Here is a 230,686-nt window from a genome sequence, read left to right as displayed (position 1 = left end):
TGCAAAGAAAATTATTGCTGGATTAGCTAAAATTGTAGATGAAGAATATGAATTCAAACAGTATGATTTCTTACAGAAGTATGGCGGAACTCTTGAGCCTTTAGCTGATGTTCTTCAAGGAAGGCTTATTGATGCTACAGGAAGACCAGCAGGAATAGTAAATTCATTTGAAGAAACACAAGGTAAATCCATTGTGAGAATACTTTCTGCAATTGATGAATACTATACTAATGGTGAATTATCAGCTCTTGAGCAAAACTTAAATAGCGAAGATATTACCAGCATTTTAGAAACAACACCTTTTTCTTTGTTACTTTTAAGTGGTCTCGAAACAATTGGATTAGGTAGCATTAGAGAGTTAAGAGGCTTACCATTGTATAATTATTTAGAGCCTTATCTATCCAAACAAAAAGGATCAATACTATTTGAATATAGTGTTGGTGGAGTGGTACAAGAATATTCTATTCGAATTGGCGTAACTACAAAGACATTTAAGTTCAATGTATTTGCGTCTGAACATGTATTGGATTATATTAGAGAAAAATTGATTCTGCGAGGTAAAAGTTGTGAGCAATTTAAAACCATGGGAAATTTCTCAAAAAATAGATAATGCACTCGAGGCAATTGCTATAAGTAAAGTTGATAAATTTTACCATAGTTATATTGCAGAAATAACTGGCTTACCTCTTGGAGTAGTTATTGAGAAATTATCTGAATTAGAAAAACAAGAAGCGCTCGTTATAGAATTAGAATTCCACTGTGAGGAATGTAGTAGAAGTATTTTAACTGCCAATAAATATGAATTGGAAAATATGGATTCACTTACTTGTAAGTATTGTGGGGCCGAAAATTGTTTTGATCCTTTAAACGCAATTCCAATCATTAAATTAAGTGAAGATTTCAAACAAAGTTTTTCCAAAAAAAAAATAATAACAAAATGGCTAATGTGGGGTTAAGTAAACAAAATAAACCTGAGAGTTTAAGAGAAATTATAGATATTTTAGAAAAAGAAAATTCTGGTCAATTATTAGATACAGTATCGAAACTCGGGCAAGTAACTATTATTTTAGGAGATGGTTATATGGGTGAATCTAGTAAATATGGTGGTTTAACTTTTGGAGAAAATAAAGGTAATATCACGATTGAAAACAACGGTACACTGAATCAAGGGATCTCTAGCCGATCTGATGATATTAGCGGTGCGTTAAAACAACTTCACGAAGATATTCAACGCCTATCAGGTGAACAACGTGAAATTGCAGAAGCGCATTTTGAACTACTTCAAACGCACATAAACAATGGAGATAAAGAGAAAGCTAAAAAACCATTAGAGAAATTAACTGCAATACTTGGTGTTATTACCTCTCTTGTAACTATTGCTTCTGCCTTAGGACTTGGAATCCCTTTAAAATAATTCAGTTGTGTTGAATAACCGTTTTTATCCACCCCTCAATTAAAATGCTCTCATATCCTATAGAATTATAAACCTGGCGAACCAGCACTTCCCCAGTATTAAACTGGGGTTTTTTGATCATTTCCCACTTTAAAATTTACCTTCAATCGTTGTCATTGATATTAAATCCCTTTATCTATTAGTTTCGGGATAGCTTCTTTAGCATCGCCCCAAACTGAAATCGTATTTGGCTATCCCACCACTATTATTATTTCCCTCAGAGTCTTCGGTAAAGATTTTTAAAAAACAACTACCCTTAATCCATTTCTGAGCTGTAACATCGCTGCCACAAATTTCGAATCACGCGATGCGGCGAAACCTTCAAAGAAAAAAGTACCTGCATCACCACAAAAACGTGAACGAAAATCAAAAGAAGAATGGGAGGATTGGCTTACGAAACAAGCAGAAATCAAAGCCAATCAGTCGACTTATGAAAAAGAAATCATGCATCAACTCGATACTCCACTGAAGACACTGTGGCAAGATGCGCCAATCGAACCAAATTGGGGCATCAAAAAGAACAGTGACGGCAAAAATACGTTTTGGTTTGGCTTTAAAGGGCATCTCGCAGTGACAACCAAGAGCCAATAAGTTTAAGGCTATTTCTCAGTCTTTTATTGTACTATCTGAAAAAGCTATCTACCCCTAAATTTTATGGCCTGAAACAGCTTCAATCCTTCATTAAGGATCCTCCAGTAGTAAATAGATGTTCATCATCAACGGTTTCCATATAGCCTCTTAATTTAATTTCAGGATGATCTATACCAAACAAAGTTTTATCACCCAAGCCTTCAAATGGCATAAAAACAGTCAATGTAATTTTTTCTCCTGGTTGAATATTTAATTTATTTCCAGTCGCTTCAACATGATATTCATTCCCTTTATAGCCACTTTCACCGTGTTTAATAGGAAAAGAAACATACACATTATTTTGCTTTATAGTATAATCACTGCCATTCACCAATTGGATAGTATAGGATATTCCTTCTTGAAGGGTTTCCTTTTCTAGTAATTCTAGCTTTACTTTTTTTACATCATCTACAGTAAACTTTTTTTCGCTTGTGCATCCTGCTAATACGATCAATATTAGCAAAAAAGAAAATAATAATTTGAATTTCAAGTACTTTCCCCTAACTTACCATTATTGTTTAATATTACCACACATTTATTGTAAGTGAAGAGGCATTGTAAATCTACAGCCTCGAGGTTTTTTGGATATTATTATTTAAATCTACCATAATAGAATCTCCAAAACTGCGAACATCTGCCAAGTAATCATACCCCTCTGGAGAGCCAAAACTATTAAAAGCCCTAACTGCCACGATTTTTTCACTTGGAATGACAAGCAGTGTGACGGTAGTGTATCCCAAAATTTGAAATGCTCCATTTGGTACAAGTGCTCCTATTTCTGAACGCTTGGCCATCGACCCTTTTACATACCAGAAGAAGCCGTTTTCTGGAAGGTCAGGATTGGAGAATGCAGGACTATGTATCGTTGTGGCTAATTTTAAAATATCCGAAGGAATCATTTGTTTGCCATTCAACTTCCCTTCATTTAGGTGAAGTAACCCCCATTTTGCGAATTCTCTTGCGGAGGCATACATATTCATTTGACTGCCATCCAAATTTGAAGAAGCTGACCAAAAACGGTCATTCGGTTGCCGAATCACTTCAACAAAGGTGTCATCAAATGTATGATACCAATTCGTTTCGGAAAAATGTAAAGGTTTGAATACCTCTTCATTGACAATATCAGCAATCGTTCGCTTTGTAGAGAATTTTACAATGTCGGATAGTAACTCTATATTTCTACCCCGATAAGCCCAGCTCGTACCGGGAGCAAACGTCTGAACATCCTCCCCATCTATATATTCAAGACCATGTGAATGCGTTACTAAATGGCGTATCGTAATACCATTGTATACATCCTTTTGGCTGTCGGGTAATAAATACAAAGATATCTCATCATCCAATGACTGAATATACCCATGATAGATGGCATAGGCAACCGCAAACGCAATATAGCTTTTACGGCATGAGGCAAGATGAAATTTGGTATCTGCTTGGATAGAACGTGCATTTTCTTGATTTGAATGCTTCCCCCAATATTGCTCGACTTGTAATTCATTATTATGGAATAAAACGAGAGCTGCTCCTGTACAATGAAGTGTTTGAAAAGTATTTTCTACTGATTTTTTCACATGATCAAATGATTGAGCTAACACTGAAAACTCCTCCTTTTGTAGTTCGCAAGATTTCTATATGCCTTTTATACATCTTTTGCAAGGGCTCGCTCATCTTGTTCAATTCTCTCGTCTACCCTCGTAGAAAGCCTCCTTCTGAATGGATGATTTGTCCTGTCATCCATTGAGCTTCCTCACTCGCAAGAAAACTAATTACTCTTGCGACATCTTCAGGCGATCCAATACGTCCCATCGGAAACTTTGGTAACAGGTACTTTCTAATTTCATCATTCATCCACGTCGAGTCGGTTGGCCCTGGATTCACTGCATTGACCGTAATTCCTATTGGAGCTAACTCTTGCGCTAATGTTCGTGTGAAAGCTGATATGGCTCCTTTTGTTGCTGCATAGGCTAGCTCTCCAACCATAGGACCTAACTCTTGTCCTGATGTCATATTTATAATTCGACCAGACGTGAAATGGGCTTTTTGAAAAAGACGAGCAAATTCAACACAAAGAAGAAATGTTGATCGCATATTTACAGCGTAATGTTGGTCAAGCGTCTGGGCATCTAACTGTACATAGCCATCCTGTGTGGAATGGGCTGCATTATTAATTAAAATGGAAGGGACGCCTAGTTTTTCTTCGACCGTCTGAAGAATCGTTTGTGCTGCTTGGGTCTCTGATAAACCAATTGTCATTTCTTCACACATGATCCCCATACTGAGAAGTTCATCTTTAAATTCACCAATCCAATTATGATCAGCATGCCAGTGCGTGAAAAAAATATGTACACCATCAGCAGCTAACCTTCTACAAATGGCTGTTCCAATATCTCGTGGATGGCTCGCACCTGTAATGACTGCAATTTTGTTTTTACTCATATTTCCCCTCCATTTTTTAAGAATTATTTAACCATCACGTTTAAGCAAAAAAAGGAGCAAAACCACAATGGTCTGCTCAGCCTTTGAAAATAAGTGCTCGACTAATTGCTAATGAATAGCAATCTTATTTTGTACTTCAATTTGAAATGCCTGTACATCAAATCGATGCTGTCGAATTATATCTTCCGCTAACTGTTGAGCTTTCTTTTGCATCCCTGCATTTTTATCTTCCGTTAAATTAATCATTACTTGAATAGATTCTGAGGTAATGCTGTGCTCGACACTAAAGTCACCATAGTTTTGATCAATCATCGTTTCAAATAGATTAGCCATAACGTCATTATAGCTAAGTCGAGTCGATTCTGTTGCTGCCGGTTCATAAAGGTCCTTCAATGTCAGCTGAAAAGAGATTGGATTTAAATCATTTTTCTGGATACAATTTAACATAATCTCCTCCATTTTCTTCTTCGCCACTATGTCCATCTCTTCCGGTAAGGACACTAGCAGTTCAATCTTTCCGTTGGGCAGAACACCATAGTCTAATTGAAAGCTAAAAGATTCTTTACGAAGGGCATTAAAAATATCACTAATTAAAAAATGATATTGTTGAATATAACTTAATAATTCATTATTACTAGTTCGTGACATAGTAATAGTTGATTTTTCAACATATTGAATAGGTGCATTTGCTAACAAAACAAATGCACTACAAACAATAAATGCAAGTAGAAACCATAAAGAAAATATTCTATTAATAAACATCTATAGCCCCCTTATTCGGGACTATATGCAAATTCTGTAAAGTTAATTACGGTAGGATCTTATAAAACAACACACGGTCTTGATTTTCACCGCCATAATTACTATGAATGGAGATAGCATCCACTGTCTTGTCACCTTTTTCCATTCTAAACCCCATATTAGTATGGAAGGCAATGGACACTTCATTAATAGGAGACGTTACACATTTGACAATATTTCGATGATATTGCTTTACCACATGAAAGAAAACATCAAACAGTCTTTTGGCAATATTCTGTTTTCTGTAATCAGGATGGACTCCAACAAAGTGGATAAACGCTTCATTTGAGTTGGATTGCGATAAAAAGCCGACTAGAAAACCAATAATTTCGCCATCCTTTTCCATAATGAGGCTCGTATTCGTAAAATGATCGAAAAATAATTTAGGTAGTTTATCTGACATATTCCTTCCGCCCCACCAGTCATTAATTAACGGGGATAAAGTATAGTAATCTGAACTTTGTAAGCTACGAATATTCATAGAAAACCTCCTTATTTTCAATTCTTACATGATATTTTGGCTATGGTTCTGAAGGGGCGAACGTTTGCACCGCTACCACAATTAAATAAATGGTGACAATCACCATACCAAACACACTACCAATGCGTATTAATTTAATTTGCAATTCGGAAACCTCTGGCGTCTCTTTGTAGCGCCAGCGCTCAAAAAATAAAAAGCTTTCCTCTGGATCATACAAACTCCATATACAGTAGCCATATACCGGTATGGATAAAACAATACTGATGAAAAACAACTCTATACCCTCCATCTAGGATGTTTAATCCTATTATTATTTTACCCTACCATTTATTTCAATTTCAATAATTCGATCAAGCCTTAGCTATGACTAATGACTTTAACGTCTCACTTAACGTCTGAATGCGGTTTGTTGAATCTGTCATCGTCACTAATAGCTGATTTTCTTCTTCCACAGAATGCAATATGTCAACCGTAGACGTTGCATTTTGCTCGGTCATTTTATTTAGCTTTTCAATTTGCTTTTGAATTGACTCGAATTGTGTGATGGCATTGCTTAATTCATTCATTCCTCTAGTTAAATCTGTATTTGTTTGCGTAAATGAATCCTTTAAAACATTGAAGAAATGACTAACATCTCGTAACAGTTGTTCCCCGTACTGAAGCGCTTTTTCACCGTCTTCGGAACGCTGATGTGCCTCCGTTGATTTTTCAAACAAGGTTTTCGTTACATTGGTAATGCTTACAGTAATAGCGGCGCTTTCTTCTGCTAGCTTACGCACCTCATCTGCAACAATGGCAAATCCTTTCCCATGTTCCCCTGCTCTAGCTGCTTCAATGGCTGCATTAAGTGCCAATAAATTTGTCTGCTGAGCAATATGTGTGATGCCCTTTAACAAGCTATCCACTGTTTGCAAACTATGCTGAAGCTCGTTTACCGTTTCCGCCGTTGAGCTCATCGCGTGACTCATCACACTCATTTGTGTCATCGCATCCTGCATTTTGTCCCACCCAGCCAATACTTCTTGCTGAAGCTGAGTAGAGCTTGCCACTGTATCCTTCGAGATGGTCAATGTTTCATTAACAAAGTGAACCGAATCGCCCATGGTGCCATGAATCATTTGTAAACTAGATGACTCTTGCTGGATACTGGCAGAAATATCTTCTGTGGTGATTAATATTTGTTTACTTGAACCTGAAATCCTTTGCATTGTTTGTTGGAACTGTGTCACATGCTCGTCCAGAGCCTGACTACTTTTTTCAATTTCTTGAAAGGTCATTTGTAATTGATTGTAGGATGCTTGCATCTCATTTTGCTGAATTTCTGCATGTTCAATCAGCTCATTGCCCCATTTTGCAATTAAATAAAAGGCAATAATCACTCCATTCATAATCGCCAAAAGTGTCACAAAAACAACGATATCATCAAATGGCCCCAGTAAAGATGGTGAGTTAACCATATATAATATGAAAAAACTGATGTTTGTTAAGATCCCAAAGAATACGATTAATTCCTTTTTAAAATACAGGGCAATAATAGCCACCGTACAAAGTAAAATATAATGTTTGTTTAATGAAAAGCTATCAAGCAAAAATAAGGTAAAGACAACACTAGACGGAATTAAGCCAAAAATAAAGCCTTTGACATAGGTTTTGATTGGCAATAAATAGTTACATACTGCCAACGTGATGACGGCTAGTCCAACAAATAAAAATAATATGCCTTTCGATAGGATTAGAGGTCCACAAATTAAAATAGCTAAGATTGAAATAATAGCTAAATTTACACGGTGGACCTTTCGCGTGTCGTAACGAATTTTATGCTCCATTGTAATCCCCCTAAAAAATGAATGGACATTCAGTTTAATTTTCTATTATTATATAGTATAACTACTGCTTTTTGTAGCTAAATATTGTATATTGAAGAATATTTTATACATCTTTGAAATTAAAGGAGGAAAATGAATTGAGTAGAGTTCAACAAATTGCATCAAATTTTTATTGTATTGATACACATGATTTAAATCGGGAACAACGAACGAGCTCCTATTTATTAATCGACGAAAAAATTACTCTAATTGAAACTTCTGCAAGCCCATCCGTTCCTTACATAATGGAAGGATTAAAGGAGTTAAATATTGCATTAGAGGATATTCACTATGTCATCGTGACACATATTCATTTAGACCATGCAGGAGGAGCAGGGTTATTTTTGCAAAGCTGTCCTAATGCAAAATTAGTTGTCCATCCACGAGGGGCAGCTCACATGATTGACCCAAGCAGACTTATTTTCAGTGCAAAAGGAGTCTATGGAGCTGAATTTGATCGCCTCTTTGATCCGATTGTGCCAATTGATGCTGCACGAATTATTGAAGTAAGTCACGAGCAACGTCTAGATTTAGGCCAACACCATTTAACGTTCTATCATACAGAAGGCCATGCAAAACATCATGTATCTATGCTCTATTCCGCTACCAATGGTCTTTTTGTAGGGGATACAACCGGGGTTCGTTATCCTGAAATGGATGGAGAAGCAATTGATTTAATTATTCCATCCACTTCGCCTAACCAATACAACCCAGAAACAATGGAGCAATCCATTCAGTTGTACGAAAAACTTCAAGCAGCTGAGTTATATTTTGGGCATTATGGTGCCTATAAAAATCCAGCTGAAGCTTATCGCCAAGTACGCTATTGGACACCCCTCTTTTTAGCAGAAGGTAAAAAAGCCCAAGCTGCATCAAGCGATTTCCAGGAGCAAGTCCACTATTTAGATGCTCGCTTAAAGGAGCTTTTATTCAGCTATTTACAGGAAAACAGCATTCCAACAGATCATCCAGTCTATCAAACGATTCCTTTCGATACCATTGTGTCGTCAATGGGAATACTAGATTACTTAGAAAAAGTCAATGCACAAGTGCCTCTATAACAGTAAAAAGAGATGTCTCCATGATGAGGAGACACCTCTTTTTAAAAGGAACGTAAAGTTACTCTTTTGAATGTTGGTGCTTTTGACTTTGATGGATACGCTTCTATTTGGGACTGTGATTGATCATACATATTGATTGAAGCACTCCTTCTTGAGTCAAAAGCGCTTAACATTGTGATTGGAGTATTCCCATTGCAGGCTTAAGTGATCATCACTTTGCTTGAAACGCTCCTAATTTAGACAAATGTGATCATGACTCCGCTCGAAACGCTCCTATCTCGGTCAAATGTGATCGTAACTACGCTTGAAACGCTCATACCTCGGTCAATAGTGATCGTAACTCTGCTTGAAACGCTCATATCTCGGTCAAAAGTGATCATATCTCTCCTCAAACCGCTCATACCTCGGTCAAATGTGATCGTAACTCTGCTCGAAACGCTCATACCTCGGTCAAATGTGATCATATCTCTCCTCAAACTGCTCGTATCTCGGTCAAATGTGATTGTAACTCCACTCGAAACCTCGTATCTTGGTCAAATGTGATCGTAACTCTGCTCGAAACGCTCATACCTCGGTCAAATGTGATCGTAACTCTCCTCGAAACGCTCTTGCTGTTTGACTGCTTAGCCCCGCCTATTTCCTTGCTCATGGGTTAGAGTGGCTAATGTTTGTTGGATTTGCTTGTTTATTATTGAGCTTTGTTATGAGTATTGGAGCCTTTTTAAAAAAGGAGCAAGGTTTTCTAAAGCTTATCCCGATCACTATGTTTTTTCCTTGTGAGTTTCATTCCTTCAGTAGCGGAGCCATTTCAAATTGTTCGTGTCCTAAGCTGGATAAAAAATTTATAAGGAAAATTATTGTTTTAATTGAGCCAATACAGCTCGAAAATCCTGCTTATCCCCTACCTCTCGAAATGTTTGAAAGGGATTCCCTATTTTTTTCATGCGCTCTATGACAGCGGGAATCGTGAAGAACTCTGGTTTTAAGTTTTCATTAACTTCATCCCAATTTAGAGGTGTTGCGACTAAACCCTTTGGATTGCCTCTCGTAGAATAGGGGGCAATGATGGTCTTCCCCTCTGCATGCTGCACGTAATCTAAATATAATTTTTCATGGCGATTCTTTTTTAATCGCTCAATTGTATACAAATTCGGCTTTTGCTCACATAAAAATCGACAAACAAATTCTGTAAACACCCGAACCTCCTCATAGGTAAAGGTGTTGGTTGGTAGCGGTATATAGAGCTGTAAGCCTTTTCCACCTGATGTTTTGACAAATGATTGTAGCTGAAAATAGTCAATGATATTTTTTAAATCCAGTGCACCAGCTACAGCTAATGAAAAATGTTCAGCTGAGGGTGGGTCTAAATCGAAAACTATTTCTGTCGGGTACATGGATTGAAAAGTTTGAAACGGAATATGCAGCTCCAATGCCAGTTGATTACCTAGCCACAGCAGAGTTTCTAAGTTGTTACATACAATATAATCAATCGTATCCATCACCGCCGTTGCCACAAAGTTAGGCATTTTATCTGGTTTACTTTTTTGATAAAAGCTTTCGCCTGGCACACCATGTGGAAAACGAATTAAAGTGAGAGGACGGTCTTTTAGAAAAGGTAATAAATATGGTGACATGCTTTGTAAATAGGACAAATAGTGATCCTTCGTTATGCCAATTTCTGGCCAAACAGGTTTGTCTGGGTGAGTAATAGGCACAGAATCGGGAATCGGAAAAAGCTGTCGTTGCATGTGCTGCCATTGACAATCCTCCGGTGTTTGTTCCAATCGAAAGGCATGAAATCTAGGTTCCCGGAGCTTACTACCATCAAAATCAATACAAGCAACGTCGATACAAATAGATGGTTCTAGATGCCATAACTCTTTTTGGCGCTGTCCATTGGTCTGAAAAAATGTAACAAGTGTTTGGTGCTCTTCTTCTGTCATACCATGTTTAAACGTCACAACCTCGCGCAATTGACCATCCTTATAAATTGAGCCATGAAAAAAGCCATTGCTATGGTTATATTGTGTGACTACAACCGTCACATATCGCCAATTTTTAATTTTTAACCAATGATTTGAACGAGTGTTTTCCAGCCACTTACTTGTTTTCTTCTTTGCCACCATGCCCTCACCATTGTAAACCTTTATTGCCTGCCATAAATTCTCGCTCTCTTCCTCCCCCTCTACAATTTGAATCGAGCTTCTATCCTCAAAGTCGACGCTCGGTAATAGTACCTTTGAAGCAAACTTCGCCAATTGCTCCTTCCTTGTTTTTAAATAGCGATTGTGAAGGGACTCCCCCTTAAAAGTTAATACATCAAATACGAGATAACGAAAAGGAAAGGTCTTTGCATGTGCCTCTATGACGTCCTCATTTTGCATTCTCCCTCTTTTTTGAACAACTGCAAATTCACTTTTATAATGATTGCTTAAATAAACAATCTCTCCATCCAAGGTTAATGGCAAAAAAGCCTTTACAGATGCATATATTTGCTGACAGAAAGCTAAAATCTCAGGAAACAAGTAGTTTAAATTGCGACCATTTCGGCTCATGAGTATCGGCTGTTCATCCCATATTAACAGGCAACGAAAACCATCATATTTCGTTTCATATAACCACTCATCCCCATTTGGAATATCGTTTGATTCCGTTAAAAGCATTGGTTTCATTCAACACTACCTACTTTGTTTTTTATCTACAGTGTTTGACGATTTCAATTTACAATACATAAAAAGCTGCAAAATACATCATAGTAAGAAAAACGAGGTGACAAACATGCATACAGTGTGGAAAGGCAGTATTTCCTTTGGTTTAGTCAATATCCCAGTTAAACTACATGCCGCTACTGAAAATAAAGATATTAAATTGCGTCAGCTTCACAAAGAATGCCATACACCTATTAGCTACAAAAAGGTTTGTGAAGGCTGTAATCAGGAAGTAAAAGATGAGGATATTGTTAAGGCTTACGAATATACAAAAAATAAATTTGTTGTCTTGGATCAAGAGGATTTAGAAAACCTACGTAAGGAAAATGAAGAGAAGGCTGTAGAAATTATTGATTTTGTTCAATTAACCGAAATCGATCCGATATATTTTGAACGTACCTATTTCTTATCTCCTGATTCTACCGGTGCTAAAGCCTATTCCCTATTGCGTAAAACATTAGAGCAATCAGGAAAAATTGGTATCGCGAAAATTATTATTCGATCAAAAGAACAGCTTGCCGTTGTGCGAGTTTATCAAAATGCACTCGTCATGGAAACAATTCATTATCCAGATGAAGTGAGAAGTGTTGGCGACGTGCCCAATATACCTAGTGAGCAAGACGTGGTGCCGAAGGAGCTTGAAACAGCTCTCATGCTTGTAGATCAGCTAACCACTACCTTTAACCCTGAAAAATATACTGACGATTATCGCAACGCTCTACTAGAACTAATCGAAGAAAAGAAAGCTACGAATACAATCGCTGCAAGTGATAAACAACGACCAATTCCCGATAATGTCACAGATTTAATGACAGCACTGCAGGCTTCCTTAGATAAAACGAAGAAGCCCGCTCCAAGAAAACGCACCACCCGCACAAAGAAAAATGCTTAAAAAGAGAGCGTATCCTTTCTACAGGATACGCTCGAAATAGTTATCTACATCCTTTTTATGTTGTACCACTAACAGCTTATCCAATACATCCCCCTGTTGTTTGAAAAATTTAGGTTTACCCTTTAGCTCAAAACGTTTATTCCAACGAAACATTTTGAAGAAAATCGAAAAAGTTGGTTGGTAATGGGCTTTTTCAATACCGATTTTTTGTTTCACAAACCTTTTAATAATGCGAAAAATACGGATTTTATAGGGAGTATCAAGAAAGATGATGCAGTCTGCTTGCTGAAAGCTCTGGATTACCCACTCCTCTTGATGAATTCCTTCAATAATCCAAGAGTCTGTCTGGACAATACTTTGTAAATACGCCATTCTTTCTTGTTCCGTTCTCATACTATCCCCTGATTCTTTTCTAATCCAAACAACATTATCCAACTCATAATAGGGGATGTGATAGGTTTTAGCTAATTCCTTTGCTAATGTTGTTTTCCCACTGCCAACGGACCCAATGATATGTATTTTTTGTGGAATTGCCATTATCCCCGAACGCCCCTTTACCCTATGTATCTTTGTAGAAATATTCCCTTTATTATACAATGATTCTAGCAAAGGAAAATAGGAGGATAAAAATGTTCTACCATGAATTCGAGCACAATTTACAAAAATATAATGACCCAACCGAATATGATAATCTCTATGCTAATTATCAAGACGATCTTCATTATATTCAGGACTATATAGGTACGAAAAAAGAGTCCATTATCGAATTAGCATGCGGGACAGGACGTATAGCTATTCCATTAGCTGCACAGGGTATTCCTGTCTTTGGGGTAGATCTACATGAAGGAATGATCCAGCATGCGATCGAAAAAGCCAGTAAACGAGGTGTGCAAATCCAATTTAGCTTACAAGATTGTACACAACTACAATTACCTATAACGACTAATTTTATTTATATGACAGGCAATTCATTTCAGCACTTTTTAACAAATGAAAGTCAAAATGCTTTATTGCAATCTGTGAAGAAGCATTTACAACCAGGGGGTGAATTTCTTTTTGATACGAGAAATGCCATTTTAAATGAGTTATCCGCCATTGATGAATACAAAGAACAAACAATCACTAGCAATGGTGAAAAAAGAAAGACGTTCCATCGTGAAGAATATAATCCTGTCACGCAAATATTAACGTGCCGTGCTGTTCATCAACAAGGGCAACAAACTTTCGAAGATGCCATATTACTGCGCTACACATATCCTATGGAAATGACTAGACTATTACAGCAAAACGGGTTTGAGTTGAAACATCTTTACGGTTCCTGGCAAAGAAGTGAATTTCATGCACTAAGTCCTTCTATGGTTGTCCATGCTCGTTTATTATAAAGTCTTTGATTTTTGCAAAAACCATGAAAAAAAGAGGCTACCCTTAAGCCTCTTTCTTTACCTGATAATGCATTTGCACCATTTGACCATATCGTTTAGTTTCGAGTAGTTTTAACTCTTCAAAAGGACGTGGATATTTAAACAGTGGGATACCCGATCCCAGCAAATGTGGTGTAATCGTAACAATCCATTCATCAATTAACTGTTCCTGTAAAAAGGCATCTAGTATAGAGGCTCCACCAACCATCCAGATTTTTGCGCCTTGTTGTGCTTTTAACTGTTTAGTAAAAGTTACAACATCCTCATGGACAAATTCAACGTGCTCATTTTTCTCCGTTTGAGTTGTAGTAAACACATAGCATTTCTTGTCTGTATATGGAAAAGGCTCGATATGCTCTACGATGTAATCATATGTTCGTTTGCCCATAATGACGGTATCAATGGTTTGATACATATCCGAATAGCCGTTATCTCCTTCTCCCTCTGTTTCTTCTAGCCACTGTAAATCATCATTTTCCTTAGCTATAAAGCCATCTAAACTCGCTGCGATAAAAACCACTATTTCTCGTGACATCATGTCAACTCCTCTTCTTTTTGATAATCACTTGTACAACGTCTATACTAACTATAAAACATGACAACTACTGGCATGATTAAATCAAAAGGTGAAAAAATATGTCCAAAGCTAAACGTTTAATTGATATTTTGCTATATATCAGTGCTAAAAAGAAATTTACGGCGCAGGAAATTGCAGATGATTTTAATATTTCTGTGCGAACCGTGCATCGTTATTTGTTAGATTTAAGTGATATGGGCCTGCCTATTTACGCGGAACAAGGGAGAAACGGTGGCTACACAGTACTTTCGAGCACGCTTCTTCCTCCTATTCTATTTACAGAGGAAGAAGCGGTAGCCATATTTTTCGCTTTTCAATCTCTTCATTATTACCGGGATCTACCTTTTAATACGGAAATGAAATCTGTATCTCAAAAGCTGTATGACTCCTTGCAGCAAGAAGCGAAAAAAAAGGTAGATACGCTTCAATCCTATATTGCCTTTTGGAACCCTAAGCGAACAATAGAAACACCACTATTAACAGACGTGTTAGAAGCAATAATCAACCAGGAACAATTACATATCCAATATGAATCAAAATCTGGAATCACGACAAAGCATGTCCAGCCTATTGGTGTGTATGCTCATGATGGCTTATGGTATATGCCTGCCCTTCATGCACCATTTGAAAAAATTCTCTTATTTCGAATAGACCGTATTCATTCCATAGAAGTCAGCGATAAGAACCCTGATTCTACCATTAATTTGCAGCAATGGCTAGAGAGTGACTATGAGCCTCAACAGCCTATTCGTTTATATGTGGAATTAACTAGAGAGGGTGTGCGCCAATGTTTAAGTGAGCCGAACCTTGAAAAGGCAGTTGTTCGTTCAAGTGATGGGACGGGGTTTATTGAGATGATGATCGATAAAGGAGAGCTTCATTTTATTAGCTCCCTTTTCTTCCGTCTTGGCCAGCACGCCATTGTAAAAGAACCACAAGAACTAATCCAACTTATACGAAAACAGGCGCATGACCTATTATCGATTTATCCAGAACAACGCGACATCTAAATTTCAAGTGACAATTTTGTCAGATTCACGTAACGTTCATCGTTATTACTTTTTAGTGACCTTCCTTATAATTGATCATGAAGGAGGAGATGACTGTTGCAACCAACCGACAACAACACACGTATTGATACGTTAGATTATTTAAGAGGGTTCGCCTTACTCGGTATTATTTTAGTGAATATCCCCTCATTAATGTGGATTGAACCACCTACACTAGCAAGCGATATTGCCTATAATCGCTTTTTAACACTTTTTATCGAAGGTAAATTTTTCATTATTTTTTCCTTTTTATTTGGAGTAGGATTCTACCTTTTTATTTCACGTGCTATGGCTAGAAACGAGAAAGCTTATGCCTTATTTAGCCGCAGACTTTTCATTTTATTACTTATGGGGCTTGTCCATTTCTATTTTCAACCTGGTGAAGCACTAACCATTTATGCCATTTTTGGTTTTATAGCCCTACCTTTTTATAAAATGCGTAAAGAAATCAATGTAATTATCAGCTTATTGCTATTGGCCCTTACAGCTTATTTTGGCATAAAAATTGCGATGCCATTTCCACTTATTCTACTAGGTCTAGCAGCTGGTCAATATCGTTTATTTGAAAATATTTCGATTCATCGTAATAAATTGATGCTTGCAACAATTGTAATGTTCTGTATCAGTATTGCTAGTTGGTTTTATCAATGGCAGTATGTGCCTGAAGCCAACGTCAACTTCGACCAATTGTCCAAGGATCAATTAGAAGAACATATCATAAATGTAGAGCAATTTACATTAATAGGTCTACAGAATAGTCCAATAGTGTCAGCATTTTATATGGGAGCAATCATCCTATTACTACAGAGCCCTCTATTCCAGCGCCTATTATCACCGTTAAAAGCCTATGGTCGGATGGCTTTAACTAATTATTTAGGGCAAACAGCACTTATTCTGGTCATTGGGCATGCATTCGATCTAATTGGTCAGCTTCGTTTCATCGAATCATTATGGATTTGTCTAGGGATTTATGTTTTCCAATTGCTCTTTAGTAAAGGATGGTTACACTTTTTCCGCTTCGGGCCAATGGAATGGCTCTGGCGAATGGGTACCTATTGGACAGTCCCTCCTCTACGACAAAGAAAAAACATCGATTAATTTTTTAGTCAATGATAAATACCTATCAGCATGGCGTTAAACGTCATATATTGGTAATGTACCCTACTCGCTTTCCATCTTTGCTCATATCTTCAGCAAGAAACACATCCCCATATTATTTGGTCACTTATCGCAACATAAGTGACCTTTTTTATTATATGCAGCAAGCATTATGCTTCACCTGCCACATACCCATTGCATACTATGCAAATAAAACCCTTTTTTGTAGGGAGGATTGTATGAAAAATAACAAGGGCTATCGGAATAGTGAGGCAAGTGATTCTGTGAGTCAGGCAGCTAAGCTGGCCGTGATTGCAGGAGCTATTACAACACTTGGTGATGCACTAGCAACCATTGCAGCTGGCCTTGCTTTAGAGGATGAATTGAAAGAAAATGAGAGTAATCGTGATGACATTGACAAACTACAAAAGCAAATTGACGAATTAAATTATGAAATGAAGCAATTAAAAAGAATGTTGCGTTAATATTAAAACTCATACCAAAAATCGACAATACCCAATTGGATATTGTCGATTTTTCATGTTATTTAGCTGCCCAAATTTCAATTTCTATTTTAATGGCTGGTAATCCTAGTGCCGATACGTAGGCTATAGTCATAGAGGGATAGGAATCATTAAACATCGCTTCCCATTGTTGATAGAAATAATCCCAATCTATCTCCTCTGTCGCCCAAATATTTACTTTCACTACATGCGTGGCATCCATTCCCTCCGCTGTTAAAATCATTTCAATATTTTTTAGCGTATTGGCAATTTGCTCAAGCAATGTCTGTGGCAATTGATCGTCTTGTCCAACCCCTATCTGACCAGAAAATGCATACATCGTTGCATCTTTAGGAATAATGGTTACATGACTATACTTTCCAACAGGACTTGGCACTTGCATAGGATTTTTACGAGTTAGTTTTGATTTCATAGTTAGATCTCCTTTAGGTTATTATTTTTCTAAAAAAGGGCAGACTTCACCCTTGTTGATCAATTTTAGAAAAAAACAGCAGTAGAGAATCCAATACCCATGCGTAAAAAACGAATTGATCTTTTTTTCATGTGAATTCTCCTCCTTTTACCTAAAGTTATTTTCAACTTACCATTTCTATCCTTAATATTCAATAAAATTGCACAAATATTTATAAGATATTTTTCATTATTTCTCAGGCAATTAACTATTTAACCATAACGAATACATCATATATATAATAGTGTAAAGCTAAATTAGCCTTACACCTCCGAAATTGTTACTAGGGTTACTCCATCCCAAGTGACCCTGTAAGCTAAAAAAACTAGGTACCTCTTATAGGAGGTACCTAGTTTTTTGTTAATATGCGTGTTCATTTATAGAATAACATAGTATTCTGAACATTTTCTGAACAATCTAACGTTTATAGAAAAAGATCAACTATACTTCAATCTTTCAAAATAAAATTGAATTAACGGATTCTAGCCTTACGGAAGCCATCGAATATACTGATTGCCGCATATACAACAAATATAATGATTACCCCGCCAACTATCCATATTTCAAATTGCTTCGTTGATGTGGTAAATAAATGACTCATGTACGAGATAAATTCTTCGTTCATTAAATTCGGATTGCTTAATAAAACAATGAAAACAACGGTTGCGAAAAGCTCAACAATAGTATTAAAGATGGCCATTTTTTTCGTCCATTGTCCTTTTAGCAATTTGTAGAGAGCTAACCCAATTTCAAGAGCAATGACAACGATAACAATTGGCCAATAATGAAGTAAAATATCCTGATTAAAAGCTGGAATTACGAATTTAAGTCCATTTCCCCCACCTTCATATACACCTAGAAGATGGTTTGCATAAAAATAAAGGGTTGCCCAAAACGCTGTCCACATTAAATAACCAAACACTTCAAGCTTTGTAATGGCTTTTTTCTTAGGAATATACGTGATGTTATTCAAATCATCAGGGGTCCATTTTTTTAAACTCGCTGACAATGGTTGCGGATCTTTTCCTTTATCTGTTCGTTCGATAATGGCAAAAACGACTGTTAGCCAAAAAAAGACGTGGATTCCTACTTCGATGATACTCCAAATTCCTTCACCAATACTAGTGAGGACAACATTAATGATCGCTTCTCCTTCATCAAAACCAATAAAGTATTCAGCAAACATCGAAATAACCGCAATCACAGCAGCAATTGGTAAAATCATTTTTAATAATGATAGATATACATCAAAATAGCGTGGGCCAATTAAATGCATTGGCTGATCTCGATAACCACTTGCTAATGCTGCTGGATTTCCTAACTTTTCAAGAACCCCCTTTACATCATCCTTGCTGTAATCATCAGGCAACATATCCCCAATAGTTGACCGTAACTCTAGTGCGATGTCCTCCCGATTTTTTTCGGGCAACCTCCGAGTGACCTCTTGAATATAAATATCAATCAGATTCATCGTTATCATCATCCCCTTTTAATAACTCATATAGTTCTTTTGAATTGTTAATCCATTCTCGTTTTAATTGCAAAAAAATGTCTAAACCATATTCACTTAATACATAGTACTTACGCGGTCTACTTTCAGATGTATCCCAATTACTCGTTACTAACTCCTGTTTTTCTAAACGGCGAAGCAATGGATATAAGGTGCTTTGATCGATGGTAATGCCCGAATTCTCCAATAATTGAACAAGTGAATATCCATATTGTGGTGTTCGTAATTGACTTAATACCGCTAATGTCAGCGTCCCCCTCCTAAGTTCTGTCGTTAATGAATTCAATAAAGTGCTCATTCACCCACCTCAATTTTATATACTGTACGACATACACTGTATGACTTATAGTATGCATCTTACACTATTATGGTTACAATAACAATCGAAATTAGATACTATTAAAAAAATAATTTAAAAATTAAAAAACCAGGCTCCAAATTTAATTGAGTACCTGGACTGCTAAATAAATATTGCTTGTCATTAATCACACTACGGTCAAGTGCTAATCCATAATTTAAGTACCTTGGTCTTTTCACAGGGGATATTGAGCGTTCCCGAAAATTTAAACTACTTATATGGATACACACTTTCATACTTCATTAAGTATCATTAATACTGCAAGAGACATTGCTTTCCAAACGCCTAGCTTATGAAAAATTGAATCTAGTTAATTTCGCTTTTTTCAGAGACTAAAGAAAAAAGGGGTTTTATAAATTGCGAATTTACTTACCTTACTTCATATTACTAGTGCTAATTCTTACAACAATGGTAGTTACTTGGGGAGAAGCCAATAAGACGATTATGTATAGCATTACGCTTATAAGTGTTGCTGGTTTAACATTATTAAAATCAATTGAAAAAAGAGAAAAGTAGACATTTAATTTGATATTTAGGGGATCATTTTCACATTGATGAATGTATGCTAGGTAAGGTAAATTGCGATAGATCCTTTACTTCCCTCATAGCTATTTGTTATTAATAAATTAAGAAAACTCGTATTTTGATCAATCTTTCATCAAAATACGAGTTTTTTATTATCTTTGTTATCTAAACCTTGTCTTGTCCGATTCAATGTACATTTAATGTGACAACTGTACTTGTATAACGGGGTTGCCAACACGTGTAAATCTTTAAATAGAAGATTCTTTTGCTACTTCTTTGCTTGATTTTCTGTATTTTGCTTTACCGATTCTTAACAATCTATCTTTATCTAGAATTGTTGGTAAACTTATACCGATAACAATAGTGATGATACCTACTATTTGCAAAGTTGTAACCGTTTCGCTTAATAAGATAACGGATACCATGACCGCGATTGGCAATTCAACAGCACTCAATATTGATGACATACCTAATCCTACTTTAGGCACTGCAATTGTGAACAGGAAAACCGGTATAATCATGCCGAATAACCCTAATGCCAATCCATAAATCCACAGTCCCTCGTTAAACAAAGTACCATTCCAAATAATTTCTGGAGACTGGAAAACGGCAGTAATCATGAATGCAAAGAAGGAAACAAATACTAAGCGGTTAGAGGTTGTCATACTTTCAGTTGCTTTCCCGTTAACATACAAAAATAAGGAATAACAAAGTGCTGCTGCTAACCCCCATAACCACCCCTGGAAAGGTATTTGGGATAAATCAACATCAATTATACCAGCAGCTGGTATTGTTCCTACTACCAATATGATTAAAGATACGAATTCAATTCTACTTGGAAGTTGCCGTTTTGTTATACTAGAAATCAACATACCAATCCATGTAAATTGAAATAGTAAAACTACTGCCAATGATGCTGGCAAAAAGTTCAAAGAATGACCATATAAAATATTCGTTAACCCTGTTAAAATCCCTGCATAAATAAGGGTTTTAACACCGTTAAAGCTCAATTTTGATCTGTTTGTAACTAAGAAGATACATACTGCTATACAAAAGCCAATAAAAAACTGACTTGTAACTGCCTCAGAGACAGTAAAACCACTACGCATTGCCAGCTTTATAATCGTTGAAACGATACCAAAACTGCTTGCTGCAATCACTACTAATAGGGGATAAATATACATCTTCATCACTCACTTCCCTCCTATAATTTTTATATAAAATGAATTTTGTTTATGATTTTGAGATTTAGAAAAAAAATCATAATCTCCAATATAAATCACGAATTGTTATTTTACAATCTTTTTTTTCATTTAAATTGTCACAAAAATACTAATCCTTCTCATTTATCGTGGAGTATGCAGAGCCTAGATAAAAAATTTCGTTGAACTAAAAAATTAGTCTTCTTTACCATTGATAAGAATTCAGCAGTTTAGTTCCCTGCACTCTTCTTAGCGCTTGGAAAATAAAGACAAAAATAAAAAGCCACTCAAAATGAATGACTTGTGTACATTATATAAAGTTGGCTTTAACGATAAGTTGGAGCATATAAATAGGTTAGGAGAAACTTGTTATCCAGTAGGAAGTGGTGCTGTAAACTTGCATTAAAATCAACATAATAAGTCCATCGATTTCTGCTTTCGTGTTTGAAATAACCCTGTTTTCATCCCAATAATCATAACTATTTGGATATTCACGGCTAAGACTATCCTCTTCTAACAAACGGAACTTCATTATACCACCTCATACTTTTAACCTTTCCATGTCCTCTTAATTTTCTAAATATGAAATGGGATATGGAGAGTAAACTGCTGTATCTCCATCTTCATCACGTTTTAAAATTATGATAAAATCTGCACCATTACTATTATCCCCTCTAGGAATTGGTGTAATCATGGCAGGACATCTTAACTCATCACTATATCCTTTCAATTCCTCCCTAAAGTTATTTAAAGCAAACGTCACACGTTGATCTATAAGGGCAAACAATTTGTCCACTCCACCTGTTTTCATATCAAAATATTCAGGGTTGCTCTCTCTTTTCTCAATTATTTTCTCCTTGTATTCTGAAACTGTAAAAAAACAAAATTCCCAGTCAAGAGGAAAAAGCCCTGCACCTAACCAATAAATATTCATTTTTATACCCCCTCATCAATAGTTTAAGTACCTTCAAAATCTTCAAAATTAATTTTAACATAAATATCCAACAATAAAATCACCTGTAATAACTATTGATTCCACTTATATCTCGTTTAACTTAACTTCTTCCAAAGGTACACCACTTACTTTTTAGATTATTATTGTGGAATCTGAATTGCTATATTTGACCAGAAACACCTTAAACTCGCAAATAACGAAATTAAGTTCCCATGAAAGAACTTATCCATCTTTCATTTTCTGTGGTGACGTGCTAATTTTGCCCTTCGTGAATGGTTAACGGGTGCTTTAGTAAAACAAGGATTTATAAAGTATACATAAATAAGCTTAATAATGTTTCCAAAAGCAAGTTTGTAAACACACTTAAAAGCCACAAAATAAAGTTTATATTCCATTAAAGGGCGTATTTCAGAGTATGAAATGTGCTCTTTCGTTGTAAATCGGGCATAATCAAATGAGAGGTGTTTTATGCATGTTTTCTAACGAACAATTACAAGGCTTAATTGAAGGAAAGATCGTCGGGAACAAGTTCCCCTATAATACAAATAATGAACTAGAAATTGAAGCCCATATCCGACGGTTATTTCATCGAATAAACCGTATTCCTAATTTAGTATGTGAAGCAGAGTGGAGTCATTTTGGCAGTGGATACGCCTCCTTTGTTGAATTTTTTTGTTATCGAAAAGAGGATTTTATAGTCGTTGAAGAGAAGTACGGTCATCGAGAGATAAAGAAAGATGGGATTATTATTGATATTTGTCGTTTAGCACCTGTAGCAATCATGGGCGAAGATTACAGATATAAAACAATTCGTATCGAAACGAATGAAGTAGTTGGTGGGGCATATGGTTCTTTGCTTGCTAGTCCAAATTTATTAGATTTGAGCGAGAAATTCCAAACAATTGCAGAAAAATTGAAACGAGCCTTAAAAGAGTTTGATTATGAACTATTAGAAGCTGAAAAAATGAATCAACCTTTGTCTTTTCAAACAAAAATACCGACAATTTATCGTGAACCTAGAGAGTATTTAGTCATGGATGCTATTTTTTATTGGGAGGATTAGTTTAATGTATCATTAAGTCCAAAACGAGTAAGTCGGATGTATAAAAGTTGAGTAATAGGCTTTATTGAACTATTATGCGTTTAAAAAGTAAACAACTTGATTATCTTTACACTTATTCAACAATCGGGCCAAATTGTTGAATAACATTATTTTATGCAATGGTACAAAACTCTACGGATATGTTATATATATTTTAAACTCAATTAATGTTATAATTTACCAATAATATTATTTGAGGAGCGATTATCTTTTGAAAAAGCGTTTTTTACATAGAAATGATTGGACTAGAATTATACAACGCGACTATTCTATAGAGCAGATAAATGACAAAGATTTTAATGGATTTATTGCTCTTATAAAAATGAATGAAGTAAAAGAGCCATTAATAACAGAATATTTAATTAAAAAGGTTTGTATTGTTGATAACAATTACTTATGGTTACAACAACTACCACTCAATGAAAATTTCGCTATTACATCAATGTTTAATGAAAATAGAGAAATTATTCAGTGGTACATAGATATCACATATGGAAATGGCGTTGAGAATGGAGAACCCTATATGATGGACTTATTTTTAGATATTGTTGTATTACCAACTGGAGAAATCATTGAAAAAGATAAAGATGAATTAGAAGAGGCTCTACACAATAATTGGATTACAAAATCACAATACGATTTTGCCTATCGAGTTTTTAATCAAGTGTTGAAACAAATACACGAAGGTACTTTTAAATACTATGATTTAAGTTTTAAGCATCGAGACTATTTACTAGGTAAGATTCGTGAATAAATCATGCTTTAATATGTCATTACCAAATGAAAGTTTGAGTTTTACTTTAGGGGTAGTTAAAAAAGGATGTTCAACAATCGGGTTTGCATTTCTTTATTAAGGAATGCGTCTTTCTTCATCAAAAGGCCAGATTGTGGAAGAACATTTTCAATAAAATTCGATATTACTGTTGAAATATAGAGTAAGATTGGGAAGTTTCTCACTTAAACTAACGGAGCAGGATAGTTAAAGAACATTTAGGGTACGTTACTTCTAAAAAGGAGTGAAAAATCCATTCTTAATTAGTTCGTTTGTGATTATATTTTTGTTCAGTTTTTCTATATTATTAGGAAGTCCTGTTCATTCTCAAACTAATCCTTCAGATAATAATGAATATTTATATCCTGCAAATAAGGAAAAAGTTGTTAATGAAACTGTAGATGAATTTTACCAGGCATTAAGGAACCTAAAGTATCCTATACATCAGGAGGTTTATCAAAGATATAAGCAGAAGCCAAAGCAACAACAATGGCATTTGGATACTGTTCTTTTTAAAGAAATGCCTGATGCATCTGTAAATGTTAGAAAAAAATTATTGTTCAATGAGGTAGAAAGATTAAATTATATAACTTTTGATGGAAATATTCTTAGTACCTACCCTTATATAGATATTAACTATCATCAGACCGTTAGTCCTGATAGACAAGTTTATTTTTTTTATTCCTTTAAAGACACAGAAAAAGAATTTAGAGGTAATTATGCAATTTATGATGTTGAAACAAAAGAAATGGTAGCAGGCGGAAGTACTTATATGCCAAAGCTCAATCTTACAAGGAACACTTATGATTAAGAAAGATAAATTTAGGTAAAATAGCAACATGATTGTGTTCGTTGTTGAACTAGCTTAATATGGAAATTTATTCCTATTATAGTGTATACACTGGATCGCTTGTCCTACCACTTGCCTTTTGTAGAGTTGCCTCAATCCCATACATAGCGGTTTTCGCCCCAATGTAACTATTGTTATTTTCCTTCGCTACTTGTTACCTTGCTTCCTCGATTGTTTTTAACCATCCACCGATAATTCTCAATCCACTGTAACAAATTCTCTTTCGTAACTGTTATTTGCCCTTTTAACATAGGATTGCCCTCCTAAGTTATGTTATAATGCTAATGACTAAGCCATTATTCAAAGGGCATAAACCAATTCGAGCTGTAGCGTGTGCAAACGCTGCAGCTTTTTCTATGTTATAATTTACACAAATTACATATTGAGGTGATATTATGGAAAGTGATAAATTGGTTTGTAAGGCTTGTGGTAGTGATTCCTTTACAACCGGTCAAGTTGGTGGTAGTAGTAGCCAGGGTAATATAAGACCAATCGGATCAGTAATGACTTTTGGTTCATCACTTCTTATGACTTTTTGTAAAAACTGTGGAGAGGTTGCTTCAATCAAAGTTGATAACCCAAAAAAATTTAAATGAAATATCTGTTTAGGGTCACTCCAAACTAGTGACCCTTTATAATTTCTTTACTCATATTGTGCAGTAAACTACTGTTGAATTATCTCAAGTATTTTTTACCTTCTCTTTTAACTACATACTTTTAAATGGATGGTTAATAATAAATTTATACAATATTTAAAAGAGGTGTATTATTTTATAAATGAAAAAGGCTTATCTGCTTTTATAATATTAATTACTCTTGCTTTATTTTTCCTACCAAGTACAGGATTAGGGTTTTATGGACCTACTCATGATTCTAACGACCTTAGATTACAGGATATGCTCATGCTCATTCTTACTCCTTATATTGAAAAGGATTTGAGAAGCTATTATTATCCGAAGATTTTAAAGGATTTGTTTCACCCTTTGTTACTCCTTGGAAAATTGAATTAATTGAAACAAAAAGAAATCATTTCCGAGGCTTTGATCTGCAAATTACATTTGAAATTGAGCCTACAGATGGCGGACATAATATTTCATTAGGAAAAGATAGAATGACCTATGAAATAACTGTTGGTCCTGAGGTTAAATTGATAAATCACACTCACCTTAAGACTTATAAATATCCACCAGAATAATTCATTAAAATTTTTAACCTTTTATAGAATTTTGTATTTTTCATTGTTGAACAAATACTGAAAGGAATTTTTTCTATGAGAAAAATAATAATCATTTCGTTATTTTTAATAAGTTCCCTAGGGATAAATTCTACTTTTGCTAGATCAGATATACAGTATTTCCCTAAAAACCAACCCCCAAGTGTGATTGAGTTAGCCTTTCTACGTGAATTAGGTTTACCAATTCTTGAAACAATGTCTTCATATGGTGATAATCAATTATTCGATTATGCAAGAATTGAAAAAATTGAACAAAATAGACAAAACGACTACTATGATGTTAGTTTAAGGGTTATTTCCTTTGAAGGTGCACACGATCAACCATTTAAACTAATTAACATCACTTTTCGTATACCGCCTGGTGAATCTGCAGAAAAATATAAAGTGTTTTCAAATAAGGCAGTCATTTCATATAAAGTTAAAAATATTTCTCCTGAAGAAGTTGAGAAGTTATCTAAATTCACTAAGTAGCTCAAAATTTTTTTTGCACATTTTCTTTCAACTAACCACTTTCCTCTTCCCTAACAACCCACCAGCCCTTGGCCCAATCCTTCCAGCCCATTTCAAGGTCCATAGCAATCAAAGCCACACTCACTTTACTTGCGTTAAGTTTCTGAGCAATCTCGTTAATTGGATATCCTTGATTCCACATAGCTATGAAGGTTCCAATCTGATTTATTGTGAAATCAACTTTAACTGATTCATGAACCTCGACAGTGAATAAGATGTATCAACTCTACTTCTTTCCTTGCCATTCAATATCACCTACCCATTAATTGCTTCTCTTTCAGGTCCTGCTTTCCTAGCCTTTTTAAGTTCATCATGTGTTATCCCCCAACCACCATCAATCATTGAATACGTCAGAAGCTTTAATTAGTGAGGAAAACGGTATTCGAACAACTTCTTCCTCAATTCGAATTGCTGTGTAACCATTCCCTTTATGTCACCCACTTCTGTATGACCATCAACATAATGAACTGTGAAATCAGCGTTATAACCAAATATCGCGATATTTCTTTCCGTTCTTTTCGAACTTCGGCAGTAACACAAACCTTGGCTGTAATTCAAAGGATGTCACAATACCTTGTGCTTGTAAGTGCTTCAAGTGAACATAATATTTTGCTTCTATCGCTGAATCGAATATAACTCCGTCGTGTATAACTTTCTTGTTCCCGTATTTTGCTTTACTCATGTTATTTTGCTTACACTAGCAACTACAGGGATGCGTAAAGGTGAATTGGCTGGCCTTACGTGGAAAGATATAGATTTTATGCAAAACATCATATCTATAACAAAAACACGTGATGAATATGGGGTCAGATCAATGATTATGTAATTATTACTGCCAATTTAGAACCAATTAGCAGTAATTATATATCTAAAATGTTTAACGCTTTAAAAAAGAAGCATAATTTTGAGCGTTTCTCGTCCCATATACTTCGCCATACATTTGTAAGTATTATTATTGCAGAGGGAACCGCTGTAACTACAGTTGCAAAAATCATTGGGGATACTCCTGAAATGGTGATGAGGGTATATGCTCATTCCCTCGCTGATGAGGAATTAAAGGCAACTCAAGTACTTTCATCTTTGATTAAAATCAAATAAATCATTTAAACATCAAATTTGGTGTACAAAGTGGGGTACAATCATAAGTTATACCCCACAACCATTGATATATTAGGATTTGTAAGCTTATCTGAAAATACTGTGCTCATAAAGATAATCATAAGAAAGGTCAACAAACAAATATTCATGTTCGTTGATGGCGATTGAAAATGTTCTCGTAATTTCTCCTGTTTCAATATCACGATATAATTCTGAGATCTCTCCACTTTGATCATTGCGCATTTTAATGATCGTTTGTAGGAAGTACGGTCGCCAACTCCAATTTTTATTAATTGCTCGTGGCTGCAATTCCCAATTGCCGTCAATTCTCATAACGTTAGGCGTTAACTGGAATCCATCTTCATTACAAATATATAGCCTAAAGGAGTAGTTATCCAGGAGTTCAGCTAAATACTCTAAATGCGAGACATTGTCACTCGTTGGTTTGACACGGTGAACAATCGCCTCTAGTTCATCCCTTAATTTTTTTAGCTGCAAAAATTGCGCCTCTAGCATTTTCTTTTCGGACGTAATAAATTGCTGGCATTCTTTTTTAAAGCGTTCCTTTAACATGTCTTTATCGACAAAGGTCATTGAAGGATTTGCTAAATATGGCCCTTGATAGTAGCGACCTCCATTTTTCCAAGCAAATTGTAGCTGATACACTGTTTCAATATCTTCAAATAAAAGATTGGCCCCTATTTTATAAGCAAGGCTGCCAATGGCAGAAATCATGTCCGATTGTGCTGACCAGGAATCATAATTTAAATCACGTGTATTGACCTTTAAAATATGTGGCGCCAATAACGCAATGTGCTCTAAATGACTTTCCGCTCCTACTTCTTGCACAGCAATTTTCACGCCGAACGTCGTAAAATAACGAAGGGCATGGTGTAATTTGTTTATATCCCCCATAAAACGATGCTCTGATACAACAATAACGATTCGATGTAAATCTTCTTCTCCTATATATTGCTGGATTATATTAAAATGACTTTCACCAAAATCTTGCATCAATAAATTAGGATTACTTGGAATGTAAATATCAATATCTGATGCAATTTCATCAATTTTGGCTAAGGCTGCATGTAAAATTTTATGCTCCATATCAATTCGATATTCTTCTGGAATATCTTCATTATTAACGAAGTCCATTAAATTAATTTGTTGCCCTTCAATTTGTAGATGTCCGGAAATTTCGTAGGCAATCACCGTATGCGCATCTGCGCTAAATATCGGCTGATAATACCCATGTATTTGATCTAAATTTGTTAACACTTCAATTGCGTCCATCATCGAAACCTCCATTATGAATAACTTTTTATAGTTATTCAAAAATAACATTACACATACTATTAATTTCTAAAAAAATGCTCTCTGTCTGTATAATAAGTGGTTTAAAGTAAATTCGCAACTTCACCTATTATAATTTTTGGCCAATCTAACCTAAATTTTTTAGATTGGCTTAGTTGTAGCCATTGTTCGATTTTCACCATTTCTTATGACTTTTAGACATAGGAGGCTGCATTTTTACTCTATCATTTCTATGCTCTCACACAAACCTACATGTCATTGTTTCAAGGCTGCTCTCTCACTATAATTTATGCGACATACTAATAAAACGGCCATGACAATGCAGGGGAATAGCCCGTTCATTCCACATAATTCAGTCATACACCTAGTATTTTAAGTCAATTTTATGTTGATTTTGCGGCTGAGTCCCTATCGTATTTAATGGTTTTTGGCAAATGTCATCAATTTTGCAAAGATGGATCGATGAAAAAAGCAGCATTCCAAAAAGGAGTGCTGCTAGTCATTATTCCGACATAAAGAAATACCAAATCATTGCTATCACCATTAATGATATGATAACAGCTATCGTTACACGAAGTGGTGAAATAGGGGCATCTCCACCTACTCGCCCAGTTTGTCCATTGACCATAAAACGATAAACCTTTTCCTTATAACGAAAAGAAGACAGCCAAATCGGTAACATTAGATATTTGTATGTAATATCATCATGGTTGGTGGAAAAACGCAGATTTGATACAACATCCGCATTATTTTCCCAACGAATTTTGGAGGAAATTTGCGCGTGAAGATGATCATGAATTTCACTTTTAGCTTGATTCCACCCATCCTGCAAGCCAACACTATAACGCTCTGACAAAAATCCAGCTACATATTCTGGTTTATAAGCCTTATTATTTAAAAGATTAAATGGTTCAATTTTTCGCATCATATCACGATCGTAACGTGTTGTTGCACTTACTAAGTGGTCGTCGATAAATTCCTGATAAAAGCCACTAGTCGAATACCAATCTGTTTCAGTATGAGTTTTCCCATCTTTATCAGTAACTGTTCGATGTCGTCCATATCTTGCAGAATATCTAGAGCTTGTTTTGGAGTCGAATGTCCAATAAGGAAGATAAACCCCTTTAAAGGCATCAGGCTTTGCGCTAATTTTAGCAGCTTTCGGTGTAAACCATCTGCCTTTGATCCATTTTTGAAAATGTTCCCCTGCTTGCTTATCCGTTACTTCAAAAGCACATACACCATTTGGTGCTAACGTATTATCAGCAGTAGCCTCCATAACCTGATTGGAACCACAGTAAGGGCAACTGTCAGCAACCTGCAAGACATCGTAAATCGTTTCGGCTGCACACGCTTTACAAATGACTGTTTTTTTCTCCACGCCCCAATTAAAATTCCCACGTTCCTCTGCTTTTAAGAAGTCCATTTCCTGGGCAACTTTTTCCTCTTCTTGCTCCGGCGTAGCAATTGCCGTTTCAAAGCCACAATAAGGACAAGTTAGCTTTCCTGTTGCAGGATTAAACTCAATCGATGCACTACAGGAAGGACATTCAGCATCAAAGTCAAGCTTCACTTGTTTGGCATTTTCAACCTCTTGCATTGACATAGGCCATCATCTCCTTACTTGACATCATTCTCATCAAAAGCATCTCCACATTCCGGACAGAACTTCGGTGGATTTGAAGGATCTTCTGGTGTCCAACCACATTTATCACAAGCATAAAGTAAAGCACCTGCTGGTTTTTTCATCCCACATTCACTACAGAATTTCCCTTTATTGACCGCTCCACACGTACATGTCCAACCCTCATCAGCTGGTTTTGCTGCACCACAATCTGAACAGAACTTCCCTGTATTTTCATGACCGCATGCACATGTCCATGCACTAGGTGCTTTCGCTGTCTGTTCTTGCATAGCAGCTTGAGCCATTTGGGCTTGCTTATTTTGTTCATTCATTTGATAGAGTTGACTAGCATTAACGCCACCAGCCTGTGTAGCCATGTTCATGCCCATAAATCCTGCCATAGCTCCCCCATCATTGTTAGCAGCCGCAATCATCGCATCTGCCTGTGCCCCTGTTAAATGAGCAGCCGCCATTCCTGGATCTCGCATCACAGCATTACGCTGAAGTTGTTTAATCATTGCTTCATCTTCTTCAGAAGCTTTCAGTGTACTAATCCCAAATGACACAACAGCTAAGCCACGTGTGGCAAGCCATTTTTCAGATAACACTTTATTGAGTGCCTCTGCTAACGCAACAGTATGAGCCGGTATTTCACTATAACGAACACCACTTGCAGAGATTTGCGCAAAGGCTGGCTGTAATGCCGTCATTAATTCTGATTTTAACTGGCTATCAATCGTATCTCGTGTAAATTCACGTTCCACATTACCACAAACATTTGTATAGAATAATAATGGATCAATAATTTTATACGAATATTCCCCATGACAGCGAATTGCGATGTCAATATCTAAGCCAATATTGCGATCAATCACACGGAAGGGAATCGGTGCAGGGGTTCCATATTTATTTCCAACAATTTCTTTCTTATTAAAATAATAAACTCGCTGATCTTTCGCAGGCTCTCCTCCAAATGTGAAACGCTTACCTATCTGCTTGAACGTTTCCATTATTCCCTGAGATAAGTCTGTGCCATACATAATCGAAGGTTCTGTTGATGTGTCATAGACATATTCCCCTGCTTCTGAAGAAAATTCTACAACTTTCCCCTGCTCTACAATCATCATACACTGCCCTTCATTGATAGCAATAATCGAACCATTGCTTATAATATTGTCATTCCCTTTATTTGATCCACGTTTCGAATTACGCTTCATTCCTTTTGTTACAAGGATATCTGCGGATAATCCCTCACAATAAAAATATTCACGCCATTGATCCTCTAAAACACCTGTTAATGCGCCAACGCCAGCTTTTAATAAACCCATATTATTCCCACCTTCAACTTGATATTTAACTTATTTTATCATCTACAAACACTATGTAATACGCATTATCGAACAAATTGTTTCATTTATCGTATGAAAGAGTAAAAAAACGAGAAGCTCCTATGATATGAATCATAAAGAACTATCCCGTTTCATTACATCTTTTAAGCCAATGCTGCTACCGCAACAAGCACCCAAGCTATAATAAATAACATCCCACCAATAGGTGTAATCGCACCAAGTTTTTTCACACCTGTCACTGCTAGCACATATAAGCTACCAGAGAAGAAAATAATCCCTGTAAACATAAGATATCCAGCCCAAGAAAGCAGGCTAGTACTTCCTAAAAGAGACTCATTAGATAGAATCCCTAGCCCTATAATCCCTAAAGCATGGTACATATGATATTGCACAGCCGTTTCCCAAATGGCAGCATAATGAGGTGATGCAAATTTATCCTTCAGTGCATGTGCACCAAAAGCACCTAAAACAACACCTAGACACGCTAAAATCGCGCCTAACGCTAAAAACATTTCCATTCGTTGCTCTCCTATTTTGCCTCAACAGCAATTTCTTTATATTTGGCATCCCAAGCAGGATCAATTTTACTTAATGATACCGGACGCAATGTATCCTTATGCGCTAGAATATGTACGGATTGAGCAGTGGCTGCTACCGTGCCATCCTCATGTAAAATTTCATAGCCATAGGTTGTACGTAAACGGTCATGCTTTTCCACCCAAGTGCGCACAGTTGCCACCTGTCCATAATGCATCGCTGCCTTATACGAAATAGATAAATCCATTACTGGTGATACATAGCCATCTTTTTCTAAAGCGGCATACTCAAAGCCCGCATCACTTACAAGCTGTGTGCGTCCAATCTCCATCCAAATGATGTAGTTTGCATGGTACACCACACCCATTTGGTCGGTCTCTGCATACCGTATTTCAATCTGTTTCTCACTCACAAACATTTTCTTCACCTCGTCCTACATTATAGCGTAAAAATGTTGATTTGGTGGGGTTTTTGCTCTAAGGAAATTGGAACATTGAAAAATAGAGGGATGCTTTTCTTAATATTTAAAATAAATATCGATTTTTCTAATATGAATTTTAATTCCCCCGATACCGGGAATTGATCGGATAATCTTAGATTCTTCAATATTTTTTTGATAAAGCATCTATCTCATTTTCAAGCATGGATAGATGTTTTTTATATTCAAAAAGCATATTACTATATATATCTAAGCTTAGGGCATAAAGCCTACTGAAAAGGGCTTTGAGCTGTTTCAGTCATTAGCTTTTCATCCTGTTTTTTTGCCCATTATAAAGAACAAGAATTACAGAATTCCTATATTTTAGTTGCTAATACTTCATTATTGGTTTTTAATATATCCTCTGAAGTAGGAAATCCATATAGTATTTTCAAAGAAACATCCGAATATTAGAACTTAGATGTTAAAAGAATTTGTTGTTATTTTTGTGTAAAGAAACCCCGCCCTAACTTAGACGGGGTTATGCTTTATTGAAAGTTAAATTGAATTTTGTAGAATTATTGTTTCGTATTATGATTTATCGCCTTTAAGTAGTTAAAAATCAAATTTACAACTTGTGTTTTTTAGCGTTTGAATCACGATCGAAGTGTTTAGGTTCTTTCATTTAGTAGGTGTTTGCTTTAGTTGCCATTTTAACCACCCCCTTCAAGAACATTTGCATCGATAATAGAACGTAAGTTTTTGTTTTATCAGTAGTTGATTTTTGGAAATAAAAAAAGACCAAGACAACAATTAAGCTATCTTAGTCTTTATTTTGGTTTGTATTTTATCTATTATTGTTATTGCTTACAACACGAAACGGCTTTATCCATATCTTTTGTACTTACAAATACAGATCCTAGATTATCAATTACATAATCTATATTATTGTCATCTAAGTTCACTATTAATGCTTCTTGCGACTTTTTTGTTAAATTTTCATACTTAGCTAATAGGGTTACGCCTTCTTTAGAAACGTTTTCTTTTCATTTTTCTAACTCATCATGTCTGCTACATCCATTCAATATACTCAAACTTAAAATAATATATAAGAAATGTTTACATTTCATAAATTCACACCCTTAAATTCCCTAGAATACCCATATTGTACCATCGCATAAGTATAAAAAAGTCTTACCAATTAAAGGTAACGGGCCTTTGTTGTTAAATGCTACTCACCGTTAATATGAGATTTATCAATAAGCTTTTTGTCTACTGCTTGTTTGAGGCAATCCTCGAACTGCAGCTTTAAATGTTTCATTAGTAAATCGCATTACATCATCATCCTTTTCTGATTTTGCTTGGTGTGCCATGGCTCTTTGCGTTATTTCGTTTAGTAACGTTACCTTTCATATGGACATCCCATTTATCTTGGTTCTTCCACTTACGTATTTGCGAATCGAGTAATTCTAGTTGTTCTGCAATATCCTTTAGGAACATTTGCCCTTTGCTTTCAAGCCACATTTGAAACGCTTTATAACATTTCGGATTTCTGGTCTAGCCATATCTCATACACTCACTACCACCTCCATCATTTGTTTGTTATGTAATCACCCCATTATGCTAGTTGCTTAGAAATTAAAACAAATTTCTATACGACACATCGTTATGTCTAAAAAAATTTATCTTTTATTTTTCTCTAATAGCTGATTTATTTTGTTATCAGTATTTAGTAATACTTGTTTTATTTGTTTAATCTGATGTTCTTTTTGTAACATCTGCTCATACTTTTCCTGGAATAAAACTTTTATCTCAAGAAGATTTTGTATTTCTTTTTTTGTGAGTTTTTTATTTTTATCAGTATTTCCCGACCATTCAAAAAGGATTTTGATTTCTTGGAGTGAAAATCCACTTTGTTTAAGTTTAAGGATTGTTTCAACTATATCAATGTCTTTCTTATTATATTGACGCTGCTTATTTTTAATTTCTGGATGCAATAAATCCATTTTTTCGTAATACCGGATAGTATCTTTACTAAGGCCTGTACATACTGCAAATTCGGAAATTTTCATAATTATCACCTTCTAGATTATATATTTATAAACCATTAGGGCCATTATACAATGGAATATAAAGCGAACGATATGATGGCTATACTTAATCCGTCCATTTGTTAATAGCCCTTCAGTAACTGCTAATATATGTAACAGAATAAATGCAAGTATCAACAGCATAAACATCCAGTTTTTGTTTGGTATAAATAATATTAAAAGAATACTAATTGATACGGTAATAAACAAAAACGTTTGTACTTGGAATCCGATTTCTTTCCATTTTTTTAGCCCTGCTATTCCTATTAAAACTGCGTATAAACCAATTAATATATTTGTGACAATTACCATTCCCATCACTCCATTCTTTTTATTTCATTCATCTTAAAAGATGGAGTTGACTCCATGTCAATAGATAATAAACAATTTATTTTCACTCTCAAAAGTAAGTACCGTTTGCCCTAGCAGTCAAAGGGGGAGGAAACTGCTTGATACTCACTTTTCAGGGCAAAATAAAAACACCCAATTAGGGTGCGTTAATTTGACTTTCTTAAATTTTTCGATTAACCTTTTTTCGTGATTCTGTTCAATTGTTAGAGTAAGAGTATCTGCTAAATCAACAAAGTTTGACTGAAATTATGGAAAGTGGGTGAAGTTCACAGGATAACCACTCCTTTATTTAAAGAAGATTTCAATTGAAACAAATACTGAAAATAAAAATACCCCAATATGGAACCAACCAGAAACTTTTCTCTCTCTTTGAAATTCTTTTATTCCAAGAACTAAAATCAATAATCCTAAGAAGAATAACACTAGGAAACTCAACTGATAATCACTTGTGATAATTGAGTAAGTTGAGAGTGATACTACTATGATTGAAAAAAGAATTTGTAATATTGTTAGCAAATTTATCATCACCTTTTAAATATTGTAGTTTGATTATACAATACAACAGATAACATGGATATAATTACCATATGTTTATAACCATCCATATTTGTTAAAAAATGTGATTTTAAATTCAATTAGTTAGTGCTCGGAATTGTTCTTGAGTGGCCGAACTAATAGTTTAATCCCTTTTTACGCGTTCATCCACAAATTTGGTCCAAACCATGAATAAAGACGCTTTCCGTATTATTGAAAAGCGTCTGTTAGCCGAAAAATTATCTGCTTATAAACAGTAAATTTTCATACTTCATTTATTCATTGAGATAGCTGTATAGCTTACTAATTAGATCTTTGTCTACATCAACCTTATAGAGAGAACCTAGCATTTCATTCAAAGCTTCAACTATATTCAACGCGTTCTTATAAGCCAATTCTATCTCATTTTCTTTTAATTTTGAGGTTATGGATACATAATCTTTATACGACTCTGTACTTATATCTTCTTCTAAATTTTTTGTACTATTTAACCATCGTTCAACCGTATTTTCCTTTACCCTTATTAATTGTAGTATATACCTTTGCACAAGGGTTAAAGCCTCCAGAGAACGTGCTAACTCTCCTCTTCTCATAACATTTACACCCATCAACCAAGCATTCACGAAGTTATTAAAAGCGAAGTTAACATTCTCATCAGTCATTCTGTCTGGTCCAACTCCACCTAAATCATCTAGTAAAGGCTTTAATTGCTCTGTAGAATCATAAATATACATAGACTCAGGATCGGGAAAAAGTCCTGTAGGCTTAAAACTTTTTATGATTTCTATTTTTGAGACAGGAAGAAAATGGAATTCTCCACGAATCATATTCGAAAAAATCACTACCTCTGTTCCAAACTCATTGTAAAAGATCAAGTGAATTGGATAAACTTCAGAAACCCAATGTCTAGAGCTAAATTTCTCCATCTTATCATCTTCAATGAATATATAAAACTCAACATCAGAATACTGATCTCCTTCACCTTTTGTAAAAGACCCATACATCATACATGCTGAAACAAACTCATCTGCAATACATTTATCTCTAACACTTTGAATAATTTTATTTTGAATTAACATATCTCCATCTCCTTATCTAATCATTTCTTTTTCAGATAAGGGATTTGTCAACTACTGGACAGCATGAGCAACACATGTATAATGCTCCTTCCATTTCTTAATCAGTATGAGTATAACATAATATATTATTAAGTTGTGAGTTCCAATTCAACCAGTTTTTCCGTACTATGAAATAGGAAACCGGATTTTTATTCAATAAAACTATTGATTATCTATGGCATTTGAAAGAAAGAAAAACGCCCGATTGTTGAAGATCTAATTAGTTCAAGAATGACTGTTCTTTTGTAGATTTGTTAAATAAATCTATTCTTTCTTTCATACTTTCGTTCTTACTAATATCCCACCATTCAACGACCACATAAATCTCATCTATATCCTTAAGTGTAACAGATTCACCGTTTTTATTTAGGTATGGCCCTTTAATAGCACCAGTTGTATATTCTGCTATGTTCATCTCACCAGTAGCTGAATCAGAATGAACCACTGAATCATCACTATCTATAACCACATGCGTTTCAAAGTGGAAGGAATCTGTAATATACTCATTGACGTTTTTCATATTTAAAATCCCATGTCCTGCTTTAAAGTCTTCTGGTGTAATAACAATTTCATAACATAGATTCCAGCTTTCGCTTTCACCCATCAATAATAAATAATAATTATTACCACCTTTTTGAGCATTGCAGCCAGATAGTACAAAGAAAGGCAACATCAAATAAATCCAAGGTACTAAACCTTTTATATACTTCTTCATTAAATCCCCCTTTGAAACATTACTTCTATAAAATTTTAACATAAATATCCAATTCTCTGAAATTGAATGTAATTCAACAGGGTTCTTTAAATGAAGATAGACACATTCCTTACAAAAGAAATGTGTCCGATTGTTGAATATAGAAATGGTGAACAAGCTATAAAATGGATATCTGTTATTTTACTAAAACCTACGTTAATTGAATAAGTTCTAACTTCCTTAACGTTCAAATTGAACTCTGGTCGTTGTTAGATAAAATATTTTAATTATGTTGGTTATCCAATTAAAAGTTAAATTAATATATAACAAATTACGATTATACCTATTGAATTACCCAATTATCTCGTGTTAGTCTCATACGATCTACACTCTCTCCAAATACTTTTAAAGAAAAAGCATGGATAAACTAATAAATATAAATTAGGAATCCACCAAGAAATATCGAAATCTAAACGGATTGTCCAAAATGCTAAAGCTTGTAACCCTGAACAAAAAGTTAAAATTAATGATAAAAAAGCAAATTGTTTCCAAATATGTTTTTGTTTCGAGTACAAGTACAAGCTTAAAAATCCAGTCAACGAGATTAACAAATCTAAAGGTAGAAAAGACCAGTTCCATGCAACTAAAATAGGATTTTGATAATCTTTAAACAAATATTCTTGTGGAATCATATGAAAAATTGTTATGAACCAATATATAATAAACCCAATATCAGTAATAAGGAAAAAATATTTTAAACGGTTCAATTTACACGTTCCTCCACCATCTCTTTGTTTTTCTCTTCATGTGCCGAACTATTAAAATTTAAGATAACGACTCCAATTAAAATAAAAAGAATCGCTAGTATCTTAATTACATTGATACTTTCTCCAAAATAAAAGAAACCAATTATTGTAATCGTAACAATTCCCATACCTGACCAAACCGCATAGGCAACGGACATCTCCATCCCCTTTAATGCAAATGACAAAAATGAAAAACATACGATATAAAACACAAAAATAAGAATACTTGGGACGAGTTTCGTCAGTCCATCAGATAGCTTCATCGCAGTTGTACCGGCTACTTCAAATAAAATCGCTAAGCCTAAATAAATCCACTGCATTATTCTCCCTCCTTCTATTTGGAAATAGCAATTCCATACAGCAACATGTCCATAATAGATTCGAGCATACTCTTCAATGTATAATTACTCTTTTCAATAAACAAAGGATCATATATGCGATTGAGTGAACCTAAATATACTTCAATAAAAAACGGAATATTAATTTGTCTAATATTCCCTTCTCTCATTCCCTCTTCTATTAATCGGATTACAGTAGACCAACCTTCACGTAAAAACTGATCTAATTTCAACCATTGATTATAATGGTGTTTTTTTAGTTCTACTAATAAATGTGCATCTATGAATATAAATTGTTGTGGAATACAAATTAAGATGCGTCTTATTTTTTCAACTGTTTGTAACGTATCATCTTCAGCAATATGTTTTTCCTTTTCTTGAATACTTTCTATTACATTACGAATAACTTCATCTACTATCTCATCCTTTGAAGAGAAGTACTCATAGATTGTCCTCTTACTCACAGCTAATTGTTTTGCTAAGTCACTAATTGTAAATGTAAACCCCTTCGTTTGAATTTGGTGAATTGTTTCTGTTAAGATTCTTTGTTTCATAATCCGCCCCCTGAACTTTTGGTACTGATTCGGTTTTTATAGTACCATCATCATTTTACAATATTTAATATCATCTATACAACTAGCATTTTACTAAACCTTTTATCTAACGAATAAAATACTAAAAAAAGACACCCCATTTCTACATGAGTATCTTAATCAAATTTTAAGTTTAACTCCAAAGACTCCAAAATGAACTTCTCATTCAGGAATCGCCCTATTCTGGCATAATAGCTAATGGGATACTAACTATTCATAAGCTTTTGTATGCAACTTGAACGATTTGTTGTTCACCATTCTTCTCAAAAAATTTATAAGTTTCCATCCCGATTTTTTCCGCAACTTTTTGTGATGGAATATTTTTTAAGGTCGTATATGAAAATATTTCAGAATAGCCAAGAACATTAAATGCATATTCCTTACAAGCAGACGCTGCTTCTGTGGCATATCCCTTATTCCAATACTCTTTAATAATGTGAAACCCAATTTCAGGTAACCTTACACCATCGATGTTCTGCATTGTTATTCCACAATCACCGATAAATGTATCCCCTTCTTTTAAAACAATTGCCCATAGACCGTGCTTATATTGCTTATAATTTTTCTCATTCCATTTGATCCAATTTTTAACCTCTTCTTGGGTAAATGGATGAGGGTAATATTGCATAGACTCTGGGTCAGAAAGCACTTTTGATAATTCGTTACAATCGTCCATTTTTAACTCTCTAAGGTATAATCGTTCCGTCTCGATTATCTTCATAATATCCATCCTTTGCAGTTAATTTTTTTGCCACAAAATGGCCCTTTGCATGAAGAAAGATGCTTTCTTATTTCAGAAAAGCGCCCGATTGTGAAAGATCATTAGCATATTTTCTTCTTAACCTAAATCATCCGTTAGTTCAATAGTAATACATTATTTAAGCAACGGGTGAAGACCTATTAGCAAGGGGGCATACACGATTAATGGAATAAGCAAAATCACTGCACCAATTTTTTTAATTCCCTTTTGTAATAGTAAAAGAGAAGTACTGAAAAATAATGGGTAAATAATAAAAGCTATTATTAATATACCATCAACTAATCGATATAGTTTTCCTGAAAATACTCCTATGAATGGGATTGAAATCCATTCTAGGACGCTAAACGCAATAACCAATATCCATAACCATTTAAGTGTCATCACTGATCACCTCTAAATCCCTATTGTTCAAATAAAAAACCTTATTCCATTTTACTCGTTCAGAGAATTTTTTTAACTCCAATATCATGTCCCATTGAAGCATTAACATTAAACATGACTATAGGATTCATATGGTCCTTGTATTTATTAATATATAAAAAACCGATTTTCCTTGTCTCAAGGGGAATCGGTTCTTTTAAGTCAGTCATCTAATGAACATTGAACTTCATTATAATTTGTAAGTTTGGATAGTAGTTCAATAAGTTGTTGTCGCTGCTCTTGAGTCAGATTCTTTAATAAAATATCTGCTGCCTCTTCTTCAAGCAATCGTACTTTTTTAATTTGCATTTGTGCATTGTCAGTTAATTGTATCAAAGTAGCTCGTCGGTCTATTGGATCAGGCATCCGGACAAGAAGTCCATCCTGTTCCAACGCATCTACAAAGTCAGTAACTGTTCGGGCCTTAACCCCTAATTTGGCTGCTAACTCGCTCATTCGTATTTTCTCTACTTCAGAAACAGCAAGTAAAACACGAAGTCTGGGTCCTGAAATTTGAAACGGCATGTCAAGATTTGATAGATGTGCTTCAAATTCTCTCTGGATATAATGAGAAGTCTTAATTAACGCATGAATACCCTCTACTGCAGATGTTTTTGAAGAATGTTGATTTGTCATAAAAATTCCTCCTTGACAGTTTTAAATTAATCGCACAAACTCATTTTGAGCAAACTTATATTGAGTAAGCTCACTAATTCAATACCCTATAATATCATTGTACCATAGAAGGGTATTGTGAAAAAAAAACAATATATTGGAGGGATTATCTTGTTAATTATATCTATTATTCTTCAAAGCCTGCTAGCCTTAGTGTTCTTGTTGACTGGGTTTATGAAGGTATCTGGTAATAAACAGCAAGTAGAAACATTCGAGCACCTTAACCTACCTCAATGGTTCCGAGTGATTACTGGATTGGTACAACTAATTGGGGCCGCTGGTTTAATTATCGGTTTTTGGAATCCTGGAGTAACAGCATTAGCTGGCTTATGGCTTGCGATTACGATGCTTGGTGGAGTTATGACGCATATTAGGGCAAAGGATTCTATCACTCAGGCAATTCCAGCATTCATACTGGCGATACTGGCAACTATCATTACTATTTTTAACTTATCTGACATGCTGAACCTGTTTTCTTAAAAAGTTCGATACTTAATAATACACCTATGATATCAAGATATTAACAGTATATCTGCACTCTAAAAGGAGATTTATATCGTATGACAGTAAAAACAGAAAATAACAATGAAGTATTCTCTATTAGAACCATCATAGGCCCCTTATTAGCTGTCATTGTTGGTATGATGATGGTAATTCTTGATAGTACGGCGATGAATGTTGCCTTGCCTGGCATAGTGACAGATTTTAAATCTGATGTTTCGACCATGCAATGGTCCTTAACAGGTTATACGCTCGCTTTATCAGCTGTCATTCCTTTAGCCGGTTGGATGACGGACCGATTTGGAGCAAAAAAGATATTTTTAATTACAATTACCTTTTTTACAATTGGATCCGTTCTCTGCTCTGTTGCACAAACTCCTGAACAGCTTATCCTCTATCGTGTTATTCAAGGACTTGGGGGAGGAATGGTAGCACCAATAGGAATGACTATTATTTTCCAACTCGCTCCTTCGGATAAAATTGGGTCTGTAATGGGGGCACTTGGGGTTCCGATGCTTTTAGCACCTGCTTTAGGACCTGTTCTAGCAGGATATCTAGTTGAATACGTTACTTGGCATTGGATTTTCCTTATTAATTTACCAATCGGGATTATTGCAATTTTGGTTGGATTGAAATTTTTACCGAATGTTGAACGAAAGACCGCTGCATCCCTTGATTATTTAGGGATTCTATTAGCGCCTATCGCATTCGCTATGCTAGCCTATGGAGTGAGTGAAGGTGGCAAAAGCTGGACTTCAATAGAAACTCTTACTGGATTAATTGTAGGTGGAGTTGCTCTCATTCTATTCATAATTGTTGAACTTCGTCAAAAGCAGCCTTTACTAGAGCTGAGAGTTTTTGGATCATCTGACTTTAGAAAAGGAATTGTGATTTCATGGATTTCTCAAATCGCATTATTTGGGGTTATGGTTATTGTCCCGTTATTTTTACAAACAGTAAGAGGTTACGGTGCATTAGCTACTGGTTTAATTCTTCTCCCACAAGCTCTTTCATCGGGTGTTATGATGCCAATTGGAGGGCGTTTATATGATAAAATAGGTGCTCGTCCTTTAGCTATAACTGGCTTGTCTATTATTACCGCAGCGCTAGTTATGCTTTCCCGAATTTCTATGGACACAACTACAGGATTTATCATTACATGTTTAGTGATGATTGGAGCAGGTATGGGACTATCCATGATGGCAATTAATACCCATGTTCTTCAATCTGCTCCCAAACATCTTGTAAGTCGCGTCACACCATTAACAACAGCGGCCCAACAAGTAATGGTTTCATTTGCAGTAGCAGGTATGACTGGGTTTCTAACGTCAAAAATTACTACTCATATGACAACAATAGCTGACCCAATGGAAGCTACCTTTTCTGCCTATGGTGACACATTCCTTCTAGCTGCTGGGATTGCATTAGCAGGTGTGCTTTTAGGAACAATCCTTGGTAGACCAAAACAACAGTCGGAACATGCTGAAGATGATGAAACAAAAGAAGCTAATGCAAAAATGAGAATAGGACATTAGATAAGACAATAAACTATATTTTACCCCCATCCAAAACAGGATGTGGGGTATGCGCTTTGGAAATATTTACGTTTTATCAACGTCATCAACTGCTCTAACAGATGAATTGATCTTCTGCTCCGTTAGTCATCCCTGTAAAATTTGACCACTATCTGTATTTAGTAATCATGCCAATCCATTTTATAAAATCTTGTGTGTCCCCCTTGAAATTGATGCTCATTTTACCAAACAGTTAGAGAAACATCATTGATACATTGTTTAAATTTTTTGTTTGGTTATCCACCATTCGGTCTCCGAACAGATTCTCTAAAATTTTGAAGTATGTAATCAATAATTTTTTTCGTGATAAAAGCAGAATCTATACAAACTTGATATTAACACTTACATCGATATCCAATAATTAGGTAAATCATGTAGGGAGTAGAAACGCGGAGTTGTAGTGAATTCGCGTTTCTTTGTAATTCCCTTTTATCTTTTCTGGTTAATGTAATCTTTTTGAGCTCCTTCATAGCTTCCGATAACATTTTGATAGCCAGGTAATTGGCTTGCAAGTAAAGCACCAAAACCTTCGATGTCGTTTCGCCAATCTCTTTGCAATTCACTGGCAATACTAAACCAGTTCATCAGTTGTACGCCACTATGGGCCATACGCATTAATGCCGCATCTGCAACTTGTTTACTGAAAGTTCCTGACGCATCCGTTACGACAAATACTTCATAGCCTGCGTTAAGCGCTGATAATGCAGGAAAAGCAACACAAACATCTGTTACAACACCCGCAATAATCAATTGCTTTTTCCCAGTCATTTTAACTGCATTGACAAAATCCTCATTATCCCAGGCGTTGATCTGTCCAGGGCGTGGAATCTTAGGCGCATCTGGAAACAACTCAACAAGCCCTTGCATCAGTGGTCCATTTGGTCCGTTTTCAAAACTTGTGGTCAAGATGACAGGTAAATTAAAAAACTTCGCGGTATGTGCAAGTGCGAGGACGTTGTTTTTAAATTCATCTACCCCATAGTCACGTACTAAACCAGAAATTAATCCTGTCTGATGATCGACTAAAAGTAAGGCTGCATTATCTTTTGATAAACGTGTATACAAGTCAGCCATTCTGTTGCTTTCCTCCTTTATTTTAACTTGCAAAAGGCTAGTAGAACCCTGATTTGCAGACTTAATATGGTCAATTGTATAGACACGTATTCATATATTTCTCAACTATTAGTATGTATATTTTATTGGAGACGTAAGCAATTTACTTTAGAAATGATGTTGCTTTCTTCTGAAAACAATAAAATAAGGCATAGGAAGGGATTCCGTTGCCTTATTTTTTATTTGCTATGTTTTTTAATTAAATCTACGAATGCATCAATGAAGGTTTGTAAAAATTTAACCGTTCTTTCATCTTTCACATTACCGTTTTCATCTAGTAAATCAGCCACATTTCCAATATAAGCTTCAGGTTGTTGTAGTATTGGCATATTTAAGAATACTAAAGGTTGACGTAAATGATGATTAGCACCAAATCCACTCAATCTACCAGGTGATTGGCTGATAATTGCTGCTGGTTTGCCATCCCATACATTTGCTCCATAAGGACGAGAACCCACATCCAATGCATTCTTTATTACTGCAGGTATAGAACGGTTATATTCAGGAGTTACGAATAAAACAGCCCCAATTTCCTTCATCTTGTTACGGAAAGCCGTATATTCTGAAGGTGCATTGTCTTCATCATCAAAATCCTGATTATAAAAAGGTAAATTTCCTATTTCGACAAATTCTGTTTTATATCCTTCAGGGAATAAAGATGCAACATGTATTGCAAGTTTTTTTGAAAAAGATTCTTTCCGAAGACTACCAACCAAAATACCAACTTTTATCATTAAAGTTCTACCTCCCTATTTACGTTTTTTGCGAGTCATGGACATAGATATTTTCTTTGTCTCTCCAAATTAGTTTTCCAGAAAACTAAAATCAAAAGTAATAGTTATTCTCTCCGTTCTTTCATTTCTAAAAACATTGTATCTACTTGTCGCCATGCGGTTTATGCAATGGTCATTACACTTCCGTATTTTTATTATGGAACGGAACAAAATTATTTAAACCACTTATATAAATACCATAAAAAAAGAAGTACATGTTGTCTCCTCTACCCTTTCCCTCTAAAATAAAACAAAAACCGTCATATTAAACTTTGCGAATCCAATTCAAGCCTTTGAGGAATATCTACAGCCACTAACATCGCCTAGAACCTTCTATTAATCAATAATTTCTTTTGTTTACTTCAGTAGGTATGATTGATTGTTAGTATTCATGGTCGTGACATCTAAATAACTAATTTTATTCAAAAATATGCCCTTTCCAAGAGTAAAGACGCTTTCCTTAATTTCAGAAAAGCGCCTGATTGTTGAATAAAATGATATTGTTCCTTAACCATTTTAATACCTATAATCTCCATACATTATTTATTAGATATCCATTCATATAGAATATCTGGTAAATTTTCTTCATTTTCGTGCCCTCTAGAAATGATTTTAAATCCGTTCTTTTCATAAAATCGTCGAGCGTTTTCATTTACTTCAAATGTATATAATGATAATCTCCCACTTGATTGTTCTTTTGCTTTATCTAGTAATGTTTGACCTATACCGAATCCTTGATAATCAATATGAATATAAAGTTGGCTTATTTCCCTTTCATTATAGGCAATCATACCAACTACATTGTCATCAATTAACGCTACATCTATTTGATACTGCTCAGGTAATATATGATTTAAAAAATATATATGATTTTCAAAGCTATGGGCTTCTTTCTGACCAATAGCCCTTTCCTTACTTTCTCGCCACATTCTCACTGTCTGTTCAGCATATTTTGGATTATACTGAGTTATTATTAATTTGTGCGGGTTCACCACATTACCTCCTTAAGGGTTTTCACTATTGCGCCCGTTTCTGGAATAAGTATATATGATCACGGACATCACAATAGGTTTTTCTAAATTTGCTTTAGGCCAAGCTAAATATGAACCTCCGAAAAGAAGCCCTTTTGTTTATCAACTATAATTGATTTTTTATTGCTTCATTAACGGCCCAGCTTTGATGTTCATGGAATAATTTTCCTATTGCATCGATGGGTTCTATCCATTTAAGGAAATGTTCTTCTTCCGTTGCTTTATTTATTTGCATCCCTATATCGCATAAATAAAAATAACCTTCGCTTTAGATAATACCTATTTTCATTTGTGGAATAAAAATATCTTCTGGCACACCCTACATAATTACCCATTTCAATAGCCATCCCCATTTCTTCAAGGGCTTCTCTTTTTAAACATTCTTCATGAGTCTCATTATTTTCAATTCCGCCGCCTGGAAGAAAATACTTTCCATCAATTGTTTGAATAATCGCTAAATTTTCTTTATGACTATCGAACATTAAACAATAAACAGCTGGTCTCCTTATGTATGTTATATCTTCTTTCTTTTCACCGAATGTGATAATATCCATAATTTAATCTCCCCCTGCCATTATTCAATTTTAACATAAATACCCAATAGGCATGTATTAGTTATCTAATCATTAATGGCCCGATTGCGGTACAGCAACTCCCTACAGCCACTAAATAATTTCCATATACTATAAATGAGAAAAGACCAGGTACTCACTTTTAGATGAGCGCCTGGTTATTTATCCCTTCTGGAACTTTTTCAAAATCAAAACATTTACACAATAGGATCTTTAAAGAAACTATTTGGATCCAGTCTTACTTTTTCCTGATTATAGTATCCCCAAGTGCAATTCCAACAAAAACAACCAAAACTGTTAGAATTAATAGGGCTCTAAAAATAATATATGCAATTTGATCGAACATCGTCTCACCTTCTTTTCTTCATTTTTCCTACAATTATATTTTGAAATTATCCAACTTCTAATGAAGATTTAATCAATAAATGCCCAAAATCATTTGTGCTTTTTAGAACATAGTTTACGTCTTTAAAAAGGATATATGCAACCTCACTTTTAATATTTATGGACCTTCAAAATATGATACGAATAAGGAGTAAAGACTTTAATTGTAGGATTGGTATTTAATAAAAAAATTAGGCTTCCTTGATATATCTATGATTGTTATGTACCCACTTTGTTTGATCTTAATCATATTAAATGTCGTAGTGTAGGTTGTGCGGCTCAATTTGAATTGAAATTGTGCCTAATCAAACAGGAGGGTTATATAGCGTTTACGGGCGAACAGCTTCAGGTGTAATCATTGATGCCTAACAATTTGTAAACTCAGAGTTAACACCGATTCTTTAATTATCTAAACAGATTTTAACTGTTAAAATCAATGAAGGCTTATATTCAGTTTTAAGGCTATGAGATAATGACATAACTAGCTTCAAACAATAGGAAAGTGAAAATGAGAGTACTCCATTCAGCATTTAAAAATAATAGACAAAGTCGAAAAAATCGACTTTGTCTATAGTCTGAAGAATCCCCACAATGAATATACATTTTTAATTTAATTCTAAATCTTTGTTAACTGAACGTTCTTGTTATTAAACTTAGGCCTCTTCCATTAGTGAAAAAGCATTCCTTCACCAACAAAAAATGAACCTTATTTTAATAATTATTTTTCTTTTACATAAAAGAAACCGGTTCAATTCTCTTGGATGTTCGACTTCCATAATAAGTCGGTTGGTTAGGGGTTAGGACAATCTCCAATAACAATCATACCTTTACATTTACTTATTGAAATCCACCGGCTTCAAATGCCTATCATTTATATGTTGATTTACCAGTGTTTCAAAACGTGGACATCTTTTCTAATTGCCGCAATCGTAAATGCATTTGTATTCTCATTTATTTTGGAACCATTATTTTTGTGGTTACATATATATGAACCCTATCATTGGAAATACACTTATTCTTTCATTGCCCCCTTCCTAACGTTTCAAAAAGCACAGTATAGAGCGGTTTCAGGAATGTTGACTAAGAAAAATCACCCCTAATATGAAAGCAGTGCATTTCCGACATTTTTAAATTAAATGGAAAGTCGACTAAATTAGAAATATTAACCACCAACTTATGTAGATCATTGCGAAGCTGTGAATTGATACATTGATATATATACCGCAAATAAAAATAGCCAGATTAGTAACCAACCGTAAACTTTTCTCTCGCTATGAAATGCTTCAATTCCTTTAGTTAACATGAATAAACCTGAAAAGAATACCATTAAAAAAATTAGATTATAATTATGTGTTATAAGTAGGTAAGACGAAAGTAAGACTGTTATGATGGCACAAACAATTTGTAAAACTTTCAGCATACTATTCACCCTTCTTCAAATATCATACAACAAAAAAGACAACTAGGAAATAATTGTAAATACTTAATTCTATGTTTCGGCGGTGTATGTCCTGCCACGAACACGGTTATGCAAAATGTGGTATATTTTAACATGCAAGAAATTCTAGGAATCTAGGTTAGATTCACTCTTTGCTTTAAATAATTTAATCATGAGGTATAAAAAATGGAAATAAATACGTTAGAAAAACTAAATGGAAGGCGTGATGTTTTTGAATTTATGCGAGGTGATTTTAAAAACGAACATTGGCATAAATCTTCTATCTTTTTAACAACAGAAGCCTTTGATGTTTTGCATTTATACATAGAAGAAGTTTTACCGGATTTTAATTACTTTGGTCCAAACAAAGTTAATCGAGAACAATGGAATCAAATCGCTTTCAATGCAATTTCATTAAATAATTCAGTGGATATCGCTTTTCTCCGTTTTTTTAATAGCATAGATTATTGGGTAAAAGAAAATTTCGAGGAACACATTTGTTTCTCAATTTGTGGTCCATAACAATTTCCTTCTACTTTTTAATATTATCACAAAATATTCCAGCGCCTTATCATTTGTCGTAGATACTTCTTAATTATCTTGTCTAATCACGTAGACTTGTCGATAAACGCTTTTCTAATGATTCAATTGCAAGTTTAAGCGCAGTTAAACGTCGGTCATTTAATGTTTTTTGAGAACTACCTTCTTTTGCTTTTGCGATCTGCTTTTCGATAGATGGCATGATACCTTCTAGAATTTTCTTAGAAATCAATATGGTTTCTTCATCAGATGAAAAGTTCTCTCCATTCCAAATATTTTTGAGGCTTTCTAAACCCATTTTCACAGCGTTTAGCCTCTTTTTAACAAGAGTTGTGTTAACCCCTTTTTCTGTCATACGTTGATAAGCAGTTGCAAGTTTATTACACGTCGACTCCAGAGATTCAATAGATTGATTTTGGATTTCTTGGCTGATAGCCTTCATATTGGAACCTCGCTTTCCTTTGACAAATTTACTGTATAATGCGTTATTACAAACGAATAGTTGATTATATCAAGAATGAAGACAGGCTTCAACTGTCCCTTATTCAAAAAACAGGCCTCATTCGAGAACCTGTTGGTTGTTCCTTATATAATTAATCAATAATTTTTCCACCTGTGTTTTCAACGCCTGATTTGCATAACGGAGGACGACATCATTACCCGCAGTTGCAACTTGCACATCACTAAAATATTCATCCACACGATGCCAGCCAACCACTCGTATACGCTGCTGTGCAAGCTGTCTTTTGAGGTCAAAATACTCTTGGCGTAAATCCTTTAATAACGCATCCATCAATGGAAGAAAGACAACTTTCATTTTAAACTGTTCTGCTTTTTGATAATCAATCTGCAATGATTTTACCGCTAGTTCTATTAATAAGTACTGGTGTAACAGCTGGCGTTGTTCAGGTTTAATCATAATAATCAGCTTCTAGTCGAGCTGACTGTATACTTTGAATGGGGATTGTTTTCGTTTTAAGTAATGTTTCGAGTATGAGTTCTGTAGTAGTAATCGCTTTAATAATTCCTGTCCATTGTGTTGTTTTACCTGCCGTCCACACGTCTAGCTTGACATCTAGCTGCTGACGATAAGCGTGATCCATTGTTTGTTGTAATTCTTCTAGTTCCCATTCAGCTAATTCTCTCGGCTTATCAGTAACATCTTGTTTGTATTCTTTGAGAAAATCTAAATGCTCTGGCATCATCATGGCTGCCCATTTTATCGTTCCTCTGTCCTTTATCATTCAATCACTCCTATGCTAAATGCCCACCAACTAAGCGATCACGGCTGATAGCAGTACCAGCGCTTGTAAATGATACCGCTCGTAATAATGCTGTCGCCCCAAATTTATTACGTATTGCATCCATTGTTGGTCCAATCAATTGCCGCTGTGGTTTTCGCTCGTCAAATAAATCTAATTGGATACTATGCTCTCGCTCTAAGTTGGATATCCGGACAGAAAGCTGTCGAGCTGGCTCCCCTGCAAAATGCTCATCGAGTAATTCAATACAGACTTTATACATTTCAAGTGTTTCATTTGTTGGAACAGCAATCGTTCTTGAACGGTGGAATCCTTTCGTCATCGCATTACGACTGTACGATAAACCTAAGCTGATGGTGCGGCCAACAAAACCGGCATCTCTTGCACGTTTCATAACATCCTCGCACATTTCTAAGAGAACGACTGATATTTCTTTTCGTGTGTGATAATCTCTCATCAACATTTGCCCCTTACCGAAGCTTAAAGCTCCGTTTGTAATTAATGGCTCACCCAGTTTAGATAAATCAATTCCCCAGGCGTGATGATATAATTGGTTGCCCATAATGCCAAAGCGTTTTTCTAATTCATCTAAATCAGCATTAGCTAATCCACCTACTGTTTGAATGCCCATCTTATTTAGGTTGGCTTCCATTTGCTTACCTATGCCCCACATTTCTGATAAAGGTCGTACAGGCCATAATTTTGTTGGCACATCATCATAAGTCCACTTAGCAAAGCCTGTTTTCTTTGCCTCGATGTCCAAAGCCAATTTAGCCATCAGCATATTGGGCCCCATCCCTATAGCGCTTGGCACATTAAATTGATCAAGAATTGCTCTTTGAATTTCTTTCGCTGTTTCCTCAGGAGATCCCCATAATTTTTCTGTGCCAGTTAAGTCCACAAAGCTTTCGTCCACACTATAAACATGTATGGCGTCCACTGGTACATAGTTAGCGATTAGCTTTGTAATAGTCATCGACATCTGGATGAAAAAACTCATTTTTGGTTCAAACAATTTTATATCTGGATGTTGAGGGATTTCATAACGTCTATTACCTGTCTTTATTTTAAATCGCTCTTTCATTGCTGGGGATGCTGCTAACACAACACTGCCTGGTTGATTAAAATTACCCACGACTGCAATTGGGTCATTTAAAATATCTAACCCTTCTAACATGGCAATACAGCTTGCATAAAAACTCTTCATATCGATGCATATAATAGGTCGATTCGGCATACCCTCATAGTTCATACAACCTCACGCCCCTTACTTACTATAGGAATAACTGCTAGAACATTGCTGATTAAAAAAGTACGCTTTGCCTGCCTTGTAAAACAAAATGCTTGGAATGAATCGCCAACGATTTTAATAACCTTTACTCGCCTTTTTGTTACAGACCCATTTTTAGATACATACATCATGTTTACCAATTGGTTACGTTGCATAGCCTTAATCAGTTGTTCCCTCATCAAAGTTTCCTCCTAATACGTGAAATGTTCCTATTTGTTATTTTATACAGGAACACTTGTTTGTATACATAATAGAACAAATGTTTGTATTTTGACAAGATAAAAATTATGGAAATAAAAAAGGCTACCTTAATTTGATAGCCATTCACATTCTTATTGAAATTGATACATGTATTCTTTTCATCCTGTGGGTAATCACTCATTTGATGACATTGTCTGATTACGTTTGATTAAAAAACATATGGCACTATTACTTCCCAACTCTAGCACCTTTAACAACATTTCTACATACAATTTGAAATAACTTAAATGAAAAAAGTCTAGGCTCAAATTGAATACCTAGACTTTTTTGGAAAGAATAGATGATCATATAAATTCTAAACAAAACTTTATTAAATAATAATATGAATAAACTAGGGGTAAAGAAACCCTTCATCCGTTTAAACTGCGCAGAGCGATTTTTTATTTATATTAGTAGCCGTATGGACGGTAGTATGGTTGGCGATAGTATGGTGGATAGAACGGAAAGAATGGATAGAATGGGTAGAATGGATAATATGGGTATTGATAACGTGGACGTCTTCTTCTACGACGTCTCCCATAACTGTCATAATCATATTCATAGTCATCATCATATCTATCTCTGTCATATTGATCATAATAATCGCGCATAATGTTTCCTCCTCTCGATATCGGTATAGGTTATGCTAAATTAGGCTTGAGGGCTATGCATTTGCCTATATTTAACATTATTCATGGTGATTGGCATTTAATTCGTTATTCAATTCCTTATTCCAAGCTCCCAAACAAAGAGCATTCGTTCGCTTTTTTTATCCAGTAAACATCCTAAACTTAATTACAAACCATTTAAAATTTATATGAAATATATCCCACCAAAAAAGCCTTCATCCTAAGATGAAAGCTTCCCATGGTTAGTTATTCGGTGCATGCAAGCCAAGCGCTTCTTAAAACGCTTGGATAGTAGGGCTTTTTGTTACAGTAGTTTTTTTATGTATAAGTAACCCTAAATTGCACAAATTAATATCGAGTGTATCGCACGCACTTGCTGTGGCGCTAGTTGACCGTCACGGCCTCCCCATTTATTACTTTGGGTCACTTCCAACTCAAGTGACCCTTTTTTATTGTTTCAATATATTTACTCCCAACGAACAGGAAGTAAGTCGTTTATAGTAAGGACAGTATTGTCTTTTACCATTACCTCACATTTATAGTTATCGTCATGAATTTGACAAATGAACTCTCTACATCTTCCGCATGGAGGTATTATTGTTCCATCCTGATAAACTGCAATAACTTTTTTTACTCTACTTTCTCCATCAGTAATCATAGCAGCAATTGCTGCATGTTCTGCACAAAATCCCATGGAGCAAGGAGTATCTATACATACCCCTTTATAGACCTTACCGTTGTCACTTAAAATGGCTACAGCAACCGAACCTGCATAAGAATTTTTTGAAATTTGCTTTGGGTTTAAGACACTTTTTGCAATATTATATAGTTCTTCAAATTTCATAACTTCGACCCCTTTTAATCATATTGTTTAGTAAATTGCTGTAGTGTCTGTAAATGCTGCAGCTTTTTTATGTTATCCTTTATATTCCAACCCAATGAGTTATTACAAAAATCGATAAATTGGTGTGTAAAGCATTGAGGTAGTGACTCTTTTGCAACGTAATGGTAGGATAATTTATGAATTTTTTAAACAATATTTTAATCATTCTTTTTCTATTCTAAAGGCAATAAACTATAAAACCCAATGTAGCTGAGCATATAAATAGTAGTGTTAAGCTAAATTAGTTTAACAGGGACCTCCTGAATTGTTACTTAGGGTCACTACTATCCCAGGTGACCCTTCTTAAATTAAACATTATGGAAAAACACTCTATTTTGAAGAAACATTCAAATAGAGTGTTTTTAGCTTGGATAATCTGCTGCATCATGTCTATTATGTATAGCCACTCAATTAACGAAAGATTACTCCATTTTATCCACTTATTAGTCTCACTCAAGTCGTTGTTAATTTAGCATAGATGATAAAAAACAGCGTCATTTCTCCCATAATTACAACGTTTGGCACTTCTACAACCAAATTAATAATAAAGAAGGAAGCTAAGATCCCTATAAATAATACTAAATGATAAAGTTTTAAACGATCTTGACTAAACCTGTATTGATGAAAAACAATAGTAGTTGTCATGAAGTATAGGCATACGGAACCGAAAATAAAATATAAATCAAATGAATAATGAACCTCATTTAGATACAATAGTTTAATGGAAGCAGCAATCATGCTCAAAGACATTAATATGAATAGATGCCCATAAATAATGGTTTGGCCTGATGTTTTGATCGATTTGTCAACTTTCTTTTCAACATTTTCAAAATACTGCCACCACATTGAAACTATAAGAATAAACGATATGAGGGAAAATAAAATAGCATCCCAATCCCCTTTTTGAGGCTGCAGCACATAAAGGGTGCTAACGACTGATTCTCCGAAAAGAATGAGTGTTAATGAAGCAAAGCGTTCTAATAAATGAGACGTATTAGACGGAGCTTTCACCAAATATTTACGCCCCAAAAAAGGCACCAGGATATCAACTAAAATCCCTGTATACAAAATGCTATAACGAATCCATGAATCAAACAATATAGAAAAACAAGAGATGATGATGCCAATCCAAAAACGTGTACCAAAAAATTGCGCTACCTTTTTCCTATCGCCCTCTTCAAAACGTTGAACAACCAAATATTGGATAGCTGTTAGAGCTCTTAACCCAATATAGCCAAAAAGAAACGACAGATAATATTCATCAAAGTTAACCGATAAGCTGGCTGTCATAATAAGGACAAATAGCATCTGAAAAATTGTAAAAATACGCTGATATAAAAAATCTTGTCCAAAACGATTAATAAACAATGTTTGTCCTACCCAAGACCACCAGATAGGGATAAATATTAAAACAAACTTCAAAAAGTATTCCGGGCGAATTTCCCCCTTTTCAACATGAAGTAATACATTTGTGGCAGTCGAAACAGCCGCTACAAATATCAAGTCATAAAAAAGTTCTAACCAGGTTATTTTCTTTTCTTCCATTATCACCATACTCCTTCAAATTTTGAAACATCACTTATTCTCTTAACTGCTTAGAAGGTTATGGTTTGAACCTATAAATACAACTTGTAAGCACACTACCTTTTTAATTCACTATGACCATCTGCTGAAGCTTGCAATGCCGAGGAAAGTCCTCGTCTAATAAAGTTTGCAGAAACAGGCGCTCTCCCTATTTCCCTTGCCCATATCGATAATTGGCCTATATGATGAATTTCATGTGCTATAGTATGGCGAACGATTTCACCCCATGTATGTGTTTCAATTCTTCCGTCTTCTAATGTGTTATGAAGTAAACGCTCTTCCATACTGTCATCCCATTGGTTTACAAAGCTTTCAACCTCTGCATGAAATGCCGATGCCAATTGACGAACCTTTTCCAAGCTATTATAGTCGTCAAAGCTCTCCTGAAAATCGGTCTTACCTTGTAAAATACGGATCCAACTCCATTCGACATCAATTATATGGAAAAGTGTATGTAATATACTACCCATTCCCCCAGTTCTGTTTTGCAGGAGTTCCTCTTCGCTCAACTCTTCACACCAACGAAACCAGTCTTCTCTTACCATCCAATTATATTTGAAAAATAATTGCAAAAAAACCCCTCCTAGTTGAAAAATAAAATACTAGCAAGTTATTATTTCGTCAAATGAGGGTAGGATTCCTTTTTCTCTCACATATGCTCTTACTCTTTCTGATCTCCCACGCCTGTTTAATTTAAAATCCAATTAGACCTTCCACAACTACATTTCGTTACCACAAAGTCCAATGGTAATCCCCTCATTTACATATAATTAAAAAGGGATATCTGGCAGCAAAAAACTACCGCACGCGCTGCTTGTTATCCCCCTTCATCGAAATTGATAGATTTATTCACTTTCAAAAGCTAGTACAGACATTTTAAAATTTGATATTATGATTAGCATTACTCGTATTTAGTATGTAATCCATGCACTGAATCATATCGTTAATACGTTGTTTTTTGGAGTTGTAATAACGGATGTTTGAACCTTCTCGAATACTTATGGCATCTTTAATAATATTGTGCCATCTTTCAGGTAATTTTTTTAAAGCATATTTACTTGCCTCAACTTTTGAAACAATTTCACGTTCTTGCAATGTATAAAATTGTCTTAGCATCCCTGTAATTGACCATTCAACTTCTAAATCAATTAATTTATTAGGTAACAGAATTGACATAGATTGATATTTTTTTCTAGCTTTCAATCTATTTGCCCAATAGGTGTTCATATTTTTTAATATGTAGTCATTTAGAATTTTGTCATTTACATTGAAGTCGTATGTATCTATACTTGTGCCTAAAATTGTTATTCCTTTATTTTTCAGAATCCACCAAGTAATGGGGTTAACCCCTTCATTACTCCATTTAATTTTACCGTCATTTACGTATAAACAATTTTTTATCTCCGACTCGTCTTTTCCAACATCCTCAACTAATAAATAACATCCATCCATCACTGTTCCCTTATATTTTTGATTCAAAGCTTTATGCAGATTAGCTATTTCTTTCACATCTAATTCAGTTAAAGGTCTGTTTATCACTGCGATAAAATCAATATCACTAGAACCTTCGCTATACGCGTTAAGAGCAATTGAACCATGTAAATATAACCCTTCCAGTGTATTTGGAATTTGTTTATTCAATCGTGTAAGATATTCATTTAATATAGTTTGAACCAACATAGACACATTTGAGTTCAGAAAAATCCCCTTCTTCCTAGCATTGATATTTATAATATCAAAATAATGGAAGGTTTTCTAATTTCGATAATCCCACCGAATGTAGATGAATGCTATTCCCTCTATCTGTATTTGTTAAGAAGGACTACAAAAGATGGTCGGTCGTTAGTCCTAACATTTAGCAATTAAACCTCATCTCATCGACCGACATCCGAGTTTATTTTTCTATGATAAGACATACTCTTATAATTTCATTAAGATGCTTCTTTACAAATCATTAATAAATTCCCATCTAAATCTTTGAATACAAAATAAAAATGATCCTGAATCTCTGTAACAAGTTCCACATGATTTTCCTGCATAAATTGATAAGCAGCCTCAATATCATTCGTTAAAAATTGAATGGCTGGAACTTGGTAAGTAGAAATATCACCATCCTCTTTTCTCCACTTTGGCATGGCATCTAATATTAATCCAGCCGTACCTTCCATCGGTACCACGAATACGTGTCCAAAATATTCTTCTCCTCCTTCCAATCCAAGAATTTTTCTATACCATTCTTTTGCTTTCTCTAGGTTACGAACTGGGATAAACACACCACCGATTTTGTTTTTAATTGGTGTTCTGTAGTCAGGTGTAGTCATAATACTTCCTCCTTTAATGATGTAATACACTTTTAATTCGCTATTTTCTAATATACACCTTTCTAATTTTGAAAAATTCTTGTGCACTAGCCTATACTTAGTTCAATCAGAAAAAAAGAACTGCATAGGCAAACTCTTTAAGTTATAATTAACGTCTTTCGTCTTCAATGTGTTATAATGCTTGTAACTGACTAGCCTAAACATAAGGGCATAAACCAATTCGAGCCGTAGCGTCTGTAAACGCTGCGGCTTTTATGTTTGTGGCAGTTTCAAAACAAAAGAAAAAGCCCCACTTCATTGCGCGTGTGACTCTTCTAGACCTCCTAATATTCACTTTTCAAAAGTGAAAAGATGACAAGATCAACATACTTCCCTTTTTCAAATTCATGCTGTCTTAAAACACCTTCTTTGGAGAAATTCAATTTTTCCACTAATCTTATTGATGATGTATTTTCCGGTTCAATTTTCGCCTCTATTTTATTGATTCCCATCGATGTAAAGGCAAAGTGTATTATCTCGCTTAAAGCCTCTTGCATCATACCCTTCCCCCAATAGTCAGGTCTTAAATCATACCCAATTTCTATACGGTTATGTTGTTTTTCATAATTCAAATAACCACATGTTCCAATCACTTTTTGAGACTTAGCGTCTTCGATTACCCATCTTAAGCCAATTTGTTCCTTGAAAATTTTATCGTACCAATTTACTTCATCTAATGCATCTGCCATTGAATCAAATACTTTTAACGGCATATACTTGACTACATTTTCATCGGAATAAAGCTCAAAAAGATCCTGGCAATCCTCAACGTTTCCTTTTCGTAAGATAAAGCGTTCTGTCTCTATTTTTGGAAAATCTTTAAATTCGAACCCCATATTCCTCATAACTCCCCTTTTTCACCAAAACTAACATTTACTAATTGAATAGTAACATATTGCTTAGGAAAATAATCCAAAATATTTAGGTCCTCTATAACAATAGTAATATTATTCATGAGTAGGACTTCGTTTATGTTTTTCGTTAATAATTTTCTTATTAAGGATTCTTACTTTTCCCACCATCAATAACCTCATATCTTCTACTATATACTTAGCTAACTCTTCATCCGATATGTCATCACCATCAATATCAAGACGGAATTCCTGCCCTTGAATTCCACCCCCGTTTGTAAACTCAATTTCAAAGTCAAATAAAACTCGTTTATCCATTGCAGTCCCCACCTTACCTTTAGCGTGCTATCAATATATTCTGCATGGAATGAACTAATACCTTGTTTCTAATTGGCTGCTGCCGCTTCATAAATGCGAAGAAACACTCTCTTTTGCTCAAAATGGTTGCATCTGCTACTCTTGTATTATCAGAATTTTCCTTTTTAAAAGGAGGAACAATCATTGAGTGAAAAATTATTAAGAGTAGGTACCACCTATATTCCAGTTGTAAGTGTAGAACAATCAACAGAATGGTATGTAAACAAACTAGGAGCGGAATTAAGTTATCAAGATAAAGACAAGGCTATACTTAATTTTGCTAACCAAAGTATATTTCTAGTTAAGTCTAAGGAAAATCAAAGCGCCAATTTTTATGATATTTACGGCAATGAGCATTTTTCCTTAACGTTTGAAGTCGATGGTTTACATGCTTTAGAAGCTATACATCGGGAGTTTATTGAAAAACAAATTAGAGTGGGGGAAATTGAGGAAAGAGGACATACGGGGAGAAACTTTGTTTTTTATGATGTAAATGGCAATAAGTTTGATGTATGGAGCGAATTAAGCCCGCTCTTTAAGGAAAAATACGAATGCTCAAAGTAATCTCTTAACCTATTTTGCCCAGGCTAATTAAAATCAGCACCTGGGCATTTTGATTTATCTATACATATCTAATAAATTTAACAAATACCTTTCTGTTTCGTTGATTGAAAACATAACTTCCTTATGAAGTTTATCTTCCATAACATTATCATCATTAAAAAGCTCTAAGTATTTATTTACTTCCAGAAAGAATTTTTCATGTTCCTGTAAAAATTCATCAATTTTTGGGTCACCAGGTGTTACGGATAAATAAATAGTTTTAAATAAATTAAAGTCACTATATGCATTACTTAAGAAATAGATGGCCAGCGTTTTATCGCTATTAACATGTGATTTCACAAAAGTTAGATTTTGTTTTAATTTAATCAACGCATTGATAAGATTTGTAGTCTGTTTAAGCATATTTGCTGTATTACTATACATTTTAATAACCACCTCCAACTCTAATAATAGCAAAAAATCATCAAATTGGAATAATTCCCTGCAAAAGTTGTCCTTTCTTCCCTGAATAAAACACTTTATAACCGGAACTATAGGGAAATGTGGCATGCACTAACTAAAAGGCATCAGGACATCTTTCACAAATACCAGCCTTTTAATTGGAACGATTTTGTTTTTATAGTTTTTTCTTTACTAAAGGCAATAAACTATAAAACCCAAGTCATCGAATCATATAAATAGTAGTGTTAAGCTAATTTAGTTTAACTTGGTACCTCCCGAATTGTTACTTAGGGGTCACTACAAGGTGGCCCTTAATAGTTCTCTATTGATCTTTCATCTGTTAAATATTTATATAGTATAAAAACAATGAATGATATGGCTGAAATGAAAACCTAATTTCAATTCATAGCAGTTATCTACATATTGTTTCATAAATTCTTCAGAAAGCTGTGGCGTTTGCTGACGCTGCGGCTTTTTTGTGCATTTTTCTGTGCCATAAATTTGATTCACTTACTTATACGCGATAATTAAACGATACGAACAGTATCACTTGAGCTCAAACATGAATAAAAACTAAATGACAAGCTATAGAGCAGGAAATAGATGTTTATGTCTTATTCCTTTTTTTGAGTATTTAAATTGATAACGTCCAATTTAAGTTCTTATAAAGATATAGATATTTCTACTATGTAATAAGCCTTGGTATATAAGAACACCTTTGTTTATAAGTTTTCTATTGAAAAAATATCTACTAATTCATCTCTACAATTTTTTTATTTTTTGAGAAATATGATTAATACGACCAAGGAAAGTAACAACCTATTACATATTATGAAAAGGTAATCTGCAGATTATAGATCTTTACATTGGAGGGGGTGAAAATTACATGCCATTAACAACTGGACCAATAGAAAATACAGGAAATCAACCAGCTAATGCAACTAGCGTTCGTGTCAAAATTCTCAATCTTACTGGAGGTCAACTTACTGGCGTAGTTCGAGTTTTTAGACTAAACGGTACAAGACACCTTATATCAACAACTCCATTTAGCGTGGGTGCAAACGCTTCTGCTTTTGTAACACCAGGTTTAGGAAATTCGGCTCAATATGAAGTTGAAATTGCTCCTAACCAAACAGGAGGATTATATAGTGTTTACGGACGAACTGCTTCAGGGGTTATCATTACTGCTCAAAGACTTGTGCACTCAGAATTAACAGAAATTCTTTAATTTCCCATCAGATTTTAACAGTTAAAATCATAAAAGCCCTATAGCTCGCTATAGGGCTTTCCTATTCATTCATTTACCTCCGACTTATCCCCTTTCTGTATTGTTCAGTAACAAGAAAAAAATCTATCTCCTTATATTTCTTCAAATTTCATATTATACTTTCAATTATTTAAGCTATACAAAAAATCACATTCATAAAAGGTTGAAATCATTTTCTTTATAGACATATTACCAATCGCCTTCCAATCTTTATTCATAAAATATTTATATAGGATAAGATGTATTCTCTTGGGGATTTTTTCCTTGTAACAGATACCTATAATCTACGGGGTCCACAACATATTAAAAAGGGAGGTGAGGAAAGATGAAAAAATTGGACCAACAAAAATTTATTTGCCACAGTGAAAATAATCGAGTATTTCGGCACCGTATAAACGCTATTGACATAGATTCCAATGAATCACCTTTAGAGGTTCTTCCTGAAGAAGAAGTTATTCTCCCAATAAAAAATAGATATTTCTATAAAGTTGCAGATGATATTGCTTTAACAAATAGAACAATCTTCTAAATTTATTTTCAGATAATAATGGCAATTCATGAACATAATTAAAACACTTTAATCCTCATGGATAGATCAATCTTTACCTTAAAACTGTCACCTAAGAGACACCGGTCAGTATAAAGTAACTTAAGATTCGTTAACCCTAACCCCAATTCATACTGGTACAATCACAACCAGAACTCCATTAGAAAGGTAAATATAGTTTAGCTTTTAGCCTAACACTCCTATTTTGGTGCTAAGGGTTACTTTTATCTGAGTGACCCTTAAGATCTTAGTTTTATTTGTCTAAAAATCAGTTACATCTAATCCCTAATATTTACCTATACTTCACGAATAAATTACTGAAAAAATGAATTCTTTATGGAAGGCAATATGACTGATATTTGGATCGTTATCCTTCAATTATAGTACTGCCTCCCTGCCAAAGTATATTTACCTTTTAAGGATGCAAATAAATTATAGGAGTGCCATATTATATATAGGAGGATTTTTGGTAGTAGTGATGGTGATTGGGATTATGCTTTACCACCAACATCAGCTAATAAAAAGTTATCGATCACTACTTTATGGACAACTATATATCATACAAAAGCCAATTGAACGTATTTTATTATTTCAGGGAAACAGGTGAACAGTATACTCGAGAACAACGAGCACAACTATTTGAGCTACTATATGATGCATTTGCGGATGTTGCTAATCATACTGGTGGCGTTCTACAGATGGAGCCCTCTATTAAAGAACAATATTTTGGAGGATTTCAATATAAAGAACGAATATCTTCAATGCTTGAATGCCTACATAGAAGCGAGAACCTCAGAAAAACGTGAGGAAGCCCATTTACAACTGAAGGAACAATATGAAGCCTATCAGATATTTTTAAAAAAGGCGGAAACAAATTAGTTAAACCATTTGAGTAAGGGCTTCGATACACCTGATTAAGTTTCATAAAAAAACCTATATGTTAACTTAAATAATAATCCATGTTAACATATTATATATCATTATTTTGGGGGTGTTTTTTTGTCTGGCAAGAATAAACCATTGCTTGGCTCGGTTACTAGTTTGGCTTTACTTACTTTAGGAGGATATCGAATCTTTACAAACAACTTAGAAGCTATGTCCATTCTCGTAGCCTATGTTTTCTTTATTTGCGGACTGATAGGCTTTATTTTTAATGTAATAAAGTTATCTAAAATTCCTAGAACCTAACGTTGTCATATTACAACCTTTCAAATTTAAATCGAGTACCGTTCCCTTTCTTTTTTCTAACAGGCCCAGAAATACTTCATGGGTTTACATATGTTAAGTCTAGAGCACAAAGAAGGGCGGAATGAAATGGATCCACGGTTAGCACAATTGCTTCAAAAAGTAAGTTTATATGGTACGTTAGCGAAATACTATGAACATATTGATCCAGAGAAACATATGTATTTTTACGAACAACATTTTAAGTATGAAACACAACTTGTTCAACTGTATTGGCAACTTCACAGAGAAAATCCATATGCCTATTAATTCAAAAAAGACCAGTAGCTCCTTTTTTAGAGAGCCTGGTCTTTGTTTTGCTCAATTTTTCTTTGTTCCTGAAATACCTTTCTTGTCCCTTATATAGTCTATTGGAGCTCGAATAATACTATCGAATAAATCAGTTGGTTTACGTGGTATAGCAGGTGTCATGAAATTAGTGCCTAAAGATTTTAAGCTTAGTAAATGATGGATTAGCCATGCAAGGGCGAGCATTTGTCCAAACAAGCCAAACAGTCCGGCAGATAAGATAAAAATATATCGTACAAATCGACTTGCATTACTCATTAAAAATATAGGGGGAAGAAAGGATAGTAACGCTGATGTAGCTACTAATACAATAAGAATATTACTTAAAAGACCAGCTTGCACTGCAGCTGTTCCAATAACTATACCGCCAACGATACCGATTGTTTGCCCTACCTTTGTCGGCATTCGAGAACCCGCTTCTCGTAAAACTTCAACGATCAGTTCAATAAACAACACTTCTATAAGAGGCGGAAATGGAACTTTACTCCTCGATTCCTGAAGATTTAACAATAATTCATATGGTAAAATTTCCGGATGAAAAGTTAAGGCTGATATATACATCGGCGTAATCATGATTGTAAGGAAAAAGCCAAAAAAGCGTAACATTCTTAATAATGAAGCCGTCGTCCATCGGTTATAATAATCCTCAACCGACACAAACATCTCAAAAAATGATGTTGGACAAACAATCGCAGTTTGGCTATTGTCTAGAAAAACAATAATTCTGCCGTCAATTAAATAGCGACAAACACTATCGGGTCTTACGGTCATGTAATATTGTGGAAATGGTGAAAAAGGATTGTCTTCAATTAGTTGTTTCAAGACTGAGACATCAGTAATTAAAGGATAATCAATTTGATCGATTCGATTTCTTAAATTCTCTAAATTTTTCTCATTGACTATGTTTTCCATATACATAATAGAAATTTTTATATTTGCCTCGGAACCAATGATACGGTTTTCATTTTTTAGCATAGGGCTTTGAATACGCCTACGCAGTAAAGAAATATTCGTTTCTAACGATTCAGTAAAGGCATCCTGTGGGCCAATAACAGTTGATTCTGTTTCTGTGTTGGCAATTGCCCTGGTCGGTGCACTATAAGTATCAACACTTACCAATCCGTTCGTTTCATGAAAATATAAAAGCGTTTGCCCCGCATTTAATTTTTTGACAGCTTCACTAATTTTCTTTGAATCCACATATTCAGAAATTTGATGTATTTGTTTAATATTATTGGCTAAAGGGATATAAACCATCGTTTGAATGGTCATCTTTTCCACTAAAGAAGAAAAGTAAATAACCGTCACATCTCCTTCTTCAGTAGAAGTCATTTTAAATTTAACATCATCTACTTCGTAAGTTTCCTGTTTTAGTTTAGCAATTATTTGCCAAGCTGCCTCGTCCATCCAAACGATCCCCCTTTGCTCAATTTTCTTTTTAGTTTATCTGTTCTTCATGTAATTATGCTAAAAAATGAAAGCTATATATATAAATAAAATAAGAAAACCCATTGCCAATTAAGGCAACGGGCTTGAATTACGATGACATTTAAAATTTAACACATCTTACTAAACAATTTCTGAACAAATTTCTCTGAAATAAAAAAGAAAACCACTCTATAACAAGTGGTTTTCTTTCTTCATTCATTTAAGAATTAAAGTTTTACGATGTTAGCAGCTTGAGGTCCGCGTTGGCCTTCTTCTACTGTGAATTCAACTTTTTGTCCTTCTTCAAGTGATTTGAAACCTTCACCTTGGATTGCTGAGAAGTGAGCGAATACGTCTTGTCCGCCTTCTACTTCGATGAAGCCAAAACCTTTTTCTGCATTAAACCATTTTACTGTACCTTGTGTCATAATCAATGACCTCCATTTTAAACTTATTAAATAAAATCATAATACTTTAAAAAAAAACACATACTACAAAAAGTATTAATCAAAAAACGAATACTCTTTGTAATATGTGAATTCATTGTTTGTTTACGCACGATTTTATTAACTTAACTATATAACAAAAAATTATATTTGTCTAGTCCAAACGTAAATTTTTTTAAATTTGGTCTTGGAAACCAATTTGGTTAAAACCTTTGATCTTGTCTAATTAAAGTGATTTACTAAAAATTCACAACATAAAAGGGACATTTTTTTGTATAAGTAGCCTTTTTTTACACAAATTAATAGGGAGTGTATCGCACGCACTTATTTGGTTGTGACGCTAGTTGACCGTCACAGCCTCCCCATTTGTTACTTAGGGTCACTTTAAAGCCCGGTGACCCTAAATTATTTCTTCACCTGTTGAAGCAAAGAAAAAAGCATCTCTTTTAAAGATGCTTATTGAGACAATTCTTCAGATGAAGTTTTTTCAAACTCTAATATATGTCCATCTATTTTTGCTTTTTCTTGTTCCTCGATAAATTCTTCTTTTAGTTCATCAAGTCTGGAATTATGTGTTTTTTGATAACCCGGAAATAGATTGTAATCTACTGGTTTCCCCATAAGTTCACCTCTTATCTCAGTTTTTATTTTATTATAGGGTATATTGATATTTTCTGACAATTGTTTATACTCTTTTTGATTATATGGACTGACAAGACACTACAACTGAAGCCTTATAAATCATTGATAAATATACATAATGGCCTAGGAAAATATTATTTGAATACTATGATTTCATTAAACCTTTATTAATATAAATGTCACTATTAAAATAAAAACACTCATTTGACGTTTCTATAAAATAGGTGTTCGATTACCCCTCTCCCCTCTCCCCATATATGATGAAAAAATCTTAAGAAATCTTCATAAATATTCTCAATAATTATTAATAATTGCCATTTACAATAATGAAGGTCGACAGTCAACACATGTTTTATGTGTGTGGACCATGAACAGAATCAATTAGTTGGGAGCGTTTTATCTTGGGAGTAACAGAAATTATTATTAATATTCGAATTTTAATGTTGCCCGTCATCATTATTATTGGCATTGAGTTTTTGCTTATTGCCCTCTATTATTTCGTTTATTATAAAAAACAACCATCCGAACGAAAAAAACTAAGTATTACTAAAATGATGCTTGGCGCACTCTTCATTGGGTATATCGTATTTGTATGTGAGCTAACGATTATTGGACGTGGTTCTTCTCATTTCCTAGAGATGAATCTTCAACCATTCAGTGGTTATATCGATGCCTGGAAAAAATACTCGTTACGTGATCTTCAAAATTGTATTTTTAATATATTAATGTTTGTGCCGCTTGGGATTTTCTTACCCTTACTTTTCTCTAAATTTAAAGCTTTTAAGAGGCTTTTCCTTGTAGTCGTATGTGCTACACTTTCAATTGAAACATACCAAACACTTACAGGAGCAGGGATTTTCGAGCTTGATGACTTATTCAACAACTCACTTGGTGGGGTTATCGGATACCAATTATACAGACTAGGGGCTTCTATTGTTCATCACAAAAAAGTAAAAATAAAAAGTCTTGTTGGAACTTTGGCTATCCCTCTTATCATGGGATTGATTTTTATTGGGATGTCATTGGTATATGCTCAACAAGAATTTGGACATCTGCCAATAAACGCTTATACAAAATCCAATATGTCAGGTGTTCATATATCTACTTCATTGCAATTAGACTCAAACCCTACTGTTGCGCCCGTTTATAAAAAAATTATTCATAATGAAGAAGTTGAAACATTGTTGCAAGATAAATTAGGGTTATCGGAGTTGAGTACAAAGAATTATAAAGAAGACAAAGAAATTTTATTGCAAGACAAAGCAGGTATGCAATATACATTATTTATAAGTTCAATGGGAAATTGGTCGTTAACAGCGAATAATTATTCGCAGCAAGCGACATCGACTGGTCAGGAACACTTGATTGATAAGGCGAAGGCATTGATGGACGAACTTTCTATCCTCCCTCAAGAAGCAGAGTTTTCTGTACTGGAAAACGGGGAATTTGAATGGAATCTTCCAGATCGTCCCGATTTAAATGTCGACTATTGGTATGGGGATGTAGTTCTTGATCTTACACAAGATGGACGTGCATATTCATTAGCCTATAATGTTCAAAGAAATCAATTTACACGGGAAGTAGATATCTTCTCCCCTGCTGAAGTATATGAGCAAATAAAGAATGGAGAATTTCCTCAAATAAAGTATAATGCACTCGTTACAGAAGAAGAGCTGGTTCTAAAAAAAGACGATCAGCTTGAAATTGAATTAATCGAGCTAACGTATATGTATGACACAAAAGGTTTCTATCAGCCAGTATACAACGTTTCTGGAACATTAAACGGAAACAACTGGTTTACACTAATACAGGCAAGAAAGTAATCCTTCTAAATCTAAAACATTACTTTAAGAGATGAAAAAGACCAGCTAAGCTAAAATTTTGCTTTGCTGGTCTTATTTGAGCTTTAGGCTTTCTTTTTTGAAGGGTATCCAATAGAAATAGCTATCATTCCGCAAATACCAATAAGAATGGGATAGATCGAGTATTGCAGCATACTTACTGGTGATATTTTGGCCACGCTTGCGGCAGCAAGGAATTGAGCCCCATACGGCAGAAGCCCTTGGACTGTACAGGAGAAAATATCTAATATACTTGCGGATTTTCTTGGCTCAATGTCATATTGTTCAGCAATATTTTTGGCAAGTGGCCCAGCAATTAATATCGCAATTGTATTATTAGCAGTAGATAAATTCGTTAAACCCACAAGGCTAGCAATGCCGAATTCAGCACCCTTTTTCGATTTAATTCTACTTGTCGCAAGGTGCAGCAAAAAGTCAATGCCTCCATTAAACTTAATAACCTCTACCATTCCAGCTATTAATATGGCAAGAAAGGCGATTTCATACATACCGGACATGCCTTCTCCAATCGTTTGCAGAAGGCTCATCAAGTGATAGCTACCATCTACTAAGCCAACAGCACCTGCAAGGACAATCCCTAATGCCAGCACAAGGAAAACATTCATCCCAGATAACGCTAAAATGATCACTAAAACATATGGTACAATTTTAACCCAACTATAGCTTACATGCGCCACTTGTGCTGTTTCACCCATTGAAATGATTGCTAAAATAATGCTCGTTACAATAGCTGCTGGCAATACAATCCAAAAATTAACCTTAAACTTATCCTTCATTTGTGCGCCTTGTGAACGTACGGCAGTAATGGTTGTATCTGAAATAAAGGATAAATTATCACCAAACATGGAGCCACCAACAACAGCTGCCATCACTAAAGCAATAGAAAGGTCTGTAAGATCACTTATTCCAACGCCTATTGGAGCTAATGCAACAATCGTTCCCACGGATGTACCCATTGAGAGGGAAATAAAACAGGCAATGATGAACAAGCCCACAACCAGTAAGTTTTGCGGAACGACCGATAAAGCAAAGTTAACAGTGGAATCTACTGCCCCCATACCTTTTGCAACCTCTGAAAAGGCCCCAGCCAAGAGAAAAATAATAACCATCATCATGACATTTAAATTCCCTGCACCTTGACAAAAAATATCAACTTTTTTCGTAAACGATTCTTTTCGATTCATGGCTAGAGCCACAGCACCTGCAATGGTGATAGCAACAATGACAGGAAAGGCATAAAAATCACCTGTAATAACCCCAGAACCAATAAATAATATCATAAAAACAACAAATGGGATCAGCGCCCATGGATTCTCTTTCTTCACTGTTTTACCTCCAAAAAAATTAAAATCAGCCTTTTTCCATAAAAAAAGGCCTCATCTTGAATGAACAAGAAGAGGCCTTATATTGAAAATACACCTCTTATCTATCAAGTCATTTCTTGCTGGATTTGGCACAGTAACTTAATGACTAAGTTCCGCTGCCGAGATTTCATCGGGCCAGTCCCTCCATCTCTCTTGATAAGAAGAAAAAATATTATTTTTTTGACACAATATTAAAAGATTAAAATAAAAAATTAATATTTGCAACAAGTTTTTTCTTTAACTTCTATACGTACATAGATTTTCCGATTAATCTTAGAAGAAATCTGCTTATTGTAGCTGATTTTGTGTATTACTGAATAACGCCGATAGCGGATATTCCATCTTGCTCCTCGGGTATTCATCCTGCTTCGCGGTTATTTCACCTTACTCCTCGGGTATTCAGCCTTGCTCCGCGGGTATTTCGCCTTGCTTCGCGGGTATTTCACCTTACTCCGCGGGTATTTCGCCTTGCTTCGCGAGTATTTCACCTTACTCCGCGGGTATTTGCCTGCTAAATAATAGAATATAATCCCAAGTAGCTTATTGTGCAACTAACAAAAAACCAGGTGCTCTTCTAAGAAGAACGCCTGGTTTTATTGTGAAAGTGAATCTTACTAACTTACTTAGTTTTGATTCGTTATAATACTACGCTAAGTTGAGGCAATGAACAAGTTAAAATATTTTCCAACAAAATTTTAGGGAATTTTTATGTTTTTTCGAGCATTTCAGGAACCCGTTTCAAAGGTATTAAATTTTGTAGTGCTCATTATTTTCGTTAAAGTAAGTAATAATAAAGTCCCGTAACTGTTGAACGGCAGCTGACGAAATGGAATTTTTTACCCAGGACAGACCTACTGTATACGTTGGATTCATATTAGCTATTTTTACAAAATGTAAATTAAACTTTCTACAAACCGATATGGGCAACAAGGCTACACCCTGTTCCAGCTGGATAATTTCTGCCAGAAGGGTTGAATCTACTTCATAGTTTTTGATAGGCATAAATCCCGCTCTTTCACAAAGTGACGTTGTAAAACGACTATATTCTGCATTGTTGGCTAAGGAAATAAAGGATTCATTTGCAAACTTAGCTAGAGCAACCTCTGACTGACCAGCCAATGGGTGATTAGAAGGCAACACAAGTACTACATCCTCTGCCACAAGCACACAGGTTTCAATTTCTTCATCAATGATTGGAGGGCCTGCTATGCCCAGATCAATATCCCCTCTCTTTAAATTTATACGTATATCATCCCTTGTCTCAATTCCCTGTTGAATTTTGGCATGAGGAAAATCATTAATATATTGACTAATTAGTCCAACGAGAAATCGTGTATTTGATATGGCTATTTTAACTGTACGAGCATTGATTTCATCAAGTGATTGAATATCCATTTTTGCATTTTCTAGTTCGATAAATACCTTATTAACATGCTTGAGCATAATCTGTCCTGCAGCACTTAATTCAATATTTCTTCCTTTTCTATGAAATAATTTTGTGCCTAGTTCATCCTCCAGACGTTTTATAGTCAAACTTAAGGATGGCTGTGCAATATTTAACTGTTGAGCCGCCTTCGAAATATGCTCTGTATTTGCTACTGTTTGAAAATACTTCAATTGTAAAAGTTCCATTTCGCTTAAGCCCCCTAATTCATTTATCTAAATAAATATATTTATATTTTATTATGTATTAGACGCAATGTAAAATCCGCATTAAAGTAGTTATTGTAAGAAGACAAAGTTGAAAGAATGGTGGTTTTTCATGAGAAAAGATGAAGTAATGAGACAATTCACAACACCGTTGGATGCAGGTGCTTATCCCATTGGACCTTATCGCTTTTATAACCGTGAATATTTAAATATCGTCTATAAAACAGATATGGAAAAACTTAAGAAAATTGTTCCAGAACCATTGGAAGTGAAGGAGCCCTTTGTCAAATTTGAAATCATGAAAATGCCAGATGTAACAGGGCTAGGTTCTTATACAGAGTGTGGTCAGGTCATTCCTGTTAGCATGGATGGTGAAGAAGGTGATTATTTACATGCAATGTATGTTGATAGTTTCCCAGCCATTGCCTCTGGTAGAGAAATTGCTGCGTATCCTAAAAAATTAGGTAAGCCTAGTTTATTTGTAGATTCTGATACATTAGTTGGTCTCTTAGATTATGGTTCATTAAGAGTGGCTAATGCAACAATGGGATATAAACATTTCCCACTGGATCATCAAGAGGCACTGAAAGAAATTATCAAACCCAATTATATGTTGAAAAAGATGCCTGGTTATGATGGACGACCAAGAATTTGTGAGCTAGTGAGAAGTGAAATTACGGATATTAAAATACTGGGAGCATGGTCAGGTCCAGCGAGACTTGAACTTTTTGCCCATGCACTTGCCCCAATGGCTGATTTACCAGTGTTAGAAGTTGTATCAGCTTCCCATATTGTCACAGAACTATCGTTGGCATCACCTACTGTTGTCTACGATTATTTAACTGAAAAATAGAAAGAACACTAATCCATACATTATCTAATCAAGCAATGAAGCCGTATGGAACTATGCAGATGAAGCTATTGGAGAAACAACGTGACAAAATACAAATAGCTAAGCTTATTGAATAATTAAATAAACCAAGGAGGCATTTAGATGAGAATCGCCGTTTTAGGAGCAGGATCTTTAGGAACAATCGCTGGTGCATATATTGCTGCCGGTGGACAAGATGTCGAATTAATTGATGTTTATCAAGAACATGTAGACGAATTGAATCAATCAGGGGCAAAAATAACAGGAACTACTGACTTTCAAGTGAAAGTAAAAGCCATTACTCCTAAAAATATGTCAGGAACTTATGATTTAGTTTTACTGTTAACAAAACAATTGTATAATGACTCGGTTTTACAAGGCTTACTACCATTTTTAAATGAAACAAGTGTCTTTCTTTCTTTACAAAATGGGATTCCAGAAGAAAAAGTCGCTGCAATTGTAGGGCGAAATCGTGTGATTGCTGGATCAGTTGAGTTTGGTGCTACATTCATTCAACCGGGCATATCTAGTTTGACAACAGAATATAACCACTTCAAACAATATGCATTTCAAATTGGTGAATTAAATGGAGAAACAACAGAAAGAATTAGACAAATACAAACAATTTTAAATCTTGTAGGTGGCACACACATCTCAGACAATTTAGTTGGCACAAAGTGGTCTAAACTATTAATTAACAATGCTTTTAGTGGTCTTTCTGCCGCGCTCAATACGAATTTTGGTGGCGTTCTTGATCATGAGACGAGTAGTATTAGCGCCGTGCATATTGCGGATGAAACGATAAAAGTGGGGCATGCTGCTGGAGTACAATTTGCCAAAATGAATGGCTTCGATATAGCTTCATTAGAAGTGAAAAAGGCTCATGATATCCCTGAACGTGTCAAAGCCTTCCAACAATTGATGGCATCCTCTAAACTACTTAAAGCAAGTATGCTACAGGATTTAGAGAAAAAACGTAAAACGGAAATAAATTATATTAATGGAGTAGTATCGGAGCTTGGCGAAAAGCTGGGTGTTGCCACACCTTTTAATAACCTTGTCGTTCAATTAGTAAAACAGGCAGAAGATTTACAGACCGTTACTAATTTTGAAACAAACATGCCATTCTTTGCTGAACTAGTTAATCATCATTAAACAAAATGACCAGTCACTCTTCACAGAGTGCTGGTCATTTTGCGTTTAGGTAAAGACTATGAAAATCTTCTTGAATAGACTAACATATTGTTCTGAACAAAATCTGAACAATAATACAAAAAAGACTAGACCCTACAACATGCTGTAAGTCCTAGCCTTTTAAGTGAAAGTGAATCTAACTAAATTTTTGCTTAGCTTTAGATTCACATTATAATACGAATGAACAGCCTAAAGGTTTCATATTTTTTTAATAAAATGGGTCTCCCTACACAAAAAGACCAGGAAATCACGAAAATGTGATCCTGGCCCTTTTGTGAAAAGTGAATATTACTCGTTTACTTTAGTTTTTTTGTATTCTACTAATAAGTTAGACGGCTGTTAGTTAAAAAAGTTACATTTATTTTTAAAATTTTTTATTTAATTTTATAGTATGACCTATCTTCCCCTCTCGTATAATCAAAGTACTGAAAACTTGACAAAAAAATTATTTTATGCTAAAATTTACATTTAAAATATTGTTTTGTATAATAGGATTCTCCTGGCCAGGGGAATCCTATTTTTTTGAGGAGTGTTAATATGAATAAACAGCAATCTAGTATCACTTCATTAATAGCTGCCTTTAGTAGAGCTTATCATAGTCAAATGGATACACCGAAAATTTTTGATGATTATGTAGCAAAAGAGTTAATCTCACCTGAAGAGTTTCAAAGTATTCAAGATCACCTGATACAAGGCATCGACTTCTTTAACAAGGACATGGCTATACCAACTAAAGACAATGTAAAAAATTTAGTAAAATGGATAACGCAAATTCAACTCGCTCCTACTCCCTTGGCACGTGCAGCATACAACGAAAATGTCTTGCATCATGAAATCCGGCTTGGTATCGAGCAATATGTCATTTTAGGCGCTGGCTTGGATACTTTTCCTTATCGTCATCCTCAGTTAGAAACAGTTGTAGAAATTTTTGAGGTTGATCATCCTACAACCCAGGCTTTTAAGAAGAAACGATTACAAGAAGCATCACTTCCACCAATGAAGCATCTTCATTTTGTTTCAATGGATTTTACTAAACAATTTCAATCTCAACCCCTCTTTGAGCAAGGGTTTCAGTATAAAAAGACGTTTTTTAGTCTGTTAGGTGTCTCCTATTATTTAACGAAAGAAGAATTAGCAAGTTTACTCACTCATTTATTTGCTCTTGTTCCATCAGGCAGTTCCATTGTGTTGGATTATGCCGATGAAACTCTCTTTCAGGAAAATGGCCTTTTTAATAGAGTGGACAACATGGTGAAGATGGCTGCTGCAGGTGGCGAGCCGATGAAATCGTGTTTTGCTTATGAGGACATGGAGAAGATGTTAGATCCATTGGGTTTACTCATATACGAACATCTTACCCCTCCTGCTATTCAACAGCTTTATTTCCAGAATCGGACGGATTACTTATCAGCTTTTGAAACCATCCATTACATGCATATTGTTAAAAAATAAGTATAGTTAATTTATTTTTATATTATTCTTAATTTTCTTTCTATTTCCCAGGCAATTAACTATTTCAATATATAAATTTAGTATACTATAGTAGTGTAAAGCTAATTAGCCTTACACCTCCTAGATTCGTTACTAGGGTCACTGTGAATGCAGTGGCCCATCTATTATTAACAACAACCCTTAAAAGGGCCCACTTAAAGTTTTTTACTAAAAAATAAGCCTCATCCCAAGTGTATGCACGTTTACTAGTCAGACAAGCGGACATGCTCTGCTTATCCTAATAACAGTTTACAAAAAGAGTTACCTCAATATCACTTTTTGATTATTTTGGCTGTTATTTGCTTATCCTTAATAATGTTGGACTATCTTTGCCCTTTTCCTTGAGGAGGTGCCGATCATCAAGCACACACTGTCATTCATGCTATTGCTTTTCATTATTCTTTTGTTAGGTGGATGTTGGAGTAAACGAGAGTTAAACGAATTGGCTATCGTTACGGCCTTTGGGGTCGATAAATCGGACGAGTTTGTTGAAATTTCCGTGCAAATTGTTAACCCTAGTCAGGTAGCCTCAAACAAAGCCTCTAGTTTCCAAGTCCCTGTTTTTACCTATCATGCTAAGGGAAAATCCTTATTTGACGCCATGCGAAAATTAACCACTTTGACGCCAAGGAAACCCTATTATTCCCATGCGCAAATTATAATCATCGGTGAAGAGTTGGCTAAAGAAGGAATGAATAGCATTTTAGATTTACTACAAAGGGATCCAGAGGGTAGAAGCGAATTTAACATTATTATTGCCCATGAATCGACTGCCCAAGAAATTTTGAGTATTTTAACACCATTAGAGGATATTCCAGCTAGTAAATTGTTTAAATCCTTAAAGGATACTGAAGCAACCTGGGGAACGACTGAATCTGTTATTCTCGACGATTTAGTTCAATCTTTGGGTCATATAGATAATAGCGCCGTATTACCTACCATTCAAATTCATGGTGATGCGGATGCTGGAAAATCTAGCAGCAATGTTGAAAAAATTAAGAGCCCCGCACAATTACAATATGGTGGACTGGCTGTTTTTAAAAATTATAAGCTTATTGGCTTTTTGACAGAAGAAGAAAGCAGAAATTATAACTTTTTACACAATAATATTAAGAGTACCTTTGAAACGCTTGCCTGCCCTGAGCAAGGGAAAATATCGACAGAAATTATTCAATCTTCAACAAAAGTGACAGGACGTATTCAGCATGACATTCCCTCGATTACGATTCAACTGGATATTGAACAGAACGTCGCTGAAATAAGCTGCCCTCTAGATTTAACCAAGCCCGAAACCATCGATGCTCTAAATAAAGCAACGAGCAAGCAAATTAAGGAAAGTATAGAGCGCACAATCCAAACGATTCAACAAACCTATCAGGCTGATATTTTAAAATTTGGCGAAGTACTACATCGTGAGGATTATAAAGCTTGGAATCGAATAAAAAAAGATTGGTCGACTCTTTATCCAGAGCTAGAGGTTAATCTTGTAGTCGATGTCCAGACAAAAGGAGTAGGTACCGCAACAAAATTAAAACTCAATAAAAAATGACCAGTCGCTACGATGACTGGTCATTTTGTTTTTAGCGAACAGCTTCAAATGTCATGAGTGACGTTTCTTGACTTGGCTGTTTAGTATACATGTAGTTTGCTGAACAAGTGATAGTAGTGAAACCAATACTTTGTAATAGAAATTTAAATTCCTCTACACCATACCAACGCAATGGGAACTTTTGTAGTTCCGTATCCACTAATTTTCCTTGTCGCCATTTTTCATATTTTAATACTGTTAATGTTTTCTGCTCCACCCAGTTCATGGCTATCGATTTTCTTTCAAGCGCAATTCCTTCATCTTCCGAAATTTGAAAATAGGTTGTCGCCATTTCTCCCGTTTTCCAGTCTGTCGGAAATAATAAATCAATGATAATCCGTCCACCAGGAACTAGATGCTGATACATACACGTTAACGCAGAAACAGCCTCCTGATAACTTTCGATTAAACAGAACGAGCCAGTAGGCATAACAATCGCCTCGTATAGCCTACTTAATGAAAAATTACTGACATTGCCCTCATAAAGCACTGGTGTCAGCCCTCTTTCTAGACATTGTTTTCGACAGGAAGCTAGCATTTCCGGAGAATAATCAATCCCCTCTATATCAATGCCTTTTTCCTTTAAAGGAATATAGAATCGACCAGAGCCTACTCCAGCTTCAAGTACCTTACCTGTAATACCCTGCAATCGTTCTAGATAATATTCAATATCCCCACCAAGGGAGTATCCTACTGGTTTTGTAAAATCATAAAGCTCTGTGCTTAACGGTCCGTAATTTTTGTACATTTTTTCTCCTCCGATTGTTGCGGAAGAATCAAATTTTTAATCCCCCCACACCTTCATGTTATTTAGTGTAAATACAGAGCTGACTTTCATTGTATATCACTCACTTTCTTGTAAATTTAGTTAAATTATACATTTATTAATCAATTTTCTCAATGTTACTATTGATTTCTAGTTGATGACAATTTAATGTACGAAATAGCACAAATTATCAAAAGCTCATCCACCATAAACGGTAATATAGAGGCAAGAAAGGATGATGGTATGGATTATTTTGAAAGAATTCAAAACGCCATAGAGTTTATTGAGGAAAACCTTCAGGAAAAGTTAATGATTACAGCTATTTCTTCCCAATCTTACTTTTCACCATTTCATTTCCAAAGACTTTTTCAGGCCATTACAGGTTTTTCGGTGCAGCAGTATATTCGGAATAGGAGGCTTTCAGAAGCGGCTTTCCTCTTAAAAACAACCTCACAAACTATACTTGAAATTGCAATCAACTTTCAATATGGTTCTCAAGAGGCATTCACAAGGGCATTTGTACAGTATTTCGGTATTACACCTGCTAAATATCGAAAAGGGGCCTACTCCATACCACTTCAAGCCAAAATGAACTTTTTGGACTATAAATTGGAAGGAGAACTCCCTATGCAGCGACCAGAAATACTTCAATTATCTAAAAAACTAATCGTGGGCTATGAATACAAAACAACATTACAAGACGATCACTATTATGGAGATATTCCAGGCTTTTATTTGAATTTTGGTCAACAGCAATATTATAAGCGCATTTCCTATAAAGTTGCTCCTAATATAGCATATGGAATTTCTTCACACTTTCAGGAGGATGGGCAATTTTCCTTTATTGTTGGAGAGGAAGTTCAAGCATTTAAAGATCATGTAGAGGAAGGTTTTATTCATCTTGAAATTCCAGCTGGTAAATATGCTGAGTTTTCATTGACTAGTACTGCAGAGGGAATACAAAATACGAGACGTTACATTTATGGAGTATGGCTTCCCCATTCTCATTATGAGCGAGATACTGGTCCTGACTTTGAAGTAACTGACGTCATGCACTCTACCTATCCACATGCTTTAAACATGAAAATTTATATTCCCTTAAAGGAGCAACCATCATGATAATTGAAAAAGTATTTAATGAGTTCCCAATCTTAGACTCAACAAATCTAGAACTCAAAAAAATAGAAGACATTCATATACAAGAGATATTCGCTATTTATGATAATGATAAGGTCTTTGAGTACTGTGGAATTATCCCCAAACACAACCTGCAAACTGTTCAAAAAATGATAGGCCATTTTGAACGAGATTATATGAAGAAAAGCAGAATAAAATGGGGAATTTTTGAAAAATCTCAACGCGAAAAATTAGTTGGCATTATCGAAGCAATGGATTTTAATCAAAAAGTAAATATGGTGACAATCGGTTACTATTTAGCTGAAACATCTTGGGGAAAAGGTATTGCAACAGAGGCACTTCAAATCGTTGTAAAATTTTTATTGGAGGAAGTTGATGTTCATCGAATCCAGGCAGAGGTTATGCCTTTAAACGAGCCTTCGAAAAAGGTGCTGCTAAAAAATGGATTTATAAAAGAAGGTCTATTACGACAAGCTACAGTATGGTCCGGTAAAGGGGTTGTTGATTTAGAAATATATGGACTATTGAAAGATGATTATAGTAAAAATGACTAGACTCTATTTGTGAGTCTGGTCTTTTCTTTTAATCTTCAGATAAATGGACGTTTTACCATCTTCCAGAAGGCTCTATGACATAGATTAGAAATAGATAAATGACATAAAGGAGCGTTGTATGAAATGGATGACAATAGATATTTAACACGAATAAATTGGGAATTTAACAATTATCATAAATTTGCTAAATGCTATTGTGAATCAAAGAATTATTACTTAGGCCAATATGATGGCAATGATCATATGGCTGAAGAAGATTCCTATAAAATCAAATATTATAATAGCCCTCAATTTGAAAAAACTGTCCAGGAGAAAGGTCAGAGCAAAAAGCATTGTGAAAATTGTGTCTGTCATCATTTAGAATATTTCGAACCAGGGACATTAGTAGATGTTTTCCTATCTGATGGCACAAGATTTTTACGTATTTATTTCCTCTACTTCGATTCCCAAAACTGCTGTGGGAATTTCCTTCAAATCGAAGGAAATAGACTGCCTGTCATCATTGATTGCCGTAAAATTGAAGCGATTCGTAAAAGCTGTACAGCAAAATAACTCTTTGGCTCTTCCCTTTTTGGAAGTAGCCTTTTTTTGCAAAACATAATAAGGAATAAGGCCGGTTATACGCCATATAGCGTAACCAGCCCTCATAATTATTCTTTTTTGATCCATTGTATAAGTTGTTCATCGAAATACGCAGGTTCTTCAAACATTGGATTATGACCGCTTTTTTCAAAAATGACTTTCGTTACGTGGGGAACTTGATCTACTGTTTCCCATAAGGCTACAGGTGCGACTAAGTAATCATACTTGCCTAAACCTACAAAGATTGGCTTATGGAATTGGTGTACAAGTTGACTTAGATTCTGCTGGGCAAAAGCCACACCCCAAAGATAATCAATGATTTCCATATTCGTATCAACGTCTTCCCACATGGATGCGGCATTAAAAGTATAATCATAGAAGCTATGTGCCCCCATACGAATACACATATGAACAAAGCGTCGTTTGGGGTCCTGTTCAATATCCTGCTCCAACAAAGCAATATCTTGCTCAAATTGTTTTTTACGTCCTGCACTTGCATGTGTTTCAAAATAGGAAATGCTTTGCTGCTGTCTCTCTTGGCTATTTGTTGGGGCTGTATTCAATAGGATGACTTTTTCAACATGCTGGGGATAGGCTATAGCATACGCCATCGCCATAAATGCGTGACCTGAGTGTCCTAAAATAATCACATTATCCAGCTTTAGTATTTGCCTAGCTTGTTCAATATCTTCAACTATTTTATCTAAAGTATAATCTTCTTGTTTCATAGGTCGTTTTGTTGATTTCCCAAATCCTCGATGATCTAAAAAAATAAGTTGAAAATGTTGGGATAATTCCTGTGAAAACAGACGTGGATAATAAATACTACTACCCACAATTAAAATGGGCTGACCATGCCCCTTTATACAATAGTTCAATTCAAATCCATCACAAACCATTTTATTATATGTCATATTGGTATCCTCTTTTCTTTTTTGTGCTATCACTCCCTTTCCTCTTGGTGTTCCCGTGTCTTTTCCATTGAACGATCTAGCATTCTATTCACCTCAAAGATGGTACTTTTACACAAACAATACCATTTGTAGCGCTTTCTAGCAATTAGTATCATGTATAATGAACAAAAGGAGGAAGTATATGAAGGAAAGTCTAATGGTGCGACTGAAAGCATTCCTTCTCATACTAATTATGTAGAGTTCATCACAACATTTGGGGGCGCCTATGCCGGAATAGCGGTCCATGCTTTTTCTAATGGTTCCAGTATCGGAAATGAAACCGTTGTTAATTTAGCGCTAGATTTTCGTCAACAATTCCTCGATTATCTACCTCCAAATATTCTAGCTACTAACTATGTTTATGAATGGGAAAACAACAAAGGGGTTAAATAAAATGGATAAACAATTAGAACCTATTATTACGTTAAGAAAAAATGGCCAGCTTGAGGAAGCTAATCAATTAATGGTAGCTCTACTAAAGGGAAACCCTGAAAATGGCTACTATCAATTTCAATGTGCCTGGACATACGATTCTTTAGGAAAAGAAAAGGAAGCAGTTCCACACTATGAAAAGGCGATTGCATTAGGACTTGAACCTGATGTTTTAGTTGATGCCTACCTCGGATTAGGTAGTACCTATCGTACTCTAGGGCAATATGAACAAGCAAAACAGACACTTGAACAAGCCATGCACGAATTTCCGGAAGCTGAGCATGTCAAAGTCTTTTACGCCATGACACTCTATAATCTTGGCGAGCATAGTAAATCAATGGAAACATTGCTAAATACATTAGTACGGACAACCAGTCATCAAGGTATAATCGATTATAAAAAAGCTATTCACTTCTACAGCGATAAGCTTGATCAAATATGGTCATAATATTAAACGGGTTCTCGAATGAACCTGTTTTTGTTTTGCCACCGCCTTTCTCATAGCCCTTTATAAGTGAGAAAATGTATGATAAAATAAGAACACACATTCGCTCTCTCTTATTTTTTTACGGGCGATGTTAGGTTATGTAAATGGGTCTTCGTGCGAGAAGTCATACATAGATAAAAAATATAGTGTCGGATAATCTGCTATAAATGCCTATAAAAAACAGCTACTTTTGGTGAAAAGTAACCGTTTTTCTATTCTTTATATCGATTCTGAGGCTTGTTGAATTAATGCAGCCACCATTTTATCCATTTGGGCAAAGCGATCATCCTGTGTTTGCCCTTTCACATAGCGGTAATAAATTTGCTGACAAATGACGGCTAATTTGAAATAAGCAAATGTACAGTAATATTGAATGTTTGAAACGTCTCGCCCGCTTTTCTCTGCGTATCGTTCAATAAATTGCTGTCGTGTATAAAAACCTGGCATGATGGTTACAGGTGGTTCACCAAGTGCATGTAACAGCATTTTCGGGTCATCCGCCTGCATCCAGTAACTCATCGCCACGCCGACATCTGCTAGTGGATCCCCTACCGTCGTCATTTCCCAATCGAATAGACCAATCATTTCAGCATAATCATTAGAGAACATGGCATTATTCAATTTATAATCATAATGAATAATTGTTGCCTCTTTATTATTTGGAACATGTTTCTTTAACCATTCTGTCAAAGTAGCTACTTCGGCAATCTCTGCAGTTTTCGCCCTTTCATAGCGCTCGATCCAGCCATGGACTTGTCTTTCCATAAATCCATCAGGCTTCACCATATCCTTTAATGATGTATCTTGATAAGGGATGGCATGAAGTGCAACTAAAGAGTCGACCATCATTTCAGACAACTGGCAAGCTAGTTCCTCTGAAGGTACTGTACCTGTTGGAAAATGTGTATCCAGGACAACACCTCTTTTGCGCTCCATTAAAAAGAAATCACTGCCAATAATATCGGAATCCTCCACATAAACATACGGCTGTGGAACCGCTTTGAAGAAAGGATGCAATGCCGATAATATTGTAAATTCTCGCTTCATATCATGTGCCTTCTTGGCAACTGGTCCAAGTGGTGGTCTACGAAGAACGACTTCAAAATCAGCTATTTTTAAACAATACGTTAAATTAGAATGTCCTGCACTAAACTGTGTTATTTCCAGTTTCCCCTTTGGAAGTTCAGGAAAATGATTTGCTAAAAAGGCTTGTAATTTAACAGCATCTAGACGCTCACTTGCCCTTACTTGCATTGTATCCATTTTATTTTCCCCCTTATATAATGGAACTCATGCCTCCATCTACTACAATGACATCACCTGTTACATAGTCTGAAGCTGGGGCCGCTAAAAATAATGCTACTCCCTTAAGATCATTTTCTGAGCCTAAACGTTTTAAAGGTGTAACCCCCATCAAATAGTCTTGTCCACGTTCAATTAAAACATTGGACATTTTTGTAGGGAAAAACCCAGGCGCAATGGCATTGACATGAACACCGTGTGGTCCCCATTTGACCGCTAAATCCTTCGTTAATGTGATAACAGCCCCTTTACTCGCATTATAGGCAATGGTATCCATAAAGGCCGGTAAGGTACCACCCAGTCCTGCAATCGAAGCAATATTAATGATTTTGCCGCTTTTTTGCTCTAACATAATTTTGCCAACTGCTTGACTCATCAAAAAGGTCCCATTAACATTGACATCAAATACTTTTTGCCAGGCTTCATAAGGCATATCAATAGCAGGTGTGCCCCAAGATGCCCCACTGTTATTGACTAAAATATCAATCTTACCGAATGTTGTGATCGTTTTAGCCACTATATTAGCAATATCCTCAGGCTTTGTGACATCACAAGCTAACGCTAATGTTTGGACACCTAATGTTTCAAGTGCTGCTGCAACTTCCTCACAGGCTTCTACTTTTCGTGAGCATAGAACTACATTGGCCCCTGCCTCTGCAAATCCTTGGGCAATTTGCGCACCAAGACCACGGCCACCACCTGTTACAATAGCTGTTTTACCTTGTAAGCTAAATAACTCAAGTACTGTCATTTCACCAGCTCCTCTTGTTTAGTCGCATGTTTTTTTAATTCCAGCTTAGCAATAGTATTTCGATGTACTTCATCTGGTCCGTCTGCTAAACGCAATGTGCGAGAATTCGCCCACTGTGCCGCAAGCGTTGTATCGGGTCCGACCCCTGCCGCGCCAAATGCTTGGATAGCTCGATCAATGACGCGCAGTGCCATATTAGGTGCAACCACCTTAATCATCGCAATTTCTGCTTTCGCCTCTTTATTCCCCACCGTATCCATCATATAAGCTGCCTTTAAGGTTAAAAGTCTTGCCTGTTCAATATCGATGCGAGATTCAGCAATACGCTCACGCATTACCCCTTGATCTGCTAATGGGCGATGAAAGGCATGTCGCTGTTGTACCCTTCTACACATTTCCTCCAATGCACGTTCAGCTGCGCCAATTAGACGCATACAATGATGTATTCTTCCTGGACCAAGACGACCTTGAGCAATAGCAAAGCCTTTGCCTTCTCCCCACAAAATATTGTCTACTGGTACACGCACATTCGTAAATGTCACCTCACCATGACCCTCTGGCGCATGATCGTAACCAAAAGCCGTCAGCATCCGCTCTACTTTTACCCCTGGTGTGTCCATTGGTACTAGAATCATAGACTGCTGCTCATGGATTGGTGCTGTTGTATCTTTATGCTTTCCCATAAAAATGGCCACTTTACAGCGCGGGTCACCAGCACCTGTTGTCCACCATTTATGGCCATTTAAAATGTATTCATCCCCATCTCGCTCAATGCTTGCCTCAATATTCGTAGCATCACTGGATGCAACAGCAGGCTCGGTCATCGCAAAGCAAGAGCGCATTTCTCCTTTTAGTAACGGTTCAAGCCATTGCTTTTTTTGTTGGGCAGATCCGTACCGTACAAGCACCTCCATGTTACCTGTGTCAGGCGCATTACAATTGAAAACTTCTGGTGCCAGAAGGGAACGCCCCATAATTTCACATAAAGGCGCGTATTCTAAATTTGATAAACCTGCCCCATATTCGCTATCTGGTAAAAATAAATTCCATAATCCTGCCTGCTGTGCCTTCTGCTTTAGCTCGTCCATAATCGGTGGAATCGCTCCCCAACGATCCTCCATTGCTTCAACCTGTGCCGTATAAACTTCTTCATTTGGATAAATGTATTGCTCCATAAAATTCGTCAGCTTGTCTTGTAACTCCACCACTTTTTCACTATAAGAAAAATTCATGGAAGATACCCCCTTTGCTTGAATTTTGATAAAATGAATGAATGTTCATTTTCATTCTTACATTAAATGTTACCGCTATATTTTTGGTAAAGCAATGCTTTATTTCGCGAATTTTCTAATATAACAGAAAATTATTTCTATATTGTCTTTGTTTCAAAATACTGCAAAATGTCTTGCAACAATTGACGAATGGCCAAAGGTAAATGACGCTTTTTTAAATACACCAAATAAACATTTCGACTAAGATTTGCCCCTTCAATTTCTTTTTTTATAATGGTTTTAGCTGTCGGGCCTTGTAAATAATTTTCCGGTAAAATAGTTACTCCTAAATTTTCTCGGACAAGGGAAACAGCTGTTTCAAAGCGTTCAATTTCAAATTGAATATGAATATTTTTACCTGCCTGTTCAAAGGTATCTAAAATATCACGTCTTGTTTGAAAGCCTTCCGTACTAATAATAAATGGCTCTTCACTTATATCAGAAATAGTTACTTTTTCTTTTTTGGCTAATGGGTGGTGTAATGGTAACACTGCAACCAATCTCTCTTCATATAAGGTTTTGACTTCCAACTCTGGATCATCCATCAACTGATTGGTAATGATTAAATGAGTTTTATAGCTCTTTAAGGATTTTTTCACACGCTTACTGCCTAAAATGTCAACTAAATGGATGATCATTTCTGGATAATCTTTTTTATAATTGGCAATAACTTTAGGCAACCAATGCTTAATAGATTCCATGACACCTATAGTGATTTCCCTCGTACCGTGGATAATGACTTCATCCATTTCAATTTTTAGCACTTCCATATTTTTTACAATAACTTTTGCACGTTCAAATAACACCTCACCCGCTTCTGTTAACTGCAAATTTCTCGTATTTCTCTCCAATAAAGGTGATCCTATCTCCTCTTCTAATTTTTTGATGGCATTACTTAATGATGGCTGTGAAATATGCAGTCTTTCCGCGGCTTTTGAGAAATTCATATGTTCTGAAACGGCAATAAAATAGTGTAATTGTTTAATATCCAAAAGCAAAATCCCCCTTCATTTATAGCTAAAAGCTATAGATTAATATTAATTATATATTAGTAATTATAATTATGTGAATATATAATGAATTACAACAATACTTTTTCTACAATAATATTAGCAATGGGGTTGATAAGGTTATGTATACACTAACAGATCAAAAACAATGGAAAGGCCGTATAGATTCTACTACAAATAAAAGTAGCTTTCGTTTACATCAAAAAGTACAAAGATTAGCGATTAATGATGTAAGCGCTTCAGCGAAGAAAAGTGCTGCACTAGTTGGGTTTATCTGTGATGAAGGGGTACGTCGAAATCAAGGTCGTGTAGGAGCTGCAAATGGCCCAAATGCACTGCGAGAAGGGCTATCTAGCTTACCGTGGACGTTTGAGGACGAGCAGCAAATTATCGATGTCGGCAATGTCGTTTGTCTCAATCATGCTTTAGAGGAAGCACAGCATGAGCTTGGCGAAGTTGTCGGAACCGTATTGCAAAAGAACTTACAATGTGTGGTGCTTGGTGGTGGACATGAAACACTGTATGGCCATTATTTAGGCGTTCGCTCTGCCTTACCAAAGGAGGCTAAGGTTGGTATCATCAATATCGATGCCCACTTTGATTTACGACCATACGATGAACAACCTTCTTCAGGTACCATGTTCCGTCAAATTTTAGAGCAGGATCCACATACCGATTATTTTGTCGTTGGTATCCAACGCTACGGCAATACAAGAGAATTATTCGAAAAAGCAGATGAATTAAATGTGAAGTATGTTTACGAAGATCAAATGACCGTAGCCAACCAACAGCAATTAATGGATGACCTACAACACTATATGGATCAGCATGATTATATTCTTTTAACATTATGTATGGATGTCTTGAATGCAGCATTTGCTCCAGGTGTAAGTGCTCCTTCACCATTTGGACTTGATCCATCCACTGTACGTTCACTACTACAAAAAGTAACGGCACATCCTCATACACACTCATTTGATATTTGTGAGGTCAATCCGTTACTAGATGAAAATGGTCGCACTGTAAAACTAGGGGCATATTTTGTCTATGAAGCATTAAACAACTTACTTGGGGGGCAAGGCTCATGATCGAAATAAATCAAATTACAACTGTGTTTTTAGCCGTTGCACTCTTTGCATTGGGTAGCTTTCTCATTAATAAAATAGGATTTTTAAAACGTTTCTGTATTCCAGCACCAGTTGTGGGTGGCTTGCTATTTGCCGCCCTTGCAACCATTTTAAAGACAACAGGTGTTATAGAAATTTCACTTGATACTTCATTACAAAGCTTATTTATGATTACATTCTTCACTACAATTGGATTAGGGGCAAGCTTTAAACTAGTGAAGCTCGGTGGTAAATTACTTATTATTTACTGGCTAGCATGTGGCTTCCTCGCTTTAATGCAAAATGTGATTGGTGTTTCTCTTGCCTCACTCATGGGCATACATCCTTTAATCGGAATGATGGCTGGCGCAGTTTCAATGGAAGGTGGTCATGGGGCTGCCGCTGCATTTGGACAAACATTAGAGGATTTAGGTATTTCTTCTGCCATGACAATAGGTGCCGCTGCCGCAACATGTGGTTTAGTTGCCGGTGGTTTAATCGGAGGTCCAATTGTAAAATACCTAGTAGGTAAATACAATTTAACACCGGATGAACAAGAGTCTGAAGAAATCGACTATGAAAATAAACAGGAACAAATTACTTCTGAATCGTTCTTTACACAAGTATTATTAATTACTTTCTGTATGGCTGTTGGGACGTATGTTGGGACATTATTCTCAGAAGCAACAGGCTTCGTCCTACCAGGTTATGTCGGAGCTATGTTTGTCGCTGTATTAGTGCGTAATATTATGGATAAATTCAAACCTGAAGCCATTAATATGAAAAGTATTTCCTTAATCGGGGACGTGACATTAGGTATTTTCCTTTCAATGGCGCTAATGAGTATCAAATTATGGGAAATTGCTGATTTAGCTCTTCCTTTATTCTTCATCGTCTTTGCACAAGTATTCTTTATCGTTGTATTTAGTACTTTCGTGTTATTTAAATTACTCGGCAAAAATTACGATGCCGCTGTAATGGTTGCCGGTTTTGCAGGACATGGCTTAGGAGCAACCCCAAATGCCATGGCTAATATGTCAGCTGTTGTACAACGTTTTGGTCCATCTAAAAAGGCCTTTCTCGTGGTACCAATTGTCGGCGCATTTTTAATCGATGTGTTTGGTATTCCTATTATTATTACAACGATTAATTTATTTAAATAAACAACAAGCCGTGTATAGGTCTCTACAAGACTATTACACGGCTTTACTATTATTGTAAAATCTCACTTACCGTTACAAAGTCGTAGCCTTGTTTTTGTAAATATTGCATAACATTTTCTAGACCATTCGCTGTCGTTTGATGAATATCATGCATTAAAATAATGCTACCATCTTTAACAGATGCTTTAACAGAAGCTAAAATCTTATCTGGATTGTGGTGCTTCCAATCCAGCGTATCAATCGACCATAAAATGGACGGAATAGTTATGACGGAACGGACTTGCTCATTCGTCGCTCCATAAGGTGGTCGAAAAACGGTAGGATACTGCCCAATGGCCGTATAAATGGCATTACTTGAGCCATTAACTTCTTGTTTAACACCCGCTATAGATAAAGTCGTTAATTTCTTATGGCTTAACGTATGACTACCAATTTCGTGTCCAGCCTCATAAACCTGCTTGACGATCGTTGCATTTTTCGAGACATTTTTCCCTACCATAAAGAACGTAGCCTTCGCATCATATTTTTCTAAAGTCGCTAAAATTTGTGGTGTCACTTTGGCATCAGGCCCATCATCGAACGTTAAAGCTACACGTTTTTTCGCACCTTTTGCTGCTGGAATTCCTTTATTATATACTTTATTATTCGTTAGTTGAATATTGGCTAGCTCTGAAGCTTTGACATACCCCTTTTGGTCACCCGCTTCCACATAGGACCAGCCAGCAAGTGTTATGTAATACTGAACAGTCGTTTTATTGGCAAGTATACCAAGGACCTCTCCACTTGGGCTAGCTGTTAAACGTAATTCAGCACCATTCACTGCATTAATTCGTTTCTTTGTTGGGACAGGTTTTTTTAAAGCGTTCGTCGCAACATAGCCTGTATCTTCACCATATTGGACGAATGACCAGCCACCCGGTGCTGTACCATATACAAAAACCACGCGTCCTTCATATAACTGTCCAACCTTTTGTGCGTTTTGCCTTGGCGCTGTAAATAACGTCGTGCCACCCTTTTGCATTACTACATAACCCTCAGACTTCAACTTGACTAAAACATCAGACGCCACATAGCCCATCTGCTCTGGCGTTTGAATATGTGTCCAGCCTTTGCTTGCTGCTAGCACAGTAACAAAGCTTCCCTTCGTTAGTTCACCAATTTCTGCACTATTCGAGGAAGGCTCTTCATAGATGATAGTATCCTTGGTTACTTTCTGAATGATCACGGACCCTTCAGCATTGGTAGTTAATGGTCCAATCAATAATGCCAATATAAACGTCAAAAATATAGTATAGGGTAATAATTTTTTCATTGTTCTACACCGCCCTTAGATGTCTTTCCATGTCGTTTGCTAAAAAAATACGAAGATTTAACTTTAATTATAGAGTAATCGTTCATGCCAGAAAATAGTAATAATCAACTAGATTCCATTCTATAAGACCGTTCACATCTGCGCGTTTGTAAACCTTTATACACTGCTTGTTCCCGTTTTTCTACGAACCACAGCATAAAAAACGTTATATAAAGATTTCACCTCCTTTTGCGGGTAATGCTTGGAATGAATGGCGGACCTATTTCTGTGGGGGAATTTCTTTGGGAATGTAGCGCCTTCTTCATCATGATGAGCGACTTTCTCAAGGATTGGAGCATCTCCTTTGCTTTGGTCAGCGCTTTGCTCCGGGAATGGGGCGCATTTTTCACTTTGGTGAGCACTTTGATCCTTATTTGGAGCGCTTTCTTCACTTTTATGATCACTTTTCTACCTAATTGGAGCGACTCCTTCACTTTTATGATCACTTAGAACCTTAATTGGAGCGCTTCCTTCTCTTTTATGATCACTTTACTACCCAATTGGAGCGACTCCTTCACTTTTATGATCACTTAGAACCTTAATTGGAGCACTTCACTCACCTTTATGATCACTTTACTACCTAATTGGAGCGCTTCACTCACTTTTATGATCACTTTACTACCTAATTGGAGCGCCTCCATTACTTTTATGATCACTTAGAACCTTAATTAGAGCGCTTCCTTCACTTTTATGATCACCTTTTTATCTAATTGGAGCGACTCCATTACTTTTATGATCACTTTTCTTCTAATTGGAGCGCTTCCTTCTCCTTTATGATCACTTTTCTCCTTATTTGGAGCGCCTTCTTCTCCTTTATGATCACTTTTCTCCTTATTTGGAGCGCTTCCTTCACTTTTATGATCATTAGAACCTTAATTGGAGCGCTTCACTCACTTTTATGATCACTTTACTCTTTAATTGGAGCGCCCACTTTTCTCCTTAATTAAAACTTCTTCGAATCTCCTAGAACAGCCCGCACTATTAAGACGTTTCAGGCAATGAAAAAGTTGAGATGTTTTCATAGATTTCCCATCTACAGGGCATTGTAGGCAGTTAAAGCATCTTCAATATGCGGGGGTGGTGTCCGAACATCGCCTGGGGCATTGGTTGTTATGAATAGAAATGATTTGCCTTCTTTTTCGATGATGGACGCGAGACATAATCCGGCTTCAGGTGTATACCCTGTTTTTCCGCCTAATATGGGTCCATCTAAACCAGGCATTTTTGTAAACAACGAGTTTGTGATGATTAGCTCATTAGGTACATGGGTCGTATAGCTTTTTGAAGTAAATATGTGATAAAAGGTAGGGTTCTCTAACGCATAACGTAGCAGTTTACTAATGTCCCGAACGCTTGATACATGTGCCTCGTCATGTAGACCACTTGTATTAACGAAATGGGTATCATTCATGCCTATTTCCTGTGCTTTGTTATTCATATAAGTGACGAATTTTTCCTCACTGCCTGCAATTGCCTCAGCAAGTGTTCCCGTTGCATCAGCGCCTGAGGCAAGCAAAGTGCCATATAATAAATCCTCAATTGTCACAAAATCACCAGCATGAAAGCCTGCCATTGAGGCATTCTGAGCAGTATAGGTAGCAATCGTTTGTGGTTCTACAATGGTCTGTTTTTGTAGATCTTCCGTTAATTCAATTGCCACTATGGCTGTCATGATCTTTGTTAAGGATGCAGGATAAATAATGGCATCAGCATTTTTTTCAAATAATACTTCGCCTTGTGTATTGAGTAACAAAGCATTTTGACTATGTAATGATGGCAGTTCTAGTTGAACCTTTTCATATGTTTTGTTTGTATAATACAAAGCGAACACCACGATACCAATACAGCAAAGCAACACCAAATTTTTCATAAAAAAACGCCTCCTACACAATATAATAAGAGGCATTTCTGAATATTCCTTCCTAAATAAAAGCAATTAAAAACGTTTTATAGATAATAGTCATCTTCAAAATTAGAACAAATTCTTGTTATTTTTTTATTAGCTAATTTAAAAAAGATATCTTGAGAAACTTCTAATTTGAGAGCATCCTCCTTCTGAAGACCCGCGTAAATTCCTCGTAAGATCCGACTAGTTAGCCCATGTGAGACAACAATTAGCTTTGAGTATTGTTGTATATCTTCCAGCCATGAGGTTAACCTGCTTACTACAGCTTCGTAGCTTTCCCCACCTGGCGCACGGAAATACCAATTAAAAACATCCGTGTCGGCTAACAAGTCTGGCCAGGTGTGCTGTATTTCTGCCATGGTTAAGCCAGCCCATTGCCCTACAGCAACTTCTCTCAAGCGATGATCCTGTTCCACATCATTCACATCATAACCGATTGTTTCACAAAGCAGGGCAGTGCTTTGCATAGCTCTCCCCAGTGGACTTGTAACGATTTTCCAATCGGTTGCATCACCAATTAGCGTTCTTAGCATGCGTGCATGTTGTTGAACCTGTTCTCGACCAAGTTCGGTTAATGGTGAATCGAGCTGTCCCTGATATCTTCCTTCTCTATTATAGTTCGTCTCACCATGACGAAGTAAATAAATCTTTTGCTGCATATTTTTCCCCCTATCCCTTGCTTTCATGTTAGAGGATGATTGCTGTTAAAACAATAGCTCGAGATAAATGAAGCCTAAAAACAAACATAACGGACTATAAAATCTCGTATCGTTTTTGGCAAATTGTGAATGTTTGATGCTTTTAAAAAACCCAACATATTTAAAATCACCAATAGCCCTTGCAATAAATACATATGCACAAACTGAACTTCCTACTTTAGAAAAACTAGAGGGTTGAAAATACGCCACAAATCCTTGCTGAATGAGGATAATTAGGCTTGCCAGTAGTATAAGGGTAGCAACACAGAGCGTTCCCCATTTTCTTGGCACGAAAACTGCTTGTTGTCCCCCTCCTTTGACTGGAATCACTGCACCAATTCCCCATCGTCCTCCAAAAGCCCAATAAATATGAATGATACTAATCATCCATAAAAGGACAATCGCCATAATTGATAAACTATACATAATAGGTTCCTCCCTCGCACTCAAAACATACGATATCGTATGTTTTAGCGGTAAATAGAGTCCCAAGAAGCATACTGCTGCTTTCAAGGGACATCAGTTCTACTGTAATAGTAGTTTAATCATTTTTTCTAAATCAAAATGAGGATTAGCTTCAAATCGTGTCATCCAGCCTATATAGGTTAAATAAGCTAATCTCGCACGATCTTTGGAGACCTCTTTCGTCATCCCCTTTTTTTGATAGAGCTTTGCTACACAGGCAATGCGTTGTTCCTCAATTTGAACAATACGTGTTGCGACATGGGCATCATATTTAGCCCAAGCATATATGCCGATTTCTATCTTTTTATCTTTATGAAAGCTTATGCGTAACAGCTGTTCTAAAGTTGCATCCTCCTGCTCCATACTTTGAATGATGGCATTTGTTGCATGTGTTTCCCAATAGTCAAGCATGGCATCTAATAGCTGCTGATGATCACGGAAATAATGATAAAAGCTACCTTTGCTAATTTTTAACGACCGAGCTAATGCCTCGATGCGTACCTTATGGATGCCGTCTTCTGCTAATTGTTGTAGGCCCGCCTTAATCCAGTCATCTTTTGTTACTTGCATATGAACCCCCGAAAAAATACGTTAGCGTATGTTTTGTATTATATTACCATTTTATTCATTGACTATCAACTCTCTTTCTTATGACGGACATTAATATTATTATTGATTGTAAAATTAATCGTCATGACACGCGGTAAAATACATGCACACACTAAAATAATTGCAATTAGCTTTTTCATTCTTCTACTCCTTGCTTTAAAAAGTATTATCAAATAAATTTTCTGAAATACCTTGTATAATATCTTGCTCCTCAAAGGTCATCAGTTCTTCCTTTGTAATCATTGCTTGCTGTATCAATCGATTGGATTGGATTGTTACTAGTTTTTCAAACAAGTTTCGGATATAACGTCCATTAGAAAAATTAGGAATCGTTTCAATAGGTATTTGGTGGAGTTGAGCTTTCATACGCTGGGCAAATGCTGCCCCAAATTGGTAATCATTTGTTTGACAAAGCATAGCAAAAATATCATAGAGCTCATCCGTACTAAAATTATCAAACTGCACAAAATGATTAAAGCGTGATTTAAAGCCTGGATTTGATTGTAAAAATTCCTCCATAAGCTCTGTGTAGCCAGCAACAATAATGACTAAGTCATCTCGTAAATCCTCCATAGCTTTTAATAAACTATCAATTGCTTCCTTACCAAATGCATCCTGTTTATCATTAATCAATGAATAAGCCTCATCAATAAACAAGACACCCCCCTTTGCTTTATTGACGACCTCCTGAACCTTTAGGGCTGTCTGACCAACATATCCTGCAACTAACCCTGCACGGTCTGTTTCAACAAAATGTCCACTCGATAATACGCCTAAATGCTTATAAATTTGCCCAATAATACGTGCCACTGTTGTTTTGCCTGTGCCTGGATTACCTGTGAAAACAAGGTGGTAGGTAATAGGAAAGCTTGTTAAACCATGGTCTACACGTAAGCTTTGAATTTTAATAAAGTTAATTAAATTATGTAATTCTTTCTTTGCATTTGGAAGACCTACAAGACCATCCAATTGCTTTTGAAGTTTGTTAATTTCCTGTTCAATTTCGGGCGTAATACGTAATCGTTCGTCATTTATAAATTCTCCGCTATAAATAATTTTGCCCTCTTCATTATAATAATCGCCTCGTCCATGTTTTTTCCCCTGCACAAGATCTCCAATATAAGAAGCCTGTCCATTATCATAATAAAGCGTTCCATGACCCGTCATTGCATCCTCTTTAAAATGTCCTTCCGCTTCCAGTACACCTTCTCTAGAATAGACCTTTCCTTTGCCATGCTTTAGATCCTCAAAGAAATAACCTTCATAATAGAGTGTAGTCACTCCACGGTCAAGCTCCTCTCCTGTTGGAGACTCTGCAGGATAATATAATTTCCCAGCTCCCTGCATATGATGCCAAATAAAATCACCCTCGTACTGTAAAAATCCGGTCGGATAATATTGCTTGCCTTTTCCTTTTTTCATACCATGGACAAAATCACCCTCATATTGTGGTTGATTTAAATGTGGATACATTAATCGTAGTTCTTGATACGGTGCAATTACATCTTCTTCATAATATAAAATGCCATAGCCATCCATTAAATCATTACGAAAATGGCCTTCATAATGAATTTGACCATCTTTATACAAAATACCATTACCTTGTTTTTTATTTTGAATAAATTCACCTTGATAAATGAGTTGTCCTTTTAAATACATGATGCCATTGCCTTGCTTCATATGATTGACGAATTCACCCTCGTATAATGGTTGGCCTTCTTGATCAAATAGTGTGCCTTTGCCATCATAAATATCGTGACCAAAATCGTTTTTTTTGACGCCACCTCGATACATGATTGTACCATCTGGATAAAATAATTCTTTTTCTTCATAATTATGTGTCATTTGATTGCCTTCCTTTATCATTTCAGTATATGCTCAATTATAGCGTGGAAAAGAATACATATGTGTGAATTTTTAGAATTTAAGGAGACGAGCATGAAAAAACGATACAAACTACTACTAGGCATTTTACTCCCACTACTTATTCTGTATATCTCGACAATGCTGTTAACAAGGGACACAGATTTTACAACAGAGGTAACAGAGCGTCTCGATCTAGAGGAAATTCATGAAATTGAAATTATTCGTTCTTCAGATGAAAAAACAATCACTTTGACAGATACAGCCAAAATCAATCAGATGATGGAGCCATTTAAAGACCTGCCGTTAAAAAAAATATGGTTTGCTAAATCCGATTTCAAGGAAGCTTATTGGATAACTTTATCAACTAATAATGACAGAGAAATTGGCTTACGTTTAGATGATGACAAGCATTTATTTGTTTATTTATATGAAGAAAACTACATGAAAGATTACAAACTTACCCAGGATTTTGATATGACATTCATTGAGCAGCATTTTCAGAAATAGAAAAACCCGTGCACTTAAGCACGGGTTTTCAAATACAACGATAATTTTGCTGTATAGCTTGGATTGTTGCAATAATCTCTTCTCTTAGCTCAATTGGCTCTAATACCTCGATAGTCGCGCCTTGACTCAGCAGCCACATTTTGATGCCTATTCCAAATACCTCTGCCTCGAAAAAGTATTCGCTATCGTTTTGTGAAAGTAATTTAGCTGAGGGTAATCGATTGAAGATGGTCTTAGGTGATTTTCCTTTGTAGAGAAATCGAATAGGTAAAAGTTCACCCGCATCCATAAACGGCTTGCGCTTGTGAAGTTCTTCCACTTGAAAATGGTCAGTAAATGGCTTGTAAAATTTATTCGTTAGTTCACGACTATCTTGAATGTGATCCATTCGATAGGCAATGGGTACATCCTTTTTGGAATGATAGTCATAAGCAATTAAGTAAAAGTCATACTCTGAAAAGATAATAGTAAGAGGCTGTAACATTATTTCCGTTGGGGTTATGTCATCCTCATGAAGGTAATCGATTTGAATGATTATTTTTTTGGATATGGCTTCTGAAATACGCCAAATTAGTGGAATGAGAGATTGTTTACGATATGTATCTACATCAAAATGATTTTCATTTAAAACCATTTGTTCCCGTTTATTTGCTTGCACATTGGAAGCAAGCTTTTCAATAATAGTACTCAACTCTGATTTTACAAGCGCCTTAGATGCTATCAAAATTTTAATAATCGTCAATACTTGCTCTTTCGATAAACGGTTGTTATTTGTATGGATTAGCTTGTACACCTTTTCTGAACGCGCATATTGCAAATGGCAATCGAGCTTCGCCTTGGCAATATATGCTCGTATTTGATCGATGTCTCGTTGTATGGTTTTTTCACCAACCTGATGTGTTAATGCTTCCTGCTTCTTGTTGATCCCATGGCCATCCATTAGTCGATTAAACATCGACAGAACCCGATAGCCTTTGCTTTGCTGTGAATCCACCATATATCCCACTCTTTCTTCCTTCTATCAATTCTAGATATTTCTATATCTTATTGGTACTATACGCCTCCTACAATAAAACACCATTCAAAGAACGAAATAAACGTTATTCTTGACATAATTAACTAAAATTTTACAATTAATTAGCTAATAATAGCTATAAAAAAGGACTTTAATAAAATGCATTAAAGTCCTCACACCCATTATCTTAATTTTACAGCTGTTCCGTACACTAACACTTCTGATGTACCATCCATGACAGATGAAGTTGCATAACGAACCCCAACTATTGCATCTGCGCCCAATTGTCGTGCTTCCTCCTCCATGGCTTGTGTGGCGATTTCACGAGAACGAACGAGCATTTCAGCATATTCTTTCATCTCGCCACCCACAATATTACGAAGTCCAGCTATCATGTCACGACCAATGTTTCGGGATTGAACAGAATTTCCTTTCACTAAGCCTAATGTTTCGATAATGTCTTTGCCTGCGACAATATCTGATGTAGCTAATAACATGATTATGCCTCCTTGTTTGACAATTTTTGTACTGCTTCCACCGTCTCTTGAATGGAAGATGTAATGATTCCATTACGTTTAATTAAACCAATAACAAATAAATTACGGTAAACAAACTGATTTTCTAGTCCATCTCGGACAAGTGCCTCGATTTTTTTCATATTATCTCGCCCTTGCTGACGAACATCTGTCAGTACACCAACAATAGGACGATTGAGCATAGCAAACGCACCAATTTCAGCAGCTACCCCTGAGTCAATTTCAACCCCATCTAATACAGCGATTAATACATCACTCTTTTCTAACATCTCTAAATCAGCTTGCGCGATTGCCAAACTATCTGCATAGGCAGACTTATCATTAATGGCATCGTTCTCCTGTGGTACGTATAAAGCGATGCCTGGCACTGCCTCACGAATAGCTGCAGCTAGCTGCTCGTTGACTAAACGATCTCCTAACGAAAATAATCCATTTGCTAAATATGCTTTCATGTTTTTGAACTCCTTAAAGTGGTTTTTCTAATATAATTTTATGTCTGTCTTTCTCGTCAACAAATGTGGACACGATATCAAACCCATGTTTGAGATTGGCGATAAGCATTGCTTTGAATGCATTTCTGCCATATGTACGAACTTTCTGAAAGCCTAATGTTTTGATATGTGCGTGCTGTTGTTTCATTAATTCACTTGCAATCCCCAGCCCTCGTTTCGTTTCATGAACGCCACCCAACCAACTATAAAATACATCATCTGGATGTGGATAGCCTAGTTTAAAGCCAATTAAAGTGTCATTTTCAACTGCTAATAGACAAAGAAGACCTTCTTTCTTTTCTAGCTTTTCGAGTGGCAAATAATCGCCGTCAAAGACATGCGCATGGACTTCCTGTAGTTGCTCCAACCAAGCATAGGGTATGCCTTCCGTCATCACAATATGCATGTTCATCACCTCTGTCTATCATTATAGCAGTTCTATAGCCCGAAGAAAAAGGTGATCATCTAATCCAAAAGCAATCATGATCATTGCACAAAAGTAACTATTTTCGGCTTGAGCTATTTTCGACACCTATCTAATTCAGTATACTTGACGAAAATAGGAAACGATAGGTAGGAGGAAGTTTAGTTGACACCATTTACTAGTTGGTTAACCAATTCATTGCGCCCTTATTTCGGCCTTGACACCCTAGAAGAACACTGGGACATATTTCAAATTAGAGAGGATTATTTTATTTGCCTCGAAGGAGATGTCATTAAAAAAAGAATTTTCGTTAATGAGCATAGCTACCAAGAAGCAGATGTCGACATTTCAACACGTAATCGTGAAGTCATTGTCCCTCAAACCGCACGTGGAAAAGAAAAGAAATTGAATTACACAAATATTTCTGCAGTGAAAGCTACAGGCGTTGTTTTTTCGGCTGGTTTAGGCAATCAAAATCATCCATCTAGCTATATTACGGCTCGTAATACCAAAACATATTATCAGTTACCACTAACAGGCTTTGAGCATTTAACGACTAAATCAGCTCTCTTGAATTGGCTACAGCAATTTCCATCCCTACTTCCTGTAGATTACCCTGACAAGCTAGCTAAGCTAACAAAGATGAAAAGTTTACGCTATAAGACTGTGCCAGGCGATATTTTTCGTGTAGAAATTGATTTATTTGAAGATGGCTATGTGCTTGTAATCGGTGATTTACGTCAAATGCAGAAAGATCATTTATTTGCAGAGGATAGTATTTGGCATAATGTTATGACGATGCCTTTATTTGTCCGTCCCTACTTGTTGACAACGACAGAGCGCTCGCCTTCTCTTGAGGAAATCCAATCCGCTCCATTGGCCGCCCAAACCTATATTGTTATGGACGATCATTTTATGCGTGGGTGCTATGAAAAGGTGGGTCACAAAATGCTAACAGAATCAGATATTGTCTTCCCAATGGGATATGGCGTGACACTAGACTATGGTAAAGAGCCTCGATATCGTCTTTTCTGGGGCTCAGGAACAATTAGCAAACCTGCACCTTTAACCTCATTTCAAACAGCTAGTCGTTTTACCAATCATGGCGTCTATGCAGGCGTAGCAAGTGATTGGTTGAAGCCAGAAGAAGGAATTGTAGAGGAGTCACTAGATCACCTTGACTATCGCGAGGAACGACAACAGGCGTTAGCTGAATTCGGCTTGCCGAAAGACATCACTTATGATGATTTTAATCGCCAAACTGGTGGATTGACGCGCGAGAAATATATTCATTATGTCAATAAAACGTATAGTCGCAGTCGCTCTCACAAAAAATAGAGGGAGTATGCTCATGCTCTCTCTATTTTTTATTGATGGTTGATTTCATCCAATAATTACTTATAATATAAAGATATCATTAACCCACTCCATCACTAGAGGTGCTTTTTTTATGTATTTTGGCATTATACCACTTATTTTTTTCATCATTTTTCTTATATCATATTTAAAAGACCCGAGAAAAATGATCAACGGACTATTATTTAATGTATTTGTCTGCTCATTTCTATTATTCTGCGTCATTCTATCTTTAGCATCTGACCATTACTTTATAAGGCTCATTGTCATTATTCCATTAATTGCCTTATTCATCTTAATTCCTTTTGGCATTGTTGCTTTAATGTTTGGTTTATTTTTAAATGCAAGAGTATTAATGCAGCGAGAGGGCAGGCGTTTAGCTAATTCTTTAACTTTGCTTGTAGCTATAGGCATTTTACTTTTTATGCTATTACCGATTATTAGTCCTGCTAGCTTGTTTTCAAGTCATCTTCAACCGATATTTGGAGCGATCTCACTGATTACGTTTTATTTCTTTATCCACCTATCCAATTTTTTATCAGCCTATTTTCTCTATCAATTCAATCGACCACGATTAAATCAGGATTTTATCATCGTGTTAGGTAGTGGGCTAATCAATGATAAAGTACCACCGCTGTTAGCAAGTAGAATTCAAAAAGCGATCGATTTTTATCATAAGCAGGCAGCTGTTTCCACACCACCGACCATCATTTTATCTGGTGGACAAGGGCCTGATGAAAATCTTCCAGAGGCTGAGGCGATGCAACGTTATGCCATTGAAAAGGGAATACCTATCGAGCATACATTACAAGAAAATCGCTCTGTTAATACTTATCAAAATATGCTGTTTTCGAAGCAACTCATGGATGAAATAACACAAGGTAAAGCTTACAATAGCATTTTTACAACAAATAATTTTCACCTATTTCGTGCGGGTATTTATGCAAGACTTGCTGGCTTAAACAGTCAAGGCATTGGCTCAAAGACGGCCTTTTATTACTGGCCAAACGCTATGATTCGTGAATATGTTGCAATTGTAGTTATGGAGCGAAAGCGTCATATGAAATTAATTGCACCTATTCTCGGTATTGCCATCATTTTATCTGTTGTTAGTTATTTCATCCTATAACATAGTACTGATTCGTGCACTTTTTAAGGTGTCACGGATCTTTTTTTACACCAAGTACTGTTTTATTTGTTGCTCATAGACCGTCTCATAGTAATATTTGCGAGGATAGCACTCCTTTTGGAGTACCTCATAAAGGATGGATTGCCCTTCCTCGTAACGAATGGAAAAATCGCAATGATCATATAGTTCTCGTGACAACTGTTTGATTATACGAACATCTTTTGCAGTCACCCTCCAGCCGAACTGAATTAGATCCTGTTGATCAAGTGGATCACGATACGTATCAAGCACAATACAGGCATGTGGCAGATGCTTATTGGTAAATACTAAAACATCCCCTGTATGGATGGATTGATCAAAAAAACGTTCGTAAATCTCTTTTATAGGCACTTGGATATCCAGCACATCCATAATTTCCTGAAAAGTTGGGTGAGGGATATAGTCATCATTTGTTTCATCTGGATATTCAACTAATTCCAAAATGGAAGCCATTATCCAAAAATCATAGGTCATTTCATTCACTTCCATTTTTCCATTGCTGCTAAATGGCTAATTTCTTGTTCCATTCTCTCAATAAGATTGGCAAGGTTGGCTTGCCATTCAGGCCAACTTTGGGATTCAGACCATAATTCAACAAGCTCTCTACTCCCATGTTGGTCACGAACATCGTCTTTAATATCTTTTAAATATCTTAAAATAAATGTCAAAGAGCTTTTATCTGCCGTCATGTGTATGTTTGGATCATTGCTGTCTTTACCGTAAAATTGACCAGTATTGAGATAGTGGATGTAGAATTCCGCTAGTGCCATTGCACTCATATCATAGAAAAAATCGATATCTTCAAAGGTCTCCCCGAAAAAGCCTTGATTTTTCATTGCCTGGATACTATTCCTTAATAGTAACTGTTTTGATTCATTGTGTTGGTTGATAAAATCCTGTAAAAAGCCCACAACATCTAATCCTTCATCACTTTCCAACGCTTTATAACCCCAAGTCCCCATTTCATGCTCCTCCCTTTCTTAACTTCCTTTAATCTAATGAAGCTTTCGTAAAAATAAAAGCTCGGCCATCTGTATTTAAAATTTGCAACCCATTATCACACTCTACCATCTCCGTATCCCAATGAACGTGTCCACAGCAAACAATTAAATTAGAAGCTTGCTGTAGCTCATTCCAAATACTTGCGTTTCCAGGTTGCCTATGTAGCCTCACTTCAGGACTTTCATGTAGCAATAAAATTGCAGGGTTTTGCCTTAATAACTGACGTAAATGGGTTAAATAATCAGCTTCGCTCATACGATTCGATTTATCAGCCCTACCAATAACTCCCCCTAATGCTGCAATCGTCATTTCACCGCAGTGCAGCTTGCCAGCCTTAGGGAAAAAATGAATACCTGCTGTAGCGTCCAATATAGCTCTTGCCTCACATGAGAAAACATCATGATTCCCCGCAATACCCGCCACAACACCAAATTTACTATGGAAAGCTTGCCATACCGACAATGGATTGCCACTGGACCCCCTCTTTAACGGATCTACATACAAATCTCCACATAAGCAAACCACCACTTTGGATGGATTCAAATCAGAAAAGTGCGTTTCAAACAATTGTGCTAATGTATCAGCAAGCCCTTCTCCCAGCAATTTTTGCTCGTGGTCAATAACTCCCTGTAAATCAGAGGTAACGACCAACGCATCTAGCTCCTTAGGTAGGCCCACCATCTCTCCCCAATAAATAGGAAGCACTTTATAGGCTATGCCTTTTCCATTAGGGGCGGCTGTTTGGTATGGTAGTCTCTTTAATGGTTCCTTTGCAATATCGACAATTTTAATTGAACGATGGACTGGTTTCTTCATCCGTGAACGCTCCTTTCTTACAGATAGGAGCCAAAGTAGAACTTCAACTTTTCTTGTGAATAGCCGTCTTGCCCCCTCCAAGTAGCCATTGACATGAAATCTGTCCCTCGTCCTCGCTCCTTCCGAAAGTCATTCTTTGATACAAGTATTCCTGCATAGCCCCATATTTCCATGACAACATCTCGTTCATATTGATTGGACTTAAAAACATCTTTCCACCGTTTCTCAAGCTGTCTAGCTGCATCCGTGTCTTGACAGGATCCAATTGCCTCTACCATCTTTTTCAAAATGGCTACATCTTCCTCGCAAACAGTAAATGCCTGTTGTTCTTTCACTAAGCATTCTAAATCCAGCAAACAATACAATAGCCAATTTAGACGAATACCTCCCCACTTGATTCGTTCAAAATTCAGCACATTTAAGTCTTCATTTACATACAATTCTTTTGGCATTATTTTTTGTTCATTACAGTAGCCACATGCACTATAGGATACCAAAGCTACAGGTCGCTCGTGATAGGCATGATTCGGTAGATCATAGGTAAGGGCCCAGCTAGATAGGGCACTGCGCAAATGAACTTTGCGAGTTGACAAACTATGCAAAAATGCTTGGATCACCAGTTCTTTTGTTAAGACTTCATCATGGAGTTGTCTGAGCCTTTCAATACATTCATCATGGGATATCGTTAAGCGATCAAACATCAACCCTTTATCTTTCGCATACTGAAAGTCTTCAACTGTATAGGTAGCCCCTTCAGCTCTCCATCTACCCGATTGCCAATAGGTTTGCATTAAAATTTTCTTGGCTTTTTGATCCATTATAAATCCCCTTATCTCTGTCATGAATAATCTATTTGTGCTGCTAATTTTTCGGCCATCTCTTTCCATGGACGTTTCCACTGTGAATCCGCAATTTCTTCCTCTGTTTGTTCTAGCCAATAATCACCTTCCATTAGCTCAAACATCTCCATTAATGTAATAGGAGCACAAATTGGATTGGTCATTGCCGCGAGCATAGGCTCTGGTCCATCATCCCAGTTATAGCTAATAACAATGGCGTGTAAAATGATAGCCGACGATATCTTACTAATGCGGCTGCACATCATTTCAATAGATTCCTCATATAAAATAGCGTTCACCTGTTGCTGTTCTTCTTCGCTCAAAGTCAGTCTAATTGCGCCAGGAGTATCCAGTAATAAATCTGCTATCCCTTTATGCTCTCTTGCCGCATACCAAGCCGTTGCCCTAATCCCTTCTGAAGCGTTTAACGCTACACCCCTAGTAAGTAGGTAGGAAATAACATCTTTTTGCTTAAACTTCACCGCTTTTTTCAGCGCACTATCTCCTAGCTTATCTTGAGCTTCTAAGTCTATGTTTTCTGTTAGTAGAAGCTTAATACCTTCAAGTGGCATACGATGGGTAATAAACAGCATTAACGGTGTTCTTCCCCGCTCATCGCGTTCATTTACATCAAGCTTGGTCACAGCTTCTCGTACCCTCACAAGGTCTTTAGATTTACTAACCTCTAGCCAATCCATTTCGATTACCTCCATTATTTAATTCATCCATTGTAATATTTTATCTAGCTCCTTACTCGATGTTTCTTCTTGCTTCCTACGCTGGGCTAGCTTCTTTGGATTACCAAATAGTCGGTATAACACAACTTCTCGCTCGTAGTCCTTCTTATTTTCTAACTCTTGCACAAGAGCCCCAAGTAAGTTTGGCTGCCACATATCAATGCCTTTTAGTGGCTTAGCCGATTCATTCGAACCCATTAATATGGCTACCAAAACAGGCATTAGCTCTACTGATAGGCCATGAGCTTCTATAAACGCCTCTGCATAACCATCTTGCACAGACTGATGCTCTATATCAACAAGCGCCATGTAGGTTTGGATAAGCGAGAAATAGGCATCACTAGAAAGGCCTAATCCAAATACTGCATAGGTGCCCGGCATAGCTGATTTTTCACTTGGCTCCACATCCTGATACCAAGTAAATTCTTCCATAGCTACTTGTGCATAGTCCGCTATTAAAGGGAAAAGGGAAGGATATGCTAGGCAATTGGCAAAAAACTGATGAAGCTTTGATTTAGCCAATTTTTTTATAGGAAGATAATTTTTTACTTTAGACTTCAATGACAACTTGTAGCCTTTAGGAAAGCCTTCCTTTAGAAGACCAATGATATAATGAAGTGCTTCTCGATAAGCCGCTTCCTCTTCTGCTATGATTCGTATATCAATTGTTTGCAATATATCATTCGCTTGTCCTTGAAAAACATCGCGCTTTCGCGTGCTTTCAAAACGACCGCTCCCTGTTTGCAAATAATCAACTGCCTGCTGAGAGCCGAGCTGCTTGGCAAGCTCAAGGTATTTTAGGCAAGTAGCAGGCTCTTTCTGACCTATTTTTAACGCCACATACAGGAAAAAATCTATATGTTCCTGCTCAAGTTGTGGAGGGAGATCAGTAGTTTTAAGCACCCACTCTTTAATATACTCTCCTGTTTGTTCAAAATAGTGCGTTAAAAAATGCTCCTCTGCCCACTGCTTAAATGCTGACGTATAATAATAAATCCATTTATCTAAACGTTCTTTGTTGGCAAGATGCTTCTCTTGTAGTCGACGAATTAGTGGTTCGATTTCATCAGCTACTGGATGAAAAAAATGCGGATTGACCAAATATTGTGCGAAGAAAAATTCATCATTATCACTTGGACGCACAGGTAGCTCAGCCATCACTTTTGTTTCAATAAATGTTGTCAGCGCTTCTTTTGTCAACTCTAGTTTGCGATTATTCCACAGCTTCTCTTGATAATGGAACACCGTATTATCCTGTTCGAATTCAAGCACGATTTGAAAGTGGTAATCAAAAAATCGAGTGCCGTATTGTTCTGATAGAAAAATCGTTTCCACTTTTGTAGATAATGCTGTAAAAAGTTCTACTATATAGCTTTTTTCTGTAAACTCTTGTATGTATGGACCCGCCTCCACCTTATAGGCACTATCACTCCAACTAAAGGGCTCATAGACATCAATAAAAATAGTACCGTTATGCGTTTTTCCTTTTTTCCAAGTAACTTTTAAATAATTAAAAATGCCTGCTTGTAGTCGACTTTGACCTTTCAATGAACGTATTCGCTTACTTTCTTGTTGATAAATGGACGTAAGCTGCTCCCATACATCTGCTAGAAAATGTTCTACACATTGCTCCAAACATACAACCTCCTTTTCCATGCTTAGCGAAAAATCTCCCGCTAAAAAGCCTAGCGAGAGATCCACCTTATCCGATTGTTTTCACAACCGCTCCTTCTTGATTTTTAATATGCGTTTTCAAAATTTGAAAGCTCACTCCTGCTAACGTAGATATAGTAAATTGGCCTTCTTGCGGCACAAGATTTTGACTTAGTTCCTCCACCGCGTCCTTGTTTAATGTTATGGTAATTTCCTGTTCAGTCTCATGATAGCCCACCTGATCATCCGCTTTAAATAGGATTGTAGTCTGTTGACCAACTAAGCTAAGATTCTTATTTTTTAATAGACGTCCTCGTAATAATTTACTTATAACCTCCGCTTGCTTGGCTCCTAGTTGCATAATATTGGATTGTTTATGAAACCAACCCTTCTTCCCCTCTTCCCAAGCGAGTTGATCGACAAAAAGAAAGCCTGTATTGGACCCCTCTTCCTCTATTCCTCGCTCAACTGCCTCTTGTACTTTGGGATTTTGTAGTAGAGAAGGTCGTGTTAAATCAGTAATATAGCTTGGTATTTGCTCAATCCCCGCCTCTAACACCCCTAATGTATTCCATGTCTGCATCGCTTCAAGCTCATCCTCTGAAATACCAACCATTTGAATAAACTCCATCTTGCCATTAGGTGTATCCATTTCTGCAAGCTCTGGGTCATGTGTAAAGGCCAGTGCGGTTAATTGCGTATCAGAATCAAGACAAATAGGACCATTGGCATCCAAATAATCGCCTTTTCTAAAAACATTGCCACTATTAAAAACATATCTGCCCATATTTTGAAGTAAGTTTAAGGCCCAAGCAGGTGGCTCCTCCTCGTCCTCGTGACGCACTAATCGAAATGTCAATTCAAATCCATACCCACTGTATTCCTTATTTTCCAATTCCTTTTCATACAATTCCGAGAATCCATATGTAACAAAATGCCAATGTGGAATGGGTGATTCACTTTTATAGGCACTTATCCCATCTAAAGGGTCTTGTCCGCCTAGTGAATAAGGGATCATCGTTCCATAATGCATAGGCTCCTGGTCGCCATATACTTTTGCTAAGGACTGATCAATTGCATCCCATCCAACTGCTGTTACTTCTTCGCTCATTTCTAAGTCCTCCTTAGGTGATCATTCAATCGTTGCACATACATACCTAATAGTTATAATACCAATTTTATGGTAGCTCTTTTAACAGGAATAGGACTCATTTTCTGTTTTTCAGTACCTAGGTTTATTTTCATTCGGAACAAGGTAAATATGACTAATGACAATAAACAGGCTATCTTTTCGTACTAAACAAAAAGATAGCCTGAGTATTATGCAATTTTCAACGTATTGAATAACATGGTGAAAAGAAACCGGATGACTTAGCCATACATCATGGCAGGCTCACGTACAGCATGTAAATAGTCTGCTAGTTTCCCTGCGTATACTTTTTCTAAATACGGTAATTGTGCTAGGCAATGAGGCGTCATTAATGCTGGATTTTGGACTATCTTTAAACCGCCCACTTTTAATAGCGTCGCTACAAATTGGGAACAAAAATAAGCACGCTCACGTCTCACTTCCTTTTGCATCACTACCCCAAAAAGACCGATAAAATTATATTTATAGCGATCTCGATTCCAATACATATATCGAACAATTTTCATCATCTCTAAATATTGATAATGAGATATCCGACAACGATAAATAACACAATCAGCGGATTCAAATAGTCCTCTTTCCGCATCCTCTCGTAAAAAGCCTCCACTTAATGGATTATTTAATTGTCTTCGACCAAAGCTATACATTTCAAATAGCCCCTCATCAAAGGCTATGGATGCATGATTCATCTCTTTGCCTGTATACATGCCAATTGCTTTCGATAATAATGTGCCTGTTTTGGTTAATACTATGTAAATCGTATGTGCCATATCTTCACCTACTCCAATGTTCTCTCCTACTACCAATACGTTTTAAATCTTCAAATGGTTTCGTGAATTTCCTTTTTTTATAAGTATACACAGCTAATCTTAAATTTTTCCTTAGTAGAACCTGAAGATTTCCTTAAGATTTCACTTTATGAGGGTGTATTTACAATGTAACAGATCCCTTAAACTCAACGTTTCTACGATTCTTATTTTTCTATCACCTTTATTTATATGTATGTATTTGTATTCTTATGTGGGGTACATTTGGGTGCAGATACTTTTTTTCTGGGGTACTTGTGGTGCAAAAAACGGCTAATAGATAACTACTTATTAGTTTATATGAGTGATTATTTATGCCAATCCACACTAACAAAATTAAACATTTTTGATATAATTTTACCGAAGGCCAGAAAGGGGGAAAATATGAGGAAACGACTCTTCATAACAATTAGTGTTCTTGCCGTCGTAATTGGCTTAATGGTATGGGATGTGTACGAAAATAAAGAGTTAAAAAAACATGAAGCCATTGCTAAAGCTGAATTTGAAAAAATTTATACAGTAGCAGATATTTTTGAAGATGCCAATTTAAATGAAAAACCAACTTCTTTAAACATCCTTATAATTGAATCAGAACCGCTAAATCCTGAAAGAGTAAATGTCACAAACGAAAAACAACAAAAACAAATTATGGATGCGATAAACAACTTGCAAGTACAAAAAACACTCGGTGCAACTCCTTATGAAGATATGGATTATTCTATTAACATCGAATCAAATAAAGGCTATGGATTGCACGTATCCGAAAAGAAAAAACAAATTGCATTTCTAGATTTAGATAACGATTCAACTAAAACAGAAAATAAATTTCTTTATGAATACAAGATTCTAAAAGGTGCTAATGAATTTTTCAATGCTTTAAAGGATATTCAATAACACAATATACAAGCAGGTTTCAGCTCAGACTATCGCCAAAAGGAATCGACAAGTTTAATATCGATTCCTTTTTGTTATGAAATGGTACCTTGTTAGTCTCACAATTTTTATTCCTCGCCTATAAGTTCTTTTGAAATAAAGTATGCCCATCTCCAATGCCGACTTGTTCAAAACCATTGCTACGATAAAAATCATTTAATTTATTATTTTTCTCTACGCAATCCAATCGTAACGTATTTTTTCCTTCCTTTTTAAGATACTGTTCAAGCCATTGTAATAATTCTTTTCCTAAACCAGAGCCCATATTAGAACGAGATACAGCTAATCGATGAAGATAGACGGCTTCATCATTTACATGTCCCCAAGTATGTTTGTCCCAAGAGCTTGGTGTGTCATACAGCGTAAATGTCGCTACAATCTCTTCATGTCGTTTAACAATAAAAGTGTCCTTATTACTGATCGCCTGCCTTATTTCATCATCTTCTCCTCCAGCAGCTAAAAATCCCCATTGATCGATTTCTTGTTCCTTTAGCCATTTTGCTACATCCTTTAAAAGATGAACTATTTGGTCTGCTTCTTTACTCGTTGCAAAGGTCACTTCACAATCCGCCAATAAAGAACCTACGTTATTTGACATGTTCTATTCCCCTATCTTTCAATATTTTGATAACCGCAAAAATGAATATAACTGTTTAATACGACTCCTTTTTATTAATATCCTTCCTTTTTACATATAAGATCTCTTCCCCTAGAAGTTTCACATTTTTTACCGTTAATAATTTTTTTCAATCTCTCATTATCTCGTATAAAAAAACCCACAATAGCTAACAATAACTATACTTCTGTTTGCCTATTTTTAAATTTTTGGCTTCTACTTCTTCCACGACAATCAAAATAATGCCTTCCAATAGGTCTTTTACTAGTGAATCGACAATTTAACATACATTACAAATAGAGGTGCTTGCATTGACTACATTCGGAAAATGTTTATATATCGTGTTCTTTGTAACACTGTTTTTATTTACAACGATTTATGATCATCTCACTCATGGGGATTGGGCCTTACTTGAAAATTTTTTCTTTTCTTTTTGGGTAGCAACTTTTTTATTCATGACGTTACTACTTAGAAGTAAAAAAGGTGAAGCAGAAAAAGGTTAGTTCATTTTAAAAGCTCAACAAACATAACCCCGTTCTCATTTGAGAATGGGGTTAGTTGTCAGTTGGATTTTTTAACACGTAAAACATTATATTTAAATAAAAGTGTTATCCCTAAGTTCATCAGAAAATGGACGATAATGGGGACCAAAATATTGTATGTATTAAAATAAAGCCAGCTAAACGTCAGACTTGGAATACTAATATTCAGGAGCATGATTGGCTTTTTAAAGTATTGAACATGAATGGCTAAAAACAAGCATGTAGTGATGAGTATGGCCATCCACTGATGATCTAGCCAAATGTAAAGAACATTTTGGATAATTCCTCTGAACAGAAGCTCTTCAAACACAGCACCTAACAACATAAAGGCGAAAATCTCGTGTAATGAATACATTTGATAACTCTTATTTGTATCATCAATATCATTCGAGGGTACAACATACGTTAAAATCACGCCATATAAGACTAAAGCAAAGGAAGCAATGATGACATACATAAATAATTGAGCAGGATGATTAAATGTTAAGTATTGCTCAATGTTAACTACCTCATACACGATTAACATAAACATAATAGCTAAACAAATGAATGAAAAGGAGGTAAACACTACAATAGCATCTTTCGGGTTAGCTTCCTTTTTTATGATTTTTTTATTTTCCATATAAAACCTTCTCTTCTTTTTTTCTATTGCTATCCTAGCAAAATCCATGAAATTTAATCTCAGGATCTCCTTATTTCAACTATTTTTTCTAATAAGAAAAGGAAAAAAAGCCTACTTTAAAAAGAGTTCGGCATAACACCGAACTCAATCTACAGTTGCATCATACTATACTATTGGATAATACGGCTCGTAAATGGGTTGACTATAATAAGGTGGTCTAACACCAATGGTCGGTGTGAGCCAAGTATAATTCAAATAATGAATGTTTAATGAGTATGCTTCGTTTTCTAATAACCGCATAACCTCTGGAAAAAATTCAATTTCCATTTGACACTCCCCCTGTTGCATTCATAGCTATTTTCTATGCTTTAACATAAAAAGGTAAGCATTCATAGTATATGATGAAAAGGAGGGATTGGTTATCAACAATCCAAATGACTGGAATTCAAAAGACTACGAGGAATTAGTACAACAAATTCAATTTTATCAACAATGGTTTGAGGACAATAAAAAAGACGATCCGTACCCACACTATCCTATTTATGGTAAAATCACACAATACAAAGAGGTGCCTCTAACACAACCCGAACAAAGACAATTACGCCAGCCTGGTCTAGAAAGCTTAATGGTACCAAAGCCTATCATTGAAAACCCTCATTATAAAGGGAGTGGCAAGTTAAAGGGGAAAGTTGCTCTTATCACTGGGGGTGATAGTGGGATGGGCGCTGCCGCTGCCATTGCCTTTGCAAAGGAAGAGGCCGATGTCGCCATTGCCTATTTAGATGAGCATGAGGATGCTAATAGAACGAAAAAAAGAATTGAGGAGCTAGGCAAAAAGTGTTTGTTACTTCCTGGGGATCTACGTCATAAAAAACAATGTGTTGACATTGTTTTAGAAACGATTAACACTTTTGGCCGTTTAGATATTTTATGTAACCATGTCGGTATTCAATTCCAACAAAATGATCTTACAGACATCACAGATGAACAATTTGATGAAACATTTAAGCTTAACGTTTATTCTCATTTCTATACGACAAGAGCAGCCCTTCCCTATTTAAAAGCAGGAAGCTCTATTATTGGTACTGCTTCCGTTGTGGCTTATGCAGGTGAACCTTTATTAATTGATTACACTGCTACAAAAGCAGCTATTGTTGGCTGGACTCGCTCCTTGGCAAAAAGCGTTGCGAACAAGCAAATTCGCGTAAACGCGATAGCCCCAGGCCGTATTTGGACACCACTTATTCCTTCCAGCTTCTCTTCAGATGAAAACGCCCTACATGGAACTAATTTATTTAACCGTATGGCACAGCCTTTTGAGGTGGCTCCTACATTTGTGTATTTAGCATCGGATGATTCTAGACATGTTACAGGGCAAGTATTACATGTAGATGGTGGTGAATCGACCCAATCTTAATTCTATTTCTTATCACTTAAAAAGTTGATCGTAAAATCACGAAAACTATTGACAACAAATGAACTCTTTCTGTTTTTATTCCAAGCAATGCCTACCGTTTGAAAGCATTCAGGATCTGAGATTTTCAATATCTTGGCATTATCTAAATACTGATCTAAAAAAGAATTTTTAAAAATAAAAGAGATGCCTTTCCCTTCATTCACTAATTGTAAAATGATTGACAAATCTTCTCCTTCAAATGCAATTTGCGGAGTAAAGCCTGCCTTTTCAAATAGTTGGTTTTCAGTTGCTCGAAAATTTTGCTCTGTTTCGGATAATATAAATAGCTCGTCCTTGGTTTCAATTAGTGAAACACTTTCTTTTACAGCAAGAGGATGATTTTTTGGAACGACTAAAAAAATCTCTTCTGTAAATAGTGGAACCCATTCTATTCTTCGATCAGCAATCGGATTGATAACAATCATTAAATCTATTTCACCATAAATTAATTTTTGTTGGGCTAATTTATCTGGTAATACATATTGTCGGATTTTAACGTTCGGACGCTTTTTATAAAAATTAAAAAACAGTTTGGGTAATAGTTTTGAATTCATGACATTAATGGCGACACTATCTTCTCTAATATTAGCTAGCTCTTGAATCTCTGTCTTTGCCTCATATAAATCATCTAGCGCTTTTTCCGCCTTCTCATAAAACATTCGCCCATATTCATTTAAGCGAATCGATTTCCCTTTTCGATCAAAGAGTGGTACGCCAATATTTTCTTCTAAACGCGCAATCGTTTTGCTTAAGGAAGACTGTGAAATTTCTAGTTCCAAAGCTGCTTTGGACATATGCTCTAGGCGGGCTACCATTAAAAAATATTCTATTTGTGTTAGTTGCATTTTTTTGTCCTCCCTCTAATGCTTATTACTATAAAGGAATAAGCTCATTCTTACAAAATTATTGAATACAATTTTTAAGGAACGCTATACTACACATGTAAACTAGAAGCTCTTTAAATAATAGGAGGCAGGAAATATGAACTTACAAGATTTCGAAGGTCGTGTTGTTTTAATAACTGGAGCAGCTACGGGTATTGGTCGTGCTACAGCACTTGCTTTTGCTCGCCGAGGTGCGAAAGTAGCCATTGGAGATGTCGATGATCGTGCACAAGAAACGGTTGAGCTAATCCAACAAGAAGGTGGAGAAGCTGTATTTTTTAAAACGGATGTAACAAACGCTGATCAATTGAAATTATTAGTACAACAAACAGTAGAAAAATTTGGTGGACTCCATCACGCTTTCAACAATGCAGGTGTTTTAAATAAGCCAGCCAAATTCGTTGATATTGAAGAAGAGGCTTTTGATAAAGTAATGGCAGTGGATGTTAAAGGTGTATTTTTTGCTGTAAAACATGAGCTTGAATACATGATCAAAAATGGTGGTGGTACAATTGTAAACACTGCATCTGTAGCAGGTTTAATTGCCGATCCAAATATGGCCCCATACGTTACTGCCAAACATGCAGTTACTGGCTTAACGAAAGCGGCCGCTATTGACCATGCAGAAGATGGTATCCGTGTAAATGCTGTAGCACCGGGATTAACAGAAACACCAATGACACAAATGTGGAAAGATAGTCCTGAAGTATGGAACGAGGTTGTTTCTAATGTGCCAATGCGTCGCTCTGCTAAACCAGAAGAGATTGCTGAAGTAGTTGTCTTCCTTTCTTCAGATGCTGCAAGCTTCTGTAACGGTTATGTATACGGAGTAGATGGCGGGCAAGTTGCTCACTAAGTACCATTCTCTACTTTAATAAGTAAACAGTGTGGGTAGTTTTTACCCCACTGTTTTTTCCTGTTCCTATCTATTACTTCTAGCTTTTAATCTATATTTCAATTGCTTTTCAATTTATTTACAGTGGTTATGTTCATTACTATACAAACATACATTAATGGCGGGATAGCACCTTTAACATCGCCCCCAAGATGTTTTTGTACTGTGCTATCCCGCCCTTTTTACAGCTAATTGAGGTACTTACCGTGATTAGGTAAAGCAATTTGGTCAAAATCATCCACAAGATTCTGAAGATTTTCTGTCAATTCTTCTCCTTCCATTGCTAAACCATGTCCTGTAATGGCAACAGAAGGTCTTAATTCCTTTAATTTTTTCACTGACTCATAAGCTGCTTGCCAATCCGTTGTCAAATATCTAGGTGGACCACTAATTTCTTTTGTCTGGGTCAATACTTTATAGAGAGATTCTTGTTTCACCGTTACAAAGGCATCTCCAACAATTAATGCACCATCTTCGCTTCTAAATAAAGAAATATGTCCTGGTGAATGCCCTGGCGTATGAATCCAATGGAATCCTGGCATATGGGGGACAGAACCATCTGAAGGAAGAGCACTCACGTTACTCCCTAATTGAATTGATTCATGCGGAAAAATAGGTGACATTTTAGCAATCAAACCACCGTTAACTGTAGAATCAGGTTGTGGATAATTTTGTTCTCCCGTTACATAGGGTAATTCCAAAGAATGCACATAGACAGGGACATTCCAATGTTTGATTAATTCAATAATGGCTCCCACATGATCAAAATGACCGTGAGTCAATATAATGGCCTTGGGAAGAGCATTGGCTCCAAAACGATTTTCCGCTACAGCAATGATTTCTTCCGCACTTTTCGGCATACCTGCATCTATTAACACAAATTCATTGGCATTTTGACCGTACAGCACAATATTGACGATCTGTATTGTATATTGATATAAATCAGGTCGTACTTCTACGCCAATACCGCTCCCTACAGATGTCGCCGGTATAAATTTATAATCATCACCGTAATGTAAATCCTTGTCCATTTCCAAACCTACTTTCGCTTCATATTTTATCAAGACAAACCTATTTTTCCTTTCTTCAGTAAAATTAATGCATGCAAAAATTGTGATTAAAAACTGCATAAACCAAATACACTAAAGTGCCAAAAGTCTTCCATTGACTGTTAATACAATTGGAAGAGTATATTGTTTAATCGTTATAAGCTACTGACAAAACGACTCCCATTTTTAGGTATTTGACCTCCACACCTATTACCACTTCTTTCATATATTACAATAAAAGGAGTGGTAATTGTGCCTTGGCAACACGAGATCCCCTATTTAATCGGGCGGCCAGTCGGTGTTTCTTTTACAAATGGGCAGGGTACTTCTGGTGTCCTCTGCGGCGTTTCAGGTGGAAAGCTTCTTGTCCTCGAATATTTGTATCAAAGCCAATTTGCCTTAAAACAATACGATTTTCATATGATTCAAGATGTAAATGGCTTTCCACCTTGTCAGATGCAGCAGCCATTATACTAAAGACATCCATCTAGGATGTTTTTTTATTGGCACTCCTTAGTTGACATACAAGTTATCTATTGTCCTTTTTAATTGGAGTTTTTCTCACAGCGTTTTTTCAATACTTAAAGTATTTAGTTGAAATTAAAAGCTAGCGCTTAAGATAGATAACTATCTTAAAACGCTAGCTCATCATAATAATAGTAGTGTAAAGTTCTTTCAACTTTACGTACACTCCTTTTATTGGTATTTGGGGTCACTTTCGTCCAAGTGACCTCTTTTTGTCATTCCACGTTTCGCTGTTTTATCCTTTACCCTATCAAACGGTATCATTGGAACATTCATACGACAAATTCGTTCTATAGGAGGGAGGAAAACAATGGGAATTAATTTAAATTTCTGGTCATTTGTTTTATCTTTAGGCTGCATCCTACTATTTTTTCTTTCAGGCACAATGAGAGACTTTTTTGTTACACAACTTCATTTTCATCCATTGACATTGACTCTACTCTTGTCCATTGCCTGTTTCTACCTCAGCTTTGTTGGAATGAAAGATGTAAAAAATTTAGCAACATTGCTACGAGGGATCATAACAATGTTGATCACACTTATCCTAATAATCAGTATCTCCTTCATTTTATTTTTTGGTAATTTTTTAAGTTAAACTATCCTAGCTGACATTATTTTTATACAAGCCTCCTTGACGAACACCTGTTCTGTAGTTAGAATAATAAAAAAGGAGGCTTTTTTATGCAAAAAACAGCGAACATTGAATTAGTACATTTTTCAGAAGATTATGTGGAGCAGTTACATAGTTTTGAACTACCGGAAGACCAACACCAATTTACAGCGCTTCCAAAAGAAATTTCCATAGAGACAGTTGGACAATATCCTATCGTCATATTAAGTGATCATGTGCCAGTTGGCTTTTTTGTTCTTCATGCAACTGACAGGGTAAAGGAATATTCTACAAACCCTAATGCTATGTTGTTAACTGCCTTATCCATCGATCATCAACAACAAAGTAAGGGCTATGCTAAAAAAGCAATGTTTGCACTTGCTGACTTTGTGAAGCAACATTTTAATGAATGTAATGAAGTGGTGTTAGTCGTCAATCACAAAAATATCGCCGCACAGCATCTTTATCACAAAGTGGGCTTTGTAGATAACGGAGAAAGAAGAATGGGGCCTATTGGTGAACAAATTGTTATGCAGTTACCACTTTAAAGAAACCGTCACTCATTTGTTTTTTCAAATGAGTGATGTTAAATTGTTTTAAAACAAGCTCTTCCAACTCGGTTTTTAACGAACACCTCATCATTTCCTACCGCAACATTCCGCGCATCGATAAAATAATGGTCTATAAAATACCAGTATAAAGAATATGCTGTTTGGCGAGCTGACGTTTAATGTGAACATAATCCTTCTATAAAAACGTTAACAATGGAAGGGAACAATACACGCTTCATCTTAAAATGCTCTGACATTGTTAGATATGCTGCAATAATTTCACTGCAAAGTCGAGCTGTAAACATTGAGGTCTAATAGTCGATGCTCTCTATTATTCAAGGCCATCATCTTCTATATGGGCAGCATAAATATACTTTAAGGGAATATGCTTCGTTGTGGTGATAGTTTCTAGTAATAACTCCTCCTCATGCATCGCCTGAATGAAGCCTCCCCATTGAACATAATGAGCCTGATCCCATATAGTTAACATAATATAGTTATGTTGAACAATTGCTCGCGAGATCGTTTGCTGTAATTCTTCAAGCTCCCATTCAGTGCGTTCACGAGGTGGCTCTGTAAACACCTCTTGTTTCCATTCTTTCAAAAGCATTAAATGCTCTGGTAACATCATCGCTGTCCACTTCATTGTTCCTCTATCTTTTATCATTTTCTCCACTCCTTAAGCAAGTGTCCGCCATATAAGCCATTGCGTGAAACACCGTGCCCACTTTTGTATAGGAAGCAACTCGTAATAAAGCTAGCATTCCATATTTTCTAGGTATCCATTACATGACCATTGATGATAATAATGTTGAATGCTCCTTTACTTACTGTAGTTCGTAAACATAGCTCTCTGAAGAAGAACAAATGTTCGTTTTTTATTATACGTATGTACTTTCTTAAATAGAAGTGGTAATTTTAGGTAACTTTAAAAAGGCAGATGAAGCAGGAGTTCCCACTGAGAGCTAGGCATTTGTGTAAGCCTAGCAATAATAGAAACATACTCTATGGTGATAATGAAGAGTACAATTGAAGTGAGAAAGGATGTAACTATAAACACAAATATTGATTATTCCTCCCCGTCTGCGGAATTCACTTTTGATGTCAACAAAAGTACGCTTTTTAAAAAGGATTCACGAAATTATATTAATGTGCTTGGCGTGGAACAATTAAATACATTAGAAAATGTATCTTTACTCGATATTTTTTTAAGTGAAGATAATGTTGTTGAGCCACATTACCATCAAAATGCAGCTGAGCTTGTCTATTGTATTACTGGGGCGGCGACAGTTTCCCTATTGAATCCCTTTACGAAGAAAATTCAAAACTATCCGATCAAGCCTGGGCAAGTCGCTAATGTACCACAGGGCTGGTGGCATTATGAAATAGCGACAGAAGATGACACCCATTTACTCGCTATTTTCGATGCGCCAACACCAGAAGTCATTTTAGGCTCTGATATATTGAAATTTACTCCAGCTAATATTATGGCTCACACGTATTGTTTAGATGAGGAACAATGGAAGAAAACCATTGCACCGGTTGTTCCAACAACTTATATTGGTCCAGCAAAAGGCTGTAATCATGTCAAATCAGCAACCGATAAACAAACGAAGCCAAAGCACTATATGAAACCATGTCCTTATCCGTATCCATATCGTTACCCTTATCCACATCCGTATCCCTATGGCACATATTATTAGTACGTTCTCTTAGTAAACTTTTATTGTAAAAGATGAATAGAATGTCATTTCTTGTCCATCCTAATCTTAGATAACCTAAGAGTTAGGAAGTGTCTCAATGTTAAAAGACAATCTAGCATCATTACGATTTAAGGAGATTTTTAAGCTTTGGTCACAGCTTGGTGTCAATCAAGGATATATTGCTTCAAGCCATGCCTTTTTTAAGCATACGCGTGATAAACAATTAAAGATAATGATCCTGGAGTTTATTCAATGTTTAAAAGAGGAAAATAAGCACCTGACATTGTTACTTAAGGAAAATGGCGTCTTGGCACCTACTACATCCATCGAGTATAATACGATGAAAATAACAGACCTTCGCGGCAAATCGATGATTAATGATGGTGAAATTAGTGCGATTTTATCCATGAATATCGCCTCCTCTTTAATTTCCGTAAGTCAAGCACTCGATCTGTCAGTGAAGAAGCTCCATTTAACAAAATATGGTGAACTTCATATGCGTTATTCACTACTGGGATCAAAATTGATTGACTATAGTCAGCGTAAAGGTTGGTTAGAGGCTCGTCCACGCTAAAAAGAAGCATCCGTTTCATCCATAACGGAAGCTTCTTTTTTTAACTTACTATCGTCTCCTAACGAACAGAAGCTTATACCATTGATTTACGAGGAATGGTAATACAGATAAGCTATAAATGAAGCCTAGCTGTGCAATCGTCAATGGGGCAACCTCAAAGACTGTTGTGAGCATTGGCATAAACAAGACAAAGTGTAGGCTGAGCACACCGATTAAGAAAGCGAGCCATGTATATTTATTCGAGAATACACCAATAGCGAAAATCGACTCTTTGGATCTGGAGTTGAAACCATGCACTAATCTGGATAAACACAGTGTTGTAAAGGCCATTGTGCTAGCTGTTAACGTATCGCCTGTCGATAGACCAATTTGAAAAGCAATAATGGTGGAGGTGGCAATTAAAATACCTTCTAATACTACTTGTGTCGTAAAGGCTTTATTTAATAAAGGTGTATGAATATTTCTAGGCTTGTCCTTCATCGTTTTCTTATTATTGGGCTCTAACCCAATGGCGATAGCTGGCAAACTATCCGTTAATAAGTTGATGAATAATAGATGGACAGGCGCAAAAGGAACAGGTAGGCCTAACACCGTTGCATATAACACAACAAAAATAGCTCCAGCATTACCAGATAATAAGAATAGAATAGCATTTTTTATATTCGTATAAATACTACGACCATTAGCGATTGCCTTAACAATCGTCGAAAAATTATCATCGGTTAAAATCATCGATGAGGCATCTTTTGCAACCTCTGTACCTGTTACCCCCATTGCGACACCAATATCTGCTTGTTTCAAGGCAGGTCCATCATTGACACCATCCCCTGTCATAGCAACAACATGACCTTTATCCTGCCAGGCTTTTACAATTCGAATTTTTTGTGCAGGTGTAACACGAGCATAGACAGAATAATCATCAATTTTATCTTGTAACTCTTGATCTGTTAAACCATCAAGGGCGTGTCCTTCAATCGCTTCTTCTGGATTTTGTAAAATACCAATTTGTTGGGCAATCGCCGTAGCTGTAATTTTATGGTCACCGGTAATCATAACGGGCTTAATGCCTGCATTTATACAGCTTTCCACTGCTTCTTTCGATTCTTTTCTTGGAGGATCCATCATCGCAACTAAGCCGACAAAGATTAAGTCACGTTCAGCTCTTGTATCAACGCTTTGCTGAGGGAAAACATCTTTATACGCAATGGCCAGCACACGTAAACCATTCATTGAAAAGTCACGATTGACCGCTTCAATTTTCTGACGATGCTGTGCAGTCATTTCAAAAATGCCTGTGGATGTTTTGATTCTCGTTACTTTGGGCAAGAGTACATCCAATGCCCCTTTCGTAATCATCACCGTTTGCTTGTCCATCTGATTTACCGTGCTCATAAGCTTTCTTGCCGAATCAAATGGAATTTCAGCCAAGCGTTTATATTGCTCTCGAATTTTCAGTTCATCAAGGCCGTACTGCTTTCCTAATTTCACAAGAGCAATTTCGGTAGGGTCGCCGATTTCTTTCTGATCTCGCTCTACAGCATCACTACATAAAAGTGCCTTGATCATCAGCTCTTTTTCCACTGGATTTGTTGGATTAAGCCAATCATGTGGTATCTTTTTCTGGTCGACAAAGACTTCTTGTACCACCATTTTATTTTCTGTTAAGGTCCCTGTTTTATCAGAACAAATAACTGAAACACTTCCTAAGCTTTCCACCGCATAAAGCTTACGGATAATCGCATTTTCCTTCGCCATCTTCTGCGTGCCAAAAGCTAATACGATAGTCACAATGGAACTTAGCGCCTCTGGGATTGCTGCAACAGCAAGGGAGACTGCAAACATAAATGATTCAACTAAGGCTCGTCCTCGAATAAGGTCAATTGTAAAAATAGCTAAACAAATGAGTGTAATCCCTAATGCTAATTTTTCACCGAATTGATCAAGACTAATTTGTAGGGGCGTTTTCTTCTCCTTGGCTGTATCGAGTAAATTCGCAATTTTGCCGATTTCTGTCTGCATGCCGATTGCCGTCACCATTACAATACCACGGCCATTAGTTACAAAGCTTCCTGAATACACCATGTTCTTCTTATCAGCAATGGTCACATTATTTTTTCGTATAGGATCTGTACTTTTGGCTACAGCAATCGATTCACCTGTTAGGGAACTTTCATTAATGTGTAAATTATGACATTCTAGTAGTCTGCCATCTGCATTGATGTAATCGCCCGCCTCCAATATCAGAAGATCTCCTATCACAATTTCCTCCGAAGAAATCTGCATTAGTTGATTGTTACGCATGACTTTGGCAATGGGAGAGGTCAACGCTTTCAGATTGTCTAGAGATTGTTCTGCTTTTACATGTTGTACAGTACCTAAAATAGCATTTAAAATCACTACAATCATAATAACAATCGTACTTTCTACTTCCCCTAGTAGAAATGAAACGAAGGCCGCAACGAGTAATATAATAACTAATAAATCTTTAAATTGTCCGAAAAATACAGCCCACGTACTTGTTTTTTTACCTTCCTCTAATACATTATAGCCATAGACCTGTTGCCTTTTTTGGACGTCATCATCGGTCAAGCCTTGTGGGGTGACGCTCAATATCTTCATGACTTCAGCAGACGATTGTTGATGATATTCAGTCATTGGGTTCTCCTTCCATTTACAAGATTTGAAGAGCTCCTACTATTTTTCTTGAAAATAGTAAGCGCACTTAAATCTCAAACTCCTATAAAATTCATTAACTACAACAATCTATTCCATATGTATTTAGAGTATGCTTAGAATTCATAGAGAAATTAATTTTGAAAGAGATACAAACATAGATTCAATCAAACTAAGTCTTAGCATAATTGCTGTTAATAGATCCAAAACCTCTGCTAAATCAAGCTAAAAAGGTATTGGAGATAGCTTCCCCAATACCTTTTAGGTTGTTTCTATTATGAGTTGTGGTGGGCTGATTGATAATCTCCATGCTGCTCCTGTCCAAGTGGCGCTCTTTTAATAGAGAAAATAGCACAACCTAATGCACAGAGAACTAGAATCGTTCCAAAGCTCGCTAAATGCATAACAGAATCAGTCAAAGCAAACATGGCGCCTCCAACTGCTGATCCAATGGATATCCCAATTTGAAGGGCAGCTGTATTTAAGCTCTGCTGAATATCGGATGATTTAGGATCAGTTTGAATTAAATAATTTTGTAATGGTGGTGTCAATGCCCAGCTTAATGCACCCCATAAAACTGTAAACACTAAAAATAGCGGTAAAGCAATGATCGTGTAAGGAATACTGAATAAAACTATAGCAAAGGCAGACACAATCAAAATAATGGCTTTACTCGTGCCAATTTTATCACTCACCCAGCCTCCTACTGCGTTCCCACTAACAGAGGCAATACCGAAGATTAAGTAACAAATACTAATCCATGAAGGACTCATATCAAATGCTTCTACTAAAAAAGGTGTTAAATAAGCGTAGAGCATGTAATGTCCTGCTAGCATAAACAACGTAGTTAACTGAGCTGTAAGGATTTTTAAATTAGCTAAAGATTTGATTTGTGCCTTCAGTGGCACTACTTCTCCGATTGGCATTTTTTCAAGTAATAAGGCAATTAAAATCATGGATAGTGTTGACAGAATGCTAATGCCTAAAAATATAGCTCGCCAACCGAAAGCTTCTGTTATAAAAATACCCATTGGTACACCAATGACAAGCGCAGAGCTTACACCCATGAAAACGAGTCCTAACGCCTTGGCACGATGTTTAGGCTCAACAATTTTTGTCGTAATCGTTAAAGATAATACAATGACTAATGCTGTGCTCATCGCTGTGAAAATACGGGCAATTAGCACAATAATGAACGTCGTACTAAAGAAGGTCATTAAGTTACCTAACGTGAAAATAAATAATGATATTAAGAATAAGCGCTTCCTTTCCACCTTAGCTGTCAAGGATAACAGGACTGGCGCAGAAATAGCATAAACCAGTGCAAAAATCGTAATTAGTTGCCCAGCTGTTGCTAAAGATACATGTAAATCCTCTGCAATATTTGGCAGTATCCCACCAACAATTAATTCAACTAACCCTACTGCAAAGGTAGTCACCGCAAGAATATAAACTCTCCAATTCATCGTAATCTCCCTTTCGTTACACTTTCATTTTTGCAGGAGATTTTTTATATGCATTACGCCGCAAGGTACGCTTCGGTACGCTACAAACTAACGGCTGAATCAACATAAAAAAATCCTGACTACAAAAATGAAGCAAAGTTTTGTAGTCAGGATTTTATGGTTCCTGGTAGAGACCCTCAATCCATATTATTGAGGTTATACAGATCAAATATTTACTTTAGCTATAGTAGCACATCAAAATTTCGTTGACAATAGCTTTTTTTATAGAATTAAATGATCTTATAAAACTGCCGAATCGAGAGAAAATTTCGAAATTCTGCTTATATTTTAATGAATTTGACCATACATATTAACATATACTAACTATTTTACGAGGTGATTGTTTGCGTATAGTAGGATTTGTCTGCTATTTTTTAATACTATTTTATGGCGTAGAATTAGTAGTAGAAGAGCTCACAATCGAAGAACCAGCCATTAGCTCTCCCGTGAAAAGTAAGGTATTGCCTATAAAAGAAACTGTTGAAAATTCAAGAGTTTGTGTCTATTACCCTACGTATAAGAGCTGTACAGATTTACCAAAAAACTAAAAGAGGTCACTCAAAGAAGTGGCCTCTTTTTCATTATTTTGAACCGATATGAAAATGGCTAAATGGATATAGTATTGCTTTAGATTCACCATAAACAGCATCCTCTGAAATTAAACCGTAGTGGCGACTATCAAAACTTTTTAAACGGTTGTCCCCAAGCACAAAATACATGCCCTTTGGTACTTCTTTTTCATTAACTAATTGTTCCAAAGTAAAATTTTCTGTAATGCGTAATTGATTAGGATCATCTGTTTCACGATTAACATAATCTTCTTTGTATGCTTTCCCATTTACATACAATACATCATCTTTCATTTCAACTTTATCCCCTGGAAGACCTATTACTCTTTTAATATAGAGTTCATCCTCGGTAGGAGATTGGAAAACAATTTGATCGAATCGTTCAATTTTACTTGTTTTACTTACAATAATAATATCCTTATCATGATACGTCGGGTACATCGAAGCTCCCTGCACCTTAATTGGCGCAAATAAAAACTGCTTACAGCCAAAAACGACAACAGCCGTAATGACAATAATCTTGATGTAGGATAGTATTTCTTTTTTAAAATTTGTTGTTTTTTCCTCTTGCATGCTCATTCCCCGATACTGTTTTTTTAATAGTATAACATTTTCTATATACTATTGACGAATGAATCACGCAAATTGTTTCCAAATCAAAAAAAAGACAATTGCTACAACGTAACATTGTCTAGTATTTATCCTTCTGTTGTGTAATCATTATGAATGGTTGGATTGTGTAGCAGAGAGACGCTGCTCGTTTAATAAATCGACTGCTAATACGATACCTACTGGTAATGCAAATGCTAATAATATTGTGCCAAAAATCATCACAATCACTCCTTTTAACCATTTCTAATATCAGTATACATTTAATTTTCTGATTTTTCAAGCTACATTGAAAAATGAACTAGCTCTATTCATTAAAAAAAATCATTCAACTAGGCATGCACCCTACCTGAATGATTTTTTATCTTTACATATACAATTTTAAACATAATAGTTGTAGGCCTCTAATAGCTGATTGGACTGGATTTCTTCGCACTTTGCGTTTAGGTACATAGCTTTGCATGCACTGATTAAGCGCTGTATACCTAAGCACCTGGGTCCTCCCATTCATTCATCTCCCTCCCTTCATGGCCGAAAAATTTACTTTGTTGACACTACGTGTAGTAAGCACCACGCTTACTTGCTTTTTAAATGATTGTTTAGATCTGTTTGTATTTTTTGAAGCTCTTCCTCATTCGGAATGTAGTACCAAATACGATTAATCCTTTGACCTTCTCCCTGTTCAAACGATATTTGCTCAATATCCTTATCCATTTTTTTATAAATACTTTGTAGCTGGATCAGGTCTTTGACTGAGAAGTTCATGCGAACATTATCGCCTAACACATTAAGCATATCTGTTGCCTTTAATAATGTAGATGGCGTGGAGGCTTTTTTCATAACAGCTTCAATAATTTGACGTTGTCGAATTTGACGACCAAAATCACCACGTGGATCTTCATAACGAATACGAGAAAAAATAAGCGCCTCATTACCATTTAACGTAATTTCACCCTCTGGGTAATGGTATTCGTCATAGGTTAAATCCATATCATTATTGATCGTTACACCACCAAGCGTATCAATAATTTGCAAAAAGCCCTCCATATTAATAAATACATAGTAATCAATTGGTATATTTAAAAAATTCTCCACCGTATCCACAGCCATCGGAACGCCACCAAAGGCATAGGCATGATTAATTTTATCAACGGTGTCATGACCAACAATTTCTGTACGAGTATCACGGGGAATACTAAGCATTTTCATCGTCTGCTTTTCTGGATTCACAGTAATCACAATCATCGTATCTGAACGACCACTATCATCTTTACGTTCATCGACCCCAAGCATCAGAACCGAGAATGGTTCTTTTTTGATCACTGTTTTTTCTTCTGGTTGTGCTGCATCTGTTGTTTGAATAAGTGGTGTATTTATTTTATTCATGGTTTTTTGGATGGTAAAGTAGGCAGTCCCTATAAAAATTAAAAAAATTGCTAATAGGCTACCGACTATCCACAGCCATATTTTTTTCTTGCTCTTTTTCTCTTTAGAGCGTTTCATGTTTTTTTCCATACATAAGTCCTCTCTTGCTTAACAATTTTGCCCCTCTTTTTGACGTATTAAGTTGGAAAAAAGTTTATCTAGTCTACTTATATGCATAATGAACGAAAAAAAGACGTACACTAGTATTTACTAAATTCACAGCATACTATTCCCTCATTTGTAAATTAACTTCCTTTTAGTTTATCTATTTCCTTCATTTATTGAAAATTCATTATTATTGATATATACTATTTTCAGATACAACGTCTCTATATAAGAAACAATTAATCTAGTTAATAGGTAGGAGGAATATCAATGTTTCAAAAAAGAAGAGAGAAGCTAGTTTCTCGCATGCAGCAACAGCAAATAGATCTAGCAGTCCTAGTGCCTGGTTCGAACATGTATTATTTTACAGGTCTCCAATTAAAGCAAAGTGAGCGCTTAACATTAGCTGTCATTACCGCTAACAATCAATTGTTTTTTCTAGTACCACAGGTAGAATTAACGAAAGTAGATGCAAATAATGGTGGTGCTATCTTATCTTATTCAGATGAGGAAGGACCGGAACAGGCCATCCAGCAACTTAAAAATGAGCTTGGAGCATTGCACACACTTGGCGTAGAGTTTGACACTATGCACGTCAAGGAGCAGAAAGCCATCGAAAAGCTTACATATGACAATTTATGTGATATCGGTGATTCCATTCGTGAACTACGGATGAAAAAAGATGACCATGAAATAACATTTATGCGACAGGCAGTACAAATTGTTGAAGAAAGTCTTGAAGCTACATTACCAACTATTCAAGCTGGCGTTTCAGAGATGGAAGTAGCAGCACAATTAGAATATGAAATGAGACGACGTGGATCAGAGGGAACACCTTTTGGCACCATTGTAGCTTCAGGTTATCGCGGTGCACTTCCCCATGGCAGAGCTAGCACAAAAAAAATAGAGATAGGTGAATTAATCGTCATTGACTTTGGTGCAATTTATAAGGGCTACGTAGCTGATATGACCCGAACAATCGCTTTAGGGGATGTCTCACCAACATTAAAAACAATCTACAATATTGTTAAACAAGCGAATGAAACTGCAATAGCTGCGATAAAACCAGGTATGACAGCACATGACATCGATGATATTGCAAGAAAAATTATTTGTGGTGCTGGCTATGGTGACTACTTCACACATCGACTAGGGCATGGGATTGGTTTAAGTGCACATGAAGAACCTTATTTAATGCAGCGTAATCACTTAGTGTTGAAATCAGGCATGGCATTTACGGTCGAGCCAGGTATTTATGTACAGGATGTGGGTGGTGTGCGGATCGAGGATAATCTCATTGTTACAGAAAATGGCTATGAGAATTTAATGAACTATACGAAGGAATTAATAATCCTATAAGGCTGGTGAGCACAATGATCGATATGATGAAAATACAAAAAGATATGCCGCTTCTTGAGCATTATATGTATTTAAACACAGCTGCTGCTTCTGCCATGCCACAGCCAGTAGTAGATGAGATGACGAGCTATCTTCAAAAACAAGCAAGTATCGGCCCCTATTTACCATCTTTTCGTCAAGAAACGTATGAACAAGTAGAGAAAATTCGAGAGAAGGCTGCTTTGTTTATCGGCGCGGAGCAAGAAGAAATTGCCTTTGTGCCCAATGGATCCATGGCTATTAATTATGTTTCAGGAGGCTTGCAGTGGGAACAAGGTGATGAGGTCATTGTACTCGATACAGAAATGTTAAGTAATTATGTGCCTTGGCTTGCCCTTCAGCAGCAAGGTGTTCACTTAAAAGTGTTGAAAACGAATGCAGATTATTTGGTGGATTTACAAGCACTCGAGCAGCTCATCACACCACAAACAAGACTAATTGCTTTTGCCCATATGTCCAATGCCTCAGGTGCCCTTCAGCCTGCTAAGGAAATATGTCAGTTCGCACAGCAGCACAATGTACTGACATTGATTAATGCCAATCAAACAGTTGGTTTAACCCCACTCCATGTCAAAGAGCTTGGGTGTGACTTTTTAGTAGCATGTGGGCGAAAATGGCTTCGTGGCCCTGAAGGATCAGGAATTTTATATGTACGAAAAGCGCTTGTATCCACACTGACGCCTCTTATGATTGGTTGGGGTAGTACACAATGGGATTATCAAAACAATACTTATTCATTTTTAGAGACAGCTAAACGTTTTGAGCCAGGCTGTCCGATCATTCCAAGTATTTTAGGTTTAGGAGCAGCCATTGATTATACAAATGCTATCGGTATTCATCACATTTATGAGCGTGTCAAACAGCTAACTAACTATTTGCTTAAACAACTTGAAACCATTCCAGGTATTGTTTTATATGGTCCACAAAATAGTGACTATCGATTATCAATTACACCGTTTAATATTGAGGGGCTTTCTCCCGATGATATCACGAATTATTTAGCACAACATGGTGTCATCATTGAAGCTGGCACCTTTATGGCGAATACCATTATGGAGCGCAATCACATTCAAAAAATGGCTCGCTTTTCGCCGCACTATTTTAACACTTTTGAAGAAATCGACACAGCTATATCCCTCATGAAGAAATTCAAAGAATTCTCTAAAGGAAAGGCCCAAGATAGTTATTAGCTATCTTGAGCCTTTTGTTTATTCATGGTAGAACTTAAAGCTGTATTGATCGAAATAACGTTGGATATTCATCGCACCATATTGCAGAACATTAATCATTTCAGGAAGCTTTTCCTCGGTTGGTTTACGATAAATAGGACCAGCAATCGTTAATGAGGCAATGACTTCTTTTTTACTATTAAAAAGAGGTACACCAAGCCCAAATACAGAATGAGAATATTCTCCCGTTGTAAAGCACCAGCCTTGCTGTTGTATTTTCTCTAAATCAGCTAACATTTCAGCAGGGTCAGTAATCGTTTCTGGGGTTAATCTTTTCATGCCATGGTCCATAATTTCTTTTTTCCTCTCTTCAGGAAGAAAAGCCATAATGGTTTTACAAGATGCCCCAATATGTAAGGGTGTGCGTGTGCCAATTGACACCGAAAATTTAATCGTTTGAGAGCTCTCAGCTATTTCCACTGTGACGCCATCTGTCCCATCTAACCAAGTTAAAAATACCGATTCCTTGATAGCCTCTGCAAGATTCTTCATAATCGGTAAAACAAAATCAGAAAGATTTAATTTATCTTTGACCATTTGGCCATATTCCAAAAATCGGAGCCCTAATTCATATTTTTTCGTTTCAGGATTTTGAATCAGAAAGCCTTGATTTTCGAAAGTCGCCAAAATCCGATAAATAATTGAATGGCTAATATTCATCTCTTTCGCTAACTCTCGTACACCCCACGTCGGATTTTCCTTATTAAAATATTTGAGAACCTCTAATGAGTTATCTAATGTTTTTAATGTCATTTCACACCTCGAATGTCTCTATAATAGAACCGTATATTGATTATAAAATGAACTCGGACAATTTTCAATAAATTCAACTATTTTACAATTGGCTTTTAATCGAATGATTGGGTGCAATCGTTCGATTAGGTAAATAGAGCAGCCTATCCGCTCTGAGCAATTCTATCGAGTAAAAAGTTGGCGCTATCCTCTGAAATACTCTTTCTATCCGTCACTTTTTGAATTCTATCCGCTCGTTTGAGCAGCCTATCCGCTCTGAGCAATTCTATCGAGTAAAAAGTGGGTGCTATCCTCTGAAATGCTCTTTCTATCCGTCACTTTTTGAATTCTATCCGCTCGTTTGAGCAGCCTATCCGCCTCAATCGTTTAACCTAAAAATTCAACTAAAAGAAAATCAACTCCCCTCTTAGAAGTTGATAGAGGGGAGTTGATTTCGTTTTTCTAAATTATGTTTCGCTACTCGTTTTTCTCTTGAATGCCCTGTACTAATTTCTCTTGAATCTGCAAATATTGGACAATTTCCTCTTCATCTAATACGTCAAAAAGCTGTACAAAGACTTCTTTTCCAATGGATTGCGCCTTTGCCAAGGCCTCTTGACCCTCGTCTGTAATTTGTAAGCGAATAGTGCGACGGTCAGATGGATCATACAGTCTTTCAGCTAAGCCAAGCTTGACCAGCTTTTCTGCAATGCTTGTCATGGCTCCTTTTGTATAGCCGATTGTTTCAGCTAATTCTGCCTGTTTTTGAGGGCCTTTCACATGTAGCTCATTTAAAACTAAAATGGGTGAAATCCCTAAAGGATATGGAAACGCTTTTGTAAAACGTATAATGTTGGCATTATTCACCTGTTCAATCATATGAATCAGTTTAAAAATATTTGTCTGTTTCAAAAAAATCCTCCTCAACGTCGAGAATTAATGAAGCATTAGTGAACCTCCATCCACCATAATCGTTTGACCCGTAATGTATTGAGAATCATCGGATGCTAAGAAAACAGCTACACGGCCGATATCTTCCTCAACATTACCGAAACGACCTAGCGGGATTTTACTTCTAACCGCTTCATAATACTCTGGCTGTGCTTTTGCCCATGCCTGAACACCTGGTGAATCAGCAAGTGGACTAATGATATTGACATTAATACCATAACGACCCCATTCATTTGCCGCTACACGAGAAATGCCTCGGATGGCTTCCTTAGCAGCTGCATACGCTGCCTGTGTCTCATGTCCTTGTATGCCTGCACCAGATGCAAAGTTAATAATATTTCCTTTTGTTTCTTTTAAGTGTGGTAGTGCTGCTTGCATTAAGTAGAAGGTTGGATAAAAGCCTGTCCCAAATGATAAATCAAGATCTGCTTGTGTTATTTCTTCTATTGTAACTTGTTTTGAAGCATGAGCGTTATTAACTAGCACATCTAGTTTACCGTATTTTTCTACGACTGTATCAATAATTTTTGGTAATTGATCGCGTTCCATTAAATTTGCCTGTAAAAACATAGATTTTGGAGAGATTGCTTGCAATTCTTTTTCCATTGTCTCGCCCGCTTCCCTGTTTAAATCAACAATTGTAACGATGGCCCCTTCCTTTGCCATTGCTTTTGCCATCCCACTACCAATGCCACCCGCACCACCAGTAATGATAATTACTTTATCTTGTAGTTTAGTCATTTATCAACATCTCCTTATTGTTCATTTACAAATAGTTTAATATTAAACTATTTAATTGTAAACTAAATTGACTTCACAGAAAAAGCTTATTTTATGAATGGCTAAAATAAGCTTTACCTTTTAATGAACTATTTGATCTCTTACATTCTCTATTTTTGGTTGGATATTACCCCGAAGGTAGATGCTTTAATATAGGATTTTCCTTGTAATAACTGTAATTGCTCGGGTGTGCCAGTTACGACTGCCCCAATTATTTTCACATCACTTGTCTCCAAGTTTCCATTTTCCCCTATTAAAGCTTGATAAACCTCGTTTGTTTCCCACTCAAAATTTTTACTTTCCCGAAGTAGCTCAATGTTTCGAATAAAGGTGTCAACCTCGTTGCTTGAAGAACGGCGAGGTTTTGGTTTTGATTGCTCTGATTGGAAACCATAAATGTATGGGTAGTTGGCTGGAATTGTATTCTGTCCTTGCTGAAAAAAATCTAAAGTATCATCTGTATAGGCATCCACCCACCACCAATCTACTTGCACTTCAGTGGGCAGCTTGCTTTTAATTTCATCAAAACTATAGGCATTATCAAAAGAGATGGCTAATTCTACTAAAGTATTGTTCTCCAATTGTTTCAGTTCACTTATTTTATCTTTGTATTGATCGTAGGAAATCTTAGGATGGTAAAAAAACATTTCTCGATCACCTGTGTAGTCATTAAACCGTTCGAGTTGATGTGTTTCTGCCAGTGATTCTGAACCTTCTATTTGGATAGAGTTAGAAATGTAAGTTTGTGTAAGCGTTCCAAATAAATTATAATCACTTTCGATAGGTGTCCAAATATAGGGACGATGCTGATCTCCGAGCACCTTATAGGTCGTTGTTATTATTTTTCCTCCGAGTAAATTATCGTCATATTTCTGATTACTAATTTGAACATTTGGAGCACTTATTTCGTTAAATAAATGAATGTCATCACTTACTTTTTGTGCACTGTTTAACGATAAATGTCTAAGACCATACCAAAATGCTATTAGAACAATAGGCGTAACAATCAGTGTGATGCCAATCATTTTTATTGTTGACCAAAACCTTGCCTTTCTCATTATTTTTTTCGTTTGTTTATCATCAAATAAAAAATTATGGTGTTCTTTATTCATAATAAATATCCTCCTTAAATCGTACAGTAAATTCTTCCCTAGCTCGTCTCACATGCGTTTTTAAAGTGTTTTCATTTTTATTCATTAATGCTGAAATTTCCTTATATGATAATCCCAGCTCATATTTGAGGATTAATACTTCCTGATGCAAGATGGATAACGTGTCAAGCGTGTCTCTTATGTCCTTTAATTTTTCTTTTTTTAAAACCTGAAATTCAGGAATATTTATTAATGAGGTCAATTGAAATTCATCATATTCTGTTGTTGGATGGCGCTTTTCCTTTCTTTTGAGATCATAAAATTGGTTGGTTGCCACGCGATATAACCAGCTCATTGCTTTATCTGACTGAATCCCATTTTTATGTAATAAAAACTTATAGCAAGTATCTTGGACGATATCTTCCGCATCCTCATGGGCTAATCCACGTTTTCTTAAATAACGATATAACAGAGTTCCTACTTGTTGTAGAAACTCATTCAATGATTGCTTTGCCATGTCTACCTCCCTTCTGCCTATACAACGCAAAACTCGAGAAAAAGTTTACATATTATAAGAAAATTCCCAATAGAAAAGAAGACTATACTAATCTTCAAACTTGATGAAAAATTTCGGTTTTTCCCCTGCAAACAACAATTATTTTCAAATTTACACAAGCATCTTTTTAATTTGACAAGAATATACTGTAGCAACTAGCTAAAAAGACTTTCAAGAAAGGAGTTGTGGATGATGGGTGCTAAATGGATAAAGGTTTCAGTCTTTTATTTATTGATTGTTTTTGCTTTTGGCCTGTTTATGCATTATACTGTTCAACTTCAATGGAAGGCGACACATGCTCATATCGGTGTGGTAGGTTGGCTGACTACTGGATTCATAGGTTTAATTTATTCAACGTATAAAGAAGCTGCAGAAACTGGTCTCGCTAAGGCACAATTTTGGCTTTATAATATTGGTTTACCATTCCTCCTTGTTGGCATGATGATGGTCTATCTTGATGTACCACGCTGGTTATTTGAATTATTTGTATCAGGTGGTGGCATTGCTGTAGCGCTGTCCGTCCTATTATTCTTTGTGAATGTCGTTAAATATGTAAGATAAACAAGAGAGCCCCACTTCCATGTATGAAGTGGGGCTCTTTCATCCAGTATTACTGTAAGGAACTTGCTTGCATTTGATACATTTTGTCATAAATACCGCCAAGGGCTAGTAGCTCATCATGTGTACCATTCTCAACAATTTTCCCTCGATCAAGCACAAGGATACGGTCCGCATTTTTAATTGTAGAAAGTCGATGGGCAATAATAAATGTTGTTCGTCCTTTTTTAAGAACGTCCATGGCATGCTGTATAATCTCTTCCGTTTCCGTATCAATATTCGAAGTCGCTTCATCTAATATTAAAATCGCTGGATCGAAGGCAAGTGCTCGTGCAAAGGAAATCAACTGACGTTGTCCTGATGATAACGTACTCCCCTTCTCAATAACTGGCTCATCATAACCATTTGGTAAGTTGGCTAAAACACGTTCTCCTCCGACTGCATTTAAAGAAGCATCAATTTTTTCACGTGAGATGTTAGGGTTGTTTAAGCTCACATTGGAGGCGATCGTGCCTGTAAATAAATAAGGGTCCTGTAGCACAATCCCCATATGTTCACGCATCGTTTGACGAGGAACAGAGGTGATATCAATGCCATCGATTGTGATTTTCCCTTTCGATGGATCATAGAAGCGGAATAGTAAGTTCATAATGGAACTTTTCCCAGAGCCCGTATGACCAACTAAAGCGATGGTTTCACCTTGATGCGCTTTAAATGATAGGTTTTTCAATACATAATCATTATCCTTATAAGCAAAGGAAACATCTTCGAAGACCACATTTCCTTTATATCTTGGTAAGCTCTTTTCAGAAACAGGCTCACCATCCGTATCTAGTACCTCAAAGACACGTTTACCAGCAATAAGTGAACGCTCAAGCTGTGAAAATTGGTTTACAATATTCGTGATCGGATTAAATAGCTTTGTTAAATAATCGACAAACGCATATAATGTCCCTGCGGAAATCACTTGAGTTGCTGTAAATGATTGCGTACCAAAGTAGAAAATAAAGACCGTAAACATGATGAGCCTTAACGTATTCACCAGGTTAAAGGAAGTGGCTGAGTCAAGCACTAGTAGCTTACGTTCATAAGCATAATGCTCATTATTCATGTCATCAAATTCCTTGGTCATTTGTTGCTCACGACGGAACGCCTGAATAATTGTCATACCTTGAATGGATTCGTTAATCATAGCGTTTATATCTGCGATTTTCGTACGAATGACGTCATTATATTTTGAAGCAAACTTTCGATATAAAATCATCCATAAGTAAACAATCGGAATCATTGTTAAAGCAAGCATCGCCATTTTCCAATTTAAAATAAAGAGTGCGATATACACGCCAATGATCGAAATAAAGCTCGTTACAAAATTGGAAAGTACCTGCACATATAAATTACGAACCGCCTCTGTATCATTTGTTACGCGCGCCACAATTTTACCTGCAGGCAAATTATCAAAGTACTGAATTGGTAAAGTTTGAATATGCTCAAAGACATCTTTCCGTAATTTTTGGATGACGCGGTTCGCGCCAATTTGTAAATAAATATACATAAAATAGCGTAATATGGCTGTTGCAATGGCTAACAGTAAATAAACTAGTAATAACCATGTTATCGGTTTGATTTCAATATGACCTATCGTCATGTAATGATCAATAATATGTTTGGCAATAAATGGCCCAACAAGCTCCGTAAAAACGGCGATTGTTAGGAAGAACAAGCCAAGAAGTATTGGCTTTTTAAAATACATCGCATAGCGAGTTAAACGTTGACTCGTACTCATGAGGCACCTCCTTCTAGCTGCTGACGGTCAAATTGCTCTTTATACCATCCTTGTTGTGAAAGAAGTTCCTCATGTGTTCCCTGCTCTACTATTTGCCCATCATCCAATACGATAATGACATCAGCATGTTGGATGCCTGATAGGCGATGCGTCGTAATAATCGTCGTTTTACCATGACGTTCACGCTGAATATTTTCAATAATTCTTGCCTCTGTCTTCGCGTCGACAGCGGAAAGCGAATCATCAAGCATTAAAATTTCAGGATCTTTAATCAACGCACGAGCAATAGACACACGTTGTTTTTGACCGCCTGAAAGAGATACACCTTTTTCCCCAACAAGTGTTTCAAGACCCATTGGTAAGTTTTCTAGATCTTTTTCAAAATACGCGGCACGAATGGCCTGCTGCAATTCAGCTTGGGTCGCATCTTCTTTCCCAAATAATATATTTTCACGGATAGTACGAGAGAAAAGTACATGATCTTGTGGTACATAACCAATCCAATCAAGAATCTGTTCCTTCGTTTGAGCCGTAATATCGATACCATCAATCAAAAGCTGACCCTGACCGATTGGATATTCTCGTAATAATTGGCGTAGGAACGTTGTTTTCCCCGCTCCAGTTTTACCAACAATGCCAAGCGTTTGGCCTTTTTTTAATGATAGTGAAATTTGCTGTAGGTTTTTCACCTGACTCATTGGATATTGGAATGTTAAATCATCAAAACCAATTGCTTTAGGTGTCGCAATCATTTGTGGATTAGGAATATTTTGAACATCCGCTTCATAGTTCAATGTTTCCTGCACCCGATCAAGTGAGGCATTCCCTTGCTGCATTACATTAATTAACTCTCCAATGGCGAAGATTGGCCAAACAGCTAACCCTAAATAGACATTAAATGTGACCAGTTGCCCAACAGTCATGGCCTCCGTTGACACTAAGTAAGCTCCATAGCCAAGCGCTACAACATAACTAATCCCAGTCCCAACTTTTGTTATTGGACCAAATAAAGCGTTAATTTTAGCTGTATGAATATTTTTCGCATAGACTGTTTCACTCATATCTGCGAAATTAGCCTCATCCTTTTTTTCCTGCACATAGGCACGCACCACTCGAACACCCGCTACAGATTCAAGTACACTATCGTTCAGCTCACCAAATGCATCTTGTGCCTTCATATAGCGCTCATGAACGATTTTCCCTAAATATTGAATTAGAATGGCCATTATCGGTACAGGCAACATCGCAAAAAATGTTAGCTTCCACGAAATCATATAGCCCATCGCAAAAATGATAAAGCCCATATAAATCGTTGAGTCAATCAACGTCATAATACCAAAGCCTGCTGTTAAGGAGACGGCATTTAAATCATTTGTTGCACGTGCCATTAAATCCCCTGTGCGGTTTTTCTCATAAAACGTTGGGGTCATCCGTAAAAAATGCTGCATTAAATTGCGACGTAAAATTTTCTCCAGGTTTATAGCCCCTTCAAATAGTCGGAATTGCCACACAAAATTTAATAGATATCCCCCAATAATAATCCCAATGAAAATTAATATATACTTTGTTAAAATTGCTGGCGTCATTTCTCCTGCAGTCAACAGATCGATAATAGTACCGAGCAAATAGGGAGGAACAACTTCCAGCCCACTGGCAATCATCAGCAGCACTATCGCAACTGTATATTGCTTCCAATATTTTTTAAAGAACCAGCCTAATTTACTTAAAACGTCAAACATTCATCATAACCCTCTTTCTTCCGTGCTGTTGCGGATAGCTACCCACTTTCAAGAAATTCCTTTTTGAAAATCATTCGTTGTACTGTGTTTCGCATATACATACACTCCTTTTTTATTTTCACTACAACCTTTTTAGGCACCAAAAAAGACACATACCCTACAAAGAGCATGTGTCTCTTATAAAAGGCAGAACGGAATCCATACCTTTTTCTGCAATCTTAAATAAACGTTAGGCATGGACAATGTATGTAACTGTGAATGAATATGATACTGGTAAAATTAACATTGTCATGCCCTCCTTTGGTTGATTTGTTATAGTGTTCTTGAAGATTATCACACTATAGAAATATTTGTCAACTATCCTCCTGTAATTTTTTATCATTCCTAGAAAATAGTTAACGCTTTAAAGCATTGAATTGCTTTATGGAACCAAAAGGCAGATATGTTAGTTGAGTATCGACTATAACTTTACAATAATTGATGATTGCTTACATTAACCTAAAGGCTGAAATTAAAAACATGCAATAAAAAATACCCCGATAATACGCCATAAAATGATGCCAATGTTTGCCGCAATCTTCTTCCATCTTTCTAATCCTTATATATCATCATCATTAGTTATTTATTATTTAGTTATTTATTACTTAGTAGTGGCGGGGTTTCCGTTTCCGGTTAAGCCGTTAACGGGTATTCCGTAAACGGCGAATACCATGTCAACGTTTTTAAGAATCTTATTTAAATGAAAACTCTTTCATCATATTTAATATTTTGATATATTAAAGAGCCAAATCAAAATTTCCCTTCCCTTCTAAACAGCTTCTAAACATTATATACGTATAAAAGCTAGTTTTAGGGACATAGATCGGCGTTGTTGAGTAGAAATATTTCTAAAATTTTCTACTCATGCTACACTTTCACTATAGTCATTTTTAGTTAGGGGTCTTTACTTTGAAGTCATTTATAGCGGTGGGAATTGGCGGTATATTTGGTGCTATTAGTCGGTATAGTCTTAGTGTTATTATTCCAAATACAGGACCATTTCCTTTAACGACACTGTTTATCAATTTACTTGGTTGCTTTTGCTTAGCATGGCTTTTTACTTCTTTTACAAAGCGCACACCAATTGTACTTGGGATTGGTACGGGCTTTTGTGGCGCCTTTACCACCTTTTCGACATTTTCCTTAGAGACACTATTACTCCTAGAAAATAGCGAGTGGCTTCAGGCTATACTTTATGTTGTGGCGAGTGTCGTAGGTGGACTAGCTTGTGCATGGCTCGGAATTCGAGTGGCTAGGGGGCATGTAGTATGATTTTTGTAGGAATAGGTGGATTCTTTGGTGCTCTTACAAGATTTTATCTAGGAAAATTACTAGCACATCCATACCCGTGGGCAACGTTTATTATCAATAGTACAGGTTCGTTTGCACTTGGACTTGTATTTGCTCTACAGCTTAGTGATTGGTTATGGCAACTGATTGGCATTGGCTTTTTAGGAGCCTATACGACATTCTCCACTTTTGGATTTGAATCACTCCAGCTGATTGAACAGCAAAAATGGGGGCAGGTCATTAGCTATATCGTTAGTACCGTGTTAGTTGGCATATTGTTTGCTATTATTGGTTATCTAGTAGTGTAAAAGAGGTGATATTTATTGACACAGCCATTAAATGAACTACTACAAGAACTTGAAGTTGAAATAGAACATACACTTTACGAACTGATCGATCTAGAATTAGAAGAAAATTATGCAGCTATGAATACGCGATTTGCCCAACTCCTTACTAAGGTCCAGGCAGCTCAGCTCATCGATTACAAGCTCGATGTTCTCGTGGAGCCTGAAGCTTTTGCAACTGAAACTTGTATTCTACTTCAAAGCTTACTAGAAGCAAAGGCAAGGCCAAATAAAAGGCATAGACTGCTAACACATCGGATGATTTTAAAAATATGGCTACGTAAAAATCAACGATTCACAAAGGAATTTTTACCGCAAATGTTTTAGGCGCCACTTGTTTTCGCAAGGGCGCCTTTTTACACTTCTAATTGTTGCAACACTTCTTTTATTTTCCCCTCTATTTTTAGATCGAATGGCGTTGCATGCTGCGACATATCTAAATTAATATAAACGGTTTTCCCACTTGTCATCATCGGCAGCTGGTTTACTGGGTATACCTCAAGGCTTGTTCCTATGACAAGGACAAGTTCAGCCTTTTTAATCGCCTCCATTGACGTGTGCCAGCTAATTTGCGGTAGACTTTCTCCAAATAGAACGACATTTGGACGAAGTTTGCCACCACAATGACTGCAACTAGCCTTGCTCAAGAAATGCTCCATGGAAGCCGCCTGCTGGCAACGGTGACAACGAATGGAACGTATCGAACCATGTAATTCCTCTACTTTTTGACTTCCTGCCAATTGATGAAAACCATCCACATTTTGAGTAGCCACTAATGAAACGATTCCCCTTTGTTCCCAATCCGCTAAAATTTGATGACCTTCGTGAGGTGCTGCTTTTTCTAAATTTTCAAGGCGCATTTTATAAAACTCATGAAATAAAGAATAATTTTCTGTCAATGCCTCAGTTGTCGCTACAGCTCGAGGATCAATATTTTTCCACCAGCCCGATGCTGAACGGAAATCTGGAATTCCACTTTCTGTTGACATGCCCGCTCCTGTTAAAATGACCGTGTTCGTTGATGTTTGCAGCCATTCACTTAAACGTTTTATTGTCATATTTTCATTCCCCCATTCATATTGAAAAAGTTATCTACTCCTACTTCGACAATTAGTCCATTTTTCCTGTGAATGTTGATTATTTTATCACCACTTCACATCATGCTAGTGAGATTGTTTAAAAGGACGCTCCCATTTTAATTTATTATTTACAGATAACATTCGAATGAGCACGATGGCAATAACGATTATCGACAACTCAAGAGGGCTGCTCCACCCTGCCCATATGCAAAGAGCACATAAAAAAGTCAATACGGCATGTATTTCTTCTCTTAATGCAAGTGGCGTTCGACCAGCTAATAAATCACGAATCATTCCTCCCCCCACACCAGTAAACATCGAAGCGATGATAATGATGCCTAGATCATGATTCAAGCTTTTTGCTAATAACCCTCCTTGTATAGCAAAAGAAGCAAGGCCAATCGAATCAAAGAAATATCCCCATCGGTTCCAGTGATGTATCCAATCCCTTTTGATAAATAAAAGGGTCGTTAGCGTGATGAGGACAACGAGTAAGGAATGACGCTCCCATATATCTGACACAGGTATATCAAGGACAACGTTGCGAATGATGGAACCGCCGTAAGAGGTTGTTAGACCAAGCACAAATATACCAATAAACGAATAGTTGGCCTGTAAAGCCACAAATGCTCCGCTAATCGCGTATGCAATAATACCAATGATGTGTAAAACTGACCAAGTCACATGTTTCAACTCCTATTTTTTAGCCTATATAAAAAGCCCACCATAAAATAGTTGCGCATATAAATCGCAAACTATTTTATGGCGGGCTAATATCTAAGCAGTTTTATCTACTAATTTATCCATCTCACCATGTATTATATAGAAATTGTGTTGACGTTGAGCAATGTAGGAATAACACAACGACCATACAATTTCCCAGTAAAATTGTAATCGATGTTGTAGGGAAACTCAATGAAAAATTTTAGATTACAGCGTTTCGTACATGACTTGACCCATCTGTGAAATTTCATAATCTCCTAAAGCAGCCACTTCCGCCTGAAAATCTGGTGCAGTCAAAATTTCCTTCACTAGATCAATTAATGGTTGATTTTCAGGTGATTTGAATAACACAATGTCATAACGCTCTGTTACTACAGGTATAAAATCGACATTAATGAGCTTAGCCATTTTTTCAATTCCTATTCCAACATCTGCATGACCATTTGCTACAGCAGAGGCAACATCAAGATGACTCATTTCTTCGTTATGGTACCCCTCAATAGTGGATGGTGAGATGTGGTGAATTCGCAATTGTTCATCTAATAAAGTCCGAGCACCCGAGCCCTTCTCACGATTGATTAGCTTACACGCTGTAGTCTTAAAATCTTCAAATGATTGAAGTTGCAACGGATTTCCTTTTTGAACATAGAAACCTGCTCGACGTGAAATGACATTGAAAAGTATGAAAGGATGGCTCACAAAAATCTTTTTTACATAGGGTGTATTATAGTCTCCTGTATCACCATCAAACATATGTAAACTCGCAATATCACATTCTCCGTTATACAACGCCATGACACCATTAAAGCTACCTTCATGGGAACGTAATACTTTAATCGATTGTCTTTTCTCAATATATTTTGCTAATAAATCCAACACTAAATCCTGTCCACTAATAATAATTTTAGGATATTGTTTTGCTTGATTGCCTATCTTTGGCACGGGCACTTTTTGAGTTGTACCTGTTTTACGTTTTTGAATATAGGCTTGCAAGTCCATACGATCTACCCGCATTTGCCGGCCGACACGGAAAACGGGCAAATCTCCTTTTTTCACCAAATCATAAACTGTTAATTTTGAAACCTTTAATAATTGTGCGACTTCTTCAATCGTATAGGATTGTTCTTGTGACATGTAAAAGTTCTCCTCCTATAAGCCTCTTTTTACATGGTAACGTATTTATTGTCTGATGAACATCTTGAAGTTTTCTGCAATCCTATCTTTCCTTTTTACTTATGTCTTATTATAATTGGTTATGTCTTGTTATAACGAGTTATAAAAGGAGTACCATCATCATGAGAAAATACTTTTACAGTTTCTTTGCAACAGTGTTTATACTAGGAGGTCTATTAGCTGGCTGTAGTAGCCAAGAAAATGAGGTCTCAGCAAATAAACCTGTTGAATTAACAATTTCTGCGGCAGCTAGTTTACAGGATGCCTTAAAAGAACTTCAAACAATTTATGAAAAAGAACATGAATCCATCAAAATCCACTTTAACTTCGGTGGTTCAGGTGCACTGCAACAACAAATTTTACAGGGTGCTCCTGTAGATCTTTTCTTGTCAGCAGCAGAGGATAAATTCGATACCCTTGTAGAAGAAGGAATGATTGATCGACAGCAAGGAATCAATTTATTAGCAAACGAATTAGTATTAGTCGTTCCTAAACATAATGCGAAACAAATTCATTCCTTTGAAGATCTACAGCAAGCAAGGAAATTAGCGCTTGGTACACCCGAAACCGTACCTGCTGGGCAGTATGGTGTGGACACATTAAAAAATATGCAGCTTTGGGATCTACTTGAATCGAAAGTGGTCTACACAAAAGATGTGCGGCAAGTCCTTACTTATACCGAAACAGAAAATGTGGATGCTGGAATCGTTTATCGAACAGATGCCCTTGTCTCCGATAAAGTCGATATCGTTGCCACTGCGGATCAGGGTATGCACGCGCCGATTATTTATCCTGTAGGTGTCCTAAAAGCTAGTAAGCATACTAACGAGGCGGAAAATTTTTATCAATTTTTACAGACGGATGAGGCCATAAGTGTCTTTAAAAAATATGGATTTAAAGGAGTCCAATAAAGATGAGCGTTGATTTCTGGTCTCCGCTCAAGCTTTCGATAGAGATTGCCTTTGTCGCAGGAATAATGGCGATAGTAGCAGGTATTCTAATTGGCAAATGGATGGCTACACGTCATTTTAAAGGTAAGGTAGTGCTTGAAACCTTGTTATTGCTGCCACTTGTTTTACCCCCTACTGTAGTAGGTTTCCTGCTTATTGTTTTGTTCGGAAAAAATAGTATGCTAGGCAATTTAATTGTGTGGCTTTTTGATCAGCCAGTCATGTTCACTTGGTGGGCAGCCGTCATTGCTTCTACAATCGTCGCTTTTCCATTAATGTATCAGTCCGCTAAAACTGGCTTTGCCTCTGTTGAAAAAGATATCGAAAACGCGGCACGTATGGATGGCGCAAATGAATGGCAGGTCTTTCTTTATGTGTCCATTCCCCTCGCATTAAAGTCACTAGTATCTGGTGGAATTTTAAGTTTTACAAGAGCTTTGGGTGAGTTTGGAGCAACTCTAATGTTTGCGGGAAATATTCCAGGGAAGACACAAACAACCCCACTTGCAATTTATATGGCGCTTGATTCAGGGAACATGACACTTGCCTGGACATGGGTTTTGTGTATGGTTGCCATTTCTTTTATTATGCTTCTTAGCATTCATCTCCTGAAAGTATAAAAGAGGTAGTTGGTTACAACCAACTACCTCTTTTCAGTCACCCCCCACTGATTGGTGGTATAAAAGCGATCGTGTCACCCGAGTTGATAATCGTTGTATCTGTCGCAAATTCCTCGTTAATGGCTGTCATCATTTGTTGTAATGATAGCTCCGGATACTGCTGTTCCATCCACTCTTTCAATTGAGCAACCGACACATCTGAGAGCTCTACCGTGAGCTTCGATTTCCCAACTACTTCCTGTAAGTGAGCAAATAATAAAATATTAATCACACTTTTCCTCCTCCTGAATGGCAGGTTTTCCTTGCGGATAAGGGACATTTTCTAATTGATCGCCAATCCATTCAGTCCCGTCCTCCCAATGTTCTTTTTTCCATATCGGCACAATTTGCTTTATGCGGTCAATTGCATATTCATTCGCCCTATAGGCCACTTTACGATGTGGTGATGAAACAGCAATGACTACAGCGATATCCGAAATAGCTAAATGACCTACACGATGGGTGATGGCCACTTTCACTTCTGACCATTGTTCTTGTATTTCCTTTGCAATCTGTTCAAACATTTTAATTGCCATAGCAGGATAGGCTTGATACTCTAAATGCAATGTTTTTTTACCATTCGTCATTTCACGCACGGTGCCAATGAAAAGTGTAATAGCCCCAGCATTTCGATTAAGTACTTTTTGTCTTACTTCCTCTACATCAATAGGTTTATCAATAATTTCAAATAACGCTGACGTCATGATGGTTTCCTCATTTCCTTCCATAAAAACTTCATATACTGTGCTTCTTCATGAATTGAAAAGGCTGGAATAGCTAGTGACGAATCAAGTGGATAGCTTGGCCAATAGAGCACACAAATAATATTAGAAACTTGTTGTAGTAAAGCTTCATCCTGTGCTGTTCGTAAGAGCACGATCTTCGGATAATGTTCTTTTTTATAGCCTTCAATTAGAATGACATCCAGTGGAAAGGATGCATACATTTCTAGTATTTCAGCCAGATGCCAATGATTTTGGTGAATACTCATCCGTAAAGTACCTGCTCCCGCAACTGCCGTGACATCTGCTCCCGCCTTCTCATGACGACCACTATCCTTCGAAGCATCTACGTGTGGTACTCCACCATGTCCATGATGCTTAATGGTCCCTACTCGTAGTCCTGCTGCTGTAGCTTGCTTGATCAGTTGCTCCATTAATGTCGTCTTTCCACTATTTTGATAGCCAACTATCTGTAGGATTTTTCGATTTTGTCCCAAGGCCACTCACTTCCTTGTTTATCTTCTAACAATAGGACTGCTACTGACATCCCTTTTTCATAGCCGCGTGAGCCACCAGGTAAAACGATCAAAGCATTGGCTGTCGCTAAAGATGAAACCGCACTTGATTTATCAAACCCAGATGGGACAGCAACTAACTGACCTTTTTCATAGTAGGCACTCGCTCGTACGAAGCGTGTAAATGGATTAGGCTTTGTAAAATCTGCTCCTAAAATCGCTTGCTCTCGACGTAAATGTGGTTTTTGATTGCCACATGCAGTACGAATAATTGGGCGTACAAATAGCTCAAAGCCTACATAGCAAGCTGAAGGATTACCAGAAAGTCCAAATAGTAATTGTCCCCTGCGAGCCGCTACCGTTGTCACACTACCTGGGCGCATTGCTATTTTATTAAACAATACCTTTGCATCGATCGCTTCATAAATGGCTGGTAAGTAATCATAATCACCTACAGAAACGCCACCCGTTGTAATGAGAACATCGACTTCCTGTAAGGCTTTTTCCACATGCTCAATACATAAATTGAGATCATCGCTTAATTTGCCGAAATATTTTACTTCTGCGCCAGCACGTTCAATTTGAGCCATCATCATATACGCATTACTATTTCGAATTTTACCAGGCTGTAAAGGTTCACCTGGCTCTAGTAATTCGCTACCAGTAGCAATCACACCAATGACAGGTCTACGATAAACAGGCACTTGCTCATAACCAAAAGTAGCGAGTAAGGCCATGACTCCTGGGTTTATATATTGCCCTCGTTCAATGAGGATGGCACCTTGCTGCACATCTTCTCCCTTGTAGGATATATTGGTACCCGCCTCAAATGACCGTTTAATTGACATATACTTTTGGTCATTTTCCTCAAACGTATATGTTAATTCCAGCATCACAACTACATCACACCCTTGTGGTATAGGCGCACCTGTCATAATACGGACAGCTTGTCGTTCGCCAACAACCTCGTCATAGACATAGCCTGCACCAATTTCCCCAACGACCTGAAAACGGACTGGTTGCTGCGAGGAAGCTTCTCGGCTATCAATAGAACGAATAGCATATCCATCATAAGGGGAACGATCGAAGGCAGGTACATCATGGTCAGCTCGAATAGCTTCTGCTATAAAACGTCCATGAGCGTGCGTTAATGGCACAAGCTCCTTTTTTGCTTGAAAGGCATAATCCATTACACGATGAACAGCTTCTGCCACAGGAATTGGTTGTCTTTTTTCTACCATTCGGTACACTCCTTTAACCCAATAAACGATAGTAAATGCTTTTAGCTTTTTGTATATCTTGTATTCCATGTATAACGACACGACCATCTTGAAAAATAACGATTCGATAATCCTCAGCTTGACATGATAGCAAGTAAGGATTTTTTTGAATTTCACCGTAGGGACGAAGCTGGTTGGCTAGCTGCTCCAACTGATAATAAATCGGCTTCGGAGGTCGTATTTGTACTGCATCTCGTCCACAAAGAATCTCTAATTTCGTTTGATTTTCATAGGATAAATAAGGATAGATTGGTTTGCTACCACAAGAGGGACAATCCTCCTGCCTTATTTTTTCCACATTGATTTCATAATGTTGATTTTGCCAAACATCAAACGTTAAATAGCTTTTTCGTAAGGCCTTTTCATCACCAACGAGTAGCTTTAAAACCTCTGCTACTTGATAGGCAGCAACGATCTGAACTGTTGGACTAATAATTCCTACCGTATCACACGTCATTCCTGTATGGGGCATAACCTTTAACAAGCAATGCAAACAAGGTGTTGTACCTGGTACAATCGTATAGGTCGCACCATAGCTACCAACACAAGAGCCATACACCCATGGAATTCGATGCTTTTGTGCAAGATCATTCATCACAAAGCGGACATCAAAATTATCTGTTGCATCGACCATGACATCGACACCTACTAATAATGGCAGAAGTGACTCTGTACAAGCATCCATTATGGCGACATGAATATCTACCTCTTTGTTGATACTTTGGAGCCTTGTTTTGGCAGCAATCACTTTCGGTAATTTTTCCTGTGCATCTTGTTCTGTATATAATTGCTGTCTTTGTAAATTACTCCATTCTACATAATCACGATCAATGAGCGTCAGCTTACCAACACCAGCACGGACAAGAGCTTCTGCACTAGCACTTCCCAATGCACCCGCACCTATAATGAGGACATGTTTTTGCTGGATGGACTGCTGCCCTGCTTGTCCGATAGAATTAAATAATTGTTGTCTAGAATATCTATTTTGCATAACAATGGGGCCTTTCTTTCTATGAATTTTCGTTTGACCTTTTGCTTTATAGCATTATAATAAAAGCAATGTTTTTCAGTTAAACACGAATGAAGGAGGTCTTTTACTGTGCATCCCACACATCACCAGCAACCCATTCAAGTTGCAATTTTAACCGTTAGTGACACACGCACAAAGGCAGATGATCATGCAGGTCAGCGTATTCAATCCTTGCTTCAAGAAGCTACATTTGAAGTAAGAGACTATCAACTAACAAAGGATGAACCACAGGATATCGCCATGCATGTGAAGAATTGGTGCAGTGATCCGACAATCAATACCGTTATTGTCACAGGTGGAACAGGATTTACACCAAGAGACCAAACCTATGACACCATTCTGCCGCTTTTTGAAAAGGAAATGATGGGATTTGGTGAGTTGTTTCGAACACTTAGTTTTGAAGAAATTGGTCCAAAAGCAATGTTTAGTCGGGCAACAGCTGGTAGCCGTCAGCAAACAGCTATCTATGTATTACCCGGTTCCACCAATGCAGTGACACTAGCTATGACAAAGCTTATTGTTCCAACAGTCCAACATTTTGTCGGTGAGTTGAATCGCTTATGAAAATAGCAGGTGTTGTGTTAGCTGGCGGGCTATCCTCTCGCTATGGTCAGCCTAAAATGTTTGAACTGTTTGCTGGGCAGCCTTTATATAAACATAGTCTCATAGCCTTACAAAAAAATCAGCTAGATCCTCTCATCATTGCTACGAACGCACACCTACAACAGATGTTTGAGCAGGAAGATGTCCAATGGATTATCGAAGAGCAGCCACATCAAGGACCTCTTTTTGCCCTGCACCATTTAATGAAAGCCAATCCTGATGTAGAATGGTTCTTTGTTGTAGCGAGCGATATGCCTTATATGAATGCAGATTTTATTGAGAAAATGCTTAGTAAAATTAATGACGAATATGATGCTATTGTTCCTAGACAAGCCCAACGCGATCAACCATTAGCTGCATTATATCGGCGCACCGCTTTACCAAAGGCGCAACAGTTAACGGAGCAAAACAAACGCAGTATGAAAGTGCTGTTAGAGCAAGTTCGTGTTTGCTATGTCCCTTTTGAGGACAATTGCCTAACATTTATCAATATCAATGCCCAACAAGATTGGTCACAAACTACTAAAAAGGAGTCTAACAATGAATAATTTCACACACTGGAACGAGGAAGGTCGTCCCAAAATGGTCGATATATCAGCAAAAGAAGTCACAACACGTACAGCCATTGCTCGCAGTACGATTACTTTATCTGATGCCGTCTATGAAGCCATTCAACAAGGTGGCATTAAAAAAGGTGATCCGACACAAGTTGCTCAAATTGCAGGGATTATGGGTGCAAAAAAAACGGCCGATATCATTCCTATGTGCCATCCCATCATGCTTCAAGGCACAGATCTCCAATTTGACTATGAAAAAGCAGAACATGGCTATGAGCTCCATATTCAAGCTACTGTTAAATGTAGCGGGAAAACAGGTGTTGAAATGGAAGCCCTTACTGCTGTGTCAATTGCTGCATTAACTTTTTATGATATGTGTAAAGCCGTTGATAAAACAATGGTCATTAAAGAAACCTACCTTGTTGAAAAAACAGGTGGAAAAAGTGGCACTTTTGTGCATAAATAAACAGAAAAATTCGGCATCATTTTGCCGATTTTTTCTGTTTTATGCTCTACCCTCCTATATGAGACATTTCGATTTTTGCATGTTTCCTCTTTGCCATTGTTTGTTCATTGCGTTCATCAGAATAGCGATCATTTCTTTTTGTCCAAACAGTTGTAATACAGTCCATAATGGCCGCATCATTTTGCCCTGAACGCAATAAATCTCTTAAATCTGTACCTTCTGTAGCAAATAAACAAGTGTATAATGTTCCTTCTGCAGAGAGACGCGCACGAGAACATGTGGAACAGAAGGAATCCGTCACAGATGAGATGACACCAATTTCCCCCTGTGCGTCTTGATACTGATAACGCGTTGCTACTTCCCCTTTGTAATTTGGAGCTACTGGCTGTATCGGAGAAAACGAATGAATTTGCTCAATGATGTCTTTTTTAGATACTACATCATCTAATCGCCAACCATTCGAATTACCTACGTCCATATATTCAATAAAGCGTAGAATATGCTGTTTTTCTTTAAAAAATTGAGCCATTGTGACAATATCTTGATCATTCTTGCCTTTTTGAACAACCATATTTATCTTTACTTGTAAACCCGCTTCTGCTGCCTTTTCAATTCCCTCTAACACCGTTAATACCTTTCCTCGATGGCCATTCATCTCGAAAAAACGTTCATCATTGAGTGAATCTAAACTAATTGAAACTCGGGATAATCCTGCCTTTGCCAGTGGCTGGGCATATTTTTTTAATAATGAACCATTTGTTGTTAAGGCAATATCTTCTACACCGTCTATGTGGTTAATTCGTGCGATTAATTCGGGTAAATCCCGTCTGAGCAATGGCTCTCCACCTGTAATACGTATCTTTTTAACGCCTAACGACACAAAAATTTTTACTAAACGTTCAATCTCGTCAAAATTTAATATTTTATCAGACGGTAAAAATGCGTAATCTGGACCAAACACTTCTGCTGGCATACAATAGCGACAGCGAAAATTACAGCGATCTGTCACGGATATTCTTAAATCTCTTAACGGTCTGTGAAGTTGGTCTTGTAGATCCGTCATCTAATCTCCTTCTTTCAGTGCATTCTGAGTTGATAATAGGATGCGTTGTGGATGTGTATAAATATTCAATGAATCCTGGCGAATAAAGCCCACTGTTGTAATACCTAGCTGTTCGGCCAATTGCAAGGCTAATTCTGTTGGTGCTGATTTAGATAAAACGATTTCACAGCCAATTTTGGATACTTTCAAAAGAATCTCCGACGATATTCGCCCACTAAAGACGATAACCTTATCTTGCATACGAATATGATGGCGAAGACAATAGCCGTAAATTTTATCTAAAGCATTATGTCGTCCAATATCCATACGGGTTAAAACGATGCCATGGACATCACAAAGTGCGGCATTATGCACACCACCTGTTTTCTTAAAAATATCAGCCCCATCCTGCATCGCATGCATTAAACGGAAGCAATCCTCTGTTGTTATTTGCACATGAACGTCTTCCATTTTTTTCGCTACTAATGCATCATTGGTAAACACAAAGCCCTGTCGACTCATACCACAGCAAGAGGTAATATAACGTTTGTTTTGCGTCTGCTGATAATAGGGATTGACATGCTTAGTTTTTATATGGACAAAGCCTTCCTTCTCTTGATGCCAAATTTCCTCAATATCCTCATAGCTACGAATAACTCGCTCCGAAGCTAAATAACCGATGACCATATCTTCCACATACTCTGGTGTACACACCATCGTAACAAATTCTTGCTGATTAATTTTTACTGTAACAGCGTATTCTGAGACAATCAAATCATCTATTTCTTTTACTTGCTGCCCTTCCACACGGACAATTTTTCGTGTTATCGCTCGATCCATCAGGCATTCCCCCTACTCACTGATGTTCTTTTCAAAAACAAAGACGGAAATCGCAAAATCCTCTTCAATTTTTATATCTGAAAATAAGTGAAGCAATTTACTGCCCATCAATTCTTCCATTCCCTCTGGCGGTGATTGCGTATATAAATCTTGAATCATACTTGTTCTTGCAGCATGTACCATTTTTAACCCTTCAGGTGTACTGGCAATGAATTTTTCTGTCGGGGTAATATTTCCGTACAAAGTAGATACAGCCATATTTTCAACAAAAACGGTATGGATACGCTCTGGTCCTTTACCGAATAATTCCTTACGCAACTTTCGAATCATGTCATTAAATTCATGTACTTTTTTAGACATAGCAATGATTCTCCTATCGTATTTTAACTTTTTTTAGTAAATTGAGATGAGGGTCACCCTTACAGTTTGTTAATGATATAGCAACATGAAAAAAAATAAAAGAGAAAATATTTCTTGATAACAATTCTCATTTAATAAATTTTATGATAAATATTGTTCATTTTGAAGGAAAGGGCTATAATCATTTATATCACAAATGGAATTGATGTATTTTGTTCCCTATGTCATATAAAGCATAGTGTTTTTAATATTTGAATTCTATTGTATAAAAATAAAAGTAGATTGAGTTTTTAGCAAGACCTGCTAAGAATTTTATCCACCATGAATCATTAGCATGTCTTAGACGTGCGATTTCATGGTGGATTTTTTTATTTTTTCACAACAAAGACTTTGCTAAGTTGTTACGATCTAGCAATTTACCTATTTTGAGGTAGCTTTTAAGAACCATTGGGAATTACAATGATAACAAGACAAACTTTTCAGAAATAACCAACTCTAATTGTTATTCCCTTTTGTCTTAAGCGTAACATATTGTCTAGTAGTCTCAACGTGCAAAAGGAGGAAGTAACCTTGACTCAAATTAAAATTAATGGCGTATCGTATGATGTAAAAGAAGGAGCTACAATCCTTGATACCATTAATCAACATGACATCCCACATCCTCAAATATGTCATGTACCAGCTGTTGATCCAATTGAAACATGTGATACATGTATCGTAGAGGTCAATGGCCAATTAGTTCGATCCTGCTCCACAAAGGCAGTAGACGGCATGGATGTTTACTTAACTTCAGACAAAGCAAAAGCAGCACAAACAGAAGCAATGGACCGTCTACTCGAAAACCATTTATTGTACTGTACAGTTTGTGATAACAACAATGGGAATTGCGCGTTACACAACACAGCTGAATTAATGGAAATCGAACATCAGAAATACCCTTATAAGCCAAAAGTTGAACCTCATGAGGTAGACATGTCACATCCGTTTTACCGCTACGATCCCAACCAATGTATTGCTTGTGGTCAATGTGTGGAGGTTTGTCAAAATTTACAGGTAAACGAAACATTATCTCTTGATTGGGAGGCTGAAAGACCACGCGTTATTTGGGATACGGGTGTTGCAATCAATGATTCTTCCTGTGTAAGTTGCGGTCAATGTGTAACCGTTTGTCCATGTAATGCCTTAATGGAAAAATCGATGCTTGGAGAAGCTGGATTTATGACAGGTCTTAAACAGGATATGTTGGACCCCATGATTCATTTGATTAAGGAAGTTGAACCTGGCTATAGTGGTATTTTTGCCGTTTCTGAAGTTGAAGCAGCTATGCGCAGTAAACGTACTAAAAAAACAAAAACAGTCTGCACGTTCTGTGGTGTCGGTTGCTCATTTGAAGTTTGGACAAAAGGACGTAAAATTTTAAAAGTACAACCATCTGATGGTCCAGTTAATGCCATTTCTACTTGTGTCAAAGGAAAATTCGGCTGGGACTTCATTAATTCAGAGGAGCGTATTACAAAACCACTTATCCGTAAAAATGAAGAGTTTGTTGAATCGTCATGGGATGAAGCACTAGATTTAATTGCCTCTAAGCTCGGCGGTATTCAGCAACAATATGGCCCTGGTTCTGTTGGCTTTATTTCTTCGTCTAAAATTACGAACGAGGAAAATTACTTAATTCAAAAAATGGCGCGTCAATTATTCGAAACAAACGACGTGGATAACTGTTCTCGCTATTGTCAATCTCCTGCTACTGACGGTTTATTACGTACTGTTGGTATGGGTGGTGACGCTGGTACCATTCAAGATATTGCCAAAGCTGGTCTTGTCATTATTGTTGGAGCTAACCCTGCTGAAGGACACCCCGTTCTGGCGACACGTGTGAAACGTGCACATAAATTACATGGTCAGAAGTTAATAGTCGCGGATATTCGTAAACATGAAATGGCAGAACGATCAGATATCTTTATGCGTCCGAAACAAGGTACTGACCAAGTTTGGTTAATGGCTGTTACTAAATATATGATCGATCAAGGTTGGCACGATGAGGCCTTTATTCGAGAAAACGTCCTTCATTTTAGTGATTTTACACAAGTACTGGAAAAATACACACTCGATTACGCACAAGAAATGACAGGTATTTCTAAAGAAACATTGATTCAGGTTGCTGAAATGATTCGTGATGCAGATGGCACTTGTGTTCTTTGGGGTATGGGTGTAACACAAAATACAGGTGGCTCTTATACATCAGCCGCTATATCGAATCTATTATTAGCAACTGGTAACTATCGTCGACCAGGTGCAGGTGCCTACCCTCTTCGTGGTCATAACAATGTTCAAGGTGCATGCGATATGGGTACACTACCAAATTTATTGCCAGGCTATCAAAAAGTAACGGATGACGAGGCACGTGCAAAATTTGAAAAAGCCTATGGTGTCCCTATTCAATCACAACCAGGTCGAAATAATATGCAAATGCTAGATGCGATCATGGAAGGGAAAATGAAAGCGATGTATTTAGTAGGTGAGGATATGGCGCTTGTAGACTGTAATGCCAACCATGTCGATGAGGTGCTGTCACAACTAGACTTTTTTGTGGTTCAAGATTGTTTCCTTTCACGAACAGCACAATATGCGGATGTCATATTACCCGCTGCGCCTTCATTAGAAAAAGAAGGTACATTCACAAACACGGAACGTCGCGTGCAGCGTCTATATCAAGCTTTACCAACACTTGGTGAATCAAAAGCAGATTGGGAAATTCTTCAAGCAGTTGCTCGTCGTTTAGGTGCAGATTGGCAATATAACCACCCAAGTGACATTTTTGATGAAATGGCAAGCTTGTCTCCCCTATTCTCTCAAGCCAACTATGATGTTCTAGAAGGCTGGGGTAGCTTCTGTTGGGGTAGTCATGATGGAAAAGATACACCTTTATTATATGAAGATGGCTTTAACTTCCCAGATAAAAAAGCTCGCTTTGCTTTAAATGATTGGGTACAACCTGTTGAGTTTGAGGCACAGTATGATTGTCTTATTAACAATGGTCGTATGCTTGAGCACTTCCATGAGGGGAACCTAACAAATAAATCGAAAGGTATTCAATCGAAGGTACCTGAAATTTTCGTGGAAGTGTCACCAGAATTAGCGAAAGAACGAGGCATTGCAGATGGCGCCCTACTGCGATTAGTGTCTCCATATGGTGCATTAAAGCTAAATGCTCTTGTCACAGATCGGGTGCAAGGAAATGAATTATTTTTACCAATGAACTCGGTAAGCAAAGATTCAGCCATCAACTTCTTAACGGGCCCTGCAGCAGATGTGAATACATCCACACCAGCCTATAAGCAAACAAAGGTACGCGTAGAAGTGTTAAAAGCAAAAGGAAAATCACCACTTCCACGCACAAATCCACGCTATAAAAAACGTCATCCTCAAAACGGTGTGGAGGTACAACGGAAATGGAATCGTCCTGGCTACGTTCACTTAACAACTACTAATGAAAGAGAGTGAGAGCATGGCTGTACCGATTACAAACATAAGAAAACAACAATTAACAGAAGAACAACTAAAGGAACAGAAATTAGACAATTTAAAACAACTACTTTCTGATCATGAAGAAGCAGTCAATCAAGTATTCACCATTATGGCTGAATTAAATGATATAGGTGCATTAGAGGCAGCTACTAAGCTATTAGAAGCAAAAGAGGAAGTGGCTCATATTGCCCTTGGGCAATTAACACGCAAGCCTGTCACAAATATCATTAACAATTTAATGGGTGTCGCAGGCGCATTGACAGAGCTCAATCCTGAAACAACAACAAAGCTAATTGAAGGCCTAAACGCTGGTGTAGATGAAGCGAACAAAGCACTGGAGTCCGATGAAAAAGTAAGTGCCTTTAAGCTCGTAAAAATGTTAAATGATCCAGATGTCAATCGCGCACTTAATTTCGGGGTCCATTTCTTAAAAGGACTTGGCAAAGGCTTAAAAGAGTAAGGTGGTTACGTTAATGTTCGTAAAAGAAGATGTGATAAACGCATTAAAACAGGTAGAAGACCCTGAACTGCACCAGAGTATTGTAGATTTAAATATGATACGTAATATTCAAATAAACGACACCCAAATAGCCCTGGATATTATGTTAACCATTCCAGGATGTCCGTTAAAAGCAACTATCCAGCAAGATGTCGAGAAGACACTACAAGCAATTGGTGCCTCCGATGTTGCCATTACCTTTGGGGCTATGTCGGACCAAGAGCGTCGTGAATTAACATCCATGTTAAAATCGAAAAATGTAACAGATCAAGGAATGCCGAATATGTTACTGCCTAATTCTGGCGTTCAATTCATTGCTATAACAAGTGGTAAAGGCGGTGTAGGAAAGTCTACTGTGACTATTAATTTAGCCGTCGCACTTGCCCGTCTTGGGAAACGTGTAGGTATTTTAGATGCCGATATATATGGCTTTAGTATTCCTGCCATGATGAATATTGAGCAAAAGCCTACTATGCTTGACCAAACGGCTATTCCAGTAGAGAGCCATGGCGTTAAAATAATGTCGATGGGCTTTTTTACAAAGGATAACCAGCCTGTTATGTGGCGTGGACCTATGCTGAACAAGTGGATTCGCAATTTTCTTGTCAACACGCTATGGGGAGATTTAGATTATCTACTGATAGATTTACCACCTGGTACAGGGGATGTGGCGATTGATATGGCAGCGATGATTCCGCAGGCACAGGAATTAATTGTGACAACACCCCATCTAGCCGCTTCTCATGTCGCTTTACGTGCTGGCTTAATGGCCCAACATACGAAACATACCATTCTCGGTGTTGTCGAAAACATGGCTTATTTTGAAGGGCCCGATGGTCACAAAAATTTTCTATTTGGACAGGGTGGCGCTGAGCAACTAGCAGATTTATTGCAGACCAATGTAATAGCTCATATTCCTTTCGCTCAACCTGAAGAAAATACAGGTTCCTCGGTATATGCCGAGGAATCCATAATCGGTGAAGTGTTTACTCACCTAGCAGAAGATTTACTCTATCAGTAATATAATGAGACAAATAAAACACCTTTCGTTGAATAATGGGTTAACCAAACAATCAACGTGAAGGTGTTTTTTCTATGCGAACAAGAGTAAGCTGCCAATTTCTAAGCTACATCATTAGCTATTAAGAGTATTTTACATAGAGATCAAGGCTGTCGCTAGATAACTATCAAAAGAAGTAAAATAGGAATGACCATGAGCATGTATCCATTAATTATTTAGCAATTTATCTATTACTAGCTTTGTTAAATTGGGCATTATCTCCATAGTATATTTCAATTCGGTTCTTTCATATCTATTATGTGCATCATATCCATATGGCCCAATATTGATTGCAGGGATATTTAGTTCTCTAATGGCATCATAATTTACATAATGTTTGCTTCCCCAGCTAGGATTATTGTTAATAACTGAATTCACACTATCTTCATCGACATTTATAGCGACGCAACTCATATCACAAATATGAGGGAAATAGTTTTTTTGAACAATAGGCTTATCATAATATGGTTGAACTTTTTCAACAGCATAGTCTAAAGCCATTAGTAAATTTTTTTCTTTTTCATTTTTCCCGGTTACTTCAACACATGGTGAGTACAATGAAGAATAAAAAATAATTATTGCAGGACTCTTATCCTTCGACCACTTCCAAACTTCTTCTACCACTCTTGCAGAATACATACGTACATCTAACGCTTTATTTTTTAATAGTTCCTGTTTAAAAATTTTTATATGTTCTTTGTAATCGTCCCCATATTCTACAATAATTGATTGTTCTAATTCTTCATAGAACAATACCCTTGTCTTCCATGGCAATTTTGCATATTCCTGACCACTTATTTCGCAATATCTCTTATAGTGATTGTTTAAATTAGTGATTGCATTATCAAATGCCATTTCTGCATGGATTTTTAACTTTTCTAAGACCTCTTTAGGTGACCAGGATTGCACAAAGAAATTATAATATACATAGGAAGCAAGAGCTGTCTGTACTGTATATGTTTCTTTAAAATCAGTTTGCTTCAAACTTACAGGTGGCATTGGTGTTTCTCCTAATGATTGATCACATAACTCTGGGTTATATGCAATTTGTCTAGTTAACTCTGCAGCAATATAGTTAGGGTCAAGTCCTTCAAAACTAGAACCTACATGACTTTCCGCCCCAGTAATATAAAAGGAAGGGAGTAGTTTACCGACGCTGCCTTTATATATATATCTACTTTCATCCCCCTCATACTTAGGAGCAACAAAATCGGAGTTAATTAATGCTGCGTAATCAAAACCATGTTCTTCTTTTAACCTTTTTAGATCCGTTAAACCAGACAATACTCCATGGGAACTATCCTCCTCATCACACTCAGCAAAAAATACAATGTTTCCATTCAGTTCCTCTGGATGTTCAGAATAATATTTTAATAAATAATAATGGCTTGCAACACCACTCTTCATATCAAGTGTTCCTCTACCAAATAACCATTCATTTGATTCTAAATGCTCTCTTACCAACGGCGGCACTTTTTCACTCTTTAACGCTTCATGAAGTTCATTAGGTAAACAAGCTTTCTCCTTCAAACTATTATAATCATCGATACCTACCGTATCTGTATGTCCCATTAACACAACCGTTTTATTACTATCTCCTTTAGTACCTTTTACAAAGGCAAACACATTGTATCTTTCAACCTCATCATCTATCGTACGTGAAGTAAATACATAACTGGAGTTTTTCTGGAAATAAGGTAGGCTAGAAATTGTTTTAGCCAGTGACTTTGAAATATCAATTTCCCCTTCGGTATTTACAATGCTTTCAATATTTACAAGCTCGTTCGTAACCCTTAATACTTCTTCATACGTTTTTAACATCGATCATCATCCCCTAATTACAGAAATAATTATAAAACCTGCTGTAAAAACTTAATGGTTCTTTCTTGTTTTGGAGCTTTAAAAATTTCTACTGGAGAGCCCTCTTCAATAATTTTACCGTCTGCTAACATAATTACCCTATCGGCTACTTCCTTAGCGAAGCCCATTTCATGTGTGACGACGACCATCGTCATGCCGTCTTTAGCAAGGCTTTTCATGGTTTCTAGAACTTCCCCTACCAACTCAGGATCCAATGCTGATGTTGGTTCATCAAATAACATAACACTCGGATTCATTGCAAGTGCCCTAGCAATAGCAACTCGTTGTTTTTGACCACCAGATAGTTGTTCCGGATAGTAATTAGCTTTATCAGCAAGACCAACTCGTTCTAACAAATTCATAGCAAATTTAATTGCTTCTTCTTTACTTTGCCTTTTTACCTGAATAGGTGCTTCTATTATATTTTGTAAAACACTTAAATGGGGAAATAAATTGAAATGTTGAAATACCATACCCATATTTTCTCTTACAAGATTTAAATTAGTTCTTTTTACATCAATAATTTCATCATTAATGCTTATCGTACCTGAATCTAATATTTCCAAAAAATTCATACAGCGTAATAAAGTGCTCTTCCCTGAGCCACTAGCCCCTATGAGAACAACTACTTCCGATTTATTAATTTCAAGGTTTATATCTTTTAACACCTTCAAGTCACCAAATGATTTAGAAAGCGATTTCAACTTTATCACGTTTTTTCCTCCTTCCAACATCCAGTCGACTTTCAAGTTTATTAAATAACAATGTGAATAATAAGACTAAAATTAAATAATAAATTCCTACAACAAAGTATGTTTCAAGAGGCATATAATTGTAAGCTTGGGTTGATAGTGCATGGTTAAATAATTCAGATACTGCAATGTAGGCTACTAAAGACGAATCTTTTAACCCTATGATGAATTGATTAGCTAATGCTGGAATAGCTCTTTTAAAACTCTGTGGCAAAATAATTCGTCTCATTGTTTTAAAATAGGTCATTCCTAAAGATCGACCAGCCTCCATTTGGCCTTTATCTATAGATTGAATGGATCCACGGAAAATTTCTGCAATATAAGCTCCTGAATGGATTCCAAGCGCAATGGCCCCAGCTGCAAAGTCTGTTAAGGTAAAGATACTAGAAATTCCATAGTATAAGAACATAAGTTGTACAATTAAAGGCATACCACGAACAACAAAAATATAGGTATTAGCAATACTTTCCAGGATTTGAATATTGGATACTTTAAAAAAGGCAAACACTAACCCAATCACACATGCAATAAATAAAGAAACTATTGTTAACTCAATGGTTAAAACGGTCGCTTTTAAAAACTCAATGCCATGCTTTTGAAATATTGATGTTACATTTGTGAGAAAATCCATAGTAATCACCTAACCTCTTTTAAGGATGTGGATATGAAAGACACTTATTTAGAAAGTAAAATAGAAAGAATTTTCAATTTACTTAGCTTATAATTCAATTATTTTCTATGCCTAGTACATCTTTAGCATACTAGGCACGCTATTTTTAACAGTTACTCTAACAAGTCTTTCCCAAACCATTTCATACTTATTTCTTTATACGTTCCATCTTCGACCATCTCTTCAATCGCTTTATTAATCGCCTCTAATAAAACTTCGTTATCTTTATTAATCGCCACTGCTATTTCTTCTCTTTTAATGACCTCTCCTAGGGCTTGAATCTTCAATCCTGACTCTTGCATTGCTGAAATACCTACAATTCTATCTGTAATCACTGCATCTAGACGACCGGGTGGAAGATCCTGTAATGCATAAATTTCACTAGGGAATTCTTTGATTTTATCTGTATATTTCTTTGCATCTTCAACATAAGTACTAGCTTGCATAACACCAATCGTTTTTCCCTTTAAATCTTCTACTGTTTTAATATCCTTATTTTCACTAGAGATAAATACTGTAGCACCTGAAACATAATAAGGAATTGAGAAATCAACCTGTTTAGACCTTTCCTCAGTTGCTGTCATACTACCAATAATCGCATCATATTTATTTCCTCGTAACCCTTGAATAATCGTTTCCCATGGATTGGTTACGGGATTTGCTTCAAGGCCAATCCTCTTTGAGATTTCTTTCCCGATCTCAACATCAAAGCCGACTAGTTCTTGATTTTCCTTATAATTTAATGGTTTTAGTAAACCACTCATTGCAAATGTTAACTTTCCGTCCTTAACCAATTTCATTTCTGTTGCTACACCTTTGTCTTGATCCTCACTTTTTGCATCCGCAGTTGCCGCAACTTGTGTATTTGTTCTATTGTCCGAACATGCCGCCATCAACGAAATGACCAACACCAATAATAAAAAATAGAATGTATTTTTCTTCATCAAATAACCCCTTCCATTTAATTAAGCTAGTTCTCCACCATCAATAGCAATGGCTTGTCCGGTAATATAGGACGAATCATCCGAAGCAAGGAAAGCGTATAATGCTCCGACTTCTTGAGGATCTGCATGTCGTTTCAGGGGGATACCTTCATTGACAACTTCCAACATAGCTGGTGTATATTCAGCCATTTGCATTGGCGTTAGCACGTATCCAGGACATATCGTATTTACTCTGATATTTGGAGCAAGCTCTAACGCCATTGTTTTTGCTAATAGATTAACACCTGCTTTGGAAGCGTTGTAATCCGCATAGAATGGATGACCTGTCACTCCATTTGTAGACGCTGTCATAAGTATGACACCCTTGCCCTGCTCCACCATAATTTTTGCGGCTGCTTGTGAAGTATAAAATACACCGTTTAGATTAATGTTTAATACTTTATTCCATTGTTCAGGACTAATATCAAGAAACTTATTGCGAATGCTAATACCTGCATTCGCAATAAAAACATCTACACCACCTAAATCTCTTTTTATATTCTCAAAAACAGCATTTACATTTTCAGGGTTACTAACATCTACTACATATCCTTTAGCAATTCCGGGATTTTCTTTTATCGATTGTTCAATACCTTCTTTATTAATATCTAAAATAGCCACTATCGATTCTTCTTCTATAAAACGTTGTGCTGTGGCTAATCCTATACCACTAGCGCCTCCCGTGATGACGACTCTCTTATTTTTTAAACTTCTATGATTGGTTCTCATCCTAACACCCCCTACCTATTATTTATTAATACTTCCTTTTTATTTTTCATCTTTTGTTGATATACCCTCCATGAAATACACCATTTTGATGGCTCATCTAAATAATCTGCTTCAATTAATTGATGAATTGTACTATTTTGCGGTGCTGCTTTAACAATTTCTGGCGTTTCGTATGCTTCTTTAGAAATCTGCTCCAGCGCTTGAATATATTCATCTAAATCTGCTTTAGAATAGGATTCTGTTGGTTCAAGTGTAAATGGTTGCGGAACAATATAAGGATGATGACTAGTCCAGTAATGTAAACCGAAGTCAGTCATTCGGCGCTGCACATCCTCTGTTGTCACACCTGTTTCTTTCTCCAGTTGCTCCCAACTATATCGAACTTGCTCTAATCGTTGCCCTTGTATATACGGCACACTTACACCACGAATTTTTGATACTTTACTATACAGATAATTATTATTTAATACAGCTGTTTCTGCCACGGCTTTAAGACCATCTGCTCCTAGTGCTCTAACCCAAGCATAAGAGCGTAAAATAGTTTGTGCTACTCCATGGAATGATCGTACTTTTCCAATCGAATGCTCTAATTGATCATTTAACACATACTGGTCTCCAACCTTCTCAACAATTGGTCCTGGCAAATATGGCTTTAATTCTTCTGTCACCCCGAGCGCCCCTGTTGCTGGTCCTCCACACATGTGAGGTGCTGCAAATGTTTTGTGAAGATTGAAGAAACACATGTCAAAGCCTGCTTCTCTTGCACGTGTAATTCCTAACAGTCCATTGGCATTTGCCTGGTCGTAGTAACAAATTCCACCTGCATCATGTACTATTTTCGTAAATTCCTTAATTTTAGAATTATAAATTCCTGTATCTTCAGGGTTAGCTACTACAAATCCAGCAGTTCTTTCTGATACAACTTCTTTCAATTTATTAATATCTGGGAAACCATTTTCATCTGGGGGAATAGTAATTATTTTGTAACCTTTTACTACTGCTGTAGCTGCTTGAGATGGATGAGAGAAGATGGTTGTAATAATTTCATTACGTTGATCTGCCTCACCTTTCACTTCAAAATATTTGCGTACAATTGATGCCATGGCAAACAATGCTTGTGTCCCACCACTTGGTTGGAAGGAGAAGCGATCCATCCCGGAAATTTCACGCATCGCTAAGTCCATATTGTGAATGATTTCGAGCATTCCTTGGACAGTACTTGGATCTTGTAAAGGGTGAAGTTCCATTATTTTAGGATTACGAATAAGCAATTCATTAATTTTAGGAATATACTTCATCGTACAAGTACCTTGTCCAATTTCAACATTAAAATCAGAGCCTAATGTTTCTTGTGAAAGCCTTACATAATGTCGTAGCACACGTGCTTGACCGATTTCTGGTAAATTCAGTTTAGCTACCCTTTTCATATTTTGCGGTAAAGATGAAACACCATCACCGACCGCTTCTACTACCTCATTTGAAGGTTGTGGAACTTCTACTCCGACTTCTCCTGGTTGATGTAACTCAAAAATAATAGGTTCATTCCATTTAGCTTGATGAAAGTCTTTATTTACATTATCTCTTACAATCTTATCCATGTTAAAACTCCTTTCCACCATTTAATTTCCAGTAATTGTAGATAAAGCATTCACTAGCTTATCGATATCCTCTTTTGTGTGAACTTCGGTTACACAATAGAGTGCTGCTTGACCATATTCAGGAAACTCCAACGATAAATCTTTACCGCCAAAGATTTTTTGCTCTAGTAATCGTGAATTAATTTCTTCTACTGTTAATCCTGTATCATTAAAATCTATAATGAACTCTTTGAAAAATGGTGAGGTAATTCTTGAACCTCGAATGTTTTTAATCGTATTCAATTGCATTACTGCATACTGACTGTTTTGCATGATAACTTGACCTAACTCATACATGCCATTAGGTCCCATTAATGATAAATACACACCTGCCGTAATACCCCAAAGAGCTGTTTGTGTACCTACAGATTCCTTACCATTTTCTCGATCCGCAAATGAAGTACGATCATAGGCAATGTCACCGAAACCATATTCACCTTTCTTAACAGTCGGAATGATACCGAACAAGCGGGATGGATATTCATTCACAAATTTCGGGTCGTTATAGGTTGCAATAAATCCAGCTTGCCCTCCACTATAATTCATGTGCATACCTAATGGTTGAAGATCTCCACAAACAATATCAGCCCCATATTGACTTGGTGGTGCCAAAACCCCTAGTGAACTTGGATCAACTCCAACAATCATCAGTACGCCATATTTTTTAGCTAGTTGTGAAATTTCCTGTCCTTGCGACTCGATGAAGCCTAAATATGATGGATTTTCGAAGTAAATAGCTGCAACCTCGTTTGACAATTTTGCTTCTAAATCGGCTAAGTCCATTAATCCTGTATTAATATTAAATTTGACCCCTTCAAATGATAATTGGGGTGTACCATAGTTTGTTATAACTTTTCTGCGTTCTGGAGAAAGTGTATTAGCAAGTAAAATCTTCGTACGCTTTGTAATCCGACTAGCCATACGAATCGCCGTAGATGCAGCTTGAGCCCAATCAAATGTGGGAACATTAACAACTTCCATATCCACAAGCTCCGCCATCAAGCTTTGATATTCAAATAATGCTTGAAAGCGACCATGATCCTCATAGGGCTCTCCTGCATAAGCTGTTAAAAACTCCGCACGTTGGTTCACTTCATCACATACGGCTGGAATGAAGTGTTGCCAGCAACCTGCTCCTAGAAAATTAATGTATTCATTGGAGCTTATATTTTTATTTAAAAGCCCATCAATATGGCGTCGTAACTCTAATTCATTCAAAGCTTTCGGGATATCCATCGTACCTTTAAAATGTAAATTTTCCGGAATGCACGAATAAAGCTCCTCAACGGATTGAACTCCTATTTCCTCTAACATTTCTTGTTTGACCTCAGATACCATATTAGGAATATATGGATGAACCTTTTTACTCATTTAAAATGCCTCCCTCTATTATTAATTTTAGGCTAATCCGCCACCATCAACTGTTAATGTAGTTCCTGTAACCCAAGCTGATAAATTACTTGCAAGGAATAGAACCCCTTTCGCAATATCTTCAGGTGTTCCTAGTCTTGCTAACGGTCTATCTACAGCCGAACTACGTAAAAAACTTGATTCGTCTATGTTTAATTGTTTTGCCTCCCCACGTAGTAATGGCGTGTCAGTATCTCCAGGACAAATGCAATTTACGCGTATATTTTCAGGGCCATGGTCAATGGCCATAGCCTTTGTTAAATTTACAACTCCTGCTTTTGCAGCACAGTAAGATGCAGCTTTGTCTCCACCTTTGATTCCCCATCCTGAACCTGTATTAATGATACTGCCACCGTTATCTCTCATGAGTGGGATTAAGTATTTAGAAAGTAGATAAACCCCTTTAAGTGAAACATTAATAACAGCATCCCAATCCGCTTCGTCTAGATCCACTACTGTTTTTCTGCGAATAATACCCGCATTATTAAAAAGTACATCTACTTTTCCGTATCTTTTCTGGATAGAATCAGCCACATTTTGGCAGTCTTGTGTATTCGTCACATCGCATTTTAAAAACTCAACATCTAAACCAGCCTCTTTTAAATTTTTTTCTGTATCTTCACCTTTTTGTTGATCTATATCTAGAATCACAGTTTTCGTTCCCAACTCACTTAATAATTTAGCTGTAGCAAGACCAATCCCCGAGGCCCCTCCTGTAATCACAGCCACTTTACCTTCTAATTCAAAGTAGTCTTCCAAATACATCTTCCTCCTTTCATTTCCTTACTATATATCTAGCAAAATACGTGCCAACTGTAGAAAACTTAATTTCACAAAACTATTCAATCTGCAGAAAAGTCAGAAACTTCAGGTGTTAAAGCTACTTTTTCATAATGCGATCAATAGGAGAGTTAACAATATACTCACTTTCCTTTTGCCATATTTGTCATTTCTGTTGTCACTTTTGTCATTAAAATTAACCATAAAAAAACACAAATACCTAGGAAGTTCACTTTAAATTACTCAAAGGAGGTGAGGAATTTAAAAATCTTCCACAAGCTTGGTATTTGTGTCAAACTAATTTATACTATAAATTTACACTTTTTAGTTTTCTATAAAGCGTCCTTGTACTTATTCCCAATTCTTCGGCAACTCGTTCTTTTCCAGCAGTATCATCTCCATATCGAGCGAGCATTTGGTAGATGACCTCCATTTCTGTATCTTTTAATATAGTAGAATTGCTATAAAGATTTTTCGCTTTATTCTTTTCGATAATATATTTGGGTAAGCTTTCCTTAGTTAATTGTAGGGAATTTTCCATTACCATACTGTACTCTAATACATTTTCTAACTCTCTTATGTTCCCTGGCCAAGAGTATAATTTCAACTCCTCCAAAAATTCATTTGAAAAATCTTTAATAAATTTCCCTGTTTTATGCTGAATCTTTTCAAGTAGCTTTTCAATCAAATATTCAATTTCATCCGTTCTTTCCTTTAAAGGGGGCAACGTTAAAGGGATAACATTTAGACGATAATATAAGTCCGAACGAAACTCACCTTTTCTCACCATATCTTCTAAAGATTTATTTGTAGCAGCAATAATTCTTACATTTACTTTTCTAGGCTCAATTGCTCCGACTCTATAAATAAGTCCATCTTGCAATACCGTTAACAGCTTTGCCTGTAAATGTAATGGTAATTCTGTAATTTCATCGAGGAATAAAGTGCCCTTGTCTGCCACTTCAAAATAGCCCATTTTTCCTTTTCTTCTTGCCCCTGTAAACGCCCCTTCATCATAGCCAAATAACTCACTTTCAAACAAGTTTTCAGGAATACTTGCACAATTCAGCTCTATAAATTTCCCTTTATGTGTAATGCTATTTGAATGGATATATTTAGCTAATAAACTTTTTCCCGTCCCCGTCTCTCCCGTTATGACAATTGACGATGGGCTATTTGCAATACTACTTAACTTACTCTTGATAAGTTGTAAGTGAGGTGCGTTGCCTAATACATATTTCGTGTCAGTTCCTTTTTTATTTTCAAGTAATAAATAGGATCCTTCACTGTTCAAGGCATTGATAATCATATCTCCCAACCGAGTTAACCAATTCTGATATATCTTCTGCTCAGAAGAAAGTTTTTTCTCCCCCTCCTCTGTAAAACTGACAAATGTCAAATATCCGAAGTGACGATCTCCTTTTACTAAATTCATCATCATTTCCACTTTAGATGGACAATTATTTTGGAATCTACAACCAGAACACACTTTCATTTGGCCAGGCTTTTGTAAATATTGAACAGACTTAGAATAATATTTTTGGAAGAACGGCAGGTGTACTGTTATCCCTTTTTGCTTTCTATATTCTTCTGTTGCTAGAAATACTTCACCATTTGAAGTGAAATAGGCCATTTCTAATTGTAATAGTTCACCAAAAGCATCCAGCATAGATTGCACTAATTTTTCGGCATTCAACATCATATCCCTCCACATACATCAAAAAAGTAATAATACTAATTTAGTTATAGTAAAAAATAGCTCCTAATTAAACTATGTTATATGGAACGGAAGCCCAATTATCTTCTCTTTTTTAATTCGCCAAAAGTTACATCTTACCTTTAAAATTTTCTGTCAGTAAGGATAATATAGAATCCCTTTCCAATTAGAAAACTTGTAGGTAGGATTCACAACAAAAAAGCCACCCAAAATTGAGGCCCTATAAAAGTAAAACTTAATACTTAATGGGGCAGTACATGGGTAGCTAATTTAATTATTTATATTGTAATCTATGAAACATTAGTGCATTAGAGGGGAACATGTCAAGTCGGTTCCATGGTTGAATCCTCTATCATTAGGAGCATAAAATTACCAGATAACCTAAGATCCATTAACTATGTGATATACCGTTCTGTTTGTAGTCTTCATTCGCTTCCTACAAATAATCTTTATTAACTATTTGATCTATTATAGACAAAAAATCTAGATTAGATAATAATAACATTACATAGAGAAAATGAGGTGATTCCCTTGAAAATGAATTTAAACGTCTCACAACAAATTACCCAAACGTTGACAACCGAACTCATTCATCAATTGGAACTACTACAATACTCCAGCTCAGAATTAGAACAACATATTTATGAGAAATCAAATGAAAACCCTTTATTAACTGTAATTGAGAAAAATATGAATCATACAAAGGACATTGTAGACCTTGCCACAATGTCTATAAAAGGTATTCAACCTAAGCAAAAACAACATTATGATTTTATTCAAACTCGGCTAACACAGCAACATTCATACATTACCCAACTACTTGATCAAATACCCTTCCACCCAGATATTACACCGCATGATAGAGATATTTTAAAATATTTCATATGTAACCTCGATGAACACTTATTTTTAAATGTAGACCTATCCAAAGTTGCTGAATCTTTTAACATCTCTTTAGACCATATAAAAACACTGCTAGAACTATTACAAACCTTCGAACCTCTTGGCGTTGGAGCAAGAGATTTTAAGGAATATTTATTAATTCAAATATACAATGATCTAGAAGCCCCACCTTTTGCTGCTCAATTCATACAACATCATTTAGAGCAAGTAGCTAATTTATCAATTAAATTGTTAAGTACGACTTATGACATTTCTATAGAAGAAACGCAAAGAACCATACAATATATACGAAACCTACAACCAATCCCAATTTCACTGGATAGTCATACGAATAACGAATATATTATACCTGATATAATCATCAGTAAACTGAATGGGGAATGGATTATAGAAGTTAATAATCGGTTTTTACCTAAAATAGAAATTAATCAAAATTACGTAGATCTACTAAAAGAATCCGTTGAAGATTATGCCTATTACCAACAATGCATGAACGATATCATTGTTTTAACGCAAGGGATTGCTCAGCGTGATAAAACATTATACAGCCTGACACGATTACTTCTTGATATGCAAGCTTCATTCTTTGAGCATGGAATAAATGCCTTATCTCCAATGCGTTTAAAAGATGTTGCACAAGCATTAAATATGCATGAATCCACGATAAGTCGTGCGGTTAAAAATAAATATATCCGTACAGAACATGGCGTCTTTGCACTACAGTCTCTATTTACAAAAGGCATAATCAATGACGCTGGAAAACTTGATTCTGTATCATTTGTCAAACGCCGCATTAAGGAATTAGTAGAAAATGAAAATAGGAAATTCCCTCTATCAGATCAACAACTAACGGAAGAATTAGAAGCGGAGGGTGTTCGAATTTCACGTCGAACAGTTTCAAAATATCGTAAAGAAATGAACATAGCCAATTCATCTAAACGTATTTATTTATAAAGAGAAAAATAAATACCCCTCATTTGGGCTGACTGTCTTAAAAAAGCGAGCAGTTCCTAAATGAAGGGTTTTTTTATCACTTCTTATAACCAGCCTTTTTTAATACCTGCATGAAATAAAAGCGATACGTATTTTGGACAAATGTATCTAATGGGAGTCCCACATTGACCTGATATTTAGTAAAAATAAAATAAAATCGTTTGTCCCATTTTAAACGTAATAGCTCTCCTGCCTCTTCACCATACTTCGCTGTAAATTCCTTTATCAAGGGCTCAATCATCTCATAACAATAGTCTTTTAAATTGGCGAGTGCTTCTATATCTTTATCTTTTTGAAAGCGAATAATCCATTCTACTAATTGTTCGTTCATGTTCGTACGTCATCCTTTTAAGTAGTGTTTCTTTCTATTTAAATTATACGCTATTTTACAAGAATCGAAAAAAGAACTATGTTTCTCCTTGATTATTTACTTCCCTTAATACAAGGACCTTGTTCAATATGTTCACGTTTAATCGATCGGTCGATTCCATCGTAGATGATAGTGAACGGTCTTCTTCCTTGTTTCCTTATCTAAAACAACTAGCCTATCACCCGCTTGAATGACATAGGTATTCTCTAATATGCGAACACCAGGCTGTTGTTGCTCTTGGTTGATGATCCCTATATTTTCTTCCCATATTATTTGATGTTTGTTCATATCGTACAGTAGTAAAATATGATCCGCACTTTCTCGCTGTGTTTTTCGATAAGAAACGATCGCCGTTTTTTGGGCTATATCCACATCAATCACTTTAGGTTCTAAATTTTGATAAGCTTGTATGGCAGGCTCTGTTAGGACAGCTTGACTAAAATTATTGATTGCTTGATCGTCTTCTACTGGCTGTTGATGCGTGGCAAAATAACCAGGTAAAGATGCTTCAATAAAGAAGCGTGCTGAAAGATAGTCTTTAGCTTTTGGCTCCTCGCTTAACGTCTTCCCATCATAGCGATAGAATTTCCCATCGACACCCTCCAAATATAAATTATTTTCTAAGGCTACCATCTGTTGGGCACCATTGCTCAACACATCTATTAATGGCTGATGCTGCTGACGAAATTCTTTTTCAGAGAGTATTTCTTTGCCTGTTGTCATATCTAGCAATGACAATTGGCCAAATTCATCGTCACGATGATGAATAAGGAGACCACCCATAAATTTCCCAATAAGTGTTTCTTTAGAAGAGGAAGATTGTGTCCACTGCTTTTCTCCTGTCTCGATATTCACTGCAACGAGGAGATAATGAGAAATTATATGTGTAATACCATTCGATGTTCCGTTATTTTCAGAGCCTCGCACCATTTGAACAGCAATACTTTGTGAATCATCTGTATAAATGGCGGAATCTGATTTGATTGGAAAAGCTCTCCCTGCTAAGCCAAAAATAATCATTAAGAAATTGCTGATCAATAAAAAAATAATGAGCAAAATGCTAGACGTGATGAGCCGTTTCCGTTTTATAACGATAAACAATACTAGTAATAATCCTAAGCCCAATATGACATATAAAAAAATATCGTGGATTAACCAACCATTTAAGCGCCAAGAATACAAATATCGTTGAAGAAATTGTTCCATTTTTCTACCTCCTTAAAACCAAAAACTATTAGCTAAAATCAGAATATAGTACATATCGGTCACATTCTAAGCACTGAAATAAATAGCCTTGATGATGACCATTGTTCATTAAGGATGCAGAAAGTTCATCTTTCGAAAAGCCTGTGTAATTGTCAAATTCATTGTCTATCCCTAGCTCCACTAAATCACTCCAGCCGACATAGCCGATAAACGCACAATAGTCCGAACAATGAGCCACCCAATTATTGCCCTGCCAGCTTACATAGCCAGGCGTTCGATAGAGCACTTCCTCGGCAAACTTAGGATTCGTAACCTGTTCATCATCTAGTAAGTCTTGCTGGAAAGAACCATCATATTTTTGAGCTGCTTCCCCACTATGTATGCAGGAAGGACAAAGATAATCTACATCCTCAATTGCATAAATACCACCAGTATAATAGACATCAACCTCCTGCTGGCAACAATCACATACAACGAATTCATCTGTTTCAAAAATTTTAGCTTCGAGAGGGTTTGGTAAATATTTAAACGTTGGGATTTTCGTTTTTAATTGCCGATGTTCTCTAATTTTTCTTGGTAACAGAGGATTAACGGAATTTGGTTTATTTATGTAGGTTTGGAGAACGCCATATTTTTTCAGATCTTTCTTATCTGCTTTATTCATAATAGTTGTAAATAATTGATAAGCTTCTGGATACATTCTTAGTAAGCAATAAACCTCTACTAGTATCCTTAACGTTTCTTCAGTTTGTGGCTCCTGCTTTACTTGATCTTTGAAAGCATGCATTTCATTAATCGTTATTGGATTGGAAGGATTAAAATTTTTTCTAAGTTCATGCCATTTGTCCGCGATTATCATTATAAAGTAGGCCCCCTTCTCATTCACTATTTCTATTTTACAAAAGAATACTCTTTTATTATTTGGCAGATTTCTACTTGATAGTTTGTGTACCATTTACCTTTACCCAATTGTTGTGCAGTCAAATGCTTGGCATTGTCTTTCCAGGCTTGAATAGCTTCTAGTGATTCCCAATAGGACACCGTAATACCTCTACCTTCATCGTTTCTCACACTTTCAACACGCAGGAAGCCAGGCTGTTGCTGTGCCAATGTGTTTATTATTTCCGCCATCTCGCCATAGCCCTCCCCATCTCGTTCGGTTCTTTGCGATGTAAAAATTACTGCATAGTACGTTTCCATTTATTTCTCCTCCTCTATAACTTTTATTGTAAACGATAATAACTTTGACTAAAATCATAATATAGAAAATTGAAAGGATTGTGACATATGGGAATTAATCCAAACATGGCTGAAGTTGCATCACTACTCGGCGATACATCAAGAGCCACCATCCTTGCTAGTATGATGGACGGCCGTTTCCATACTGCTAGTGAACTGGCATATATGGCTGCCATCAAACCTCAAACTGCTAGCTTTCATCTTGCTAAATTAATCGAAGGTAAGCTGATAAAAGTTGAAAAACAGGGCCGACACCGTTATTTTCAATTAGCTGGTGAAGATATTGCTCAATTTTTGGAGTCTTTCTTAGCCATCTCACCTCCACCAGAGGTCCGTTCTTTAAAACAATCGAGCCAAATGAAATTATTACAGGATGCTCGCACTTGCTATGATCATTTAGCAGGTAAATTAGGAGTCCAATTAACGGAAGCCTTGACGGATGCAGGTTATATAAAATTAGAGGACAAGCAATTTGTCTTAACAGATGAAGGCACTTTATTTTTCACTACATTTGGGCTTGATTTAGCTGCTGTAAAAAGAAAAAGACGCTCCTTTTCTCATGCCTGCTTAGATTGGAGTGAACGACGATACCATTTGGCTGGTGCACTTGGTAGCGAACTATTAAACCAATTATTGAGCCTCGGCTGGCTTACACGAGTACCTTTTATTCGCGCCATCAAAGTGACAGAGAAAGGTAGGAAAGGTTTTAAAGAGATATTCCAAATAGATTGCTAACAAAATAGGGGGCTAAGAGGTTATCTCCTAGCCCTTTCCTTTACTAAACGTCCGATTGACTAAATAAATGCCACTAATGATAAACAACCCGCCCATAACGAGTGATTGTTTTAGCGGTTCGTTTAATAACACCCAGCCTGTTAATACGCCAAAAAAAGGAGCTAAAAATAAATAGGCACTTGTTTTCCCTGGATCACTATTTTGAAGAAGATAGTACCACCCTGCAAATTGAATGATGGAAGAAAGAAGGCTAAGCCATAACAAAAGTAAGATGGACTGCTGATGAACAATAAAGAATGGTTGCTCTAGCAAGGTGCTACCTAGCAAAAGGAGTACTCCTCCAAATAGCATTTGATAGGCTGATAGAACCCAAGTATCAAATAATACGCCCCATTTTTTCACTAATAGGGTCGCAATGGCCCAAAAAATTGCTGATAGAAGCCCAAACAGAATACCCATCTTTAATTCAAAATGAGCCCCCATGGTAATAATCACCCCTATTAAGCCAAGTAAAACGCCTATCCATTGATAGAAGCGGTAACGTGCTTTCATAAAAATGGTGGCAAATATCACAACGAATAAGGGATTTGTAAAGGTTAAAATAGAAGATTCACTGGCTGTAATCGTGCGAAGACTTAAAAAAATGCACCCCATGACACCAGCTGTTTGAAAGGACCCAATGATACAAAGCTTGAACCATTCTTCCTTTGAAGCAGGATGTGGCCTTTTAAAGATCCTAACAACAACAGCCATAATTATACCTGCCAGTATAAATCGAAATGCAGCCAATAATAAAGGCGAAGAATACACTAATCCTATTTTTACGATGGCAAATGATGAACCCATTAAAAAGGTTGTTATCACTAATAAAGCTATAAATTGATAGTTTTTCATAACTAGCTCCTCACATAATTTTATCTTGCTATATGCTTATTTTAAACAGATAGTATTTCAACACTCATCGAAGTATGGATTACATTTTAAAGTTTTTGTGAATGGCATTACTTTTATATTTAGAGGAGGATTGCGATATATTATAGAGCCAAACAGCCGCGTAGTAGCTTGTTACTGCCCTTGCTTTTTAATGTCGCGTTCAAGATTATCACTTTAGGTGACCATTACTAATGACAATATTATTCTGCCTCTCACTAGTATTGTGTCTTGCAGGATCGTTTTGCCAAGTTGAATTATGTACCTACCGTGGAAATGAAAGATTTTGTAAGAATCAAAAAATCTTACCTCTAAAAAATAAAGAGATAAGATTTTTTACTTTAATTTTCCATAAACGTCCTTACAATTTCTTGTGGATTTGTATGGTGTAAATATTGTCCCCATCCTATGTGATGACTTTCGAGTGTTTCACCTGCTCTTCCTGTAGTATGAGGGTGTTTTTTTGTTAAGCAATCAGCTTGGCAAACCACGCAACATAATGAGCACCAGGGATCAATAATAACTGTGCCACAATCGTTCCTAAAAATCGGGAAAACATCATCATAACGGAAGCTTTCTTTAAATCGATATAACTTCCTCTTTTATTGATGACATCATCGGCAAGAATAGAAATTTTAGGGTCAATGAATAAAATCAAAAGGATTGTCGCTATGCCATTAATTAATCCAGACGCCATAACCGCAGTGGTCTTTAATTCAGGTACTAATAAAGTGGCGTACAAAGCAGATAAAACCCCAATAGTATAGATGGCCGTAATGATAATATTAATGACAAATAATTTAATTGGTATATCTCGTAAGCTGATGCCTTTTAGATAGGTAAAACGAGGTTTATGAATATGCTTTACACCTCGTCGCACATATTCAAGCGTAAAGCCTTTTTTCAACAATGCTGGGATTGAACCCCTCTCGTCAGCCAAATGTACAATGGCCCTTGAAAAAATGGCTACAAAGGTAGGGATTAATAAGATTCCTACTAGTGTGCCAAATGATGCCGCTCCTATAATCATTCGAAACTGATATTCGACATGTGTCAAAGCAGTATCAACAGGTGCAGTATCAACTAGGCTTCCTGTAAACGGCTGTTGCATCATATTTGCTAGTCTCGACACCATCACCATCACATTAAAAAGAGATAAAGCTGACGCTAGTAATCTGACCCGTGCTCCTGATAAACGTACTGCATAAGCAAGCGTTTCAATAGCATGAATGATTAAAATGAATAAAGCAATCATGATTAATTTTTCTGTTATTAAATCCACATCAATACCTACACTGAGCTTTCTAACGATTTAACATTGTGACGGTTTTTCCTTCAAAGTAGTTCCAATTGAAAAAATCTTACCCTAAGAAGGATCAGAGTAAGATCTAAATATTGTTCTATCCATATTAATTACTTCTGTAGCTGCTTTAAAATTAGTTTTAATATATCTTCCTGTGACATATCATTCGTCAACAGCGTTTCACCAGCGACGCCAAGATAATCTTTCGGATGCCACCACGTACGTAATGAATCTTCTCCGAACTCATTCTTTTTGGCTCTAGAATGATGACGACTAACAGTTTCCTCAAAAGTTAAATCGAAATAATACGTAAAGGCTTTTTGATCATAAAATTGGATTAAGTTTTTCAGCATATCTCCGTAACGACTTTCATTCAATATTCCCTCTACAATGACAAATTTGCATCGACCTTTCCCATATTCCGCGATTTGGCGAATTAACTCAATGGAAAGGTTCCCTTCTCTGTCATGAACTTTTAACATATCACGACGGACCACATCCTGCGGGACCACAAGCGTGCCATGTCCAAGATGATGTTGAAGACTTTTAGCGATTGTCGTTTTGCCACTGCCAGAATTTCCTCGAATGATAATTAGATTAGATGCCAATTTCTTCTCTCCTTTTTAAGCCGCTCTTCTCGACCAAATAACTACAGGAATCAGTACTAGAGACAATAGCCCTCCCGCTAAGGATAATGCTGCATAGCTTGCATTCGCCACTACCATACCGGATAGCGCCCCACCTGATGCACCTGCCAATGCAACCAAGACATCCATTTTTCCTTGTGTTTTTGCACGTATGGAAGGCTCTGTCGCATCGACGATTTGAGCTGTCCCACTAATTAAACCGAAATTCCAACCTAATCCGAGTAAAGAAAGTGCAACAATGAGTAATACCATCGAATCGCTCGGTGCAAACGCGGCCACTAAACCAGCAAATAGCAGTGTAATACCTGAGGCAATACTCATAGCTGTCCGTCCAATTTTATCGACAAGGATACCTGTAATGAGTGAAGGAAGATACATGGAACCTACATGAAACCCGATAACAATGCCTACCTCTGCTAAACCATGGCCATGATGTTTCATATGTACTGGTGTCATCGTCATAATCGCAACCATGACAATTTGCGTTAAAACCATAACCGTTGCCCCTACTGCTAGGCCTTTTTTATTGCCTGATGTTTGCATGGCTGGTGTTTTATTTGCTTTAATTTTGTGCTTGTGTGCTTCAATAGCTTTGGCAATTTCTAAAGGATCAGGACGTAACATGATAAATAGCACAAGTCCAGCGGCAATAAAAGCAACTGCAGATAAAATAAAAGGACCCGCAAGAGCTGGAATACCAATAGATAATGCCACTTTTCCCATTACTTCGACTAAGTTCGGACCTAGTACAGCACCGAATGTTGTCATGAGCATAGTCGTGCTAATCGCTGTAGCTCGTTGTTTATCATTGGCTAAATCTGTCCCAGCATAGCGGGCCTGTAAATTGGTCGCCGTGCCTGCACCATAGATTAATAGAGCAGCAAATAATACAATTACATTATTTAGCAAAGCAGCTAGAACAACACCTATTGCACCTAGTCCACCTACTATAAAACCAGTTGATAAGCCTGTACGACGGCCATATCGCTGTGATATTTTTCCTACAATGAAAGCCGCTCCTGCTGATCCTAACGTAAATAAGGCAGATGGTACACCCGCATAGGCATCCGTTCCCAGCATTTGTTGAGCTAATAAGGCACCTACTGTAATACCTGCCGCAAGACCAGCACCACCAAAAATTTGGGATAGACTGACAACCATTAATACACGCTTATACAAGCTTTTCAGTTTTTCAGGTGAATCAATATAGGACGCTATTGCCTCTTGATTTTTTCCATCCATTCTTTAACCTACTTTCTTTAAATCTACATATCGTACCTTGCTAGCTTTAGAAGGTAGCTATCTCATCGCTGCTTTTCTATCCATATTGGAAGCCTACTCAAGGTACTTTATGTTTATAAGATGACTTTAATCTACTTTAATATGGTTTTACCATTGTCCCACATTAAATGAAGAAGGAACTGTCTGGTAGACAGCTCCTTTTTATCTGCCCTCATCAGTATACCACTATGGGTATTTCGCTTGAAGAAGCAGAGCATGAATGACACGAAATTAATAGGCATGCATAACGACTTTCTTTTTCTTTGAGTAAAACAAAAAAGTAGTTGTTAAGCTTAGGCTAATAATCCCAAAAACAAGCCCCATGCCATTTAAGCCGATTAAATCGAGCATCATACCCGTCGACAACAAGACGATTTGAAAGACAACCGAATCAATCATATTTCGGAAGGAGAAAAAGCGCCCATGGAACTGTTTCGGTACTTGTTTCTGGAAAATAACCATTGTTGTTGGGAAAAAACAACCAACGGAAAAACCAAAGACTCCAAAGGCTACTAAGGCTACTAAGGCAAAAAATTGAATATCTGCTAGTAACAGCATGAGCTCCATTGATCCGATAATAAAGGCTAATGAAAAGAGCAGTGTACCCAATTGTACACGTTCAGCAATGATTTTTAAGCCCGCCGCTCCTAGCATAAAGCCGATACCTTCCACTGTGTATAACAATCCTGAAATGGTCGTCGATTGATGTATTTCTGAAATTTTCATAATGACTAAATTAAATGAACCTAAAAATAAAGTTGGAATTAACATTAAGACAAGCGTCATGAGAACTATTGGGTGCTCTTTCACCATCGGCAACACTTCTTTAAAATTCCCTTTTTCTTTATTTGACATTGTTTCATTGGACGTTTCATTCAATTGCAGTAAGCTTGTAATGGCAAACATGACCACGTAGACAATAAATGAAATAATATATAACCATTTTAATTCAAAAAAACTCAACATAAATCCTGCTGCTGCCGTACCTACGATCCTCGAAATGGTTCTTGCATTCATTTGCCAAGCATTCAGCGTAATTAAATCTTGTTCTTTCGCAATCATTGGGATAATAGATTGCAAGGCTGGCATATAAAACGCTGCTGCTATTTGCAAGGTAATTAAAAATAGAATCATCCAAATAACTGAATTGGTATAAAGAGCTGTAAACATAAATAAAACACTGACGATTCGTCCAATACTGGCCATTTGGACAACCGTTTTTTTCTTTGATTGGTCAATAATTCGACCTGCCATTGGACCGACAACTAAGCCCGCTAAAATACCACAAGAAATAATTAGTGATTTGTGAAAGTCTGACGGTACTACCTCTTGCATAAAGGCTAGATTGCCGATAATACCAGCCCATAAGCCGAGACCGACGACAAATTCACCTAATAAAATAATCCAAACGTTTCTATTTCTCCACATGCTGTTCTCCTTGTTGTTTCAATAAAATTTATCGTAACAAAATTTTAAATATTCGTACATATAAATATAGAAAAAATTGTTAGTTTAAATGCCATTCCTTCCCTTTCTAGCATTTCTTAACGAGTATACTATTTTTCCTATGAGGAATACTCATCCTAAAGTTTGAACTTGTAAGCTAAATAGAAAAAACATCGTTTGATGGACGCTCAAACGATGTTTCATGTTGTTAAAAAAGAATTTTGTCACGAGTGAGAATCGAGGCAAAGGATTGATTGTTGGTCCATCCGTACAAGGGCTCCCAATGAAGTTGTTTGCAGTTAGTGAACACCCTTTTTCACCTTTCATAAAAATGCTATTGATTGTTTATTGTCTTTACGGCATGTCTAATTTATGAACTAGTGCTTTTTTTCTTCGGTCGATTATTTTTTGGCTGACGAAGGTAACGATAAAGACAAACCCGACTGTTGTCGCCATCATTCCAGCTATCGAAGTATCCCAAAACTTGGCTAAATAATAGCCTATCACAGAGGCTGTAGCGCCGAAGAGCATGCTATAGATAAACATTTGCTTAATTGTCTTACTGATTAAATAGGAGGTGGCTGCAGGACCTATTAACATAGCAACTACTAAAATCGCTCCTACACTATCAAAGGCCGCTACAGTAGTGAACGAAATGGATGTCATAAAGCCGTAATGAAGAAGGACAACAGGAACCCCAATCGTTGCAGCATACACAGGATCAAAAGTAGCAAGCTTCATTTCTTTAAAGAATAATAGCAGGAATATACTGTTAATCATGAGGACCAGTAATAACATCCATACAGCTTTAGGCATCGCTAGACCAAGCACTGTCCATTGATCCCAAGGAACAAAGGCAATTTCCCCCATTAAGACATGTTCGACATCTAAATGGACATTGCCTGCAAACAAGGTGATAAGGAGGACACCAGCCGCAAACAAGGATGTAAATACCACCCCTATCGCCGCGTCTTCCTGAATCCCAGAGGAATGCAATAGTTGTACGAGATAAGCTGTTAACACCCCTGCAACTGCTGCACCTACAAGCATCCAAAAGCCATTTAATGTTTGGGTAATCAGGTAGGCCATCACAATGCCAAAGAGCACCGTATGACTAATGGCATCTGCTATCATGGACATGCGACGTAAGATTAGGAAAACACCAGCAATGCCACATGTAACACCAACTAATAGTCCCGTGAAGATAACCCAAAATTCAATCATCCTATATCACCCTGCTTTCGAAATTGCATTTTTCTACGATATTTACTAATTTGACCAGTTGGGCTGATAAAATAGGAAATAAAGAATATTCCTGCTGCAACTAAAACGATAATCGGGCCTGTCGATAATCCCGTCCGAATCGCACTAATAAAGGAACCAGTTATACCAGCGATCCCTCCAATCGCGGCACTCAAGATGAGCATCGTACTTAATTTCTTCGTCCAAAGCTTGGCACTTGCAGCAGGAATAATTAATAAAGCCGACATTAAGATGACACCCACCGCTTGGATTCCTGTCACAATCGTCATAACAATTAACACCGTTAACGTTGCCTTTAAAGCCTCAATCGGTAAGCCAATTCCCTTTGCATAGACAGGATCAAAAATAAGTAGCTTCCATTCCTTATAGAACAAGAGACTGACTAAAATAATGATGCTTGCACTAATAAAGAGCCACATTAAATCGGCCTTAGTCATCGTCGCCGCTTTCCCAAAAATAAAATTATTCAGACCGCTCTGATTACCGATTGGACTACGGTTAACAACTGTTAAAAATACAACCCCAATACCAAAGAATACTGTAAGGACTAAGCCAATAGCCGCATCTGCTTTCATTTTTGAAAACGATACAATCCATTGTATACAATAAACTGATAATGCAGATGTAATGCCCGCTCCCAGCATTAAAATCGGTAATTCCTTTTGTCCTGTTAACAGGAATGCGAGCGCAATACCTGGTAATGCTGCATGGGCCGCAGCATCACCAACTAGGCTTTGTTTTTGCAGGAAGGAGAATGTGCCTGTGATGCCAGCAGCAATGCCAAGTAACATCGTTCCACTCAGTACCCACAATAAGTTACCACTTAACATAGTGCCCCCTCCTTATACATGCTGCATCATGAACAGTTTACCACCGTATGTTTTTTGTAATTGCTCTGGTGTAAATACATCTTCTGTTGCACCCGATGCTAAAATGGTTTTGTTTAATAAAATCGTATAATCAAAATATTCTTTGACGGTTTGAAGATCATGGTGCACAACAAAAATACTTTTCCCTTGTGCCTTTAACTCTTTCAAAATATCAATAATCGTTTTTTCTGTCGCAGCATCTACCCCTGCAAATGGCTCATCTAGGAAGTAAATATCGGCGTTTTGTGCAAGGGCTCTTGCAAGAAATACACGCTGTTGCTGACCTCCTGAAAGTTGCCCAATGGAACGCTCTGCAAAGTCTAGCATCCCAACACTAGCTAATGCTTGACGGGCAACCATTTTATCTTGCTTGGATGGTCTTTTAAATAAACCTGTATGACCATACCGTCCCATCAGCACCACATCCAATGCATTTGTTGGGAAATCCCAATCCACAGCATTGCGCTGTGGGACATAGCCAACAACTAAACTTTTTGGCTCAAACACTTTTCCTAAAATTTCAACCTTTCCTACTTTATTAGGCAGCTGATTTAAGATAGCCTTTAAAAATGTTGATTTGCCTGCACCGTTTGGGCCAATAATGGCAGCTAAATGTCCTTTAGGCACCGTCACACAGGCATTTTCTAATACTGTTTTTTTATCATATGCGACTGATAGATTTTCCACTGTTAATGCATACATCGTCATTCACCTACTTTAATGCATCGACGATTGTGTCGATGTTATGTTGATACATCCCGATATACGTACCTTCTGTTGTACCTTCAGCACCCATCGCATCCGAGAATAGTTCTCCACCGATTACAATGTCGTGCCCCTTTTCTTGAGCCCCTTCAATCACGGCTTTCATCGCTTTATCTGACACACTGGATTCTATAAAAATAGCCTTAATTTTATTTTCTACTAAAAAATCGACCATCTCCTGCACATCTTTGACACCATACTCTGAATCCGTACTAAGTCCTTGCAAGCCACGTACTTCAAACCCTTGACTTCTACCGAAATAGTTGAACGCATCATGTGCTGTTACTAATATCCTTTGCTCTTGTGGTAGTTCATTGACACGATTTTTTGCATAGCTTTGTAAATCCTCCAGTTTCTTTAAATAAACATCTTCATTTGTTTGAAAATCCTCTTTAAATTCAGGATATTCCTCCTGAAGTTGTACACTAATTGCTTTCACAACGCCCTTCCAAAGTTCAATATCAAACCAAATATGCGGATCATGCAACATGGCGTCATTATCACTTGCAAGGAGCAGCTTTTCATCTAATGTCTCTCCCACAGCCAAGACTGTTTTTTCTTTTGCCATTTGTTCAAAAATAGCAAGCATTTGTCCTTCTAGATGTAAGCCGTTGTAAAAAATGACTTCGGCTTTATCTAATTTTGATAAATCACTTTGAGTCGCCTTGTATAAATGAGGATCTACTCCTGGCCCCATTAATGCTGATACTTGTAAATGGTCACCACTAATCTCTTTAATAGCATCTGCAATTTGTCCAGTGGTTGCAACAACAATCCCCTCTTTTTCACCCTCCGCTTCACTTGAACAACCGAATAATAGCAGGGAGAGTGATAGGATGAATACACCTAACCATTGTTTCATTTTTGTACCTCTACTTTCTCTTATTTAGCGATTGCTTGAAAAAAGCGGGAATGAATATAATAGGCGGACAAGCATCGTTGCCGTTGCTATGTCCGCAATTTTCATAGCCTCCAATATTCAGAGCGTCACTCTTTCTCTGCAACCACATTGTTTATATGATTTTCCGAATAAGCTGGCGCCAACTCATCCAGAAAATGATTAATATCATGCCAGCTCCTACTGATTCCGTAAGTTTCCATAAAATTGTAAGAATCAATAAGACAACCATTGGAAGAATCGTCAGCTTGAAATCACCAATTTCTTTCATCCGAGCACTCTTCTTTCTTTAGAGATATTTTGTTTCCCTTAGGAAAAATATATGCTTAAATAAAAGAAAATTCAACTACTTTATTAAAATTTCTTGTAAAAAATTTTTTTCTTAAGGAAAAATTAATTTCGCCCATATAAAAAAATCCCTAATAAGATCATTAGAGATTTTTTTCAATACTTATTTTACGGTTCCATTTCTTGCGGTTTCCCAATAAATTCAAATGCATAAATATGTGTTTTGGTCAATTCAATAATATCTTTGATTAATGCATCCTCGGATTTCTCATAGCCACTGGCAATCCACTGCATCATCAATCCATAAAAGCCGTAAGAAGTATAATGCTTGAACATGTCCATATTAACAGGCTGATGATTAATCGTTTCAAATTTAAATTGCTCTTGATAAATTTTTGTAATGGTGAGCGGCATACGTGTATGCAATCCAGGAATTGTATCTTCGACGTTCAATAGCTCGAAAAATAACCGATGCTTGTAAATATAATGAATAATATTGAAAGATGGCGCTTTTAATTTTGTTGTATAAACCTTTTCTCCATACAGATACGGTTCACCTACAGCTACTTCAAGACCTTTCAGCATCAGTTCCAGTAAATTTGCTGCCAGCTCGAATTTATCTTGAAAATGCACATAAAAGGTACTACGGTTATAGCCTGCTCGTTCTACAATATCCTTCACTGTAATCGTTTGGAACCCTTGTATTTTTATTAGCTCGCTAAACGCCTCATAAAAATGGCGGCGCGTTCTTTCCTGTCTTTGTGTCCATTTTGGCACTATTTTTTCCTCCCTTTTAGACATATTGAGCAAATCTGTCTACTAGTTAGACACTTGCGACGACATTATTGATTGTTTCCGTTTTCAAGCGTTTTACAATAAAAGTACACCGTGATTTACGTAGTGTGCAAGAAAAATTATTCCTAAAGGGAGTGTCATATATGGGGAAATTACAAGATAAAGTCGCAATTATTACAGGTGGTGCTTCTGGTATTGGTGCCGCAACTGCTCAACTCTTTGTTGCAGAAGGTGCAAAGGTAGTACTTGTTGATTTAAATGAAGAAAAAGGCCAAGCATTTGCTGCTCAACTACAAGCAACGGGAGCAGAGGCTATCTTTATTAAAGCAAATGTAACTGATGAACTTGAAGTTGCTTCTATCTATCAAACAACAATCGAGATATTTGGCAAAGTCGATGTCCTTTTTAATAATGCGGGGATTGGTCGTGTTACACCAACAGAAGAGTTACCTTATGCGGAATGGCGCCAAACAGTGAATGTAGATTTAGATGGCGTATTTTTAATGGCGCAAGCTGCCATTAAAGAAATGCTAAAAGCAAACGGCGGTACAATCGTTAATACCGCTTCGATGTATGGATGGGTTGGATCAGCAGGATCAGCAGCCTATAATGCAGCAAAAGGTGGCGTCATTAATTTAACACGTTCATTAGCATTGGAATTTGCTACTCGTGGTATCCGTGTCAATGCGCTATGCCCTGGTTTTATTGATACACCTATTATCCCAGAAGAGAGCAAAGAGCCATTACGTCAAGTAACACCGATGCAACGTTTAGGTCAACCAGAGGAAATGGCAAAAGCTGTTTTATTTATGGCTTGTGACGATTCAACATTTATGACAGGTAACACATTAACAGTAGATGGTGGCTATACAGCCCAATAGATAACTTTAAATAATCGCTTCTTCAGCAGAAGATAGCGATTATTTTTTCTTATAAGGACTATTAATCTTAGAAAAATTTGCAGTTTTTATCCATTTCCTGCAAACTATTAACATAACGAGCAAGAAAGGATGAAGATGACAAATGAAAAAATTAATATGTACATTATTATTTTCCATTCTTATCGTAGGCAGTGCAGGCAATGTACAAGCTGCTAGTTTTAGAGATGTATCAGAGGATCATTATGCCTATGAAGCTATCTTATGGGCAGAGGAATATGATATTGTGAATGGTTTTACTGATGGGACGTTTAAACCAAATGCTACTATTACTGAACAGCAATTAGCCAAACTATTAGCTAATTTTTATGAGCTTGAATCCCCTATCGATGAATTAAAGAAACAAACTCCTTCGGCAAACTGGTCAGATGAATTTTATAACCAGCTCGCTAGCTATGGAGTTCCTTTAAATGGCTATTTCGACAACCGAATTCGAGCAGCTACAGTGAAGCGTGGTGTAGTGGCACAAGCCATTGCTCATTTAGCTAGTGGTAAGAAAGGCTTAGATCAATCCATTCAGTTTTTACTCGATTATTATATTTCATCAGGGCAAAATCCACAGTATGAAGACCGTAATTTACAGAAGTTTTATGGGGTGACGAACAATATGACACGTGCCCAAGTAGTCACAATGCTTTACCGCATGGATGAACGAAATTTTTATGAAATCTCCGCAGATGCACAAGCCATACATGATAATGCCAACAATGTATCATTAATGGCAAGAGCGAAAAATGCTCAAAGTCAGCTTGATAAATCTTTGCAACAGGCAACACCTGGTAAAAGTGCCTGGGAAGGTGTCTACACGTATTATTACAAATGGGGTAAGGGTGCCAATGATTTTAACCGCCGCGACGCTGTCATTTCCAACGCTACAAGTAACAGCTTCTCTATTGCTTTAACAGCGAATGATGGAACAGCTTCAGGTAATGTCAATGGAACTGCCACGATAACAAGTAGTACAAAAGCTTTGATGAATAAATCCTCAAATGGCAATCGCTGTGTTGTCGAATTAGAGCGTTTATCCAACAATGCCCTCAAAGTGTCTGAGGTTGATTGCCGGGCAGAGCGTAATGAAGGCACTAATTTCTCTGGAACATTAAAGAAACAATAGCTAGCAAAGGAGTCTGATACATTCAGGCTCTTTTTTAATCCCCAAGCGTTTGATACTTCTGCTTGGCAATAGCAATAAAATCAAGGAGACACGGTGGCAAATCCTTATCTTTATGCCAAGCAATATCTGTATAAATAGGAGCTAGCTTTAATGTGGACGGTATCTCTGTTACAAGTCCCATTGTCAGCTCTTTTTCTACGACCATTTTAGGTAAAAACGTCATCCCTAAGCCTGCGATTACACATTGTTTGATCGCTTCAATACTGGCAAATTCAATCATTTGTAATGGCCTAACCCCTTCTAGTTGAAGCAATGCTTCTAAATGATTTCGATAAGAGCACCCTGTTTCAGTTAACAGCATCGTTTCAAGTGCTAGCTGTTGAGCGGAAAGCGGCTCCCTTCTTTCAATAGGTGCACTGACGAAAATAAGCTGTTCTTCAATCAACCGCTGTCGCTGTAGCATTGATGTCTCCTGGTACGTATCTGTTATAAAGGCAACATCTAAATCCCCTACCTGTAATAGCTTTTTAGCAATGTCCGTTGTATGCACTGGCTTAAAAATGATTTTCACATGGGGGTGAACCTGTTGAAATTGCTGTAAAATGCTCGGCAAACGATAGACACATTGGCTTTCCTGTGCTCCCACCTTTAATAGGACTTGCTCCTGCTCGTTGGATATCGCTTTTTTCATTTCACGATCTAGCTCTAGCATTTTTTTGGCATATTGTTGAAGTCGCTTGCCCTCTTCCGTTAGGATAATACGCTTACCAAGACGCTCAAAAAGATTAACACCTAACTCTTGTTCTAATGTTTTTACTTGAGCTGTAATACTTGATTGAGCGTAGTCAAGAAGCTGGGCCGTCTTTGTAAAGCTTAATGTTTCAGCTGCTGTTAAAAACGTTTGAAGCTGCTTTAAATCCATTACTCGAACTCCTTTATCTTTTTTTTCGATAGTTTTTGCCAAAACATTCATCTTTTCCGATAATAAAACTAAGTGTACACTAGTTGGTAGATGGAAGAAAGAAGCTAGCCAATTGAAATTTCGGACGTTCATGCCTTTTCAAATAAAAGAAACGTATTTGGAACCACTATCGTCCAAATACGTTCTTTGTCATCTGCTCAAAAAAATAAATCAAACTATTAGTTATCTGCGTCTCTTTTAAACAAAGAAGCTATTGTAATTCTTTTCGAAGATGTTCTGCTGCAGATATTGCTTTTAGATCTTGAACGATATCGCCTGGTTTATTTCCTTCACCTAGAATATAGCCTGCAAAAGTTGTACCAACAAAGTCAAAGATATGTTGAAATTGCTGAATCATTGGTAAACCTTTGATAGACGGCTCATCCCCTCCAACTGCAATGACATATGCTTTTTTAGAAGACATCAATGCCTTAAAATCAGGATAATTCGGGTCTCTTAAAGATTGGGACCATCGATCAATAAAGTTCTTCATTATTCCTGTCATACTATACCAATAAATAGGGGTAGAAAAAATAAGAATATCATGCGGAAGTATTCGGTCAATGACGGCATTATAATCATCGTTGACATCAGAAAACCCCTCCTCTGCATGACGCTTATCGATTATTGGCTCAATGCTATAATCCTTTAAATAAATTTCTTCAACCATCAAGCCTTGTGTGACTAATTTTGTTAAAGTCTCTACATTCCCATCCGGACGATTTCCACCGTAAATAACTGCTATAGACATGTTTGTTATCCCCACTTCCTTGAAGTTTTTACTATTGTTCCCCTATGTCTATATCTTATTATGATCATACAAATCGATAAAGATGATTATTTCGATAAAATCAATCGAAAAAAGTGATTTTGTAAATTCCTTTCTTGGCTATTTGAAAAAAGAAAAATACTTCTAGCCTAGTAATCTAGATATGATAAAGTTAACGGAATTGCCAGGAGCTTACCTGCTCTATCAAGCTATCAATAAAAATAAAATTTATTTTCTAAAAATTTGGCGTACATAGCAAGTTTTTAGTCGCTATTTGCTAGTTACAAGTCGTGATGGAAACGATACTATATAAACTGTCCCGTACAAACACTAAAGACAATAATCACGTATAAACACTACATGCAAATGAATTAAGGAGGCTCAAATGTTGACGTTACAAAGCTCTAATCGTATAAAAATGCCGGTGGGATTTTGGGAAGGCATACGTCAATTAGGGATAGTCCCCCACGACGTAGTTCGAAAAGCACGACTACCACTCACGATCATGAATGAATCAGTAGTCTCCACAATCCAATATTTAGCGATTTGGCAGGCTTATTCTGATCTTATTGACGATACTGCCAAAGGAATGATCAAACTAGCCACTAGCTTTGATTCAAATCATTATCCGCCTACTGTCTTAGTAGACTACCATGCTCGTGATTATCGTGATGCTCTAAAAAGAATGGCACGGTACAAGCAACTGTGTCCTCCTGAAAGCTTACGTATCACTGAGGAAGGTGAGGATTGTACAATCGATCTAGAATGGTCGTATCCTGGGCAATCCGGTCCCCCTATGCTGGTTGGTATCACACTTGCATTTCTACTTGAGCTTGGACGCCGTGGGACAGGTCAACCTATAACAGCTAAGTTAGTTGAATTTACACATGCAATGGGCGATGTACAGACTCTTGAAGATTATTTCGGTTGTTGTATTCAGATTGGTGCAAAGCGTAACCGGTTGACGTTACATCGAGGAGATCTGGACCGTCACTTTACTTCATATAACTTGGAGTTGTTGGAAATTTTAACCCCTCTTTTGGATCAATCGTTAAATGAACACCAACATAACCGCTCCTTCACCGAGATGGTCAAATGGATGATGAAACGAAGCTTAGCAGGAGGACGCCCTGATATTCAGACAATCGCAAGCGAGTTAGGGATGAGTGATCGTACCTTGCAGCGTAGGCTTACTAATGAATGCACGAGCTTTAAACATTTGTTAGCACAAGTTCGACAGGATCAGGCCCGAGCGTATCTAGCTGATCCCTCGCTTGATATGAAAGATATCGCCTTCTTGATTGGTTATGAAGATCAGAACTCGTTCTACCGTGCCTTCCACCTTTGGGAAGGTGATACACCATCAAATTGGCGTGCTAAACATATAGAAACAAACTAGATCATTGGATCTTATAAAAATTTCGAACAAAAATAGGATTTTATTACTTTATAATCATACTAAATAAAGGGGCATTGGATTATGGATATGGGATTAAACAATAAAACTGCATTAGTTACTGGATCAACAAGAGGTATAGGTAAAGCAATTGCTATCGAACTAGCCAAAGAAGGTGTAAATGTACTCATTAATGGGCGAAATTATGAAGAGGTAGAACGCATTGTCAATGAAATTAAATCAGCTTATCCATCGACTTTCCCCAAAAATGCTACAGCTGATATTGCTAATCCTCAGCAAAGAGAAGCTTTATTCGAAAAATATCCAAGTATTGATATTTTAGTTAACAATATGGGTATGTATGAAATAATGCAATACGAAGACGTTGACGATGATACATGGGAAAATTACTTCCGTACTAATGTTCTTGCAGCAAATGGATTATCTAAATTTTACTTACCTAACATGTTGGAAAATAATTTTGGACGCATTATTTTTATTGCAAGTGAAGAAGCCATTATGCCCTCAGGACAAATGCCTCAATATTGCATGACAAAAACAATGCTCTTATCTTTGGCAAAAAGCCTATCTAAATTAACAAAAGGAAGAGAAGTTACAATCAATACAATCATGCCAGGTCCTACACTCTCTGAAAATGTGTATCAAATAATTGATAGTATGTTTCCTAATCAAGGTATGAGTTTTTCAGAGAAAGAGAAAGCATTTATGACGACAAACCTCCCCCAATCTGAAATACAAAGATTTATTAAACCATTTGAAATAGGGAGACTAACTACATTTGTATGTAGTCCTTATGCATCCGCATTTAAAGGATCTCCGATTCGTATGGATGGAGGCATGGTACCGACAATTTTTTAGCATCTTTCACATTTCCCTCAACTCTTTAAGGAGAAATAAAGAATACTGATAAATGTTTCTATAAATTTTGTTTACTCTTTTACTATAAAAAATAGTAGTACAAACCTCGGACTAGGTTTGTACTACTGATGTTAGTATGTTTTCTTTACATAATTATGTCATTTGATTTCATCACATTTTGCTTTCTTTAGTATAGTGAGTGTAGATATGGCTACAAATTTGAAAATTGAAAGCAATCGCTATGTCTATCCCTGCTTATTAAGGAAGTAGTACAAATAAAGTCTTTTTATTTAGTAAAATAGAAGCGAGCAACAATAAATTATATTTAATATAAAATAATTAAATAAGGTAGTGATTAGAATTAAGAACATAGTTTCGAAACCTATTATTAACATGGTCTTATTGTTACTTCTTCTTGTTATTTTATATTTCTTAGGTAATGTTAGCCAACTATTATCTAGTAAAGAATATAGCGAAAATGAAATTGGCTATATAGTTATTCAGAAAGGAACAGTCTATTTTATTCAAGGAAAGGACGTTCAACAATCAGATTTAGAGGGTTTCTCTAGTAAAAACTTCATGTATTCAAATCAATTTGAATCAGTTTCAATTTTAAATAACGAATTGAAACTTTCTATGAAGGATATTAAAAGTGGCGATAAAGTAAGAATTTGGTACTCTGAAAAGTTGGAGTCAAATCCTGCAAAAATCAAAGTTATTCGAATAGAAAAACTTTGACATAAAGTTTATAGCCAAAATATATTCTATTTTTCGTTTATTTTTTTATTTATTAGTATGTTAGTTAGCAACAGTCTAGAAGGAATGAATGCTTTCCATATATAATTATTGGATATGAACCGTATATGTCCCGTTTTCATTATTATATTTATAAATATATAAATAATACTTTCCTGGTACTGCATTAAATTTACCTTTTATATTATTTTCATCTTCCTGTCCAAATGATGCGAAATTTTGCATATCTGACTCATGGTGAAGCACCCATGTCATGCCAATTTGATTTTCATTTAGGACAGAAATATCTATCTCTTTTGGTGATGTCACATCAAATTGGTATACATCTGTATTATCATCATCCATTAAGCTCCCTTTTAGGGGCTTATTAAATGGAATGATTGTCGCTTCCTCCGGACGATTGTTTGGTTCTATCTCTGTTTCTGTTTGTGCTTCATTTTGGACATTAACTGTATATGTCCCATTTTCATTAGCAAATTTATAAATATATAAATAATACTTTCCAGGTTCAGCTTTAAGTTTACCATTTATACTATTTCCATCTTCCTGTCCAAAAGATACATAATTTTGCATATCAGACTCATGATAAAGCACCCACGTCATGCCAATTTGATTTTCATTTAAGACTGCAATATCTATTTCTTCTGAAGACGTTACGTCAAACTGATACACATCAGTATCATGATCAATCAAGCTACCTTTTAGGGGCTTATTAAATGGAATGATTGTCGCTTCTTCGGGATGATTATTCTCTGTTTCTGTTCCCTTCCTTACAGTGACAATTGTATAAGCTTTACTTTCTATTTCTTTATCATTTTTCACGGTTAATGTCACATTGTATGTTCCTTCTTTTTCGTATAGATGAGTAGGGTTTGCTTCATCACTTGTATCTCCATCGCCAAAATCCCAAAGATAGGAAACTATTTCTCCATCATTATCTTTTGAACCATCGCTTTTAAACTCAATTTTTTCATTTTTGATGCCAGTATAAGGGCCATTTATTTTAACAAACGGGCCTTGATTATCTCCTTCATCCGTCGCAACGCCGTGGAAAACAATATCATATTCAAACTGGTTTGCTGCATTCACACGGTAGTTCACAAAATATGCTGTCATTGTTTTAAAGCCGCTCCACTCTTTTTCCGACAATTGATCAAGTACTTGGTTCACTTGTTTACTCATCGTTTTCCAATCATGATATTCACCCTTTGTATTACCCCCTACAAACGTACCTTCAAGTGTAAATGTATTGAAAAAGTGCGACTGATGTTTTGTCATTTTAACATCTTTGATGTTAGCAATATCCACGATTTCTTGCTCTACTTCTTTTAAAGCTTTCGGTTGATGTTGTACTAAATAATCTTCTGATACTTGTGGTACCTCATATTTTTCTTGATTATCAATCAAATTCTGCATATAGGCTTGGTATTCTAAATTTAGCAGTGGATCTTTACTTAAAGTCTCACGATACGCATCATAATTTTTCACATCATTTGCACGAATTAAATCTTGAATCTTATCCAATGTATCAAATTGATGATGGTACATATAAGACTGGAGTGCGTATGAATAATTATAAAAATCCCATGATCCATATTTTGCAAACATTGTTTGTTCTGCTGTGTAGCGTTGTGATGGATCATCTGATAATCCACTAATAATACTCTTACGTGGAACAATATCATTTGTACGCGTTGATCCCGCAAAGAATTCTGCATTTCCTTCTTGGAACCATGTTAGTCGTTCATTTTGATACATATCTCCAATCCCGAATAAACCTGGAACCTCGTACCTAGCCTGTAAATAATGTGTAAATTCATGGCGGAACAACTCTTCTAAACTATAAATGCTTTGCTGTGCCGTACGTTCATAAGTAAAAAATGTTCCATTCTCTTCAATATAAATTCCACCATTATTGGTTTCATATCCATACAATTGACGGTTTAAAAGATATTCATCTGGGGAGTTATAAATTACAACTGTTAGTATCTCATCAGCATTTCCTGGTTCTAATGCTTTATCATTGCCAATTACACGATGATATTGTGCTTTTACTTCTTTTGCAGCCCAGTATAATCGTTGAACTTTGTCATCTGTTACTTGATCTCCTGTTTTAAATACAATTGATCCATCATCAAACGTATATGTTTTCGGTAGATACTGCTTCTTTCCTTCTTCACGTACTTTCTGCAAATCTACTGGATTTCCACCGTAATCCTTTCCATGGTAATTTGTAGCTATTTGCTCTACAGCTACAAAATAAGCATCACTTAAATATGGATACATATGCATTGCTTCTGTAACAATTTCTAAACCTTTATTAGGGTTACTGTGAAATACACCTAAACGCCCTGCATAATAAATACCATTAGTGATTAACCAACTATTGCTTTTTGTTACATTATGTAATAGTGCTATTTTATTAACCTCATTTATGAAGCTATCTATCTGTCCATACCACATTGTTGTATTAGCTTCTTTACGAGCATCATGCAAATACGACTGCAAATCAAAATCAATCCCATGCATTAAATCGTATATAGCTTGTCCTTTTGAATACTCGCCTTCATATGTAGAAAGATTGTCGTTATACTGTTTTAAAATGTTCGCAGCATATTGAATTGTGTCCGCGTCACTAGAAGCATTCCCTATAAGTTTCCCATAGGCAGATATTACTTTGTCTTGCTCAGCTGTACCAAGTTTAAAGTTTGGATTGTTAGCTATTTCTTTTAATGCTGGTAAACACTTATCATGGAAACTGCGATCATTTAAATAAGCTAGTTCGTTATTATAAAATCCAACATAAAAAGCCGAACGCAATAGTTCTACAAATGTTTCAATACCTTTTGAATCCTCTTTCGTAAAAGAACCCCCTCTTTTTCCCAATTCATTAATAATAACTTGCATGCGTTCTTCATTTTGATAAAAAACTTTTGTTTCCTCACTGTATTCGAATAAATCTGTAATTTGATACCACTGAATAGTGCCCAAGGTATTCATGAGCTCACTATCACTCATTCTATTAAGCTCTGCCATCGAATACTTTTCTTGCAAATACTGCGAGTTAGCACGTTCTAAAGTTTGACCCTGCTGTTGCGATAAACTTTCTATTTCAAGCCGTTTTTCAAATGATAATGTTGCATCAGTTTGTGTGGTATGTGCAATGTCATCTTTCGGCGTTTCTATACCAGCAGGTTTCATTTGTAATACATGATAAGGCGTTTTTTCTGCTGCTGATACTTCCGCTTGCAACCCTCCTAACGAAAGTGCCAATGTACTAATCCCAATTAACACTTGATTCATTTTAAAACTCTTATTCATAATATGCCCTCCTATAGTACTACATTGATTATCTAATAATATTTTCCTCATTTGGTACAATATTACCTATCTCAAAGTAACATATTATGTAAAAATATCAATATAAAATGGTTATATTTAGGAATGTTCCCTTGTATAATTTGAAAACTTTAGACACAATTACACTAAAAAAGCAATGTCCCTATTTGGGACATTGCTTTTCAATTATTTATTAAATCTGACGATGCGGTCTATTGGAAGACGAGAAGAACCATATGCTGGTGCTGCTGCTTCACCAATTGCTAATAATAATATAGGAATTTCATTTTCTGGTAATTCCATGTATTCAGCAAATTTCGCTTTATCAAATCCACCCATTGGAACGGTATCATATCCCATTTCCTTCGCTAATAACATAATTTGCATAGACACTAAGCCAGCATCAAAATGCACTATGTTTTCTAATGTGCTTGTCGGTGCTGCACCATACATCGCTAATGCATCTTTTGCCAGCCTATTCGCTATTTCCTCTGGCATATAGCCTAACTCTACATTTTTTGCATAGATTTCCTCAGCATTTAAATACATTTTAATATCACCAATAACCGCAATAATGGCAGAGGCTGTTTCTATCTGCTCTTGATTAAATGAAAAGAAATTAATATTTTTTTGAATTTCCTTATCATCAATAACGATAAATCGCCATGGCTGCATGTTGCTCGATGAAGGGGCAGAAGTAGCATCTTCTATTAGTTGCATAATCGTTTCTCGAGATATTTTCGCTGTTGGATTGTATTTACGTACCGATTTTCGTTCTTGCATAATTTGTTTTAATGGTGTAGTTTCTGACATGTCATTTCCCTCTTTTTCAAATAGTTAAATTGCTTTAATTGTGACATTGATATTTCCCATTGTTGCCTTTGAATAAGGACATACTGTATGTGTTAACTCCAATAATTCTTGTGCTTCTTCCAGTGCTAAGCCTTCAATATGACCTTCGATGTCCACAGCTAGAATATAATCAAATGAAGCTTGCTCCATTAATCGTACTGTCACTTTTATTGTGGATGAATTGTCAATTTTCTTTTGGCGTTTAATTAAAGCTAATGCGCTATTAAAGCAAGCACTATAACCAGCAGCGAATAATTGCTCTGGATTTGTAACATTATCTAATTTTGAGCCAGGTGGCGCAATTTTTAAAGATAGTGATTGATCCTCTGCATATGATGTGCCACTACGCCCACCAGTATTAATCATTGTAGTTGAGTATAATTCTTTCATAATCAAAACCCCTTATTTTAAATTGATCAATTAAATTGTACACAATCTAATTATTACAAATTGAATTGTACACAATTTAATTGTATTTGACAAGTAAGAACTTTATTTTTAATATTAGTGGTAGAAGAAGAACTTTTAAGAGGGGATTTTTATGCCTAATCATTTAGATAATCAATTGTGCTTTCTTTTGTATGCCACATCAAAAGAAATCATTCGTCAATATACATTATTATTAAAGCCATATGATCTAACCTATACAGGTTACATCACCTTATTAGCTTTAGAAGAAAACGAACAAATAACTGTAAAAGAATTGGGACAACGCTTATTTTTAGATTCAGGAACATTAACACCTTTACTAAAAAAATTAGAGGGAAAAGGCTATATTTGTCGTGAACGTTCCAAGGATGACGAACGACTAATGAAAATATTTTTAACGAAAGAAGGAAGTAACGTTCGTTGTCAGCTACCTGAAGTTTCACGTCAAGTAATGAAGCAATCCAATATCTCAGAGCAGCAATTTTTGCAACTAAAAAATGTGCTACAAGATATCGTTTACAATGACTCGTCGAGTAAAGATAATCATTAGGATACCTAAAAAGGTTCATTTGATTCACTCTTTTGAAAATAAGTGTGTAATCAAATGAACCTTTTTCAATGAGGTAAGGTGGATATTTTTCTATCTTAAATACTTTTTGTAAATGAAGTCATTATGAATTTCTTCAATATTTAACTCTGTTTCTCTACCGGAATACCAGAGACTCTAAAGATATAGTCTCTCTCGTGTTCTTTTGTCGCAAATTGCACGATGTAAACAGATTTTTCTCTTATAGAAGACTCGTTGTTTAACTACCTAAAATAAAGAGGAGTATCAAAACACATTTATCTAATAAAAAATAACAAACGACCTAATCGCTCGCTGCAATTAGGTCGTTTTCTCGTCTAAGCTTCTATAGAAATATGCTGGAAAGTTGTCACATCAAATAATCCTGTATCTGTTAGCTTTAATGCAGGAATGACTGGTAATGCAACAAATGAAAATGTCAGTAGAAAATGAAAATCTAATGTTGGGTTGAGGGTCTGCAGGGCACTGTGCAAGCTAGCTAGCTGTTCTTTAGCTTGCTGTGCTGGTACATCTGTCATTAAGCCACCAATTGTTAACGGCATTTCTGCTAATATCTTGCCATCCGCTACAATTACAAAGCCTCCTTGGATTTCCTGAATACGCGAAAGTGCCAGAACCATATCATCATCATTTGTACCGACGACAAGGGCGTTATGTGAATCATGTGCTACTGTAGTCGCTACTGCCCCTTTTTGTAAACCGAATCCCTTAACAATCCCTAAGCCTGTCGTATGCAAATGATGGTGACGTTCTATGACAGCTAATTTCAGTAGGTCTTGCTCTACAGAAGGTACAAAAACGCCCTCCTTGACAGGCACATCGATCACTAAATGATTGGTAATCAGCTGATTTGGCACAATTTCCATGACATTTGCCTTCGTTCCCTTTGTGAATGACAGCTGGAGCATATCCTTTGTAACAGTTGGTAAATGGACAGATTGATGGATATGAGCAGGAACAACTGGCTCTTGACGACTTGTCAACATTGCTCCATGTTCAGCCACTTTCCGACCATTTTTCCAAACTGCTTTGGCCTGCATACTCGTTAGATCCTCCACAAGCACAAAATCAGCCTTATAGCCTGGTGCAAGTACCCCGCGATCAAATAAACGATAGCACTCTGCTGTATTAACAGTTGCCAGCTGGATCGCTTGTAATGGTGACATCCCTTCTGCTATTGCCATAGCCACATCATAGTTGATGCTTCCTTCATCCATTAACTCGTCTACATATTTGTCATCCGTACAAAAACCAAAACGACGAGCATTGTGTGGTTGAACTGCTGGCAATAAATCACGTAAGTTTTTCGCCGCTGAGCCTTCACGAATAAGGACATACATGCCCTGCTCCACACGGTCGATGGCCTCCTGTGCAGTCACACATTCATGATCTGTCTGAATACCCGCAGCACGATAGCCTGTAATTTGTGTGCTCTGTAAGCCAGCACAATGACCATCTATAACGAGATTGGCTTGCTGTGTTAATACAATTTTCTGTAGCATGCCCTGTTCCCCATTTAACACGGCTGGAAAATCCATCACCTCTGCTAAGCCGCGAACTTGTTGATGTGTCAAGAACGCCTCTAAATCTTCTGCTGTTAGTGTTGCACCTGCATTTTCAAACTGGGTACCTGGCACACTAGATGGCAGCATCACAAAAATATCCATATCCGCCTTTTGGGCATCATCGAGCATAAATTGAATGCCCTCTGCCCCTGCGACATTGGCAATTTCATGTGGGTCTGTAATGACCGTTGTAATACCATGAGGAATGAGCACCCGACTAAACTCCCCTGGTGTTAACATAGAAGATTCAATATGTATATGACCATCAATTAATCCAGGAATGACATAGCTTCCTGCAGCATCCTCTTCTTCTTTTGCATGAAATGTATGATTACGATCAATTGCTACAATCATGCCATTTTTCACAACAATATCTGCTTTTTTCCACGTTAACGAAAAAACATCCGCAACTTGTGCATTTCTCAGGATAAAATCTGCCTCTACTTTTCCTTGTGATGATAAGATATTTTGCGTTAACTGCTGTAATTTTGTCGACATCGCCTATACTCCTTTTTCTTTTAAGAACTATCATGCCAAAAAAATGCCCGTGATTGCAACTATTTATCATGAAGTCAGTAAAAAACGACCATTGATTAATGGTCGTTTGAAAACTCTAGCTCTTTAGGGGGTTGCCCTTTTTTATTCATCAAACGCATACGAATAGGCTCAATTTTTAATGTCACCATTTCGTCCTGATTGCCAACAAAAATACTAGTAAAAATTTCTGCTAGTTTATTTTTTAAGCCTTCTTCCTGTACCTCCGTAAGCTTGCCCTCTATTTCAACATACGTATCCCCAAAGCCACCATTTTCATAGCCGTATAAAATATGGGTATATGGATTTTTACGAAGCTCTTCCATTTTCTCAGAATGCTTATTCGTCGCCGTATATAACACAAAGTCCTCATGCTGGAACGTCATGTAGCGGGAGTATGGTTTGCCATTTTCAACAGTAGCCATCGTTCCAATCTTTTCTCGATTCAATACTTCTAGAATTTCATCGCGTACAGATGTCATTTCATCCCATCCTTTCATCTACATCTTTATTTTGCCCTCTCATAAAAAAGCTAAACCGCCTTTTTTTGAAAAATGTGAAATGACAATCTTCGGGCATATCGAAAATCTATTGCTATAATAATTGGATGGACAACAGGAATTTACGGATGAATGAGGGTTAAAAAATGAAACAAGCTTTTTTTACGCGCTGTTTGTTTTTCATAACAGGCATTATCGTGCTATCTTTTGGCATCACACTAACAATTAAAGGGCAACTTTTTGGCGTCGGCTCTTGGGATGTCCTACATATTGGCTTAACAAAAACGTTGGGGTTAACAATCGGTACATGGTCCATTATTTTGGGACTTGCTATTTTAGCGTTTGATATGCTGATCACAAAAAAATTTCCATTACCAGGAACATTTATCGATATGTTTTTAGCCGGCATTTTTATTGATATTTTTAATTATTGGCTTCCTGATATCGATGGTTTTTGGATGCAACTTGTTTCTTACCTAACAGGATTAGTTTTACTAGGTTGGGGCTGTGGCATGTATATGGTGGCGAATTTAGGCATTGGGCCTCGTGATACCTTAATGCTGATGATGGTTCATAAACTTGGCTGGAGCGTCACTCGTTCTCGTACGACGATGGAAGTAACAGTCGCCATTATAGGCTTCCTTCTTGGCGGTCCGATTGGCATCGGTACAGTGTTTATGGCGTTTGGACTTGGACCCATCGTACAATTTGCCCTATCATATAACGAAAAATTATTTATGAGATGGACTGGCGTTAAGAGCGCTGTCATATAAGCTTACAAGACAATGCAAAAAGGCATTGTCTTTTTTTATACAGTTGCAATATACAGTTGAACTATATATAATCAGACTATATAGTTCGACTGTATATATTGAGGTGAAAATATGAAAAAACATAAATTATTACCTTTATCCGAAACGATGCATTATATTTTACTTGCCTTACGAGAACCGTTACATGGCTATGCAATGATGCAAAAAATCGAGGAAATGAGTGCTGGTAGTGTAAGAATTGCAGCTGGTACTATGTACGGCGCTATTGAAAATTTATTGAAGTATCATTGGATTGCGCAAGTTGAAACTCAGGATACAAGACGTAAGGTTTATCAAACAACAGAAGAGGGTCTAGACATATTAGCTGCAGAGCAACAAAGATTGCAGCGGATTTTATCTTTATATGAGGGAGCAGACAAACATGATAAAGTTTAAAGTCTTTTTTGATATTGAAAAGGAAGAGCGATGGTTAAATGAAATGTTAACCAAGGGTTGGGTATGCTCCAACATAAACTCTGCTGGTTTATATACATTTCAACAAACAAAAGATTTTGAACAAGTTATTCGAATCGATTGTCAGCAGGACCTTCGCGGAGAAAAGCAAGTTACCTATATGCAATTACATGAGGATTTTGGATGGCGCTTATTAAAAGTGAAATCATATGATGGCACCTATTATTGGGTAAAAAGTAAAGATGGCCATGATGATTTATTTTCAGATCATGATTCCCACATTGCGAAGTATAAACGGTTAATGAAACATGCAAGCAACTGGGCAATACTCTCATTTATTTTCTTAATGATTTTTGATGCTAATGATAGTTTCTCCTCCTTGTTCAGTATAAAAAATGCGTATTTTACGCCTGGTTTATGGGAAAAAGAAGGGTTTGCTTTCCTATTTGCATTTTTATTTGAAACACCCTTTGCTATCATGCGCTTTATCCCCCCATGGCTATTTTTAGCAACTTGTAGTATTTACATCACCCTGTATTATCGATATCGAAAATCGATACAGCAGTTTAGTCAATAAACGGCAAGGAGCCACTTACTTAGTGTAAGATGGCTCCTCTTTGCTCTATCCTCTTGGTTCATCCGTATTTTGCCCTGTTGCTTCAATCACTTCAGGTGTATCGTCGACTGTATCATCTTCCTGCACATTTTCAGCAGCTGGTGGTGTGATGGTCACCAGTGTATAGTCATCCTCATGTAAAATTTCAAAAGGAAACTGTTGGCGTATATCTCCCACATAAAGGGAAGTTCCAATCGCAACATTCGTGGCATCTATTTCAATAGTTTCTGGAATTTCAGTTGGCTTCACTTTAATGCGAACCTCACGATTAGGCTGAAGCAGGAAGCCTCCTTCTGCAACTCCTACAGCATCACCGATCACGGTTACTGGAATATCCACTTCTAGCTCCTGCGACATATTGATCGACTTGAAATCAACATGTTTCACATTACCTTTTAAGGCACACCGCTGCACTTCTGTTAGAACAGCATTGATGCGTTGTCCTTCCACATCGAGTTGAAATACACTTTTCGTACCATGAGCAGCTAATATTTTCGCAAAAGCTCTAGCATCTAACGTAATGGCTGTCGGCTCCATTTGAAAACCGTAAACTACACCAGGAATAGCCCCATTTAGTCGAAGCTCAGTTAAGGAAGAATGACGCCCTTTTTGACGTTTATTAGCAGTTAGAACCATATTCATCGAAGATTTCCCCTTTCATGGAAACTAGTCTCATAAAAGGTTTTGCCTTTTCCCTTATTTTTTATACCTTTGTCTATAACTAAAAACACCTCCTTGTCCTAATGATTTTTTGTAGTGTTTAAAATGAGACCTAACAAAACACAACATTTGGCATACTACTAAATGAAAAAAAGCTCCTAAGTAATACTTTTTCCTTAAAAAGGATTGAATAAATGCAACTATAGAACTATAATAGATTGAAACGTAGAAATAATTAAAAAGAAGGGGGTAACATCTATGAGTCAACACTGGAAAAATTCTAAAGTCAGAAAAGGAAGCTTAAAAAATCGTATTATCGGAATATCACTTTTGCTGTTTATTTCAATCATTAGCATTAGTTCCTATTTGAATATTAAAATAGTGGAAGAAAATGTTTCAGATGCCCTATTGGAAAAGAGTATTCAACAGGTCAATGAAATTGCCCGTCAAGCGGAGAATATTCTAGATTCGACCTCTAATCCTACAGTGGAATTGCAAAATTTTGTTGAAAACAAAGTAAAACAAAATGGAATAGCCTATGCAGTTATCATCGATAAAAACGTTACGGCAATAGCTCATAGTGATCAAGAGAAAATAGGTAAAAATTATGAAGATGACCCCTACTCTGTAGATGGAGCAAAAAACGGGAAAACGATGACGAGTAGATTTTATGCGGATATGCAGAAAAATTGGACGTTCGATATAATGGTACCGATTTATCTAGATAATACGCTTTACGGTTCTATGGATGTAGGTATTTTTGAGGGCGATATTACTGAGGCAACGAATGGAATTTTAATAAAAGAATTGATGACAGTTGGTATTGGTTGTATCATCATCATCGTCCTAATGATTATTATTTTAAATAAAATGTTCAAACCTTTGCTGTTAGCAGTTGATAAATGCCATGAAATGGGAAAAGGAGAATTTACTGAGTTAATCGATCCAAAGTATGTAAGAAGAAATGACGAAATAGGCAAACTTACATATGCATTAAACGAGATGCAGAATAATTTTGTTGATTTGCTTACTGAAATCAGTCTTACTTCGAATAAGGTTACTACATCATCAGAAGAACTTAAAGATGCTACAAGTATTTCTTTAGCGTCGTCAAAGGATTTATCATCTGCAGTTGAAGACATCGCTAAGGGTGCTGTGGAACAAGCAAAAGATACTGAATTTGGGACTGCAAATATTGGCGAGCTCGGAGAATTAATCGAAAATAATCAGAATTATTTACAACAGTTGACTCTATTTGTCGATGAAGTAAGCAATGCTAAAGATGAAAGCTTACTCATATTAGAAGAGCTTGTTGCTAAAACAGAAGAAAATAATATTGCAGCAAAAGAAATTTATGCTATCGTTCTCACGACTAACGAAAGTTCTGGGAAAATTCAAAATGCAAGCCAGATGATCAGAACAATTTCAGAACAAACGAATCTACTAGCCTTAAATGCGGCTATTGAAGCATCGAGGGCCGGCGAAGCAGGAAAAGGGTTTGCTGTTGTTGCGGACGAAATACGAAAGTTGGCTGAACAATCCAATCAATTTACTAAGGAAATTGCCACAGTTATAGGAGATTTAACAGAAAAAACTGGACATGCCGTTCAAACAATGCAAGAAATGAGCAACCTTGTCACTTCGCAAGCTAAAAGTGTTGCAACTACAAATGGCAAATTTGAAGATGTGGCAGTTTCTATTGAAAAAATACAAACGGTTATTGAGGATTTATATAAAATAGGCAATAATATGGATGACAAGAAAAATGGAGTAATAGATATTCTACAACACTTATCTGCCATATCTGAAGAAAATGCAGCTGGTACAGAAGAAGCTGCCGCCTATCTACAGAATCAAACAAACTCCCTTTATGAAATTGCCCATTCCAGTGAAGAATTAGATAAGTTAGCTAATAAAATGCAGGAAAATGTCTCAAAATTTACTATTCAAACAACTACATCTCGACAATAATAACTAAGTCCAATTTCTCTTTTAAAGAAAAATTGGACTTTTTCTAACTCAGTAAAAATGTCATTTATATGAAATGTGGTATAAAAAGAGTGCTGAATACAGATTTACACTTTGTGATTAGAGAGAAAAATACACGCATACGATTGTTTTTTTACAATGTTATGCGTGTAAATTTTTCAGGATTTTCATTTCCTAATTACTACTGTACCATTGATATTTTATTTAATGTTATTGCTTTATACGTTTATTTCTAAAACCGAATACTAAACTAGCTGTTTATTCAATAATTCATGTAGGTCGTGTAATTTGTTAATTTCATAATGTGGCTTAATTTCACTTGTGTTTTCGATATTACGGATATTAAACCAGCATGTGTCGATACCTGATTGTAAACCACCCTTTATATCGGATGTCAACGAGTCTCCAATAATCAGCGTTTTATCTTTATCAAAATCATCAATCCGTTCAAAAACGTAATCGAAAAATGCTGGCATAGGTTTTTGATAGCCTGTTTGCTCCGAAATAAAAATGTCTTTAAAATGTGGCGCTAGCTTAGCATCCATAAGTCGTTTATTTTGTGTAGCCGTGACACCATTTGACACCACATATAAATGATAGTGGTCGGCAAGCTGGGCAATCACCTCATAGGCACCTTCTACATAATGGTGGGCCTCACACAAATATTTTTGGAAAAGTGTTTCAAAGTAGGCTCCATCGACTTCTATACCAAATTCCTTTAAGGCAACAGCAAATCGCGTATTATGTAATGTATTTTTTGTTATTTCCCCACGCTCAAACGCACGCCACATGGACTCATTAATTTCTTTATATCGCGCAATCATCTCTTGAGTAACTGCTATGTTTTCCTCTTTAAACATGCGGTCAAGTGCTGCATTTTCAGCTAGATCAAAATCTAGTAACGTATCGTCCACGTCAAACAATAGTATTTCATATTTCGTCATGTCCGTTCCCACTTTCTTTGATGCATTGTGACTAATTCCTCTATTCATGATAACGTTTTTTTAGAAAAATAACAGCAAAATGTCCTTTAATGAATATTTTCCAGAATATTAGGATATGTATACGTTTTACATTTCTTGTTTCTAAATATGTGAAACAGAGGTGATTTTCCTTAATTGGGTAAAAAAATGTTCATCTAGTCCTAAAATAGCCCGTTCTGTAATTTCATATTTGAAATTATCGATGAATATGAGACAATAGAATGCTAGAAAGGAAGATGTACGAAAGATGACGACCTTACAAAAAATTACGCCTGTCTTTGATCCATGGGAAGCTTATTTAGATGTGGAACAGCATGGACAAATGACACTATCAAATATTGAATTTACAACAACAACACTTTGTAATATGCGTTGTGCTCACTGTGCAGTAGGTTATACATTACAGAATAAAGACCCAGAGGCATTACCAATCGAATTAATTTTAAAGCGCCTAGATGAAATTCCACACCTTAAGACAATCTCGATTACTGGTGGAGAACCGATGATGTCTAAGAAGTCCGTTCAAAACTATGTATTGCCTTTATTGAAATATGCGCATGAGCGAGGCGTACGCACACAAATCAATTCCAACTTAACATTAGAGCCTGAACGTTATTTACTGATTGCACCGTATTTAGATGTACTACATATCTCACATAACTGGGGTACAATCGATGAATTTGTCGAAACAGGCTTTGCCATGATGGAGCGAAAACCGACTTATGAACAGCGAGCAGCTTTGTTCCAACGCATGATTGATAACTCTAAAATGCTTGCAGAACATGGTGTAATGGTATCTGCGGAAACAATGTTAAACAAAAAAACTTTACCATATTTAGAACATATCCATAACCAAATCATCAATGAGATGAAATGTGCACGCCACGAGGTACATCCCATGTACCCATCAGACTTTGCAAGTGCACTTACTTCTTTATCACTAGAAGAAACGCGGGAAGCCATTCATCATTTACTGGATATTCGTGATGAAAATACATGGATGCTATTTGGCACACTGCCATTCTACCCATGCAGTATGAATGAAGAGGATCAAAAATTGCTGCAACGTCTACGAACAGCGAAGAACGTCACTTTGCGTAATGACCCAGATGGACGTTCACGTTTAAATGTCAATATCTTCACTGGTGATGTCATTGTCACAGATTTTGGTGATACACCGGCTCTTGGCAATATTGTACAGGATGAGCTAACCGCTATTTTTGATAAATGGATGGCAACAGATTTAGCAAAATCGCTTAACTGCCATTGTCCAGCAGTAAAATGCTTAGGCCCTAATGTTCTTGTAAAAAATATGTATTATCAAGATCAATCATTTGTTAGTGGCTCTGCTCGAGTTTAAAAGGAATATTAATAGAGAAACTCCATTTTGAAAAAACAAAATGGAGTTCTTTTTATCTACATTGGTTCTTTACATTAATCTCCGCCCCCACCACAGCTAGAGCAAGAACTAGCGGACGTGCAAGAACTACAGGAGCTAGCTGATCCGCAACTTGTACAACTTGATGAGCTATTGCTACTAATTTTCATGTAACTTTGAAATTCATCATAATGAAAATAAGAAACAGATAAGAAAGGAATGAGCATGGCGTTATAATTTTGCTGTGTTTTTCCTTTTCTCAGCATTTCCTGTATGACGTTTTTCTCATAGTCTTTTACTCTATTAGCTGTTTTCTTCATGGAAGAAATAAGAGAGAGAACAGTAGACATATAGTTGGTATCTTTTTTAAAATAGAGTTCTATTAGTTCATTTTCTGGTAGATTTTTAAATTCATCAATAATTGCCGGCTGTACAGGATTTCTGAAAAATCCTTTATAAAGATGGATGTTCTCATTTCTAATGAAAAAAAGCTCCGCATACACCCAATCAAAAAATCCTCGTAAATCTGGATCTGGCACTATATTTACATTGGGACTATGATGCAATGTTGTCCCTAGATACTTCTTTGAAAATTCGTCATACTCCCGGGTAAACATGAGCATCTGATGCCACAGCTCATCGACTTTCTCACTAAACATAGGTGACTCTTTAAAAAGAGATGTCAAGATAAAATAACGTTTTAAATCAAGGAGTCTCCACTCATACTCATTTTCTTTTAACCTATTCTTTTGCCTTACCCGCTCTTCTACGTTCGCCATAAAATTTTTACTAAGGGATTGTTCCAGGTGATCACTTAGCTTTTTTAATCCTTTAATTGGTCGAATCTCTAAAGCTTGTGGAGATAAACCAAATGTAAATGCGCGCTTTTTAATTATAAATAAAATTAACCCACTAAAAACAGCAAGCAGGAGCAACCATCCCATTTAAATTCCCCATTTCTCTTCTTAATTTCCTTTAGACCTTATTCCCATATTCTGCTGTCTAATTCATCATTTGTAAATATAGCTTTATGCACATTTCAAGTCAACCACATGACTAGAAATAAAATCCCAATAATTAAAACCGCACCCATTTTATAAAATAGGCTGCTGTCTTTAATTATTCAAATAACTACGATCAATAAAATGCAAAAAAGATAAATAAGATTTTAAATTTTTTATTTATTGAAGACGTATAAAAAATAATAGTTGATCTATACTAATAAAGATTTCACTTCAAATCCGATGACTAGGAGGGTTAACCCGATGAGTGCGATTGATCGATTACTCTGAAGGACCATCAAAGCTGAATAAAGCTAAAGTACAGTTTTCTTAGGATATTCTTAAGAATCTATACGGAAGCGAGGCAGTGTGTCATGGAGCAAAAATAGTAAGTGGTAATCAGACCCGGAAAATGATTTCCGGGTTTTTCTTTTTCTTTCAACATGACAATTCTACTCAAATTTTCAATAAAAAATCACCTCTAAAAAAAACAAGAGGTGATTTAATAATTAGCTTCATCTTAATTAAAACATTATAAAGATGGTATATTTTTCTATAGTAATTCCTCTGCCAGGAATCTATAAGTATTTAAACGACTGTCTAATTCATATTGATTACAATTTAGCATTACTTCATCAAACCCATAGTGTTCTTGCTCAGCAATTAAAAATGCAGCAATGTCCTTTGGTGTACCAACAAGGTTCGCTTTACGATTATTAGCAATCGTTATTTTATCCATCTCAGTTAGTGGATAATCCTTTGCTTCTTCTGGTGACATCGTTTGAATAATTTGGCCCTTCATCAGTTGAAGACGAGAAATATCAATTGGTTTAGCCAAATATTCCGCTTCTTCTAATGTCGGTGCAACAGTTGCTGCATATGTGACGATAATTTGTGGTTTTTCCATATAATAAGAAGGCGTAAAATAGGCTTTATAGGCATCAAAAATATCCTTCGACATATTACCGGTAAAGAATTGGGCATAAGAATACCCTACCCCCAGTTGACCAGCCTGCATAGCACTTTGCCCACTCGAACCTAGTAACCAAGCTTCAGGTAAAGAAATTTGTGCTGGGGCTGCAACAACTTGATCATAAACATGTTCACCTGTTTTCTGGTTATTCATTAACTTTAAAATAATGTCGAGTTTGTCGTACTGTTCTGTGAAGCGTTGTCTTCTTCCCTCTGCTAAAGCATAAATAGCAGCATGATCGCCACCAGGGGCTCTCCCTACACCGAAGTCAATACGATTTGGTGCTAGGCCAGATAATGTCTTGAATACCTCTGCAAGCTTATATGGTGAATAATGCATCATCATGACGCCACCAGTACCAATGCGAAGTCGTTTTGTTTTCGCAGCTAAAAAAGCAGCGGTCACTTCGGGAGCTGAACTTGCTAGTGACTGACTATTATGGTGTTCAGCTAGCCACATACGATGATAGCCAAGTTCTTCACCTTGCAGTGCCAGTTGTTCTGTACGTTGGAAGGCTTCCTCTGCCGAATGACCCTTAGGTATAGGCATTTGATCTAAAATACTTAATCTCATTTAAAACATCCTCTCTGTCTCTTAGCTCCCTCTTTTACTGTAATACAGTTTGGATGATTTACAAAATAAAAAACCTTACTCATAAGCTAGTTGTTTATTTTCCCATGTTCGATAGACCAAGCTCACTAGCTTTTGTTTTTGTTGCTGATTGAATACCACGTCATTAAATTTCATCGCTTGAAGAGAAAATTGCTGGGTTTCTTCGTTAACGACAAATTGTAAAATCGCATGTCCTTTTTCATCTTGAAACGTTATATCCCCTGATAATTCAACAACATGTTCTCCAGTCTTTGCCTGATAATAACGCCAATATGGTTCAAAAAACGCATAATTAAACGCATTTCGCACTGTCACATCTGAAAAATTCTCCAAATAGCCTTCTTTTACGAGATCAATATAGTCATGATCTGTTATATCTTTTTTTGCATTAAAGACATATCCTACAAGAACCCCCATAAACACAACACAGAGAAAAACGCGTATATGATTGCCTAAACTCATGTCATCACGTCCCCTTTAAGTAAAAACACCATCATCTACATAATACATCAAAATAACGACTTTAAGTAGAAATTATTTGAATAATGTAGAGATTATATCATTTTACTATCTAGTCATTTTAAGCTTCCCTACTCTAAAATACTAATAGAGTATTTACAGCCCATCTTCAGTTCGCTACTATCAGATTATTACAATAGAAAAGAGAGGACCTTGTTGTGCCTTTTGATTTAGACATAAATATTTTAATCATCCTACTCCTATTCGGTTTCTTAGCAGCATTTATTGATTCTGTTGTTGGTGGTGGCGGACTTATTTCTTTGCCAGCCCTCCTTTTTGTTGGCCTTCCCCCCTCTGCTGCAGTAGCAACCAATAAATTAGCAGGTACGATGGGGTCACTTACTAGTACCGTGACATTTTATCGTTCTGGTAAACTAGATATAAAAGCCGTGTATAAATTATTCCCTTTTGTCTTTTTCGGCTCCATGCTTGGTGCTTGGATTGTCCACTTAATGGATCCGAGTGTACTTAAGCCACTCATGTTGTTCATGCTCGCAGCAGTAGCCATCTATACTATCTTCAAAAAAGACTGGGGAAGTATGACTACCTATAAAAAGTTAACACCCAAACGCTATATGATTTTTGTTATCGTCATCACGCTTATTGGCTTTTATGATGGCTTTTTAGGTCCTGGGACAGGCTCATTTTTATTATTTGCTTTTCTAATGGTTGGGTTTGATTTTTTACAATCGGCAGGAAATGCTAAATTTCTAAATTTTGGCAGCAATATAGCCGCCCTTCTTATGTTTATATACTTAGGACAAATAAATTATGCCTATGGTTTACCAATGGGGCTTGCTCAAATTGCAGGCGCCATTGTTGGATCTAAATTTGCCATTAAACGCGGCAGTGGTTATGTTCGTAAACTATTTATCGTTGTGACTATTCTATTACTCTTGAAAAATACATATGACTATTTTTCATAACACTCTGTTATGCATAACGTATGCCACAACTATAGAAGGATAAAACTTATCTCATATTGGGGTAAGTTTTTTTTAATGCTATTAACTTTTTCCCACACTTCGCACGTCTAGTACATGTATACAATTTGACAATGTTAAAAAAGGAGCTTCTTTGGACATGAAAACAAGAAATGCATTTCAACATGAAGAGGTGTTTGTCCAATTCATTCGTGAACAAAAAGAGCGATTTTATTTGCTCGCGTATAGCTATACAAAAAATGAACAGGACGCACTAGATGTTGTACAGGACAGTATTCAAAAAGCCATGCTGTCATTAGATCGACTTGAAAATGTGACCTATATGAAAAGCTGGTTTTACAAAATAGTTGTCCGTACAGCCATTGATTTTTTACGTAAGCATAAACGCTTACAGGTTACAGATGATGATACACTGCAATATTTAACTCCTGCCCAAGAGGACGTTTATGAAAATGTCGACTTGGAGCATGCATTAGATGAGCTCCCACAAATGTATCGTGAGGTTGTCATTCTTCACTATTTCGAGGATTTAAAGCTCGCTGACGTGGCGAACATCCTCGATATCAAGTTGAGTACAGCCAAATCGCGTCTTTATAAAGCATTAAAACTATTGAAAATACAATTAGAAGATGTGAAGGGAGAAACTGCACATGGATAAAAAATTACGAGATTTAGAAAAACAATATATAGAGGTTCCTATTCCAAAGGAGCTAGACTTTGTCGTTGAAAAGGCACTGAAGCAAGGCAGAAAAAAGAAAAAAAACCGTACACCACAATGGTTACTTGGTTCAGCTGCTGCAGCTATGCTATTTACTGCTAGCTTAAATGTTAGTCCGGCAATGGCCAAAACACTCTCTGAAATTCCCGTTGTCGGTAGTGTTGTCAAAGTATTAACATGGACAGAATATGAAGTGACAGAAGATAACTATGATGCCAATATTAAGGTTCCATCCATTGAAAATTTAGATAATCAAGACCTTGCGAATACATTAAATGAAAAATATCGTGCAGAGGGAAAGGCCCTCTACGATCAGTTCATCGCAGAAGTTGGTGATTTAAAGGCCAATGGTGGAGGTCATTTAGGCGTTGATAGTGGCTTTGAAATAAAAACAGATAATGAGCAAATATTATCGATTGGTCGTTATGTTGTGAATACAGTGGCCTCGTCTTCTACGGTGATGGAATACGATACAATTGATAAAGAAAATGAAATTTTAATTACACTACCGATGCTCTTTAAAGATCAACAATATATTAAGACGATTAGTGAAAATATCAAAGAGCAAATGCGTGCACAAATTGCAGAATCTAATCAAGAAAAAGTGTATTGGGTGAAAGGCGCTGGTCTTGCCGACGAAGATTTAATGGAGGAATTTACAACAATCAAACCAGATCAGTCATTTTATATTTCAGATCAAGGGAAGCTGGTGATTTCCTTCGATAAATATGAAGTAGCTCCAGGTTACATGGGTGTTGTAGAATTTGAAATTCCAACAGATGTCCTACAAGAAGATCTTGTTAGCATGAAATATATTCATTAATGTAGCTAACTTACCATACGACGAGGTATTTGACGATTGACTCATCAAATACCTCGTTTTTTCATGTAGACATACCATTTTTTGCTTATAAAGCTGACTTTTTTTGTCTAAGCTAATATGTATCAATCAATGTTAGAGGGTTTTCATCATGAAAGGTGTAGGATCAATCAGTATTTTACATGTCATCTTCCTATCAATGACAGTTATTGGCTTGAAAAACCATGTAACCATTCTTCCTCCTCTTTTAGATATGGCCAAAAGAGATGGCTGGCTATCCGTATTGTTTGCTGGAGGTATCATGTTCTTTTGGCTATTTCTTGTTGTGTATATTCACAAGAAAACTAAACAAAAATCCATCCGAGACTGGTTAAACGAAAAAATCGGAAAAATCGGCTCTACCATTATTATTTATGCGATTATTATTTTTTTAATGATTATGACGGCTTTTACAATGGTTGAAACCTTACAATGGGTCAATACGACATTTTTACCTCAAACGCCTGTTATCATATTATTAGTTATCTATATTTTTCTTTGTATACTACTGGTGACCACTAGTCTACAGACGATCGTCATCTTAAATGTCTTTGTATTATTTGGGGTTGTCGTTCTTGGCTTTTTTGTTGCCTTTACCAATATACAAGTAAAAGATTATGAATTATTACGACCCTTCTTTGAACATGGATTACAGCCCGTGTTTCGAGGTATGATATTCCCAGCATCAGGGTTTATTGAGCTGTTAATATTGTTATTTTTACAGCATCAGTATAAAGAGCAAATTCGCTGGTATCACTTTGCTATTATGCTAGCGATCCTAGTTGGTTTAACTTTAGGTCCATTAATTGGTGCCATAACGGAGTTTGGTCCAAGTGAAGCCGCTAAACAACGCTATCCTGCCTATGAAGAATGGGGTTTAGTGACGATTGGGCGCTATATTGAACATCTTGACTTCTTCTCTATTTACCAATGGTTAACCGGAACTTTTATACGTGTAAGTTTCCTTTTGTACATCGTAGCTGATTTATTGAAAATGACAGGAGATAAAAAGCGTATATGGCAAATGCTGGCACCTCCCTTCTTCATCCTTTGTTTACCATTAATTATGTTAAATGAAAGCTTATTTTTAAAGGTGAAAGGAAATTATATTTTAACCTTTACATTTATTTTTTTCTTTGCGCTGTCCATATTTTTCGTTATCGTAGCTTTCTTGTCGGATAAATCTTCTAAAAAGGGGAAAACTGATAAACAAGACATGAAAAGTGGTGAAGCATAATGCCTCAGCAAGAGCAAGCGCTAGATCTGCGTACAATTAAGAAATTGTTTCAAAAATCAGCGGATATTCAATATCAGGAATTTACCTTTAATCAGGAGAAAGTACACTTTATAACTTGTGATGCCATGATTGATCAACAAATGCTTAATGAGGTGATCATTCAACGTATTCAGTATCTTTATGATCATTTGGATGATGTTCCATTCGAAGAGAATATTGAAAGACATCTTCATATTCCAAGTTTGCAAAAAATAGAAGACAAGGAACAGCTCCTTACATTTGTATATAGTGGGTTTTTATTGCTTTATTTTCACAAAGACAATCTTGTCTATGCTAGCAATATCGCAAAAAAGCCTAATCGTAAACCTGAAGAAACACGCATGGAGGTTCTTGTAAAAGGGCCAAGGGATAATTTTATCGAAGATATACGCGTCAATATCGCACTTATCCGAAAACGATTACCGACCAATTCCTTTTGCGTAGAAAAAATGGAGCTAGGAAAACGTTCAAAGACAACGGTAGCCATTCTATATTTTGATGACATTGTAGATATGGACATTTTACATGGCATTAAAAAGCAGCTTGCAGCCGTTGATACGGATATTGTTTTTAGTGGCGATTTATTGATGGAACGGGTAAATAAAAATTCTAAGCTTTTTCCGAAGTTTGATTATACAGGAAGAGCCGATTATGCAGTTCAAGCATTAGCAAGAGGACGATTTGTTATTTTTGTAGATGGCGTCGCCTACGCTGTTATCACGCCTGTTAATTTGTTTTTACTACTTAAATCAGCCGAGGATAATGAATACCCTATAATCTTTAGTTCACTTGAACGCTTATTAAGAATATTTGGGATTTTAATCGGTTTACTACTGCCTGCATTTTGGCTTTCCTTAACGACCTATCATCAAAATCAATTACCATTACAACTACTCGCGACAGTTGTACAAGCAAAATCGGGGTTACCTCTCCCCTCTTCCCTTGAAATGCTGCTTATGCTTTTAATGTTTGAATTGTTTCGAGAAGCGGGCTTGCGTCTACCTTCCGTAATCGGAGGTACAATTAGTGTTGTAGGTGGATTAATCATTGGGGATGCAGCCATTCGTGCAGGTGTAACGAGCCCTGAAATGATTGTTGTCATCGCGATTTCGACGATCGCTTCTTTTACATTGGTTAATCAATCGCTTGTTACCTCTGTCAGCATCTTACGTGTTGCCTTTATCCTTGCAAGTGCCTTTTTCGGATTGTTCGGCTTCTTCGTTTCTTTATATTTCACACTCCTCTATGTATGTAATATTCGAATTTATGGCTATTCCTACATGAATCTTGCGACAGATTTAAATTGGGCTACCATTAAAAAATCCGTCTTCCGCTTATCACCCAAAGGCTATACTGAGCGCAATAAAGCACTGGCTCCTCAGGATTATACACGCTCACCTAAAGGCCATGAAAACAAAGAATCAAAAAGTTAAGCAAAAAGCATCCCTTTAAAAATGAACTGCCCCGTAAAAGTTAGACACCAATCTAACTTTTACGGGGGTTTTTTTATGGCAAAAGTAAGGCTGAACAACGTATTCAAGCAGTCCAGCGATACTTAAATGGAGATGAATCTATGATTGAAATCGCAGAAGACATCGGAGTGACAAAAAGGGTTGTAAGTGAATGGGTTCGCCGATATCAAAAAAATGGTGTAGAGACTTTCTTAAAGTCCTATACAAACTATTCAGCTGACTATAAAATGAATGTACTAAATTATATGAACGAGACAGGTACATCTTCAGTTGATACAGCTGCTCTCTTTAATATTTCATCTTCTGGCTTAATTCGGGGTTGGAAATTAAAGTTTGAAGTTGGTGGTTATGATGCTCTTGTTTCCAAGAAAAAGGGGCGTCCATCCATGAAAAAAGACACAAAAAGAACAACGAAATCAATACCAGCTGAAGGGTCTGTTGAGGCGTTAACAGCACGTATTAAACAATTAGAAATGGAGAATGCCTACTTAAAAAAGTTGAATACTTTAGTTCAAATGAAAGAAAAATTACCAACCAAATCAAAGCGCAAGTAATTTACGAACTAAAGGAAATCTATGAAGTGGTGGAATTAATCAAAGTCGCTGATATTCCACGTAGTACGTATTATTACTGGGAAAAGCGTTTGAATCGTACTGATAAATACGCTGATGTGAAAGTCGCAATTCAGTCCATTTATCATGAACATAAGGGACGTTATGGCTATCGTCGGATTGCTAAAGAACTTAAAAAATACGGCATTGTTCATGATCCCAAAACGATTAACGGTTTGATGAATGCCATTGACATAAAATGTGAAGTCCGCATGAGGAAATATCGTTCGTATAAAGGAAAAGTCGGAAAAATTGCCCCAAACATATTACAACGTGATTTTACAGCGAAAAAAATGAACGAGAAATGGGTAACAGACGTGACAGAGTTCCATCTATTTGGTGAGAAACGCTATTTATCACCAGTCCTTGATTTATGTAATGGCGAAATTATTGCATACACGGTAATGAATCGTCCAGTGTATAACCTCGTCCATGATATGCTAGAACAAGCATTGGAGCGCATTCAATCAGGTGATCAAGTCGTTCTTCATTCGGATCAAGGTTGGCACTATCAAATGAAAAAGTATCAACGAACCTTAAAACAACATGGGATTACGCAAAGTATGTCCCGTAAGGGCAATTGTTTAGATAACGCAGTCATAGAAAATTTCTTTGGCTTATTAAAATCTGAACTCCTGTATCTACAAGAATTTGAATCCATGGCACATTTCGAACAGGAACTTCATGACTATATTCACTATTACAATCACAAACGAATGAAGGCAAAATTAAAAGACCTAAGCCCGGTGGAGTACCGAACTCAGGTCTTAGAAGTAGCTTAACTAAATATGTCTAACTTTTTTGGGTCAGATCAAAAAGTAGGGATGCTTTTTTCTCAAATAGTATGTGCCCTCGCTTTAATACTGTCCAGTACACTTTCCCAATATTGTTTCATTTCTTCTCGCACTTTCTGATCAGAAAGATGTTCTTGGTGAAAACTAATCGTAGTTTTATTACTTTCTTTTGGTAGAATACGAATTTGAACGGTGGATGGTCTTGACCACCCTTCCTTTTGCCAAGTAAGTCGAAGCTGCTCTAACGGTTTAACAATTCTAATTTCCCCTGCCCCGATTTTAGAGTGATACTTCTGCCCAGGCTCCAAATGAAGAGTAGCACCATCCCCTACCCATGAATGTAAACCTTCCTTAGCAATGATTAATGCCCAAGCTTGCTCCTGTGAAAAAGGAAAAGTCCTTCTAACACCTATTTGAAAGCCTACACTTTTCGTTTGACCAATGATTTTCTCGTTATCCATTGCTTCACCTCAACCTTTCATGAAAGATTTAGTCACTGTCGTTTAAAAATTATTCCTTATTCAAAATTTATCATAAAATCTATCCAATATCATCTTGTGCTTTTATCTAGGTGGTAGAATTAAACTTGGGGGTGGTTGAATGAAAAAACAAGTGTTTGGGGTAATAGTCGGAATTTTATTTCTACTTTCTGCTTGTTCTCATGGAAAGACACAAACACTAGAAAAATTTTATCAAGATGCTCAAATTGAACAGGTGGATAAAGTAATTATTCAAGATGGTTCAACTGGCTATTACAAAACAATTACAAAGCAAGAACAAATCAATGATTTTTTAAATCTAATTAAAGATGTAGAATTTACGCCACAAACCAATCAAGAAGAGCGTTCTGGATGGCGATATGGCATTAAACTTTTAGATGGCAAAAAAGAATTTTCCTTTACATTAAATGAAATTGATGATATCTATTACGATTCAACCCCAGATATTCATCCTATTGTAGAGAGTTATTACAAACAGTTAGATGATGTAGAAGAATAGACAAAAAAAGGGAGATGATGCAATATCATTCTCCCTTTTCCTTAACTTACGTTAGTTCAACAAAATCCTTCTGCATGCTTTGTTCTGTTTGTCCTTTCCGGAATTGAATATGATGGAGCTTAGCAAAGATTCCATCTTGTGCAACTAGCTCATCATAAGTACCGTCTTCTTCAATGCCGTTCGGTGTGACAACTAATACTCGATCTGCATTGCGAATGGTTGCCAATCGGTGGGCAATAACTAACGTTGTTCGATTTTCAGCAAGCTCGGTTAAAGACTGCTGGATAATCATCTCTGTTTCCGTATCTAATGCAGAGGTTGCTTCGTCTAAAATTAAGATTGGTGGGTTCTTCAAGAACATACGAGCAATAGCTAGACGTTGTTTTTGGCCACCTGATAATTTTAAGCCTCGTTCCCCAATTTGGGTATTATAGCCCTCTGGCAGTTCTGCGATAAATGCCTCTAAATGAGCCTTTTTCGCTGCCTCTCGAATTTCTGCTTCACTAGCATCTAGTTTTCCATAGGCAATGTTTTCACGAATAGTCCCTGTAAATAAAAAGACATCCTGCTGTACGATACCAATTTGTGCACGTAATGAAGCCTGTGTCATATTGCGTATATCGATACCGTCAATCGTAATCGCACCTTTAGAGACCTCATAAAATCTAGGAATTAACGAACAAATCGTCGTTTTACCGGCTCCTGATGGTCCTACAAAGGCAATGGTTTGTCCAGCTTTTACATCAAATGATATATCCTTTAAAACTTGTTTGGATGAGTCGTAATTAAAGTGCACTTTGTTGAACGCAATATCACCATCTAAATGTTTGATGACCTTCGCATCCTCACGATCTTGAATCTCAGGATCCTGCTCAATTAATTCACGGAATCGCTTAAAGCCAGCCATCCCTTTTGGGTAAAGCTCTAATAATGCACTAATTTTATCAATTGGTTTGATAAGTACATTTGTATATAAGACAAAGCTCACGAGCTCCCCATAAGATAGCTTGCCATTAAAGCTTAGCCAAGCACCGACAACTAGCACCACTAATGTTAAAAGGCGAGTCATCATATAAATGCTGGAGTGTGTTCCGGCCATAATTTTATAAGCATACAATTTTGCCGAGCGGAAGAATCCATTTTGCTCTTTAAATCGGCTAATTTCAAAATCCTCGTTTGTAAAGGATTTCACAACGCGCACTCCAGATACACTATCCTCTACACGCCCATTGACATCAGCAATTTTACCGTACATCGTCTTCCAAGCATTATTCATTTTAATATTACTAAAAGTCACAAGCCATGTTAAAAATGGCACCATAATCGCTGCAATTAAAGCGAGTGTCGGATTCACATTGAACATAATAGCAAAGGCCCCAACAAAGGTCATAATGGCAATAAATAAATCCTCTGGTCCATGATGGGCAAACTCACCAATATCAAATAAATCATTCGTAATGCGGCTCATTATATGCCCTGTTTTGGTATTATCGAAGAAACGGAATGATTGTCTTTGGACATGTGTAAATAATTCCTGTCGCATATCAGTCTCAATATTAATGCCGAGTTTATGTCCTAAATAGTTGACGATAAAGTTCAGTAAAGTACTAATTGCATAAACAAGCAGCAATAAAATACTTACTTTCACAATCATGTTCCAATCGCCTGTTGGTAACAGTTCATCGATAAACCACTGAACGGCAAGTGGAAAAGCTAGCTCTAAAATGGCTACAATGATAGCACTCGAAAAATCGATGACAAACAAACGTTTATGTGGTTTATAGTAGGAAAAAAATTTTCTATACATGTTTGTCTCCTTTCTAAGTTGTAAAATTTTCGCCTATCTTTTAATAGTACCATTTGTGCAAACATAACGGAAAAGTATTTTTTCTCCATAGCAGTATATTTTTATTTACTTTCATTTTTCCGCATGCTATTATTTATGTAAGAACTGAATAGCTTTTGACTTTATTGTCAAAGGGGAGTAGCTAGCAGATGCGATCGATGCATCTGATTTCACATTCGTCATTACATGGTATCTACCATCGGGTGTGATGGCATTTCTTGTCACACAGAATACATTCTGTGCAACGAACAGTTAATTGCTTAGCAAGACCTTTGCCTATTTTTTAGGCAGGGGTCTTTTTCTTTTGCTTAAAATTAGGAAAGAATAAGTTAGAAGCACGCCATTCATTTCTGTTCAAAATTTAAAGGAGGAAATACATTTGGAGGCAATATTTTTAGAATACGCATGGGTACTCATCGTATTAATCGTACTAGAAGGTTTATTAGCAGCTGACAATGCAGTGGTGATGGCTGTTATGGTTAAGCATTTACCAAAAGGACAGCAACAAAAAGCTTTATTATACGGATTGGTCGGGGCATTTATCTTCCGTTTTGCCGCACTATTCCTTATCACGACACTCGTAAATTTTTGGCAAATTCAAGCGATCGGTGCTGCCTATCTATTGTTTATGTCGATTAAGCATATTTATGATTCACGGAAGGCTTCGCAAAACTCCGAAGAAGTGCAGGAGCCTAAAAAGAAATCTGGCTTCTGGATGACGGTTGTCAAGGTCGAGCTTGCTGATATCGCGTTCGCAGTCGATTCAATTTTAGCAGCCGTGGCCATCGCCGTAACATTACCACATATCGGTGAATTTGATATCGGTGGCATTAATGCTGGTCAGTTTGCTGTCATGTTCTTAGGTGGTATTATTGGTGTCATTATGATGCGTTTTGCCGCTCGATGGTTTGTTAAAATTCTTGATAAATTCCCTTCACTTGAAACTGCAGCCTTCCTAATTGTAGGCTGGGTTGGTGTAAAATTAGCTGTTTTAACATTAGCACATGAAAAACTGGGCGTTATTCCACACGAATTCCCACATTCGACTGTATGGAAAGCTACATTCTGGATTGTCTTAGTCGCTATCGCACTTGGTGGTTACTTAGTCGGTGTCAAAAATCAAAAACAACAAGAACAATAAAGTTGAAAAAATCGCTAAGACTTATGTCGAAGCGATTTTTTCATTTTTCCTTGAACAGTCATTTGGAATAAATTTTCTAATTGAGAACGAATATCAATTCATTTTTGCATAAATTTCCACGAAAAATAAATTTTTTGTATGTTCCTCTTCCTACACTGTATACTAGTAAAGAAGTCATTTACTGCAAAAGGAGGAAAACCTTTATGTTATCTGAAAAACTACACACAGCTCTTAACGAACAAATGAATTTTGAATTTTACTCTGCACATGCCTACATGGCAATGGCAGCCTATTGCACTGATCAAGATTATGATGGCTTCGCTAACTTCTTTTTAGTACAAGCAGAAGAAGAACGCTTCCATGCCATGAAATTTTATAATTTCTTAAGTGATATGGGTTACCGCGCAACGATTCATGGCTTTGATAGCCCAGACAATCATTTTGAATCGATTTTAGATGCCTTTAAAACTGCCCTTTCTCATGAAAAAGAAGTGACACGTCGTATTTATAATCTATCAGATATCGCTTTAGATGAACGCGAGCATGCAACAATGGCCTTTTTAAAATGGTTCATTGACGAGCAGGTGGAAGAAGAATCTACATTTGATACATTAATTCGTAAATTTGAACGTATCGAAAATGACTCAAACGCCATCTTTATGCTTGATGCTGAATTGGCTACCCGTACTTTTACACCAGATGCGGAAGCGTAACATGTGATTTTAAAAAATCTGCCATCCACGGCAGATTTTTTTGTTAATTCAATGGAAGATCTATTATTTCTGTTCCCTCTAGGTAATTTTCATAATAATTAAAGTAAATCCGTACTGGGTTCACAATACCCTTTAAATCATAGCTTTCATTCTGGACAATTTGATCCTCTTTCGGACCAGAATGACTAGAGCCATTACTATAAAATTCAGTGCCTTGAGCATCGACTGCTCTTCCTAGAAATGCACTTAATTTATCTTGAGAGTGCTTTGGTGCATGTAAGGTTACCATCTGATCATTCACTTGTATAGCTAGCCCTGCTAGTGGTGGCTTTGCTAACACCTTATTTTTATTAAAATCTACCTCTATATAATCCTGACCTACTGGTAGGGCTACTACTTTCCCAATGGCTAATGATAACTGCTTAGGTTCCCTAAAATAATTACTTTGCAGATAGAATGTCGCTTCCCCATCTAGTAAAGTCCCTGTTGCTGTCAGACCATTTTGAATCGTTGTCCAAGCCTCTCCCCTTTCGTCCAACATACGAATATCCTCAAAGCCTAAAATCCGCATCGTATTATGGGGATTAAGAGCCATTGTAATACCTGTTCGAAGTGGCGATATAGAAACAGATTTTACCGTTATATGCTGGCCTTCAAAGCTCAGTTCTTTATTTACTACATATACCTTAGCTTTGGCGATTGGTTTTTTCACTGAGAATGGGATGGAAAAAGTTGTTTGCTGTTGATCATTAACTTGTATTACTAATTCAAATTGTGCACCTTGATAATTAATCGGCTCGTTAAATGTTACTTGAAAATTTTCCTCAATGACCTTCGTTTCTTCTCCATGATACCAGCCATATCCCAGACCTACGGGTATTATTTCACCATTCAGTTTGAGATGTATGTTCTTGATGTCGAGCTGTTGAATATCGAATGGGGCAGTTAATGTATAAGGGAGGATCATCCCTGTTTCATCCGCAATAACACCTTGAAGTGTAAACGTTAATTCATTTTTACTTTGTGACACGCCAAGCTCCTCGTAATATTGATTATTTACAATATCTTGGACACCTTTATCATCGTTGATCATATGGACAATTGGTGCAAAAATAGGTATTTTTGCCAAACTATTTGCAAGTGCAGGAGATACACGAATAGATGTTACTAGCACTACTATCAATATCGTTACGATAGCAAGGCTTTGCCAAATTCGTTGACGTATTCGTTTTTCAGAATGGTAGCGATTCATACTTTTCAAGCGTGCGTTGACCAATTGCTCTTGTGGTACTTTTATTTGTGTTAATTCCTGGGCGAATTTATCATAATCAAACCTGTCCCTCATTTAATGCTCCCCCTTTTCCATAAAGTAGTGTTTTAGCTTGCTTAGTGCTGTATGCAATCTAGATTTAACCGTACCCTCGGGGATATTATGTAGTGCAGCAATCTCCTTGTTTTGTAAGTCATGAAAATATTTAAGAAAAATGAGCTCCTGCTGTGCTTTTGGTAATTTTACAATAATATCAGTCATTTCAAAGCGTTGATGATCCTGTGTATGATCACCCATTTCTACATTCTCCTGTAAATCTACACGTAATCTTTTTTCTCGCATATCATAGCAAATATTGAGTAAAATTCGGACAAGCCATGTACCAAAATAAGCTACCTCTTTTAAAGTATGTATTTTTTTTAAGCTTCGATAGGTTGTTTCCTGAACGGCTTCTACAGCATCATGTTCATTTCTTAAATAGGCAAAGGCAATACGATACAATGTCTGTTCATGGTTTTGAATAAGGCAAAGAAATGCCTGTTCATCACCAGCGATGGCACGCTTTACTAATGCTTGTTCATCCAACTTCCTCACTCCCCTCTAATGATTAGACTGTTGAGCGTGCTATTTCGTTCAGGTTTTTCCAAGTATTTATATCATAAAGCAAAAAAAGAGAAACGCTGAAAAATCAACGTTTCTCATGTTCTCTATGGTTCACGGACTTCGCCATCAAAGGCAGCAAGGTAAATTTGATAAATATCATCTCGCTCTAATGGCATAGGACTGCGTGCTAAAATACGTGTTTGTTTGGTTGCATCCTCTGTTAACTGTTCGAGTGCTGAAGCAGGTATACTGAATCCTTGTAAAGTGGAAGGAATTTGAACATCTTTAATTAGTTGTTGTAATGCTTCTACACATTTATAGGAAGCCTCTTGCTGTGATAAGTAGATAGAAGATACCCCCATCGCATCGACGATATCTTTCATACGTTTCTCACAACTTTGTCGGATATAGCCCATAACATATGGTAACAGCACTGCATTGGAGTCACCATGAGCAATATGGAATTGACCTCCAAGCGGATAGGCTAAAGCGTGAACACCGGCTACACCGGCATTAAAAAAAGCTAAGCCTGCTAAATAACTGCCATAACTCATATCGGTACGCGCTTGCTTGTCTTGCCCATTATGGACAGCTGTTCGTATTGACTGACTAATTAATCGGATAGCTTGTAGTGCAAGTGCGTCTGTTACTGCATTCGCATTTACTGATACGTAGGCTTCTATCGCATGAGTTAACGCGTCTACACCAGTCGCAGCCGTCACCTTCGCTGGTAAGGAAATCGTTAAGGCAGGATCTACAATCGCTACATCTGCTAGTAAATAATCGTGTGTCACGACATCCTTGGTTGTGTCGAGTGACAGCACAGAGATATTAGTTACCTCCGAGCCTGTCCCAGAAGTAGTTGGAATTAAGATTTTAGGTAATCCTTTATTTTCTACTGTTTTTGTTCCAGTTAGATTTAAATAATCTGCCACTTTTCCATCATGTGTTGCTAATACAGCGGCAAGCTTTGCTAAATCTAGTGCGCTGCCCCCACCTACACCAATCACTAAATCAAATGGATGCTTTCTCGTAAAATCAACCAGTTTTTCTCCAATTGCGAGCGGAGGCTCTGGTGCAATATCGGTATAAATGGTTGTCTTGTAGCCTTCTTCAATTAAAGGCTTTTCAACATAATCTGTTAAACCTATTTCTTTTAATAATGGATCTGTCACGATTAAAATATTGTAAGCGTTAAATTTCTTTACCTCTAGCAGAAGCTGACTCAAACAGCCCCAGCCAGTATAACTAGCAGGTGTAAAGGTTAATTTATGCATGGCTTCTCTACTCCTATCTACTCGTAATAGCCTTCCGTCGATTTTCTAAATGATTTGAATTGAACAGGATCATGTCCAAACCATACTTGTGAATTTGTTTCATGTGCTAATCTTCGAATCCGTTCAACCGTTGCATTATAGCCTACAGAATCATAGATAATGCCTGGTGGCTTGACAGGAGGACCAAAGCTTTCAGCTGTGTATATGGCATCTGAAGCTAAAATGATGCCACCTGTGTCAGGCATTTGAATATGCAACCCTAGCATGCCCCAAGCATGACCACTACCAAAATTCAATACTTGTATACCTTCTGCTAGTTTCACATGATCCTCGCCACGTTTAATGAGACGCCATTGTAGATTATTTTTAATCCACATATCAATGTCACCCCATACATAGGCACCGTCTTTTACATTTCTGGCATATGTTTGTAATGTGCCATTAAACTCGTCCTCCTGCACTATAATCGTCGCATTTGTAAACAGTTCTAAGCAACCTGCATGGTCGAGATGCAAATGAGAAGCTACGACATATTTGATATCCTCTGGGCGAACATTTAATTCTTCTAATCGGTGATGTAAATAGCATTCTTCTGGCATATTGATAGGAAATGCTTTTTGCGTAAATTCACCCCAACGTCCTTCTGGTCCCATCGAGTTTGGATTACACGCTGTATCAAATAAAATTTTGCCTTCTGGATGATCAATTAGAACAGTATAAACTGGGAATTCCACAAATTCATTTGGCTGATTTGGATGGTCGATCGTTGCAGGATTATGCATCGCAATCATATAGTTTTTATCCATTCGCATCGTACCATTGTCCATCACATACAATTTTGGGTGTTGTTTAATCATTTTCATTTTCCCATCTCCATTCGTGATTATTGGTTATTCCATATTACTAGCTTCATTTCCGTCATTTCTTCTAATGCATATTTAATGCCCTCACGACCAGTGCCACTTTCCTTTACACCACCATATGGCATATGATCGACTCGATAGGTAGGTACATCATTAATCAGGACCCCACCTACCTGCAATGCTTTCGTAGCTTGAAAAGCTGTCTGAATAGAAGGTGTGAAGATACCCGCCTGTAGACCATAGTGAGAGTCATTGATAGCCGCTATCGCCTCTTCAATAGTCGATACTGTATTGACAGTAACGACAGGTGCAAAAATTTCTTCACAAGACACACGACTCTGTGGTTGAACATTATATAGAACCGTAGGCAATAAAATATGATTGTCAATGCGGCCTCCAGTAATCACTTGTGCTCCTTCAGCAACCGCTTCTTCAATCCATTGATACGCTCGCTGTTGTTCAGCTTGTGATATCATCATTGCTAGATCTGTCTGACTATCCATTGGATCACCAATAGTCAGCTGCTCGATTTTGGCGTTCAGCAGCGTTAAAAATTCCTCAATCATACTCTCCATAACATAGATTCGCTGTAGAGAAATACAGACTTGACCTTGGTTGGAAAATGCCCCCATTACAATACGATCCATAATACGCTCGAGCTGTACCCCTTCATCAATAATTACGCCTGCATTGGAGCCTAATTCTAAAGTTACTTTCTTCAAACCTGCTCGATTGCGTAGAGAAATCCCTACTGCTGGGCTTCCTGTAAACGTAATCATTTTAACGTTTGGATGTGCTAAAAACACGTCGCCTACTAATTTTCCTTGACCTGTTACGAGATTAAAGGCACCTGCTGGTAAATTAGTTTGGGCCAATAACCTAGCTAGAAAATGAGCAGACAGTGCTGTTTGTGTGGCAGGTTTTAGAACGATTGTATTGCCTGCTGCTAATGCCGGGCCTACTTTATGGGCCACTAGGTTTTGGGGAAAGTTAAAGGGGGTAATCGCTGCCACGACACCTATTGGTTCACGAATTGTATAAGCAAAACGCCCCTCTCCATTTTTCGATGCATCCATAGGAATCATTTCACCAGTTAGACGCTTCGCTTCTTCAGCGGCAAATTTATACGTTTCAATTGTGCGATCAATTTCAGCGTAGGCATACTTTAACGGCTTTGCTGATTCCATAGCAATAATACTCGCCGCTTCCTCTCGATTTTCTGCAAAAAGGGTGGATAAATGCTCTAATATCTCTGCTCGTTGAAAAGCCGTTAATGCAGCCATTTGAGGAGCTGCGGCCTGTGCACTTTCAATGGCCTCCTTTACATCTTGCTCTGTGGCCATCGCAATTTGTGCCAATACCTCTTGTGAATAAGGGGCTAGGACCTCCACCCATTCAGCAGTCATCTTCCATTCTCCGTTGATCCATAAGCCCTTTTTCAACTTGATTCACTCCTTTCTTTATGGTTACGTATTCATTTCAGAAAATAAAGAAATGAATACGTAACCATTATAGTGTAAAAAACAAACTGATATTACATCAGTTCATTTTTACACGTTGTATTTCTTGGAAAAAGTTTAACAGACTCTGTTTGTCTAATGCAAGAACTTTTTTTCTCCATAACCTCAAATAATTTTTCAATCGCTATAAAACCTAAGTTCTCTTCTGACGTTAAACCTACTGTCGTCAAGGCAATGGAGTGGTGTTTACTAAGCTCAACATTGTCAATGCCCATGACATTGAAATCGCTTGGAACCTTGAACCCTCTCTCTAAACATAGATTCAATATTTCAATAGCGATAGCATCTGTAGCCGCACATATAGCTGTAGGTCTTCTATCCAACTTTAATAGTTCCTCAAAGGCGCGTTCAATTTCATTTTTATTGGTGTTTGTAAAAAATGTAGGCACAGTTTTGTCATCTATTCCATGTTGCTTTAAAGCCTGGACAAATCCTTGATAGCGACCATAGAAGGTGCTCATTTGATGTGGACCACCTATCCAGCATAGCGATTGATGCCCTAAAGATAAGAGATGATTTGCCGCAAGATAGCCAGCATGCACATTATCAATTTCTACAAAATGTCTATTTTCTTGATGCTTACGATTAAACATAATAAAGGGAATTCCGCGTTTTTCTAGTTTAAAAAATAGCTCATCCTGATATAGCATAGAAGATAAAATAATGGCATCCGCCTTCGTTTCTAAAACGGCATTATAGATCGAGTTTAAATTGTCCTCTGTCCCAAAATAGACATTGACTTTATAGCCTCGAGCATTGACATAATTAACGATCGCTGTTGTTGTATCAACAAAAAAAGGATTATGTAATGGTCCTGAAATTAGTGTAATAATGCCTGTTTTTTGCTGAACAAGCGATCTTGCTATATCATTCGGTATATAGTTTAGTTCCTCAATCGCCTTCATTACTTTTTCAATTGTTTTTGGCTTTACTAGCTCTGGCGTATTCAACACCCTCGATACAGTTGTTTGTGAAACACCAGCGTACTTTGCCACATCTTTTGAAGATACCAAAAAACCACCCATTTCATTAATGTAAAGCTATATTATACCATTTATAGCCTATTGAGAATAGAATGGCTAATCATCCACTTTGCCCTTTCTCTCATACGGTTTTGCTGCCTCATTTGCTTTAAAATTATAGACAGGTTTAATGACTTTGACAATATCTACAGTTTCTCCTATGGCCGATATTATTTCTGACATTGGCTTATAAGCCATCGGTGCCTCATCCAATGTTTCCTCATTGACGGATGTTGTCCAAATGCCCTGCATCGTGTCTTTAAAATCGTTCATATTCAATGCTTTTTTAGCAGCTCGTCGTGAGAATATACGCCCTGCTCCATGTGGCGCTGAATAATTCCATTCTGCATTGCCTTTTCCAATACAAATAAGTGATCCATCGCGCATGTTCATCGGAATAACTAGCTTTTCTCCTTTATTGGCTCGAACAGCCCCTTTGCGAAGTGTCATTGTTTCAGTATCAATATAGTTATGAATCGTATCAAATGTATCCGTGAAATGCCACCCCATCTGTTTAGCGATTATTTCGGCAATAGTCCAACGATTCATACGTGCAAATTGTTGAGCAATCTTCATATCATGAATATAGTCATGGAAATAGTCACCCTCTAAATAGGCTAACTCTTTCGGCACAGCAGGATTTTGTTCTTTATAGGCGAGGATCATTGGTTGTATATCTTTTTCTCTCCCTAGTCGTTTAAGCTCTGCTATTTTTTCCGTCAAATCTTGTCGACGTAAATTTTCATATGCTCTTTTTTGATGCCAATTAGCTACTTTTGCTCCTACATAGCGTGAGCCTGTATGAATTAGTAAATAGTGCTGCTCTTCTTCATCCTTGGCAAGTTCGATAAAATGATTGCCACCACCAAGAGTACCTAATGACAGATTGGTATACTCATCTTTCAAACCGCTTGCTCGAAATTGTTTACCTTCAAATTCTAAAAATTGACGGGCAGGCGATACTTCCTTATGAATCTCCTGTCCACTTGGTACATGTGTACGGATGATAGAATCTAGCTTTGCAAAATCGACAGTCGAAACATCTAATTGTGCTACAAATACACCACATCCTACATCAATTCCAACAAGGTTTGGAACAACACGATTCTGCAATTGAATAGTCGTGCCAATGACACAGCCTTTGCCCGCATGATAATCTGGCATAATACGTACTTTCGTGCCAGCCATAAACGCCTGATCTGTCAATTCTTGAATTTGGTCGATTGCTGTTTGGAGCGCTGTTTGAGCAAATATTTTTGCATCCGTAAAGCGGCCATTAATTTCAATCAAGTAAATCCCCTCCTTACTATTTATACGTAAAAATGGAATGATATGTTTCATCAAACATAAAAACGTTCTAAAAGGTCTGCCCTCTTAGAACGTTTTGTTCTAGCTTATTCTTCGTATTGGATCGCCAATTTCTTTGGAATTTCAGGAATATCGTTTGATTTTACATCCTCTTCCTTTAAAGAAAGCACTTCTAGATGATGCTTGTCTCTTACATCAAAAGGGATGGCGATACTTTCCATTTTATTATTCATTTGACTGCGTGTAAGTAAGCCGTTGTACGATAAATCGATACTTAAAATAGCCTGTACAGTTTCTTCAAGCATTTTGAGATCCTTGGCTTTCAAAGGTATCTCTTCATTCATTAAAAATGGCTGAAGGGTACCTTTAATATAGCCTTGAGCTTCAATTAAACATGAAAATTCATTTAATTTTTCAGCATAGTTCTTTAATTGGCGCTTTTCTTTTGCTCTTTGTTGATTTAATTCTTGCACTTTTTGTTCAATCCGACTCATGCGCTCTTTTACTAATTCTATTAAATAAGGCTGTATGTCTTGAATCGCTTGCAACATTGCAGCTTCCGCTTGTTGTACTTTGTCATATTGCGCGACACAAATCACTTGTTGCTCATTTAACTTTTCTACTCGCTCTTTGAAAAAGTCATTTTGTGTATGTTGACCAAAAATAGCCTTCATGAGCCCTTTCCCATGAATTTTTTTATGCTGTGCATCTAAACGCTCGTATTCACGTGAATACTCACTGTGCATAGTACGATATTCTCTCAACATTTGTTGATAGTAAACAGCAATTTCTGTAAACTTATCTACCTTAGCATCCTGTAAATAATCATGTTGTGAGATTGTTTGTAATAGCTGATACAATGTTTGAACATGTTTAAATGTTTGAGCAACTTCTTCGTATTCTTGCTCATATTCCTTGACAATCGCCAAGTCTCGTTGGTTGCGAGAAAATTCATAATGGGTATCGCCTGCATATTTTTCAATATTCTCAACAGCAGATTGAAATGGATCGCGTTGTGGAATGACAGTTAATTCGAAGCGGAAACGTTCTAGCCATTGTAAGAAGCGAATTAAAATGGCATAGGTTTTTTTATCACTATTTTCAGCAAAACGATGTATTTCAGTAATTAAATGTTCGTACTGGCTTTTTTCCCAAAGCTCATGACTGTCCGTTTGCTTGGCTTCCAATGCATTTCTAGCTGAAACAGCGACAAAATCACTGATTAAATGACCTATTCGTTGTTGTTGCGAGGAGACAAATGCCGCAGCATGATCATCAGCATCAATACCATTAATAACACATAAAGGTTCAACCCCTTTATTTTTTAAGGCTTCCAGCAATAATATTTCAGCGTCAATAGCCATAGAGCCCGAGCGTAAAACCCAGAAAATTTCATCCACCCTATTCATCAATGCTTCAGAGAAATAAGCCATTTCTCCTCCCCCAGCTTCTAATGAAACAGAGTCAATGATCGTCACCGATTTAAGTAAATCATTTTTCAAATATACTTCTAAATAGTCCAAATGCTCACGTAAAATCTGAGAAGCAAACGTATCGCCAGTAGTTAATAGCTCTAATTTACTAAGATCGAATATGGCTACAACGCCATCTAAAAAATAAGCTTTAATCTCCTCATGCTCGCCGTAACGTATAAATGTATTTACGCCTGTTGGATGTTGATCATCTACTGAAAGAATTTCACGTCCTAGCAGTCCATTAATAAGTGTTGTTTTACCTACACGTTCTTTTCCAACGATTAAAATCATTGTCTGATTATTGGCATCTTGAATAATACGATTTAAATGTTTAGCCGTATCTTTCACATATGTATTTTGGACAATAATGCCATATAGTTGTCGAAGTTGATCAACAAATTGTGGCAGAATATTATTCGCTGAGGTTGTATATTCGATTGGCGTGTTGTCAATGTTGGTCATCCTCAAAACCTCTTTTCGTATGTATCTATAAGTCCATTATAAATGAAACTATGGCTTTTCTAATACATGGATTGTCGAAAAGAGGACAAAATACTTATATGTTTATACAGCAAATAGGAATTCATCCTTATAACAATTCTCTGCTAACTTTACTTATTATTAGCTATTCAGACTAAAAGAAATAGTTTAAACAATGCTTTCTATTTTATTTGATAGAAATATTTTGAAATAATTATTTTAAACTTACATCTTTTTCTAATTGAATGACCTTTCTCCTAAATATCTACTACTTTTAAAATCCAGCCATACGTGCAAATACAGCATCAAGTGTCGGCATGCCGCCTTGTGCACTAAATTTTTCTACCGATAAAGAAGCAGCAATATTAGCAAAGTAGACAGCCTCATCCAACGATTGTCCCTCTACTAAGGCATAAGCTAACGCACCATTAAACGTATCCCCAGCACCTGTTGTATCCACAGCAGTCGTCATATAGCCTGGCACATGGATTGGATAGGTACCATCAGAATAACGTGCACCATCACTACCGAGCGTTATTATTAATTTATTTGGATACTTTTCTAAAAGGTGGTCAATCGGTTCATTAAAAATTTCTGCACATTCCGTTTCATTTGGTGTTAAATAGGTAATATCCTCCATCCATTGCACATCAAAATTTGCGGCAGGTGCAGGATTTAATAGTATGGGAACACCTGCCTCTTTACACATTCGAATGGCATAAGCTGTCGTCTCTTTTGGAATTTCAAGCTGGATGATCACCATTTGACTTTTTTGTATTAAGTGCTTGGAAGCCTCAAGATGTGATGGAGATAATTCATAGTTTGCTCCAGGTACAACAACAATGCGATTGTCGTTATTATAAATAAGAATATTCGCTATCCCTGTCAGAGCAGAAGGACTACTTACGATGGCACCCGTTTGTATATGTTCTTGTTGTAAAACACTCCGTAATGCCTCACCAAAGCTATCTTTACCCACACAGCCGATCATTGCCACTTCATGACCAAGACGGGCTGCCGCAACTGCTTGATTGGCCCCTTTACCACCAGGTACCGTTTGAAATGCCTGACCTAGAATCGTCTCCCCCTGCTTAGGAAAAGCATCCATTTGTACAATTAAATCCATATTTAAACTTCCTATGACTGTAATCATTGAATTCCCTACCTTTCTTCTACTTTCTATTTTAATGCAGAAAAAAGAACAAAGACAGGTTGATTTCAGAGCTTTTTATAGTTTTCCTAATAGCCCTTTCCTGGCCTCAAATTCAATTTTTGTATCACAATCATCACAGGAAAATTTCCCTTTCATATTTCTTTTATACATGGTATATTTTTTGGTCCCTTCAACTACTTCAAACGTCTTTTTACAAAAAATACATGAAACTGAATAAGTAATCATTCTATATTCCTCCTTCAGCAATTTACTACTTTTTACATCTACTTTCACATTATCAAAATATCCCATTTATGCATAGCAGTTATATTCTGAAAATTCATGTTTATATGATGATCTTTCACATTCTATACATATTTATTTGCATCGATTGAAGCTAAGGAAAAAAACACAATACAAGCTCAAATTCGTATTATTAGGTCAACTCATACCCTGTCAACCATTTTTATATGGTTTTATTAGGGAAGGACCCGCTTACAACATAGTTACTTCTTGGGCTTTAACAAGTGGAGCATTGACTTTGCATGGAGAGTTAGGAATCAAACTATAGTTCTAGGAGGAAATTTATAATGAATCAAGTCGTTGGATATGGTTAAAGAAGAAAGCCAGGTTCGAGCATTTTTAGATATTAGAAGGTCTAAATGACTTTGTTATATTTTCAAGGTTTAGTGAAGCAGTATTGGTTAAGAGAAAATAAAAAAAGCCGAGGAATAAATCCTCGACTACTATTATTTTGCCTAGCGACGTCCTACTCTCACAGGGGGAAGCCCCCAACTACCATCGGCGCTAAAGAGCTTAACTTCCGTGTTCGGTATGGGAACGGGTGTGACCTCTTTGCCATCATCACTAGACTTGCACATGGATGTGCTGGCTTCTGCGTTGCAACATGGATGTTGCGTTCTTAGCAGAAGTTCCATTATTTTAAGCTTTAAAATACACAAGGTATTGAAGCTCTCTTTTGTTGAAAGGGTTGTTCTTTCAAAACTGGATAAACGGCGCATTGACTGCTTCAAACAATTTGGTTAAGTCCTCGATCGATTAGTATTCGTCAGCTCCATGTGTCACCACACTTCCACCTCGAACCTATCTACCTCATCGTCTTTGAGGGATCTTACTTACTTGCGTAATGGGAAATCTCATCTTGAGGGGGGCTTCATGCTTAGATGCTTTCAGCACTTATCCCGTCCACACATAGCTACCCAGCGATGCCTTTGGCAAGACAACTGGTACACCAGCGGTGTGTCCATCCCGGTCCTCTCGTACTAAGGACAGCTCCTCTCAAATTTCCTACGCCCACGACGGATAGGGACCGAACTGTCTCACGACGTTCTGAACCCAGCTCGCGTACCGCTTTAATGGGCGAACAGCCCAACCCTTGGGACCGACTACAGCCCCAGGATGCGATGAGCCGACATCGAGGTGCCAAACCTCCCCGTCGATGTGGACTCTTGGGGGAGATAAGCCTGTTATCCCCGGGGTAGCTTTTATCCGTTGAGCGATGGCCCTTCCATGCGGAACCACCGGATCACTAAGCCCGTCTTTCGACCCTGCTCGACTTGTAGGTCTCGCAGTCAAGCTCCCTTGTGCCTTTACACTCTACGAATGATTTCCAACCATTCTGAGGGAACCTTTGGGCGCCTCCGTTACCTTTTAGGAGGCGACCGCCCCAGTCAAACTGTCCGCCTGACACTGTCTCCTGCCCCGCTAAGGGGCATGGGTTAGAATTTCAATACAACCAGGGTAGTATCCCACCGACGCCTCCTTCGAAGCTGGCGCTCCGAGATCTCTGGCTCCTACCTATCCTGTACAAGTTGTACCAAAATTCAATATCAGGCTACAGTAAAGCTCCACGGGGTCTTTCCGTCCTGTCGCGGGTAACCTGCATCTTCACAGGTACTATAATTTCACCGAGTCTCTCGTTGAGACAGTGCCCAGATCGTTACGCCTTTCGTGCGGGTCGGAACTTACCCGACAAGGAATTTCGCTACCTTAGGACCGTTATAGTTACGGCCGCCGTTTACTGGGGCTTCAATTCGCAGCTTCGCTTGCGCTAACCACTCCTCTTAACCTTCCAGCACCGGGCAGGCGTCAGCCCCTATACGTCACCTTACGGTTTTGCAGAGACCTGTGTTTTTGCTAAACAGTCGCCTGGGCCTATTCACTGCGGCTCTCATGCGCTTGCACGCTCAAGAGCACCCCTTCTCCCGAAGTTACGGGGTCATTTTGCCGAGTTCCTTAACGAGAGTTCTCTCGCACACCTTAGGATTCTCTCCTCGACTACCTGTGTCGGTTTGCGGTACGGGCACCTCTCACCTCGATAGAGGCTTTTCTTGGCAGTGTGAAATCAGGAACTTCGTCCATACGGACTCGCCATCACAACTCAACGTTATAGTGTGCGGATTTGCCTACACACACGCCTTACTGCTTGGACGCGCATAACCAACAGCGCGCTTACCCTATCCTACTGCGTCCCCCCATTTCTCAAACGGTGAGGAGGTGGTACAGGAATATCAACCTGTTGTCCATCGCCTACGCCTGTCGGCCTCGGCTTAGGTCCCGACTAACCCTGAGCGGACGAGCCTTCCTCAGGAAACCTTAGTCATACGGTGGACGGGATTCTCACCCGTCTTTCGCTACTCATACCGGCATTCTCACTTCTAAGCGCTCCACCAGTCCTTCCGGTCTGACTTCAACGCACTTAGAACGCTCTCCTACCACTGACATCGTAGATGTCAATCCACAGCTTCGGTGAATCGTTTAGCCCCGATACATTTTCGGCGCAGCGTCACTCGACCAGTGAGCTATTACGCACTCTTTAAATGATGGCTGCTTCTAAGCCAACATCCTGGTTGTCTGTGCAACGCCACATCCTTTTCCACTTAACGATTACTTTGGGACCTTAGCTGGTGGTCTGGGCTGTTTCCCTTTTGACTACGGATCTTATCACTCGCAGTCTGACTCCCGTGTATAAATATCTGGCATTCGGAGTTTGTCTGAATTCGGTAAACCGGGATGGCCCCCTAGTCCAAACAGTGCTCTACCTCCAGTATTCTCATCACGAGGCTAGCCCTAAAGCTATTTCGGAGAGAACCAGCTATCTCCAAGTTCGATTGGAATTTCTCCGCTACCCACACCTCATCCCCGCACTTTTCAACGTGCGTGGGTTCGGGCCTCCAGTAAGTGTTACCTTACCTTCACCCTGGACATGGGTAGATCACCTGGTTTCGGGTCTACGACCACGTACTATTTCGCCCTATTCAGACTCGCTTTCGCTGCGGCTCCGCCTTCTAAAGCTTAACCTTGCACGTAATCGTAACTCGCCGGTTCATTCTACAAAAGGCACGCTATCACCCATTAACGGGCTCTAACTACTTGTAGGCACACGGTTTCAGGATCTCTTTCACTCCCCTCCCGGGGTGCTTTTCACCTTTCCCTCACGGTACTGGTTCACTATCGGTCACTAGGTAGTATTTAGCCTTGGGAGA

The 230,686-nt window shown here is 36.8% G+C and carries 243 protein-coding genes, 2 rRNA genes, 4 pseudogenes and 2 riboswitches (2 of these 251 cut by a window edge); of the genes and pseudogenes, 87 read left to right on the top strand and 162 right to left on the bottom strand.

Annotated features, from left to right (window positions below):
* The 4 genes and pseudogenes from ABC382_RS02960 to ABC382_RS02945 form a co-directional block, all read left to right on the top strand.
* Window positions 1-610 carry the 3' portion of a hypothetical protein gene (locus ABC382_RS02960; RefSeq protein ID WP_322606502.1) on the top strand. 515 nt of this gene lie to the left of the window's left edge, so only the last 610 of its 1,125 coding nucleotides appear in the window; the start codon falls outside the window, past its left edge; its stop codon occupies window positions 608-610.
* Window positions 567-956 (top strand): hypothetical protein, encoded by a 390-nt coding sequence (locus tag ABC382_RS02955; RefSeq protein ID WP_274793240.1) that lies wholly within the window; start codon window positions 567-569, stop codon window positions 954-956. The genes ABC382_RS02960 and ABC382_RS02955 overlap by 44 nt, the downstream gene beginning before the upstream one ends.
* Complete coding sequence (locus ABC382_RS02950) at window positions 938-1,414, top strand: hypothetical protein (RefSeq protein WP_313470936.1); 477 nt, start codon at window positions 938-940, stop codon at window positions 1,412-1,414. The genes ABC382_RS02955 and ABC382_RS02950 overlap by 19 nt, the downstream gene beginning before the upstream one ends.
* Window positions 1,415-1,732: 318 nt before the next feature.
* Window positions 1,733-2,041 (top strand): annotated as a pseudogene (locus tag ABC382_RS02945) (IS5/IS1182 family transposase); the annotation flags it as partial.
* 82 nt (window positions 2,042-2,123) lie between these two features.
* Here the strand turns inward: ABC382_RS02945 and ABC382_RS02940 are convergent.
* The 7 genes from ABC382_RS02940 to ABC382_RS02910 form a co-directional block, all read right to left on the bottom strand.
* A complete protein-coding gene (locus ABC382_RS02940) occupies window positions 2,124-2,573 on the bottom strand; it encodes a hypothetical protein (RefSeq protein WP_274793242.1) in 450 nt (149 codons plus the stop codon).
* 73 nt (window positions 2,574-2,646) lie between these two features.
* On the bottom strand, window positions 2,647-3,678 hold the full coding sequence (locus tag ABC382_RS02935) for a serine hydrolase domain-containing protein (protein WP_322610700.1): 1,032 nt from the start codon (window positions 3,676-3,678) through the stop codon (window positions 2,647-2,649).
* A 91-nt stretch (window positions 3,679-3,769) separates the two neighbouring features.
* Window positions 3,770-4,519 carry an SDR family oxidoreductase gene (locus tag ABC382_RS02930; RefSeq protein ID WP_412926556.1) on the bottom strand — a complete coding sequence of 250 codons (750 nt, stop codon included), beginning with the start codon at window positions 4,517-4,519 and terminating at the stop codon, window positions 3,770-3,772.
* Between the two features lie 108 nt (window positions 4,520-4,627).
* On the bottom strand, window positions 4,628-5,281 hold the full coding sequence (locus tag ABC382_RS02925; protein ID WP_322610699.1) for a hypothetical protein: 654 nt from the start codon (window positions 5,279-5,281) through the stop codon (window positions 4,628-4,630).
* Window positions 5,282-5,327: 46 nt separating this feature from the next.
* Window positions 5,328-5,801, bottom strand: a complete 474-nt coding sequence (locus ABC382_RS02920; protein ID WP_322610698.1) for a GNAT family N-acetyltransferase — start codon at window positions 5,799-5,801, stop codon at window positions 5,328-5,330.
* A gap of 40 nt (window positions 5,802-5,841) precedes the next feature.
* Window positions 5,842-6,075: a DUF6199 family natural product biosynthesis protein gene (locus tag ABC382_RS02915; RefSeq protein ID WP_322610697.1), complete on the bottom strand. Its 234-nt coding sequence runs from the start codon at window positions 6,073-6,075 to the stop codon at window positions 5,842-5,844.
* A gap of 76 nt (window positions 6,076-6,151) precedes the next feature.
* Window positions 6,152-7,627: a methyl-accepting chemotaxis protein gene (locus tag ABC382_RS02910; protein WP_322610696.1), complete on the bottom strand. Its 1,476-nt coding sequence runs from the start codon at window positions 7,625-7,627 to the stop codon at window positions 6,152-6,154.
* A gap of 137 nt (window positions 7,628-7,764) precedes the next feature.
* Here ABC382_RS02910 and ABC382_RS02905 point away from each other — a divergent pair, with 137 nt between their 5' ends.
* Window positions 7,765-8,727: an MBL fold metallo-hydrolase gene (locus tag ABC382_RS02905; protein WP_322610695.1), complete on the top strand. Its 963-nt coding sequence runs from the start codon at window positions 7,765-7,767 to the stop codon at window positions 8,725-8,727.
* An 854-nt stretch (window positions 8,728-9,581) separates the two neighbouring features.
* Here ABC382_RS02905 and ABC382_RS02900 read toward each other — a convergent pair.
* The gene (locus ABC382_RS02900) at window positions 9,582-11,399 is read right to left on the bottom strand and encodes a DNA ligase D (protein ID WP_322610694.1); all 1,818 of its coding nucleotides are present in this window, start codon (window positions 11,397-11,399) and stop codon (window positions 9,582-9,584) included.
* A gap of 106 nt (window positions 11,400-11,505) precedes the next feature.
* Between ABC382_RS02900 and ku the strand changes: the two genes are divergently transcribed.
* The gene (gene ku / locus ABC382_RS02895) at window positions 11,506-12,327 is read left to right on the top strand and encodes a non-homologous end joining protein Ku (RefSeq protein WP_274793252.1); all 822 of its coding nucleotides are present in this window, start codon (window positions 11,506-11,508) and stop codon (window positions 12,325-12,327) included.
* Window positions 12,328-12,345: 18 nt separating this feature from the next.
* On the opposite strand, the gene ABC382_RS02890 is transcribed toward ku, so the two are convergent.
* Window positions 12,346-12,864 carry an AAA family ATPase gene (locus ABC382_RS02890; RefSeq protein WP_274793253.1) on the bottom strand — a complete coding sequence of 173 codons (519 nt, stop codon included), beginning with the start codon at window positions 12,862-12,864 and terminating at the stop codon, window positions 12,346-12,348.
* 92 nt (window positions 12,865-12,956) lie between these two features.
* On the opposite strand from ABC382_RS02890, the gene ABC382_RS02885 reads away from it, so the two are divergent.
* Entirely contained in the window at window positions 12,957-13,709 is a 753-nt protein-coding gene (locus ABC382_RS02885; protein WP_322610693.1) for a class I SAM-dependent methyltransferase, read from the top strand.
* Window positions 13,710-13,752: 43 nt separating this feature from the next.
* Here the strand turns inward: ABC382_RS02885 and ABC382_RS02880 are convergent, their stop codons facing one another.
* Window positions 13,753-14,283, bottom strand: coding sequence for a dihydrofolate reductase family protein (locus tag ABC382_RS02880; RefSeq protein ID WP_322610692.1), 531 nt, complete (start codon window positions 14,281-14,283; stop codon window positions 13,753-13,755).
* 101 nt (window positions 14,284-14,384) lie between these two features.
* On the opposite strand from ABC382_RS02880, the gene ABC382_RS02875 reads away from it, so the two are divergent.
* From ABC382_RS02875 to ABC382_RS02865, 3 genes are all read left to right on the top strand, one after another.
* The gene (locus tag ABC382_RS02875; protein WP_322610691.1) at window positions 14,385-15,335 is read left to right on the top strand and encodes a helix-turn-helix transcriptional regulator; all 951 of its coding nucleotides are present in this window, start codon (window positions 14,385-14,387) and stop codon (window positions 15,333-15,335) included.
* A gap of 96 nt (window positions 15,336-15,431) precedes the next feature.
* Window positions 15,432-16,472 (top strand): DUF418 domain-containing protein, encoded by a 1,041-nt coding sequence (locus ABC382_RS02870; RefSeq protein WP_322610690.1) that lies wholly within the window; start codon window positions 15,432-15,434, stop codon window positions 16,470-16,472.
* 239 nt (window positions 16,473-16,711) lie between these two features.
* Complete coding sequence (locus ABC382_RS02865) at window positions 16,712-16,957, top strand: hypothetical protein (RefSeq protein WP_274793257.1); 246 nt, start codon at window positions 16,712-16,714, stop codon at window positions 16,955-16,957.
* Window positions 16,958-17,015: 58 nt separating this feature from the next.
* Here the strand turns inward: ABC382_RS02865 and ABC382_RS02860 are convergent, their stop codons facing one another.
* The 3 genes from ABC382_RS02860 to ABC382_RS02850 form a co-directional block, all read right to left on the bottom strand.
* Window positions 17,016-17,408: a RidA family protein gene (locus ABC382_RS02860; protein ID WP_322610689.1), complete on the bottom strand. Its 393-nt coding sequence runs from the start codon at window positions 17,406-17,408 to the stop codon at window positions 17,016-17,018.
* Window positions 17,409-17,919: 511 nt separating this feature from the next.
* A complete protein-coding gene (locus tag ABC382_RS02855; protein ID WP_274793259.1) occupies window positions 17,920-18,918 on the bottom strand; it encodes a hypothetical protein in 999 nt (332 codons plus the stop codon).
* Entirely contained in the window at window positions 18,905-19,255 is a 351-nt protein-coding gene (locus tag ABC382_RS02850; RefSeq protein ID WP_274793260.1) for a PadR family transcriptional regulator, read from the bottom strand. Before ABC382_RS02850 ends, ABC382_RS02855 begins: the two co-directional genes overlap by 14 nt.
* Window positions 19,256-19,672: 417 nt before the next feature.
* On the opposite strand from ABC382_RS02850, the gene ABC382_RS02845 reads away from it, so the two are divergent.
* Window positions 19,673-19,831, top strand: a complete 159-nt coding sequence (locus ABC382_RS02845) for a hypothetical protein (protein ID WP_322610688.1) — start codon at window positions 19,673-19,675, stop codon at window positions 19,829-19,831.
* Window positions 19,832-20,088: 257 nt separating this feature from the next.
* Here ABC382_RS02845 and ABC382_RS02840 read toward each other — a convergent pair whose 3' ends face one another.
* From ABC382_RS02840 to ABC382_RS02830, 3 genes are all read right to left on the bottom strand, one after another.
* Window positions 20,089-21,024 carry an EamA family transporter gene (locus tag ABC382_RS02840; protein WP_322606640.1) on the bottom strand — a complete coding sequence of 312 codons (936 nt, stop codon included), beginning with the start codon at window positions 21,022-21,024 and terminating at the stop codon, window positions 20,089-20,091.
* A 373-nt stretch (window positions 21,025-21,397) separates the two neighbouring features.
* On the bottom strand, window positions 21,398-21,574 hold the full coding sequence (locus ABC382_RS02835; RefSeq protein WP_322610687.1) for a hypothetical protein: 177 nt from the start codon (window positions 21,572-21,574) through the stop codon (window positions 21,398-21,400).
* A 36-nt stretch (window positions 21,575-21,610) separates the two neighbouring features.
* The gene (locus ABC382_RS02830) at window positions 21,611-21,976 is read right to left on the bottom strand and encodes a hypothetical protein (RefSeq protein ID WP_274793263.1); all 366 of its coding nucleotides are present in this window, start codon (window positions 21,974-21,976) and stop codon (window positions 21,611-21,613) included.
* 493 nt (window positions 21,977-22,469) lie between these two features.
* On the opposite strand from ABC382_RS02830, the gene ABC382_RS02825 reads away from it, so the two are divergent.
* The 6 genes and pseudogenes from ABC382_RS02825 to ABC382_RS02800 all read left to right on the top strand — a co-directional run bounded on the left by ABC382_RS02825 (window position 22,470) and on the right by ABC382_RS02800 (window position 26,426).
* On the top strand, window positions 22,470-23,060 hold the full coding sequence (locus ABC382_RS02825) for a hypothetical protein (RefSeq protein WP_322606518.1): 591 nt from the start codon (window positions 22,470-22,472) through the stop codon (window positions 23,058-23,060).
* Between the two features lie 250 nt (window positions 23,061-23,310).
* Window positions 23,311-23,853 (top strand): ribonuclease FAU-1 family protein, encoded by a 543-nt coding sequence (locus tag ABC382_RS02820; RefSeq protein WP_322606519.1) that lies wholly within the window; start codon window positions 23,311-23,313, stop codon window positions 23,851-23,853.
* A gap of 262 nt (window positions 23,854-24,115) precedes the next feature.
* A complete protein-coding gene (locus tag ABC382_RS02815; RefSeq protein WP_274793266.1) occupies window positions 24,116-24,682 on the top strand; it encodes a hypothetical protein in 567 nt (188 codons plus the stop codon).
* 434 nt (window positions 24,683-25,116) lie between these two features.
* Window positions 25,117-25,317 carry a hypothetical protein gene (locus ABC382_RS02810; protein ID WP_274793268.1) on the top strand — a complete coding sequence of 67 codons (201 nt, stop codon included), beginning with the start codon at window positions 25,117-25,119 and terminating at the stop codon, window positions 25,315-25,317.
* A gap of 181 nt (window positions 25,318-25,498) precedes the next feature.
* A pseudogene (locus ABC382_RS02805) lies at window positions 25,499-25,916 on the top strand (DUF3888 domain-containing protein).
* 75 nt (window positions 25,917-25,991) lie between these two features.
* On the top strand, window positions 25,992-26,426 hold the full coding sequence (locus ABC382_RS02800) for a hypothetical protein (protein ID WP_274793269.1): 435 nt from the start codon (window positions 25,992-25,994) through the stop codon (window positions 26,424-26,426).
* Between the two features lie 31 nt (window positions 26,427-26,457).
* On the opposite strand, the gene ABC382_RS02795 is transcribed toward ABC382_RS02800, so the two are convergent.
* The 3 genes from ABC382_RS02795 to ABC382_RS02785 form a co-directional block, all read right to left on the bottom strand.
* On the bottom strand, window positions 26,458-26,607 hold the full coding sequence (locus ABC382_RS02795) for a hypothetical protein (protein ID WP_412926555.1): 150 nt from the start codon (window positions 26,605-26,607) through the stop codon (window positions 26,458-26,460).
* Window positions 26,608-26,828: 221 nt separating this feature from the next.
* Window positions 26,829-27,005 carry a DUF1064 domain-containing protein gene (locus ABC382_RS02790; RefSeq protein ID WP_322610685.1) on the bottom strand — a complete coding sequence of 59 codons (177 nt, stop codon included), beginning with the start codon at window positions 27,003-27,005 and terminating at the stop codon, window positions 26,829-26,831.
* The gene (locus ABC382_RS02785; protein WP_312506715.1) at window positions 26,947-27,147 is read right to left on the bottom strand and encodes a DUF1064 domain-containing protein; all 201 of its coding nucleotides are present in this window, start codon (window positions 27,145-27,147) and stop codon (window positions 26,947-26,949) included. Before ABC382_RS02785 ends, ABC382_RS02790 begins: the two co-directional genes overlap by 59 nt.
* Between ABC382_RS02785 and ABC382_RS02780 the strand changes: the two genes are divergently transcribed.
* Together ABC382_RS02780 and ABC382_RS02775 are read left to right on the top strand one after the other, a co-directional pair.
* Window positions 27,109-27,291, top strand: coding sequence for a tyrosine-type recombinase/integrase (locus tag ABC382_RS02780; protein ID WP_396631755.1), 183 nt, complete (start codon window positions 27,109-27,111; stop codon window positions 27,289-27,291). The two genes, ABC382_RS02785 and ABC382_RS02780, sit on opposite strands and share 39 nt — an antisense overlap.
* On the top strand, window positions 27,264-27,563 hold the full coding sequence (locus tag ABC382_RS02775) for a tyrosine-type recombinase/integrase (RefSeq protein WP_409264016.1): 300 nt from the start codon (window positions 27,264-27,266) through the stop codon (window positions 27,561-27,563). Before ABC382_RS02780 ends, ABC382_RS02775 begins: the two co-directional genes overlap by 28 nt.
* 87 nt (window positions 27,564-27,650) lie before the next feature.
* Here ABC382_RS02775 and ABC382_RS02770 read toward each other — a convergent pair whose 3' ends face one another.
* The 17 genes and pseudogenes from ABC382_RS02770 to ABC382_RS02690 all read right to left on the bottom strand — a co-directional run bounded on the left by ABC382_RS02770 (window position 27,651) and on the right by ABC382_RS02690 (window position 41,145).
* Window positions 27,651-28,856, bottom strand: a complete 1,206-nt coding sequence (locus ABC382_RS02770; RefSeq protein ID WP_312506716.1) for an EAL domain-containing protein — start codon at window positions 28,854-28,856, stop codon at window positions 27,651-27,653.
* A 523-nt stretch (window positions 28,857-29,379) separates the two neighbouring features.
* Window positions 29,380-30,483, bottom strand: a complete 1,104-nt coding sequence (locus tag ABC382_RS02765) for a TFIIB-type zinc ribbon-containing protein (protein WP_322610684.1) — start codon at window positions 30,481-30,483, stop codon at window positions 29,380-29,382.
* Window positions 30,484-30,497: 14 nt separating this feature from the next.
* On the bottom strand, window positions 30,498-31,829 hold the full coding sequence (locus ABC382_RS02760; RefSeq protein WP_412926554.1) for an SPFH domain-containing protein: 1,332 nt from the start codon (window positions 31,827-31,829) through the stop codon (window positions 30,498-30,500).
* A gap of 164 nt (window positions 31,830-31,993) precedes the next feature.
* Window positions 31,994-32,368 (bottom strand): DUF423 domain-containing protein, encoded by a 375-nt coding sequence (locus ABC382_RS02755; protein ID WP_322610682.1) that lies wholly within the window; start codon window positions 32,366-32,368, stop codon window positions 31,994-31,996.
* Window positions 32,369-32,379: 11 nt separating this feature from the next.
* Complete coding sequence (locus ABC382_RS02750) at window positions 32,380-32,805, bottom strand: acyl-CoA thioesterase (RefSeq protein ID WP_004225136.1); 426 nt, start codon at window positions 32,803-32,805, stop codon at window positions 32,380-32,382.
* Window positions 32,806-34,146: 1,341 nt separating this feature from the next.
* A pseudogene (locus tag ABC382_RS02745) lies at window positions 34,147-34,347 on the bottom strand (phage terminase small subunit-related protein); the annotation flags it as partial.
* A gap of 140 nt (window positions 34,348-34,487) precedes the next feature.
* The gene (locus tag ABC382_RS02740) at window positions 34,488-34,877 is read right to left on the bottom strand and encodes a helix-turn-helix domain-containing protein (RefSeq protein ID WP_322610681.1); all 390 of its coding nucleotides are present in this window, start codon (window positions 34,875-34,877) and stop codon (window positions 34,488-34,490) included.
* Between the two features lie 12 nt (window positions 34,878-34,889).
* On the bottom strand, window positions 34,890-35,207 hold the full coding sequence (locus ABC382_RS02735) for a hypothetical protein (protein ID WP_274793302.1): 318 nt from the start codon (window positions 35,205-35,207) through the stop codon (window positions 34,890-34,892).
* A gap of 324 nt (window positions 35,208-35,531) precedes the next feature.
* A complete protein-coding gene (locus ABC382_RS02730) occupies window positions 35,532-35,771 on the bottom strand; it encodes a DUF3953 domain-containing protein (RefSeq protein ID WP_274793303.1) in 240 nt (79 codons plus the stop codon).
* Between the two features lie 284 nt (window positions 35,772-36,055).
* Entirely contained in the window at window positions 36,056-36,859 is an 804-nt protein-coding gene (locus ABC382_RS02725) for a nucleotidyltransferase (RefSeq protein ID WP_412926553.1), read from the bottom strand.
* 259 nt (window positions 36,860-37,118) lie between these two features.
* The gene (locus ABC382_RS02720; protein WP_322610678.1) at window positions 37,119-37,613 is read right to left on the bottom strand and encodes a hypothetical protein; all 495 of its coding nucleotides are present in this window, start codon (window positions 37,611-37,613) and stop codon (window positions 37,119-37,121) included.
* A gap of 338 nt (window positions 37,614-37,951) precedes the next feature.
* Entirely contained in the window at window positions 37,952-38,359 is a 408-nt protein-coding gene (locus tag ABC382_RS02715; protein ID WP_322610677.1) for a YvaD family protein, read from the bottom strand.
* Window positions 38,356-38,718 carry a DMT family transporter gene (locus ABC382_RS02710; RefSeq protein WP_312506417.1) on the bottom strand — a complete coding sequence of 121 codons (363 nt, stop codon included), beginning with the start codon at window positions 38,716-38,718 and terminating at the stop codon, window positions 38,356-38,358. Before ABC382_RS02710 ends, ABC382_RS02715 begins: the two co-directional genes overlap by 4 nt.
* Window positions 38,719-38,732: 14 nt before the next feature.
* Entirely contained in the window at window positions 38,733-39,290 is a 558-nt protein-coding gene (locus ABC382_RS02705; protein ID WP_274793308.1) for a TetR/AcrR family transcriptional regulator, read from the bottom strand.
* A gap of 253 nt (window positions 39,291-39,543) precedes the next feature.
* Window positions 39,544-40,050: a GNAT family N-acetyltransferase gene (locus ABC382_RS02700; RefSeq protein WP_322610676.1), complete on the bottom strand. Its 507-nt coding sequence runs from the start codon at window positions 40,048-40,050 to the stop codon at window positions 39,544-39,546.
* Between the two features lie 153 nt (window positions 40,051-40,203).
* Entirely contained in the window at window positions 40,204-40,470 is a 267-nt protein-coding gene (locus tag ABC382_RS02695; RefSeq protein ID WP_322610675.1) for a hypothetical protein, read from the bottom strand.
* Between the two features lie 201 nt (window positions 40,471-40,671).
* Window positions 40,672-41,145 (bottom strand): MarR family winged helix-turn-helix transcriptional regulator, encoded by a 474-nt coding sequence (locus tag ABC382_RS02690; protein ID WP_274793311.1) that lies wholly within the window; start codon window positions 41,143-41,145, stop codon window positions 40,672-40,674.
* A gap of 150 nt (window positions 41,146-41,295) precedes the next feature.
* Between ABC382_RS02690 and ABC382_RS02685 the strand changes: the two genes are divergently transcribed.
* Both ABC382_RS02685 and ABC382_RS02680 read left to right on the top strand, forming a co-directional pair.
* Window positions 41,296-41,664, top strand: a complete 369-nt coding sequence (locus ABC382_RS02685) for a DoxX family protein (protein WP_312506420.1) — start codon at window positions 41,296-41,298, stop codon at window positions 41,662-41,664.
* An 80-nt stretch (window positions 41,665-41,744) separates the two neighbouring features.
* Window positions 41,745-43,220, top strand: coding sequence for an MDR family MFS transporter (locus ABC382_RS02680; protein ID WP_322610674.1), 1,476 nt, complete (start codon window positions 41,745-41,747; stop codon window positions 43,218-43,220).
* Between the two features lie 468 nt (window positions 43,221-43,688).
* Here the strand turns inward: ABC382_RS02680 and ycaC are convergent, their stop codons facing one another.
* From ycaC to ABC382_RS02660, 4 genes are all read right to left on the bottom strand, one after another.
* On the bottom strand, window positions 43,689-44,333 hold the full coding sequence (ycaC, locus tag ABC382_RS02675) for an isochorismate family cysteine hydrolase YcaC (protein WP_312506421.1): 645 nt from the start codon (window positions 44,331-44,333) through the stop codon (window positions 43,689-43,691).
* Window positions 44,334-44,551: 218 nt separating this feature from the next.
* Window positions 44,552-45,106 carry an NADPH-dependent FMN reductase gene (locus ABC382_RS02670; RefSeq protein ID WP_274793316.1) on the bottom strand — a complete coding sequence of 185 codons (555 nt, stop codon included), beginning with the start codon at window positions 45,104-45,106 and terminating at the stop codon, window positions 44,552-44,554.
* A 578-nt stretch (window positions 45,107-45,684) separates the two neighbouring features.
* Entirely contained in the window at window positions 45,685-46,137 is a 453-nt protein-coding gene (locus ABC382_RS02665; protein ID WP_312506423.1) for a GNAT family N-acetyltransferase, read from the bottom strand.
* A 260-nt stretch (window positions 46,138-46,397) separates the two neighbouring features.
* Window positions 46,398-46,730, bottom strand: a complete 333-nt coding sequence (locus tag ABC382_RS02660; protein WP_322610673.1) for an NUDIX domain-containing protein — start codon at window positions 46,728-46,730, stop codon at window positions 46,398-46,400.
* A 690-nt stretch (window positions 46,731-47,420) separates the two neighbouring features.
* Here ABC382_RS02660 and ABC382_RS02655 point away from each other — a divergent pair.
* Window positions 47,421-47,501, top strand: a pseudogene (locus tag ABC382_RS02655) (ATPase); the annotation flags it as partial.
* An 814-nt stretch (window positions 47,502-48,315) separates the two neighbouring features.
* On the opposite strand, the gene ABC382_RS02650 reads toward ABC382_RS02655, so the two are convergent.
* Window positions 48,316-48,459: a DUF3953 domain-containing protein gene (locus tag ABC382_RS02650; RefSeq protein WP_274797337.1), complete on the bottom strand. Its 144-nt coding sequence runs from the start codon at window positions 48,457-48,459 to the stop codon at window positions 48,316-48,318.
* Window positions 48,460-48,756: 297 nt separating this feature from the next.
* Between ABC382_RS02650 and ABC382_RS02645 the strand changes: the two genes are divergently transcribed.
* A complete protein-coding gene (locus ABC382_RS02645; RefSeq protein ID WP_322610672.1) occupies window positions 48,757-49,092 on the top strand; it encodes a hypothetical protein in 336 nt (111 codons plus the stop codon).
* An 82-nt stretch (window positions 49,093-49,174) separates the two neighbouring features.
* Here the strand turns inward: ABC382_RS02645 and ABC382_RS02640 are convergent, their stop codons facing one another.
* From ABC382_RS02640 to ABC382_RS02580, 13 genes are all read right to left on the bottom strand, one after another.
* On the bottom strand, window positions 49,175-49,552 hold the full coding sequence (locus ABC382_RS02640) for a hypothetical protein (RefSeq protein ID WP_322610671.1): 378 nt from the start codon (window positions 49,550-49,552) through the stop codon (window positions 49,175-49,177).
* Window positions 49,553-49,669: 117 nt separating this feature from the next.
* The gene (locus ABC382_RS02635; protein ID WP_322610670.1) at window positions 49,670-50,029 is read right to left on the bottom strand and encodes a YhjD family protein; all 360 of its coding nucleotides are present in this window, start codon (window positions 50,027-50,029) and stop codon (window positions 49,670-49,672) included.
* Window positions 50,022-50,354: a YolD-like family protein gene (locus ABC382_RS02630; RefSeq protein WP_322610669.1), complete on the bottom strand. Its 333-nt coding sequence runs from the start codon at window positions 50,352-50,354 to the stop codon at window positions 50,022-50,024. The genes ABC382_RS02635 and ABC382_RS02630 overlap by 8 nt, the downstream gene beginning before the upstream one ends.
* A 10-nt stretch (window positions 50,355-50,364) precedes the next feature.
* Window positions 50,365-51,624 (bottom strand): Y-family DNA polymerase, encoded by a 1,260-nt coding sequence (locus ABC382_RS02625; protein ID WP_312506429.1) that lies wholly within the window; start codon window positions 51,622-51,624, stop codon window positions 50,365-50,367.
* Entirely contained in the window at window positions 51,621-51,842 is a 222-nt protein-coding gene (locus ABC382_RS02620; RefSeq protein WP_274793325.1) for a transcriptional regulator, read from the bottom strand. Before ABC382_RS02620 ends, ABC382_RS02625 begins: the two co-directional genes overlap by 4 nt.
* Before the next feature lie 471 nt (window positions 51,843-52,313).
* On the bottom strand, window positions 52,314-52,514 hold the full coding sequence (locus ABC382_RS02615) for a hypothetical protein (protein ID WP_274793326.1): 201 nt from the start codon (window positions 52,512-52,514) through the stop codon (window positions 52,314-52,316).
* Window positions 52,515-52,998: 484 nt separating this feature from the next.
* The gene (locus ABC382_RS02610; RefSeq protein ID WP_322610668.1) at window positions 52,999-53,376 is read right to left on the bottom strand and encodes a cytidine deaminase family protein; all 378 of its coding nucleotides are present in this window, start codon (window positions 53,374-53,376) and stop codon (window positions 52,999-53,001) included.
* Between the two features lie 492 nt (window positions 53,377-53,868).
* Complete coding sequence (locus tag ABC382_RS02605; RefSeq protein ID WP_322606553.1) at window positions 53,869-54,960, bottom strand: low temperature requirement protein A; 1,092 nt, start codon at window positions 54,958-54,960, stop codon at window positions 53,869-53,871.
* A gap of 95 nt (window positions 54,961-55,055) precedes the next feature.
* The gene (locus ABC382_RS02600; protein WP_274793329.1) at window positions 55,056-55,571 is read right to left on the bottom strand and encodes a DinB family protein; all 516 of its coding nucleotides are present in this window, start codon (window positions 55,569-55,571) and stop codon (window positions 55,056-55,058) included.
* Window positions 55,572-55,875: 304 nt separating this feature from the next.
* Window positions 55,876-56,640: an aminoglycoside adenylyltransferase domain-containing protein gene (locus ABC382_RS02595; protein ID WP_274793330.1), complete on the bottom strand. Its 765-nt coding sequence runs from the start codon at window positions 56,638-56,640 to the stop codon at window positions 55,876-55,878.
* Window positions 56,641-56,930: 290 nt separating this feature from the next.
* Window positions 56,931-57,320 (bottom strand): VOC family protein, encoded by a 390-nt coding sequence (locus ABC382_RS02590; protein ID WP_322606555.1) that lies wholly within the window; start codon window positions 57,318-57,320, stop codon window positions 56,931-56,933.
* Between the two features lie 323 nt (window positions 57,321-57,643).
* A complete protein-coding gene (locus tag ABC382_RS02585; RefSeq protein WP_274793332.1) occupies window positions 57,644-58,195 on the bottom strand; it encodes a GNAT family N-acetyltransferase in 552 nt (183 codons plus the stop codon).
* Window positions 58,196-58,306: 111 nt separating this feature from the next.
* Window positions 58,307-58,528, bottom strand: a complete 222-nt coding sequence (locus ABC382_RS02580) for a cyclase (RefSeq protein ID WP_274793333.1) — start codon at window positions 58,526-58,528, stop codon at window positions 58,307-58,309.
* Window positions 58,529-58,711: 183 nt separating this feature from the next.
* Here ABC382_RS02580 and ABC382_RS02575 point away from each other — a divergent pair, with 183 nt between their 5' ends.
* Window positions 58,712-59,131 (top strand): VOC family protein, encoded by a 420-nt coding sequence (locus tag ABC382_RS02575; RefSeq protein ID WP_322606556.1) that lies wholly within the window; start codon window positions 58,712-58,714, stop codon window positions 59,129-59,131.
* A gap of 54 nt (window positions 59,132-59,185) precedes the next feature.
* Here ABC382_RS02575 and ABC382_RS02570 read toward each other — a convergent pair whose 3' ends face one another.
* Entirely contained in the window at window positions 59,186-59,554 is a 369-nt protein-coding gene (locus ABC382_RS02570; RefSeq protein WP_322606557.1) for a hypothetical protein, read from the bottom strand.
* Window positions 59,555-60,458: 904 nt separating this feature from the next.
* Here ABC382_RS02570 and ABC382_RS02565 point away from each other — a divergent pair.
* From ABC382_RS02565 to ABC382_RS02550, 4 genes are all read left to right on the top strand, one after another.
* Window positions 60,459-60,800 carry an ATPase gene (locus ABC382_RS02565; RefSeq protein WP_274793335.1) on the top strand — a complete coding sequence of 114 codons (342 nt, stop codon included), beginning with the start codon at window positions 60,459-60,461 and terminating at the stop codon, window positions 60,798-60,800.
* A gap of 364 nt (window positions 60,801-61,164) precedes the next feature.
* Window positions 61,165-61,368 (top strand): hypothetical protein, encoded by a 204-nt coding sequence (locus ABC382_RS02560; protein ID WP_322606558.1) that lies wholly within the window; start codon window positions 61,165-61,167, stop codon window positions 61,366-61,368.
* A 560-nt stretch (window positions 61,369-61,928) separates the two neighbouring features.
* Entirely contained in the window at window positions 61,929-62,192 is a 264-nt protein-coding gene (locus tag ABC382_RS02555; protein WP_322606559.1) for a hypothetical protein, read from the top strand.
* Between the two features lie 508 nt (window positions 62,193-62,700).
* The gene (locus ABC382_RS02550) at window positions 62,701-62,880 is read left to right on the top strand and encodes a hypothetical protein (protein ID WP_274793339.1); all 180 of its coding nucleotides are present in this window, start codon (window positions 62,701-62,703) and stop codon (window positions 62,878-62,880) included.
* Window positions 62,881-62,931: 51 nt separating this feature from the next.
* On the opposite strand, the gene ABC382_RS02545 is transcribed toward ABC382_RS02550, so the two are convergent.
* From ABC382_RS02545 to ABC382_RS02535, 3 genes are all read right to left on the bottom strand, one after another.
* The gene (locus ABC382_RS02545) at window positions 62,932-64,326 is read right to left on the bottom strand and encodes a spore germination protein (RefSeq protein ID WP_274793340.1); all 1,395 of its coding nucleotides are present in this window, start codon (window positions 64,324-64,326) and stop codon (window positions 62,932-62,934) included.
* A gap of 248 nt (window positions 64,327-64,574) precedes the next feature.
* On the bottom strand, window positions 64,575-64,775 hold the full coding sequence (locus tag ABC382_RS02540; RefSeq protein WP_004225195.1) for a cold-shock protein: 201 nt from the start codon (window positions 64,773-64,775) through the stop codon (window positions 64,575-64,577).
* Window positions 64,776-65,249: 474 nt separating this feature from the next.
* Complete coding sequence (locus ABC382_RS02535; protein ID WP_274793341.1) at window positions 65,250-65,414, bottom strand: hypothetical protein; 165 nt, start codon at window positions 65,412-65,414, stop codon at window positions 65,250-65,252.
* 422 nt (window positions 65,415-65,836) lie between these two features.
* Between ABC382_RS02535 and ABC382_RS02530 the strand changes: the two genes are divergently transcribed.
* Window positions 65,837-67,258 carry a VanZ family protein gene (locus tag ABC382_RS02530; RefSeq protein WP_322606561.1) on the top strand — a complete coding sequence of 474 codons (1,422 nt, stop codon included), beginning with the start codon at window positions 65,837-65,839 and terminating at the stop codon, window positions 67,256-67,258.
* A gap of 83 nt (window positions 67,259-67,341) precedes the next feature.
* Here ABC382_RS02530 and ABC382_RS02525 read toward each other — a convergent pair whose 3' ends face one another.
* Window positions 67,342-68,577, bottom strand: a complete 1,236-nt coding sequence (locus ABC382_RS02525) for a Na+/H+ antiporter NhaC family protein (RefSeq protein ID WP_312506533.1) — start codon at window positions 68,575-68,577, stop codon at window positions 67,342-67,344.
* Between the two features lie 139 nt (window positions 68,578-68,716).
* Window positions 68,717-68,824, bottom strand: a riboswitch (SAM riboswitch).
* A 584-nt stretch (window positions 68,825-69,408) separates the two neighbouring features.
* On the bottom strand, window positions 69,409-70,293 hold the full coding sequence (locus tag ABC382_RS02520; RefSeq protein ID WP_322610666.1) for a LysR family transcriptional regulator: 885 nt from the start codon (window positions 70,291-70,293) through the stop codon (window positions 69,409-69,411).
* A 130-nt stretch (window positions 70,294-70,423) separates the two neighbouring features.
* Between ABC382_RS02520 and ABC382_RS02515 the strand changes: the two genes are divergently transcribed.
* The 4 genes from ABC382_RS02515 to ABC382_RS02500 all read left to right on the top strand — a co-directional run bounded on the left by ABC382_RS02515 (window position 70,424) and on the right by ABC382_RS02500 (window position 75,416).
* A complete protein-coding gene (locus tag ABC382_RS02515; RefSeq protein WP_322610665.1) occupies window positions 70,424-71,164 on the top strand; it encodes an acetoacetate decarboxylase in 741 nt (246 codons plus the stop codon).
* A 141-nt stretch (window positions 71,165-71,305) separates the two neighbouring features.
* Window positions 71,306-72,337, top strand: a complete 1,032-nt coding sequence (locus ABC382_RS02510; protein WP_322610664.1) for a ketopantoate reductase family protein — start codon at window positions 71,306-71,308, stop codon at window positions 72,335-72,337.
* Between the two features lie 576 nt (window positions 72,338-72,913).
* Window positions 72,914-73,828, top strand: coding sequence for a class I SAM-dependent methyltransferase (locus ABC382_RS02505; protein ID WP_322610663.1), 915 nt, complete (start codon window positions 72,914-72,916; stop codon window positions 73,826-73,828).
* A gap of 418 nt (window positions 73,829-74,246) precedes the next feature.
* A complete protein-coding gene (locus ABC382_RS02500) occupies window positions 74,247-75,416 on the top strand; it encodes a Ger(x)C family spore germination protein (protein ID WP_322611017.1) in 1,170 nt (389 codons plus the stop codon).
* Between the two features lie 31 nt (window positions 75,417-75,447).
* On the opposite strand, the gene ABC382_RS02495 is transcribed toward ABC382_RS02500, so the two are convergent.
* Window positions 75,448-76,203 (bottom strand): class I SAM-dependent methyltransferase, encoded by a 756-nt coding sequence (locus ABC382_RS02495; protein WP_322610662.1) that lies wholly within the window; start codon window positions 76,201-76,203, stop codon window positions 75,448-75,450.
* 261 nt (window positions 76,204-76,464) lie between these two features.
* Between ABC382_RS02495 and ABC382_RS02490 the strand changes: the two genes are divergently transcribed.
* The 3 genes from ABC382_RS02490 to ABC382_RS02480 all read left to right on the top strand — a co-directional run bounded on the left by ABC382_RS02490 (window position 76,465) and on the right by ABC382_RS02480 (window position 78,464).
* Window positions 76,465-77,340: an AraC family transcriptional regulator gene (locus ABC382_RS02490; RefSeq protein WP_322610661.1), complete on the top strand. Its 876-nt coding sequence runs from the start codon at window positions 76,465-76,467 to the stop codon at window positions 77,338-77,340.
* Window positions 77,337-77,912: a GNAT family N-acetyltransferase gene (locus ABC382_RS02485; RefSeq protein WP_322610660.1), complete on the top strand. Its 576-nt coding sequence runs from the start codon at window positions 77,337-77,339 to the stop codon at window positions 77,910-77,912. The genes ABC382_RS02490 and ABC382_RS02485 overlap by 4 nt, the downstream gene beginning before the upstream one ends.
* A gap of 123 nt (window positions 77,913-78,035) precedes the next feature.
* Window positions 78,036-78,464: a hypothetical protein gene (locus tag ABC382_RS02480; protein ID WP_322610659.1), complete on the top strand. Its 429-nt coding sequence runs from the start codon at window positions 78,036-78,038 to the stop codon at window positions 78,462-78,464.
* Window positions 78,465-78,562: 98 nt separating this feature from the next.
* Here ABC382_RS02480 and ABC382_RS02475 read toward each other — a convergent pair whose 3' ends face one another.
* The gene (locus tag ABC382_RS02475) at window positions 78,563-79,408 is read right to left on the bottom strand and encodes an alpha/beta fold hydrolase (protein WP_322610658.1); all 846 of its coding nucleotides are present in this window, start codon (window positions 79,406-79,408) and stop codon (window positions 78,563-78,565) included.
* Between the two features lie 153 nt (window positions 79,409-79,561).
* On the opposite strand from ABC382_RS02475, the gene ABC382_RS02470 reads away from it, so the two are divergent.
* Both ABC382_RS02470 and ABC382_RS02465 read left to right on the top strand, forming a co-directional pair.
* Window positions 79,562-79,840 (top strand): hypothetical protein, encoded by a 279-nt coding sequence (locus ABC382_RS02470; protein WP_322606570.1) that lies wholly within the window; start codon window positions 79,562-79,564, stop codon window positions 79,838-79,840.
* Between the two features lies 1 nt (window position 79,841).
* On the top strand, window positions 79,842-80,327 hold the full coding sequence (locus ABC382_RS02465; protein WP_322610657.1) for a tetratricopeptide repeat protein: 486 nt from the start codon (window positions 79,842-79,844) through the stop codon (window positions 80,325-80,327).
* A 258-nt stretch (window positions 80,328-80,585) separates the two neighbouring features.
* Here the strand turns inward: ABC382_RS02465 and ABC382_RS02460 are convergent, their stop codons facing one another.
* The 4 genes from ABC382_RS02460 to ABC382_RS02445 all read right to left on the bottom strand — a co-directional run bounded on the left by ABC382_RS02460 (window position 80,586) and on the right by ABC382_RS02445 (window position 84,682).
* Window positions 80,586-81,629, bottom strand: coding sequence for a phosphotransferase family protein (locus tag ABC382_RS02460; protein WP_274793354.1), 1,044 nt, complete (start codon window positions 81,627-81,629; stop codon window positions 80,586-80,588).
* A gap of 13 nt (window positions 81,630-81,642) precedes the next feature.
* Window positions 81,643-82,419 carry an SDR family oxidoreductase gene (locus ABC382_RS02455; RefSeq protein WP_322606573.1) on the bottom strand — a complete coding sequence of 259 codons (777 nt, stop codon included), beginning with the start codon at window positions 82,417-82,419 and terminating at the stop codon, window positions 81,643-81,645.
* Window positions 82,416-83,651: an acyl-CoA dehydrogenase family protein gene (locus ABC382_RS02450; protein ID WP_322610656.1), complete on the bottom strand. Its 1,236-nt coding sequence runs from the start codon at window positions 83,649-83,651 to the stop codon at window positions 82,416-82,418. Before ABC382_RS02450 ends, ABC382_RS02455 begins: the two co-directional genes overlap by 4 nt.
* A 137-nt stretch (window positions 83,652-83,788) precedes the next feature.
* Complete coding sequence (locus ABC382_RS02445) at window positions 83,789-84,682, bottom strand: LysR family transcriptional regulator (RefSeq protein WP_274793357.1); 894 nt, start codon at window positions 84,680-84,682, stop codon at window positions 83,789-83,791.
* Window positions 84,683-84,822: 140 nt separating this feature from the next.
* Here ABC382_RS02445 and hutG point away from each other — a divergent pair, with 140 nt between their 5' ends.
* Both hutG and gltS read left to right on the top strand, forming a co-directional pair.
* Entirely contained in the window at window positions 84,823-85,788 is a 966-nt protein-coding gene (gene hutG / locus ABC382_RS02440) for a formimidoylglutamase (RefSeq protein ID WP_322610655.1), read from the top strand.
* A complete protein-coding gene (gene gltS, locus ABC382_RS02435) occupies window positions 85,785-86,969 on the top strand; it encodes a sodium/glutamate symporter (RefSeq protein WP_322610654.1) in 1,185 nt (394 codons plus the stop codon). Before hutG ends, gltS begins: the two co-directional genes overlap by 4 nt.
* A gap of 49 nt (window positions 86,970-87,018) precedes the next feature.
* Here gltS and ABC382_RS02430 read toward each other — a convergent pair whose 3' ends face one another.
* The 6 genes from ABC382_RS02430 to ABC382_RS02405 form a co-directional block, all read right to left on the bottom strand.
* The gene (locus tag ABC382_RS02430) at window positions 87,019-88,281 is read right to left on the bottom strand and encodes a polysaccharide deacetylase family protein (protein WP_322610653.1); all 1,263 of its coding nucleotides are present in this window, start codon (window positions 88,279-88,281) and stop codon (window positions 87,019-87,021) included.
* 1,072 nt (window positions 88,282-89,353) lie between these two features.
* Complete coding sequence (locus tag ABC382_RS02425) at window positions 89,354-90,190, bottom strand: D-alanyl-D-alanine carboxypeptidase family protein (protein ID WP_412926552.1); 837 nt, start codon at window positions 90,188-90,190, stop codon at window positions 89,354-89,356.
* 77 nt (window positions 90,191-90,267) lie between these two features.
* Window positions 90,268-90,885 carry a histidine phosphatase family protein gene (locus ABC382_RS02420; RefSeq protein ID WP_412926551.1) on the bottom strand — a complete coding sequence of 206 codons (618 nt, stop codon included), beginning with the start codon at window positions 90,883-90,885 and terminating at the stop codon, window positions 90,268-90,270.
* Window positions 90,886-90,930: 45 nt separating this feature from the next.
* Complete coding sequence (locus tag ABC382_RS02415; RefSeq protein ID WP_412926550.1) at window positions 90,931-91,350, bottom strand: DUF3995 domain-containing protein; 420 nt, start codon at window positions 91,348-91,350, stop codon at window positions 90,931-90,933.
* 99 nt (window positions 91,351-91,449) lie between these two features.
* Window positions 91,450-91,959: a TetR/AcrR family transcriptional regulator gene (locus tag ABC382_RS02410; protein ID WP_312506453.1), complete on the bottom strand. Its 510-nt coding sequence runs from the start codon at window positions 91,957-91,959 to the stop codon at window positions 91,450-91,452.
* A 195-nt stretch (window positions 91,960-92,154) separates the two neighbouring features.
* Window positions 92,155-93,843 carry an AAA family ATPase gene (locus ABC382_RS02405; RefSeq protein WP_407134925.1) on the bottom strand — a complete coding sequence of 563 codons (1,689 nt, stop codon included), beginning with the start codon at window positions 93,841-93,843 and terminating at the stop codon, window positions 92,155-92,157.
* Window positions 93,844-93,936: 93 nt separating this feature from the next.
* On the opposite strand from ABC382_RS02405, the gene ABC382_RS02400 reads away from it, so the two are divergent.
* Window positions 93,937-94,371, top strand: a complete 435-nt coding sequence (locus ABC382_RS02400) for a hypothetical protein (protein ID WP_274793368.1) — start codon at window positions 93,937-93,939, stop codon at window positions 94,369-94,371.
* A 28-nt stretch (window positions 94,372-94,399) separates the two neighbouring features.
* Here the strand turns inward: ABC382_RS02400 and ABC382_RS02395 are convergent, their stop codons facing one another.
* From ABC382_RS02395 to ABC382_RS02380, 4 genes are all read right to left on the bottom strand, one after another.
* On the bottom strand, window positions 94,400-95,368 hold the full coding sequence (locus ABC382_RS02395; RefSeq protein ID WP_274797340.1) for a helix-turn-helix transcriptional regulator: 969 nt from the start codon (window positions 95,366-95,368) through the stop codon (window positions 94,400-94,402).
* A 200-nt stretch (window positions 95,369-95,568) separates the two neighbouring features.
* Window positions 95,569-95,883, bottom strand: a complete 315-nt coding sequence (locus ABC382_RS02390; RefSeq protein WP_312506455.1) for a YbjQ family protein — start codon at window positions 95,881-95,883, stop codon at window positions 95,569-95,571.
* A 2-nt stretch (window positions 95,884-95,885) separates the two neighbouring features.
* The gene (locus ABC382_RS02385; RefSeq protein ID WP_274793370.1) at window positions 95,886-96,374 is read right to left on the bottom strand and encodes a nucleoside 2-deoxyribosyltransferase; all 489 of its coding nucleotides are present in this window, start codon (window positions 96,372-96,374) and stop codon (window positions 95,886-95,888) included.
* A gap of 13 nt (window positions 96,375-96,387) precedes the next feature.
* Window positions 96,388-96,819 carry a GNAT family N-acetyltransferase gene (locus ABC382_RS02380; protein ID WP_322606580.1) on the bottom strand — a complete coding sequence of 144 codons (432 nt, stop codon included), beginning with the start codon at window positions 96,817-96,819 and terminating at the stop codon, window positions 96,388-96,390.
* A 183-nt stretch (window positions 96,820-97,002) separates the two neighbouring features.
* Here ABC382_RS02380 and ABC382_RS02375 point away from each other — a divergent pair, with 183 nt between their 5' ends.
* Both ABC382_RS02375 and ABC382_RS02370 read left to right on the top strand, forming a co-directional pair.
* Complete coding sequence (locus ABC382_RS02375) at window positions 97,003-98,175, top strand: immunity 26/phosphotriesterase HocA family protein (protein ID WP_412926549.1); 1,173 nt, start codon at window positions 97,003-97,005, stop codon at window positions 98,173-98,175.
* 112 nt (window positions 98,176-98,287) lie between these two features.
* Entirely contained in the window at window positions 98,288-99,322 is a 1,035-nt protein-coding gene (locus tag ABC382_RS02370) for a YdcF family protein (RefSeq protein ID WP_312506458.1), read from the top strand.
* Window positions 99,323-99,367: 45 nt separating this feature from the next.
* Here the strand turns inward: ABC382_RS02370 and ABC382_RS02365 are convergent, their stop codons facing one another.
* From ABC382_RS02365 to ABC382_RS02330, 8 genes are all read right to left on the bottom strand, one after another.
* A complete protein-coding gene (locus ABC382_RS02365; RefSeq protein WP_412926548.1) occupies window positions 99,368-99,850 on the bottom strand; it encodes a hypothetical protein in 483 nt (160 codons plus the stop codon).
* A complete protein-coding gene (locus ABC382_RS02360) occupies window positions 99,841-100,323 on the bottom strand; it encodes a DUF4259 domain-containing protein (RefSeq protein WP_322610647.1) in 483 nt (160 codons plus the stop codon). The genes ABC382_RS02365 and ABC382_RS02360 overlap by 10 nt, the downstream gene beginning before the upstream one ends.
* A gap of 28 nt (window positions 100,324-100,351) precedes the next feature.
* Window positions 100,352-101,179 carry a metallophosphoesterase gene (locus tag ABC382_RS02355; protein ID WP_322610646.1) on the bottom strand — a complete coding sequence of 276 codons (828 nt, stop codon included), beginning with the start codon at window positions 101,177-101,179 and terminating at the stop codon, window positions 100,352-100,354.
* A gap of 17 nt (window positions 101,180-101,196) precedes the next feature.
* Window positions 101,197-101,997: a hypothetical protein gene (locus ABC382_RS02350; RefSeq protein ID WP_412926547.1), complete on the bottom strand. Its 801-nt coding sequence runs from the start codon at window positions 101,995-101,997 to the stop codon at window positions 101,197-101,199.
* Window positions 101,998-102,017: 20 nt separating this feature from the next.
* Window positions 102,018-102,716, bottom strand: coding sequence for a DUF4274 domain-containing protein (locus tag ABC382_RS02345; protein ID WP_412926546.1), 699 nt, complete (start codon window positions 102,714-102,716; stop codon window positions 102,018-102,020).
* A gap of 18 nt (window positions 102,717-102,734) precedes the next feature.
* A complete protein-coding gene (locus ABC382_RS02340; RefSeq protein ID WP_412926545.1) occupies window positions 102,735-104,390 on the bottom strand; it encodes a DUF6138 family protein in 1,656 nt (551 codons plus the stop codon).
* Between the two features lie 67 nt (window positions 104,391-104,457).
* Complete coding sequence (locus ABC382_RS02335) at window positions 104,458-105,519, bottom strand: suppressor of fused domain protein (RefSeq protein ID WP_322606587.1); 1,062 nt, start codon at window positions 105,517-105,519, stop codon at window positions 104,458-104,460.
* 260 nt (window positions 105,520-105,779) lie between these two features.
* Window positions 105,780-106,328, bottom strand: coding sequence for a hypothetical protein (locus ABC382_RS02330; protein ID WP_274793380.1), 549 nt, complete (start codon window positions 106,326-106,328; stop codon window positions 105,780-105,782).
* A 420-nt stretch (window positions 106,329-106,748) separates the two neighbouring features.
* Between ABC382_RS02330 and ABC382_RS02325 the strand changes: the two genes are divergently transcribed.
* Window positions 106,749-107,258, top strand: a complete 510-nt coding sequence (locus tag ABC382_RS02325) for a hypothetical protein (RefSeq protein WP_322610643.1) — start codon at window positions 106,749-106,751, stop codon at window positions 107,256-107,258.
* A 118-nt stretch (window positions 107,259-107,376) separates the two neighbouring features.
* Here ABC382_RS02325 and ABC382_RS02320 read toward each other — a convergent pair whose 3' ends face one another.
* The 3 genes from ABC382_RS02320 to ABC382_RS02310 form a co-directional block, all read right to left on the bottom strand.
* Window positions 107,377-107,895, bottom strand: coding sequence for a GNAT family N-acetyltransferase (locus tag ABC382_RS02320; RefSeq protein WP_312506467.1), 519 nt, complete (start codon window positions 107,893-107,895; stop codon window positions 107,377-107,379).
* 579 nt (window positions 107,896-108,474) lie between these two features.
* Complete coding sequence (locus tag ABC382_RS02315; RefSeq protein WP_322610642.1) at window positions 108,475-109,077, bottom strand: CPBP family intramembrane glutamic endopeptidase; 603 nt, start codon at window positions 109,075-109,077, stop codon at window positions 108,475-108,477.
* 165 nt (window positions 109,078-109,242) lie between these two features.
* Entirely contained in the window at window positions 109,243-109,404 is a 162-nt protein-coding gene (locus ABC382_RS02310) for a hypothetical protein (RefSeq protein ID WP_274793384.1), read from the bottom strand.
* Between the two features lie 148 nt (window positions 109,405-109,552).
* Between ABC382_RS02310 and ABC382_RS02305 the strand changes: the two genes are divergently transcribed.
* Entirely contained in the window at window positions 109,553-110,494 is a 942-nt protein-coding gene (locus tag ABC382_RS02305) for an SDR family oxidoreductase (RefSeq protein ID WP_407135934.1), read from the top strand.
* 2 nt (window positions 110,495-110,496) lie between these two features.
* Here the strand turns inward: ABC382_RS02305 and ABC382_RS02300 are convergent, their stop codons facing one another.
* Window positions 110,497-111,378 carry a LysR family transcriptional regulator gene (locus ABC382_RS02300; RefSeq protein WP_322610640.1) on the bottom strand — a complete coding sequence of 294 codons (882 nt, stop codon included), beginning with the start codon at window positions 111,376-111,378 and terminating at the stop codon, window positions 110,497-110,499.
* 136 nt (window positions 111,379-111,514) lie between these two features.
* On the opposite strand from ABC382_RS02300, the gene ABC382_RS02295 reads away from it, so the two are divergent.
* Complete coding sequence (locus tag ABC382_RS02295; RefSeq protein WP_274793387.1) at window positions 111,515-112,273, top strand: SDR family NAD(P)-dependent oxidoreductase; 759 nt, start codon at window positions 111,515-111,517, stop codon at window positions 112,271-112,273.
* A gap of 227 nt (window positions 112,274-112,500) precedes the next feature.
* On the opposite strand, the gene ABC382_RS02290 is transcribed toward ABC382_RS02295, so the two are convergent.
* Window positions 112,501-113,343 (bottom strand): MBL fold metallo-hydrolase, encoded by an 843-nt coding sequence (locus ABC382_RS02290; protein WP_322610639.1) that lies wholly within the window; start codon window positions 113,341-113,343, stop codon window positions 112,501-112,503.
* A gap of 270 nt (window positions 113,344-113,613) precedes the next feature.
* Here ABC382_RS02290 and ABC382_RS02285 point away from each other — a divergent pair, with 270 nt between their 5' ends.
* Complete coding sequence (locus ABC382_RS02285; RefSeq protein WP_312506471.1) at window positions 113,614-113,838, top strand: hypothetical protein; 225 nt, start codon at window positions 113,614-113,616, stop codon at window positions 113,836-113,838.
* 729 nt (window positions 113,839-114,567) lie between these two features.
* A complete protein-coding gene (locus ABC382_RS02280; protein ID WP_322610638.1) occupies window positions 114,568-115,044 on the top strand; it encodes a GNAT family N-acetyltransferase in 477 nt (158 codons plus the stop codon).
* 334 nt (window positions 115,045-115,378) lie between these two features.
* Here the strand turns inward: ABC382_RS02280 and ABC382_RS02275 are convergent, their stop codons facing one another.
* Window positions 115,379-115,714 carry a YolD-like family protein gene (locus ABC382_RS02275; protein ID WP_312506473.1) on the bottom strand — a complete coding sequence of 112 codons (336 nt, stop codon included), beginning with the start codon at window positions 115,712-115,714 and terminating at the stop codon, window positions 115,379-115,381.
* 349 nt (window positions 115,715-116,063) lie between these two features.
* Between ABC382_RS02275 and ABC382_RS02270 the strand changes: the two genes are divergently transcribed.
* Together ABC382_RS02270 and ABC382_RS02265 are read left to right on the top strand one after the other, a co-directional pair.
* Window positions 116,064-116,750: a cupin domain-containing protein gene (locus ABC382_RS02270; RefSeq protein ID WP_396631799.1), complete on the top strand. Its 687-nt coding sequence runs from the start codon at window positions 116,064-116,066 to the stop codon at window positions 116,748-116,750.
* 97 nt (window positions 116,751-116,847) lie between these two features.
* Complete coding sequence (locus tag ABC382_RS02265; RefSeq protein ID WP_274793395.1) at window positions 116,848-117,324, top strand: DUF3231 family protein; 477 nt, start codon at window positions 116,848-116,850, stop codon at window positions 117,322-117,324.
* Window positions 117,325-117,372: 48 nt separating this feature from the next.
* Here ABC382_RS02265 and ABC382_RS02260 read toward each other — a convergent pair whose 3' ends face one another.
* Both ABC382_RS02260 and ABC382_RS02255 read right to left on the bottom strand, forming a co-directional pair.
* Entirely contained in the window at window positions 117,373-119,979 is a 2,607-nt protein-coding gene (locus ABC382_RS02260; protein ID WP_322610637.1) for a cation-translocating P-type ATPase, read from the bottom strand.
* A 293-nt stretch (window positions 119,980-120,272) separates the two neighbouring features.
* Window positions 120,273-121,463, bottom strand: coding sequence for an MFS transporter (locus ABC382_RS02255; protein WP_274793397.1), 1,191 nt, complete (start codon window positions 121,461-121,463; stop codon window positions 120,273-120,275).
* A 123-nt stretch (window positions 121,464-121,586) separates the two neighbouring features.
* Window positions 121,587-121,686: riboswitch (purine riboswitch) on the bottom strand.
* 160 nt (window positions 121,687-121,846) lie between these two features.
* Between ABC382_RS02255 and ABC382_RS02250 the strand changes: the two genes are divergently transcribed.
* Window positions 121,847-122,050 (top strand): hypothetical protein, encoded by a 204-nt coding sequence (locus ABC382_RS02250; protein ID WP_274793398.1) that lies wholly within the window; start codon window positions 121,847-121,849, stop codon window positions 122,048-122,050.
* Between the two features lie 33 nt (window positions 122,051-122,083).
* Here the strand turns inward: ABC382_RS02250 and lepB are convergent, their stop codons facing one another.
* From lepB to ABC382_RS02235, 3 genes are all read right to left on the bottom strand, one after another.
* A complete protein-coding gene (gene lepB, locus ABC382_RS02245; RefSeq protein ID WP_322610636.1) occupies window positions 122,084-122,644 on the bottom strand; it encodes a signal peptidase I in 561 nt (186 codons plus the stop codon).
* 147 nt (window positions 122,645-122,791) lie between these two features.
* Window positions 122,792-122,902 (bottom strand): transcriptional regulator, encoded by a 111-nt coding sequence (locus ABC382_RS02240; RefSeq protein WP_274793400.1) that lies wholly within the window; start codon window positions 122,900-122,902, stop codon window positions 122,792-122,794.
* Between the two features lie 354 nt (window positions 122,903-123,256).
* A complete protein-coding gene (locus ABC382_RS02235; RefSeq protein ID WP_274793401.1) occupies window positions 123,257-124,195 on the bottom strand; it encodes an LCP family glycopolymer transferase in 939 nt (312 codons plus the stop codon).
* 285 nt (window positions 124,196-124,480) lie between these two features.
* On the opposite strand from ABC382_RS02235, the gene ABC382_RS02230 reads away from it, so the two are divergent.
* Window positions 124,481-125,569 carry a M24 family metallopeptidase gene (locus ABC382_RS02230; RefSeq protein WP_322610635.1) on the top strand — a complete coding sequence of 363 codons (1,089 nt, stop codon included), beginning with the start codon at window positions 124,481-124,483 and terminating at the stop codon, window positions 125,567-125,569.
* A gap of 14 nt (window positions 125,570-125,583) precedes the next feature.
* Window positions 125,584-126,798 (top strand): aminotransferase class V-fold PLP-dependent enzyme, encoded by a 1,215-nt coding sequence (locus ABC382_RS02225; RefSeq protein WP_322610634.1) that lies wholly within the window; start codon window positions 125,584-125,586, stop codon window positions 126,796-126,798.
* 18 nt (window positions 126,799-126,816) lie between these two features.
* Here ABC382_RS02225 and ABC382_RS02220 read toward each other — a convergent pair whose 3' ends face one another.
* The 5 genes from ABC382_RS02220 to ABC382_RS02200 form a co-directional block, all read right to left on the bottom strand.
* On the bottom strand, window positions 126,817-127,590 hold the full coding sequence (locus tag ABC382_RS02220) for an IclR family transcriptional regulator (protein ID WP_274793404.1): 774 nt from the start codon (window positions 127,588-127,590) through the stop codon (window positions 126,817-126,819).
* A 456-nt stretch (window positions 127,591-128,046) separates the two neighbouring features.
* A complete protein-coding gene (locus ABC382_RS02215) occupies window positions 128,047-128,481 on the bottom strand; it encodes a MarR family winged helix-turn-helix transcriptional regulator (protein WP_274793405.1) in 435 nt (144 codons plus the stop codon).
* A gap of 24 nt (window positions 128,482-128,505) precedes the next feature.
* Window positions 128,506-129,261 (bottom strand): SDR family NAD(P)-dependent oxidoreductase, encoded by a 756-nt coding sequence (locus ABC382_RS02210; protein WP_322610633.1) that lies wholly within the window; start codon window positions 129,259-129,261, stop codon window positions 128,506-128,508.
* Window positions 129,262-129,410: 149 nt separating this feature from the next.
* Entirely contained in the window at window positions 129,411-130,412 is a 1,002-nt protein-coding gene (locus tag ABC382_RS02205) for an anti sigma factor C-terminal domain-containing protein (protein WP_274793407.1), read from the bottom strand.
* Window positions 130,405-130,908: an RNA polymerase sigma factor gene (locus ABC382_RS02200; protein ID WP_274793408.1), complete on the bottom strand. Its 504-nt coding sequence runs from the start codon at window positions 130,906-130,908 to the stop codon at window positions 130,405-130,407. The genes ABC382_RS02205 and ABC382_RS02200 overlap by 8 nt, the downstream gene beginning before the upstream one ends.
* 231 nt (window positions 130,909-131,139) lie before the next feature.
* Here ABC382_RS02200 and ABC382_RS02195 point away from each other — a divergent pair, with 231 nt between their 5' ends.
* Window positions 131,140-131,508: a hypothetical protein gene (locus ABC382_RS02195; protein WP_322610631.1), complete on the top strand. Its 369-nt coding sequence runs from the start codon at window positions 131,140-131,142 to the stop codon at window positions 131,506-131,508.
* 49 nt (window positions 131,509-131,557) lie between these two features.
* Here ABC382_RS02195 and ABC382_RS02190 read toward each other — a convergent pair whose 3' ends face one another.
* The gene (locus ABC382_RS02190) at window positions 131,558-133,291 is read right to left on the bottom strand and encodes an ABC transporter ATP-binding protein (protein WP_312506480.1); all 1,734 of its coding nucleotides are present in this window, start codon (window positions 133,289-133,291) and stop codon (window positions 131,558-131,560) included.
* On the bottom strand, window positions 133,288-135,030 hold the full coding sequence (locus ABC382_RS02185; protein ID WP_274793411.1) for an ABC transporter ATP-binding protein: 1,743 nt from the start codon (window positions 135,028-135,030) through the stop codon (window positions 133,288-133,290). Before ABC382_RS02185 ends, ABC382_RS02190 begins: the two co-directional genes overlap by 4 nt.
* A 948-nt stretch (window positions 135,031-135,978) precedes the next feature.
* Here ABC382_RS02185 and crcB point away from each other — a divergent pair.
* Genes crcB through ABC382_RS02170 form a run of 3 tightly spaced genes read left to right on the top strand, consistent with a single transcriptional unit; the run spans window position 135,979 to window position 137,030 of the window.
* Window positions 135,979-136,341, top strand: coding sequence for a fluoride efflux transporter CrcB (gene crcB, locus ABC382_RS02180; protein ID WP_322610630.1), 363 nt, complete (start codon window positions 135,979-135,981; stop codon window positions 136,339-136,341).
* Complete coding sequence (locus ABC382_RS02175) at window positions 136,338-136,667, top strand: fluoride efflux transporter FluC (RefSeq protein ID WP_322610629.1); 330 nt, start codon at window positions 136,338-136,340, stop codon at window positions 136,665-136,667. Before crcB ends, ABC382_RS02175 begins: the two co-directional genes overlap by 4 nt.
* Window positions 136,668-136,682: 15 nt before the next feature.
* The gene (locus ABC382_RS02170) at window positions 136,683-137,030 is read left to right on the top strand and encodes a hypothetical protein (protein WP_322610628.1); all 348 of its coding nucleotides are present in this window, start codon (window positions 136,683-136,685) and stop codon (window positions 137,028-137,030) included.
* A 29-nt stretch (window positions 137,031-137,059) separates the two neighbouring features.
* On the opposite strand, the gene ABC382_RS02165 is transcribed toward ABC382_RS02170, so the two are convergent.
* From ABC382_RS02165 to ABC382_RS02155, 3 genes are all read right to left on the bottom strand, one after another.
* A complete protein-coding gene (locus ABC382_RS02165; protein ID WP_322610627.1) occupies window positions 137,060-137,761 on the bottom strand; it encodes an SIR2 family NAD-dependent protein deacylase in 702 nt (233 codons plus the stop codon).
* A gap of 105 nt (window positions 137,762-137,866) precedes the next feature.
* Complete coding sequence (locus tag ABC382_RS02160; protein WP_312506483.1) at window positions 137,867-138,466, bottom strand: trimeric intracellular cation channel family protein; 600 nt, start codon at window positions 138,464-138,466, stop codon at window positions 137,867-137,869.
* A gap of 246 nt (window positions 138,467-138,712) precedes the next feature.
* Window positions 138,713-139,639 carry a helix-turn-helix transcriptional regulator gene (locus ABC382_RS02155; RefSeq protein WP_322610626.1) on the bottom strand — a complete coding sequence of 309 codons (927 nt, stop codon included), beginning with the start codon at window positions 139,637-139,639 and terminating at the stop codon, window positions 138,713-138,715.
* 161 nt (window positions 139,640-139,800) lie between these two features.
* Between ABC382_RS02155 and modA the strand changes: the two genes are divergently transcribed.
* Both modA and modB read left to right on the top strand, forming a co-directional pair.
* The gene (gene modA, locus ABC382_RS02150) at window positions 139,801-140,589 is read left to right on the top strand and encodes a molybdate ABC transporter substrate-binding protein (RefSeq protein WP_322610625.1); all 789 of its coding nucleotides are present in this window, start codon (window positions 139,801-139,803) and stop codon (window positions 140,587-140,589) included.
* Between the two features lie 2 nt (window positions 140,590-140,591).
* A complete protein-coding gene (gene modB, locus ABC382_RS02145; RefSeq protein WP_274793419.1) occupies window positions 140,592-141,248 on the top strand; it encodes a molybdate ABC transporter permease subunit in 657 nt (218 codons plus the stop codon).
* 37 nt (window positions 141,249-141,285) lie between these two features.
* Here modB and moaD read toward each other — a convergent pair whose 3' ends face one another.
* The 5 genes from moaD to ABC382_RS02120 are packed head-to-tail and all read right to left on the bottom strand — an operon-like array spanning window position 141,286 to window position 144,795.
* The gene (gene moaD, locus ABC382_RS02140; protein ID WP_274793420.1) at window positions 141,286-141,519 is read right to left on the bottom strand and encodes a molybdopterin converting factor subunit 1; all 234 of its coding nucleotides are present in this window, start codon (window positions 141,517-141,519) and stop codon (window positions 141,286-141,288) included.
* A complete protein-coding gene (locus tag ABC382_RS02135) occupies window positions 141,512-141,991 on the bottom strand; it encodes a molybdenum cofactor biosynthesis protein MoaE (protein WP_274793421.1) in 480 nt (159 codons plus the stop codon). Before ABC382_RS02135 ends, moaD begins: the two co-directional genes overlap by 8 nt.
* The gene (mobB, locus tag ABC382_RS02130; RefSeq protein ID WP_274793422.1) at window positions 141,988-142,512 is read right to left on the bottom strand and encodes a molybdopterin-guanine dinucleotide biosynthesis protein B; all 525 of its coding nucleotides are present in this window, start codon (window positions 142,510-142,512) and stop codon (window positions 141,988-141,990) included. The genes ABC382_RS02135 and mobB overlap by 4 nt, the downstream gene beginning before the upstream one ends.
* Window positions 142,476-143,765: a molybdopterin molybdotransferase MoeA gene (locus tag ABC382_RS02125; RefSeq protein WP_322610624.1), complete on the bottom strand. Its 1,290-nt coding sequence runs from the start codon at window positions 143,763-143,765 to the stop codon at window positions 142,476-142,478. Before ABC382_RS02125 ends, mobB begins: the two co-directional genes overlap by 37 nt.
* Window positions 143,766-143,778: 13 nt before the next feature.
* Window positions 143,779-144,795, bottom strand: coding sequence for a thiazole biosynthesis adenylyltransferase ThiF (locus ABC382_RS02120; RefSeq protein WP_274793424.1), 1,017 nt, complete (start codon window positions 144,793-144,795; stop codon window positions 143,779-143,781).
* A gap of 108 nt (window positions 144,796-144,903) precedes the next feature.
* Here ABC382_RS02120 and ABC382_RS02115 point away from each other — a divergent pair, with 108 nt between their 5' ends.
* From ABC382_RS02115 to moaC, 3 genes are read left to right on the top strand one after another with little or no spacing between them, the layout of a single operon-like run.
* A complete protein-coding gene (locus ABC382_RS02115) occupies window positions 144,904-145,398 on the top strand; it encodes a MogA/MoaB family molybdenum cofactor biosynthesis protein (protein WP_274793425.1) in 495 nt (164 codons plus the stop codon).
* Window positions 145,395-145,985: a molybdenum cofactor guanylyltransferase gene (gene mobA, locus ABC382_RS02110; RefSeq protein ID WP_322610623.1), complete on the top strand. Its 591-nt coding sequence runs from the start codon at window positions 145,395-145,397 to the stop codon at window positions 145,983-145,985. The genes ABC382_RS02115 and mobA overlap by 4 nt, the downstream gene beginning before the upstream one ends.
* Window positions 145,978-146,460: a cyclic pyranopterin monophosphate synthase MoaC gene (gene moaC, locus ABC382_RS02105; RefSeq protein ID WP_322606606.1), complete on the top strand. Its 483-nt coding sequence runs from the start codon at window positions 145,978-145,980 to the stop codon at window positions 146,458-146,460. The genes mobA and moaC overlap by 8 nt, the downstream gene beginning before the upstream one ends.
* 46 nt (window positions 146,461-146,506) lie before the next feature.
* Here the strand turns inward: moaC and moaA are convergent, their stop codons facing one another.
* From moaA to ABC382_RS02090, 3 genes are read right to left on the bottom strand one after another with little or no spacing between them, the layout of a single operon-like run.
* Complete coding sequence (moaA, locus tag ABC382_RS02100) at window positions 146,507-147,523, bottom strand: GTP 3',8-cyclase MoaA (RefSeq protein ID WP_274793428.1); 1,017 nt, start codon at window positions 147,521-147,523, stop codon at window positions 146,507-146,509.
* A complete protein-coding gene (gene fdhD, locus ABC382_RS02095) occupies window positions 147,524-148,342 on the bottom strand; it encodes a formate dehydrogenase accessory sulfurtransferase FdhD (protein WP_322610622.1) in 819 nt (272 codons plus the stop codon). It lies immediately after the preceding gene.
* A 12-nt stretch (window positions 148,343-148,354) separates the two neighbouring features.
* Window positions 148,355-148,702, bottom strand: a complete 348-nt coding sequence (locus ABC382_RS02090; RefSeq protein WP_274793430.1) for a Na-translocating system protein MpsC family protein — start codon at window positions 148,700-148,702, stop codon at window positions 148,355-148,357.
* A 570-nt stretch (window positions 148,703-149,272) separates the two neighbouring features.
* Here ABC382_RS02090 and fdhF point away from each other — a divergent pair.
* Genes fdhF through ABC382_RS02075 form a run of 3 tightly spaced genes read left to right on the top strand, consistent with a single transcriptional unit; the run spans window position 149,273 to window position 153,753 of the window.
* Window positions 149,273-152,209 carry a formate dehydrogenase subunit alpha gene (gene fdhF, locus ABC382_RS02085; protein ID WP_274793431.1) on the top strand — a complete coding sequence of 979 codons (2,937 nt, stop codon included), beginning with the start codon at window positions 149,273-149,275 and terminating at the stop codon, window positions 152,207-152,209.
* A gap of 4 nt (window positions 152,210-152,213) precedes the next feature.
* Window positions 152,214-152,693, top strand: a complete 480-nt coding sequence (locus ABC382_RS02080; RefSeq protein WP_322610621.1) for a helical membrane plugin domain-containing protein — start codon at window positions 152,214-152,216, stop codon at window positions 152,691-152,693.
* Window positions 152,694-152,706: 13 nt separating this feature from the next.
* On the top strand, window positions 152,707-153,753 hold the full coding sequence (locus tag ABC382_RS02075; RefSeq protein ID WP_322610620.1) for an Mrp/NBP35 family ATP-binding protein: 1,047 nt from the start codon (window positions 152,707-152,709) through the stop codon (window positions 153,751-153,753).
* Between the two features lie 207 nt (window positions 153,754-153,960).
* Here ABC382_RS02075 and ABC382_RS02070 read toward each other — a convergent pair whose 3' ends face one another.
* The 9 genes from ABC382_RS02070 to ABC382_RS02030 form a co-directional block, all read right to left on the bottom strand.
* Window positions 153,961-155,613, bottom strand: a complete 1,653-nt coding sequence (locus ABC382_RS02070) for a M20/M25/M40 family metallo-hydrolase (RefSeq protein ID WP_274793434.1) — start codon at window positions 155,611-155,613, stop codon at window positions 153,961-153,963.
* 29 nt (window positions 155,614-155,642) lie between these two features.
* On the bottom strand, window positions 155,643-156,365 hold the full coding sequence (locus ABC382_RS02065; protein WP_312506496.1) for an amino acid ABC transporter ATP-binding protein: 723 nt from the start codon (window positions 156,363-156,365) through the stop codon (window positions 155,643-155,645).
* Window positions 156,340-157,035 (bottom strand): amino acid ABC transporter permease, encoded by a 696-nt coding sequence (locus ABC382_RS02060; RefSeq protein WP_322610619.1) that lies wholly within the window; start codon window positions 157,033-157,035, stop codon window positions 156,340-156,342. The genes ABC382_RS02065 and ABC382_RS02060 overlap by 26 nt, the downstream gene beginning before the upstream one ends.
* A gap of 152 nt (window positions 157,036-157,187) precedes the next feature.
* Window positions 157,188-158,018, bottom strand: coding sequence for an ABC transporter substrate-binding protein (locus ABC382_RS02055; RefSeq protein WP_322610618.1), 831 nt, complete (start codon window positions 158,016-158,018; stop codon window positions 157,188-157,190).
* 21 nt (window positions 158,019-158,039) lie between these two features.
* Entirely contained in the window at window positions 158,040-158,786 is a 747-nt protein-coding gene (locus ABC382_RS02050; RefSeq protein WP_312506498.1) for an SDR family NAD(P)-dependent oxidoreductase, read from the bottom strand.
* Between the two features lie 11 nt (window positions 158,787-158,797).
* On the bottom strand, window positions 158,798-160,384 hold the full coding sequence (gene gcvPB / locus ABC382_RS02045) for an aminomethyl-transferring glycine dehydrogenase subunit GcvPB (protein WP_274793439.1): 1,587 nt from the start codon (window positions 160,382-160,384) through the stop codon (window positions 158,798-158,800).
* Window positions 160,385-160,405: 21 nt separating this feature from the next.
* The gene (gene gcvPA, locus ABC382_RS02040) at window positions 160,406-161,794 is read right to left on the bottom strand and encodes an aminomethyl-transferring glycine dehydrogenase subunit GcvPA (protein WP_274793440.1); all 1,389 of its coding nucleotides are present in this window, start codon (window positions 161,792-161,794) and stop codon (window positions 160,406-160,408) included.
* Between the two features lie 27 nt (window positions 161,795-161,821).
* The gene (locus ABC382_RS02035) at window positions 161,822-162,598 is read right to left on the bottom strand and encodes an SDR family NAD(P)-dependent oxidoreductase (protein ID WP_313470104.1); all 777 of its coding nucleotides are present in this window, start codon (window positions 162,596-162,598) and stop codon (window positions 161,822-161,824) included.
* Window positions 162,599-162,920: 322 nt separating this feature from the next.
* Window positions 162,921-164,312, bottom strand: a complete 1,392-nt coding sequence (locus tag ABC382_RS02030) for a sigma-54 interaction domain-containing protein (RefSeq protein WP_274793442.1) — start codon at window positions 164,310-164,312, stop codon at window positions 162,921-162,923.
* Between the two features lie 555 nt (window positions 164,313-164,867).
* Here ABC382_RS02030 and rpoN point away from each other — a divergent pair.
* A complete protein-coding gene (gene rpoN, locus ABC382_RS02025) occupies window positions 164,868-166,187 on the top strand; it encodes an RNA polymerase factor sigma-54 (protein ID WP_322611014.1) in 1,320 nt (439 codons plus the stop codon).
* A gap of 76 nt (window positions 166,188-166,263) precedes the next feature.
* Here the strand turns inward: rpoN and ABC382_RS02020 are convergent, their stop codons facing one another.
* The 4 genes from ABC382_RS02020 to ABC382_RS02005 form a co-directional block, all read right to left on the bottom strand.
* A complete protein-coding gene (locus ABC382_RS02020; RefSeq protein WP_322610617.1) occupies window positions 166,264-166,557 on the bottom strand; it encodes a hypothetical protein in 294 nt (97 codons plus the stop codon).
* Window positions 166,558-166,695: 138 nt separating this feature from the next.
* Window positions 166,696-167,802, bottom strand: a complete 1,107-nt coding sequence (locus ABC382_RS02015) for a PA2928 family protein (RefSeq protein WP_322610616.1) — start codon at window positions 167,800-167,802, stop codon at window positions 166,696-166,698.
* A gap of 28 nt (window positions 167,803-167,830) precedes the next feature.
* Window positions 167,831-168,661 carry a CbrC family protein gene (locus ABC382_RS02010; protein ID WP_322610615.1) on the bottom strand — a complete coding sequence of 277 codons (831 nt, stop codon included), beginning with the start codon at window positions 168,659-168,661 and terminating at the stop codon, window positions 167,831-167,833.
* A gap of 32 nt (window positions 168,662-168,693) precedes the next feature.
* Window positions 168,694-169,002, bottom strand: a complete 309-nt coding sequence (locus ABC382_RS02005) for an antibiotic biosynthesis monooxygenase family protein (protein WP_322606615.1) — start codon at window positions 169,000-169,002, stop codon at window positions 168,694-168,696.
* A gap of 87 nt (window positions 169,003-169,089) precedes the next feature.
* Between ABC382_RS02005 and ABC382_RS02000 the strand changes: the two genes are divergently transcribed.
* Window positions 169,090-169,776, top strand: a complete 687-nt coding sequence (locus ABC382_RS02000) for an ArsR/SmtB family transcription factor (RefSeq protein ID WP_412926544.1) — start codon at window positions 169,090-169,092, stop codon at window positions 169,774-169,776.
* A 27-nt stretch (window positions 169,777-169,803) separates the two neighbouring features.
* Here ABC382_RS02000 and ABC382_RS01995 read toward each other — a convergent pair whose 3' ends face one another.
* The 10 genes from ABC382_RS01995 to ABC382_RS01950 form a co-directional block, all read right to left on the bottom strand.
* Window positions 169,804-170,670 carry a DMT family transporter gene (locus ABC382_RS01995; protein WP_322610614.1) on the bottom strand — a complete coding sequence of 289 codons (867 nt, stop codon included), beginning with the start codon at window positions 170,668-170,670 and terminating at the stop codon, window positions 169,804-169,806.
* Window positions 170,671-171,172: 502 nt separating this feature from the next.
* Complete coding sequence (locus ABC382_RS01990; protein WP_274797343.1) at window positions 171,173-171,961, bottom strand: lipid II flippase Amj family protein; 789 nt, start codon at window positions 171,959-171,961, stop codon at window positions 171,173-171,175.
* Window positions 171,962-172,119: 158 nt separating this feature from the next.
* A complete protein-coding gene (locus ABC382_RS01985; RefSeq protein WP_312506507.1) occupies window positions 172,120-172,617 on the bottom strand; it encodes a kinase in 498 nt (165 codons plus the stop codon).
* A gap of 15 nt (window positions 172,618-172,632) precedes the next feature.
* Window positions 172,633-173,898 carry an MFS transporter gene (locus ABC382_RS01980; RefSeq protein WP_274793450.1) on the bottom strand — a complete coding sequence of 422 codons (1,266 nt, stop codon included), beginning with the start codon at window positions 173,896-173,898 and terminating at the stop codon, window positions 172,633-172,635.
* A gap of 270 nt (window positions 173,899-174,168) precedes the next feature.
* On the bottom strand, window positions 174,169-175,365 hold the full coding sequence (locus ABC382_RS01975) for an MFS transporter (protein WP_412926543.1): 1,197 nt from the start codon (window positions 175,363-175,365) through the stop codon (window positions 174,169-174,171).
* A 372-nt stretch (window positions 175,366-175,737) separates the two neighbouring features.
* Window positions 175,738-176,607 carry a metal ABC transporter permease gene (locus tag ABC382_RS01970; RefSeq protein WP_274793452.1) on the bottom strand — a complete coding sequence of 290 codons (870 nt, stop codon included), beginning with the start codon at window positions 176,605-176,607 and terminating at the stop codon, window positions 175,738-175,740.
* On the bottom strand, window positions 176,604-177,476 hold the full coding sequence (locus ABC382_RS01965) for a metal ABC transporter permease (RefSeq protein WP_322610613.1): 873 nt from the start codon (window positions 177,474-177,476) through the stop codon (window positions 176,604-176,606). Before ABC382_RS01965 ends, ABC382_RS01970 begins: the two co-directional genes overlap by 4 nt.
* Before the next feature lie 12 nt (window positions 177,477-177,488).
* Window positions 177,489-178,217: a metal ABC transporter ATP-binding protein gene (locus tag ABC382_RS01960; RefSeq protein ID WP_274793454.1), complete on the bottom strand. Its 729-nt coding sequence runs from the start codon at window positions 178,215-178,217 to the stop codon at window positions 177,489-177,491.
* A gap of 10 nt (window positions 178,218-178,227) precedes the next feature.
* The gene (locus tag ABC382_RS01955; protein WP_274793455.1) at window positions 178,228-179,142 is read right to left on the bottom strand and encodes a metal ABC transporter solute-binding protein, Zn/Mn family; all 915 of its coding nucleotides are present in this window, start codon (window positions 179,140-179,142) and stop codon (window positions 178,228-178,230) included.
* A 492-nt stretch (window positions 179,143-179,634) separates the two neighbouring features.
* Window positions 179,635-180,243, bottom strand: coding sequence for a TetR family transcriptional regulator (locus ABC382_RS01950; protein ID WP_313470690.1), 609 nt, complete (start codon window positions 180,241-180,243; stop codon window positions 179,635-179,637).
* A 161-nt stretch (window positions 180,244-180,404) separates the two neighbouring features.
* Here ABC382_RS01950 and ABC382_RS01945 point away from each other — a divergent pair, with 161 nt between their 5' ends.
* Both ABC382_RS01945 and ABC382_RS01940 read left to right on the top strand, forming a co-directional pair.
* A complete protein-coding gene (locus ABC382_RS01945) occupies window positions 180,405-181,142 on the top strand; it encodes an SDR family NAD(P)-dependent oxidoreductase (protein WP_322610612.1) in 738 nt (245 codons plus the stop codon).
* A 142-nt stretch (window positions 181,143-181,284) separates the two neighbouring features.
* A complete protein-coding gene (locus tag ABC382_RS01940; RefSeq protein ID WP_322610611.1) occupies window positions 181,285-182,313 on the top strand; it encodes an S-layer homology domain-containing protein in 1,029 nt (342 codons plus the stop codon).
* A gap of 34 nt (window positions 182,314-182,347) precedes the next feature.
* On the opposite strand, the gene ABC382_RS01935 is transcribed toward ABC382_RS01940, so the two are convergent.
* Together ABC382_RS01935 and ABC382_RS01930 are read right to left on the bottom strand one after the other, a co-directional pair.
* Window positions 182,348-183,235 carry a LysR family transcriptional regulator gene (locus ABC382_RS01935; protein ID WP_322610610.1) on the bottom strand — a complete coding sequence of 296 codons (888 nt, stop codon included), beginning with the start codon at window positions 183,233-183,235 and terminating at the stop codon, window positions 182,348-182,350.
* A 250-nt stretch (window positions 183,236-183,485) separates the two neighbouring features.
* The gene (locus tag ABC382_RS01930; RefSeq protein WP_274793460.1) at window positions 183,486-184,025 is read right to left on the bottom strand and encodes a flavodoxin family protein; all 540 of its coding nucleotides are present in this window, start codon (window positions 184,023-184,025) and stop codon (window positions 183,486-183,488) included.
* 403 nt (window positions 184,026-184,428) lie between these two features.
* Between ABC382_RS01930 and ABC382_RS01925 the strand changes: the two genes are divergently transcribed.
* The 3 genes from ABC382_RS01925 (at window position 184,429) to ABC382_RS01915 (ending at window position 187,056) form a co-directional block, all read left to right on the top strand.
* Entirely contained in the window at window positions 184,429-185,442 is a 1,014-nt protein-coding gene (locus tag ABC382_RS01925; protein WP_412926542.1) for a helix-turn-helix domain-containing protein, read from the top strand.
* A gap of 81 nt (window positions 185,443-185,523) precedes the next feature.
* Window positions 185,524-186,318: an SDR family NAD(P)-dependent oxidoreductase gene (locus tag ABC382_RS01920; RefSeq protein WP_274793462.1), complete on the top strand. Its 795-nt coding sequence runs from the start codon at window positions 185,524-185,526 to the stop codon at window positions 186,316-186,318.
* Window positions 186,319-186,711: 393 nt separating this feature from the next.
* Complete coding sequence (locus tag ABC382_RS01915; protein WP_322610609.1) at window positions 186,712-187,056, top strand: DUF3221 domain-containing protein; 345 nt, start codon at window positions 186,712-186,714, stop codon at window positions 187,054-187,056.
* 105 nt (window positions 187,057-187,161) lie between these two features.
* On the opposite strand, the gene ABC382_RS01910 is transcribed toward ABC382_RS01915, so the two are convergent.
* From ABC382_RS01910 to ABC382_RS01900, 3 genes are all read right to left on the bottom strand, one after another.
* On the bottom strand, window positions 187,162-190,395 hold the full coding sequence (locus tag ABC382_RS01910; protein WP_322610608.1) for a collagenase: 3,234 nt from the start codon (window positions 190,393-190,395) through the stop codon (window positions 187,162-187,164).
* A 204-nt stretch (window positions 190,396-190,599) separates the two neighbouring features.
* Window positions 190,600-191,226 carry a nitroreductase family protein gene (locus tag ABC382_RS01905; RefSeq protein WP_322610607.1) on the bottom strand — a complete coding sequence of 209 codons (627 nt, stop codon included), beginning with the start codon at window positions 191,224-191,226 and terminating at the stop codon, window positions 190,600-190,602.
* A gap of 24 nt (window positions 191,227-191,250) precedes the next feature.
* Entirely contained in the window at window positions 191,251-191,655 is a 405-nt protein-coding gene (locus tag ABC382_RS01900) for an Ohr family peroxiredoxin (RefSeq protein ID WP_274793466.1), read from the bottom strand.
* 151 nt (window positions 191,656-191,806) lie between these two features.
* Here ABC382_RS01900 and ABC382_RS01895 point away from each other — a divergent pair, with 151 nt between their 5' ends.
* Window positions 191,807-192,244 carry a MarR family winged helix-turn-helix transcriptional regulator gene (locus ABC382_RS01895; protein WP_274793467.1) on the top strand — a complete coding sequence of 146 codons (438 nt, stop codon included), beginning with the start codon at window positions 191,807-191,809 and terminating at the stop codon, window positions 192,242-192,244.
* 353 nt (window positions 192,245-192,597) lie between these two features.
* Here ABC382_RS01895 and ade read toward each other — a convergent pair whose 3' ends face one another.
* Both ade and ABC382_RS01885 read right to left on the bottom strand, forming a co-directional pair.
* Window positions 192,598-194,343, bottom strand: a complete 1,746-nt coding sequence (ade, locus tag ABC382_RS01890; RefSeq protein ID WP_322610606.1) for an adenine deaminase — start codon at window positions 194,341-194,343, stop codon at window positions 192,598-192,600.
* Window positions 194,344-194,438: 95 nt separating this feature from the next.
* Window positions 194,439-194,861, bottom strand: a complete 423-nt coding sequence (locus ABC382_RS01885; protein WP_322610605.1) for a pyridoxamine 5'-phosphate oxidase family protein — start codon at window positions 194,859-194,861, stop codon at window positions 194,439-194,441.
* Window positions 194,862-195,025: 164 nt separating this feature from the next.
* Here ABC382_RS01885 and ABC382_RS01880 point away from each other — a divergent pair, with 164 nt between their 5' ends.
* From ABC382_RS01880 to ABC382_RS01870, 3 genes are all read left to right on the top strand, one after another.
* Window positions 195,026-195,652, top strand: a complete 627-nt coding sequence (locus ABC382_RS01880) for a YczE/YyaS/YitT family protein (protein WP_274793470.1) — start codon at window positions 195,026-195,028, stop codon at window positions 195,650-195,652.
* 111 nt (window positions 195,653-195,763) lie between these two features.
* Complete coding sequence (locus tag ABC382_RS01875; protein WP_412926541.1) at window positions 195,764-196,087, top strand: PadR family transcriptional regulator; 324 nt, start codon at window positions 195,764-195,766, stop codon at window positions 196,085-196,087.
* On the top strand, window positions 196,074-196,682 hold the full coding sequence (locus tag ABC382_RS01870; protein ID WP_322610603.1) for a DUF2812 domain-containing protein: 609 nt from the start codon (window positions 196,074-196,076) through the stop codon (window positions 196,680-196,682). Before ABC382_RS01875 ends, ABC382_RS01870 begins: the two co-directional genes overlap by 14 nt.
* Before the next feature lie 45 nt (window positions 196,683-196,727).
* Here ABC382_RS01870 and ABC382_RS01865 read toward each other — a convergent pair whose 3' ends face one another.
* Window positions 196,728-197,363 (bottom strand): 50S ribosomal protein L25/general stress protein Ctc, encoded by a 636-nt coding sequence (locus ABC382_RS01865; protein ID WP_312506521.1) that lies wholly within the window; start codon window positions 197,361-197,363, stop codon window positions 196,728-196,730.
* A 276-nt stretch (window positions 197,364-197,639) separates the two neighbouring features.
* Here ABC382_RS01865 and ABC382_RS01860 point away from each other — a divergent pair, with 276 nt between their 5' ends.
* Window positions 197,640-199,352 carry a methyl-accepting chemotaxis protein gene (locus ABC382_RS01860; protein ID WP_274793473.1) on the top strand — a complete coding sequence of 571 codons (1,713 nt, stop codon included), beginning with the start codon at window positions 197,640-197,642 and terminating at the stop codon, window positions 199,350-199,352.
* Window positions 199,353-199,615: 263 nt separating this feature from the next.
* On the opposite strand, the gene ABC382_RS01855 is transcribed toward ABC382_RS01860, so the two are convergent.
* Window positions 199,616-200,314: a YjjG family noncanonical pyrimidine nucleotidase gene (locus tag ABC382_RS01855; RefSeq protein ID WP_322610602.1), complete on the bottom strand. Its 699-nt coding sequence runs from the start codon at window positions 200,312-200,314 to the stop codon at window positions 199,616-199,618.
* Between the two features lie 286 nt (window positions 200,315-200,600).
* On the opposite strand from ABC382_RS01855, the gene yfkAB reads away from it, so the two are divergent.
* Window positions 200,601-201,713: a radical SAM/CxCxxxxC motif protein YfkAB gene (gene yfkAB, locus ABC382_RS01850; protein ID WP_322610601.1), complete on the top strand. Its 1,113-nt coding sequence runs from the start codon at window positions 200,601-200,603 to the stop codon at window positions 201,711-201,713.
* Between the two features lie 74 nt (window positions 201,714-201,787).
* Here the strand turns inward: yfkAB and ABC382_RS01845 are convergent, their stop codons facing one another.
* From ABC382_RS01845 to ABC382_RS01835, 3 genes are all read right to left on the bottom strand, one after another.
* Entirely contained in the window at window positions 201,788-202,675 is an 888-nt protein-coding gene (locus ABC382_RS01845) for a glycine-rich domain-containing protein (protein WP_322610600.1), read from the bottom strand.
* 610 nt (window positions 202,676-203,285) lie between these two features.
* On the bottom strand, window positions 203,286-204,278 hold the full coding sequence (locus ABC382_RS01840) for an LLM class flavin-dependent oxidoreductase (protein ID WP_274793482.1): 993 nt from the start codon (window positions 204,276-204,278) through the stop codon (window positions 203,286-203,288).
* Window positions 204,279-204,353: 75 nt separating this feature from the next.
* Complete coding sequence (locus ABC382_RS01835) at window positions 204,354-204,779, bottom strand: hypothetical protein (protein WP_274793483.1); 426 nt, start codon at window positions 204,777-204,779, stop codon at window positions 204,354-204,356.
* A gap of 215 nt (window positions 204,780-204,994) precedes the next feature.
* Between ABC382_RS01835 and ABC382_RS01830 the strand changes: the two genes are divergently transcribed.
* From ABC382_RS01830 to ABC382_RS01805, 6 genes are all read left to right on the top strand, one after another.
* A complete protein-coding gene (locus ABC382_RS01830; RefSeq protein ID WP_322606637.1) occupies window positions 204,995-205,762 on the top strand; it encodes a sulfite exporter TauE/SafE family protein in 768 nt (255 codons plus the stop codon).
* A gap of 157 nt (window positions 205,763-205,919) precedes the next feature.
* Complete coding sequence (gene sigV, locus ABC382_RS01825; RefSeq protein ID WP_155594023.1) at window positions 205,920-206,438, top strand: RNA polymerase sigma factor SigV; 519 nt, start codon at window positions 205,920-205,922, stop codon at window positions 206,436-206,438.
* Window positions 206,431-207,321, top strand: coding sequence for an anti-sigma-V factor RsiV (gene rsiV / locus ABC382_RS01820; protein ID WP_274793485.1), 891 nt, complete (start codon window positions 206,431-206,433; stop codon window positions 207,319-207,321). The genes sigV and rsiV overlap by 8 nt, the downstream gene beginning before the upstream one ends.
* A gap of 148 nt (window positions 207,322-207,469) precedes the next feature.
* On the top strand, window positions 207,470-208,594 hold the full coding sequence (locus ABC382_RS01815) for an endospore germination permease (protein WP_312506532.1): 1,125 nt from the start codon (window positions 207,470-207,472) through the stop codon (window positions 208,592-208,594).
* On the top strand, window positions 208,594-210,066 hold the full coding sequence (locus tag ABC382_RS01810; protein WP_274793487.1) for a spore germination protein: 1,473 nt from the start codon (window positions 208,594-208,596) through the stop codon (window positions 210,064-210,066). Before ABC382_RS01815 ends, ABC382_RS01810 begins: the two co-directional genes overlap by 1 nt.
* Before the next feature lie 101 nt (window positions 210,067-210,167).
* Window positions 210,168-211,498, top strand: a protein-coding gene (locus tag ABC382_RS01805; protein WP_412927249.1) for an IS3 family transposase whose coding sequence is annotated in 2 segments (ribosomal slippage) — window positions 210,168-210,594 and window positions 210,594-211,498 — 1,332 coding nt in all. Because the reading frame shifts where the segments join, the coding sequence is not laid out codon by codon here.
* Window positions 211,499-211,551: 53 nt separating this feature from the next.
* Here ABC382_RS01805 and ABC382_RS01800 read toward each other — a convergent pair.
* Window positions 211,552-211,971 carry an SRPBCC family protein gene (locus ABC382_RS01800; protein ID WP_312507664.1) on the bottom strand — a complete coding sequence of 140 codons (420 nt, stop codon included), beginning with the start codon at window positions 211,969-211,971 and terminating at the stop codon, window positions 211,552-211,554.
* A gap of 139 nt (window positions 211,972-212,110) precedes the next feature.
* Here ABC382_RS01800 and ABC382_RS01795 point away from each other — a divergent pair, with 139 nt between their 5' ends.
* Entirely contained in the window at window positions 212,111-212,509 is a 399-nt protein-coding gene (locus tag ABC382_RS01795; RefSeq protein ID WP_312507663.1) for a hypothetical protein, read from the top strand.
* Between the two features lie 46 nt (window positions 212,510-212,555).
* On the opposite strand, the gene ABC382_RS01790 is transcribed toward ABC382_RS01795, so the two are convergent.
* Window positions 212,556-214,316, bottom strand: coding sequence for an ABC transporter ATP-binding protein (locus ABC382_RS01790; protein WP_312507662.1), 1,761 nt, complete (start codon window positions 214,314-214,316; stop codon window positions 212,556-212,558).
* Between the two features lie 418 nt (window positions 214,317-214,734).
* Here ABC382_RS01790 and ABC382_RS01785 point away from each other — a divergent pair, with 418 nt between their 5' ends.
* Both ABC382_RS01785 and ABC382_RS01780 read left to right on the top strand, forming a co-directional pair.
* Window positions 214,735-215,496 carry a TerC family protein gene (locus ABC382_RS01785; protein WP_322612116.1) on the top strand — a complete coding sequence of 254 codons (762 nt, stop codon included), beginning with the start codon at window positions 214,735-214,737 and terminating at the stop codon, window positions 215,494-215,496.
* 203 nt (window positions 215,497-215,699) lie between these two features.
* Entirely contained in the window at window positions 215,700-216,209 is a 510-nt protein-coding gene (locus ABC382_RS01780; RefSeq protein ID WP_274793493.1) for a ferritin, read from the top strand.
* A gap of 43 nt (window positions 216,210-216,252) precedes the next feature.
* Here the strand turns inward: ABC382_RS01780 and ABC382_RS01775 are convergent, their stop codons facing one another.
* The 12 genes from ABC382_RS01775 to ABC382_RS01720 all read right to left on the bottom strand — a co-directional run.
* Window positions 216,253-217,554: a DUF4179 domain-containing protein gene (locus ABC382_RS01775; protein ID WP_322612117.1), complete on the bottom strand. Its 1,302-nt coding sequence runs from the start codon at window positions 217,552-217,554 to the stop codon at window positions 216,253-216,255.
* Complete coding sequence (locus ABC382_RS01770) at window positions 217,555-218,064, bottom strand: sigma-70 family RNA polymerase sigma factor (RefSeq protein ID WP_322612118.1); 510 nt, start codon at window positions 218,062-218,064, stop codon at window positions 217,555-217,557.
* 122 nt (window positions 218,065-218,186) lie between these two features.
* Complete coding sequence (locus tag ABC382_RS01765) at window positions 218,187-219,359, bottom strand: iron-containing alcohol dehydrogenase (protein ID WP_412926540.1); 1,173 nt, start codon at window positions 219,357-219,359, stop codon at window positions 218,187-218,189.
* A gap of 17 nt (window positions 219,360-219,376) precedes the next feature.
* Entirely contained in the window at window positions 219,377-220,222 is an 846-nt protein-coding gene (gene ahlS / locus ABC382_RS01760; RefSeq protein ID WP_274793497.1) for an AhlS family quorum-quenching N-acyl homoserine lactonase, read from the bottom strand.
* A 20-nt stretch (window positions 220,223-220,242) separates the two neighbouring features.
* Window positions 220,243-221,664, bottom strand: a complete 1,422-nt coding sequence (locus tag ABC382_RS01755; protein ID WP_274793498.1) for an aldehyde dehydrogenase family protein — start codon at window positions 221,662-221,664, stop codon at window positions 220,243-220,245.
* Window positions 221,665-221,756: 92 nt separating this feature from the next.
* A complete protein-coding gene (locus ABC382_RS01750; RefSeq protein WP_274793499.1) occupies window positions 221,757-222,755 on the bottom strand; it encodes a LacI family DNA-binding transcriptional regulator in 999 nt (332 codons plus the stop codon).
* Window positions 222,756-222,821: 66 nt separating this feature from the next.
* Window positions 222,822-224,054: an RtcB family protein gene (locus ABC382_RS01745; RefSeq protein WP_322612120.1), complete on the bottom strand. Its 1,233-nt coding sequence runs from the start codon at window positions 224,052-224,054 to the stop codon at window positions 222,822-222,824.
* Window positions 224,055-224,158: 104 nt separating this feature from the next.
* On the bottom strand, window positions 224,159-226,009 hold the full coding sequence (locus tag ABC382_RS01740) for a dynamin family protein (protein ID WP_322612121.1): 1,851 nt from the start codon (window positions 226,007-226,009) through the stop codon (window positions 224,159-224,161).
* A gap of 292 nt (window positions 226,010-226,301) precedes the next feature.
* Window positions 226,302-227,180, bottom strand: a complete 879-nt coding sequence (gene rbsK, locus ABC382_RS01735; protein WP_274793502.1) for a ribokinase — start codon at window positions 227,178-227,180, stop codon at window positions 226,302-226,304.
* 75 nt (window positions 227,181-227,255) lie between these two features.
* A complete protein-coding gene (locus ABC382_RS01730) occupies window positions 227,256-227,426 on the bottom strand; it encodes a hypothetical protein (RefSeq protein ID WP_322612122.1) in 171 nt (56 codons plus the stop codon).
* A gap of 510 nt (window positions 227,427-227,936) precedes the next feature.
* Window positions 227,937-228,052 (bottom strand): 5S ribosomal RNA (gene rrf, locus ABC382_RS01725).
* A 167-nt stretch (window positions 228,053-228,219) separates the two neighbouring features.
* A 23S ribosomal RNA gene (locus ABC382_RS01720) occupies window positions 228,220-230,686 on the bottom strand (it continues 461 nt past the right edge of the window).

The sequence above is a fragment of the Lysinibacillus phoenicis genome (assembly GCF_047238325.1).
GTDB classification, from domain to species: domain Bacteria; phylum Bacillota; class Bacilli; order Bacillales_A; family Planococcaceae; genus Lysinibacillus; species Lysinibacillus irui.
The sequence above is the reverse complement of the archived record's forward strand: the minus strand, read 5'-3'. Positions and strand labels throughout refer to the sequence as shown.

What these genes read in the sequence shown, in the direction of transcription:
- ABC382_RS02450 (WP_322610656.1), bottom strand. Translation starts at nt 83,651, where the DNA reads ATGAATTTTTCTTATAGTGAAAAAGTGGTGGAGTTACAAGACAAGCTG.
- ABC382_RS01795 (WP_312507663.1), top strand. Translation starts at nt 212,111, where the DNA reads ATGAAAAAACAAGTGTTTGGGGTAATAGTCGGAATTTTATTTCTACTT.
- ABC382_RS02335 (WP_322606587.1), bottom strand. Translation starts at nt 105,519, where the DNA reads ATGAGCGAAGAAGTAACAGCAGTTGGATGGGATGCAATTGATCAGTCC.
- ABC382_RS02255 (WP_274793397.1), bottom strand. Translation starts at nt 121,463, where the DNA reads ATGAATTGGAGAGTTTATATTCTTGCGGTGACTACCTTTGCAGTAGGG.
- sigV (WP_155594023.1), top strand. Translation starts at nt 205,920, where the DNA reads ATGAAAACAAGAAATGCATTTCAACATGAAGAGGTGTTTGTCCAATTC.
- ABC382_RS02560 (WP_322606558.1), top strand. Translation starts at nt 61,165, where the DNA reads ATGAAAAAATTGGACCAACAAAAATTTATTTGCCACAGTGAAAATAAT.
- ABC382_RS02800 (WP_274793269.1), top strand. Translation starts at nt 25,992, where the DNA reads ATGAGAAAAATAATAATCATTTCGTTATTTTTAATAAGTTCCCTAGGG.
- ABC382_RS02415 (WP_412926550.1), bottom strand. Translation starts at nt 91,350, where the DNA reads ATGTATAGTTTATCAATTATGGCGATTGTCCTTTTATGGATGATTAGT.
- ABC382_RS02555 (WP_322606559.1), top strand. Translation starts at nt 61,929, where the DNA reads ATGGACAACTATATATCATACAAAAGCCAATTGAACGTATTTTATTAT.
- ABC382_RS02900 (WP_322610694.1), bottom strand. Translation starts at nt 11,399, where the DNA reads ATGAAACCAATGCTTTTAACGGAATCAAACGATATTCCAAATGGGGAT.
- ABC382_RS02550 (WP_274793339.1), top strand. Translation starts at nt 62,701, where the DNA reads ATGGATCCACGGTTAGCACAATTGCTTCAAAAAGTAAGTTTATATGGT.
- ABC382_RS02830 (WP_274793263.1), bottom strand. Translation starts at nt 21,976, where the DNA reads ATGAATATTTATTGGTTAGGTGCAGGGCTTTTTCCTCTTGACTGGGAA.
- ABC382_RS01930 (WP_274793460.1), bottom strand. Translation starts at nt 184,025, where the DNA reads ATGTCTATAGCAGTTATTTACGGTGGAAATCGTCCGGATGGGAATGTA.
- ABC382_RS02420 (WP_412926551.1), bottom strand. Translation starts at nt 90,885, where the DNA reads ATGCAGCAAAAGATTTATTTACTTCGTCATGGTGAGACGAACTATAAT.
- ABC382_RS02455 (WP_322606573.1), bottom strand. Translation starts at nt 82,419, where the DNA reads ATGACAGTACTTGAGTTATTTAGCTTACAAGGTAAAACAGCTATTGTA.
- ade (WP_322610606.1), bottom strand. Translation starts at nt 194,343, where the DNA reads ATGTCGACAAAATTACAGCAGTTAACGCAAAATATCTTATCATCACAA.
- ABC382_RS02920 (WP_322610698.1), bottom strand. Translation starts at nt 5,801, where the DNA reads ATGAATATTCGTAGCTTACAAAGTTCAGATTACTATACTTTATCCCCG.
- ABC382_RS02660 (WP_322610673.1), bottom strand. Translation starts at nt 46,730, where the DNA reads ATGGATATTATCACATTCGGTGAAAAGAAAGAAGATATAACATACATA.
- ABC382_RS02625 (WP_312506429.1), bottom strand. Translation starts at nt 51,624, where the DNA reads ATGAACTATGAGGGTATGCCGAATCGACCTATTATATGCATCGATATG.
- ABC382_RS01920 (WP_274793462.1), top strand. Translation starts at nt 185,524, where the DNA reads ATGGATATGGGATTAAACAATAAAACTGCATTAGTTACTGGATCAACA.
- ABC382_RS02355 (WP_322610646.1), bottom strand. Translation starts at nt 101,179, where the DNA reads ATGAAGAAACCAGTCCATCGTTCAATTAAAATTGTCGATATTGCAAAG.
- ABC382_RS02165 (WP_322610627.1), bottom strand. Translation starts at nt 137,761, where the DNA reads ATGACAATAAAACGTTTAAGTGAATGGCTGCAAACATCAACGAACACG.
- ABC382_RS01815 (WP_312506532.1), top strand. Translation starts at nt 207,470, where the DNA reads ATGAAAGGTGTAGGATCAATCAGTATTTTACATGTCATCTTCCTATCA.
- ABC382_RS02680 (WP_322610674.1), top strand. Translation starts at nt 41,745, where the DNA reads ATGACAGTAAAAACAGAAAATAACAATGAAGTATTCTCTATTAGAACC.
- ABC382_RS01935 (WP_322610610.1), bottom strand. Translation starts at nt 183,235, where the DNA reads ATGGATTTAAAGCAGCTTCAAACGTTTTTAACAGCAGCTGAAACATTA.
- modA (WP_322610625.1), top strand. Translation starts at nt 139,801, where the DNA reads ATGAGAAAATACTTTTACAGTTTCTTTGCAACAGTGTTTATACTAGGA.
- ABC382_RS02125 (WP_322610624.1), bottom strand. Translation starts at nt 143,765, where the DNA reads ATGGTAGAAAAAAGACAACCAATTCCTGTGGCAGAAGCTGTTCATCGT.
- rbsK (WP_274793502.1), bottom strand. Translation starts at nt 227,180, where the DNA reads ATGATTACAGTCATAGGAAGTTTAAATATGGATTTAATTGTACAAATG.
- ABC382_RS02580 (WP_274793333.1), bottom strand. Translation starts at nt 58,528, where the DNA reads ATGGATAAACGAGTTTTATTTGACTTTGAAATTGAGTTTACAAACGGG.
- ABC382_RS02880 (WP_322610692.1), bottom strand. Translation starts at nt 14,283, where the DNA reads ATGTCACGAGAAATAGTGGTTTTTATCGCAGCGAGTTTAGATGGCTTT.
- ABC382_RS02225 (WP_322610634.1), top strand. Translation starts at nt 125,584, where the DNA reads ATGATCGATATGATGAAAATACAAAAAGATATGCCGCTTCTTGAGCAT.
- ABC382_RS01840 (WP_274793482.1), bottom strand. Translation starts at nt 204,278, where the DNA reads ATGAGATTAAGTATTTTAGATCAAATGCCTATACCTAAGGGTCATTCG.
- ABC382_RS02615 (WP_274793326.1), bottom strand. Translation starts at nt 52,514, where the DNA reads ATGCGCGATTATTATGATCAATATGACAGAGATAGATATGATGATGAC.
- ABC382_RS02545 (WP_274793340.1), bottom strand. Translation starts at nt 64,326, where the DNA reads ATGGACGAGGCAGCTTGGCAAATAATTGCTAAACTAAAACAGGAAACT.
- ABC382_RS01925 (WP_412926542.1), top strand. Translation starts at nt 184,429, where the DNA reads ATGTTGACGTTACAAAGCTCTAATCGTATAAAAATGCCGGTGGGATTT.
- moaA (WP_274793428.1), bottom strand. Translation starts at nt 147,523, where the DNA reads ATGACGGATCTACAAGACCAACTTCACAGACCGTTAAGAGATTTAAGA.
- ABC382_RS01990 (WP_274797343.1), bottom strand. Translation starts at nt 171,961, where the DNA reads ATGATTGCTTTATTCATTTTAATCATTCATGCTATTGAAACGCTTGCT.
- ABC382_RS01905 (WP_322610607.1), bottom strand. Translation starts at nt 191,226, where the DNA reads ATGTCAGAAACTACACCATTAAAACAAATTATGCAAGAACGAAAATCG.
- ABC382_RS01790 (WP_312507662.1), bottom strand. Translation starts at nt 214,316, where the DNA reads ATGTATAGAAAATTTTTTTCCTACTATAAACCACATAAACGTTTGTTT.
- ABC382_RS02735 (WP_274793302.1), bottom strand. Translation starts at nt 35,207, where the DNA reads ATGGTAATTGTCACAAATATATTAATTGGTTTATACGCAGTTTTAATA.
- ABC382_RS02425 (WP_412926552.1), bottom strand. Translation starts at nt 90,190, where the DNA reads ATGAAAAATTTGGTGTTGCTTTGCTGTATTGGTATCGTGGTGTTCGCT.
- ABC382_RS02185 (WP_274793411.1), bottom strand. Translation starts at nt 135,030, where the DNA reads ATGTTTGACGTTTTAAGTAAATTAGGCTGGTTCTTTAAAAAATATTGG.
- ahlS (WP_274793497.1), bottom strand. Translation starts at nt 220,222, where the DNA reads ATGAAAATGATTAAACAACACCCAAAATTGTATGTGATGGACAATGGT.
- ABC382_RS02855 (WP_274793259.1), bottom strand. Translation starts at nt 18,918, where the DNA reads ATGAATCTGATTGATATTTATATTCAAGAGGTCACTCGGAGGTTGCCC.
- ABC382_RS01775 (WP_322612117.1), bottom strand. Translation starts at nt 217,554, where the DNA reads ATGAGGGACAGGTTTGATTATGATAAATTCGCCCAGGAATTAACACAA.
- ABC382_RS02865 (WP_274793257.1), top strand. Translation starts at nt 16,712, where the DNA reads ATGAAAAATAACAAGGGCTATCGGAATAGTGAGGCAAGTGATTCTGTG.
- ABC382_RS02835 (WP_322610687.1), bottom strand. Translation starts at nt 21,574, where the DNA reads ATGAAGTTCCGTTTGTTAGAAGAGGATAGTCTTAGCCGTGAATATCCA.
- ABC382_RS02585 (WP_274793332.1), bottom strand. Translation starts at nt 58,195, where the DNA reads ATGGGGTTCGAATTTAAAGATTTTCCAAAAATAGAGACAGAACGCTTT.
- ABC382_RS02345 (WP_412926546.1), bottom strand. Translation starts at nt 102,716, where the DNA reads ATGGATTGGCTAGAGGTTAGTAAATCTAAAGACCTTGTGAGGGTACGA.
- ABC382_RS02740 (WP_322610681.1), bottom strand. Translation starts at nt 34,877, where the DNA reads ATGAAAATTTCCGAATTTGCAGTATGTACAGGCCTTAGTAAAGATACT.
- ABC382_RS02240 (WP_274793400.1), bottom strand. Translation starts at nt 122,902, where the DNA reads ATGATTTTTGGCACAATATTATTAGCATTTGCATTACCAGTAGGTATC.
- ABC382_RS02280 (WP_322610638.1), top strand. Translation starts at nt 114,568, where the DNA reads ATGCAAAAAACAGCGAACATTGAATTAGTACATTTTTCAGAAGATTAT.
- ABC382_RS02465 (WP_322610657.1), top strand. Translation starts at nt 79,842, where the DNA reads ATGGATAAACAATTAGAACCTATTATTACGTTAAGAAAAAATGGCCAG.
- gltS (WP_322610654.1), top strand. Translation starts at nt 85,785, where the DNA reads ATGATCGAAATAAATCAAATTACAACTGTGTTTTTAGCCGTTGCACTC.
- ABC382_RS02370 (WP_312506458.1), top strand. Translation starts at nt 98,288, where the DNA reads ATGTATTTTGGCATTATACCACTTATTTTTTTCATCATTTTTCTTATA.
- ABC382_RS02400 (WP_274793368.1), top strand. Translation starts at nt 93,937, where the DNA reads ATGAAAAAACGATACAAACTACTACTAGGCATTTTACTCCCACTACTT.
- ABC382_RS02485 (WP_322610660.1), top strand. Translation starts at nt 77,337, where the DNA reads ATGATAATTGAAAAAGTATTTAATGAGTTCCCAATCTTAGACTCAACA.
- ABC382_RS02060 (WP_322610619.1), bottom strand. Translation starts at nt 157,035, where the DNA reads ATGGATTTTCTCACAAATGTAACATCAATATTTCAAAAGCATGGCATT.
- ABC382_RS02385 (WP_274793370.1), bottom strand. Translation starts at nt 96,374, where the DNA reads ATGAAAGCATATTTAGCAAATGGATTATTTTCGTTAGGAGATCGTTTA.
- rsiV (WP_274793485.1), top strand. Translation starts at nt 206,431, where the DNA reads ATGGATAAAAAATTACGAGATTTAGAAAAACAATATATAGAGGTTCCT.
- ABC382_RS02405 (WP_407134925.1), bottom strand. Translation starts at nt 93,843, where the DNA reads ATGACACATAATTATGAAGAAAAAGAATTATTTTATCCAGATGGTACA.
- ABC382_RS02570 (WP_322606557.1), bottom strand. Translation starts at nt 59,554, where the DNA reads ATGTATAGTAATACAGCAAATATGCTTAAACAGACTACAAATCTTATC.
- ABC382_RS01895 (WP_274793467.1), top strand. Translation starts at nt 191,807, where the DNA reads ATGCCTAATCATTTAGATAATCAATTGTGCTTTCTTTTGTATGCCACA.
- ABC382_RS01865 (WP_312506521.1), bottom strand. Translation starts at nt 197,363, where the DNA reads ATGAATATGGTTCTAACTGCTAATAAACGTCAAAAAGGGCGTCATTCT.
- ABC382_RS01970 (WP_274793452.1), bottom strand. Translation starts at nt 176,607, where the DNA reads ATGATTGAATTTTGGGTTATCTTCACGGGACTATTAGTTGGTGTTACA.
- ABC382_RS02325 (WP_322610643.1), top strand. Translation starts at nt 106,749, where the DNA reads ATGAGGAAACGACTCTTCATAACAATTAGTGTTCTTGCCGTCGTAATT.
- ABC382_RS02590 (WP_322606555.1), bottom strand. Translation starts at nt 57,320, where the DNA reads ATGACTACACCTGACTACAGAACACCAATTAAAAACAAAATCGGTGGT.
- ABC382_RS01945 (WP_322610612.1), top strand. Translation starts at nt 180,405, where the DNA reads ATGGGGAAATTACAAGATAAAGTCGCAATTATTACAGGTGGTGCTTCT.
- ABC382_RS01835 (WP_274793483.1), bottom strand. Translation starts at nt 204,779, where the DNA reads ATGAGTTTAGGCAATCATATACGCGTTTTTCTCTGTGTTGTGTTTATG.
- ABC382_RS02810 (WP_274793268.1), top strand. Translation starts at nt 25,117, where the DNA reads ATGGAAAGTGATAAATTGGTTTGTAAGGCTTGTGGTAGTGATTCCTTT.
- hutG (WP_322610655.1), top strand. Translation starts at nt 84,823, where the DNA reads ATGTATACACTAACAGATCAAAAACAATGGAAAGGCCGTATAGATTCT.
- ABC382_RS02000 (WP_412926544.1), top strand. Translation starts at nt 169,090, where the DNA reads ATGGGAATTAATCCAAACATGGCTGAAGTTGCATCACTACTCGGCGAT.
- ABC382_RS02275 (WP_312506473.1), bottom strand. Translation starts at nt 115,714, where the DNA reads ATGATAAAAGATAGAGGAACAATGAAGTGGACAGCGATGATGTTACCA.
- ABC382_RS02525 (WP_312506533.1), bottom strand. Translation starts at nt 68,577, where the DNA reads ATGATATTATTTATTGGTTCTGGGGTTATTACAGGTGATTTTTATGCC.
- ABC382_RS02075 (WP_322610620.1), top strand. Translation starts at nt 152,707, where the DNA reads ATGTTCGTAAAAGAAGATGTGATAAACGCATTAAAACAGGTAGAAGAC.
- ABC382_RS02230 (WP_322610635.1), top strand. Translation starts at nt 124,481, where the DNA reads ATGTTTCAAAAAAGAAGAGAGAAGCTAGTTTCTCGCATGCAGCAACAG.
- ABC382_RS02760 (WP_412926554.1), bottom strand. Translation starts at nt 31,829, where the DNA reads ATGGGTTTATTAAAAGCTGGCGTTGGCGCATTAACAGGTGTTTTAGAG.
- ABC382_RS01765 (WP_412926540.1), bottom strand. Translation starts at nt 219,359, where the DNA reads ATGCATAAATTAACCTTTACACCTGCTAGTTATACTGGCTGGGGCTGT.
- ABC382_RS02005 (WP_322606615.1), bottom strand. Translation starts at nt 169,002, where the DNA reads ATGGAAACGTACTATGCAGTAATTTTTACATCGCAAAGAACCGAACGA.
- ABC382_RS02500 (WP_322611017.1), top strand. Translation starts at nt 74,247, where the DNA reads ATGCTATTGCTTTTCATTATTCTTTTGTTAGGTGGATGTTGGAGTAAA.
- ABC382_RS02850 (WP_274793260.1), bottom strand. Translation starts at nt 19,255, where the DNA reads ATGAGCACTTTATTGAATTCATTAACGACAGAACTTAGGAGGGGGACG.
- ABC382_RS02700 (WP_322610676.1), bottom strand. Translation starts at nt 40,050, where the DNA reads ATGAAGATAATCGAGACGGAACGATTATACCTTAGAGAGTTAAAAATG.
- ABC382_RS02470 (WP_322606570.1), top strand. Translation starts at nt 79,562, where the DNA reads ATGTATAATGAACAAAAGGAGGAAGTATATGAAGGAAAGTCTAATGGT.
- ABC382_RS01900 (WP_274793466.1), bottom strand. Translation starts at nt 191,655, where the DNA reads ATGAAAGAATTATACTCAACTACAATGATTAATACTGGTGGGCGTAGT.
- ABC382_RS02565 (WP_274793335.1), top strand. Translation starts at nt 60,459, where the DNA reads ATGCCATTAACAACTGGACCAATAGAAAATACAGGAAATCAACCAGCT.
- ABC382_RS02910 (WP_322610696.1), bottom strand. Translation starts at nt 7,627, where the DNA reads ATGGAGCATAAAATTCGTTACGACACGCGAAAGGTCCACCGTGTAAAT.
- ABC382_RS01875 (WP_412926541.1), top strand. Translation starts at nt 195,764, where the DNA reads ATGAAAAAACATAAATTATTACCTTTATCCGAAACGATGCATTATATT.
- ABC382_RS02690 (WP_274793311.1), bottom strand. Translation starts at nt 41,145, where the DNA reads ATGACAAATCAACATTCTTCAAAAACATCTGCAGTAGAGGGTATTCAT.
- ABC382_RS02755 (WP_322610682.1), bottom strand. Translation starts at nt 32,368, where the DNA reads ATGGAAATGTTTTTAGCGTTAGGCGCGATTTTAGCGTGTCTAGGTGTT.
- ABC382_RS02640 (WP_322610671.1), bottom strand. Translation starts at nt 49,552, where the DNA reads ATGAAGGCTATCAGCCAAGAAATCCAAAATCAATCTATTGAATCTCTG.
- ABC382_RS02310 (WP_274793384.1), bottom strand. Translation starts at nt 109,404, where the DNA reads ATGGAAATTGAATTTTTTCCAGAGGTTATGCGGTTATTAGAAAACGAA.
- ABC382_RS02785 (WP_312506715.1), bottom strand. Translation starts at nt 27,147, where the DNA reads ATGAGTAAAGCAAAATACGGGAACAAGAAAGTTATACACGACGGAGTT.
- ABC382_RS02710 (WP_312506417.1), bottom strand. Translation starts at nt 38,718, where the DNA reads ATGCAGTGGATTTATTTAGGCTTAGCGATTTTATTTGAAGTAGCCGGT.
- ABC382_RS02330 (WP_274793380.1), bottom strand. Translation starts at nt 106,328, where the DNA reads ATGGCACATACGATTTACATAGTATTAACCAAAACAGGCACATTATTA.
- mobA (WP_322610623.1), top strand. Translation starts at nt 145,395, where the DNA reads ATGAAAATAGCAGGTGTTGTGTTAGCTGGCGGGCTATCCTCTCGCTAT.
- ABC382_RS01885 (WP_322610605.1), bottom strand. Translation starts at nt 194,861, where the DNA reads ATGACATCTGTACGCGATGAAATTCTAGAAGTATTGAATCGAGAAAAG.
- ycaC (WP_312506421.1), bottom strand. Translation starts at nt 44,333, where the DNA reads ATGGCTGACTTGTATACACGTTTATCAAAAGATAATGCAGCCTTACTT.
- ABC382_RS02155 (WP_322610626.1), bottom strand. Translation starts at nt 139,639, where the DNA reads ATGTCACAAGAACAATCCTATACGATTGAAGAAGTCGCACAATTATTA.
- ABC382_RS01910 (WP_322610608.1), bottom strand. Translation starts at nt 190,395, where the DNA reads ATGAATAAGAGTTTTAAAATGAATCAAGTGTTAATTGGGATTAGTACA.
- ABC382_RS02925 (WP_322610699.1), bottom strand. Translation starts at nt 5,281, where the DNA reads ATGTTTATTAATAGAATATTTTCTTTATGGTTTCTACTTGCATTTATT.
- ABC382_RS02650 (WP_274797337.1), bottom strand. Translation starts at nt 48,459, where the DNA reads ATGGTATTCTTTTCAGGTTTATTCATGTTAACTAAAGGAATTGAAGCA.
- ABC382_RS02605 (WP_322606553.1), bottom strand. Translation starts at nt 54,960, where the DNA reads ATGGAAGAAAAGAAAATAACCTGGTTAGAACTTTTTTATGACTTGATA.
- ABC382_RS02195 (WP_322610631.1), top strand. Translation starts at nt 131,140, where the DNA reads ATGGGTGCTAAATGGATAAAGGTTTCAGTCTTTTATTTATTGATTGTT.
- gcvPB (WP_274793439.1), bottom strand. Translation starts at nt 160,384, where the DNA reads ATGGATAAGATTGTAAGAGATAATGTAAATAAAGACTTTCATCAAGCT.
- ABC382_RS02030 (WP_274793442.1), bottom strand. Translation starts at nt 164,312, where the DNA reads ATGTTGAATGCCGAAAAATTAGTGCAATCTATGCTGGATGCTTTTGGT.
- ABC382_RS02630 (WP_322610669.1), bottom strand. Translation starts at nt 50,354, where the DNA reads ATGATAAAGGACAGAGGAACGATAAAATGGGCAGCCATGATGATGCCA.
- lepB (WP_322610636.1), bottom strand. Translation starts at nt 122,644, where the DNA reads ATGCAAGAGGAAAAAACAACAAATTTTAAAAAAGAAATACTATCCTAC.
- ABC382_RS01740 (WP_322612121.1), bottom strand. Translation starts at nt 226,009, where the DNA reads ATGACCAACATTGACAACACGCCAATCGAATATACAACCTCAGCGAAT.
- modB (WP_274793419.1), top strand. Translation starts at nt 140,592, where the DNA reads ATGAGCGTTGATTTCTGGTCTCCGCTCAAGCTTTCGATAGAGATTGCC.
- ABC382_RS02070 (WP_274793434.1), bottom strand. Translation starts at nt 155,613, where the DNA reads ATGTTAAAAACGTATGAAGAAGTATTAAGGGTTACGAACGAGCTTGTA.
- ABC382_RS02235 (WP_274793401.1), bottom strand. Translation starts at nt 124,195, where the DNA reads ATGGAAAAAAACATGAAACGCTCTAAAGAGAAAAAGAGCAAGAAAAAA.
- ABC382_RS02480 (WP_322610659.1), top strand. Translation starts at nt 78,036, where the DNA reads ATGGATGACAATAGATATTTAACACGAATAAATTGGGAATTTAACAAT.
- ku (WP_274793252.1), top strand. Translation starts at nt 11,506, where the DNA reads ATGCATACAGTGTGGAAAGGCAGTATTTCCTTTGGTTTAGTCAATATC.
- ABC382_RS02190 (WP_312506480.1), bottom strand. Translation starts at nt 133,291, where the DNA reads ATGAGTACGAGTCAACGTTTAACTCGCTATGCGATGTATTTTAAAAAG.
- ABC382_RS02930 (WP_412926556.1), bottom strand. Translation starts at nt 4,519, where the DNA reads ATGAGTAAAAACAAAATTGCAGTCATTACAGGTGCGAGCCATCCACGA.
- ABC382_RS02885 (WP_322610693.1), top strand. Translation starts at nt 12,957, where the DNA reads ATGTTCTACCATGAATTCGAGCACAATTTACAAAAATATAATGACCCA.
- ABC382_RS02350 (WP_412926547.1), bottom strand. Translation starts at nt 101,997, where the DNA reads ATGGATCAAAAAGCCAAGAAAATTTTAATGCAAACCTATTGGCAATCG.
- ABC382_RS02670 (WP_274793316.1), bottom strand. Translation starts at nt 45,106, where the DNA reads ATGATAAAAGTTGGTATTTTGGTTGGTAGTCTTCGGAAAGAATCTTTT.
- ABC382_RS02395 (WP_274797340.1), bottom strand. Translation starts at nt 95,368, where the DNA reads ATGGTGGATTCACAGCAAAGCAAAGGCTATCGGGTTCTGTCGATGTTT.
- ABC382_RS01980 (WP_274793450.1), bottom strand. Translation starts at nt 173,898, where the DNA reads ATGGATGGAAAAAATCAAGAGGCAATAGCGTCCTATATTGATTCACCT.
- ABC382_RS01810 (WP_274793487.1), top strand. Translation starts at nt 208,594, where the DNA reads ATGCCTCAGCAAGAGCAAGCGCTAGATCTGCGTACAATTAAGAAATTG.
- ABC382_RS02515 (WP_322610665.1), top strand. Translation starts at nt 70,424, where the DNA reads ATGAGAAAAGATGAAGTAATGAGACAATTCACAACACCGTTGGATGCA.
- ABC382_RS02495 (WP_322610662.1), bottom strand. Translation starts at nt 76,203, where the DNA reads ATGTACAAAAATTACGGACCGTTAAGCACAGAGCTTTATGATTTTACA.
- ABC382_RS02705 (WP_274793308.1), bottom strand. Translation starts at nt 39,290, where the DNA reads ATGAAACAAAGAATCTTAACAGAAACAATTCACCAAATTCAAACGAAG.
- ABC382_RS02035 (WP_313470104.1), bottom strand. Translation starts at nt 162,598, where the DNA reads ATGTATTTGGAAGACTACTTTGAATTAGAAGGTAAAGTGGCTGTGATT.
- ABC382_RS02460 (WP_274793354.1), bottom strand. Translation starts at nt 81,629, where the DNA reads ATGGATACAATGCAAGTAAGGGCAAGTGAGCGTCTAGATGCTGTTAAA.
- ABC382_RS02320 (WP_312506467.1), bottom strand. Translation starts at nt 107,895, where the DNA reads ATGTCAAATAACGTAGGTTCTTTATTGGCGGATTGTGAAGTGACCTTT.
- ABC382_RS02265 (WP_274793395.1), top strand. Translation starts at nt 116,848, where the DNA reads ATGTTAAAAGACAATCTAGCATCATTACGATTTAAGGAGATTTTTAAG.
- ABC382_RS01955 (WP_274793455.1), bottom strand. Translation starts at nt 179,142, where the DNA reads ATGAAACAATGGTTAGGTGTATTCATCCTATCACTCTCCCTGCTATTA.
- ABC382_RS02730 (WP_274793303.1), bottom strand. Translation starts at nt 35,771, where the DNA reads ATGATAAATTTGCTAACAATATTACAAATTCTTTTTTCAATCATAGTA.
- ABC382_RS01940 (WP_322610611.1), top strand. Translation starts at nt 181,285, where the DNA reads ATGAAAAAATTAATATGTACATTATTATTTTCCATTCTTATCGTAGGC.
- ABC382_RS02020 (WP_322610617.1), bottom strand. Translation starts at nt 166,557, where the DNA reads ATGAACGAACAATTAGTAGAATGGATTATTCGCTTTCAAAAAGATAAA.
- ABC382_RS02410 (WP_312506453.1), bottom strand. Translation starts at nt 91,959, where the DNA reads ATGCAAGTAACAAAAGATGACTGGATTAAGGCGGGCCTACAACAATTA.
- ABC382_RS01780 (WP_274793493.1), top strand. Translation starts at nt 215,700, where the DNA reads ATGTTATCTGAAAAACTACACACAGCTCTTAACGAACAAATGAATTTT.
- ABC382_RS02875 (WP_322610691.1), top strand. Translation starts at nt 14,385, where the DNA reads ATGTCCAAAGCTAAACGTTTAATTGATATTTTGCTATATATCAGTGCT.
- ABC382_RS01995 (WP_322610614.1), bottom strand. Translation starts at nt 170,670, where the DNA reads ATGAAAAACTATCAATTTATAGCTTTATTAGTGATAACAACCTTTTTA.
- ABC382_RS02430 (WP_322610653.1), bottom strand. Translation starts at nt 88,281, where the DNA reads ATGAAAAAATTATTACCCTATACTATATTTTTGACGTTTATATTGGCA.
- ABC382_RS02840 (WP_322606640.1), bottom strand. Translation starts at nt 21,024, where the DNA reads ATGTATATTTATCCCCTATTAGTAGTGATTGCAGCAAGCAGTTTTGGT.
- ABC382_RS02200 (WP_274793408.1), bottom strand. Translation starts at nt 130,908, where the DNA reads ATGGCAAAGCAATCATTGAATGAGTTTCTACAACAAGTAGGAACTCTG.
- ABC382_RS01975 (WP_412926543.1), bottom strand. Translation starts at nt 175,365, where the DNA reads ATGTGGAGAAATAGAAACGTTTGGATTATTTTATTAGGTGAATTTGTC.
- ABC382_RS02380 (WP_322606580.1), bottom strand. Translation starts at nt 96,819, where the DNA reads ATGCATATTGTGATGACGGAAGGCATACCCTATGCTTGGTTGGAGCAA.
- ABC382_RS02725 (WP_412926553.1), bottom strand. Translation starts at nt 36,859, where the DNA reads ATGTTAATTCAAAATAAAATTATTCAAAGTGTTAGAGATAAATGTATT.
- ABC382_RS02540 (WP_004225195.1), bottom strand. Translation starts at nt 64,775, where the DNA reads ATGACACAAGGTACAGTAAAATGGTTTAATGCAGAAAAAGGTTTTGGC.
- ABC382_RS02010 (WP_322610615.1), bottom strand. Translation starts at nt 168,661, where the DNA reads ATGATAATCGCGGACAAATGGCATGAACTTAGAAAAAATTTTAATCCT.
- fdhD (WP_322610622.1), bottom strand. Translation starts at nt 148,342, where the DNA reads ATGGATCGAGCGATAACACGAAAAATTGTCCGTGTGGAAGGGCAGCAA.
- ABC382_RS02720 (WP_322610678.1), bottom strand. Translation starts at nt 37,613, where the DNA reads ATGAAGAAGTATATAAAAGGTTTAGTACCTTGGATTTATTTGATGTTG.
- ABC382_RS02260 (WP_322610637.1), bottom strand. Translation starts at nt 119,979, where the DNA reads ATGACTGAATATCATCAACAATCGTCTGCTGAAGTCATGAAGATATTG.
- ABC382_RS01870 (WP_322610603.1), top strand. Translation starts at nt 196,074, where the DNA reads ATGATAAAGTTTAAAGTCTTTTTTGATATTGAAAAGGAAGAGCGATGG.
- ABC382_RS02475 (WP_322610658.1), bottom strand. Translation starts at nt 79,408, where the DNA reads ATGACATATAATAAAATGGTTTGTGATGGATTTGAATTGAACTATTGT.
- ABC382_RS02300 (WP_322610640.1), bottom strand. Translation starts at nt 111,378, where the DNA reads ATGCAACTAACACAAATAGAATATTTTTTAATGGTAGCCCGCCTAGAG.
- ABC382_RS01730 (WP_322612122.1), bottom strand. Translation starts at nt 227,426, where the DNA reads ATGATTACTTATTCAGTTTCATGTATTTTTTGTAAAAAGACGTTTGAA.
- ABC382_RS02220 (WP_274793404.1), bottom strand. Translation starts at nt 127,590, where the DNA reads ATGACATTAAAAACATTAGATAACTCATTAGAGGTTCTCAAATATTTT.
- ABC382_RS02205 (WP_274793407.1), bottom strand. Translation starts at nt 130,412, where the DNA reads ATGAATAAAGAACACCATAATTTTTTATTTGATGATAAACAAACGAAA.
- ABC382_RS02210 (WP_322610633.1), bottom strand. Translation starts at nt 129,261, where the DNA reads ATGACTAAACTACAAGATAAAGTAATTATCATTACTGGTGGTGCGGGT.
- ABC382_RS02860 (WP_322610689.1), bottom strand. Translation starts at nt 17,408, where the DNA reads ATGAAATCAAAACTAACTCGTAAAAATCCTATGCAAGTGCCAAGTCCT.
- ABC382_RS02090 (WP_274793430.1), bottom strand. Translation starts at nt 148,702, where the DNA reads ATGTCTAAAAAAGTACATGAATTTAATGACATGATTCGAAAGTTGCGT.
- ABC382_RS01880 (WP_274793470.1), top strand. Translation starts at nt 195,026, where the DNA reads ATGAAACAAGCTTTTTTTACGCGCTGTTTGTTTTTCATAACAGGCATT.
- ABC382_RS02770 (WP_312506716.1), bottom strand. Translation starts at nt 28,856, where the DNA reads ATGGACGCAATTGAAGTGTTAACAAATTTAGATCAAATACATGGGTAT.
- ABC382_RS02825 (WP_322606518.1), top strand. Translation starts at nt 22,470, where the DNA reads ATGTTTTCTAACGAACAATTACAAGGCTTAATTGAAGGAAAGATCGTC.
- ABC382_RS02890 (WP_274793253.1), bottom strand. Translation starts at nt 12,864, where the DNA reads ATGGCAATTCCACAAAAAATACATATCATTGGGTCCGTTGGCAGTGGG.
- ABC382_RS02635 (WP_322610670.1), bottom strand. Translation starts at nt 50,029, where the DNA reads ATGATTAAACCTGAACAACGCCAGCTGTTACACCAGTACTTATTAATA.
- ABC382_RS02015 (WP_322610616.1), bottom strand. Translation starts at nt 167,802, where the DNA reads ATGGAACAATTTCTTCAACGATATTTGTATTCTTGGCGCTTAAATGGT.
- yfkAB (WP_322610601.1), top strand. Translation starts at nt 200,601, where the DNA reads ATGACGACCTTACAAAAAATTACGCCTGTCTTTGATCCATGGGAAGCT.
- ABC382_RS02315 (WP_322610642.1), bottom strand. Translation starts at nt 109,077, where the DNA reads ATGGAAAATAAAAAAATCATAAAAAAGGAAGCTAACCCGAAAGATGCT.
- ABC382_RS02135 (WP_274793421.1), bottom strand. Translation starts at nt 141,991, where the DNA reads ATGACGTCAGCGTTATTTGAAATTATTGATAAACCTATTGATGTAGAG.
- ABC382_RS02080 (WP_322610621.1), top strand. Translation starts at nt 152,214, where the DNA reads ATGGCTGTACCGATTACAAACATAAGAAAACAACAATTAACAGAAGAA.
- gcvPA (WP_274793440.1), bottom strand. Translation starts at nt 161,794, where the DNA reads ATGAGTAAAAAGGTTCATCCATATATTCCTAATATGGTATCTGAGGTC.
- ABC382_RS02950 (WP_313470936.1), top strand. Translation starts at nt 938, where the DNA reads ATGGCTAATGTGGGGTTAAGTAAACAAAATAAACCTGAGAGTTTAAGA.
- ABC382_RS02360 (WP_322610647.1), bottom strand. Translation starts at nt 100,323, where the DNA reads ATGGGGACTTGGGGTTATAAAGCGTTGGAAAGTGATGAAGGATTAGAT.
- ABC382_RS01845 (WP_322610600.1), bottom strand. Translation starts at nt 202,675, where the DNA reads ATGGGATGGTTGCTCCTGCTTGCTGTTTTTAGTGGGTTAATTTTATTT.
- ABC382_RS01800 (WP_312507664.1), bottom strand. Translation starts at nt 211,971, where the DNA reads ATGGATAACGAGAAAATCATTGGTCAAACGAAAAGTGTAGGCTTTCAA.
- ABC382_RS02270 (WP_396631799.1), top strand. Translation starts at nt 116,064, where the DNA reads ATGAAGAGTACAATTGAAGTGAGAAAGGATGTAACTATAAACACAAAT.
- ABC382_RS02390 (WP_312506455.1), bottom strand. Translation starts at nt 95,883, where the DNA reads ATGTTATTAGCTACATCAGATATTGTCGCAGGCAAAGACATTATCGAA.
- ABC382_RS02175 (WP_322610629.1), top strand. Translation starts at nt 136,338, where the DNA reads ATGATTTTTGTAGGAATAGGTGGATTCTTTGGTGCTCTTACAAGATTT.
- ABC382_RS02365 (WP_412926548.1), bottom strand. Translation starts at nt 99,850, where the DNA reads ATGGAAGTGAATGAAATGACCTATGATTTTTGGATAATGGCTTCCATT.
- ABC382_RS02520 (WP_322610666.1), bottom strand. Translation starts at nt 70,293, where the DNA reads ATGGAACTTTTACAATTGAAGTATTTTCAAACAGTAGCAAATACAGAG.
- ABC382_RS02610 (WP_322610668.1), bottom strand. Translation starts at nt 53,376, where the DNA reads ATGAAATTTGAAGAACTATATAATATTGCAAAAAGTGTCTTAAACCCA.
- ABC382_RS02120 (WP_274793424.1), bottom strand. Translation starts at nt 144,795, where the DNA reads ATGCAAAATAGATATTCTAGACAACAATTATTTAATTCTATCGGACAA.
- ABC382_RS02620 (WP_274793325.1), bottom strand. Translation starts at nt 51,842, where the DNA reads ATGAGGGAACAACTGATTAAGGCTATGCAACGTAACCAATTGGTAAAC.
- ABC382_RS02765 (WP_322610684.1), bottom strand. Translation starts at nt 30,483, where the DNA reads ATGTCAATGCAAGAGGTTGAAAATGCCAAACAAGTGAAGCTTGACTTT.
- ABC382_RS02795 (WP_412926555.1), bottom strand. Translation starts at nt 26,607, where the DNA reads ATGTGGAATCAAGGATATCCAATTAACGAGATTGCTCAGAAACTTAAC.
- ABC382_RS01915 (WP_322610609.1), top strand. Translation starts at nt 186,712, where the DNA reads ATGGTCTTATTGTTACTTCTTCTTGTTATTTTATATTTCTTAGGTAAT.
- moaC (WP_322606606.1), top strand. Translation starts at nt 145,978, where the DNA reads ATGAATAATTTCACACACTGGAACGAGGAAGGTCGTCCCAAAATGGTC.
- ABC382_RS01860 (WP_274793473.1), top strand. Translation starts at nt 197,640, where the DNA reads ATGAGTCAACACTGGAAAAATTCTAAAGTCAGAAAAGGAAGCTTAAAA.
- ABC382_RS01855 (WP_322610602.1), bottom strand. Translation starts at nt 200,314, where the DNA reads ATGACGAAATATGAAATACTATTGTTTGACGTGGACGATACGTTACTA.
- ABC382_RS02510 (WP_322610664.1), top strand. Translation starts at nt 71,306, where the DNA reads ATGAGAATCGCCGTTTTAGGAGCAGGATCTTTAGGAACAATCGCTGGT.
- ABC382_RS02750 (WP_004225136.1), bottom strand. Translation starts at nt 32,805, where the DNA reads ATGTTTGTGAGTGAGAAACAGATTGAAATACGGTATGCAGAGACCGAC.
- ABC382_RS02505 (WP_322610663.1), top strand. Translation starts at nt 72,914, where the DNA reads ATGAATAAACAGCAATCTAGTATCACTTCATTAATAGCTGCCTTTAGT.
- rpoN (WP_322611014.1), top strand. Translation starts at nt 164,868, where the DNA reads ATGAATTTAAACGTCTCACAACAAATTACCCAAACGTTGACAACCGAA.
- ABC382_RS02050 (WP_312506498.1), bottom strand. Translation starts at nt 158,786, where the DNA reads ATGAGAACCAATCATAGAAGTTTAAAAAATAAGAGAGTCGTCATCACG.
- ABC382_RS02695 (WP_322610675.1), bottom strand. Translation starts at nt 40,470, where the DNA reads ATGACACTTAAATGGTTATGGATATTGGTTATTGCGTTTAGCGTCCTA.
- ABC382_RS02535 (WP_274793341.1), bottom strand. Translation starts at nt 65,414, where the DNA reads ATGGGGAAACCAGTAGATTACAATCTATTTCCGGGTTATCAAAAAACA.
- ABC382_RS01965 (WP_322610613.1), bottom strand. Translation starts at nt 177,476, where the DNA reads ATGTTAAGTGGTAACTTATTGTGGGTACTGAGTGGAACGATGTTACTT.
- ABC382_RS02055 (WP_322610618.1), bottom strand. Translation starts at nt 158,018, where the DNA reads ATGAAGAAAAATACATTCTATTTTTTATTATTGGTGTTGGTCATTTCG.
- ABC382_RS02295 (WP_274793387.1), top strand. Translation starts at nt 111,515, where the DNA reads ATGAACTTACAAGATTTCGAAGGTCGTGTTGTTTTAATAACTGGAGCA.
- ABC382_RS02490 (WP_322610661.1), top strand. Translation starts at nt 76,465, where the DNA reads ATGGATTATTTTGAAAGAATTCAAAACGCCATAGAGTTTATTGAGGAA.
- ABC382_RS01960 (WP_274793454.1), bottom strand. Translation starts at nt 178,217, where the DNA reads ATGTATGCATTAACAGTGGAAAATCTATCAGTCGCATATGATAAAAAA.
- ABC382_RS02290 (WP_322610639.1), bottom strand. Translation starts at nt 113,343, where the DNA reads ATGGACAAGGATTTACATTACGGTGATGATTATAAATTTATACCGGCG.
- ABC382_RS02645 (WP_322610672.1), top strand. Translation starts at nt 48,757, where the DNA reads ATGGAAATAAATACGTTAGAAAAACTAAATGGAAGGCGTGATGTTTTT.